This window comes from Natrinema longum (genome assembly GCF_017352095.1).
GTDB classification, from domain to species: Archaea; Halobacteriota; Halobacteria; order Halobacteriales; family Natrialbaceae; genus Natrinema; species Natrinema longum.
In genome coordinates this window covers 3,034,806-3,258,235 of sequence record NZ_CP071463.1, presented here as the reverse complement: position 1 = coordinate 3,258,235, position 223,430 = coordinate 3,034,806, and the positions used below count along the sequence as shown (strand labels likewise).

Sequence of the window (223,430 nt, the reverse complement as noted above, 5' to 3'; positions counted from 1 at the left end):
TCCTCTGGTCGATCCAGAGCGCCCGGCCCGGCGTCCAGCGGCTCGCCGACAAGCTCGCGACGGTGTTCGTCCCGCTGGTCGTCGCTCTCGCTGTCGGGACGGCTGCCGTGTTGTTCGCGACCGGCTCGAGCGTCTCGAGGGCGGTGCTCGTCGGGCTGACGGTCGTGATCGTCTCCTGTCCCTGCGCGCTCGGGCTCGCGACGCCGCTTGCGATCGCCGCGGGCATTCAGGCTGCCGCCGAGCGGGGAATCGTCGTCGCCGCGGAGACGATTTTCGAGGACGCGCCGGCGATCGAGACCGTGGTTCTCGACAAGACGGGGACGCTCACGACCGGGCGAATGGCGGTCGAAGCCGTCCACGCTGCCGACGGGGACGTCGACGAACTGCTCCGACGCGCTGGTGCGGTCGAAGCCCTCTCCGAGCATCCGGTCGCGGACGCCGTGGCCGACGCCGCATCCGACGCCGAAACCGAGGACGGCCCTCCCATCGACGCGGGCGCAGTCGACGGGTTCGAGCGAGCGGCCCGCGGCGTCAGCGGGCTCGTCGACGGGCAGCGCGTCACCGTCGGCCACCCCGACTTCCTCCGCGAGCAGGGTCTCACCGTTCCCGAGTCCCTCGAGCCCCGGATCGACGAGGCCCGCGACGCCGGCCACGTCCCGGTCGTCGCCGGCTGGGACGGCCGAGCCCGCGGCGTCATCGTCGTCGGCGATTCCCCACGCGAGGAACTCGAGGATGCACTCGAGACGCTCTCTGCGGGCCGTGAGGTCGTCGTCCTCACCGGGGACGAGGGGGCGGCTGCCGATTCGTTCCGCGAACTGGCCGGCGTCGACGAGGTCTTCGCCGGCGTCCCACCGGAAGCGAAAGCCGAGACCGTCGACCGGCTGCGTGTCCGCGGACCCGTCGCGATGGTCGGGGACGGGAGCAACGACGCGCCCGCACTGGCCGCTGCCGACGTCGGCATCGCGATGGGGAGCGGGACGAAGCTCGCGACCGATGCGGCCGACGCGGTGATCGTCGGCGACGACCTCGAGGCGGTCGCCGAGACGTTCGACATCGCGACGGCCACCCACCGGCGAATTCGCCAGAACCTCGGCTGGGCGTTTACGTACAACGCGGTCGCGATCCCTCTCGCGATCGCGGGCCTGCTGAACCCGCTGTTCGCCGCCGTCGCGATGGCGACGAGCAGCGCGCTCGTCGTCGTGAACTCGGCGCGATCGATCTGACGGACGGACGAATAGTCGCGTCTCCGAGTCCGTCCGTGCAGTCGGCAGTGGGGACGCGCAGTCGTCGACTCGTGATCGGACCGCGAACTGTCTACGCGGCGTCGCCCTCGGCCGTCACGATCCGCTCGACGACCCGACGGTCGCCGTCCTCGTAGATGTAGGTCGTCCCGTCGTCCTCGTCGCGCGTCTGCCGGTGGCTCCCATCGCAGAACGGAAACGACTCCGAGAGCCCGCACTGACAGACCGCGATGTCGCCGTTCTCGTCGTCGAGGTCCGATGGATCGAGTTTGCGTGGTCCCGTCTCCTCGAGTTCGACCAGTCGAGTCATCGTAATCGGCTCCGTGCCCCGACTCCTAAACGGTTCGCTCGAGGGACGGGTCGATTCCGAACCGGCGGCGAATGACGTGGCTAGCTGACATTCACCATAGCGTTCGGCAACGGCAAGGTTCTTGGTACCGCTATTGAATATCGAATCACGAACAACCATGTCGCTTGACGCCGCGGGACTGCCGATCGCGATCGCGCTTACGGTCGTCAAGACGCTTGTTCTCATCGTCGGCGGCGTCATCACGTTCTTCGCGTACAAAGCCTACCGGCGAACCCAGCAGCCGGCGCTTGGCTATCTCGCCCTTGGGTTCGGTCTGGTTACGTTGGGACTGGTACTGGCTGGCATGCTGTACGAACTGTTCTCCATGCCGCTGGCGACGGGTATTCTCCTCGAGAGTCTGCTGGTGCTCGCGGGCTTTCTCGTGATCGCGCGTTCGCTGTACATCACCTGATCGACGGTCCCGTCGCTTCCGGCGTTTTGCGCTCCGATTCCCCGTCTCGGTCGAGAGATCCCGGGAACACCAAATCGTTTTGGGGACAGTTGTATGAGGGATGTCGCCGTCTTCGTACGTACGGCAGGGCGAAGCGACACTGAACCATGGAGCTTACCCCTGCCGTCGTACCCCCCTTCCTCTCGTCCCCCCAGTCGTCTTTCCTCGGGACCACCCAGACGTAAGTAGACCGCACCACGAGTGTCGTCCATGCAACTCGACGCCACGGAACCCAACGGTCGCGTCTCGAGTCGATTTCACCGATCGATGGCCACGGGTGATCGGCCATGAGCGGACCCGACGAGCCGGAGTCGGCCGTCGGTGCGGACGCGTTCACTCGAGCGGGAGCCGGCCTCGAGGTGGCGGTCGTCGGTGCGGGTGCCATCGGCGCGACCGCAGCCTACGACCTCTCGCGCGGGGGTGCGGACGTAACTCTGTACGATCGTGACGACGTCGCGAGCGATGCGAGCGGGCGGGCGGCCGGCATCTGCTACGACGCCTTCGCGGACGGGCTCGACGCCGAGATCGCCAGCGACGCGATCGAGCGATTCCGCGCGCTCTCCGGGGACGACACGTTCCCCTTCGTCGAGTGTCCCTACGTCTGGCTCGCTCGTGACGGTGACGCCGACGGGGCCGACGCCATTCGCCAGCAGGTACGTCGCATGCAAGACCACGAGATCGTCGCCTTCGAAATGGACGGCGAGACGCTCGCGGACCGCTTTTCGTCCCTGCGAACGGACGACGTCGACGTCGCGGGGATCGCCGGCGCGGCGGGTTACACCGATCCGGCTCAGTACACGGCCTGTCTCGCGGCCGCGGCCACCGGTGCCGGCGCGACACTCGAGACCGACACGCCGGTCGAGGTACGGACGGACCCCGCGCGGGTGATCCATCCGGATGGGACGACACGGGAGGTCGATGCAGTGCTGGTGGCTGCCGGCGCTCGAACCGGGGACCTGCTCGACGATGCGGGTATCCCCCTCGCCGTGAAACCCTACCGGGTGCAGGCGCTCGTCGCTGCCGGCGATCTCGCGGAACCGATGTGTTACGACGCGACCGGCGACTTCTACCTGCGGCCCCACGCCGGCGGGATTCTCGCCGGCGACGGCGTCGAACACCGCGAGGCCGATCCCGATACCTACGACCGGGCGGCGGATCCGACCTTCGCCGACGATCTCCTCGAACGGGTCACACACCGAGTGCCGGCGCTCGAGCGGACGGACGACGATGGCCTCGAGCGGGCGTGGGCCGGCCTCTGTACGGCGACGCCGGACCGCGATCCGCTGGTCGGACGGGTCGCCGATGGGCTGTACGTCGCGACCGGGTTCCAGGGGCACGGCTTCATGCGTGCGCCGGCGATCGGCGAGCGGATCGCGGAAGAAATACTCGGTGGGTCGGGGATCGACGCCTTCGATCCGTTGCGGTTCGACGGCGACGAGGCCTTCGAGATCGTCGAGGGGATGGCCCTCGACCGGGAGTGATCAGTCGTCGATCGCGACCGGTTCCGTATCCGTGTCGGGTTTCGGTTCGGCGTCGGATTCGTCGGCCTCCTCGAGCCCGTCCGCCGTGTCGGCTCCGCCGTCGTCGATCGACGAGCCTTTCGGAATTTCGACGCTCAGCGTGCCGGTTTCGCTGAGCCGCGCCGTTCCGGCGTTCGGGTCGACGACCGCATCGGCCGGTAGCTCGGCTTCGCCGGACAGTCCCATCCCGCGACCGGGGAAGCGCATCTCGTATCCCTCGTGGAACTGTCGGAACCGGTCGATTCGAACCTTGACGTTGCCCTCAAGGTACCGGACCTGAACGTCGTCCGGCTCGGCACCGGGTGCGTCGAAGACGACGTGATACGAGGTCTCGTCCTCGAGAACGTCGACTGGGAGTGATCTGTGGTTCTGGAGGCGACTGTTCGTGCGGCCGATCTGTCGATAGAGTGCGTTCCCGACCGATCGACCGAACTTCTTGAGGCTCACGGGGGGTCACCCCAGGCGGTACGTGCGACGGTGGCGACGGTCGTGGGGACCGGGAGAAGGGCCTGGCAGTACATAGCAAACATGACCGTACTAACGGCTACGATAGTCCGCATTATATCCTTTTCTATGCTTTCAAAAGAAACGTCTGACGACGTCGTCCGTTTTCGGGTCGAACGCGCCGGTATCGTGGTTCGAGGCGACACCGATCAGAGTTCGACCCGCTCGAGACAGTCGGTCCCTCCACAGACCGGACACGACAGCTCCGAGATGCCGAACTCGTCGGGAACGTCGTACGTGTAGTGGTTCTCGAAGATGTCGAGAAAGCAATCCTCGGCAGTACACACGATTTCCTCTGTCGGAGGCATATCGGCTCTTACGGAGCCGAACTAATCAACATTGGCTTCACCCACCACGACTGCAGGCATCGCTCCGAGGGTCACTCGAGCGAGCGCCCGTGATCGAGTACAACTGGGAGTTTGGGAACGGACGGCGGAGCCGGCGTCGACACGAGCGACGGCGTGTAGTCACCGTTTTATCGCTCGAGGCGCTACCGGGAGCCATGACTGACCCCGAGACGCTGTCGGTGACGATCGTCGACGGCTACGTCGACGAGCCCGCACACTTCGGGGTGCCGCCGTACATCTCGACGTATCCCCGGTACGCGGCGGGAGCGCTCGTCGACGCGGGTGTCCCGCACGAGCGGATCACCTACCACACGATCGATCGGCTTCGCGACGAACCCGACTACTGGCGCGACGTCGACGAGGCGGACCTCCTGATCTACCTCGGTGGGATGACCGTTCCCGGCAAGTACGTCGGCGGCACGCCGGCCGAACCAGACGAAGTCCGAAAGCTCGCCTGGACCGCGAACGGCACCAGCCTGATGGGCGGGCCCGTCAAGTTCGGCGTCGGCGACGAGAACGCCGGCGCGACCGAGACCGAACGCCAGGACCTGGACTTCGATTTCGTCGCCAAGGGTGACGTCGAGGCCGCCGTCTACGACCTCGTCGAGAGCGGGCTCGAAGGCTTCAACAACCGCATGCGCGACATCGACGAGGTGTCGCGGTGGGCCCGGGAGGGTGCGTTCATCGTCGACCAACACCCCAACCATCCCGAGTACCTCATCGCGGAACTCGAGACCTCGCGGGGCTGTGCGTATCGCTGTTCGTTCTGTACGGAACCGCTCTACGGCAACCCCTCCTTCCGGCCGCCGCCGACGGTCGTCGGCGAGGTCGACGCGCTATCGGACCACGGCGTCAAACACTTCCGGATCGGCCGTCAGGCGGACATCCTCGCCTACGGAGGGGACGGAGAAGCGCCCAACCCGGACGCCCTGCGCCAGCTCTACAGCGGGATCCGGGAGGTCGCGCCCGACCTCGAGACGCTCCACCTGGACAACATGAACCCCATCACGATCGTCGAGTGGCCCGAGCAGAGCCGCGAGGGGATCCGGATCATCGCCGAACACAACACGCCCGGCGACACGGCCGCCTTCGGCCTCGAGTCGGCCGACCCGGTCGTCCAGGAGGAGAACAACCTCAACGTCACCGCCGAGGAGTGTTTCGAAGCGGTTCGGATCGTCAACGAGGAGGCCGGCTGGCGGCCCGGTGAAGACCCCGAAGATGCCCCCACCTTCGGTGACGACGCGCCGCGACGGCTCCCGAAGCTCCTCCCCGGGATCAACCTCCTGCACGGCCTCAAGGGCGAACGAGAGGAGACCTACGAGCGCAATCGCGCGTTCCTCCAGCGCGTCTACGACGAGGGCTACATGCTCCGGCGGATCAACATCCGACAGGTGATGGCCTTCGACGGGACCGACATGAGCGACACGGGGGCCGAGATCGCGAACGAGCACAAACAGCTGTTCAAACGCTACAAGAAGCAAGTCCGCGAGGAAATCGACAACCCCATGCTCGAGCGCGTCGCCCCGCCGGGGACCGTCCTCCCGGACGTTCACCTCGAGTACCACCAGGACGGCAAGACCTTCGGTCGCCAACTGGGGACCTACCCGCTGCTGGTCGGGATTCCGGGCGAGCGCCGACTCGGGGAGACGGTCGACGTCGCCATCGTCGATCACGGCTACCGCTCGGTGACCGGCGTTCCCTACCCGCTCGATCTCAACGCGGCCTCGATGAACGAACTGACCGCGATCCCCGGTATCGGCGACAGCACCGCCGGCGACATCGTCGTCAACCGGCCCTACGAGTCGGTCACCGATGCCGACCTGGGGACGGAGTTCGACCTCTCTCGATTCGTGACGACGCGCCCGCTCGAGACCGCCGACTAACGGAGGGCCCTCTCGCTTCGGTCCGGTTTGCCGGGGTGCTCGATCCGGACGCGCCCGATCCGTCGGCGGATCGGTGGTTCCGTGTCGGTAGTTCTATTATGGATGGGAATATGCACTGAAATAGAGGGTCTACCTGTGGAGATATCTGAAAAACTGCTGTGTCTGTTCAGTACGGACGTTTCCGAGGAAGAGGATCGATACGTCATCGAAGTACCGCGTCAGGAAATCGAAACCGGCGACGTCGACCCCGGGGACGTGTACCGCGTCGCGCTCATTTCCCGCGAGGACGAGGACGAGACCGACGGCGGGTCGGCGACCGCCACGGCCGGAAGTGTGCCGTCCGAACCACAGCCACCGGTCGACGTCGGCGAAACGCGCTACGTCGAGATCGAAGACATCGGCAAACAGGGCGACGGTATCGCCCGGGTCGAACGCGGCTACGTCATCATCGTTCCCGGTGCCGACGTCGGCGACCGCGTCAAGATCGAAGTGACCGAGGTCAAGTCGAACTTCGCCGTCGGCGAAATCATCGAAGAGACGTTCTAGGACGGCGTTCGGACGGACGGTCGGTAGCGACCGGGGTTGCTGTCCCGCCGTCAGCCGACGGGCAGCGGATGGCCCGACCGCGGTTCGACGACCGCCGCCGGACCCGGCGACGAGGTCCGGCAGCGAAGTCCCTATACCATCTCCATCCTAAGCGCCGGCCATGCAAGCGCTGGTCATCGCGGCACACGGATCGCATCTGAATCCAGACGCGTCGGACCCGACCTACGCCCACGCGGACACCATTCGCGAGACGGGTGCGTTCGACGAGGTTCGCGAGGCGTTCTGGAAGGAGGAACCACACTTCCGCGAGGTGATCCGGACCCTCGAGTCCGACGAGGTGTTCGTCGTTCCGCTCTTCATCAGCGAGGGCTACTTCACCGAGGAGGTCATTCCCCGCGAACTACGCCTCGAGGAGTGGGATCCGGACAGATGGGAGTCCGACGGGACCAGCGCCTCGCAGGCCACGCTCGAGGCCGAGGACGTCGGCAAGACGATCCACTACTGTGGACCGGTCGGGACCCACGACGCGATGACGGACGTGATCGTCCAGCGCGCCGAGACCGCGACCGAAGATCCGGACGTCGGCGAGGGATTCGGCCTGTCCGTCGTCGGCCACGGGACCGATCGAAACGAGAACTCCGCGAAGGCGATCAAATATCACAGCGACCGAATCGCCGACCGCGACCGCTTCGACGAGGTGAAGGCGCTGTTCATGGACGAGGAGCCCGAAGTCGACGACGTGACGGACTACTTCGAGAGCGAGGATATCGTCGTCGTGCCGCTCTTTATCGCCGACGGCTACCACACCCAGGAGGACATCCCCGAGGACATGGGCCTGACCGAGGACTACCGACTCGGGTGGGACGTACCGGCCGCGGTCGACGGCCACCGGATCTGGTACACCGGCGCGGTCGGCACCGAGGACCTGATGGCCGACGTCGTCCTCGAGCGGGCGGCGGACGCCGGTGCCGATATCGGCGACGCTCGCGAGGCGGTCCGCGAACTGGCCGCCTCGGTCGCCGACACGGGTCCCGAACCGAGCGCGGGAACGGGTACGGGGGACTGACACGTGACCGTGGCGACGGACGACCTCGAGACGCTGCTCGAACACGCAGCCGCGGGCGTCGCGTTCGACGGCCTGCACGTCGACGAATCCGACGACGGATACCGCCTCGAGACGCCGGACAACGAGTGGACCGGCCTCGACGAGACCGAGTTGCACCACGCACTCGAATCCTGCGAGGAGTACGTGACGAACTGGCGGTACTGGCAGGATCGAGTCGGCGGGGAGGGCACTGCCCGCCGCGCGTTCCTCCGGTGGTGTGAACGAGCACCGCTCGCGGACGCCGAGACTGACCACGCGACGACCGGTCCCTGGAGCGAGCGCAGTGAAGGCGACGCGGACGCCGGTGGAGAGCCCCTCGCAGTGCCCGAGCGCTACGACGCCCTCCGGGACGGCATCGACCGCGAGTGGGGCCAGCTATCGATCACGGCTCGCTTCGTCGACATCGACGACCCCGACGGGGAGCGCGTCTACGACCTGTGGCACGTCGACGACGCCGGCAGCGACATCGCGGCCCTCGAGGTCTACGACGACCCCCGCGATGCGCGGGAGCTCGCGACCTACGACGACGACGGTCGCTACCGGCCGCTGAAGACCGCGCCGACGCTGCCCGCCGGCTGGGCCTTCACCGGGCTCTCGGGCGCGGCCCTCGTCGAGACGGTCGAGTTCTTCTATCCCGCGACGGTCGCCAACTGGCACCGCGAACTGCAGGGGAACCTCGACGTCGATCACTGGCTCGAGACCGCCGAGCGACAGACGGGGATCTACGACGTGATCGACGAACTCCCTCGGGAGGCCGTCGAGTGGATGGCAGAGGCCTGCTGCGTCGATTCCCAGTGTCTCCGCCGCCGGGAGTGGCAGTACGAGGCGGGCGACGAACTCGACGCCGACGGCGGTGACGGCCCCTTCCCCTGTCGCGAGCCGTGCTCGCTCGTGGTCGCCGCCGCTCGCAAGTGGACGACCCTCGAGTCCGAGACGGAACACACCTACGAACTCGAACTCACGACCAGCGAACTGAATCAACTCGAGGAACTGATCGACGCCGTCGCGGAGGACCGAACCGAGGACATACGCGAGGCTGACGTCTACGACGGTGCGAACCGATACCGGGCACGATACCTCCGCGCCAAGCGATTCGACGACGAGGGCGAACTCGAGGCCACGCGAGTCGACGACTGACCGCCTGGCCGCGGTCGCCGTGTTACCGAACCAGCAAGAACAGTGCGACGACGGTACCGACGAGGACGATCGCCATGCCGGCCGTTGCGACGGGCCCGCCGATCGTGGCCGTCGTCAGCGCCGCGATACCGATCGCGACCACTCCGAGTGCCAGTACCCCGAGCGTCGCCGGCTCGAAACCGATTGCGCCGGGCACCCGATCCAGCCCTCGCTCGAGCGTCGTCGGGTCCGGCTCCGATCGAGCGGGTTTCGCGAGCGACTCGTCGACGTCGACGTTCGGTGGGCCGGGAAGGACGGTGACGTCGATCGAGACGGATTCGGAGCCGTAGCCGGTTACCACTTCGAGGTGACCGTCGACGGGCCTGTCGATACCGCCAGTATCGACGGCGATCGGGACGGGCGTGACAGTACCCGGTTCGATGTAGTAGTTCGATCCATCGAGCGATGCGATTCGACCGAGGTCTCCCTCGAGGCGACAGTGAACGTGGGCGGGCGTCTCGTGGCCGTCCAGAAGGAGCGTGAACGACTCGCTGGTCTCGAGGGCGGTCGCGGCCGGCGCGAGCGTGTTGGCCGCCTCGCGATTGACGTGGACGGTGACCTCGGTCACGGACATGATCGGAGCGGCCTCAGGCCGGCGTCTCCTCGCGCATATCCGGCGGCAACAGGTTCGGGATCCCGTCTTCGATCGGGTAGGCCTCTCCGCACTCCGTACAGACGAGGTCGCCGCCGACGACGTCGTCGTCGTCGTACTCGGCGTCCTCGAGTTCCAGATCGTGTTTGTCGAGCGGACAGCAGAGGATATCCAGTAACGACTCGTTCATACTAGATATGCTTGCCGCCTGGAGCAAAAGGTTTCGGGAACGTTGCTCGTCCCCGGTGCGATCGAACCACTCGATCCCATCGTGGCGACTCGAGCGAGCGGCGTCTCTGTCGCGTTCGTCCGTCAGTCTCCACGCCAGATGACGGTCACGACGTCGTCGTCGCGCTCGACCGTCTCGTATCGGTAACCGCGGTCGTCCAATTTCGGGAACAGGAACTGGGGAACCCGGTCGTTTTGCTGGACCAGAACGGTCTCGTCGGGCAGCTCGACGAGTCGCTCGAGCGTCTGCTGGAGCGGATTCGGCGGGCCGAGCGACCGCACGTCGAGGTGCTCCTGGGGTCGATCACTCGGTGCGGCGGTCCGGTCGACGACGCTAGTGAGCGACTGCATGCATAACTGTTCGGTCGGTCGCTTACTATCTTTTCCCCGTACATGTTCCTCCGGGCAGGGGATCGGAGGGGACTACCGGAGCTTCCTCGACGGGACCGGCGACGTTCCCGGAGCTACGCCTCCTGTTTCGGGAACCTGGCGACGAACTCGTCGGGGGCGACCCGTTCGACCTCGTAGCCATCGGCGTCGAACGCCTCGACCTCCGCCTCGAACTCGTAGAACAGCGGCTTGGGTTCGTGATCGTTGACGATCGTCAACGTCTCGCCCGGCTCGAGGGCGTCGAACTCGTCGTGGATCTTCGGATGGCGGTTCACCGGCGGGATCTCTCTGACATCGAGTCGTGTCATGTAGTTCTTCCTGGGTCCGAGTCGGCCATCGGCCTTTGTGCGAACATATTCGCGCTTCGCCTCGGCCGGCTACGCGGATTCGATGAGAACGTGCCAGACGCCGCCGTCGCGTTCCACGCTCTCGTGGGCGAACCCACGCTCGTCGAGTTCCTCGTAGAGCGGTCTGGGTTCGAACGGCGCGATCAACCGCAGTCGTTGGTCGGACTCGAGGTCCCCGAGTGCGGCGATGATGTCGTCGAACGGCGGGCCATCGATCTCCCTGACGTCCAGCGTTCGATCGGTCGGTTTGGTTGCCATTGGTTCCACGTTCGGCCCGCGATCCGTTGGTCGTTCGTCCGAACGTGTTCGAGTACCACAGTCTTCCCGGCGGGTGGGAACCTACCGAACATATTCGTAACCACCAGTATATAGATTCGAACGGAACACGTTCGTATGGCCCAAGCAACCCTTACTCTCACAATGCCCGAGGAGATCTGGATTCAACAGATATCGACGGAGTATCCAGCGGCGACCTTTCGGGTCCTTGCAGCCGTCCCGGGGACGGAGTCCGGATTCGCACTCGTCCGGGTTTCCGGTCCGGCGGTCCCCGAAGTGATCGAGGCGATGAACGACCACCCACAGCTCACCGAAATCACGCTCGCCCAGTGGAGCGACAACGAGGCGACGGTTCACTTCGAGACGACGGTGCCCCTCCTGATGTTTTCCTCTCGAGAGTCGGGGATGCCGATCGAGCTCCCGGTCGAGATTCAGGACGGCGAGGCGTCGATCGAGGTCACTGGCTCCCGGGAACGGCTGGCCGAACTCGCCGAACAGCTCGAACACTTCGGCCTCCAGTATCGGATCGAACACGTACGCGAGCGGCTCCACGAGAGCCAACTCCTCTCGGAGCGCCAGCTCGAGGTCGTCGCGGCCGCCGTCGACGAGGGGTACTACGACACCCCGCGGCGCTGTTCGCTGACCGACCTCGCGGGCCACCTCGACATCGCCAAGTCGACCTGTAGCGAAACGCTCCACCGGGCGGAAGAGGCGATCATCAAGCGGTTCGTCGAGGACCTCCCCAACATCGACCGCGAGGAATCGCTCGAAGAGCAACTCGCGACGAGTTGATCGATCCACTGGGCACACCGGATCAGGGGCCGCCGTGTTCGCTCGTGTTTTGGCGTTGCTCTCTCACCGATCCTGCTGCCCTCCCAGTTTCCTCCTCGAGCGTCGGCGCTGGAGCGATTTAGACACGCTGGTCGCTTCGAACGGGGTGGACGGAGGCGGATAGAAGATCCGCCACCTACTTAAATACTCACGAACATATTCGCGTTGGTTCTCACGTATTGGAAATCGACTCGATAGTACATCAAAGTACGGTTGTGAGACGGGGAATGAGGATCCACAAATGAACGATTTCAAGTGCATGCCGTCGAGTACCTCCGGCATGACACCAGCGTCATATTCAGAGGTGTTCTGATCTAATGAGCACGGACGATGAATCATTCCATCCGCTCGGAAAAGAGTGGGAGGACGACCTCGAGGCGATGCTCGACGATACCGAGTACGACAACGAACTCGGTATGGAGATGGCCCAGGACGCGATGCGGGTCACGAAGGGCGAACTCTCCGAAGCCGAATTCCACGAACGCTATCACGAGGACGTGATGGAGGAGTTCGGCGAGGACCAGCGCCCGACCAAAGAGGCCTACGAAGCGGCCCAAGAGGAGGCAAGCGGCACCGTCTCCAACATGCTCGACGCCTTCGACGGCGACGGCGACGAGACCCGTCGCGAAACGATGAAGAAGATGGGCGTCGGCGCGGCGGCCGTCGGGCTCGGTGCCTGGGGGACCGCCGACGACGGGGAAGAACCCCTCGCGGCGGCCGAAGGAGGGCACGGACCCCGACAGGAGACTACCGAGGAATCGGACACCCAGTGGGGGATGACGATCGACCTCGAGCGCTGTGACGGCTGTCTGACCTGTATGACAGCCTGTACACAGGAGAACGACATCGACAAAGGGGTCAACTGGATGTACGTCATGGCCTGGGAGGACGAGAACAACGGGGGGCCCGGAGAAGACGGCGGGACCGACGTCTACACCGACTTCAACATGGGGAGCGACTTCAATATGCTCGTGCGTCCGTGCCAGCACTGCACGGATGCCCCCTGTGAGAAGGTCTGTCCGACGACGGCCCGTCACACCCGCGACAAGGACGGACTCGTCCTGACCGACTACGACGTCTGTATCGGCTGCCGGTACTGTCAGGTCGCCTGTCCCTACGGCGTCAACTACTTCCAGTGGGACGAACCGAGCGTCGACTACGAGGACATCGACGGGAACGAGGATCCGGAGGATCCCGACGAGATCACCCACGCCGAGTACGAACACGGCGAGCGGTGGGTCGACAGTCGCGCACCCCGCGGTGTGATGAGCAAGTGTACGATGTGTCCGTCCATGCAGGACGGCAAACAGGGAGAGGAGAAGGTCGGAACGACTGCCTGCGAATCCGCTTGCCCGCCGGGCGCGATCCAGTTTGGCAACGTCAAAGACGAGGCCAGCGATCCGTCCCAGCACCGCGAGCACCCGACCAAGAGTCGCGCGATCATTCACCTGGTGAACAGCGTCGAAAGTACCAAATCCGCTCCGTCGGCGGATCAGGTCAACGAGGCCCTCAGCGACGGCGACGACCTCGAGACCGCAATCGAGAATATCGACGGCCTCACCTCGGACATCCTCGCGGTCATGAAGTCGATCGAAATTGTCAGCGAGGGGATGGAGCCCGGTGACAGTGAGAACAACTCTATTCTCGAAGGCGAACAGCAGATTCTCGCGGCCGTCGAGGCCTTCGAGCAGTACGTCGACCTCGAGACCGAGGAGGCGTACGCCGAACTGGGACTCGGCGATGGCAGCGAACAGCAGGCCCAGTTCCGACTCGAACAGTACGCTGGCGACCCGAGTTCGTTCCAGTTGCTCGAGGACATCGGGACGAACCCGAACGTCACCTACCTCGGCCAGCAACCCGGACCGGAGGCCTATCAGGTCGAAGGACCGACCAAGTACGAGGATCAGGACCTCCTCGACAAGCGCCAGGAGGCTCTCGACGAAGAAACGATCGGTCGTGTTGACGGGGTGTCGCTATGAGCACGAAGGAGCCATCAGAAGCGGACATTCTCCGGCCCATCAACACGCTCACGAAGAAGTACTTCATCTTGTACGGTGTCGCGGCACTGGGCCTCGTTGCCTTCCTCATCGCCTGGGCGGTCCAGCTCCAGAAGGGGCTGGTCGTCACCGGTCTCGGCGACTGGGGGAGCGGTGGCGGCTCGACGTGGGGCCTGTACATCGGCGCGTTCATCTGGTGGGTCGGGGTGGCACACGGCGGGATCATCCTCTCGGCCGCCGTCCGCCTGCTGGGCATGGACCGATACATGCCGGTCGCGCGCCTCGCGGAGATGACGACGATCGGTGGCCTCTCGGCCGCCGGCTTCTACATCCTGGTCCACATGGGCCGTCCGGACCGGATGGTGACGAGCGTCATCGGACACTACCACATCACGGTCAATAACTCGCCGCTCGTGTGGGACGTGACCGTCATCACGGCCTACTTCGTGCTGTCGGCGACGTACCTCGGCCTGACGCTACGCTATGACATCACCCGTCTGCGAGACGATCTGCCGGATATGTTCGAGCCGGTCTACAAGCTGATGACCATCGGCTACACGAAGAAGGAAGACCAGGTCATCGATCGGATGGTCTGGTGGCTCGCCGCTGCAGTCATCATCATGGCCCCGCTCTTGCTCCACGGCGGCGTGATCCCGTGGCTGTTCGCGCTCCTGCCGGCGATGCCCGGCTGGACCGGCGCGATTCAGGGGCCGATGTTCCTCAGTATCGCCCTGATGTCGGCGATCAGCGGCATCACGATCATCTCCTACGCGTTCCGCCGAGCCTACGACTGGGACCACATCATCACCGACGACATCTTCCGCGGGATGCTCCTCTGGCTCGGGTTCTTCACCCTGTTGTTCCTGTGGTTCCAGCTCCAGACGATCATCAACGGCGTCTTCCTCGGTCCGACCAACAAGGCGGTCGCAATCGAGGCGAAGATCGCCCACCCGGCTTACCGAGTTGCGATGGCGATGATGTTCGGTACACTCGTCTACATCTTCCTGCAGGGGATCCGTCCAGCCCTGTTCAGTAAGAAGCGAGCGCTTCTCGCCAGTGCGATCATCCTCACCGGGACCCTGACCGAGAAGATCCTCTTCGTCGTCGAAGGCTTCCTGCACCCGACCTTCGACATCTACGCCAACACGCCCGGGACCTACTTCCCGAGCGCGATCGAGTGGCTCTCGCTCGTTGGGACGACTGCGCTGGTTGCACTTTTATTCCTCAACCTCTCGAAGCTCGTCCCAGTGGTCGAACTCCACGCGATCCAACACCTGCGCGGCGACCACGAGCACAGTGAGGAAGCAACCGAACCGGAGGTGGAAGCATGAGTTCAGCATTGACAGTGGCGTCGACGCTCCTGTACCACGGCTACGACGGAACGAGCGGCTTCACCGGCTTCGCCAACGAGGGGACCTGGATCATCTTCGCGGTCATCCTGGTTCCGGTTTACATCATGATCGCGGCGTGGTTCCTCGGTGAGCCCCGCGACACGAAGTCCGGACTGCTCGGTGTGAGCTACCTCGTCGGCCTGACGACGTCGATGTGGGTCGGGATGTTCGTCCTGACCATGCTGATCGGCTTCGTCTTCTACGGTGGCGTGCCCGAACCGTTCAGCAGCGTCGGTCCGCCGTAACCGTCACGAACCGCATCCGAACACCGCGTTCATTTTTTCGCGCTCGACCGCGTCGCCAGCGTGTCGACTCCGGTGACTCTCGAGTTTCGAACCATCACACGTATCCCGTTCGACACCCTCTAATCGGCTAGCACACAGTCACTATGAGCATCACAGAACACGAACTCGAAATCAAACTCGAGGAGGTCGAGGACCCGGACATCGGCGAGGACATCGTCTCGTTGGGGCTGGTCAACGACGTCACGATCGACGACGAGACCGCCCGGATCTCGCTCGCGTTCAACGCGCCGTATGCCCCCTCCGAACTGGAACTTGGCAATCGGATCCGCGAGGTCATCGAGGACGCCGGCCTCGAGCCCGACCTGCGAGCACACGTCGGCGAGGAACATGGGTTCGACGACGAGGTTCTGCCGCGAGTTCGCAACGTCATCGCGGTCTCCTCCGGTAAAGGCGGCGTCGGCAAGACGACGGTCGCGGCCAACCTCGCGGCCGGACTCGAGAAACGCGGTGCGATGGTGGGGCTGCTCGACGCCGACATTCACGGCCCGAACATCCCGCAGATCCTCCCCGTCGAGAGCGAACCCGGCGTCACACCCAACGAGGAAATCGTCCCGCCGCGCTCGGACGGCGTCCGCGTCATCAGTATGGGAATCATGATGGAGGAGGACGACGACCCCGCGATCTTGCGTGGGCCGATGGTCAACAAGTTCATGATGAAGTTCCTCGAGGGCGTCGAGTGGGGCAAGCTGGACTACCTCATCGTGGATCTGCCGCCGGGCACCGGCGACGCGACGTTGAACCTGCTGCAGTCGATGCCGGTAGCGGGCTCGGTCGTCGTCACGACGCCCCAGGAGATGGCACTGGACGACACCCGAAAGGGGATCCAGATGTTCAACAAACACGACACCCCGGTGCTGGGCGTCGTCGAGAACATGAGTTCCTTTATCTGTCCGTCCTGTGGCGACCAGCACGGGCTGTTCGGGACCAGCGGTGCGGATACCATCGTCGACCAGTACGACGTGCCGTTGCTGGGCCGGATCCCGATCCATCCCGACTTCGGTGCCGACGGTAGCGAGGGGGCACTCGTCAAGGACGACGACAGCGAGGTTCAGAGCCACCTCGAGGACGTCGTCGGCGAGGTCGCAGACCGGATCGGCGAGCAAAACCGCCGCCGGGTCTCGGAGAACGTCACGCACGAACCCACGAACAAGCTGCCGACCGAGACCGAAGACTGAGACGGGTTGTCGTAACGATTCCCCGGAGGGACCGCAGGGCGATCCCGGTCCTACCGGGAATGGGTTACAGTAGACCGTCTGAGCGCCCGGTCGCTACAGGGAATGGGTTACAGTAGACCGTCTGAGCGCCCGGTCGCTACAGGGACGTCCGCGCCGGTCTCCTTCCGCTTCGCGCTTCCAGTGCTGTTATAGTGCGCTCGACCGAATCGACCCACATGCTCGATACCGACGCCGATGCCATCGCCGACCTCGAGCCCGCCGACGGCGAGGTCGAAACCGCGGAACTGGTCGTCAGCGACGACGTACTCGTCAAGGCGTTCGCCCTCGGTCCCGGTGGCGAACTCGAGGCCCACGATCATCCCGGGAGTACGAACGTCTTCCACGTACTCGAGGGAACGGTGACCGTAATACAGGACGACGAACGCGCGCGGATCGACGCGCCCGGCGTCGTCCATCACGAGCGCGGCGTCGCCCACGGCGCGCGAAACGAGACCGACGAGACGGTGGTTTTCACCGCGAGCCTCTGTCCGCTGCCGTCCTGACGACGGGGCGGGCGGATCGCCGCCAGTCAGTGCCGGGGAACCCACGACCCGTCTGGGGTCGCCGGTCACTCGGAACGGGGGGCCGGCTCACTCGCGTCGCGTCGGGCCGTCCGAGCACAGCGCGGCGACGTACTTGCTGACGTGATCGTCGATCCGGCGCTTGTAGCCGGCCTGCCGGGCCAGCCGATCGAGTTCGCGCGCGACGAGACTGCCGTACTGGACCGCTTTCTTGTCCCTGCTGGCGACGTCCGCCGGCAGATACTCGGCCGCAACCCGTCGGAACCCGCGCTTTCGTTCGTCCTCGTCGGCCAGTAGCTCGTCCGGGAGTCGGAGCGCCGCCTCGACCACGGCGTCGTGGAGGAACGGTGCGACCGGCTCGAGACCAGTCGCTTCGATCGTCAGCACGTCCCGTGGAAGCTGATCGGGCAGGCTCCGAATCTGTTCCCGGACGGCTCCCCGAACCGTCTCGGCGTCGACCCGATGATCGAGCCGGACGACCTTCTCGTAGCCGCCGAACAGTTCGTCGGCCCCCTGGCCGACCGCGAGCGCGTCGAACCCGTCCGCGGCGACGCGTTCGCCGACCAGAGACAGCGGAAGGGCGATCTGGACGTCCATCGCGTTCGTCCGCCCGGTCGCTCGGGCGACCCGGGGAACCGCACGCTCGAGGTCGGCCGGCTCGAGGTCGACGACGGTGAGATCGCGTCCCATCGCGTCGGCGGCCGTCCGCGCGGCCTCGACGTCGTGGCTGTCGGGGAAGCCGACGACGTACAGCGGCGCGTCGAGGAGTTCGGCGACCAGCGCCGAGTCGACGCCCCCCGAGAACGCGACGGCGATATCGCGATCTGCCGAGTCGACGGCGTCGGCCGCCGTTTCGATCGCCGTCTCGAGTCCCTCGAGTGCGGCCTCGTGGGCGACGGGCTCGGGATCGGGCAGCGACCACTGGGATTCCGGCTCGGGGAGTGGACCGTCGACGGCCGTGGCCCCACCGGCCGGAACGAGCGTCGGTTCCTCGAGTGCGCTCGGCTCGAACGCCCAGTTTCGGGTCGCGTCCGTATCGGCTCCGTCGTCGACGAACAGCGGCACCCGTCCGAGGACGTCGCGAACGAGCAGGTCGTCGACCACCCCTGCGAAGCCGGCGGTTCCGGGGAGGGAGTCGCCACGCTCGAGCGCGTCGCGGACGGTCGTCGGGTCGGTACCGCGAAGGTGTGGTTCTGTCATCGGACGAGTTTCAAAACGTGACTCAGTCGTCGCGTGACGCCGCCGGCGAACTGCTGGATGCTGATCCGCCACGGCGTTCGCTTCCCTTCGACGGTCGTTCGCCCGTCAGCGATCGCTGCGAGGATCGCGGCGGCCGAGCGATCCTCGGCGTCGACGCGGGTGACCGCCTGTCCGACCATCTCGCTGATGTGGGCGTCGCTGCCGGCAGTCATGGGCAGGTCCCGCGACCGCGCGTAGCGTTCGGCTTGCCGGTTCGCCCGGCCGGTGAACAGCCGGGAGTTGTAGACTTCGATCGCGTCCCCCATGGCGAGTTGTTCGCGGGAGATCCGGGCCATCACCCCGTGGCGTGACTCCTGAAACGGGTGGGGGATCACCGCGAGCCCGTCCTGCTCGTGGATCGCCTCGAGCGTCGATTCGAACGACAGGCCTGGCGGGATGGCCTCCTCGACCCCCAGTCCCAGGACGTGGCCCGCCTTGCTCGAGATCTCCATCCCGGGAATGCCGACCAGGCCGTACTCGGGGGCGCGCTCGACGGCCTCGAGGCTAGCGTCGATTTCGTCGTGGTCCGTCACTGCGATCGCGTCGAGTCCGACGGCTTCCGCTTGCTCCAGGATGAGTTCGATCGGATCGCGGCCGTCGTAGGACAACGACGAGTGCGTGTGAAGTTCGACCGACAGCACGAGCGCACGTTTCGGCGGCCCGATCAAAAACGACTCGGTCCTCCCGTTCGGTGACCGCTCGTCGAGAACCCGATCGAATTCGACGGAGTGTCACGTTACTCCTCGTCGTTCCAGGGGTCCGTCGTGTGCGTGTCGATATCGTACGTCGACGATGCCCGCTCGTGTCGGATCCGTTCGTCGACCAGGTCCGGTATCGCCGCCGAGTGGTCGGCATCGGTTTGCCAGGCGGCGACGAGGACGATACCGGCACCGATCGTGCCCAGAAGCGCGTTTCCCGTCAGGACTCCAAAAGCAACCACCGTGGCTGCGACGACTCCCAGAACGATCCGTCGGACCCACAGCTGCTTTCGTACTTCGTCTTCGTGGACGGCCACGATTCGTTTCCCCTCTCCCGCTGGAACCGACCGATAGCTGGCCCCCGCTGTCGTCTCGTATCGAAGGACGTCGACCAGTTCCGGGTATTCGACGCTCTCGTCGGCCATTCGTCTCCCAGGTCGTCACCGTGTGATAGTAAACGTTGCCGACGGCATCGTTGCTTCGCCGTCTACCGACGGGGACGTCGTCGACGACTCGGTGCTGTCCCGTCGGTCGGCAGGGTCAACGCCCGAACGGCGACGAGTTCGTCCCGGCGGGTCGCGTCGATCAATGCACGACCGTGTATATAGAAACCCCTTTACTGCCCGACTTCCACCACCGACATGAATGAGTCTTGCCGATTCGGACCGCGAACTCGTCGTTTCCGAGCTGGGGCGGGAACCGACTCGAGCGGAGGCGGCGCTGTTCGAGAACCTCTGGAGCGAACACTGCGCGTACCGCTCCTCGCGACCGCTGCTGTCGGCGTTCGACAGCGAGGGCGAGCAGGTCGTCGTCGGGCCGGGCGACGACGCAGCGGTCGTCTCGCTGGATGATGAGACGTATATTACAATGGGAATCGAGAGCCACAACCATCCCTCCTACGTGGATCCGTTCGACGGCGCGGCGACGGGCGTCGGCGGCATCGTCCGGGACACCCTCTCGATGGGGGCCTACCCGATCGCGCTCGCGGATTCGCTGTACTTCGGGGAGTTCGACGACGAACACTCGAAGTACCTCTTCGAGGGCGTCGTCGAGGGGATCAGCCACTACGGGAACTGCATCGGCGTTCCGACGGTCGCCGGCAGCGTCGACTTCCATCCCGACTACGAGGGGAATCCGTTGGTCAACGTCGCCTGCGTCGGCCTGACCACCGAGGAACGTCTCGTCACCGCCGAGGCCCAGGAGCCCGGCAACAAACTCGTGCTCGTCGGGAACGGGACCGGCCGGGACGGACTCGGCGGCGCGAGCTTCGCCAGCGAAGACCTCGCGGAGGACGCCGAGACGGAGGACCGACCCGCGGTACAGGTCGGCGACCCATACGCCGAAAAGTTACTCATCGAGGCCAACGAGGCGCTCGTCGACGAAGACCTGATCGAGTCCGCCCGCGACCTCGGTGCCGCCGGCCTCGGCGGTGCCTCCAGCGAGATGGTCGCCAAGGCCGATCTCGGCGCACACATCGAACTCGAGCGGGTTCACCAGCGCGAGCCGAACATGAACGCGCTGGAGATCCTCCTCGCGGAATCCCAGGAGCGGATGTGTTACGAGGTCGAACCGGACAACGTCGACCGCGTGCGCGAGCTCGTCGAGCGGTTCGATCTGGGCTGTTCAGTTATCGGCGAGGTCACCGACGGCAACTACGTCTGCACCTTCGAGGGCGAGACGGTCGTCGACGTGGACGCGTACTTCCTCGGCGAGGGCGCGCCGATGAACGACCTCTCGACCGCGGACCCGGCGGAACCCGAAACCGATCTGCCCGACGTCGACCTCGAGGATGCGTTCGAAGCGATCGTCTCGAGCCCGAACACCGCCTCGAAGCGGTGGGTCTACCGGCAGTACGACCACGAGGTCGGCGTGCGCACGAGCGTCGGGCCGGGCGACGACGCCGCGATCATCGCGGTCCGAGAGGCCGAACAGGGGCTCGCGCTCTCCTCCGGTGGCGCTCCGAACTGGACCGACGTCGCACCGTACGAGGGTGCCCGCGCGGTGGCCCTCGAGAACGCGACGAACATCGCGGCCAAGGGGGCGACGCCGCTGGCCGCGGTCGACTGTCTCAACGGCGGCAATCCCGAGAAGCCCGACGTCTACGGCGGCTTCACTGGGATCGTCGACGGGCTCGCCGAGATGTGCGAAACCCTCTCCACGCCGGTCGTCGGCGGGAACGTCTCGCTGTACAACGACTCCGTCGCGGGACCGATACCGCCGACGCCGACGCTGGCGATGGTCGGCTCCAAGGACGGGTACGACGCGCCGCCGCTGGCGGTCGAGCCCGACGGCGACTTGCTTCTCGTCGGCGACCTCGGCCTCGAGGCCGGATCTCCCCGCCTCGGCGGCTCCGAGTATCTCGCCCAGTTCGACGGCAGCGACGCCTTCCCCGACCTCCCGGCCGATCCGGCGGCCGTCGTCGAGACCCTCGCTGCGGTCGCGAACGACGACGCGACCCTCGCAGTCCACGACGTCAGCCACGGCGGCCTCGCCGTCGCGCTCGCGGAGATGGTCACCGAGGACGCCGGGCTCGAGGTGGCGATTCCGAGCGACCAGCCGGCAGGGGCGTTGTTCCACGAACAGCCGGGGCGCGCACTCGTCCAGACCGAGTCGCCGGAGGCGGTCCGCGAGGCGTTCGACGGCGTCGCACCGGTCGTCGAACTCGGCTCGGCGACCGACGACGGTCGACTCGCGGTCGACGCCGGTCGGACGCTGACGGCCGACGCAGCCGAGATCCGCGACCGTCGCGGAACGATCGAACGGGAACTCGAGTGACGGTGCGCAAATCCGAGTAAGGGTTCGGGAACCCGGCTACCGATTCAGTCGCTCGAATTTTTCATCGACTGTCCGGTATATTGATATACGGCCGGGACGATTCGTCCAACGAGCCGACACGCCAAGAGGAACGCCGATGACTACTGATACCCCGTCCGTCCTGATCGTCGAAGACGAGCCCGACCTCGCGAACCTCTATGCCGCCTGGCTCGAGGCCGAGTGCGACGTCGAAACGTCCTACGACGGCACCGAAGCCCTCGATGCGATCGACGAATCGATCGACGTCGTCCTGCTGGACCGGCGGATGCCGGGCCTCTCGGGCGATACCGTCCTCGATACGATTCGGGAACGGGGCCTCGACTGCCGGGTTGCGATGGTGACGGCGGTCGAGCCCGATTTCGACATCATCGAGATGGGGTTCGACGACTACCTCGTCAAGCCGGTTTCGAAGGACGAACTGATCGCCATCATCGATCAACTGCTGCTCCGGACGAGTTACGACGCACAGCTGCAAGAGTTCTTCGCACTGGCCTCGAAGAAGGCGCTGCTAGACGATCAGAAAACGGAGGCCGAACGCCGCTCGAGCCAGGAGTACGCCGAACTCAAAGACCGGCTGGCCGTCCTTCGAGTGCAGGTCAACGATACGATGCAGGAACTGCTCGAGCAAGACGGCTACCGACAGCTCTGTCGGGATATTACGAGCGAATCGGTACTGCAGGAATAATCGCTCGAGTCCCGGCAGCGACCGTCGGCCCGCCGGACGACGTGGCCCGCTGGGCTAGTCGGTCGCGCTTCCGTGACTCACTCGCGGAGCCGTTCGAGGGTCGTTACGTCTCGAATTTCGATCCGCGTGCCGCCGTTGTCCCCGTTGGTGACGGAACACTCCCAGTCGTGGGCTTTGGCGATGGCCCGGACGAGTGCGAGGCCGAGGCCGTCGATCGCGGTTTCGTCGTCGGCGGTCGGATCGAGCACGCGGTCGTGTGCGGTCGGCGGAATCTCGGTAGCGTCGTCGAGGAGGAAAAACCCTCGACTGCCGCCGTCGTCGAACCCGACGAGGCCGATCCGGATCGTGACGTCGCCCTCGGCCCGCGCGGTGGCACTGTCGAACGCCGTCTCGATGAGATGGCCGAACCGGTCGGGATCGGCCCGGAGCGTGGCCGAGCCGTCGACGACGACCGCATCCGTCTCGAGTTGCGAGTCGCTGATGGCGTCTTCGATCGCCGCCTCGAGATCGAGTCTGGTGCGGGTCCCGACGGCCGAGGCGTTGCGGGCGAACTCCCGGATGTCGTCGACGAGTCGTTCGGCTCGATCGAGCGTCGTTTCGACGGTGTCCTCCGCGAGCGGAAACTCCCATTCGTCGGTCGTCTCCGCTTCCAAGGCGTCGGCGACGGTCTCGAGTTGGTCTTTCAGATCGCTCGAGAGGACGTCGGCGATGGCCTCGAGGCGGTCGGTCTGGCGCTCGAGTTCGGCCGTCCGGTCCCGCAGGACCTGCTCCCGATCGGCTCGATCGAGGGCGGCGCGCGTGTTCTCGACGAGCGTCGAGATGAGATCGATATCGGTCTCGTCGAACCGGTAGGGATCCAGCGAGCCGGTCATGAGAATACCGTGTGTCCCGATCGGTGCGATGATCTCCGATTCGAGGGGCGTGTCCGGGTTGTAGAGGTTGTCGATGGTCCCGAGATCGTCGAACAGCTGGACTTCGCCGGCTTCGAAGACGTCCCAGACGAGGCCTTCGCCGGGGTTGAACCGCGGGAGACCGCCGAATTCGTCGTGTGCACCGGCGGTCCCGGCGACGGGTTCGAGGTAGCCCCGTTCTTCCTCGAGCAGCCAGACGCCGCTGATGGGGAGATCGAGCAGATCGCTCCCGGCGTGGACGGCGATCGCACAGATCTCCTCGGGATCGTCGGACTCGAGGAGCCACCGGGTGATCTCGTGGAGCGACGTGACGACGCGGTCGTACTCGTACCGGTCGGTGATGTCCCGGATGACGGCGGCGACGGTGGCGGTGTTGTCCTCGATCGGGACGAATCTGAACTCGGCCATCCGCGCATCACCCTCCGGACCGACGTAGGCGACCTCGAGCTGGCTGCGGTCGGCGTTTCCGACGTCGACGTCGGTGATCGCCCGGCCGATATCGACGGCGGATTCGCCGTCGATTCCCGCCAGTTCGGTGAGCGTCTCGACGTGTTCGCCGACGAGTTCCGTGCGATCGGCACCGAGGATCGTCTCCGTCGCGCCGTTGACGGTGACGATCTCGCGGTTGCGATCGAGCGTCACGACGGCGTCGTGGACCGCCTCGACGACGGCAGCGTGTTGGGCTAACGTCGTCTCCTGGGCCTTTCGCTCGGTGACGTCGCGCATGAACACCGACAGCCCGGATTCGGAGGGGTAGGCCCGCGCTTCGAACCAGGTCTCGAGGTGCGTGTGGTAGATCTCGAAGGAGACCGACACCTGTTCGTCCATCGCGCGGTGGAACCCGTCGGGGAACTGCGTCTCGACGGTCTGGGGGAACTCGTCCCACATGACCCGCCCGATCAGGTCCTCGCGGGACCGTTCGAGCAACGTCTCGGCCCGTTCGTTGAGATAGGTAAATCGAAACCCCGTATCGAGTGCGAAGAAGGCGTCGGTGACCCGGTCGACGATCGGTACCGATCGCATCGTCACGTCTGTTCACCCCCGCCCAGTGACGGATTCGTCTCCCCTTCCCGCTCGAGGCTATCGCCTCTCACAGCCGTTGCGATCATCGACGGACAGTCAGCACATAGTAAGAGAATCCCCTATTTCAGTGTCGTGGCCGAGCGTCCGAGTGGTACTAGATGGCATATGACCCCGTCCGTGGCCGGTCCCCGTCCCCTGCCAGTCGGACAGATCGTCCGACGCAGCGTCTCGAGCGATCAAAATCGATCGCCGAGATAGACCTCGGTTTGGGGAAAGAGCGTCGAAAGAACGTCTCCGGGCTCCGGAGCGGCCGTCTCGATCCGACCGGTTCGCTCGAGGGTTTCTGCGGACTGGAACCCGACGACGAGCTGTGAGAGCGCACCGATTTCGAGGCGGACATCGGCGTCGGCCGCCGCGTTCGACCGACCGTCCAGCCGGGTACAGTCCGCCTGGCCGGCCGCGATCGCCAGCTCGAATACACCTTCGTTCCACTCGGCCAGTGGATCCTCGACGGCGATCGTCGTACTGACGTCGAGATCCGGGTACGAGAGGGCGGAGAGCGTCGCCGCGACGTCGACGATCCGGACCATCGGGCCGTTCTCGACGACGGTCTCGATCTCGTCGGGGTCTCGAGCGAGATCGCGGAGCGGAACGCCCGAAGGCACGCGAAGCCGCACACGCTCGACCTGCGACCCGTGGTCGTGACAGAACGACAGCAACGCCAGGGTGGCCTCGTGATCGGCGGCCACGAGTTCGGAGACGGCCATCGTCCGGTCGCCCATCTCGCCGTCGATCGTGTAGACGAGATATCCCCGCACCCGACCGTCGCGTTCGTACGCGTAGACGAACGGATCCCGATCGTGGCCGCCGAATACGCGATAGCGCCACCAGTCTTCCTCACGCTCGAGGGACAGCGAGTATCGGTCGGCGTGGGCTTCGTAGGCCGGTGTGAGCGACCGGAACTCGTCGGCCTCGAGTCGGCGGATCGAACCCGCGTCCCGGTCGACGGCGTCGGTCGCGAACGAGAGCACCGACGGCTCGCACTCGTGGGTGACGATTCGGTTGCACGTGTCCCAGCCATACTGGCGGTAGAACCGATAACTGAACGGCCACAGCACGGAAAACCGGATCTCACGGTCGCGATACTCCGCGAGCGAGCGGGCGAGCAACTGCCGAACGTACCCCCGACGGCGGTACTCGGGTGGCGTCGCGACGGACGCGAGCCCGGCGGTCCGGTGGCACTCCTCGCGCACTCGGGACTCGAGCCAGTAGTGTCGACAGACACAGCGTGGCTCCGCGTCGTCGGCCCCATCGGTTTCGTACACGCCGCGACGGGACCCGAGCGTCGCTCGGGGCCGCTCGTGTTCGTCGGGATCGTACGCCGGGACCCCCTCTTCGGGCCTGAACGCGTAGCTGCGGTACTCGTGAAAGACGTCCCGTTCGTCCGGGATGGGACGATAGTCGACCATGCAAACGAAAGCGGCGGCGACCGGCAAAACTGTTCCCGATCAAAAGCGATCCGCGACCCGTCTGGACGATCGTCAGTCAGTCCCTCCACACCGACCAGGGGATGGCGTGGCCCCAGTGACGGCAGCCGTCTCAGACGTGCTCGTCGACGAACGCCTCGATACGGTCGAGCGCTTGCCGGAGGTCACCGAGCCCGGTCGCGTAGGAAACCCGCAGGTGGCCTTCACCGACGTCGCCGAAGACGTCGCCGGGAACGACTGCCACCCCCTGTTCGCGAAGGACCGCCTCGGCGAACTCCTCGGCCGTGAAGCCATCGGGGACTTCGGGGAAGCAGTAGAACGCCCCCTTGGCTTCGAAGACGTCCATCCCGATCTCGCGAAAGCGCGAGAGGACGAACTGTCGGCGACGGTCGTACTGGTCGACCATCTCCTGGACGTCGTTCGCACACGAATCCAGGGCCTCGAGGGCGGCGTACTGGGCCGTCGTCGGGGCCGAGAGCATCGTGTACTGGTGGATCTTGTTCATCGCACCGATCGCATCGGCGGGGCCAAGCGCGTAGCCGAGTCGAAGGCCGGTCATCGCGTGGGCCTTCGAGAAGCCGTTGAAGACGATAGTCCGCTCGCGCATCCCCTCGAAGCTCGCGATCGAGGTATGCTCGCCGTCGTAGGTCAACTCGGCGTAGATCTCGTCGGAGAAGACCATCAGGTCGTGCTCGCGGGCGAAGTCGGCGATCGGCTCGAGGTCCTCGGCGGGCATGATCGCGCCCGTCGGGTTGTTGGGGTAACAGAGGACGAGCACGTCCGCGTCGGCCGCGCCGGCCTGCTCGAGTCCTTCGACGGTGAGGCGAAACTCGTCGTCTTTCGTGGTCGGGACCGGCAGCACCTCGCCGCCGGCGAAGATCACGCCGGGTTCGTAGGAGATGTACGACGGCTGGGCGATCGCGACCGTGTCGCCGGGATCGACGAACGCCCGGAAGGCGAGATCGACCGCCTCGCTCGCACCCGCCGTGACGATGATCTCCTCGTCGGGGTCGTAGCCCAGCTCGAACCGGTCGGCGACGTAGTCGGCGATCGACTCGCGGAGTTCGCGCTTACCACGGTTTGCCGTGTAGGACGTCTTGCCCTGCTCGAGGGAGGTAATCGCGGCGTCGCGGGCGGCCCACGGCGTCGCGAAGTCGGGCTCGCCCACACCCAGCGAGATGACCTCGTCGCGTTCCTCGGCGATCTCGAAGAAGCGCCGAATGCCCGACGGCGGGACCGCCTGCACGCGGTCTGACAGTTCGAACGTCATGGTCAGGGTGAGAACGAGAGGCGATCGTCGCCCTCGCCGTCGCCGAGTTCGATGCCGTTCTCCTTGTAGGAGGTCATCACGTAGTGGGTGACCGTCTGCGTGATCTCGGGGACCGGCGCGACCTTCTCGCTGATGAACTGGGAGACCTCGCGGATGGAGTCGCCCTCGACTTCCATATCGAAGTCGTAGTCGCCGCTGATCAGTCGCAGGGCTTTGACCTGCGGGAACCGTGCGAGGCGCTCCGCGATGTCGTCGTAGCCCGTCTCGCGGTCGAGCGTGACGTTCAACTCCACCTCGGCCCGGACGCGTTCGTCCTCCAGTTTGTCCCAGTCGACGACCGCCTGGTAGCCCCGGACGACGCCCGCTGCCTCGAGCTCCTCGATGGTTGCCTCGACCTCGCTCTCCTCGAGGTCGGTCATTCGCGCGATATCCGCCGTGGAGTAGCGCGCGTTCTCACGGAGCAACTCGAGCACCTCGCGTTCGCTCATACCGCTTGGAAGCGCGAGCGCGAGTAAAGGTTTAACGTTGTTCGGCCGGCGGCCTGCGGGGGACGGTCGTCGAGTGCGGGACCCACGACGAGGTGCTCGCGATGGACGGTCCGTACGCGACGCTGTAGGGTGTCAAGCCGGTGAAACCGGTGCAATGCCCAGCCTCCTCAAGACGCCCCGCGGTTCTGTCGGCGGAAATTTTAGGCTTGCCTAATAACCAGAGTATTTATTGGTTTTTAGGCTAGCCTAAAAACCATGGAGGTAGATGAGACAACACACGATGTACCGACACGCAGAGACACGCTAAAATACGGCGCAACGCTCGCGACCGGCGTTGCCCTCGCCGGCTGTTCAGAGTTGGCCGACCAGAGCAAGCAAGGCGAGACGAGTGGGAACGACTCGTACTCGGTGTCGATGGAACCGATGGGAAGCGTCACCTTCGAGACGGTACCCGAGCGCTGGGTCGCGTACGACGGCGGATACGCCGATATGGCCGTCGCACTGGGGCAAGCTGATGGATTAGCGGGGCTCGGCGGAGCGAACCGGTACTACACCTACGTGTACGACGAACTCCCCGGAGTCACAGTCGATCGAGCTGTCCTCGAGTCCTATCCGGAGGTCCGGACCAAAGAGGAGTTCTACGAACTCGACAGCGACGTGCACCTGTACGACCCACAGATGCTCATCAACTGGTTCGGGTGGGACGATGCGGATATCGACGAAATCACGTCGATGGTCGCGCCGTTCGTCGGCAACCTGATCTTCCGTCGATCGGACGAATGGCACGATTACCGCTACTACACGTTATACGAGGCCTTCGAGAAAGTAGCGGCAGTGTTCCAACAGCGTGATCGCTACGAGGCGTTTCTCGAACTCCACACCACGTTCATCGCGTCGGTGCAGGAGCGGCTCCCACCGGCCGACGACCGTCCGTCCGTCTTCCTCACGTTCGAGGGTGCCGAAGAGCCGGAGGCGTTCTCGCCGTACCGGCTCGACGACGAGGGGACGAGCAAGAAACAGTGGCGGGACCTCGGTATCCACGACGCACTGGCGGGGACGGGAACCGAGAATCTCAGCACCACGAACCGGGGAAAACTCGATTACGAGAACCTGCTTGAAATCGACCCTGATGTGATCCTCATCCGCGGCCACGAGCGGAAGTCCGCGACGGAATTCCGTGACACGGTTCTCGACTATATGCAGCGCCATCCCGTCGGGAGTGAACTCACTGCCGTACAGAACGGGCGCGTGTATCGCGGCGGTTACCTCAACCAGGGCCCGATTCACAACCTCTTCCTGACCGAACGGGCAGCGAAGCAACTGTTCCCAGAAGAGTTCGGCGATGTGACCGGCGACGAACACCTCTTCGATCGACAGGAAGTCGCGGACATCATCAACGGAGCGATCTGACCGAACGCACCCACGAACGACGGCAGTCCCGCAAGCGAGATCGGTTCTCGGAACGCGATACGAGGGCGCTCCGTCGCAGGCCCACACTCGAGCGGCCGCTCACCTGACTCGCGTCACGATACCGGCAGTCCCGTCGGCTGCGGCGACGGAACCCGGCGAGACGGCGCTGTTCGGGCTGTATCAGCGATAATTCTTGAACAGCAGCGCACGCACGTCGTCTTTCGTCTGTACCTGTTCGCTCGAGCCGTCGGGGAGTTCGACCGTGTACCGGTAGTCCGCCGAGTCCGATTCCCCCCACTTGTCGTCGTGGGTCTCGAGCAGGCTCATCATCTCGTCGAGCATATCGTCGTCGTCGGCCGAGCCGTCACCGTCGTCAGCCACATCGCCCTCGTCGACCGAATCGTCACCGTCGTCGGCACCGTCCGCACCCGCGTCGGTATCGGCGTCCGTCTCGGCCGCCGCTTCGTCGCCGCCACTCGAGTCGGCCGCGCCCGACCCGTCGGGCTCTCCGTCGAGATCGGCGGCTTCACCGTCCCGAGCGTCGTCCGGTGCCGGCGTCTCGTCTTCGACGTAGGAGACCGCCTCGAGTTCGTGGGGATCGTCGTCGCCCTCGATTGCGGCCCCGACGGACGCGGTGACGTCGTCCGTTGCCGAGGAATCGAACTCGTCGGCGTCGATTTCGATCTCCTCGTCGAGGTTGTCGATCAGGAACTGGACGGCGTCGCGCTCGCGGACGAAGCCGTACTTGCCGACGACCGATTCGGAGATTTCCTCGCGGAGGTGCTGGATGAACGCGTACTGTTCGTCGGTGATCTCGAGTGTCTTCATACCCTACTCGATGCGGCCGGGGGTACTAATATGTGAGTCGTCACGATCCGAGAACAGGCGTCCATCTCGTCTCGAAACCACTAGAATTAACCGACTGCCGTAGTTAGATTCAGACTCCGATGGACGATGCACTCGAAGTCGTAGACATCATCGCTGAGTCGGAACTCGAAGGGCTGTTCGTGTGGATCCTTCGACTCGTCGGGCTGGTTGCGGTCCTGTCCGGGCTGGGACTCTGGTTGTTGACCGACATGGGGTTGCTCGTCCTGCCGCTGGTTCTGATGGTCGGCGGGCTCGTGTTGCTCGTCGTCCCCAGTATACTCCTGTCGGTCGCAGAACTGTTCGGCTAGGCTCGACCCCGCCGAACTGCGCGCCGGTTCGCAGTCGGGGACAGGACGATCCGGGAATCGAACCCGTGCGATCACGATCGCCGAGACGCTTCGAGGACGACTCCCAGCCCGAGCGACACGAGTGCTGTGAACGTGACGATTAAGAACGAACAGGCACAACGACTCGCATGGTCCTGAAAGAATCCGAATCTCAACTCGAGGCCGGCGATCCCGCTCCCGCGTTCGAACTCGAGGGCGTCGACGGCGAGACGTACACGCTCGAGTCCTTCGCCGACGACGAGGCGCTGTTGGTCGTGTTCACGTGCAATCACTGTCCGTACGCGCAGGCGAAGTTCGAGTTGCTGAACGAACTGGCCGCCGAGTACGAGGACGTCTCGGTTGTCGGGATCAATCCCAACGACGCCGAGGAGTACCCCGACGACTCGTTCGGGAAGATGCGGGAGGTCGTCGCGGACGGGACGATCGACTACGACGCCTATCTCCGGGACGAGAGTCAGGACGTCGCCCGCGCCTACGGCGCAGTGTGCACCCCCGATCCGTTCCTCTTCGAAAACAGCGCGGCGCTACGCGCCGCGGATAGTCGAGCGGCAGAGCCGCGAGATAGCGGCGAGTTCCGTCTGGTCTACCACGGCCGACTCGACGACGCGCCCAACCCCGACGACGAACCGAGCCGATACCAGATCCGCGAAGCGATCGACGCCGTGCTGGCGGGCGAGGCCGTCGACCTCGAGTGGCAGCCCTCGCGTGGCTGTTCGATCAAGTGGACGGACGATTGATCGACCGACGATTGTCGGCCCCAGATTTTAGTCACGAGCAAGCGTGGCCATCGGCGCATGAGTCAGCAACCGCGAGGCAACGCGCTCCGCGAGACGCTCGAGGCCGGCGAGGTCGCACTCGGCGTCCTCGAGAACACGTACAGCCCGACGGTGGTCGAACTCTACGCGGCGCTGGGTTCGGATTTCGTCTGGATCGACCTCGAACACGGCGGCCCGAGCCCGCGGGACGCCGGCAAACTGGAGGCACTGCTCCGCGCAGTGGACGGAACCGAGACGGAGCTGCTGGTACGGCTTCCCGATACCGATCCCTCCCTGGTTCGGAAAGCCCTCGACGCCGGCGTTCGAAACGTCTTCCTCCCGCGGGTCGGCAGCGCCGAGGAACTCGAGGCGGCGGTACGAGCCAGTCGGTTCGAGTACGACGCCGAGCCCGGCTGGCGGGGAATGGCGAACCCTCGCGCGGGCCGTTGGGGGTTGACCGACGACTACGTGTCCACCGAAGACGAGTCCGTCGTCGTCGGCGTCACCGTCGAAACCCGGTCGGCGCTCGACGACCTCGACGACATCCTCGCGGTGCCCGAACTCGGCTTCGTCTTCATCGGCCCGCTGGATCTCTCGGTGTCGCTGGGACAGCCGGGCGAGTTCGACCATCCCGACGTCGAGGAAGCCGTCGAGACGATTCGATCGGCCGCTGTCGAGGCGGACGTTCCGGTCGGCGGGCTCGGCTTCGGCATGGACGACGTCAACGAAAAGGCCGAAAACGGCTACCAACTCCTGAACGTCGGAACGACGACCGGGGCGTTGCGCTCCTCGGTGAGTGGCTGGCTGGACGACTACGACGGCGCGTGATCGGCCCCTCGAGTCGCCGCCGAAGCGGTCGCGTTACCGCTGGACGGCCCGCCGGTACTGAGCCGGCCACTGGTCTCTGACTGCCTCGGGATCGCGCTCGAGGTCGCCGGCGGCGCGGAGTCCAAAGTAGGGATCGCGCAGGAACTCACGGCCGACGAACACGAGATCGGCGCGGCCGTTTCGGACCAGGGCGTCGGCCTGTTCGGGCTCGGTGACGCCCCCGACGGTCCCGACCGCCACGTCGGCTCCTTCCCGAACTCGCTCGGCCAAGGGCACCTGGAAGTTCGGCCCGCCGGGGACGGCCTGCTCGGGGTGGAGCCCGCCCGAGCTGACGTCGACCAGGTCGACGCCCAGTGCCGCGAGGTCGTCGGCCAGCCGGACCGTCTGGTCGATATCCCACGATTCGCGGTCGTCGAGCCAATCCGTGCCCGAGAGGCGGACGAAAAGCGGCTTGTCGTCGGGCCAGACTTCGCGAACGGCGCTGGCGATCTCGCGGACCAGCCGCGTCCGGTTCTCGAAGCTCCCGCCGTAGTCGTCCTCGCGGTGGTTCGTGACCGGCGAGAGGAACTCGTGGAGCAAGTAGCCGTGGGCCGCGTGGATCTCCGCGATTTCGAATCCGGCCTCGAGCGAGCGCTCGGCCGCCCCGCGGTAGGCGTCGATGACGCCCTCGATGTCGTCCTGATCGGCCTTCTTCATCGCCGGGCGCTCGCCGTCGAACGGCGGATAGGCCTCGGGCGACGGCGTGAGGACTTCCCACCCCGATGCCCCGCTGGGACCGGTCCCGTCGGGTTGAATCGGGACGTGGCCCTCCCAGGGCCGTTCCTTGCTCGCCTTGTGGCCCGCGTGGGCGAGTTGAATTCCCGGTACCCCGCCCTGATCGCGGACGAACTCGGTGATCGGCTCGAGCGCGGTTGCGTGCTCGTCGCTCCAGATCCCGAGGTCGTGGGGCGTGATCCGGCCGACCGGGTCGACGGCGGTCGCTTCGGTCATCACCACTCCGGCACCGCCGACGGCCCGACTCCCGAGGTGGACGCGGTGCCACTCGGTCGCGGTCCCGTCCGGTTCACAGGAGTACTGGCACATCGGTGAAACGACGATTCGGTTTGGGAGTTCTACGTCCCGCAACGATACCGAAGAAAGCAGATCAGTCATCGAGCGGACGTAACGACGGCGCGGGCAAAACACCCTTGGAGGGAGCGGGGCTTGCCGCCTCGTACGGACCTGCCCTCTCGTCGCGCCGCCAAAGCGTACCACGACCACTTATCTCCCGTCCGGCCCCAGCGCCGATATGACCGCGGACCGAGCCGTTCTCGAACGTTTCGACAGCGATCGTCCCGTCATCGGGATGGTTCACCTCCCGCCCCTCCCCGGCGCACCGGCGTTCGAGGGCGACCGCCAGGCGCTCCGCGCCCGCGCACTCGAGGACGCACGCCGGCTCGAGGCGGGCGGAGTCGACGGGATCGTCCTCGAGAACTTCGGCGATTCACCGTTCTACCCGGACAACGTCCCCGACCACGTCGTCGCGGAGCTGACCGCGATCGCGACGGCCCTGACCGACGCCGTCGATCTCCCGGTCGGGATCAACGTACTTCGCAACGACGCCACGGCGGCGGTGTCGATCGCTGCAGCCACCGGCACCGAATTCGTTCGCGTCAACGTCCACGTTGGGACCGCCGCCACCGATCAGGGGCTCATCGAGGGTCGGGCTCACGAGACGCTCCGGCTTCGCGACCGACTCGAGGCCGACGTCTCGATTCTCGCCGACGTCCACGTCAAACACGCGACGCCGGTCGGCGACGACGATATCGAACGCGCAGCGATCGAAACCGTCGAGCGCGGCAAGACCGACGGCGTCATCGTCTCCGGTCCCGGAACGGGTGCCGACACCGCTCTCGAGGACGTCGAACGGGTCGTCGACGCGCTCGACGAACGGGGCAGCGAGGAGACGCCGGTGTTCGTCGGCAGCGGGGTGACCGCCGAGACGGTCGGCGACTGCCTCGAGGCTGGTGCGGACGGCGTCATCGTCGGCACCGCGCTGAAGCGGGGGTGTGAGACGACCGCTCCCGTTTCGGACGAGCGCGTCGCGGACCTCGTCGGGGCTGCTCGAGAGTGGCGGTCGGACGAGTAGCGGCTCCACCCGACTCAGAGGCCCAGCATGAGCGGCCCGATCAGGACCCCCATCAGGTGGACGCGGCGGCACCGCAAGCGAACCGGAACCAGTCCGATCGCGGCCGCGATGGCGAAGATCCCGATACCCAGCGGGCCGGTAAACAGGAACGAAAGCACGCACAACAACGCGAGAACTGCAGCCGAAAGCTTCCAGTAGGTCAGTCGGCCGATCAACTCGAGGTAGGCATCTCCGGCGACGATCACCAGCACGAAGCCGATCAGGCCGGCGATGACGACCCCCGCGAGCAGTATCGGGAGTTCGAGCGGTGCGGCTGTCCCGTCGAAGGCGACCAGCACGCCGGTTCGGGGCTGGCCGATGGCGACCAGCGCGAAGAGCGCGAATATGGTATTCGCCGTATCGACGCCGCTGGTCGCGACGATGTAACCGCGATCGCTTGCCCCGTTTGGCACGGCGGCCAACACCGCGACGGCGGCGATAGCCGCCGAGATGCCGGGGATGTACCCGACGACGGCACCGGCGAGCGCGCCCGCAACGGCGGTCGTCCCGACGAACCGGCGAGACATCGTTATTTCCTCGCCGTCCTGTCGCGGAATGCCACTGCCCCGAATCGCATCGATCAACACCGGCGCACCGAACAGTCCGGCGAAGAGTGGCGCGAGCGTCCCACCCGCCTCGAGGGGAGCGTCCGCGGAGAGATCTAGCGTCAGTGCGCCGAGACCAGCGGCCAGACAAAACGACAGGAGGCCACCGAACCGGCCCCGCCACGTGTGCTCCGACGCGATCAGCGCGACGACGACCATCGCCAGGACGAGCGAGAGGTGTGCCCGAACCGTCGGGTAGACGGCCATCACAGCCCAGGTCACGGGGACGGCAAGTGGGACCGCCGCGAGCACGGCGAGGATACTCCCGATTGCGGAGAGTCGGATCGCCTCGTACCCCCGCCCCTCGAGAACCATCCGATGTCCGGGGAGGGCAGTAACGGCCATCTCCGCGTCGGGGACGCCAAGCGCCATCGCGGGGACGGCGTTCAGAAACGTGTGGACGACACCGGCTGCCAGCATCGCACAGCCGACGAACAGCGGTGGGCCGGGAACCGACGGCGCGATCCCCGCCAGAAGGAACGCGAAGTTGTTGGCGTGCAGCCCCGGCACGAGTCCGCTACAGCACCCCAGCAGCGAACCGGCGATCACCCACGCGAGGAGCTGTCCCGTCAGGGCCGGCTGGAATCCGATCTCGACTGGGGCGGCCATCGCCGACTCTGGCCGCCCCCTCGTTTATATGGTCTCGGATCGCCGATCCCGGCCGGCGAGCGCGGGAATCCGTGCCCGGCTCTCGTGGGGGCGACCTGCCGTCGACTCCGGGACGACGGCGTCGCCACTCGCCCTCGAGCGTCGATAAAAAGTCGGGATTGCAACTCGTCGGAACCGGATCGACGGGACCGTTATCCGAAGAGTTCGCCGAGACCCTCGCCGTCGGCCTCGTCGTCCTCGTCGTCGTCCTCGTCCGTCGTGTCCGGCACGTCGCTGGTCTCTTCGGCTTCGTCGGCCTCGTCGGCCTCGTCGGCAGCTGCCTCGCCACCTGCGGCACCGCCTGCGGCGGCTCCGCCAGCGGGGACGGCAGCGGCCTCGGAGACTGCCTCGTCGATGTCGACGTCCTCGAGTGCGGCGACGAGCGCCTTGACTCGGGACTCTTCGACGTCGACGCCGGCAGCGTCGAGGACGTTCGTCAGGTTGTCTTCGTTGATCTCTTCGCCCGATTCGTTCAGGATGAGTGCAGCGTATACGTATTCCATTGTTGGATCCTCCAATTAACCGAACATCTCGCCGAGACCGGCCGCGCCGTCGCCGTCGTCTTCGTCGTCATCGTCGTCGGTATCGGCGTCTTCGGTCTCGGTCTGGTCGTCAGTCTGGTCGTCTGCCGATTCGTCTTCGTCGTCGGCCGCCGCCGGTTCGGCGGGGGCCTCGACGTCCTGAAGCTCGTCAGGAAGCGCCTCCTCGTCGTCGATCTGGCCGGCGAGCGCACGCAGCTGTGCGTCGGCCTTGCTGACGAGGTCGGGCATCAGGTCTTCGTCCTCGATCGCGGCCTGCAGGCCGAGGCTCTTCGCCTCGCCCGTGGCCTTGGCGATGAGCGTCGGGGCCGTCGACGCGGTTGGGAAGCTCGCGTTGAGAGCGAGGTTCCGAGCGCGGGCGGCAGCCGTCGACACGTCGCTTTCGTAGGCCTCGACGTCGATGTCGAGGTCCTCGGGGTCGAAGAGCACGCCGTCGGCGATGACGGCTCGGAGGTCGAGACCGACCTCCTTTGGCTCGATGCCGAGTTCGTTGAGGACGTTCGCCAGATCGGCGGAGACTTCCTCGCCGGCCTCGAGGACCGTCGAATCTTCCATGACCTGGATCGAACCCTCTTCGATGCGTGCGTTCGCACCGATTCCCTGGAGCTCACCGACGAACGGCCCCGGATCGACACCGGTGTCCCCTTCGGGGATGACGATGTCGTTCGGAGCGACTTCGCCCTCGTTGATCGGCGCGGGCGTCTTCGACGCCTCGAGTTCCTTGTACAGCGAGAACGGGTTCTCGTCGGTCGCGATGACGCCGACCTGCCCGCCGATGTGCTCGACGAGGTCGCCGAGTCCGGCGTCCTCGAGCGCACGCGTCTGCAAGGTGTTGCGGCTGACGCGTAACACGGCGGTGCCGTGGAGGTCACGACGCATATCCTGGAGCTGCTTCGAGGGAATGCCGGCGATGCCGACGACGCCGACGCTCTCGTACTCGTCGATGATCTGTGCGAGGTCGTCGACTTCCTCTTTCTTCCACTGGGGAAGGTTCTCGGTTTTGCGTTCGGCCTGTGCGCTCATCTTAGGCCACCTCCACGGACGGCCCCATCGTCGTCTTCACGTAGACGGTATCGATGTTCTGGGGGCCTTTCTCGAGGTCGGCGTGGAGTCGACGCAGGATAACGTCGATGTTGTCGCCGATCTCCTCGGCGTCCATGTCCTCGGCACCGACGAGCGTATGAAAGGTTCGTCGGTCGCCGGAGCGAAGCTGGACGGTGTTCTTGAGCCGGTTGACGGTTTCGACGACGTCGTCGTCGGGCGCGAGCGGGTCCGGCATCTTCCCTCGGGGACCGAGAATGGTACCCAGGTGCCGGGCGATGTCTTGCATCATCGCCTCTTCGGCGATGAAGAAGTCCGTCTCGTCGGCCATGTCCTTGGCGTCGTCGTCGTCCAGGTCGGCCACGTCGTCCACCGAAAGGACCTCGTCCGCCGCCTCTTCGGCGCGGACTGCGGTCTCTCCTTCGGCGATGACGACGATACGGGTCTCCTGGCCGGTTCCGGACGGCAGGACGATCGACTCGTCAACGCGGTTCGACGGTTCGTTCAGGTCTAAGTCGCGCAGATTAATCGCGAGGTCTACCGTCTCGGTAAAGTTCCGGTCCGGCGAATCCTCGAGTGCGCGGGCTACTGCTGTTTCAATATCCGAATCTGCCATTGTTCACCTCCGTAGTGCGCAGGACTGCTCCTACGGGTCAGTGAAACAGGCGATGCCTGTCTCCCTTGAACCAAGTGCCATGCCGAACTTAAACCCGTCGAACTGCCAGCACGCTCGTCTCCCGGCGTCCGCTCCGCCTGGCTGACCACGACGCTGTCGGGAACCGATCGTGCCGTGAGTACGCCGTCGATAGGGTCCTCCGACGATCGTCCAGGCGGGCCCGTCGCCGGATGCCGTTGGCAATCGGTCAAAACTATTGAATTGTCTATCTTTCGTGTTAGTCACGGATAGATACTAGTATACTAACCAAAAACTCTATTATCCGTGGTGATGTATCGTGTATCTATGTGGCCATTAGACTTATATACTATGATTGGGTCGTCGGTCGTCGATCCGATCGGAACGCTGGCAGCACCCGGCGGCGAACTCGAGGCCTATCGGTCCCTCGAGCCGTTCGTGCGGATGGGTGTCCAGTTTGCGGGGTCCCTCCTCGTCGCGATGATCGTGCTCGGATTGCTTCAGAACTACGGCACACGGGCAGTGACGAAATCACGCCACAGTCCGATCATCTCGCTTTGTATCGGGCTGCCGGGCCTACTCGTGATCGGCGGCCTGGCCAGTACAGGGTATCTCATCGTCGACACGGGGATCGGGACGTTCTTCGGCATCCCGCTGGTGATCGTCGGCGCGGCGGTGCTTCCGACTGCAACGGCGATCGGTCTCGTCGCGATCGGGCGCACGCTCGTCTCGAAAGTCGCCGACGATCGGCCCTGGACCGGCGTCCTCGTGGGGGCACTGCTCACCGGGATCGCCGGTTGGTCGCTTCCGGCGACGCTGGCTCTCGCTGGACTCGCGGCTGCGCTCGGCGTCGGTGCGAGCATCCGCGTCCTCTTCGGTGCGTCCGGGGCGGCTCGCCCGGACGATCGGACCGTCCCGCCCGCAAACAAGATCTGAGCTGCGTGCTCGGTCGTCTGTGGCACTGGGACGGTTCCGACTCGAGTTCAGGGACGGATGCCGTCGATCACGGATCGAGACACGTGGAAAACAGCGAAACGCTCCGTGCGCTCGTGGTCGAGACCGGCGATCTACGCGTCCGCCTCGCCAGCGAGCACGTCGTCGTACTCGCCGTCGTCGACGCGTTGCTTGAACTCGCGGGCGTCGTTGCCTTCGATGGTAACGCCCATCGAGGCGCAGGTACCCACGACTTCCTTCGCGGCGTTGATCGTGTCGTAGGCGAGCAGATCCGGATGTTTCTGCTCCGCGATCGTCTTGACCTGATCGACGGAGAGGTCCGCGACGAAATCCTTCTGGGGCTCGCCGCTGCCGGTTTCGAAACCGGCCTCGTCTTTGACCAGTGCCGCCGTCGGCGGGACACCGACGTCGATCTCGAAGGAGCCGTCCTCCTCGTAGTCGACGGTGACGGGGACTTCGGTGCCGTCGAACGCTTCGGTTTGATCGTTGATCTCCTGTACGACAGCCTGCACGTCGACGGGGGTCGGTCCGAGCTCGGGACCGAGCGGTGGGCCAGGGTTGGCCTGGCCACCCGGAACGAGCACTTCGATGGTTCCAGCCATACCCGTCACAACCCGTGCGCGAGTTTTAAGGGTTGCTAATTCGGGCAGTCATTGTCTGTGAGGGGTTGACGCACGCTTCCGTCTCCCACGCCGCTACTCGACGACGTCCGCTCTCCACGCGGCGAACGGTTCGAGGACGTCGCTCTCGTCGAATCGCTCGAGACAGGGGACGTCATAGGGATGGGACTCCCGGACGCGTTCGACGAGGTCGTCGTAGGCGTCGTCGGTCGTCTTCGCGAGCAACACCGCCTCCTCGTCGTGGTGAACGTCGCCGTCCCAGCGGTAGGTCGAGGTCGTCGAGAGTCGATTGACGCAGGCGGCGAGTCGCTCCTCGACCAGCGTCGCCGCGAGTTCGTCGGCCGCATCCGGCGGGGCCGTGATGTATACCGTCGGCATGATCGTGGCTACGCTCGAGGCGGGGAAAAGAGCACTGTCGCGGTCCCGGATCGGCCCCTACAGGAAGACCCGTTAGCTATCGCTCGCGCCGACCGGTGTGAACGTGCCGGTGATGTCCCACTCGTGGATGCAGTGTGGATTGCCGACCTGTTTTTCGCCGTCCTCGCGGGCGATCTGCCAGGCCTCGAGCTCTTCGTCCCACTGTTCGCCGCGACCGCACGCTTCGCAGATTCTCGCGGTCGGTTTTCGTACCTGTGCGCTCATTATCGAACCGTGCGAACTCGACACATATAACGGTATCCGTGTGCGGCAACTACTGCCTCTCAATCGGGTACCGTGGGTCGATCCGGACTCGGATCGCCCGCGACCGACGGCGACCACCGAACGCCGAGCGATTAATAGACGGCGTCCGTGAGTTCCTCTCGGAGGTCGTCGAATCGCTCGAGGTAGTCACGACGATCGGCGCGCAGTTCCGCGAGCGCGGCGTCGTAGTCGTCGACGTGGTCGGGCACGTAGTAGTCGTCGATGTCGAGTCCCGGGATCGATCGGGGGATCGTCAGTCCCGTTCGCTCGTCGTCGGTCCACTCGACGGTCCCTCGAGCGACCTCGGTGAGAACCGTGACGGACTCGGCGACGCCGATGTCTTTCGATTCCTCGCCGAGATACCCGGTATTGATGACGTAACAGTCGACCTCGAGGGCGTCGACGAGGTCGTGAAACGCGTTCCCTTCCTCGCCCTCGGAGCCGATGATGAACGGGTTCGTCCCGACGACACGAATCGACTCGCCGGCTCGCGACGGGTCGCCCGCGCTGGTCTCGATCGACTCGCCGAGCATGAACGCGACGGCGGCTTGGGCTGGGTCGAGTTTGGCGATCGGCGGCATCAGTGGGTTTCGAGTGATGAAAAACACCTGATCCAGTCGGTCGAGATCGATCTCCGCCGCCGCGCTCTCGAGGTCGTCGCGTCGGATGATCGCCCGCGAGTTCGAGGTATAGCGGTCCTCGTCGAAGTGGACGGTGCCGTCGTCGTCGACGGCGACGTTCTCGAGGATCGCGGACTCGTCGGTCGCGGCCTCGTAGAGTTCGGGTTGCTCGTCGTCGAGACCGATCGTCTTGATGAACAGCCCCCCGCCCTCGCTGCCGGCGACGGAGCCGTCCGGGAGAAGACCGCAAACGTCGTCCTGTACCATGGTGGCGTCTTCGGGCTCCTCGAGCCAGCAGCCGTGGGACGTCAGCGTGGATTTGCCGGTCGCGGAGAGGCCCATGAACACCTGGCCGACGGTCCGGAGTTCGCCGTCGTCGTCGCGGACCCGAACCCGTTTGCTACCCGCGTGAAGTCCGAGCCCGCCCTGTTGCTTGATGCGATACATGAACAGCCGCAGGAACGACTTCTTGGCCTCGCCGATGTAGTCGCTGCCCAGCACGGCGGTGAACCCGTCGTCGGGGAGGACGCGGATCGCGGTCTCGTCGTGGTCCGGCAGCTGGACGGTGTAGAGATCGGGGTCCTGTCCGTCTGCCGGCTCGAAGAGCGTCGCCCACGCGTAGGCGATTCGGGCGTGTTCGACGGGAACGAAGAGCCGACAGCAGAAACTCGCCTCCGGATGTCGCCCCATCTGCCGGTCGACGCAGAGCAACTCCGTGTCGTCCGTGCTGTCGACTGCGACGTCGATCAACTCGTGATCGTGGTCGTCGAACTCGTCGTCGACGGCGTTTTTCGTCCGGTCGGCGCTCCGCGAGCGAACCTCGCTGACGTAGGAAGCAGACCCGAACTCGGTCGTCGTCTCCTCGGGCGCGGCGAGTTCGCGCAATTCTGCGAGTGACGGATCGTACCGGACGTTCGACGCTGTGGTCGGATCGGGAAGTCGTCGGGCCAGTGGACGGGACTCCGCCCCGGTTTCGGACATATACGTACGCTACTACTACCACCTCGTATAAATATGAAGGATTGGTCGCGTCGTGTGTCAGACCCTATCCAACGACGCGGCGGCGTATGGTAGTTCGTACCGCTGGGATGGCGGTGCGTAGGAGCTTCTTACGCTGCGAAGCGGATGTGTACGTCGCACGATGGCCGCGTCTTCTCGAGTGAGAGGGAGTACTGCTCACGAGAACACGCGAAGCGGCGTTGGGAACTAGTTCGCACTGATTCGACCGCATTCGTTCGACAGTTGGCTGCGGCGAGCAGCGGGAACGACCGACGGCTAGGGCCGATCAGCCGTATGACTGTCAGTGCCGGCGCACCCGCGACCCCCTGTGGGTGCGCCGGGACCCGGTAACAGGGGACCGTCTCAGTCGTGGATCAACTCGACGTTTCGCATTTCGCCCCCACACTGTGGGCAGGTGCTTACGAGCGCGTCGCCGACCGTCTCCCGTCGGCCACACTGGAGACACTCGTACTCACGTTGTTCCTCGAGTGTCATGTTGTGATGTATGCTTCGAACCATGTTAACTCTTTACATAGTGGTTCCCCCGTCTCGAGCCAACCAGTGACCGAAATGCCGTGTGCGCCGTCGCTGGCGGACCGTCCGCCAACCCGGGAATCGCCGCCGTCGAAATTAATGACATTATATGCCATTCCAATCATAATGAATCCTAACGGACGAGACTTATATGATAGTTCCTGATAGATTGCGGTACGAATGGCAACAAATACGACGACCGACTGGACCGACCCGGTCACATGTCCGTTCTGTGGAGACGAACTCGCGTCGCCTGGTGCTGGATTCGTCGATCACATCGACGACAACGCCGCCTGTGAGGACGGCTTCGACCAGTGGCGAGAGAACATCGCCGGTGATCTCGCCGGCGAGTGGTCGGGGTAGGACTGCTGGAGTGTTTTGGCGCTCGAGAGCCAGCGATTCCCGGGAGTGAGTGAGACGGTACCGACCACGAAGTATTCCACGATCAGTCACACGTCCGTGTCTCCGTTCCAGTAGTCCAGTTTTGCTGCAATAGGACCCTCGGTCAGTACCCCGTCTGCCGAACCACGGGAACGGCAGTGTGACGGGCCGGTAGTCGCTCGAGGCGATCCGGGGTCGATCGCAGCCCTCGGTGTGTCTCCGCGCTCTCTTCGAGTACAGACGTTTGCAATCGTCTCAACGCGGAATCGGGCCCTCGTTGTAAACATATGTCCAATAATAAATCGCATATAGTGTCGCTTGATTGTATACATTCGTGTGTTACTGCTTCAACACAACACTTTTTCGTGTTACTCTGTGTCATCGACCATGGTCTACACGGACCCGTACACGCCGGAGCGATCGTACTACGAATGCCGGGACTGTGGCTACCGAGAAGCGACCGATTCCCTGGGGGCCTGCCCGGAATGTGGCGGCCGAACCCAAAACCTCGCGGTTCCACGCGACTGACTCACACGATACGACGGCACGGCTGTCCCGATCGCCCTCGTCTCGAGGTGCCGGAACTCGCGATCAGTCGAAGTCCGGCAGGTCTTCGGGCGGTTCGTACTCGGCTTCCCAGTCGACGTACTCCGCTTTGAGGGTGACCGAGACGATCTGCCCGAACTCAGTGAGTTCGGCGTTGATCGAGGACACCGTCCCCCAGGTATCGAGTTCGGGGTGGTACTCCCGGGCCTGCCAATCCTCGGGGATTCCGGGCGCGTGGTACCCCACGCGGTCGGCGAAATCGTCCCAGAAGAAATCGAACCCCGCGAAGAGATCCAGATCACGAGCGATACCGTACTCGCGCTCCTCGAGGTCCGTCCCTTCGCGCCACTCGTCGAACGCCTCCGTCCAGGCACCCTCCTCGAGGAACCCCTGGAGCTCCTCGCGCCGGTAGTCGATATCCTCGGTACCGTCGGCGCTGATGGTCGCGTCCTCGTACTCGTTTGGATCGACGAACTCCAGTTCCGGGGGCTCGGGGGGCTCGACCTCGAGTGTCATAGCCGGTCGTAGGTCTGGTTCCGGCATAAGAATTCCCACCGCTGGATCGAACAGGGGGGGGGTCGATCACCGACGGAGTGGGCACAGGATCGGTTGAGGACGAGTGGACGCGGAATCGGATGGAGACGAGTCGACGTCCACGCCCCCGCTACTCCCAGGAGTAGCCGAACTCCTCCCCGTCGCGGTGGATGTAGTCGGTTTCCAGCACTTCGCTTACCGTCAGGCCGAGCGTGTCGAGTTCCTCCTCGATGTCTTCGATATCGGCTTCGTCGAGTTCGTCGTGACCGGCTACCGACGCTTCCGTCACCGCCGGCGCACGGTAGCCGACGTCCTCTGCGGACTGATTCCAGTAAAAGTCGAACTCGTCGATCAACCCGAACTCGTCGATCAACCCGAACTCGAGGACGGCCCGGAACTCCGTTTCGGTCAGATAGGTATCCCTGGCCCATTCGTCGAACGCGTCTTCCCAAGCGCCCGCCTCCAGAAAGTCGGCCAGGTCTTCGCGGCGAGCAGTGTCACCCGTCCGCTCGTCGGGTTCGACGACGGCGTCGTAGTCGCCCGGATCCTGTGGGCCGCTGAGGGTCGGCGGCTCGGGTATCTCGACGTCGAGTGCCATATACCCGCTTCGGCTGGCAGCCGTATGGGGTTTTCCCGTCGGTCAGCAAGTCAGCGATCGAACTGGACCGATTCGGCAGGTCTCGAGACCGACGAGCCGTCTCTGGAACGGGAGCGGTGATCGCCACAGTCCGCCGGCGTTCCCCTCGAGTCCAGTTCACGCTCGTCGTCGGCGACCGGCATCCAAACACTCAATCGCCGGCCGTCCCTAGCGACGAACGATGACGGACTACGAGGCGGTGATTCTCGATGTCGACGGGACGATCGTCCGCGGCGAGGAGTTGCTGCCCGGTGCGACCGACGGCTTGCGCGCACTCGAGACGGCGGGCTGTTCCCGGCTGCTCTTTTCGAACAACCCGACGCGGGGGGCCGACCACTACGGGACGAAGCTCGCACCCCACGGAATCGACATCGACCCGGACGCCGTCCTCACGTCCGCAACCGTTTCGGCGGCGTACCTCGCGACGACCCATCCCGGCGAGGCGGTTTACCTCGTCGGCGAGGAGCGACTCGAGACGATCCTCGACGACGCTGCCGTCGAGGTGACGGCGGAGCCGGACGCGGCCGAGGTCGTCCTCGGGTCGTTCGACAGCGATTTCTCGTTTGGCACGCTCTGGGAGTCCCTGCGGGCACTCGAGGACGACGTGGCCTTCTATGGAACCGACCCGGACGTGACGATCCCGGTCGACGGCGGAGAGATTCCGGGATCGGGTGCGATCCTCGCGGCAATGGAGGCCGTCGCCGGCCGCGAGGCGGACGCGATCCTCGGAAAACCGTCCGCGATCGCAGCGACAGCGGCGATGGATCGGCTCGATGCCGACCCCTCGAACACGCTGGTCGTCGGTGATCGTCTCAATACCGACATCGCACTCGGGAGCAACGCTGGCATGGATACGGCACTCGTTCTCACCGGAGTCACCGATCGGACGGATCTCGCAGCGGCCGAGGTCGAACCCGACTACGTCCTCGACTCCCTCGCCGCGGTCGAGACGGTTCTTTGAGCGAGGTCTCACCACCGATTCCGCCACGTCGACTCGACGAGTCGGAGGCGACGCACAACGCTCGAGAGGTATATTTATCCGTACCAGTCACCAAGGACGAGATATGAGAGAACGTATAACTGCCGTGTTGTTGCGTGCCCGGTATGCAGCGATCGGCGCTGCCGTCGGTGCGGCCGTCGGTGGACTGTTCAGCCGTAACGCCGCGAGCACCGGCGGTGCGATCGGTGGCCTCGTCGGCGCGACCGTCGCCGATACGCGCGGGACCGTCGATACCCTCCTCGAGGACATCAGAGAGCGCGACCCCCGATCGGACGAACTCGACGCCGAGTAAGCGTCAGCGCCATCCCGCGCCCGCGGTCACCGCACGAACGGTCGTGGTCCGTCCCCGATCGGGTGGGCCGGACTGGTCCGATCGGACCGTCGATTCGATTTTTCGATCCGGACGCGCTCGGGGAGCGACGTTCCTGGTCGCGATCACTCGCCCTCCTCAGACGGACCGTCTCAGAGTTCGTCCTCGAGTGCGGTCTGTCGGAGGCGCTCACCGTCCTCGGTGCTGACCGTTAGTTCCGGAACCGTCGTCGGCGTATTGTCCTCGTCGATCGCGACGTAGACGAAGTGTGATTCGGTGGTCCGTTCGCGCTCGCGGGTCCGGAGGTCCTCGCGCTCGGTGAGCAAGCGGACCTTTACGCTCGAGGTGCCGGCATCGTAGACGTAAGCGGTAATATAGGCCGTATCGCCGACTGGAATGGGGCGTTCGAAGTTCATCTGATCGACCCGTGCGGTGACACACATCTCACCGGAAAACCGCATCGCGCTCATCGCGCCGACTTCGTCCATCCACTTCATGACGTTGCCGCCGTGAGCGACGTCGAGCGTGTTGGCGTGGTTTGGCTGTACCATCTCCCGGTTCTCGACGACCGTTTCCATGAGGTCAGTCATTAGGCGAGGTTTTTCCACGTCGGTACTCAGTCTTGTGATCACGTCCCATCGGACTCGAGTCCCCCGACTGACAGCGTCGGGAGATCGAGGGGGCGAACGTATCGGGATCGGTCCCCTTCGCGGTCCGATACTGGTAAAAGTCGCCGCCCAGTTGGGGCCAGTAATGAGCGATGCAGGCGAGGCCGACGTGCCGGAGCCCCCAGCGCCACCAGACCGGGAGCGAGGCTCCGTCGAGGTCCTCGGGACGGCACACGTCTCGCAAGCGAGTGTCGACGAGGTTCGGGAAACGATCGACCGGGAGGACCCCGACGTCGTCGCCGTCGAACTCGACGAAGGGCGGTATCGCCAGATGCAAGGCGGGACGCCCGACGACATCGAAGCCGGCGACCTCCTTTCGGGCAACACCGTCTTCCAGTTCCTGGCCTACTGGATGCTGTCGTACGTCCAGTCGCGGCTGGGCGACCAGTTCGACATCGAGCCCGGTGCCGACATGCGGGCCGGCATCGAGGCCGCCGAAGCCAACGGGAGCGGCGTCGCCCTGGTCGATCGGGACATTCAGGTCACGATCCAGCGGTTCTGGAGCCGACTCTCCGTAACCGAGAAGTTGAAAATGGTCGGCGGGCTCGCGCTCGGGATCACCGATCCTCGAACGATCGGGCTCACCTTCGGTGCCGTCGGCGGTGCGGTTCTCGGGTTCGTTTTCGCGGCGTTTCTCGCTCCACTGCTCGGACTCGGCGATCTCCTTCTGGTCGGCATCACCGATACCACGACGCTACAGTACGTCGGCGGCGGCGCGATCGGCGCGTTCGTCGGGGCGTTCGTGGGCCTCCTCTTTTTGCCACCGGTCGACGCCGCCGGCGGCTCCCTTTCGGGACTCTCGATGCGAGTGGCCGGGGGACTGGTCCTCGGCGTTGCGGGCTGTCTCGCACTGGTCGCGACCGGGACGTTCGTCGGCCCGTTCTCGGCCTCGACGGTCGAAGGGACCGGTATCTACGCCGTTCGTGGGACGGCCGGGATGCTCGCCGGACTCGGCGTCGGCGTCACGATCGGTGCCGTCCTCGGACTCGTCCTCGACGCGGTCGGCGCGGACGTCGAGGATATCGACGAGGTCGACATCGAGGAGATGACCGACGGCGACGTCGTCGCCGCCATGATGGAGGAGTTCCGCCGGTTCAGTCCCCGTGGCGCGAACGCCCTGATCGACGAACGCGACGCCTACATCGCACACAACCTCCACGACCTCCGCGAACAGGGGTACGACGTCCTCGCCGTCGTCGGTGCCGGCCACAAAGCCGGCATCGAACGTCACCTCCGGAACCCCGAGGACATTCCCTCGCTCGAGTCGCTGTCGGGAACCGCCTCGAGTCGCCGGTTCTCGCCGCTGAAGATCGTTGGCTACCTCGTCATGCTCGGCTTCTTCGCCTTCTTCTTCCTCCTGCTTATGGCGGGCGTCGAGAACGTGTTCCTGCTGAAGGTGTTCGCGGCGTGGTTCCTGTTCAACGGAATATTCGCGTTCACGCTGGCGCGGCTGGCCGGCGCGCGCTGGACCAGTGCGGGCGTCGGCGGCGCGGTCGCCTGGCTGACGAGCATCAACCCGTTGCTCGCACCCGGCTGGTTCGCCGGCTACGTCGAACTCAAGCACCGCCCGGTCAACGTCCGGGACATCCAGACGCTCAACGAAATCGTCGACGATACGGAGCGGCCGATCGGCGAGGCGATCGAGGCGATGTTCAACGTGCCGCTGTTCCGGCTGATCATGATCGTCGCGCTGACGAACATCGGCAGCATCATCGCGACGGGGCTCTTTCCGTTCGTGGTGCTCCCGTGGCTGGCACCCGAAATCGGCGGCGTCGACGCCCTGATGGGACTGTTGATCGAAGGTGCGCGAGACAGTCTCGAGCTACTACGAGGGTTCCTATAATGGGCTATCCCACGAAGCGCCGTCCCGATCGCGAACTGACCTTCAGCAACACGGAGCTACGGGACCTCGCGGTGGCGTGGACCGTACTGAGTGTCGCGTTCGCGTTGCTACTCGCGCCGGTGCATCTGGGCGAGGCGAGTCTCGGCTACTTCGTGACGCGAGTCGGCCTGAGTTTCGTGACCGTCGGCGTCGGCTTCCTCCTCCACGAACTCGCACACAAAGTCGTCGCGGTCGAGTTCGGCCAGGTTGCGGAGTTCAGGGCGGACTACCAGATGCTCTTCCTGGCGATTATGGGCGGGCTCGTCGGCTTTCTCTTCGCCGCGCCCGGCGCGGTCTACCACCGGGGACGGACCACCCAACGGGAGAACGGACTGATCGCACTGGCGGGCCCAGTGACGAACCTCCTGCTCGCCGTGCTCTTTGCGCCGTTGCTGATGTTCGCTGCAACGCCCGGCTTCCTTCCCGGAATGCTCGCAACGATCGGCCAGATGGGGATCTGGATCAACCTCTTCCTGGCCGCGTTCAACATGATCCCCTTCGGCCCGCTCGACGGCAAGTCCGTCCTCGAGTGGCACAAGGGGGTCTTCGCGATCGTCTTCGTCCCGAGCGTTCTGCTCGCGGCGTTCGTCGTTTTCGGGCTGTTCTGAGAACGTCGCGCTGGTCGCCGTTTTTCAGCCCCGAGCGACAGTGGGTCCGAAGCCGACGGGACGACGCGGCCCCGCCGTGGCCGGGCTAGCGATCGTCTCCACCAGAGGTATTTTGTGTGATTCGGTCGACGGATCCATATGGCGATCGACGTCGAGGAGTTCGTGGCCGACGATCTCTGGCTCCTGATCGGACTCGTGACGTTCGTCCTCATCAGCCTCACTGGTCTGGTCGGCGCTGAAGAACTCACCAGCGCGATTGCGATCGTGGGATGGTTCCTACTGGTCCCGATATTCCTGTTCTGGGGGGAGGAAATCGCTGCACTGCTGGTTGCGGGACGGAACGAGACGACGCCGGCCGAACACGCCACCGGAGACGACGCGGTTGCCGAACTCAAACGCCGCTACGCCGAGGGGGAGATCGACGACGCGGAGTTCGAACACCGACTCGAGCGACTCGTCGGTGTCGAGGACTCGTTCGCGGACGTGTTTTCCGACGACCCGAAGAGTGACGACGAACCGAACGCGGGGGGAGTCGACGGCGAATCCGAGCGGGAACCGGCATTCGAACGGTAGCGTGTCGGTTCGGCCGGATCCGTAACCGCGTCGGTACGAGTCGTTCGCACCGCCGTTCTGGGTTTCGAAGCCGTCACCTCGAGATCGCATCGGATCGTCGACAGTCGGCATTCGCGGCCCACAGGGAACTCTCTGGAGGACCGGTGACCTTTTGCTCGCGCCACGCAGTCGTTCGCACATGACCGGACCAGCGGACGACGAGAGCCAGACGGACCGACTCACCTACGCCGACACTGGCGTCGACATCGATGCCAGCGAGGACGCGACGGCGGCGCTCCTCGAGGCCTTCGGCAGCGATCTGCGAACCGAATACGCAGGTCTGCTCGACATCGGCGACAGGTATCTCGCGCTGGCGACCGACGGCGTCGGGACCAAACTGCTCGTCGCCGAAGCGATCGAGGACTTCTCGACGATCGGGATCGACTGTATCGCGATGAACGTCAACGACCTCGTCGCGGCCGGCGTCGAACCGGTCGCGTTCGTCGACTACCTCGCGATCGACGAGCCCGACGAGGCGCTGACCAATCAGATCGGCGAGGGCCTCGCGGTGGGGCTCGAGGAGGCCGATCTGACGATGCTGGGCGGCGAGACGGCGGTCATGCCCGAGGTCGTGAAGGGGTTCGATCTGGCGGGGACCTGTGTGGGTCTCGCCGGGAAAGACGACATCCTCGAGGGGGAGGCCCAGGTTGGCGACGTCCTCGTGGGCTTCCCCTCGAACGGGATTCACTCGAACGGGCTGACGCTCGCCCGCGAAGCGGTGACCCGCGAGCACGACTACACGGAGCCGTTCCCACTGGACCCGGAACGGACGATCGGCGAGGAACTGCTGGAGCCGACCCGGATCTACACGGCCCTGCTCGAGCCGATGCGCGACCACGAGGTCCGTGCGGCGGCCCACATTACGGGCGGCGGCTGGACGAACCTGCTGCGGATGGGCGAACACGAGTACGTCATCGACGACCCGCTGCCGGCCCAACCGATCTTCGAGTTCGTTCAGGAGGAGGGGAACGTGACCGACGCGGAGATGCACCGCACGTTCAACATGGGCACCGGCTTCGTCGTCGCGGTTCCAGAGGACCAGGCTGACGAACTGGTCGCCGAGACTGATGGGCAGAGTATCGGGCACGTCGAGGAAGGGGATTCGGTCGAGATTCGCGGGCTTTCGCTGTCCTGAAATCCGGAGCGGACCGTTCGAAAAACGGGGCGGAGTCTCCCGGCGGACGGACGCGGCTCGGACGACACGAAATCGGGGGGCCGACGGGGTGAACTGGACGGTCAGACGGCCTGAACGGGAATGTCAGTGTGTCTCATCACCCGGTCGGCGACGCTCCCGAGTGCCGTTCGTCGGTCGTCAGTCGCCCCTCGTCGTCCCATCACGATCAGGTCGGTGTCCCGCTGTTCCGCGAGGGACGTGATCTCCTCCCAGGGGAGTCCCCGGTGACACGCGCAGTCGACGTCGAGGCCCCGATCGCTGGCCCGGTCCGCGATCTCCTCGAGCATTTCGATGGCTTCGTCCTCTATTTTCGCGTGTTCGACCGCGGTACTGCCCAGCGCCGGCGTCCGTCCGTGTCTGCGTTCGTCGACGACGTAGAGAAGCACGACCTCCGCGTCGTAGTTGGCGGCGAGACTCAACCCCTGCTCGACCCCGCGATCCGCCTGTTCGCTTCCGTCGGTCGGGATGAGGATCGTGTCGTACATCAGTTATCACCCGTGTGATGGTTCGACGGCGGTGGTGGTAAAACTAGCAACCGTTCTCAGTGCGTAGAAACCATCCCCCGACGGTCGTCGCTCACTGCGTGGCAACCCGCCCGAGCGGTACTCCACGGACGCTCGGCCTCCTCGACCGGTCGATCGTGTCCGTCACCGATCCACGTCGCTACCCTCGGCCGTCACCGCACGAATCGTCTCGTACTCTTCGTCGCTGTAGGCGATGAACCGCACGTCCTCGAGCGTGTCGGGCTCGTAGCGGTCGAGTTCCTCGACGATGAGTTCGGCACCCTCGGCAGTCTCGAAGCCGGCCACACCACAGCCCAGCGCCGGAACGACGAGCGAGCGACAGCCGAGGTCGTCGGCTTTCTCCAGGGCGTTTCGCGTGGCCTCGCGAATACTTTCCGCCGTCGCCTGGCCGTTCCCGTAGTGGGGCATGGCGGCGGCGTGAATCACGTACTCGGCGTTCAGGTCGTAGGCGTCGGTGACGGCGACCTCGCCGAGGTCGACGGGTCCCGTCTCCGTGGCTTCCTCGTTGATCGCCTCGCCTGCACCCCGACGGAGCGCCCCGGCGACGCCCGACCCCATCTCGAGGCTCGTCCCGGCGGCGTTGACGAGCGCGTCGGCGGACTGTGCAGCGATGTCTCCCTGAACGACGTCGTACTCCATACGGACGGATACCCGATCGAACCCAATGAAACTGATCGTGGTCATCGAACGGTCCCGCGCGGGCGACGCTCAGTCGGTTCGAATCCAGCCGTTCCGAACCGGTTGGGGCGTGAGGTCGGCGGTTGCGACCCCGAAAAACTTCTCCCGGCCGACGGGCGTCCGGAGCCGGAGGACACAGGTCGTGTCGGTCACCTCGAACGCAGTTACTGCTCGAGTGGACTGCCGATGGGCGAACCGAAAGCGGCGGTCCGCGTCCGCTTCGACTGTAACGTGGTTACCGAGCGCCCAACTCAGTGACTCCACGCGTTCGATATCGATGTCGAAGAGGTCCGCGATCAGGGTTCGGCCGCGCCGACCGGTTGTCCCCTGTGATCGACTCTCGTGTGAACTCATGTGATGACTGTTTCACTGAATCCCGAAAAATGATGCTATATTCGTCTAGTCTTCTCTCCCAGGATCGTGTCGACCCCGGGATCGCCGTCGGGGACGCGAGAGGACGCCGGTCGAACCGAGATGATCCCGGCGAACGTGTCAGTCTCGAAATCTTAGGCTGACCAAAACCTTTTTAGATTTAGGCTCACCTAACTCAACCTGATGGACGTACCCGCCCGCAGGCAGGATCCCGACACCGACGCCGAACGCGAGGAGCCGGCGGCGGTCGTGACGAGTCACGAAACCCGCCCCGGCAAGATCGTCTTTACCGAACGAGACAACACCGACGGCTGGATCGCAACGGATCTCGCCGTCGACCTCGAGCCCTGACGTATCGCGAGGGCACCGGATCGGTTACGTGGCCAGTATCGACCCTGAACTACCTCTCTTGACTCCTCGATAAAAAGCGGTCTTCGCCGTCGGTGCCGTTTTTCTGTCGTCGACGCGATTTCGGGGGCTGTTCTCCTCGGACTCGATGCCCACGGTATCGAGGCGGGTAGCGTCTGGTGGCGGTCCAGGCCTGCACTGCAGAGTCGGCGGGGATCAGACCGCCGGATTCGACCCTGCAGTCGACGGGTGGAACGGGACTAGTGGGTCGCTTCCTCGAGCACCAGCGTCTCGTCCTCGAGGTAGTGCTCGAAGTGGTGCCCGTCCTCCTCGAGCGTCACGAGGATCTCCCGCAGGATCTGGGCGGTGGCGTGGTCGCCGAGGTTCTCGGCGAGTTCGATGCTGTCGCGCATCGATTCGATGATGTCGCCGTAGATTTCGAGGTCGTTTTCGAACATCGTCCGGACGTCGTAGACGTCTTCGCCCTCGAACTCGACGGTGGCACGATCTTCCTGGTTCGATGGCCCCGAGACGGGGACGCCACCGAGCGCCTGGGCGCGTTCGGCGATCACGTCCGCTCCGTCCTCGACGTGCGTGTAGGCTTCCTCGAGGAACTCGTGGAGCGGCAGGAACTCGGCACCCTCGACCACCCAGTGGTGTTTCTTCAACTGGTGGTAGAGCACGTACGAGTTGGCCAGCTCCGTGTTCAGCGCGTCGACGATCTGTTCGGCCTTCTCTTGCTCGAGGCGAAGCTCGTTCCCCTCGACGGTATCAGCCGATTGACGGACGGTTTTCTGAGTGCTCATCGTACGACGGACGTACGCTCGCTTAGCACTTAAAGATTTCCCAGTAATAAATATATCTTCCAGAATGGGAAAGACTTCTTTCGTATTCAAGCGGTTTATTTGTGTATCGGGTGTCTATTCGTGTTACCAAACGACACCGTCACTCTGTTCTTCGTTTTTTCGAGGCTGAGTAAACATTTTCAGTGCGCGGTTCCAAGAAGGGAATATGGCAACCAGAGTCGCACAGCGTCGAGAGCGGATTTACGTCGACGGCGAATGGCTCGAGACCGAGACCGTACTATCAGTGTCCGATCTCGCAGAGGGCGGGACCTTCGCACAGGTCGCCGCTGCAGGGCCAGAGGAGGCTCGAACTGCGCTTGGCGCGGCCCACGAAATAAAACCGGACCTCCGGGAGACGACGGTCGTCGAACGCGCGACGTGGTGTGAGACGATCGCCGAGGGACTGCGCGAGCGCGAGGAGGAACTCGCCGAGGTCATCGTTCGCGAGGCCGGCAAACCGATCTCGTCGGCCCGCGGAGAAGTCGAGCAGGCCGCCGAGCGTTTCGACCGCGCAGCCGAGGAAGCGCGCAACATCGTCAGCAAGGGCGAGTACCGCGAGGGGTCGACCGAGGGTCACGAGGGGTGGCAGGCGATCGTCAAGCACGAACCGATCGGTGCCGTCCTCTGTATCACGCCGTACAACTACCCGCTCGCGACGACGGCACTGCAGGTCGCGCCCGCGCTTGCGGCCGGCAACAGCGTACTGCTCAAGCCCGCCAGCAAGACGCCCATCTCGGCTGCGATCCTCGCCGACGTCATCGCCGACGTCGACGGGATTCCCGACGGCGCGTTCAACTTCGTCCCCGGCGAAGCCAGCGAGATCGGCGACGTCCTCGCGGGCGACGACCGCGTCAACGCGATCGCGATGACCGGCTCCTCGGGCGCGGGTAAACACGTCGCCCGCGAGAGCGGGATGGTCAACCTGCACATGGAACTCGGCGGCAACGCCCCGGCGATCGTCTTCGACGACGCCGACCTCACCGACGTCGCGGGCAACTGCGCCAAGGGATCGTTCAAGTACGCCGGCCAGCGCTGTTCGGCGATTTCGCGCGTCCTCGCCCACGAGTCGGTCCACGACGACCTCGTCGACCTGATCGACGGACAGATGGACGCCTGGCAGGCCGGCGATCTCTTCGAGGAAGACACCGCCTTCGGCCCGCTCATCAGCGAGGATCAGGCCGACTGGGTCGAAACGCTCGTCGAGGACGCCGTCGAGAAGGGCGCGGAGATCGTCCGCGGCGGGGAGCGACGTGCCCCCGAGGGCGTCCCCGACGAACTCGCCGACCAGTTCTTCGAACCGACGCTACTCGCGAACGTCCCCCAGGACGCCCGCATCGTCGACGAAGAGCAGTTCGGCCCCATCGCTGCCATCACCACGTTCGAAGACGAGGCCGAGGCCCTCGAAATCGCGAACGGCTCCGACCTCGCGCTCGACGCGGCCGTCTTCACGAACGACTACAAGCGTGCGATGCGGATGGCCGAGCGCATCGATGCCGGCGCGGTCCGGATCAACGGCGCGCCGAGTCACGGCCTGGGCGACGTTCCCTTCGGCGGCAACAAAGACTCCGGTATCGGTCGCGAGGGACTCGACGCCTCGATCCACGAGATGATGCGCAAGAAGAGTATCGTCCTCTAAGTCGACGGTCACCGTCGGCCCCGGAGCGAATTCACTCGAGTCCCCGCCCGCACTCAGAACGAATACGAGTGCGCGGCGACGACTGCCTTCGTCTCGCCCCTGACGCCGACGACGGTGATCTCTCCCGACGCCCCCGCTTCGTACTCGAACGTCGTCGTTTCCCCGACCTCGGTCATTTCGTCGCTGTTCCCGCTCTCGTCGCGTATCTCGAGCCGATCCGTCCTGCTCCTCGAGACGTAGGTCACGGTAACCGTCCGGTTTGACGCGTCGGATTCGATCGTCACGCCCGCCTGCGGTGGGGCCGGCTGGGTCCCGCGTTCGGCGAACCGATTCCGATACTCGTAGTCTTCGGTCGGAACGGTTCTCGTCGCCACGCCGACGGTACCGTCGAGTTCTATCGCCTCGTCGTCGAACGCCGCCGGGATCTGCGTCTCGAATTCGGACGCAGTATCGGCGTCGTCGTACACGGCACCTATCGAGTGCGTTGTCGTTTCGGAGCCAAGCGACCACGCGTTCGCGATCCCAACCCAGCTCGCGTCGGTCTCGTCACGCCGGTCGTGTTCTCCCCGGACGAACGTGGCTTGGGCGACCTGTTCGGCCGTCGTGGCGAACGTCACGTCCGCGTCGACCCGGCGGTCGGTTCCCTCGACGCCCGCCGCGAGGATCGCGTCGATGTCCGCACCGTCGGCGTCGCTCACGACGACCGTCTCCTCGGAGACGGCAACCGAGGTGCCATCGCGCTCGAAGACCGCGAACTCGCCCGCTGCCGACTCGAGGTCAGCGTCGACCGGATCGGAATCGAACGAGCCGGAGACGACCACGTTTCCGACGGCGTCCGCGGACCCGAACCGAAGGACGGAGTCGATCGCCGACTCGCCGTCCGCCAACCGTTCGACGATCTCGGCGTGCTCTCCCCGGGGGAGCGACGGGATAGACTCGACCACGTCCGACTGGAGGTGTTCCTCGTACGCACGGACTGTCGTGAGGTCCCGATACCGAAACCCGAGTTCGGCACTCCCCGACGCGGGAACCCATCGCTCGAGTGGCGGACGATCGCTCGCACTGGTATCGTCCGGTTCGTCCGCCCCGTCGGGTTCGGTGGTATCGTTGGGCTCGTCCGTATCCGTCTCGGCGGACTGGTCGAGACACCCCGCGCCGAGCGCGGTAAAACCCGTCCCGGCCCCTGCGATCGCGAGTAGTCTGCGGCGTGAAATGTGTTCCATACGAATATTACTGAGTCGTAACCGAGGCCATTTATGAATTCTCGTCTCGGCGACTCGCGCCGAACGCGAGTGTCAGACCACGTCGACGACAGAACTACCGCCGTCGACGAGAGAGTCTCGCGTATGTCCCAGGACGTGCTCGTCGCGGGTGAAACGCTGATCGACTGCATTCCCGAGCGACCCGGCCCCCTCGCGGACGTCGCGGGGTTCGAACGCCGGCCCGGCGGCGCGCCGGCGAACGTCGCAGTCGCGCTCGCGCGACTCACAGTGCCGCCGCTGTTCTGGACCCGTGTCGGCGCGGACCCGTTCGGCCGGTACCTCGAGGGGGTGCTCGCCGAGTACGGCCTTCCCGACCGATTCGTCGAACGCGACGGTGCTGCAAAGACCACGCTCGCGTTCGTCACCCACGACGAGGGTGGCGAACGCGAGTTTACCTTCTACCGGGACGGAACGGCCGACACCCGCCTCGAGCCCGGCCGAATCCCCGATAGGACGCTGTCGGACTGCGAGTGGGTCCACGCCGGCGGCGTCACCCTCTCGAGTGGCTCGTCCCGCGAGGCGACGATGGACCTGCTCGAGCGCGCGGCAGCGGCGGGCTGTTCGGTCTCGTTCGATCCGAACCTGCGACCCGAACTCTGGCCCGACGCGGAAACGTTCGCGAGCGTCGTCCGCGATGGGCTTGCCCACGTCGACGTCTGCTTTGCGACGGCCGCGGAACTCGAGGCCCTCGGGTTCAGCGGCGGGACGCCGACGGAACTCGCGAGCGCGGCGGTCGACCGGGGAACGGTCGATACCGTCTTCCTGACGCGGGGTGAGGAGGGTGCCGTCGCCGTCGCTGGCGACGACGCGCCCTGGCCCGGAGAGCGCGTCGAACACGCTGGCTACGAGGTCGAGACCGTGGATACGACGGGTGCCGGTGACGCCTTCGTCGCCGGAGCGATCGCCGCGCTCCGGGAGGGGCAGTCCCTCGCGGAGACGGTCGCGTTCGCGAACGCGGTCGCGGCGACGGCGACGACCGACTCCGGGGCGATGTCGGCGCTGCCGACTCGCGACGCGGTGGCTCCGTTGCTCGAGGGGTGAGGGGTCGAACCGACCCCGACCGAATCGAGCGAGCGAATCGCCGAGGGACCGCTACGGAGGTGCAAGCCGGGGCGCTATCCGGTCCCCTCGCGAACGAACCCGTATGGGGTTTCCGGTTCGTGGAACGATTCCCTTCGCGAAGTCCGTCGCCACGGGGATCCAGGAGAAGAACGTGACGTTCATGGCCGCCAGTATCGCCTACCAGGCGTTCATTTCGTTGATTCCGCTCCTCGTGTTGGTCTTCTTTCTCGTCTCGTTCGTCGGCGACGAGGGACTCGCCACGCAGGTCTCGTCGGCGACCGAAGGGTTCCTCCCCGAGAGCGGACGGGTCGTGCTCGAGGACGGGATCGAGGGGACGACCGGGAGCGCGGGAACGTCGATCATCGGCCTGCTCGTCCTCCTGTGGGGGTCGTTGAAGATCTTTCGTGGACTCGACACCGCGTTCTCGGAGATCTACGCGTCGACCGAGGACAACTCGCTGGTCGACCAGTTGCGCGACGGGATCGTCGTCTTCGGGGCCATCGGGGTCGCGCTCGTGGCAGCGGGAGCGACCAGCATCGTCTTCGCGTTCTTCCCCGACAGTCTCTTCATCGGCCTGGTGAACCCGCTGTTGCTCGTGGTCGGCCTGACACTCGCCTTCCTCCCGATGTACTACTTCTTCCCCGACGTCGACGTCTCCGTCCGCGAGGTCGTTCCCGGGGTCGTCGTCGCCGCCGTCGGCTGGGCGCTCCTCCAGTCGCTGTTTCAGGTCTACGTCGCCGTCTCGAGCAGTTCCGAGTCGGCGGGACCGATCGGCGCGATCCTCCTCCTGTTGACCTGGCTGTACTTCGGCGGGCTCGTGTTGCTCGTCGGTGCCGTCGTCAACGCCACCCACTCGGGGCACATCGACGTCGCCCGCGAGGAGACGGCGTCGGGATCGATCGCGGGAATCCCCGAGGGCTCGGATCGGAGTCCCGTCGTCGAGACCGGCCAGCGCGAACGCGAGCGTCTCGAGCGTCGACTCACGGCACTCCGGCGGGAGCGCGACCAGTTACAACACGATCGTCGAGCCCAGCGAACCCGCCGGTACCGGCTCGAGGACCGCGTCGACGAACTCGAGGCGCGGATCGACGGGCTCGAGGCGGAGAACGAACGGCTCCGCAACGAACTCGCGGCTCGGCAGGGGTCGTCGTGGCGACGGCGGCTACGCGGCGTGTTGAGGCGGGTGCGGACGCTGAACGTCGGTGTCGTCGAGAATCGCAACGAGTAGGACAGGGCAACTCGGTGACGGCGTGTCACGATCCGAGTCGAGACTTCTTAGTGCGCCCCCGTCCCACCGACGACCGTGTCCCATCCAGTCCGGGCCGCTCGGCGTCGAATACGGACCAACCACGCGTCGGTCATCGAGGGGATCGACGCCTGTGCCGACGCGATCGCCGAGCCCTGGGATACCGCCCGAACGACCGACCGCGACGCGGTCGTCGACGGCCTGCAACGATCCCTCACGGAGACCGGGCTACGCGAGGTGCTCCCGGGCGTGCTCGCCGACGTGGTCGACGCGACGGGATACGACCTCCAGGCCCGTCCCGTTGCGGGACCGCCCTACGTCGTCGTGACCAGCCGCGGCCCCGTTCTCCGGGCGACGATCGATCCCGGCCGCCTCGTGATTCGGTTCGACGTGTTCGAGGTCGTTCGCGACGACGATCCCGAACTGCCACCGACCTACCGTCGCCTCGAGGGGACCCGACTCGAGATCGCACTCGAATAGCGTTCTGTTCGAACCAGCGCGCGTCCGAGATTTCCGCCGGAGCGCGCCCCCCGGCCCAGCGACCGATAATAATTCGGCGCGCTATACCGTCAGTTCTTGTTAACAGCGAAGATATCGTGGACGATATTTTAATAAAATACGCTATCCAGATAATAACTCTTATACACGGGAGGGACTAGTCACAGATATGAACCTGACACGGCGCACGCTGGTGAAAACGGGGGCCGGCGCGCTCGCGACCGGCGCTGTTGCGGGCTGCCTCGACGACATCGGCAGCGCAACCGCGACGATGGATTCGGGCTACGCCGCCTTCTTTACCCTCTGGGACTGGGCCGAGCAGATCAGCGGCGACGCCATGGAGTTCGAAAACCCGGTCGGCACGGGCGAGGCCGGCCACGGCTGGTCGCCGAGTGGCGATCTCACCCGGGACATCGCCGACTCCGGTGCCTTCGTCTATCTAGATACCGCCGAATTCTCGTGGGCACAGGACATCGCAGCGACCCTCGAGAGCGATTACGACACCGTCGCCGTGATCGACGGCTTCGAGGGACTCGACGATCAGTTACTCGGCTGGGATCACGAGGTGGAGACCGGCGGTCACGAACACGACGACGACGGCCACGAGACCGATGGACACGACGACCATGACGGTGACGGACACGACGATGAACACGAAAGCGCGCACGACGGGCACGATCACGACCCGTCGTCGGTCGATCCACACGCCTGGCTCGATCCCGTGCTCGCGGGGGAGATGGTTACGGCCATCGCCGACGGGCTCGCCGACGCCGACCCGGACAACGCCGAGACCTACGAAGAAAACGCCGCCGAGTACGCCGCCGACCTCGAGTCCCTCGACCAGCAGTTCGAGGAGTTGATCGACGCGGCGAATCGGCGCGTCGCCGTCTTCGCCGGCCACGACTCGTTTACGTACCTCCAGGAGCGATACGGGTTCGAAATCCACACGCCAGTTGGCGTCTCCGCGCAGGCGCAGGTTACCACCGACGCGATGGCAGCGACGATCGACCTCGTCGACGAGGAGGGGATCGAGACCATCCTCTACAACCCGTTCAAAGCGACCGACGGGTCGTATCAGATGGTAGAGAACATCCTCGAGGGGAGCAATGCCACTGACGCGATGCCGATTACGCACTTGTCCGGGACCCTCGCGAAGTGGCACGAGGAGGGATTGGGCTACCGGGAGCAAATGGAAGAAATAAACCTGCCCGCGTTCAGAGAGGTACTAGACGCACAGTGACCGTCGTCGATCTCGAAAACGTGACGTTCGCCTACGGCGAGCAGCCGGCGGTCAAGGAGGTCTCGCTGACTGTCGAGGAGGGCGACTTTTTGGGACTGATCGGCCCCAACGGCTCGGGCAAGACGACCCTCTTGCATCTCATGCTCGGATTGCGCAGTCCGGATCGCGGCTCGATCGAGCTATTCGGTGCCCCCGTCTCCGAGTTCGACGACGGCGAACGGATCGGCTACGTCTCCCAGCAGGCGACCAGCGCCGGCGGTTCGATGCCGGTCACCGTCCGCGAGGCCGTCACCATGGGTCGGTTCGCCCACGCGGGTCACGGGCGACTGACCGACGAGGACCGCGTGACCGTCGACGAGGCCCTCGAGACGGTCGGTATCACCGAACTGGCCGACCGGCAGGTCAACCAGCTCTCGGGCGGCCAACGCCAGCGGGCCTACATCGCCCGGGCGCTGGCCTCCGAGGCCGACCTCCTGGCGCTCGACGAGCCGACCGTCGGGGTCGACGCCGAGTCCCGCGACGCGTTCTATCAACTGCTCGAGTCGCTCAACGCGTCGGGAATCACGATCATCCTGATCGAACACGATATCGGCGTCGTCACGGATCGCGCGAGCCGGATCGCCTGCATCAATACGGAGCTGTACCACCACGGTGACACGGAATCGTTCGTCGAAAGCGACGCGTTGACCGAGGCCTACGGCGCGACGGGCCAGGTCGTCCATCACCACCACTGAAACCGATGCGTCACGGCACCTCCCTCCGTCGACGGCTCGAGCACGTCGGGATCGGTCTGACCGCGGCCCTCGCGGTCGCGATGGTCGGCTTGCTCGCCGTCGACGCACTGCGGTCGGTCCCCGTCGCAGGCGGAGTGTACGATCAGGCGCGACTCGCGGGCCAGTTGCTGGACCACGCGCTCGGAACGAACGTCTTTGCTCATCCGTTCATGTGGCGGTCGATCGCGACGGGAATCCTGATCGGCATCGTCGCACCGCTGGTCGGTACCTATCTCGTCCACCGAGAGATGGCACTGATCGGCGAGACGTTGGCCCATACCGCCTTCGCCGGGGTCGCAATCGGTCTCCTCGTAAACGCGATGACCGGCTGGGATGGCCCGCTGATGGTCGTCGCGTTGGTCGTGGGAGTCCTCGGTGCCCTCGGCGTTCAGTGGCTGATCGAACGGACCGACACCTACGGCGACGTGCCGATCGCGATCATGCTAACCGGCAGTTTCGCCGTCGGGACGCTCATCATCAGTTTAGACCGAACGAGCGGGATCAACGTGAGAGACTACCTCTTCGGCAATATCTCCGTCGTCACCCCCTCCGGGGCGCGACTGATGGCCGTCCTCAGCGTCCTCGTCGTCCTCGTCGTCGTCGCGACCTACAAGCAACTGCTGTTCATCACGTTCGACGAGCAGGCTGCCCGGGTCGCCCGCCTCAACGTCACCTGGTACAACACCCTACTGATCGTGATGACGGCCGTCGTCGTCGTCGGCGCGCTCCAGATCCTGGGCGTGATCCTCGTCGCCGCGATGCTCGTCGTTCCCGTCGCGGCCGCCACCCAGATCGCCCACAGCTTCCGAGAGACGCTGTTCCTCTCGATTCTCTTCGGACAGGTCGCGGTTATCGGCGGCTTCGTCGTCTCGATCTCTCAGAGCCTTCCCACCGGCGGCTCGATCGTCGTCGTCGCCATCGCCTGTTACCTGCTCGCGATCCTCGCCTCGAGTCGCTCCACGGCCGCTATTTCGACCCGCTGACCGCTCGAGGCGGGAGTCAGACGCCCGATTCGACCGCGACACGCACCCGGACGGGGTCGTCTCTCGGTCCCTTCCTCAGCCGAAAGCGTCGTCTCTCGATTCCATCTTCGACTACGATCACTGCCGCTTACGTGTCCGGGAGTCAACACCCCCGGTATGAGTCGACGATCGACTGGCATCCTCGTGTGCGGTCTCCTCGCGTTCGTCGTCGGATACGCCCTCTGGCCGCCCGGACACGTCTACTGGGAGGGGGTCGCACGCGTCATCGGCGAACCGCTTACCCTCGCGCTCGTCGGACTGCTAGCCGTGAGCGTCGGTCTCGTGGCTGGTACCCTTCTCGAGTTCTCGATCGCGGAGTTCGTCGCGGGCGGGGTGATCGCCTACGCGGCCGGAATGGCGCTCATCGAGTCCGTCCTCACGACGGACAGTCCGGTCCACTTCCTCCTGTACGGCGCGCTATTGGTCTGTTTCACTCTCGGTGTGGCGATCGGTGCGTTCCGGCGACGAGGATCCGGTGACCGTACTCCCCGGTCGGAACGTCCGTCCACCGAGTGAGGGCCGTCTCCAGCAGCTAAATGGGTGTGTCACCGTCCACGATGTCGGACGGCGGGAACACGCCCTACGCTTAACTCGCTTCCCGAGTAACGATCGACCGATGGGACGGTTATCCGCACTCTTCGACCCCGAGACCGTCGCCGTGGTCGGCGCGACCGACCGCGAGGGCGCAGTCGGCCGGGCGATCCTCGAGAACCTGCGAGACGGGTTCGCCGGCGAGGTCGTCCCGATCAACCCCTCGCGCGAGGAGGTACTCGGGCTCGAGTGTTACGAGAACGCGAAGAGCGCACCGCCGATCGATCTGGCGGTGGTCGTCGTACCGCCCGATATCGTCATCGAGTCGATTCGAGATCTCGCGGGCGCGGGCACCGAGAACGTGGTCGTGATTACGGCTGGGTTTGCCGAGACCGGGAGCGAGGGGGCCGAACGCGAACGGCAGCTCCGCGAACTCGCCGACGAGCACGACCTCAACGTCGTCGGGCCGAACAGCCTCGGCATCATGGCCACGCCCAACGGCATGAACGCCACCTTCGGCCCCGAGGACGCACTCGAGGGATCGATCTCCTTCATGAGCCAGTCGGGGGCGTTCATCACCGCCGTGCTCGACTGGGCCAACGAACAGGGGATCGGCTTTCAGGACGTCGTTTCGCTGGGCAACAAGACGGTGCTCGACGAGACGGATTTCGTCCGCGAGTGGGGTGGGGATCCCGATACCGACGTCATCATCGGCTATCTCGAGGACATCGACGACGGGCAGGGGTTCATCGAGGCCGCTCGCGAGGTCACTGCCGATACCCCGATCGTCCTCGTCAAATCCGGCCGAACGGACGCCGGCGCGCAGGCGGCCTCCTCTCACACCGGCGCGATCGCCGGCAGCGAACGGGCCTACGAGGCCGGCCTCGACCAGGCCGGCGTACTCCGCGCCCGCTCGGTCCAGGAACTGTTCGATTACGCGCGGGCGCTTGCGGGCTTGCCCCAACCCGAGTCCGACGGGGTCGCCGTCGTCACGAACGCGGGCGGTCCCGGCGTGCTCACGACCGACGCCGTCGGCGACTCGAGGCTCGAGATGGCCTCGTTCGCCGACGAGACGATCGAGACGCTCGCCGAGGCGATGCCCGAGGAAGCCAACGTCTACAACCCGATCGACGCGATCGGCGACGCCGACGTCGAGCGATTCGGCGAGGCCCTCGAAATCGCACTCGCGGACCCGAACGTGGGCAGCGCAGTGGTCGTCGCCGCGCCGACGGCAGTCCTCTCCTACGACGACCTCGCCGAGACGGTCATCGAGAAGCTCGAGGAACACGAGACCCCGGTCGTCACGTGCCTGATGGGCGGCAAACGAGCCCGCGAGGCCGAGGCGACGCTGCGCGAGTCGGGGATTCCGAACTACTTCGATCCCTCGCGGGCGGTCTCGGGACTCGACGCGCTCGCTCGCTTCCGGGACATCCGCGAGCTGCGGACCGACGAGCCGGAGCGCTTCGACGTCGACCGCGAGCGTGCTCGCGACATCCTGGCGCGTGCCACGCGACGCGACGACAACCGGCTCGGCGTCGAGTCGATGGACCTCCTCGAGGCCTACGGGATTCCGACCCCCCAGGGAGAGATCGTCGACGACCCCGACCGCGCTCGCGAGGTCGCCACAGGAATCGAGGGCGACGTCGTCATGAAGATCGTCAGCCCCGATATCTCCCACAAGTCCGACATCGGCGGCGTCACGGTCGGCGTCGCCGACGAAGACGTCTACGACGCCTACGAGGACGTCGTCGCGAGAGCGCGAAACTACCAGCCCGACGCGACGATACTCGGCGTACAGGTCCAGGAGATGCTCGACCTCGAGACCGCGACCGAGACCATCGTCGGGATGAACCGCGATCCGCAGTTCGGCCCGCTGTTGCTGTTCGGACTCGGCGGCATCTTCGTCGAGATCCTCGAGGACACGGCCGTCCGCGTGGCCCCGATCGGGGAGGGCGAGGCCCGAGAGATGGTCGACGAAATCAAGGCCGCGCCGCTGTTGCGGGGCGCTCGCGGCCGCGAACCGGCGGACGTCGGGCGCGTCGTCGAGACGATCCAGCGACTCTCGCAGCTGGTGACGGACTTCCCGTCGATCCTCGAACTCGACGTCAACCCGCTCGTGGCGGGCCCCGACGGCGTACAGGCGATCGATCTGCGACTCACCGTCGATCCGAACGAACTCGACACGGAGGAACCATGACCGACACCGATTCAGCACCCGACTCCACGACCACCGACACCGACGAAGAGCCAAGCACCCACACCACCGACGGCGGAACCGAGACGCTGCTCGTCAGCTCGCTCGAGGAGAGCACCGGCAAGACGGCGATCACGCTGGCGCTCGCCCGGCTCGCGGCCGCCGACGGGGACAGCGTCGGCTACATGAAACCGAAGGGCACCCGGCTCCAGAGCAACGTCGGGAAGACCCTCGACGAGGATCCGCTGCTCGCCCGCGACCTGCTCGAGTTGGACGCGGAGATACACGACCTCGAGCCGGTGGTCTACTCGCCGACGTTCATCGAACAGGCGATCCGCGGCCGCGAGGACCCCGCAGCGCTCCGCGAGCGCGTCCGGGAAGCGTTCGCGACGCTCGCGGGGGCTCACGATCGGATGTTCGTCGAGGGCGGCGGCCGGTACGACATCGGCGGGATCGTCGAACTCACGGACGCCGATATCGCCGAGTTGCTCGATGCGCGCGTCCTGCTGGTCGCACCATACGAGATCCCGGCGGATATCGACGACCTGCTCGCCGCAGCCGAGACGTTCGGGGATCGCCTCGCCGGCGTCGTCTTCAACGACGTCTCCGACGCGGCATACGACGGCCTCGAGACGGACGTGATCCCGTTCCTCGAGGGGCGGGACGTTCCGGTTCACGGAGTCCTCCCGAGCGAACGCGACCTCGCGGGCGTGACCGTCGCCGACCTCGCGGCCGAACTCGGTGCGTCGATGCTCGTCGAGGAGGGCCAGGACGCCTACGTCGAGCGCTTTACGGTCGGTGCGATGGGGCCCGACAGCGCCCTCCGACACTTCCGGCGGACGAAAGACGCCGCCGTCATCACCGGCGGCGATCGTGCCGAGATCCATACCGCCGCCCTCGAGGCCCCCGGCATCCGCTGTCTCATCCTCACCGGCGGCCACCGACCATCGGGAGCGATCCTCGGGCAGGCCAGCGAGAAAGGGGTCCCAATCCTCTCGGTTCAGACGGACACGCTCACCACCGTCGAGCGCGCGGAGGATATCGTCCACAGCGGGCGGACTCGAGACGTCGAGACCGTCGATCGGTTGGAACAGCTGTTGTCCGATCACGCGGCCGTCGACTCGATTCTGGGGTAGGCGGCGATCGAACTCGTCGGCGTCGCTCGAGGACGTGTCCGCCGACGGTCGACTGAGCAGGCCGCTCTCGACGACTGTCACGTCTGACTAAGATTAAAGAGTCCGCCACGCATGAAGCCAGTTATGGACGACATTCCCCAGGAGATCACGTCTCTCGTCGGCCGCGAGGTGTACTCGAACAACGGCGTCTTCGTCGGCGAAGTCGAAGACCTCCGATTGAACATCGATGGCGAAGCAGTCACCGGGTTGGCGCTGGCGAACCTGAACGGCGAACTGTTCGCGGACGAAGCCCGCAGCGGCCAGGGGATCATCGTTCCCTACCGCTGGGTCCGTGCCGTCGGTGACGTGATCCTCATCAACGATGTCGTCGAACGCGTTCGCGAACCGGACGAGGAACAGGACGAGCTACTGGCCTGAGTTAGCCGCCGTTGGACCCTTCATTGCTGGTTCCCTCGACGCCCATCGCGTCGAACAGCGTCCGTTTGACCGCCTCTTCGGTCAAGTCGAGCAACGTGTCCCGCGTGTCCTCCGAGATTTCGATCCCGGTGAAAATCCCCAGCGGGATCTCCGCGCTGGCCTGCGTGGAGTGGCCGGCCGTCTCGCCGATCTCGCCGTAGGCGTCCGCGAGCACTTTCCCGATGTTGATACGGATGTCCTTCGAGCGGCCCGCGAGGAAGATCGTCTCGTCGGCGATCCCGAAGACCGCGGTCGTGGTGACCCCCTCGAGGTTCAGCAGGTGACTGGCCGCCTGCGTGAGGGCTTCGCGGTCGCGGACGAAGCCGGCGTTGGAGACGAGGTGACTGCCTTGGACGTCGCGGTTCGTAATCGCCTCCGCGAGCACGTCCAGGGTCTCGGGGGACATCGACGGCGACTCCACTTGCTCTAAGGTATCGTGATTGGCGAAGGGATAGAGGTAGGCGGCGGCGGTCAGGTCGGCGGGAGTCGTATCGCGTTTGAAATCCAGGGTCTCCGCACGGATGCCATAGAGGAGGGCCGTGGCGACCTCCTCGGAGACGTTCATATCGAACTCCTGAATGTACTTCGTCATGATCGTCGACGTCGAGGACATGTTGGGCCGGATGTCGACGAACTCGGGCTCGGACTCGGATTCGGACTCGTTGTGGTCGATGACGATATCGACCGGCAGTTCCATCTCGCCCGCGGTGCCGTGATCGACGAGGGCGACGGTATCGTAGACCGAGTGATCCTCGATCTCGTCCCACTGGACGAGGTCGATGCCGAGCAGGTTGACGAACGCGCGGTTCTCCTGGTGGCCGACGTCGCCCAGATAGATGATGTCGGATTCGACCCCGAGGTGGTCCGCGATCGCCTGTAAGGCCGCCGCGCTGGCGATCGAGTCCGGATCAGGGCTGTCCTGGGTGATGATCGCGAGCCGCGTCGACGTCTCCTCGACCAGGTCGGCGAGTTTACCCGCGTTGTACTCGAGTTCGCCCGACTCGAGCGCTCGCAAGGCGGATTCGGCGATGACAGAAGACGGATTGATGACGATGTCGGCCCCGAGTTCGGAGAGTTCGTCGCCGGAGACGGGATCGCTCGCGCGGGCGACGATGAACTGATCGTCGTCGCCGTTGCGGATGTGTTCGACGGCGCGTTTGTTCGATTCGACGTCCGACGCGAGGATGAGGACGACGTCCCGGTCGGCAACCAGTTCGGTGATTTCGGGTTCCCGAATGTCCGCTCGTCGGGCGTCCAGATCCTGATCGCGGAGCGATTCGACCCGGCTGTCGTCCTGATCGACGATGAAGACGTCCTTGCCCTGTTCGACGAGTTCCTCCGCGACGGCGTACCCCACGCTCCCACAGCCCAAGATAGCGTAGTCAGAGATCGACGAAATCGTAACCCCCGTACTCATATGCCCGAGTGGTCGGACCGACCGTACTTAACGCTCCCGGAGAGTGGTACAGACTGATGGGTCGAATCGAGCGCCTCGAGGGGAGCGATTCGCGCGTGGATCGCTGTCACGGAGCCCGCCAAGGGAAACGTATTTGAACGACCGAGGGAAAGTCGGTAGCACAGGGCCGGTAGCTCAGTCCGGCAGAGCGTCTGACTCTTAATCAGACGGTCGCGTGTTCAAATCGCGCCCGGCCCGCTTTCTGACGACGAACAATTCCGTGAGTCACCAGTAACGGAACTGAAGCGATTTGAACTAGACCAGAAAGGCGCAGCGAAGCGAGCAGTTCTGGGCGGAGGCGAGCGGATTCGTGAGCCGTCAGTGGAGTTGCCAGCGAACAGCGTAGCCGATGAGCCACCCGGCCCCACAGAGCACTCCGGAGCCCAGCAGGAGGCCGATACCGAGGACGACGGGGGACGAATCGTAGCGCCCCAATCCACCGACGACAGTTATTGCCGAACCGGTGATAAGCCCGACTACTGGGATAATTCCAAGCGAGACGCTTCGAACGACACTCGCGCCAGCGTACCCCATAGCCGTGGACAAGCCGATACCAGCGGCTATGCTGCCCCAGATATGGACTCCCGCCCAAAAATCGTATGCCGCCACGTCAAGAGACCCACTACCGTATCCTACTTTGAGGAGGATATAGAGGACGGCACTTCCGATACCGAGACCAACACCGACGAGTACCGGAATCGTACTCGGCTTCTCCCCCATGGTGAGGAGTTCGGCGGGAAGACTGTCGGACCCCATAGTCGTTCAACAGGAACAATACCGTATATACTTGCTCCCGCTTTCGGCTGCAACCACTGCTCACTGCGCAGATCCGTGTCACGGGTGGTTCGTCGGCGCAACGATGACACGAGCGAACCCGTCGTATCGAACCAACTCTCGGACGTCAGCATATCGTCATGAGTTCTCATCCTGGATCGGGATCCGATGAGAACAGGCGTATACGCCACACGTTCGTGACATCCACTTCGCCGTAGACAGCGAGGCTTTCCGTACCCAGATGCGATATTCACTGGTCTACGACACGCTCAACTCTCTCGTGTGCAACGTCTCGTTCCCACGATCGACTATAAGCAACTGAAAGTCATTGCACACCTGATCGCACGACAGCGTTGTGATCAGTGTGTAACTCGTTTCAGTTGCTACTATCGAAACGGGGGTTTCGAGGTCGTACGTCGACCCAAGGGTATTCACCACTGTGCCACGTCGTAACACGTATGGGAGACGACCCGGACTCTCGACCGATATTGGTCGCAGTTGGGAACCCCGACCACGTCGAGCAGTTGGTCCGGACAGCTGGCGACCTCGCCCGGGTGACCGACGGCCGCATACAGATCGTTTCCGTTGTTTCCAAGCCCCACAACTCACCGTTTTCCCTGTACACTGATGAGACGATCCTCGAGGAGTATGCGGGAACCAGCCGGAAAATACTCGACAAAGCAACGAGAGTCGCCCCTGACGATGTCACGGTAACGAGTGAGCCGATCGTCGGGCGATCGATCGCCGACGGTGTGCTCACAGCGGTCGGACAGACCAATGCGCGCGCACTCGTAGTGGGGTGGCAAGAGCGGAAACGCCGAACGGACGCTGTCCTCGGTACGACAGTCGATCGACTTATCCAGCGAGCACCGTGTGACCTCTACGTCGAACGAATCGGTCAAGAGGCAAACACTGTCGATTCCATCCTCTTGCCCGTGGCTGGCGGCCCGCACGTCCGTCCGGCAGCGTCCGTCGCGAAAGCGATTGCCGCTCGCAACGACGCCACCGTACACGTCTTTGCAGTCGACGCTTCCCAGACGGATCCCGAGACAGCACGCGAGTACATCGCACGTGCAGAACTGAGTCTCGAAGAAGCGCCTGGTCCCCACATACAGGTGGAATCGGCGATCGACGACGGTGACGAGATAGCCGAGGCGATTGTAGAGGTCGCGATCGACCACGACGTGATCGTTTTCGGAGCAACACGCCAAGGGGTCTTACACCGTCGTCTCGTCGGTTCGGTTCCGCGGACGGTCGTCCATCGGAGTGACCGAACAGTCATTCTCGCTCGCGCTGGTGATGTCGTTGATAGCCCGCTCAAAAGACGCTTGCCGTGGGTCTGACCTTTCGTGACCGACACCCGTTCGTGACTACTGCCCCCTCAGAACGAACAGTTGCCCGAGAGGAGGGTGAAAAAGCACCGCTGATCGGCGAAGAAGAGTCCACGGAAGTGCTTCAGGAGGGGTCTCTTCAACCCGCGGGCCGTATACCGTCTGTCTCGATGTGGCGTATCGGGCCGACGTTGGCCACCATTTTGACGTCGGTGTTCTTCGCGGCGATCCCCGACGGTACGTGAACGAAACGGGCGCACTGGTTGTCTCGATCTGACGCAGAGCTCGCCCGTCTCTTCCGTTCGTTTCGCGAGTTGTTGATCGTCTCCGAGCGCACACGGCCTTATGTGCGCGGACGATGAAACGGTACCTATGCTCTCTCGGATTCTCGTTCCGATGGACGACTCTGAGCCGGCCGAACGTGCGCTCGCCTACGCGCTCGATAATCATCCCGACGCCGACATCACCGTTCTACACATCGTCGGCGTCCCTTCCATGATGATGGGAAGTGCGGTGGGTCTGAGCCTAGAGGACGATTTTGAGGAGGCAACTGCCGAACGTGCTGAACCTGTCTTCGAACGCGCACGCGCAGTCGCAGCCGAACGGGACCGGGATATCAACACGGAGGTGGGGGTCGGCCATCCCGCCCGGACGATCATCGATCGTGCTGACGACTACGACACGGTCGTACTCGGGAGTCACGGCGAGGACTGGCATCGCACGGCACGCCAGTTCCTCGTCGGAAACGTTGCCGAAACGGTGGTCAAGCGGGCATCGGTGCCGGTAACGGTGGTCCGATGACGGGGCGCTCGCACTCTATACTATCTAGGCAGTTCGATTACGAGTAGGAGGTTCGAAACGACGAAAATCGATAGCTTCCGCGAGTCACAACCGATCGGTAGCACGGAGAATCCACGGAGCGATCGGAGTCAGGGATCGACCAGTTCGGCGTCCCTGGCAGCCGCCTCGGCGCGCTCGAGCAGGTCGTCCGGTTCGGCCGCCAGCAGCGGCTCGAGGCGGGCGTTGGTCTCGACCTGGTCGGGGGTGACGCGGTTGCAGCCGGCGTCGATGGTCGAGTCGGTGAAGGTGCCGATCTCGCGGGCCTGTGCGACGATGTACTGTTTGTCCCGGCTCAACAGCGGCCGGTGGATCGGCAGCGTGGCTGCGCGGCTCGTGACGCCGAGGTTCCGGATCGTCTGGCTGGACTTCTGGCCGGCGGCTTCGCCGGTGACGATGCCGTCCGCGTTGACGCGTTCGGCGAGCGTCTCGGCGGCGCGATAGAAGAACCGCCGCAGGGAGAGCATTCGTCCCTGTTCCATTTCCCGGACCAGCAGGTCGACCGTCTCGCCGCCAGGCACCCGGTAGACCTGCATGTCGAAGTTGGGTGCGTACGCCGAGAGGAGCCGAACCGTCTCCATCGCGCGTGCCTCGTGATCGATCCCGCCGTAGTCGCCGAGGTCGACGTACGCCGGGACGATCGGGCTACCGCGTTTCATCATCTCGTAGGCCGCGACCGGCGAGTCGATGCCGCCGCTGACCAGCGCGACCACCGCCTCCTGGGAGCCAAGCGGGAGCCCGCCCGGTCCGTCGACCGTCTCGAGGTAGACGAACGCCACGTCCTCGCGGACTTCGACGCCGAAGGTGAGGTCGGGCTCGTCGAGGTCGACTTCGGGTTCGAACTCGTCCTCGACAGCCTCCCAGATTACGGTCCCGGCCTCGCGGGCGAGATCCTCGCTATCGTAGGGGAGGGTCTTGTCGGCCCGGCGGGCGTCGACCGCGAACGTCCCGCCGTCGTAGTGCTCGCGGGCGGTCGCCGCCAGCGCCTCGAGGATCCGTGCTTTCTCGGTGCTGACGGTCAGAACCGGGCTCGCGGAGACGACCCCGAAGGTGTTCGTCGCGGCCGCGGTCGCGGCCGCGACGGCTGCCTCGTTCGTGTGTATCAGCGGTCGGTTCCACCGGCGCTCGATCGTGCCGGGAATCGAGCGGTCGGCCAGCATGGCCTCGAGGTTCTCCGCGAGAAGCCCCTCCATATACCGCTTGACGGTGTTGCTCTTGGTGTTGAGGTCCCCGTGGCGGACGAGGACGGTGTCGGCTCCCGGAGGGTGCATGGGCTGTGATAGATGGCCGCGGCTATAAGGGGGTTACGAGGTCCATCGAGCTCGCGGAGCCACGGCGAACGGTCAAACGAACGATTCCTCGACCGTCGGGCTCAGACTGCCCGTGTAGGAGTAGATACCGACGACGAGCACGGTACCGGCGACCAGGGGAACGATCGCGCTGAGCGCGTACAACAGGTCGAAGCCGACCGCGCTGGCCACGGGCAGCGAGACGAGGGGGCCGAGGCCGCCGCCGACGTCGCCGAATATGTTGTTGGTTCCCATCGCTCTCCCCATCCGCTCTTCGGGAGTGAGATCCGCGAGCAGGGCCGTCAGCGGACCGCCGACGCCACCTTGCCCCGCACCGATGAGGACACACGCGACGACGACGGCACCGAAGGAGGGTGCGAGCGTGAGCACGACGAACCCGGCACAGCTGGTCGCGAGGAAGGCCAGCAAGACCGGCATGCGAGCGCCGACCGAATCGCTGATCTTCCCGCCCGAAATCGTAAAGACCGCTCCCGAGAGGGCGGACACCGCCATCAGCAGTCCGGACGTCCCCTGTTCGCCGTAGTCGATACCGTACCCCGCGAACGCGACGGAGAGCGTCAGTGACTCGGCCTCGAGGTACAACACGAGCGTCGAAAAGAGGACGCCGATGTACGCGAAGTAGAGCCCGAAGTTGACGAGGCCGACGGTCAGTGCGGGGAGGGTCGTCTCGAAGTCCAGCGGGTTGATCGACGAGTCGGTCGACTCGACGTGGGTTTCGGGGACGATGAAGTAGGCGATGACGCTCGCCAGACCGGCGAAGGAGGCCGCGATGGCGAACGCCGTGGCGTTGTTGTACACCTCGCTGACGATGCCGCCGAGCACCATGCCCGCGGGGAACCCGAACGTGATCCCGGCTCGGACGATGCCCATGCTCGTCCCACGCGAGCTGGCCTCGCTGACGTCGGCGGTGATCGTGTACGCCGTCGCGAACACGAGCGCGCTGCCGATGCCCCACGTGATTCGCGCGAGAACGAACCAGAGTTCGGGCATCGAAGACCGGATGGCGACCACGTAGCCGACGGTCGCGAGTCCCTCGATCGCCAGGCCGACGACGAACGGTTTCCGGGTCCCGATCCGGTCGACGAGCACGCCCGCCGGCCCGTTGGCCACCAGTCGCGTCCAGCGATTCGCCGAGAGGATGACGCCGACCATGAACGCCGAAATCCCCAGTACTTCGCCGAGGTTCGGGAGAATCGGGAAGACGACGCCGCCGCCGAAGCCGACGAAGAAGGTACTCGCGACGACGGCGTAGACGACGGATCTGGCAGTCGATTCGGAACTCGAGTCGGGCACGTGCAGTCACTCGCTGGTTCGATTCCCACTGGCGTCCATCGCGACGCTAGTCGAAGAAAACGCGGCGTGTTCGTTCAGAACGTCGAGAGTTCGCCCTCGATCACGCTGCGGGTGATCCCGGTCACGTCCGCGAGTTCCCGGTCGACGATCGCCTCGACGTCGGCCTCGACGTCCGAGACCGCGACCCCGTCGTCGGTGACGACGTGGACGTCGGCGACGTGGGGCTGATCGATCGGGCGACCGATCTGGGAGAGGAGGCGCACGCGAAGGTCGCGGATGCCGTCGACCTCGTCGACGACGCTCTCCGCGATCTCCGTCGAGAGCAGGTTGTAGATCTTTCCGATGTGATTGACCGGGTTCTTCCCGCTGGTCGCCTCCATCGACATCGACCGGTTGGGTGTGATGAGGCCGTTCGCGCGGTTACCGCGCCCCACGGAGCCGTCGTCGCCCTGTTCGGCGGAGGTTCCGGTCACCGTGAGATAGATCGAACCCTCGTCGTAGTCGTCGGCCGTGTTGACGTGGACCTCGACCGCGCGGTCAGTGTACTCGCGTGCGACGCCGTCGACGAACTCCCGGACGGACTCGACGGCCTCGACGTACTCGTCGAGATCCGCGACGTGCTCGTCGACCATCGCCGCCGCGACGGTGACGTCGATCTCGTCGCCCTCGCGCTTGCCCATGATTTTCACGTCCGGTCCGAGTTCGGGGTTTTCGTCGGCGTACTCCCCGTTCAGCCGCCGTTCGGCCTCGAGGACGATCTGCTCGGTCTCGGTCAGTGGCGCGTGACCGACGCCGAAGCTCGTGTCGTTTGCCATCGGGACGCTGACTTCGTCTTCGCCGAAGACCTCCTGGAGGTCGCCGCTGCCCTCGCCGAGTTTGACGTCGACGACGATGTCCTCGCCGACGGTCAGTTGGGGTATCTCGGACTCGAGGTACTCCCGTGCCGCTCGCAGCGCGATCGTCTCGGCGGGGATGGTCTGGCCGTCGTAGTGTTTCGTCGCGCGGCCGACGATCAGCAGATAGATCGGATCGACGACTTCACCGCCGCCGAACGCGGGCGCGGCCTCGCCCGCGACGAGTTGGGTCTCGTCGGTATTGAAGTGTAACACTTCGCCGACGCGGTCCAGATACTCGCGTGCGAGCGCCCCGGCGACGCTCTCGGCGATCCCGTCACAGATGGAGTCTGGATGTCCGATACCCTTTCGTTCGACGATCTCGACCTCCTGGTCCTCGACCGCTTGCCGGTCGATGGACTCGATCCGGATGTTCCGCTCGCTCATTGTCGGGACTTGACGGAGCGAGTTCGTATAACTTGCGGAAACAGATACGGGACAGAAAATGCCTGCAGGTTATGTCGCGATCGGCGGACAGCCTCCAGTAGCCACCGAAACGATTGACACACTACTCGCAACGCCGTCGCGCGAGTAGTCTGCACTGACTGTCAGTGGCTACTATCGTCGGCGGCGAGCAGCAAGCCGAGATAGGAGGTCCGGAGCTGGTCGTCTGGATCGAGTCCCAGTCGCTCGAGAACCTCGTAGGCCCCCTCGCGGGCCGCCTCGAGATCCGTCTCGGCTTCGACGTCGGTCTCGACCTCGACGTACTCGCCGACGTCGTCGACCGAATCGAGGGTGACGGTGTATTCCTCGAGCGCGAACCGCTCGCGGTCCTTGCGGACCGTCGCGGCGGGCTCGAAGCCGAGGTTCGTCAGGATCTCGTCCGTCTTTTCTCCGTTCCCGACGGTGGTCTCGACTTCCTCGCGGGTCTTGGACTCCTCGTCGACCAGTGGTCCCTTGTAGGTGACGCGGGTCTCCGCCTCGCCGTCCTCGGGTCGCTCAGACCGGATCCGAAGTGCCTCGTCGGTTTCGGCGAACTCCCGGTGGGGTGCGTCGTAGTAGGTGTCGACCTGCACGACGGCACCCCGTGGCGTCGCCTCGAGGGCCACGAGGCGGTCTCGGACGGTCTCGAGATCGGCGGGGACCTTCACTTCGACCTCGTACATGCTCGGGGGGAGGTAGAGCTATAATAAGTATCGGTCGCTCTCGCTCGAAAACGTCGTACTTAAATGTCGACGGCGGGACGTACAACGTATGACTGAGGATCAAGAGGCCGAGCTCGAGGAGCAGGCCGATGACGTCGACGAAGAAGTAGCCGAGGAAACCGCCGACGAAGCCGAGGGGCTGCAGGAAGGCGACTTCGTCGAACTCGAGTACACCGCGTACACCACCGAGGACGAACAGCTGGTCGACACGACCGACCCCGAGGTCGCCGAGGAAGAGGGTGTCGACGACCAGGGCCAGGAGTTCAAGCCGCGAACGATCGTTCTGGGCGAGGGCCACATCTTCGAGGCCGTCGAACAGGCGGTCATCGGCTCCGAACCTGGCGACTCCGGCACCGTGACCGTTCCCGCCGAGGACGCCTTCGGCGAGTACGACCCGGACGACGTCCAGACCGTCAGCGCCGAGAAGATCGACGAGGACGACCGCTATCCCGGTGCCAACGTGCAGATCGACGGCCAGCAGGGCTACATCAGCACGATCATCGGCGGCCGCGCCCGCGTCGACTTCAACCACCCGCTGGCTGGTGAGGACGTCGAGTACGAGTACACGGTCGCCGACGAGGTCGACGACCGCGAACAGCAGGCCGCCGGCCTCTTCGAGATGTACCTCGGGATGGAGCCCGACCTCTGGATCGAGACGGACGAGGTCGAGGAAGAGGTTCCCGTCGAACCCGACGAAGACGCCGACGAGGACGCGGAACCCGAGTTCGAGACCGAAACGGTCGAGAAGGAGACGCTCTATCTGGAAGCCACGCCCCAGATGACGATGAACCAGCAGTGGATGATGGGCAAACAGCAGATCGGTCAGGACATCATCGAGAAGGTCGGCGTCGACCGCGTCATCGTCCAGGAAGTCATCGACGGCATGGGTGGCATGGGCATGGGCGGTATGATGGGCGGCATGGGCGGTATGGGCGGCGGCGACATCGAGGAGGCCCTCGAGGACGCCGACGTCGATGCCGACGAGATCGTCGAAGAGCTCGAAGGCGCGGAAGAGTAACCCCAGCGATCGCGGGCCGTTCTGTCGCGTCCTGACGACGACCACGGACGTGTGCGTCTTCCCTTTTCCCCCGCGGAACGTAGCGGCCGCACCGGGCCAGTACTTCAAACCGGTCTCTCCGCGGATCGAACGTTCCCGGCTCTCGCGATACGTCCGCTACGGCGGCGTCCCGGTCGTCGACACCGCCATCGCTGCGCTGTTCGCCATGACCGCGCGGGGGTCCGCCCTCCGGAGAAGCGATCCGTGTGGTCCTCGTTCCGACGGCCGTCGCAATGGGCGTCTTCCCCCTCGCGTTGCTGTTCGCGTCCATCCTGCGAACGGCGACGGTAACCGAGCTGACCGCCGCGATTACGCCGTTTACGACGCCCGAGCAAGGGCCGTGACCGTACCGGGGGAGCGGCGACGCTCCTCACGCGATGTCGCGGCTCGTGTCGATCGCCACTTCCTCGATGAGTTCGAGCTTGATCGCGTCGGTCGGCTGGCTGCCGCCGCGGAACTTGGGGATCGTCAGGTGGTTCTCGAGTTCGGTGCCGGCGACCTCGGTCCGGAGATCGAAGACGGCGTCGGCAGCGTGGTAGGTCCGTGCCCGGTTTAGGGGTTCGTCGTCGCCTTTCAGGCAGTGTAACACGGCGATGCTTCCCGTCTCGAGCATCCTGTCTTTGAGGTCGTTGAGAAAGCGGACGTACTCGTCGGTGTCACACCGCTCTAAAACGTCCATCGTGTCGATGATGAGGTTGGCACCGTCGGGTAAGGCACCGATGAGCTGGGTCGCCTCCTCGAGCGGCATGTCGCTCGTGACGTGTCTGACCGTCGGGCTTCCGACGCTCGACGGCGAGGAGTCGATGGCGTGGCGGACGGCGTCGTCGGAGCGTTCGGTCGAGAGATAGAGCGTCCCGCGTGCGGCCGTGAGTTCGTACAGGAGGAGTTCCGACTGGCTGGCTGGCTCGGCGGTGTAGGCGACGATACACCCCGGTGGGAGCCCGCCGTCGAGCTTCCGGTCCAACACGTCGATTCCCGTATCTAGCCGGCCGACCATACGATTACGACTTATTATTGTAGCGGCTGTATAACTCTTTGCTTTCAATACACTCTAGCTGGATGCAATGATTTTCCGCCGATCGGTGATTCGAAGTCGAGAAGTTCGCCGTGCCGAATGGAGAGATTCAAGGGGCACGCCACAGCCTACACGAACGAATGCGCCACGATCACCTCATCACGAGCAAACAACTCTCTCGGGGAGACATCGAGACCGTCCTCGACTACGCAGCCGAGATCGACGCCGACCCGTCGACCGTCGCCGACCGCCACGCGGGAACGTTGCTCGGCCTGCTCTTTTTCGAGCCGAGCACGCGGACGAAGATGAGCTTCGAGACCGCGATGAAACGGCTCGGCGGCGACATCGTCGACATGGGATCCATCGAGTCCTCGAGCGTGAAGAAAGGGGAAACGCTCGCCGACACGGTCCGGGTCATCGAAGGCTACACCGACGCGCTCGTCTTGCGCCATCCCAAGCAGGGAGCGGCGACGATGGCCAGCGAGTTCGTCGACGTCCCGCTGGTAAACGCCGGGGACGGCGCTGGCCACCACCCGACACAGACGATGCTCGACCTCTACACGATCCGGGAGAACGCCGGTCTGGACGACCTGACGATCGGCATCATGGGCGACCTGAAGTACGGTCGGACCGTCCACTCGCTGGCCTACGCGCTGACGAACTTCGACACCCGCCAGCACTTCATCAGCCCGGAAAGCCTCCAGTTGCCCCGCGAGGTCGTCTACGACCTCCACCAGCGACAGGACGGCACGGGGATTCAGGAACACGACTCCCTCGAGGAGGTCCTGCCCTCGCTCGACGTGCTCTACGTCACGCGGATCCAGCGCGAGCGCTTCCCCGACGAGAACGAGTACCAGAAGGTCGCCGGCGAGTACCAGATCGACGCCGACACGCTCGAGGCCGCAAGCGACGAGTTAACCGTGATGCATCCGCTCCCACGAGTCGACGAGATCGCGCCCGAGATCGACGAGACCGACTACGCCGCGTATTTCCAACAGGCACACAACGGCGTTCCGGTCCGAATGGCGCTGCTGGATCTGCTCTTGAGCGACGACAAGCGTATCGGCGGTGATAACGATGAGTAACGATCACGATCACCACGACGGCAACGACGACCACGAACTGCGGGTGAGCAAGATCCGCGATGGCACCGTCATCGATCACGTCCACGGCGGGCAGGCGCTGAACGTCCTCGCGATCCTCGGGATCGACGGCAGCGAGGGCGAAGAGGTGTCCGTCGGGATGAACGTCCCCTCCGATCGGCTCGCACGCAAGGACATCGTCAAGGTCGAAGGGCGCGAGCTGAGCCAGGACGAGGTCGACGTCCTCTCGCTGATCGCGCCCGACGCGACGATCAACATCGTTCGGGACTACGACGTCGTCGAGAAACACCGCGTCGAACGACCCGACGTCGTCGAGGGCGTGCTCTCCTGTCCGAACGCCGGCTGTATCACGACCGGCGACGAACCGGTCACGTCCCGCTTTACCGTGCTCGAGGATGGCGTTCGCTGTTCGTACTGTGAGACGATCGTTCGAGAGGAGATCGCGTCGCTGATCGATACGTGGGGCCACGGCGAGCGCGCTTTTTTCCGAGACTGACGACTATCCAGAATCTCTAAGTGTGTTCCGACCGAACGCTCCAACGGACATGTCACGTACCGTCAAAATCGTACTCGCCCTGTTCGTCGTCGCCGTCCTCTACAAACTCACCGTTGGCGGCTCGTCGGACGTCGAAGTCGACTACGAACCGACCGAAGAATAACGCACGATTCCGAACGGCTTACGGTGCCGGCGTCGTACACTGAGTTATGTACGGCGTCGTCACTCGGAACGCCGAAGAAGTACGGTGGCCGGAGTTCGACCGCGGGTTCTACGAAGTCAAAGACGTGACCGGCCGGTCCGCCGAACCGATCGCCGACGGGGTCAACATGATCTCCTGTTTCGGCGACAACGCCGCGGCCGACGCCGATCCGTCGCTGGTCCCCGTCGACGACATGGGCCGACCGGCCGATCGGGAGCGGTCGTACTTCGACTGGGCGTACATCTGTCCGACTCGAGTTGACTACCGGGAGGGACTGCTCGAGGTCATCGACGACTGCGTCGAAGAAAACGAGGACGTACGCCTCGACGACATCGGGTTTCCGCGCGCGGAATACTGTCGCTGTGGCGTCTGTGAGCAGGAGTTCGAAGCGAGCGGATACGACGACCGCATGGAATGGCGTGCGAGCGTCATCACCGACTTCGTCGCGGAGGCGGTCGAGCACATCCCCGGAACGGTCTACATGACCCTCTATCCCGATCCGTATCCCGGCCACCTCTACGAGCGCGCCGGCATCGACCTCGCGGCCATCGAGGAGTACGTCGACGAGTTCGTCGTCCCCCTCTACGACACCGCCTACGGGACGACCTACTGGCTCGAGACGATCGCAAAGGGATTCGAGAGCGCCCTCGAGACGCCGTTTAATATCGAATTGTACGCGGTAAACGTCGATGTCGACGACCTGATCCACGCGACCGAAGTCGCCGAGGAGTACGCCAACGGGGTCTTCTTCGGCTACGAGGCGAGCAACGGGCGCGCGGCGCTGCGCCGGATGCGGGCCGACGAACGGGAGGGTGTGACACACGGCGAACCGGCGTCCGACTCGGACGGCTGACCGCGGCCTCGGCCGTCGTCCGGTTCTCGGTTCGATGCCGGCTCCCCAAGCAGTAATTACGCTGTCGGACGCCGCGACAGCATCGATTACTCCGGGATGGGACGCCGGTATCGTCTCGCCAATTGACTGATGAGCGACAGCTCGTTACGGCGAATTGGTGACGTACTACCGACTGGAACCGACGACTCCCTTTATTTGCGTCTCGGTTGGGCTCAGTCGTAACCGAGGATCGACAGCGGCGACGGATCCTCAGGTGAGTGGTATGAGAGACCAGCAACGGCAGCAGTCCCGGAACACGGACAGGGACACGGAGCGGATGGCACAGTCGACGATGAACCAGGGTCAGCAGACGATAGAACAGCTGATCGACCTCCAGCGCAATATGGCCCGCATGACGCTGAGTGCACTCGAGTGGCAGGAAACTGCCCAGCGACAGGGCCTCGAAATGACGAAAACGATCCTCGAGAGCGCGCCGGGTTCGCAGTTCACCGAATCGATGGTCCAGAGCTATCTCCAGGGGATGGAGGCCGTCGTGCCGGAGATGGAGCGGGCGATGGAAAAGGGCATGCAGGCGGCCACACAGCCCCAGATGGAGGAGATGGGCTCGCAGCCGATCGGACAGGGTCGGGCCAGCGAAGCGGAACCACGCCGACACGAGACGGGCGGTCGGATGGCCGACCAGCAGATGCGGAGTCAGCAGGCCGGCGGACAGCAACTTGCCGGGGAACAGACCAGCACTGAGCGACCGAGCGACGTGCCACGGCCACAGCCGGGCGAGGGGCGTGCCTCGAGCGAGCGATCGCAGCCACAACGTTCCGCTGGGATCGGCGAGTGGGTCTCACCACGGGAGTACGGCGGCGAATCGGCGAGCGCCGCCGGCTTCCAGCAACGACCGATGACGGGAGTGCAGACACGCTCGGGACAGTCGGACACCACCCCTCAGGAGCGTCGGAGCCAGCAGGACAGGCTGGGTGGGTCCCAACGGAGTCGATCCGGCGGCCCGCCACAGGAGTCGGATCGAACACACACGACCGGCCAGTTCGAACAGCACGGGCAATACGTCCAGGAAGGGCGGCCGCAGCGTCACTCGCAGGAACCACAGCCACGGTCCGGGCAACGGGGACCCCAGAGCCAGCAGGGTGGCCAGCCTCGGGGCAGTGAACAGGGCGGACGCGCCAGCGAGTACGGACAACCGATGCAGGGACGGGAATCGTCTCAGCCACCGCAACGGGGGGCGTCATCGCAGCCACGGACGACCGGTCAGGGACGGGTTACGGACCAGTACTCACAGCGCATCGAGACGGAACACCGCGAGCAGGGAGGACGACCGACTGCACGGAGTCACCAGGAGGAGCGTGCACGGTCGGAAGCCCGAGATTCTCGAGAGGCTGGCGAGGAGCTACCCGAGGGCCGAAGTGGCGGTGAGATGGATCGGGCCGACGAGACGGGCGAAAGCGAGGACACGCACGGACTGTCCGAACTGGACCACAGCGACGAAAACGAGGAGCAAGAGGAGGACTGATCAGCCGGTCCGATCGACGATCCGCGTCGTTCCGCCGCTCGAGGCGGGACTCGATGCCGACTCGGGCCGTCGAACCGTCGCTCCTCGAACTCGATGCGGCGTCGCCGAAAGAGGTTCGAAACGGTGTTACCGGCTTCGGTCGTCGTCGCCGAGGAGGTCGTCGTCATCGTCGTCGCGGATCAGCCCCTCGTCGTCCGAGCCGCTAATATCGTCGTCGTCCCGGTCGATACCGCGATCCTGTCCCGTCCCGGAACCGGCCGTGCCGGTCCCGGTGTCCATCTCGCCGGTCCCGCCGGACGCGCCGACACCGGAGAGGTCACCCTCGAGGTGGATTTCGTCGTCGGTGACGCGACTGACCGCCTCTTCCTGAAGCGGGTAGGTATCGGCCCCGCTATCGCTCCAGCCGAGCGTTGCCTTGATCGAGTCCGTGATTCCGGGGTCCGGTTCGACGTGAGCCGTCCCGTGTTCGACGGCTGCGACCATTCCGACCTCGTCACCGCCGGCGTTGACGACGCGTTTGCCGACGTCGTCGTCGGTAAATTGTGGGGTCATTACAGTGTCATCGACGGTCGAGCCGCGCAAGGTCGTGGTGCTTGCGCGCGCTTGCGACCGGGCGGTCGGACTCGAGTCTCGGTGCCGAAACGGAGTCGGAGGAGGCGATTACTCGAACTCCGGCTCCCGGTCCTCGAGGAACGCAGTGACACCTTCCTCGTGGGCGTCCGACGTCCGGGCCTGTGCCTGCAGCAGGTTCTCGTAGTCGAGCGCGTCGTCCCAGGCGCGACCCATGTTCTCGTGCATGGCCTGTTTCATCATGCCGATTGTGGCCGTCGGGCCGCTGGCAAGTCCCGCGACGGTTTCGGCGACGCGATCGTCGAGTTCGTCGGCGGGGACCGACTCGTTGATCAACTCGAGGTCGGCCGCACGCTCGGCGTCGAAGAACTCGCCGGTGAACGCGAGTTGCTTTGCGGCCCGCAGTCCGACGATGTGCGGGAGGATGACGGTACCGCCGGTATCGGGAATCAGGCCCACTCTGACGAACGCACAGGAAAACGTCGCGTCGGCGGCGGCGTAGGCGATGTCCGCGAGCGCGACGATCGAGAGTCCGGCACCGATGGCGTCGCCGTTTACCTTCGCGACGATCGGAACCGGACACTCGAGCATCGCTTCGACGACGCGGCCGAAGGTTTCGGTGACCCGCTCGTAGGCTGCCTTCGAGGAGTCGGGCGTTTCCGCCATCGACTCGAGGTCGCCCCCGGCGCTGAACGCGTCGCCGTTGCCGGTGATGACGATCGCGTCGTACGCCTCGGGCGTGGCGGCTTCGATCTCGTCGGCTAGCTCGTCGGCCGTCTCCATCGTGAGCGCGTTGAGCGCAGCGGGTCGGTCGAACGCCAGTCGCAACACGCCGTCGTCGCTGTTGATCTCCATGCCGCAGGTGTTGGTCGGCCGGATATTAACTGTTGGAGACTTCCCCTCTGGAACAACGGTGTCGAGTTCGTTCAGTCGACCGATCGGCGATCAACGGACCGACCGGCGAAACCCATCGCTTCGACCGTCGGACGAACGCCGTTCCCTCGAGGGCACTCAGTTCGACGGGATCGGCGGTGCGGCGGTCTCTTCTTCGGTCACGTTGAGTTCGGACGTGACGAGTGCGCGGTAGGCCCGGCGCAGTCGCTCGGAGAGGGCCTGGTGGGAGATACCCAGTTCCTCGGACAGTTCCTGCATCGAGACCTCGCGGGGGATCTCGAAGTAGCCGTGATCGATCGCTGCGACCAGCGTTTCGTACTGGCGGGCCGTCAGCCCACACTGGGAGTGGCTCTCCTCGGCGAGATCGAAAAGCCGGACGATCGTCGGCGTGACGTCGTTGTCGTCGAGGCGGTCGTACAGCGAACTCACGCTCTCGCGGTCGACCACGCGGACGGTGAGCAGCCACGTGCCGTTCGACGCGGCGGCGCTCAGTACCGTCCCGCCTTCCTCGAGGGTGAGCTCGAACGGATCGACGGTGTCGGGTTCGAACTCGATATCGTACAGCCACCGGTCCTCGTCGCTGCTGATCCGGGAATACGTGCCGATCGCGGCGGCCTCGTCGAGGGCCGCTTCGATCTCCGAGCGCGAGGGCCCCGACAGCCAGAGCCCGTGGCCGCTCGAGGCGATTACCCGTTCCATTTCGCACGTCAGGGAGGGGACAGCCGCGAACAGCTCGCCCGTTCCGGTTCCGTCAGCCGGGATCTCGATGTCTGCGATGGATGTCATGAGTCTCACCCATGGATATGACGACGAACTCCATAACCCCACTTCCAAAGCACTTAGAACCGCTCAGAGCGAATTACACGCGTTTTGATGGGTTCGAGGGAGGAGACGACAAGCGCCACACGACGACGTATCATGCGGTCCGTCTCAGTGTTGCTTGGGCGTTCCGACCAGCAACTGGACGGCGACGACGACGATCACGGCGATCGCGAGCAAGGCGAGCGCGATGGGGACGATGGCGTCGATCCCACGAGCGATAAACGAGACGCGGATCTGAACGGGCATGGTCCGCGGTGAATACGCGACCATCATCGTCGCGCCGAACTCGCCGATCGCCCGGACGAACGTCAGTACGATCCCGGCGGCGATGGCGTTGCGCGCGAGCGGCAGCGACACCAGTCGTATCGTTCGCAGTGGCCCGTACCCCATCGTCCGCGCGGCTTCCTCGAGGCGGGGATCGACGCCGTCGAAGCCCGCGCGGGCGGTAACGACGAGAAACGGCGCGGCGACGAACGTCTGGGCGAGGACGACGCCGGCGTGGCTTCCCGTCAACGGCATCCCGAGCGCCACGGCGGCCGCGCCGATCGGCGTGTATCGACCGACGATGGTCAGCAACATCACGCCGCCGACGATCGGCGGGACGACGAGCGGGAGCAAGACGAGCGCTTCGACCAGCCGCTTGCCGCGAAACGAGCCCCGCGAGAGGACGTACGCCAGCGGGACGCCGAAGACGGTCGCGATGGTCGTCGAAACCGGGGCCGTCACCAGCGAGGTTCTGATCGCGTCCCGAATCGTCGGATCCGTGAGCCCGGCGACGAGATCGACCGCCCGCATTCGAAGCAGAAAGACGGCGACGGGGACGACGAAGTACGCGAGCAATACTGCGCCGAGTAGCGCCGGGACGGCCAGCCCCGTCGGGAGCCACTCGAAGCTAGCAGTAAAACGGGGACGATGGTCATCAGGGCCCTCAGGACTGGAGCTGCTCACGGCTTGATCGCCTCCGGCGGATCGCCGTGAAATCGCGGCAACGAGTCGTCGACGCGCAGTCCGGACTCGGTGAGCAGGTCGTCGTTCTCGAGGAGGAACGCGACGAACTCCCGTCCTGCCACGGGATCGTCCGCGTCGGTACGGACCGTCGCGTTGTAGACGACGGGCGATCCCTCGACAGTGTGGCCATCAGCGGTCGTGTAACTCGCCTGCGCGTACCGGTCGGCGGCGGCGGGCGCACCGAAGTTGTACGCGTCGGAGAGCCGGCGGACGGCGACCTCACGCTCGGCCGCCATATTGCTGTAGGCGACCGCACAGGCGCGATTCCCGCTCTCGACATCGGCGAGCAGTTGCGTCTCGTCGGGAACGTAAGCGACTGTGTCGGCCATCGCGTCGCGAAACCCGTCGAGCCCGTGTTCCCGTTCGGCGAGTTCGAAGAGGAGGAGCGCCCGATAGCCAAGCGGGTCGAGATCCGGATCACTGATCGCGATCGCCCCCTCGTCGGCGTCGCCGAAACACTCGTACCACGGGCGATCGGTCTCGAGACACGCCCCCAGCTCGGTCTCCGGTTCGTAGGCGATCACGACCTCGTTGGCCGCGAACGAGGCGTCCCAGTCGGCGTGGTCGGGGTAGAGTCGATCCCGCAGGAGTTCGATGTCGGCTCCGATCACGACGTCCGGATACTTCGTTCCGTCCTCGACCAGCCGCAACACCGCGTTGGTCCCGTGATATTCGCCCTCGTAGTGGACGTCGGACTCGGCTTCGAACGCCGGGCCGATCCGCTCTTCGAGGGCGATAGCAAGGCTGCCCGCAGCGAGCACCCGAACCCCGTCGGTGCTGCCGAGACAACCCGCAGTCCCGACGAGTCCCGCGGTGAGGCCGCCCGCACCAGCGAGTAACTCCCGACGGCTCCTCGAGGGACTCCGACCGCGACCGTCGTGGGTATCCATACCATCCCTTTCTATTCCTGGTATAAATATAACTGGTATTGGTTCCAGTATTGTGGGGAGTAAACCAGAAGTAGTTTCAATAGTCGACTTACGACAGCCGACGGTCGCTCGACCATAGCCCGTCGTGGCCGTCGAAGCGACTTCCTCGGTCGATTCGTCGCTGCAGCCGACGACGGTCCCGGAGACGCGGTCGCCGGCTCACGACTCCTCGAGGTCGGCGTCGAGATCGAAGAGTCGGTGTGTGGCCTCGATGATCGCATCGTCGCCGTCGCGTGCAGCCGTCCGAAGGCGTTCGGTCGGCGTCCCGAGGAGCGACCCGGTCAGCGCGCTGGCGAAGTCGTCCAAGACGGCCTCGGGGTCGTCCCCGTTCTCGAGGCGGGTCCGCGCCTGCTCGAGTTCGCGCTCACGAATCGTCGCCGCAGTGCGGTGGAGGCCCCGGAGCGTGTCCTCGGCGCGGTTCTCGCGTTCCCGATCGACGAACGACGCGACCGCGTCGGTCACCGCAGCTTCGACTGCCGGGATCGCGTCCCGCCGACCCGAGACGGCCGCCTCGATCCCGGCCTGGATTTCGTCGAGATCCATGACCGGAACGGCGGAGTGTCGAACCGCCTCGGCGACGTCCGGCGGGTTCGCCAGGTCGACGACGACCGTCTCGCGTTCGAGTTCCCGCATCGTTTCGGCGGTCACCACTGGGTCCGCCGCGCCCGTCGCCGTCACGACGGCGTCCGCGTCGGCTATCGCCGCTCCCAGCGACTCGAGCGGCCAGTATTTCCCGTCCGCCGTGACTATCTCCGGCGCGCTCGAGCGGTTGACGACGTCGACGCGACTCTCCCATCGATGCGTGGCTGCCTTCGCGACCGAGGTCGCCATCTCACCCGCGCCGACGACGACGAGGCGGTCCGGCACTCGGCCGCGAGCCTCGAGTCGCTCACAGGTCGCACTCCCGTAGCTGACCGTCCCCTCGTTGATGTCGGTCTCGTCGCGGCAGCGCCGTCCCACCGAGACGGCTGCGTCCGCCGTCCGCGTCACCACGCCGCCGGCGAGCCCCGCCTCGAGTGCCGTTTCGAACGTTCGACGGAGCTGTCCGAGGACGTGAGCCTCGCCGACGACGGTGCTCTCGAGTCCGCAGGCGACGCGGAACAGGTGGTCGACGACGTCGAGCCCCGTCTCCGTCCGCGCGCCGTCGGGATCGCCGAGCGCCTCGCGTGCGACGCGAAGCCCCTCGTCCCGATCCGCCGGCGTCCGAGTGCTGCAGTACGCCTCCACCCGGTTGCACGTCGAGAGGACGACCGCCTCAGTGACGCGGTCGTGTCCTGCGATCCGACGGGCAACCTCGAGCGGTTCGGCCGGCCGGATCGCTCCCAACTCGTCCGTCGAGTGCGTGGCGCAACTGACCCGGCAACACGCGAGCCGGCGGACGCTCTTTGGCATCGTCGCGACCGTCGCCGAGTCGAGGTCGGTTCTCGCGTCGGTGGGTGCCAAGTCGGGTGCGTGCATCTGTCTACTCAAGTACTACGGGCGCGTCGACCCGAGGCGTGTGTTCGGGCGGGAGTTCCGCCGTCCTGTACTCGGCGTCGGTGAGATAACACCGCGGATCCTCGGCCCAGAGGTCGTCGTAGACCGCGGCGGCGCGGGCACGGGAGTTGCCGCCACAGACCTCCTTCCACGGACAGCGGCCGCATTTCCCGTTCAGGTGGTCGGTCGGCTCGGCCAGCTCGGACCAGAGATCGCTTTCGGCGAGGATCTCGTCGAGGCACTGTTCGCGGACGTTCCCGAGCGTGTACTGCGAGAGGAACATGCTCGGGTGGACGTCGCCGCGGTGGTCGACGTTGACGACCTTCGGGCCGGCGTCGCCGTTCTTGACCACTCGACCGGGGCCGTCGTCGAACAGGAGTTCCCGAGCCCGTTCGGCGTGGGCCGGCATGTCCTCTCGAATCCGGTGGTAGAGGTAGACCGCGTCGGCGTAGTTGCCGGCAGTCAGGATCTGCATGTCGGGGTGGGTCTCGGCGAGCGTTTTGGTTCGCTCGTAGAGGTAGTCCACGATTTCACGCGTGCGCTCGAACGATAGGTCGGCGTCGGTGATGTCGCCGCCGCGTCCGGAGTAGATGAGGTGAAAGAGGTTGACGCGGTCGATCCCCTCCTCGACGGCGAGATCGATCACCGCGGGGACGTCGTCGACGGTTCCCTGGGTCATCGTACACCGGATCCCCGTCCCCATCCCGGCGTCACGGGCGTTGCGGAGTCCGTTGCGGGCTCGCTCGAAGGCCCCGTCGACGCCGCGGAACTCGTCGTTCGTCGCCCCGACGCCGTCCAGGGAGACGCCGACGTACTGCATCCCCGCGTCGGCCACGTCTCGGGCGCGTTCCTCGGTGAGGAAGGTCCCGTTGCTCGAGGCGATCGGACGCAATCCCCGTTCCGAGGCGTACCGGGTGAGTTCGGCGATGTCGTCGCGGAAGAACGGTTCCCCGCCGCTAAAGACGAGTACCGGCACGTTCACCGCGGCCAGCGAGTCGATGAAGGCCTTGGCCTCGGCGGTCGACAGCTCCTCGCTGTCGCGCTCGTCGCAGGCCCCGAAGTAGCAGTGCTTGCACCGCAGGTTGCACGCGGGGGTCGTATTCCAGACGACCAGCGGGACGAGGGCGTCGCTCGCGCGGCGCTTCTCGTAACGGATCTGTTCCGGTCGGTTGTCGAGTCCTCTGATGAGTCGTGTGAGATCGATCATTGGTCCACCTCCGGGCGGAAGATGCCGCTCGGTTTCTCCCCGAACCCGTCGATTCGGCGGCCGACTGCGACGTCCGCCGGACGATCGTCGGCAAGCGGTCGCGTGTCGAGCACCGCGAGGTCGGTCCGCTCCATGTTCCCGACGTAACACTCCTCGCCGTCGGGGCCGAAGACGACGTGGAGCGGTTCCCCGCCGATCTCGACGCGACCGGCGACGGACAGGTCGGTCAGGTTCAGGATCGTCACGAACTGCTCGTCGTAGGAGTCGACGATGGCGTAGCGGCCGTCCGGCCTCACGCCGGCGAAACCGGTCGTCGTTTCGACGTCGAGCAGCGTTTCGGTCGACGACGCCTCGCCCGCCGCGGCCGCCTCGAGATCGACGACGGCGACGCGGTCGTCCTCGCGGGCCGGGAACAGCCCGTACCGATACTCGGGCCCGTCCGCGACGGCGAAACCGTGCGGATTCGTCCCCGTCTCGGCGGTACAGCGGACCCGCTCGGCGGCCGCGTCGACGAAGGAGGCCGACGAGCCGCCGGCGTGGTTGACGACCAGGAGCCCGTCGTCGTCGAGTACGTACAGGTCGTGTGGCTCCGCGCCGACGGGGATCCGCGCCTCGACCTCGAGCCGGGGGTCCGCGCCGAGCACGGCGACTTCGTCCTCGATCTTCTGGCCCACGTAGAGGCGGTCGTCCGGGCCGATCCGCATGCCGGAACTCCGCGAGAGCGGCCGCGTGCCCGCAGGCTCGAGTCGGCCGTCCTCGTCGATATCGAACGCGATAACGCCCGGATCGGACGCCGTCGGCAGGTCGACCGCAGTCCCGACGAACAGCGAGTCGCCGCCGGGGCCCAGCGCGCTCCCGACGGGCATCGTTCCGAGCCGGTCGACGCGCTGGACGGTCTCCAGGCGCTCGAGGTCGAGGACTTCGAGATGGGCGCTGGCGATGTACAGCAGGTACGCGACCGGTGCGTCCGGATGGAACAGCGCCGTGTGCGGGTACCGTCCCTCGCCGACCGCTGCGAGGACCTCACCCTCGGAGAGGGCGACCGCGCTGAAGTGGCTGCTCGCGGCGTTCTTGACGATCGTCGGCGTGCGGGACGATCCTTCGGTCGCGACGGCTGCGCTATCGGTATCGAAAGTCATGGATATCTCCCTCTGTCGGTACGGAAACAGCCCGCAGGCCCGGCCCCGTCGGGCAAATCTATCTTCGTCACGATCGGATCGTGGGGGGAATCACCCGTCGAGCGGATCGCGTCGACATCGATGACGGTCACCGCGTCGCCGTCGACGCTCGGAACGTAACAGACCCGCCCGTCCGCGCTGAACTGCGGATGACGGGGCGTCGGGCCAGTTTCGACCCGCGCGACGATCTCGAGGGTCGCCGGCTCGAGGAACGTGACGCGGTCGTCGTCGTACGCGTCGACGGCGACCAGCGCCCCGTCGGGGGTCGCGTCGGTAAAGGCGGTGGCCGTTCCCAGCGGGACGTGTTCGACGGCCGTCGAATCGGTGTCGTCGCGTCGAACCGCGTTCACGTCGACTACCGTGACGCCGTCTCCGTCGGTGTTCCCGGCGAACCACCGATCGCTGGCCGGAACGGCCGTCCCCCCTCGCGGGTTCGGAACCGGAACCGAGCCGAGCACCGATGCCTCGAGTGCGTCCACGAACGTGACGCTTCCAGCGTCGACGTCGTTCACGCCCAGCAGTCCGTACGCCGGGTCGTACGCCAGGTCCTGGGGACCACCGGCGACCGCGAACCGGTCGCGCTCCGCGAACGGCGGCGTCCCCGAGATGCGGACGACCTCGTCGGCGTCTTTCAGCGCGACCCAGACGTCGTTCCGGACGTCGACCGTCAGCCCGGCGGCCTTCCCCGTCGGGAGTTCCGCGACCAGTTCGACCTGTTCGCCGTCCGTACGGAAGACGGCGAGTCCGGGCCGATCGTCCCCGGGAAGCCCTCCGTAGGTGCTGACGAACAGGTACCGTCCGGTCCGGGTCAGGACCGCTCCCACCGGCGCAGTGCCGACCGTCTCGACGCGGTCCGCGACGGAGAGCGTCCGGAGATCGACGACCTCGAGCGCGTTCGACGCCATGTAGGGGACGTACGCCCAGCGTCCGCCCGGGTGGGCTGCGAGCGCGTGAGGCTGGCGTCCCTCGCCGACTCGGCCGATCGGCTCGTGGCTATCCGCATCGATCACGGTAAACCCCGCTCCGCGGAGGTGCTTGACGAGCGCGAGCGGCCCCCGTGCGTGCCGGGTCGTTGCCGTCGTTTCGGTGTGGGTGTCGGACATGTGCCTGTGGGAACGGTCGGGTACGATCAGTGCCCCTCAGCGCGGACGCCGAGGAACTTCCCGGTCGGTGCCAGCAGATCCTCGATCTGGGTCAGCAGTTCGCCCGTGTTCGGATCGAACACGAGGATCGATTCGTTCTCGCCCATCCAGACGCTGATGTACACTTTCTCGCCGTCGCGGCTGAACTCGGGGTGGATCGCGGCGGCGGCACCCCACTGGCTGCAGTCGATCTCCTGGTCGACCTCGAGGGTCTCGGGATCGATCGTGTAGACGTAGGCGTCGTCCTCGCTGTCGGTGAGGATGACGTCGGCCCAGACGTAGTCGCTGTTCTCGTGTTTCCGGATGAACAGTCCCGAGCCCCTGACGTCGATCATCTGCTCGGCCTCCCAGGTCTCCGTGTTCCAGACGCCGACGCTCGGCGCGCCCGCGTGGGTGGTAAAGGCGAGGTCCTCGTCGGGGTAGAGCGCGCCGGGACCGGGGTGTGGCACCCCGTCCATCGGAATCGCGGCGACGTGGCTCCGTTCTTGCGTGTCGATGATGTCCATCTGGTTGTCCGTCTGCGAGGCGATCATGAAGTAGCGACCGTCGTCCGTGAAGAACCCGTCGTGGAGGGTTCGACCGCATTCGATGGTCGCCACGACCGGGAACTCCTCCTGCGTGTAGTCGATGAGCCACACTTCGCCGCCCTCCTTGAGTCCCGCGAGGAACAGCCCTTCGTGGGGAACGTCGTACAGCGAGCAGACCCGGCTCCCGAGGCTCTCGCCGTCGGGGTTGACGGTGTGGGTCGGGATCCGCTTGATCGGCTCCATCGTGTCTGCGTCGCAGATGACGAGGTGGTTCGGGTTGTAGAACCCGCCGATCACGTAGTTGCCGTCTCTGGAGACGGCGATGTCCCGGGCGTCCGTCCCGGCGTCGGCGACCGCGACCCGTTCGAAGTCGAACAGATCGATCTTGTACATCTCCCCCTGGCGCGATTGCGTATACACGTACGCACCCTCGCGTGTCTGCTCGGGCAGTTCGGGATGGAAGTCGTGAACGTGGATCGCCTTCCCCACGTTCTCGACCCGCTCCATGAGCTCGTCGTTGACCGTATCGATCATCGCGACCGAGGCGTTGTTGCGCTCGGTGACGACCATGATGTCCCGCAGATCGAGGTCGTGTTGGGGCTCCTGGGCCAGTTCGCTCTCTTCTTTGAGGACCTCGTGACGCTCTTTCAGCGTCTCCATGTCGGTGAAGTCGACCTTGTCGACGGACTCGCCCTCGGGAACGACGTACAGTTGGCCGTTCATCTGGGCGTGTCCGTCCCCACAGTAAATGTTACACTCGAAGTCGAAGGTCCCCTCTTCGTCGGTGACGAACGTGACCGAATCGATCACCTCGTCGTCCGTGTTCTCGGGCAGATTGACCGGCCCGACGTCGTATGGCTCCTCGAGATAGAACGTGTGGAATTTGAAGTCCGAGTTCTGCTCGAAGGTCGACTCCGTGAACTCGATGGTGAGTTCCGTGTTCGGAGCCACTCGGATCTCCTGGGGTTGGAACTCGTATTGATGTGCCGACAACTGAACGGTCTCGCTTTGCTGTGCGTCCGATGTCCCTTCGTTCGACGAGTCCCCATCCTCGTCGTCGTCCGTCGGCCCCGGCGAATCGTCGTCTTCGTTACTGGCACAGCCCGCGAGTGCTGCCGACGCCGCCACGATGCCGCTCGTCTTCAGGAACGTCCGACGACCCGGACTCGGGAGCCCCATCTCGAAGTGGAGCTCGTCGTCGAACTCCAGGTTCTTCGCGATCTCTCTCGAAGCGCTCAAGTGGCGCTTGATCCGTTCCTCGTGGTCCGCCATCGACTGGGCCGCTGACTCGGATTGTGACATTTCGGGCACCTCTACGGATGAGGCTCTGGACCATACACGTATAACCGGGCAGCAACGTTTCGAGTTCGTGAGAGGTCACGGGAAGATGTTCGTCGGGGGTTTTTTCCGTCGGTCCGACACGATATCCGTGGCTGCGAAATACCGCACCCTAACGAGCGCTACACCGATTTTTGCCGCCGAACCCGATCGGCAACAGTTCCCACCGCGTAGGATTCGGCGGTACAAACATTTATAAATGAATCGATACATATACACATGACGCCAGACAGTACGGAGTCGAAACCGCGAGGCGACCGGATGACGACTGACTTCTTCGACGACGTCCTGACCGAGTATCTCGAGGACGACCGCATCGAGGGCGGCGTCGTGAGACTCGACCTGGACGACGGGCAAACCCGTCGGTTCGTCATCGGCGACGACACCGAGTCGATGGATTCGTTCGAATACGTCCGTCGCGAACTCGAGGAAGTACAGCACCTGATCGCCGAAAACGAGGATCGCTTCGACCAGCCGGTCGAGTTCTCCGTCCCGGTCCGGGACGAGGAACAGGTCCTCGAGGAGGTCGAAGACGAAGGCGCGGTCACGACCTGGGTCAAGCCGGAGGGGTTCGGACTCCTGCTCGAACACCTCCACGCGATGGCCGGCGACGAGACGCTTGTGGAAACGACCGACGAAATGGACGCAACGACCGACTGAGATGCACCGAGCGGTACGACTCGGAGAGTCCCGTTCGGACCGCAATCGTCGTCTCTCGGGACCGACTCCGCGGTCGTCACGAGACCCGATACGAGCGAGTCGAGAGCCGAGGGAAGTGAGCGGTCGATAGAAACGCCACCGCGAACCGAATCGCTACGCGAACGGTGAGCGAGGAGTCCGGCGTCACGCCGGCCCTCGAGCCCGCTTCTCAGAACAGTTCGACGCGGATCCCGTCGTCTGCGAGGTCGTCGGCGAACGCCTCGGCGTCGGTCTCGATGGGCTCGAACGTATCGTAGTGCTCGGGGAGGACCAGATCGGGCTCGACGCTCCGCGCGAAGTCGGCCGCCTCGTGACGGTCCATCGTAAAGTGGCCGCCGATGGGTGGGACGAACACGTCCGCCGAGATCGACGCGTGGTGGGGGAGGAAGTCGGTATCCGACGGGACGAACACGGTCGTCCCCTCGAGAGTCACCACCAGTCCGATCACCTCGCCCTCGGCGTGGAACGGCGCTCCGTCCTCGTCGAGGTGGTCGCCGTCAGGGTCGTTGTATGCAGGCACCGTCCGGACGTCGAGCCCCGCAACGGTCGCCTCGCCCTCGTGGGGCAGGTCGATCACGTCGAACGCGAGGTCACCGGTGTCGACCGCCTCGTAGACGGCGACGGTCGCGTCCGGCCCCGCGACGGCCTCGATCGCGTCCGGATCGTAGTGGTCCATATCGTCGTGCGTGACGAACACGACGTCGCCGTCGCTCGGGTCGTCCGCGAGTACCTCACCCCACGGGTCGACGTAGATGACGAGGCCGTCGTCGGTCTCGAGACGAATGCTTGCGTGGCCGAGTCGTTCGAACGTGATTCCCTCGTAGTCGACGGACATGGCTACTCGAGTGGACGCTCCGGATCGGCTTTTGTGTACCGCACCCGCGATCGGTTGTCGTCCCGTCACTCCTCGCGGGGCGTCCCATCGATCCGTTTCGCACCCTCGGAGTCGTGGACGACCACCTCGCCGGGGTCGGGGTCGGCGGGTTCGTACTCGTCTCGAACCGCGATGGCTTCCTCGAGTTCCCGAACGGCGCGTTCCTTCAGCGCTCGCGCCAGTTCCCGGGCGTCCGCACGGGAGATGTCCCGACCGAGTCCCTCGCACTCGTGGGCGCGGACGATCCCCGCCTCGTCGCCGGCTTCGCCGGCTTCCCGTTGCGCTTCCAGCGCAACGCTGTCGACAGCCTCACCCATCGGCTGGCTGGTACCGGCGAGCGCGATGCTAAAGGGGTAGGTCCGACAGATCAGTGGGCGGTCCTCGTGGGCGGTACAGGCTCCCGTCCCCGACTCGTCCTCCTCGTAAAAGGTACAGTCGCCACAGCCGTCGGTCTGGAGCGCCCACTCGAAGGTCTCGCCCTCGAGCCCGTCGTCACCCTCCGAGAGCCCGTACGGCATGGGTCGAGCGACGTCGCGCCAGTCGTAGTCGCCGTCATAGCTCTCGCCCTCCTCGAGAGCGCGGACTTCGTCCGGAAACACCGTCGCGGTGTGGTCCTCCTCACCGTGGCCCCGACAGCAGGCCCCACAGCGGGTACACTCGAAGCCGATCGACTCGATCACGTCCGCGAGGTCGTCGACGGCGAGCTGGCGTGCCTCTTCGAGGTCGGCTTCGAGCGATTGCACACCACAACCTACGCGGCGACGCGGAAAAGTCAGTCGCCCTCGCCCGCGGTCGCCGTCGCGCGGTCACCGTCCCACGCCAGCGCTCCCTCGACGGCGAGTTTCTCGAGATGGGCGACCACCGTCGCCGTCGCGAGGTCACGAACGCCCGACAGATCCTTCTCGTAGGCCGCGTCGACGATCTCCTCGAGCGTCTCTGCACCCGCAGTGACTGCCTCGTTGACTCGTCGTTCGCGCTCGGCCCGGTGGGAGAGGAGTCGCTCGAGGGTCGCTCGCGGAGCGTCGATGTCGGGCCCGTGGCCCGGATAGAGCGCCGGCGGATCGATCGCCCAGAGGCGGCGCAACGTCGTCACGTACGCGCGCATGTCGCCCTCGGGTGCGCCGACGACGACGCTGCCCTCGCGGACGGCACAGTCACCACAGAGGATCGGGCCGTCGAGGCCGGCCTCGAGCGCGACGTGATCGGGCGCGTGGCCGGGCGCGTCGAGGATTCGAACGCGCTCGTCGCCGAGTCGGATCGCCGTCCCCGGCGCGAACGTCCGATCGGGCTCACACCCCGTCGCGTCGTGAAATCGGTCGCTTCGACCGTACCGGGCCCAGACGGTCGCACCGGTCTCCGCGGCGTAGGACTCGACGCCGCCGACGTGATCCGGGTGCGTGTGCGTGAGGAGGACGTGCTCGACGTTGCGCTCGGCAACCAGTCGGTCGAGCGCGTCGGTTCGGGCCGCCGGATCGACGAGGATCGCGGGATTCGCCCCGAGTAGATAGGCGTTCGTTTCGCCACTGGGGGCGCGTGTCGCAACTGGGACGGAGCGGGAAACGACGTCCATACCTCGACGTGACACCGAGGGAAAAAGTGTATGTCGGCAGCCGGTGGATGCCCCGTGATCGAATCGGACGCGTCAGCGACCGGTGTGACCTGCCCGCGTCGCGTACCCGACGGACTCGATTCGCTCTCGACTCAGTGTTTCAGGAAGTACACCTGCTTGCGCGCGTCCCGGAAACTGTATCGAGAGCCGACGAGGCCGACGTCCTCGAGGCGGTTGAGCGCGTAGCGAACGGTCCGGTCGGGGAGGAGCGATTCCTCGGCGAGTTGGCCCTGCGAGAGCGGCGAGTCGGTCTCGAGCACTTTCGCGACGAGCTTCGCACTCGGTGGCAGCTCACGGAGACGGTCGCGGTATTCGTCCTTCGAAAGGGTATCTTCGGCGGCAGCGGCACGATCCTCAGCTGTACTCATGCTCATACCTACTCGAGCGGAATCGCCGATGGTAAAGCTTCCCTATATGTGGATACGAATACTGTAGTTTGTATAAGGGGTATGAATGGTGTATTAACACATATGATCAAAAGGGCGCGTTCGCCGGGTCCCGGCGCGTGGATTGCGGAACGGTCGGGCGAATTCGCCAGCGACCCTCGGCGGACTCCAGTATCGTTTTATCCTCTCACAATAGTAGATTCGCCCAGTGTGAAAGGACAGGAGTGGTACCAAGCCGACGATATCGCCGAGGAATACGACGACAAGCGGTTCTCCCGGGGCGGACAGCTGATCGACCGCCGCGAAAAGGAGGCCGTCCTCGAGGCCATCATGCCCGTCGAAGACCGGAAGGTCCTCGAAATCGCCTGTGGTACCGGGCGATTCACGGTCATGTTGGCCCACCAGGGCGCCGACGTGGTCGGATTGGACATCTCGGCGGCGATGTTACAGCAAGGACGACGCAAAACGCAGGATACCGAGCTCGCGGGCAGCCTCGAGTTCCTCCGGGGCGACGCGGGTCGGCTGCCGTTCCCGGACGATCACTTCGATACCGTCGTCGCGATGCGGTTTTTCCATCTCGCGGACGATCCCGAGGGCTTCCTCGAGGAGATGCGCCGTGTTTCCCGCGACCAGATCGTCTTCGATACGTTCAACCGGTTTTCGACGCGGAGCGTCTACAACTGGGCGCTCCCGATGGGATCGCGACTCTACTCGAAAAGCGAAGTCGCGGTGCTCCTCGCGAAGACGGACCTCACGCTCGTCGACGTCGAGGACGACTTCCTCCTTCCGTACGGGCTCTACCGCTCGATCCCCAACGGGTTCGCGTCACCGCTCCGGGCGCTCGACGAGGCGGTCGGGAAGCTCCCGATCGCCGACCACTTCGCGTCGGTCTCCTACTGGAACGCGCGGGTTCGATGACCGGACCGAACCGAACGATGGAGTCGATCTGAAACCCACCTATTTACTATTCGGACCCCCTATTGGCTCGTATGGAGCTCTCGGTAGTCGTGTCGACGCTCAACGACCGGGAGCAGTTGCTGTCGTGTCTCGACGCCCTCGCGGACCGGACGCCGTCGTCGACGGAGATCATCGTCGTCAACGGTCCCTCCTCGGACGGAACCACCGGGACGGTCCGAGAGCGCGACGACGTCGACGTCCTCGTCGAGATTTCCGAGCGAAACCGCAGCGTCTCTCGGAACGCCGGCCTCGAGGTCGCGACCGGAGACGTCATCGCCTTCCTCGACGGCGAGTACGCGATTGATACCGACTGGTATTCGGCCATCGACGACGCGATCACCACCGAGACGGCGATCGTTACCGGGCCCGTCACCGGCGGCCCGGTCGGAACGGCCGACCAGTCCTCACAGCGGATCGCCGGACGGACGGTGACGCTTTTCCACGGCGAAAACGTCGCGTTCGAGCGATCGGTCCTCGAGGCCATCGACGGGTTCGACGAGTACCTCGCGGAGGAAAGCGAACGCGACTGTGCCCATCGCGTGGCAACGATGGGCTGTGAGGTGACGTGGTCGGAGTCGATGGCCGCCCGCTGTGAGGTCGGAACCGACGGCGGTCGGGCCGATCCCGACTGGGGGGCGACCTACCGGTCGCTGTCCTATCGGCTCGCGAAAAACTACGGCCCGCGACCGAGCGTCCTCGCTCGAACTGCCGGAAGCGCACTCCGGGACGGCCTCAGCGGCGTTTATCGGTTGGCGTCCGGCGACGCCACGCCGACGGGCTGGGTGTCGGACGGGACCGACGTGGTCACGAACATCGCCCGTGGGCTGTGGGACGGCGTCCGGGCCCGATACGCCGATCGATCGACCCAGCGAAATCCCAACGGGATTTCGGAGCGACACGACCGGGCAGTCCAGATCTACGATCGTCGGTGAACGGCGACGGAATCGGCGTCGGCCCCTCACTCCTCCCGAGATGTCGGGTCCCGATCATCGAGGCGGGTCTGGGCCTCTCGTGACAGTCGCAGGCATCGTCGGTCGTTTCGACGCGCTCCGCGGTTTCGAGTCGTTCGTCGGACCACCCACGCGGACCGTCAGGCCGCCTCCCAGGGCTTGGTCTCGAGGTCGACGAACGCGAACAACCCCTCGAACTCGTCGGGCAACCGCGCTTCCGCGTGAGCCAGTTCCCCGCCGGGAACCCGTTCGCTGACGGGATCGACGACGGCCTCGATCCGGTGGACCGCCTCGGCCTGCCGGCCGGTCTCGATCCTGTGTTGTCCTTCGCCGATGAAATCAGCGTCGCTCGTGCTCACGGGAGTCGCCAGTGATCGACGGTGCGGGGGACCACCCCAAAAGCGCTAGCCGTGGATTCGCAAGGACTGTTCGTCGGTGTCAGCGCCGACCCTGCCGATACGAACGCGACGATCGCACCGACGCGGACGTTACAGTCGGTCCGGCGCGAGCGCCTCGATCGTCGTCTCCGTGACCTCGCTCGAGGCCGGTTCCGGAACGACGACGATCGGGTGGTCGATCCCCGTCTCGGCAACGAGCGTCCGGAGCTGGTCGCGGGCTTCCTCGGGCGTGCCGGCGACGCCGAGATCGGCGATCATGTCGTCGGTCACCGCGCTCGCGGCGGCCCGTTTGTCGCCCTCGCGCCACGCCTCGGCGATCCGATCCGCCGCCGTCGGAAACGCCGTCGCGACGGCCCGGCGGTACCCCTCACCGCTCCCGACGTAGTAGGCGACGTGCCGTCGCAGGGTCTCGCGAGCGTCGGCCGGCACCTCGCTGACCGCCGACGGAACGTAGGGTGCGATCGTGATCTCGTCGGGCTCCCGATCGCGTTCCCGCGCAGCCGTCGCGACCTCCTCGAACGCGTCCTCGAGGCGCGAGAAGGGGATGTTGTGCGGGATCCAGCCGTCGCACAGTCGGCCGACGACGCGCCGGTTGGCCGGCCCGAGTCCGGCGTGGTAGATCGGGACATCGGTTTCGACCGACGGAAAGTTCGCCGCCTCGAGCACCTCGCCCTCGTACTCGACGGCCTCGCCGGTACCGGCGGTGAACTCGCGAATCAGCTCGATCGTCTCGTGAGCACGCCGTACCGGTCGATCGAACGCCATTCCGTGGAGGCCCTCGACTGCGGTCGCCGTACTCGTCCCGAGCCCGAGCGTGAACCGTCCCTCGGAGGCACGGGCAAGCGAGGTGGCCGTCATCGCGAGGACGGCCGGCGACCGGGAGTAAACGTTCAAAATCGCGGTGCCGATGCCGATCTCGTCGGTCCGGCAGGCCATCTCGGTTGCCTGCACCACGCCGCTTTCGCCCCAGAGCTCGCCGACCCAGACGGCGTCGTATCCCTGCGATTCGGCTCGAACGGCGATATCCCCGAGATTCACGTCGCCGAACGACGTGACCATGAGTCCAACGTCCATGCTCCCGCCGTTGCTCCCCAGCGACAAAAATCGACTCCCCAGAAGGGGGCGACGGTCACGTCGGTCGGTCGTCGAAGACCACATCGCCGTCGACGAGCGTCATCGTGACCTCGATCTCGTCGATCCGATCCGAGTGGGCCCACGGAGACTCCTCGAGCACGACCAGATCCCCACGCGTGCCGGGCTCGAGGGCCCCGAGCCGATCGCCGTCGAAACCGGCCTCGGCCCCGCCCTGTGTGTAGGCACGGAGTGCGTCCGTAACGGACAGTCGCTGTGCGTCCGTCGGCGCGTTCACCGCATGCTGGACCCCCAATAGCGGGTCGAGAGGCATACAGTCCGACCCGAACGCGAGGGTGACGCCCGCCTCGAGGACTCGGCGGAACCGGTTCGTCCGATCGCGTCGGCCCTCGCCCAGCCGCCTGTCGTAGAGCCCACCCGCCGCCGCCCAGCGGAGGAAGTTCGGCTGCATCGACGCGACGATCCCGGCCTCGGCCATGCGCTCGAGGTGGTCGTCGGTCGCCAGCTCCGCGTGTTCGATCCGGTGGCGCGAGCAGTCGGGATCGGCGGTCGACTCGAGGGCCGACAGCGTCTCCTCGATCGCGTCGTCGCCGATGGCGTGGACGCAAAGCTGGAATCCCTCGGCGTCGGCGCGCTCGACGAGGTCGTCGAGGTCGGCGGGGTCGACGACCCACTGCCCACGCTCGTCGGTCGCGTCGTCGGAAGTTGCCAGTTCGGCGGCGTCGTCGCGACCGGCGTCCGCATACGGCTCCCGCAACTTCGCCGTCCGACTCCCGAAACTCCCATCGGAGAAGGACTTGATCGCGCCGGTCCGGACGCGCCCGTCGCCGTCGTTCGTCCCCACTCCGACCTCGACGAGTGCCTCGAGGTGGTCGCTCCAGTAGTCGATCCGGACGCGCAACGGGAGATCGCCGTCGGCGGCCATGTCGCGGTAGACGCGCGGGGCGACGGAGCCACGAACCTTGTCGTGGACGCCGGTAACACCGCGTTCGACCGCGTCCGCCGTCGCCGCTGCGAGAAGCGTTCGCATCTCCTCGCAGTCGGCCGTGAGCCGCTCTCTGACCACCGTGGCCGCATCCTCGACGGCGACGCCGGTCGGCTCGCCGTCCTCGTGTCGAAGGTCGGCGTCGGGAAGGTCGTCCGCGAGGCGCTCGAGAGCGACCGTGTTCAGCGACGCGGTATGCAGGTCCACTCGCATCGCGACGACCGGCCGCTCCTCGCTGACGCGGTCGAGTTCCGTCCGCGTGAGCGGCGTCGAATCCGCCGCCGACCACTCGCTCTCGTCGTAGCCGAACCCGAGGACCCATTCGCGATCGGGGTCGTCGTCCGCGTCTGCCCGAAGCAGATCGACACACTCCCCGGCGGAGGCGGCGGTCGAGAGGTCCGCGTGGACCAGGTGCTGTCCCAGTTGCTCCATGTGCGTGTGCGCGTCGATGAACCCCGGCAGAACGACGCGACCGCCGCAGTCGATCACGTCGGTTTCGACTCCCGCGAGGAACTCGAGTTCGTCCGTGGCTCCGAGCCGGACGATTTCGCCATCGCGGATCGCGACTGCCTCGTGGACGCTGTCGGGTTCGGTGAGCGTATGGACCTCCGCGTCGATCAGCAAGCGATCGGCGGCCTCCGTCATGGGAGTGAGCCCGCGGTCGAGTAGCAAAAGAATTGGGACCGAGAACGGATCGGTTGGACGCGCCTCGGCGAGTGGCAGCTCGAGTGTAAGGAACGCCAAACGCCGAAATACGGACGTAACGCCGGCCTACAAACGCGATCCGGGCACAAGGTTGACGTAGCCGTTCGTGGACTGTCCTCCTATGATCGATCGCGAAAGCCGCATCGTGTTCGGCTCGTTGCTCCTGTTCGTCCTCGCGCACGCCGGCTCGAGCGTCGTCGATCGCCAGTTCGGGATCGCGCTGACCGAGCGGCCGTTGCTGTCGTTTCTCCTGTTTGCCGGCGTCGCCGTCGCACTCCCCCAGCTGTATCTCGCGGTCACGGACGGCGGGCTGTCCCCACGAAGCAGGCTCCGGTTCGTCGCGGTCGCCACGGCCACGTTTGCGGTCGCGTTCGCCGCCGACGCCGACGGCCTTTACAATCTCCTGATCGCGACGATCGGCACCGCCTCGCTCCTCGGACTGCTCTGTTATGAAGTCCTCGCGGACTACCGCGCCGCCAGCGACGGCCCCGTGATCGGTCTCTCGTAGTCGGGTCGCAGTATCGGTGCGTGACCGACGCGATCCCGGTTTCGGGCACGATGTCTCGGAACGGCTCCGAACTCGGCGCGGGCGATCGGGACGCGACGGCAGCGGAACCACGGAGCGGGTCCAGTCGGTGACGCTCTCGAACCCGGTCGACCGCGCTCGAGCCACGACGATCAGCAACTGTTAGGGCCCACCACCCTCTTGGCCCATCCATGACAGACCCCGAGGAACTCGCCGAACGGGTGCGCGAGGGCGACCTCCGCATTCACGAACTCGAGGATCACGCCGACTACGACACCGCGGCCCGGGCTCGCCGACTGTTCATCGAACGGGAAACGGGAACGGAGCTCGAAGCGATCGGGGAGTACGCCTTCCCCGCCGAGCAGGCGGATCCGAACATCGAGAACATGATCGGCGCGGCACAGGTACCGATGGGCGTCGTCGGTCCCGTCCCCGTCAACGGCGAGGGGACCTCACCGACCTCGCAGAACTCCCCGAGTTCCGCGAACGACGGCGGCGCGGCCGACGGCGAACACTACCTGCCGCTCGCGACGACCGAAGGCGCGCTCCTGGCGTCGGTCAACCGCGGGCTCTCGGTAATCGGCGCGGCCGGCGGAGCCGACGCCCGCGTCACGAAAAACGGGATGACTCGAGCGCCGGTCTTTCGGGTTGGGGGCGTCGTCGAGGCCGCCGAGACCGTCGAGTGGGTCGAAGCGAACTTCGAGGCCCTGCGCGAGGCCGCCGAATCGACGACGAGCCACGGCGAACTGCTCGACATCGAGCCCTATGTCGTCGGCGACTCGGTCTACCTCCGGTTTGCCTACGACACCAAGGACGCGATGGGGATGAACATGGCGACGATCGCGACCGGCGAGGCCTGCGAACTCGTCGAGGCTGAAACCCCTGCCTCGCTCGTGGCGCTCTCGGGCAACCTCTGTTCGGACAAGAAACCCGCGGCCGTCAACGCCGTCGAGGGACGGGGCCGCTCTGTCACCGCCGACGCCGTGATCCCCGGCGACCTCCTCGAGGAGCGACTCCACACGACCGCCGACGCCATCGCCGAGGCCAACACCCGAAAGAACCTGATCGGCAGCGCCAAGGCGGGCAGTCTGGGGTTCAACGCCCACGCAGCCAACGTGGTCGGCGCGGCCTTCCTCGCGACCGGACAGGACGAGGCCCAGGTCGTCGAAGCGGCCAACACGATCACGACGATGGACGCTCGCGAGCGCGAGGACGGCTCCACCGACCTCTACGCCAGCGTCTCGCTTGCCTCCCTCGAGGTCGGCACCGTCGGTGGCGGGACGACGCTGTCGACGCAGTCCGAAGCGCTCGAGATCCTCGGTCTCCGCGGCGGGGGCGATCCGCCGGGGTCCAACGCCGACGCACTCGCCGAGATCATCGCCGTCGGCGCGCTCGCCGGCGAACTCTCCCTGCTCGGTGCGCTGTCCTCGCGACACCTCGCGAGCGCCCACGAGGATCTGGGGCGGTAGGAGTCGGGTTCAGAGGCAGGCTATCCCATTACGGACGCGCTCCGGGGAACGCCGGCCGTCAATAGATTAACTCCACCAGTAGTAATCATATATCCAATATTTGTTCGGATAGAACTGGTTGCTTCGAGAGCACTTTATTCGGCAGGTACAAGGGGGCCCAACAGTCAATCTGCCAGAACTCATAAGCGTAATGAGAACATACTATTTCCATGGCTCAGCGCTGGCTCCGGACGAACGCCGCCCGCCTCGTTGGCGCGTTCGGAACGGCGCTGTTTTTGCTCGCGGTGGGGCACCACGCGACCGAGTTTTCCACCCACGACGGGATGGGGCCGATCCTCGCAGTGGTTCTCGATGGGGCCCCGGCACTGGGCCTCGTCTTCGTCGGGTACCGGCTTTCCGATAGCGATCTCTCGACCGATGGCCGGTGGACCGTGTGGCTCTGGTGTCTCGCCGGAGCCGTCCTGATCGGGGCCGTCATGGGTGCCACGGTCCTCGTACGGACGCTCGAGGGGCGGACCATCGCCGAACCCGTCTTCCCGCTGCTGGTCGCAGTCGAAGCAGGGGCCATCGCGGGCAGCGTCGCCGGCTACTACAACGCTCGAGCGCGGGCGGATGCCCGGCAGGCGGAAAGGGTGACCGACGCGTTCGTGTTCGTCAATACCCTCATCCGTCACGATCTGCGCAACGACCTGAACGTAATCCAGGGCTACGCCGACTCGATGGCGACGGCTCCCGAACCGGATGCCGACGACCCAACAGTCATCCTCGAGAAGACCGCCGAGGCGCTCACCCGTATCGAAACGACGGAAGCGATCGCGGACGTTCTGATCGGCGATCCGGACTTCGAGCCGATCGATCTCGCGGCGATCACCGCCGAGATGGCCACTCGAGTCGACGAGACGTTCGAGGTGGACGTAACGACCGACCTCCCCGAGCGGGCCTGCGTCACCGCCAACCCCGGACTGCGATCGGTCGTCGACAACGTCCTCGAAAACGCCGCCGAACACAACGATGCCGACGAGCCACGGATCCACGTCGAGGTGACGGTCGCATCGGAGACGGTCCGACTGTCCGTCCGGGATAACGGACCGGGGATTCCCGACGCACGGAAGGGAGCGATCTTCGAGACAAGCGCGGACGGATCCACGGGTGGGCTCTCGCTGGTCGGCACCCTGATCGACGGCTACGGCGGGACGGCACGGATCGAGGACAACGACCCTCGGGGCACGGTTTTCGTCGTGGAACTTCCCCGAGCGACCGATCCGAACAGCAACGACGATCCAGTCGATGCAGTCGAAACAGCCCGGTCGAGAGCAGCCGGGTGACCGCAACGCCGTCGGTACTGTCCGCGACTCAGAGCAGTCGGTACCGTCCGCGACTCTCGCTGACGACGCCGCGTCGCGTGAGCTTCTCGAGTATCGTTCTGACGGAGTCGGCCCCGACCCCACGTTCGGCGGCGTAGTCGACGACGTCGGCTTCGGTCGGTTCCTCGAGGCGCTCGAGTGCGCGCTCGACGATCTCTTTCTTACTGCCACTCCGGGTGGGCCCGCGCGGATCCCGGTCACCGGCCGCGTCGATCTCGTCGACGTCCAGTCCGGCTTCCTCGAGGTACTCGTCGTCGTCGACGACGCCGTCGGCCACGTCGTCCTCGAGGGCACGGAAGGAATCGAGTTCGGCGAAGGCCTCGCCCTCGCCCTGCCGGTTCGCGAGCATCGATGCGCGCACGTCGCGAGCGTGGGCGACGTCGTCGGTCTCGACGAATTTCTTGCGCTTCTCGTAGGCCCGGCGTGAGCCACAGCGGGGACACTGGGTCGTCTCCGATCGGCCCTCGATGATCCAGAGGTTCGAACACTCGCTACAGCCGACGACGGCGTACATGTCTCGGAGTGGTCCCTCGGGATAGTTCAACGTTCGGCACGCGGAGTGAAACTGGTCGGTTCCGTCGACGACCGTCCCGCGAGTATCGCCGCCGAGAAACCGGGACGGTCAGTGCGCGGAGACGTCGGAGACGATGTTCAGACAGTAGACGCCCGCGAGGATGAGGCCGACGCCGATGACGGCCGCTCCATCGAGCCGTTCGTCGAACGCCACCACCCCGACCGACACGATGCCGACGATACCGAGTGCGGCCCACGTCGCGTAGACGATGCCGACCGGCAACTCCTCGAGGGTAAGCGAGAGGAGGTAGAACGCGAGGCCGTAGCCGACGAGAACGCCGAGACTGGGGAGTGGCCGCGAGAAGCCCTCGGAGAGTTTGAGCGCCGTCGTTCCCAACAGCTCGGAGAGGATCGCTCCGGTGAGGATGGCGTACGGATTCATACGACGCCATAGTCATAGAAAGTTGATGTTTGTTTCGAAACGTGATGCGGACCGAACCCACGAGACGATCGACCGAGTGTGGCTGCAGCCGCCGATATCCGCGGAATTATGTCGGTCGCCCCCGTCGGAACTGCGTATGGAACGCGTTTCGCTCGACGACTGCGAGCCGTCGGAAGCGGCTGACGGCGTCCACCTGGCACTGATGGCCGGCACCGACTCGATGAACGTCCAACACTTCGAGATCGAGCCCGGTGCCGTCGTCGACGAGCACAGCCACCCACACGAGCAAACCGGCTTCATCGTCGCGGGCGAACTCGTCTTTCTCGTCGACGGAACGGAACTCGTCTGCGAACCGGGCGATTCCTACGCGATTCCGGGCGACCAGCCCCACGCCGCCGAAAACCGGGGCGACGAGACCGTCCGCGGGATCGACATCTTCAGCCCGCCACGCGAAAACCCGAGCTGGCAGTCCGATTGATCGGGCGAGCAGCCTCGAGCCGTCACACTATCGTAGTCACTGAAACGAGTTACACACTGATCGCAACGCCGTCGTGCGATCAGGTGTGCAATGACTTTCGGTGACTACGATAGGAGCGCGGTTACCAGCTGGAAGAAGACGAACAGCCCGACGCCGGTAATCGCGACCGCGAGCCCGAGGGGAAGGGCGATACGGAGGGTCTTCCGGACCGCAGCTGCCGTTGTCGACGCCGCTTTCGTGGGAAGGTAAATCGCCTGTGCCATACCGGCGACACCAGATGCACGGACTTGAACTTCAGTCAGACGGACGACAGACGCCCTCTCGACTGGGGTATCGGTGAGCCAGGGACCAACGGCGGTCCGCAGGTCCCCTCGTCGATCACTGCAGTCGTTTTCGCATCTCGACGTGTGGAATGCCTGCCTCCTCGAACTCGTCGCCAACCTGTTCGTACCCGTGCTCTCGATAGAACCCGACGACGCGGGTTTGAGCGTGCAACACGAGGAGTCCGAGACCCCGCGATTCGGCGCACGTTTCGGCGGCGTCCATCAGCGCCTGGCCGACCCCCTCACCCCGGCGTGAACGACGGACGGCGACGCGTTCGACCTTGCCGACGTCGCCTGCGCCGTCCGTGTCGATCGCCTCGGGTTCCTCCAGATCCGCGACGTCCGTGAGGCGTCGAAGCCGCGCGGCTCCGATCGCTTCGTCGCCGTCGACGGCGACCAGATGCGTCGCCTCGCTGTCGTGGTCGTCGTATTCGAGCGCCTCGTCGACGCCCTGTTCCTCGACGAACACCTCGCGACGAACCGCGAACGCAGCCCCCCGATCGGCCTCGTTCTCCGCGACTCGTACCTCGAGCATCGCCCCATCGTAGGGCGACCACGTCCGAGAACGTTCCGATATCGGGCGTCGGCGCGGCTCCGATCGCTACAGTCCGGTCGGCACGTCGAGGAAGGTCGTCTCGAGGCCCCATTCGCCGACCAGTTCCTGGAGCGACCGCACGCCGAACGTCTCCGTCGCGTAGTGCCCGGCGAGGAAGACGTGGATCCCGGCCTCCTGGGCCTCGTGGTAGGCTTTCCCCTTCCCCTCTCCCGTGACGAGCGCGTCGGCGTCGGCCGCGACGGCGTCGTCGAGCCAGTCGGTGCCGCTGCCGGTGACGATCGCCACGTCCTCGATCCGGTCGGGGCCGAAATCGAGGTGCTGGACGGGCTGGCCGCCCGTGTCGAGGCCGGCCTCGAGTCGCTCGCGTACCTCGTCGGGCGCGGAGGGGTCGGCTGCCCGCCCGCGCTGGCCGACGTACTCGGGACCGAGTTCGCCGAAGGGGGATCGATCCTCGAGGCCGAGCAGGTCGGCGACGCCGGCGGCGTTGCCCAGTTCCTGATGGCCGTCCAGCGGGAGGTGTGAGACGTACAACGCCAGGTCGTTTTCGATCAGGGGGGCGATCCGGTCGTAGGTTCGTCCCGTCACGCGATCGAAGCCGCCCCACGAGAGCCCGTGGTGGACGACGAGCAGGTCCGCGTCGGCCTCGATCGCCCTCTCGAACGTCTCGCGGACGCCGTCGACGGCGACGGCGACGCGTTCGATCTCGCCCTCATCCGGCCCGACCTGCAGGCCGTTCGCGCTGGCGTCGAGGTCGGCGTAGTCGGCGGTTCCAAGCTCCTCGTCGAGTCGGTCGACGATCCTCGAGAGTTCCATACCTCTCGTTGACCGGGGATCTCCTTGTATCGGCTGGTTTCAGCCGGTCGTACGACGGCCTCGAGTGTGGCTCGCTTCTCACGCGTAGAAATCACGACCGTGCTACATGAGATAGAACAGCGGGAACAGGATCACCCAGACGATGTCGACGAAGTGCCAGTAGAGCCCGAAGTACTCGACTGGCCGGTGGTCCCGGAGGTAGGCGTCGACGGACACGACGCGGTAGATCATGAACCCGGCGATGAGCAAGCCGAGGATGACGTGGAGCGCGTGCAGCCCCGTCGTCACGAAGTACATCGAGTACTGGAGTTCGGTGAACCAGTAGATGTCGTGGGCGAACTCCTGTCCCCACTCGTAGCCTTTGATTCCGAGGAACGTGAGCCCGAGCACCAGCGTGGCCCCCAGCGACGCCAGCAGGCCGCGCTTGTGCTCGCGTTGGGCCATCACCAGTGCGAGGATGACCGTGAAACTCGAGGTCAATAGGACGTAGGTGTTGACGAGACCGATCACCTCGGAGGGCGGGACGGGCTCGATCTCGCCCCAGCCGGTGTGGAGCCGCATGAACACGTACGCCCCGATGACAGCACCGAAGACGACGACGTCGGATGCGAGGAAGAACCAGACGCCGGTTTTCGTGGTTCCGACGCCCTCGAAGGGCCACCGCTCGGCGATCGCCATCTCGGGGGCGTCGAACCGCTCGCGACCGTACTCGAAGAGCGTGACCAGGAGGATTCCGACACCGACGACCGAGAGCACGGGATAGACTAGAGTGGTCGAACCGACGCCGGAAACCTCCGCCCCGCGTGCGGTGGCGAACTCGGCGACCCACGGGGTCAGCCCCGACAGCCCGAGGAACGTGACGAACATGCCGATCCCGATTCCGAACGGCCAGATACTCGCGTGATCCTCGTGGCCCGCCTCGAGGGGCTCGGGGTGGTCGACTCGCTCGTGGCCGGTCGCCCCGCCGTCGGTCGCGGTCGCATCGTCGACGAACTCGAGGCGGCCGGTGGCGTAGCTGGGCCGATCGGGCCAGTTCTCGAGCGGTGGCGGCGAGGTGGTCGCCCACTCGGCGGTTCGGGCAAACGCCCACGGGTTGTCGGGTGCGTCGGGGCCCGAAACCAGGCTCTTCGCGAGCGTGACGAAGACGAGCAGGACGGACAGACCGAGGACGAACGCCCCGACGGTCGCCAGCTGGTGGTAGAGCTGTGCCCCCTCGCCGTAGTGGAAGACACGCCGGGGCGTCTCCCAGGCGATGAACATCGGGAAGTACAGCAGGTTGAACCCGAAGAAGTAGACGGCGAAGCTGAGTTTACCGAGCCGCTCGGAGTACATCTTTCCGGTGATCTTGGGCCACCAGTAGTAGAGCCCGCCGATCAGCGCGGTGACGCCCGCGACCATCACGTAGTGGAAGTGAGCGACGACCCAGTAGGTGCCACGGAACTCGTAGTCGAGGACGACGGCACCCAGGAAGACGCCCGTAATGCCGCCGATGATGAACAACACGAGCGCACCCAGCGTGAAGAGAAACGGCGTCGTAAACCGGACGCGACCCTTGACCATGGTATAGATTATCGCGAAGACCATCAGGTCGAAGGGTAACGAGATCCCGATCGTCGTCGCCATAAAGAGCGTCTTGATCGGGAGGTTGATCGTGGTCAGGAACATGTGGTGCATCCAGACCAGGAAAGACTGCACCGCCACTAGGACCATCGCGATGATGACCCACTTCCGACCGACGAGTCGGCGTCCGGTAAACGTCTGTACCGTCTCGAGCATGATCCCCAGCGCGGGGAAGAAGACGATGTACACCTCCGGATGGCCGAAGAACCAGAAGAGATGCCCCCACAGCAGGCTCGAACCCTGCCCCGTCGACGAGAAATACTGCGTCAGCAGGATACGGTCGGTGAGCATGAGGATCAATGCGGCCAGCAACGCCGCGAAGGCAAACAGCATCATCCAGACGGTCAGCAGCGTCCCCCAGGTGAACAGCGGCATGTTCCAGAGGCCGAGTCCCTCGGCGCGACAGGTGTGTATCGTCGTCAGGAAATTCACCGTACTGAGGGTAGTCGACATGACGAACAGCGTCAGGGCGAGGATCGTCGTGTTCCCGCCCATGGTCAGCGAATAGCCGGGATTGTAGATCGGCACGTTCAGCGGGGCGTACATGTACCAGCCGTTGGCCCACGACGTTCCCTGAAAGAACGAGAGCAAGACGAGAATCCCCGAAAACAGGTAGAACCAGTAGCTCAATGCATTTAGCCGCGGAAATGCGAGATCATTCGCCCCGATCTGCAAGGGGACGACGTAGTTCGCGAACGCGAAGCCAAGCGGCGAAATGAACCAGAACACCATCAGGAGTCCGTGGACCGAAACCGCCTGATTGTACTCGGTGTTCGTGAGCAGTCCGGTACCACCGGCCTCCCAGAGGTGGAGGCGAAACACCAGTGCCAGCACGCCGCCCGCCACGAGCAAGAACAGCGCGGTCACCAGGTAGAGGATCCCGACGTCTTTGTGGTTGGTCGTCACCAGCCACCGCTTGATCGTCGTCCGTGGGGGCAACTCACTCATCGGTGGCCACCTCCCTCCCTGGTCGGCGTCTCGAGTCGGCGTCGTCTCCGAACGATGCCGGGTCGGAGCGGCCGACGTCCCACCGGTCGAGACGACTCGTCGAAGACACGACTGAAACCATACTCAACACATCCTCATCACGATTTGCCGTATCAAGATGTCCGGTGCGTTTGCAAGCAGTACTCGACGGTTCGGTCCGTCTCGAATCCAGGAGATAGCCAGTAACAGTCCTCAGACCCGTCTCCCGGGACGATACGACGTCGACATCCCCTCCGCCGGCGTTACCGATCGCTCGAGCGCCCAGCCAATCCCGGATAGTCGGCGACGACCCCGTCGACGCCGGCGGCTGCGAGGTCGTCGAACTGGATCCAGTTCGTCGCCGTCCAGACGTTGACCGCCCGCCCCTCGTCGTGGGCCGCGGCGAGAACGTCGACCTCGGGCGCTCCGTCCGACAGCCCTGCGTACGCCGTCGCGGTCAGTTCCGTCCCGGCAATCGCGTTTCGCGGCGGGTGGATCGCCTCGCAGTCGTAGCGACGCGCGATCTCGAGGCCGGCCTCGAGGTCGTCCCAGAGCAACGGTGCGGCTGCGTACGCGGTCGTGGTCTCCCGGAACGCCGCGATTGCCCCCTCACAAAACGACGAAAAGAGGACGTCGCCGTCGAAGGCCCCACAGTCGGCGACGACGCGCTCGACGAACGGCTGCCACATCGCCCGTCGCTGGGCGCGCTCGTCCGGGGAAAGCGACTCGCCGATTCGCAGGTCCGTCGTCCCGGGGGTCTTCAGTTCCACGTTGATGCCGACCGTCTCCGGAACTGCCGCGAGTAGCTCCGACAGCGTCGGGATCGTGGCATCGGTTCCCAGCACCCGCGTCTCCCGTAGTTCCTCGAGGGGCGTCTCCCAGACGAGTCCGGTGGCGTCGGTGAGCGCTCGCCCGTCACGGCTCCCCGCGAGGTGCTCGTCGTGGACGACCACCGGCGTCCCGCAGGCCGCCGGCTGGACGTCGATCTCGAGCATCGCGGTCTCCTCGTGAGCTGCCGCCCGCTGGGCGGCAGCGACGGTGTTCTCGGGTGCGACGCCGGCGTAGCCGCGGTGTGCGATGACGGCGGGACGGACCATAGCGGGTCGACGACCGGCCGACTAATGGAAGCTCCGGAGACGGACGAGTCGGCGACGTGGCGTCTCCCGGCCAGTCGTTGATGCGTCTGCTCCGTGACCGTCCGGTATGACCGAGCCCACCCTTGGGGACGTCGAACGCGCCCTCGATCGTGCCGCCGACCTCGAGACCGCTGAGGCAGTCTCGGTGTTGCGAACGGCCCGACAGGACGTCCGGGATCTGGCGAACAACCCTGACGTGGACGAGGAGCGGCGACAGGAACTGGAAACTCGACTCGAGCAGCGGATCCGCGAGGTCAAGCAGCGCGACGCCTACGACAGCGGGCTGGGGTCGGCGATGAACCCGGCCGAGGACGACGCCCCCTAATAGCGGTCCGAACGGCGGCTAACGGCGTCGCCCACGGTCGCGAACGCTGGACACCATCGCATGATGGGGCTCCGGCGGGCGGAGAGACACGTCGTTCGACGTGTCCGTCTCCGTGACCGGCGGTCCACTGTCGATTCCGTCGGAGGAGCCGGCGATATCGGCCGATCTCCGGCCCCTTTATTCGGGTGCCGTCCCGAGGGGGACGTATGCGAATTGCACTACTTGGCGGCACTGGCGACATCGGCGAAGGACTCGCACTTCGGTTCGCACGCGACACGAGCCACGAGATCCTCATCGGCTCGAGGGATCCCGAGAAGGCCCGCGACGCGGTCGCGGAGTACGAGGACGAACTCGAGACGCGCGGTGCCCAGGCGGAGATCAAGGGCTTCGGAAACGAGATGGCGGCCGACCGCGCCGACGTGGTCGTCCTCAGCGTCCCGCCGTACTACGCCGGCGACACCGTCGAGGCGGTCGCCGACAGCCTCGATGCCGACTCGATTCTGGTCACCCCTGCGGTCGGCATGCAGGGCGACGAGGACGGACTCCACTACCACCCGCCCGACGCCGGGAGCGTCACCCAGCTCGTCGCCGGGCGGGCTCCCGACGACGTACCGGTCGTCGGTGCCTTCCACAACCTCGCGGCCGACGCCTTATCGAATCTGGACAACGACCTGGACCTCGACACGCTCGTCGTCGCCGACGACGACGATGCCAAAGAAACCGTCCTGTCGGTCGCAAACGAGATCGAGGGGCTGCGCGCACTCGAAGCCGGGCCACTCGCCAACGCCGCCGAAGTCGAGAGTGTCACGCCGCTGGTCATCAACATCGCGAAGTACAACGAGGGGATGCACGACGTCGGCGTGAAGTGGATCTAGTGGCGGTCCACGCCCCCACTGGGGGGTCGAATCCGGCGGTGCGTGCCCCACCGACCCCGCAGTCGACGGGTAGAACGGGACTAGGACCGACTCACGTCGACGCCTCGCGATGACTCCCGCTCGAGCGTCGTCACGGCGATTCCCACGATCACGACGACCCCGCCGATCACCGTGATCGCGTCGGGGACCTCCGAGAGCAAGACGAGCGCGAGGAGGGTCGCACCGACGGGCTCGCCCAGCCAGGCGACGCTGACGACGACCGACTCGAGGTGCTCGAGGGCCCAGTTACTCACCGTATGGCCGACGATGCCGGGGCCGACGGCCAGGCCGAGAAAGAGCAGCCACTCGCGGAGGGAGTAGCCGACGTAGGAATGGCCCTGGACGCCGACGAGGAGGAACAGCGTGACGACGCAGACGCCGTAGACGACGGTCACGTAGGGCAACACGGGAACGCGCTGGCGGATCGAACGACCGGCCAGGACGTAGCCGGCGACGGTTATCGCGCCGAGTACCGCGAGCGCGTTCCCACGGAGCGTCACGTCGGCGAGGCCGCTCCGCCCGACGCTCCCCAGCGACATCGCGGTGGCTCCGACGATCGTGACAGCGATCCCCGCGACCGTCCCGCGGCCGATCCGCTCGCCGAGGAACAGTCCCGCCCCGAGCGCCACGAAAATCGGCTGACTCTGGACGAGCGTGACGCTCGCGGCGACGGTCGTCCGCTCGAGGCTCGCGAACCAGGCCGCGAAGTGGACGGCCAGTGCGACGCCGGCGAGGACGGCCCCCGCGAGGTCGCGACGCGAGAGGGCAGCGAAGGCCCCGCGGTGACGGGTGACGGCGAGCGGGGCGACGAGTACCGTCGTAAAGAGCACGCGATAGAGAGCCGCGACCGAACTGGGGGCGTCGCTCCAGCGGACCAGAATCGCGCTCGTGCTCGTCGCGACCACCGCGACGGCGAGCGCGAGCGTCGGCGTGGCCTCGAAATCGACGGTCACATCGGTGTCGACGGGGCCGGGAAACTAAACGGATTCCGAAACGAAGCAGGCACCCTACTCGTCGGGCAGCCGCGTCCCGCGGTAGATCGACGCGAGTTCGAGGTCGACGTCGTCCAGACCGACGATGATGTCCTCCTCGGGCGAGAGGTCCTCGGCCTCCCACCCCTCGAGGAAGGCGACGGCATCCTCGCGGGCGGCGTAGGGACGGGGATCGATCCCCATCGGGTCCTCCGCCGCTTCCTTGTCGGTGATGAGAACGAAGTGGGCCTCGGTCGCGTCGATAAGGTCAGCGGTCTCGTAGTCGGTCGTCCAGGCACCGGCGATCGGCGAGTCCGGCGTCGACGATACTTTGTAGGCGAACAGACACCCCGGCGAGTCGAAGACGGCCGCCAGCCCGTTTTCGTGGACGAGCTGGCCCTTGCCGTAGTACTTGGTCGCTGGCATCCCACAGACCGCACAGCGGTGCCCCTCGGGAAACTCGAATGGACCGTCCTCGACGTTCTCGATCGTGGGCTCGTACACTTGCGGTGGCGGCTCGTCGTCGGTGTCGCCGTTCCCGTCGTTCCCAGGTCGGACACCGCCCAGACAGCCCGCGATACCCGTGGCCACGCCGACCCCGAGCGCACCCAGTAGCCCCCGCCGCTCGAGTTCGTCGTCACTCATACCCGCCTCTAGGGCACCACCGATCAAAACCGACCTGGTTCAGCTATCGAATGCGACGGTCCGTGCATCGGCTCCCGGCTCCGGATCGGCTACTCGAGGCGCGATTTCGCGAGGCGATGACGACGCCGGAACATGGCCTCGAAACCGACCTTCGACAGCGGTGCGACCGCGTCGCCGAGTCCGCCAAGCGGCAGTTCGTACTCGACACGGTCGTGGATCACCGTCCGGTCGCCGTCGGCGTGGAACGTGTGGGTGTGTACCCAGTGGTCGAACGGGCCGTGAACCATCTCGTCGCGGAAGTACGCCGAGCCATCGTCGCGCTCGCGGGCCGTGATCACCGACGTCCAGTGCTGGCGCGGTCCCACGCCGAACGGGCGGATCGACAGCGCGATTTCCGACCCGGGCTCGAGCACGTCCGGGTCCGACTCGCCCTCGGAGCCGATCACGCGCTCGACCCGCAGCCCCATCCAGTCGGGCGTTACCGCCTCGAGCCCCGAAATTCGGGAGTTGAACGCCCAGACGTCTTCGAACGGCGAGTCGACGGTCGTTTCGCGTTCGTAGGTCGGCATGACGTGGTCTCCTAGGGCGGCCAACGTGAAAACATGGGTCCCAAACGGCGAACGCCACGGACCCGAACCCCGGTGGCGACGGAGAGTCCCGAGTACCTACTTCAGCCGCTCTTGCAGGAAAGACGGGTGAGCCGCAGTGACACCGTCGATCTCGAGCAACTCGTCGGAGATGATCTCGCCAAGCGAGTCGCCGTCTTCGGCGCGCACTTCGGCCATCAGCATGTGGTCACCGCTGGAACTGTACAGTGCTTCGACCTCCGCGAGATCCTTGATCGCCTGTGTCGCCTCGACGTAGCGTTCGCTCGCGACGTCGAGTCCGACCAGCGCGATCGTCTGGCTCGAGAGCTTTTTCGGGTCCACGTCGGCCGAGTAGCCGACGATGACGCCCTCCTCCTCGAGTTGATTGATGTATTTTCGGACCGTCGGTTTCGAGACGTTCGCCCGCTCGGCGATCTCGGCGTAGGACGCCTGTGCGTCCTCCTCGAGGACTTCGAGGATACGATCTTCCGTCGCCTGGGTACTCATGAGAGTATGTTTTGCTCCGGCGGAAAAATATCTTTTGTATCCGAAAACGACGGATATCCGAACGGAAGCGCGCTGAGACGGCCGTCTCGAGGGTCGGATACCGACAGTCGTAACCGCCGGACTTATCGCTCGCTGGGGCCTGTTCGGACACTGAATGGTCGATCCGAATCTCGTTAGCGGTGCCGTCTGGATGATCTGTGGATTCGCGATCGTGGGTCTGGGCTGGCTCATCGCGGTCCGTGGCCGAGTGGAACTACACGCGAACTACGACGAGTCGGTCGACCCGACGTACGCCGCTCGGTGGGCCGGCGGGACGGGCCTGCTCATGGGGGTGCTCGTCGTGGCGTATGGCGTCCGCGAGATGCGCTACGGCTTCGAACCGCGCCTGCTCGCCGGGCTGATCGTTGCCCTGCTCGTCCTGAGCTACGTTTCGAAACTGTTCGCCGGCGGATTCGGTAGCCGTGAGTAGTTGACGCACGATCTCGGCGGCGGCGGTATCGAACGGACCGATATATTAAATTTACACGATAGGTGAGTGAGAATACATGTTTGTCGGCGATCGAGACGGCCGCTCCGTCCTCTCGGTTCTAGCGCTCGCGGTCGTCCTCCTGACGGCAGGCTGTGTCTCCGTGCCGAGTGCTGGTCCCGATCCAGCCACCCTCGAGGACGAGGTCGCCGCGGCCGCCCCGCCCGACGAGGTCACTGCGACGGTCGTCAGTACCCGGACGGTCGACGGTGAAACGATCCGAACTACCGAGGCGGTCTGGCTCCGTGCGGATGGACGGAGTCGGATCGAGACGGAATCGAGCGGGGTCGGTACGGTCATCGTCGACGACGAGACCCAGCGCTGGCACTACGATGTCACTCACGACTGGGTGACTCGGCTCGAGACCGACCCGACCGCGCTGTCGATCCTCGAAGGGCTGTACGTCCAGCAGCAACGATACCTCGAGGCGTACGAGATGACGGCGGTCGAGGAGGAAGCGGTCGATGGCCGGGACACTTACCACGTCACGTTCGACCCGCCGGCGAACGAGACGATCGAACGATCGATCAGCGTATCGATCGAGGATACGGAGTACGTCATCCCGCTGGCGACCAGCGACGTCGAACACGCCGAACGCGGGGCCGATCGCGTGGAGGTCTGGTACGATCAGGAGACGCTGTTCCCGGTCAAACAGACGATCGAGGGCGACGGTGTCGTACTGGAACGAACCTACCGAAACCTCTCGATCGACGGTGGAATCGACGACGAGCGGTTCGACTTCGATCCCGCGGCCGTGGGCGGCACCGAGACCGACGTCGAGTCGATCGCACTGCCATCGATCGACGACTACGAAACCCTCACAGCGGCCGACGAAGCCGTTCCGTTCACGGTTGCCGAACCGCCGGCGGGCGCGCTGCCAGCAGGCGTCGAACTCGATTCGATCACGGGATACGAGTTCCCGGACGAGAATCGAACGCAGGTGTCGCTCCAGTACCGGACTGCGGACGACGAGACGGTGTCGGTCACCACGAGCGACGGCCCGCGTCGGTTCGCGGTCGGCGGCGAGGCGGTCCCGGTCGGAACTGCCAGGGGAACGATCGCCGAAACCGAGGAGGGGACGGAACTGCAGTGGTCGTGTGGGGGCTCGTACTACTCGGTTTTCGTCGAGGACAGCTTCGACGACGGAACGGCAGTCACGGTCGGTGAATCCCTCGATCTCGACTGTTGACTGGTATCAACTATCGTCTCACCGTAGAACGAAACGAAAAACGGCTGACGACAGTCGGGCCGAGACGGCGACCGACTGCCGGCTATGGGACTCGCGAATCGGTTCGCGAGATCAAGTGTGACGCTCGAGTAAGTCGTAGCTGCGCTCCCACTCGGCGTCGTCGTCGAAGTACCGTTCGGCGAGGGGCTGGTCGGGCAACTCGCCGACGGCGGACTTCTCTGCCTGGTAGGATGGTCGGTCCTCGTCGACGTAGTAGCGGCCGGTCAGGACGGTCCCTTCGTTGAGGACGTCCTCGGTCTCGTGCATCATTTCCGCGGCCTCGCGCCGGTCGGTGACGTCGTGGTCGTAGTCGTCGGATTCCTGAATGTCGATGTAGGGGACGTACTGCCGGGCGTCCTTGTTCCAGGTCGGACACTGGGTCAGGAAGTCGACGTGGGCGAAGCCGTCGTGTTCGATGGCTTCCGCGATGATCTCCTTGGCCTGGTTCGGGTTGACGGCGGCGGTGCGGGCGACGTAGCTCGCACCGGCGGTCAGCGACAGGGACAGTGGCCGCAGCGGCGTCTTCGCGCTGCCGGATGGCTGGGTCTTGGACTTGTGACCCTTCGGGCTCGTGGGCGAGGTCTGGCCCTTCGTCAGGCCGAAGATCTCGTTGTTGAACACGATGTAGGTCATGTCGTGGTTCTCCCGGGCCGTGTGGATGAAGTGGTTCCCACCGATCCCGTAGCCGTCGCCGTCACCGCCCGCGGCGATGACCTCGAGGTCGGTGTTCGCCAGTTTGGCGGCACGGGCCACGGGCAGCGAGCGCCCGTGGATCGTGTGGAAGCCGTAGGTATCCAGATAGCTGTTCAGTTTGCCCGAACAGCCGATCCCGGTGACGGTCAGTACTTCTTCGGGCGTCTTGCCGACCTCCGGCAGGGCCTGTTTCAGGGACTTCAGGACGCCGAAGTCGCCACAGCCCGGACACCAGGTCGGCTGGGGTTCGACGCCGGGCGTGAACTCGTCCCGGTCGATCTCCCGTTCCTCTCCGATCGCGTTGAATGCACTCATAGTCAGTCACCTGCTGCGGGTTCGATTCGTACCTGTGCGGTCGGTTCGCGGTCCTCGTCGGCGAGGTTGACCTCGTAGCCCTCGACGATCTCGGCGGGTTCGAACGGGTTGCCGTTGTACTTCAGCAGGCTGGTCATCTTCTCGCCGAAGCGACCCAGTTCCTTCTGGATCAGCCCGCGGAACTGCGCGGTGGCGTTCATCTCGACGACCATCGCCTCGTCGACGCTCTGGAGGAACTCGGTCACCTCGGTCTCGGGGAACGGCATCATGTCGGAGACGCCGATGCCTTTCACCGAGTGGCCGTTCTCGTTGAGTCGCTCGACGGCCTCGCGGACGGCACCTTGCGAGGAGCCCCACGTGATGATTCCATACTCGGCCGTCTCGTCGCCGAAGTAGGTCTGGTTCGACTCGTGTTCCTCGTCGAGGTCCTCGCGGATGGAGTCGAGCTTCTCGATGCGACGGGTCATCTGTGCGACGCGGTTGTCGGGATCCTCGCTGATGTGGCCGACGGGCGAGTGTTCGTTCCCGGTCGCGAGGTAGCGACCGCCCTTCTGGCCGGGTAACGACCGCGGGGCGACGTTGTTTTCGGCGTCCGCGTAGTTGAACCGCTTGAACTTGCCGCTCGCGTCGTGGGCCGCTTCCGCGAGCTCGTCCTCGGTCAGCGTCGCTCCCAGATCGGGTTCGGGCTCGCGGTCGAAGAACTCGACGTCGACGTTCTTGTTCTCGCCGGAGAGTTTCTGGTCGTAGATGATGATCGACGGGATCTGGTAATCCCACGCGATCTCGAAGGCGAGTCGTGTCTGTTCGTAGGCTTCCTCGATGTTGCCCGGAGCGAAGACGACCCGCGAGGAGTCACCCTGACTCGTGTAGAGGACGAACTCGAGGTCGCCCTGTTCGGGTTTCGTCGGCATTCCGGTCGAGGGGCCGGCTCGCATCGACTCGACGAGAACCAGCGGCGTCTCGGTCATTTCGGCGAGGCCGAGCGGTTCGCTCATGAGCGCGAAGCCACCGCCCGAAGAGCCGGACATGGCCTTGGCACCCGCGTGGCTCGCACCGAGGGCGAGCGCGGCAGCGGCGATTTCGTCTTCGACCTGCTCGGAGACGCCGCCCATGTCGGGGAAGTTCTGGGCGAGGATGGTGAACACGTCCGTCCACGGCGTCATCGGATAGCCGGCGATGAACCGACAGCCGGCGTCGATGGCACCGTAGGCGATCGCGTTCGAACCCGACAGCAGCGCCTGTTCGGTCTCGTGAGAGCCCGTGGGGGCGCGCAGTTCGTGCTCGAACTCGTACTCCTCGTTGATCGTCTCGTAGGCCTCGTGGAGGATCTCGAGGTTCGCCTCGAGAACGTCTCCACCCATGGCGTCGGACATCAGGTCCTCGATGTGCTCGAGGTCCATCTCGAGCAGCGCCGCCGTCACGCCGACGCCGGCGGTGTTGCGCATGACCTCGCGACCGTGTTCCCGTGCGAGGGACCGAAGGTCCATCGGGAAGACGTGCCAGTCGTTCTCCTCGGCACGCTCGTGGAGGTCGATCGCCTCGACGTCTTCCTCGCTGATGAGCCCCTCGTCGTAGACGATGATGCCGCCCTCGCGGAGATCGTCGAGATTCTCCGAGAGGGGTTTGACCTCTTCGTTGCCGTAGTAGGCGTCTTCCTGGGGATTGCGGGCGAAGGAGTCGCCCAGCGAGAGCAGGAAGTTGTAGCCGTCACCACGTGACTGTACCTCGTGGTCTGCGGCCCGGATTTCGACGTAGGTGTGGCCACCGCGGATCCGCGACGGATAGTGGCGGTGTGTAAACACGTCGAGTCCCGAGCGCATCAGCGCCTTGGCAAAGTTCTGGCTCGTCGAGTCGATCCCGTCGCCGGAACCGCCCGCGATTCGCCAGATGAGTTCGTCGCTCATAGGTGGATCAGTGGCCGGTGGGCCAACCGTACCCGGAATTTCGGACCACCGGGCCTAAAGCCTTTGCTATAGATTACCAAGGATCTTTCGTGAAGAATGGACATCCATTGAAGAATATGTATGGAAGATCATTACTATTGGAGCGAAACGTGTTTATAATTGTCCGCATTCGTCCGGCCCGCTCACGTCCCAGCGGTTCGACCGGCGATACCTTTTATACTCTTTTCATGCTACTCCATCGCATGGGTTACATCGTTCGGATGCCGAAACTCGGGCTCGAGATGGAACGCGGGACGCTCCTCGAGTGGGCGATCGACGAGGGCGACTCGATCTCCGAAGGAGAGCGGATCGCCGAAGTCGAGTCCGAAAAGAGTATCGCGGAGGTCGAGGCTCGCGAAGACGGGGTGTTGCGACGGACCTACCTCGAGGCCGACGAGACGGTCCCGCCGGGGACGCCCATCGGGATCGTCGCGGCGGCCGAGGTCGACATCGACGATCTCGAGGCCGAAGCGACGGCTGACCTCGAGGGCAACGTCGAAGTTGCCGACGAGGCCGAACCCGAACCGGAACCGGACGAGCGCGCGACCGACGCGGCCGCAAGCGGACGCGAAGCCAGTGCCGGAAGCGAGGCGACGGGCGACGTTAGAGCCTCTCCCCGCGCACGGGACCGGGCGGCGGAACTGGACGTCGAGTTGGCGGCCGTCGAGGGAACCGGCTATCAGGGATCGATCACCGAGGACGACGTCGAACGAGCGGCCAGCGAGGGTGCGGGCGCTGGTGAGCCGGACGCGTCGCCGCGAGCGCGCAGCCGTGCCGACGAACTCGGCGTCGACCTCGCGAGCGTCGATGGAACTGGCTATCAGGGATCGATCACCGAGGACGACGTCGAGGCGGCCGCGGCCGAGACCGGTGGGACGAGCCGGACGGTCGCGGACGAACGGCCGTTCAGCGGGATGCGCCAAACGATCGCCGCCCGCTTGAGCGAGAGCTATCGCGAGGCCGTCCACGTGACCGTCCACCGCGAGGCCGACGCCGAGGCGCTGCTAGCTGCCGCCGCCGCCGCGGACGAAGCCCTCGAGACCGACGTGTCGGTCCAGGACGTCCTCCTCCGGGTCGTCTCGGCGACGCTCGCGGACCACCCCGCGTTCAACGCGACGTTCGAAGACGACGTCCACCATCTCTGGGAGGAACACAACATCGGGATCGCCGTCGACATCGAACAGGGACTGATCGCGCCGGTGCTCCCGGACGTCGAGAGCAAGTCGCTGACGGAACTCGCCGACGAGCGACGAGCCCTCGTCGACCGCGCGACGAGCGGCGACTACACGATGGACGATCTGCAGGGCGGGACGTTCACCGTGACCAATCTCGGCGTCCTCGGCGTCGAGGCGTTCGATCCGATCATCAACCCGCCACAGGTCGCCATCCTCGGCGTCGACGCCATCGCCGAGCAGCCGACCCGCGGCGACGACGGCCTCGAGTGGCGACGGCACCTTCCCTTCGATCTGACGTTCGACCACCGGGTCGTCGACGGCGCGGACGCCGCCCGCGTCCTCGAGACGCTCGTCGACCACGTCGAGAATCCGTGGCCGCTCCTTCCCGAGGACGTCGCCACGGCGGCGGATCGAACGGGCGAACGCGGGACCACTGGTGAAGCCGAGACGGAGATGCCCGGCCGGTCGGTCACCGCCACGAACGCCGACGGGATGCGGGGTCGTATCGAGGCCGGCTCCTTCGAGTGGGCCTACGACGAACCCGAATCCAGCGGGGGTACCGAGACCGGCCCGACTCCGGTCGACGTCGCCCTCGGCGGTCTCGCCTCGTGTCTCTCGCTGAGTACCAGATTCCAGGCGAGCAAACGCGACATGTCGGTCGACGAGATCCGAGTCGACGTGGACGCGACGCCCGAAGAGGGGACAGTCGAGGAGATCGCGGCGACGATCCGGCTCGCAACCGACGCGGACGACGAGACGATCGACCGGCTCGTCGACCTCGGCGAACGGGGCTGTCACGTCTCGCAAATGCTTCGAGAGGATCTGGAACTCGACCTCTCCTGGGAGCGGCTCTGAAATCGCGGGGACGGCCCGTGTGGCGGGCCGTTACTCCGGGTACGTCCGGTCCGGTCCCGGCATCGCGTCGACGTTCGCCGCGGTCTCGAAGATCGCGCCGTTGAGTTCGTCGGCGGTATCGAAGTACCAGAACTCGGTGCCGCCGTAGTTGCCGCTCTGGATGACCGGCAGTCCGGCGTCTTCGAACTCCTCGACGACGGCGTGGGGATCGTCGAAGGCGAAACAGGCGACGTGGTGGAGCCCTTCGCCGTGGTCCTCGAGGTGGGCCGTATAGATGCTCGGCCCCTCGAGGGGTTCGATCAGCTCGATCATCGTCTCGCCGAGTTGGGTGAGCGCGAGCACCATCGAATACTCGTGGGACTCGCCGCGGTAGGTCCGGTCGGTGAGCGTCGGCGGCTCGAACCGGTACACCTCCCACGGGCCGACCCCGAGGATCGATCCGAACCGATCCATCCCGTCGTCGATATCCTCGACGACGAACGCGACCTGAGACAACTCCGGAATCTCGACGTCTACTTGTGGAATGGTATCGTTCACCATTGTAACGACCGCCGCTACCACGACGTCGAAGTAGTACTTTGTGTCGGCTGGATGTGGCCGACGTTCCCTAGCGCTCGTCGATCCCGGCAGCCTCGAAGCCGCCGACCCGTGCGCCCGCCTCGAGGGTCGCGTCGACATCGACGAGTCGCGGGCCCTCCGGGATCGGCGTCAACTCGACCGTCGCGTCCGTGAGTTCGAGTTCGCGCTCGCCGTCGGCACCGACGACCCCGTCGGGGACGTCGAACGAGACGGACTCGCCCGGCTCGAGCCGGTCGCACGACGTGACACCGATCGTCGCCGTGACCCCCGGCGCGACGATCGCGCGGACGGATCGGGGCGCGTCTGCCGGCTCGGCGAGGCGAACGGCGACGCCACCGGGCTCGGCGGGCGCAAGCGGCTCGAGGCTGCCTGCGACGGCCGGCAGCCCGATGTCGCCAGGATGCGCCTGCGAAACGACCCCGCCGCGGAGATCGGTCGGGTCGAGCAGCGCACGGGTCCCGATGAACGACCGCGAGGAGACCTCGACGGCCGCGAGCCCCGTCAGCCGTCGCTCGCCGGTCGGCGTCTCGGCGCGCGCCTCGACCATCCCGTGTCGCGTGGTCACCGTTTCGGCCGGGACCGTCCCGGTCGCGATGAGCGCTGCCGCCGCACCCGCGACGGTGCCGTCGACGGCCGACGGGACGACGTTGTTCGTCCCCGTCGAGACCGCGACCAGCGGGACGTCGCCGAGTTCGAGCGCGGCGTCGCAGGTCGTCCCGTCGCCGCCGAGGACGACAGCGACATCAGCCGCGTCCCGAAATCGGGCCGCCGCTCGACGGGTGTCTTTCGCACTCTCCTCGATCGGTATCTCGAGCCTCGTTGCCTCGATGTCAGCGGGAGCCTCCGTGACCGCGTGGTCGGCGATTCCCGTCCGGTCGGGCATGATCGAGACCTCGAGGGGCTCGCCCGCGACGGTCAGCCCGTCACAGACGCACTCGGCGACCCGGCGCTTCGCGTAGTTGTCGACGACGCTCGCGCCGCCGGTGAGCCGGCGGATGTCGCGGCCTGCAGCGGGATTGACGAGCAGTCCGATAGTCGCCACGTGGTGACCCCGCTATGCGATCCGCTCGATCGCGGCTCTGACGTCGTCGTCGTCGGGCAGGACCTCCTGCTCGAGTGGCGGACTAAACGGAATGTGCGTGTCCGGCGTGCCGACCCGCTGGATCGGCGCGTCGAGGCTGAAGAACGCCTCCTCCTGGACGCGTGCGACGATCTCCGCGTGGGTGCCATACGAGAGCGGGCTCTCGTCGGCGACGACCAGCCGACCCGTCTTCTCGACGCTCTCGACGATCGTCTCGGTATCGAGCGGGTACAGCGAGCGCGGGTCGATGACCTCGACGCTGACGTCCCCCTCGAGCGAGTCGGCTACGCCGAGGGACTCGCCGACGAGTCGCTGGGTAGCGACGACGGTGACATCATCGCCCTCACGCTCGACGGCCGCCTCGCCGATCGGGACCGTGAAGTCCTCGTCGGTCGGGACTTCGCCCGACTGCTCGTAGATCATCTTGTTCTCGAAGACGAACACGGGGTCGTCAGACCGGATGGCCGCCTTCGTCAGCCCCTTGGCGCTCGCGGCGGTTCCCGGCGCAACGGCCTTCAGCCCCGGGAAGTGTGCGATCCAGGTGTGGACCGTCCCCGAGTGCTGGCTGGCAGCGCCCATCCCGCCGCCCTCGGTGGTCCGGACGGTGACCGGCAGTTCGGCCTTCCCGCCGAACATGTAGTGCATCTTCGCCATCTGATTCATGATCTGTTCCATCGCGACGCCCGCGAAGTCCGAGAACATGAGTTCGACGACCGGCCGCGTGCCGGTCGCCGCCGCGCCGGTCGCCGCGCCCATGAAGCCGGCCTCGCTGATCGGCGTGTCCCGGACCCGTTCCTCGCCGAACTCCTCGAAGAGGCCGCTGGTCACCTCGAGGACGCCGCCGAAGAGACCGACGTCTTCGCCCATCAGGTAGACGTCCTCGTCGCGCTGGAGTTCTTCGCGGAGCGCCTGGCGGATCGCCTCCCGTACGGTCATCGTCTCGGTCTCGAGTTCGAGTTCTGCCTGTGCCGTCATCGGTGGTCACCTCCGTTCGCTCCGCCGTCGGTACGCGCGACGTTCGCAAAGCGGTCGAGCTCCGGCGGCCGGTCGGCGAACACGTCCTCGTAGGCCGCGGTCGGGTCCGGCGAGTCCGTCTCCTGTGCGTACTCGACGGCGTTTTCGATCGTCGCCTCGGCGTCGGATCGGAGTTCGTCGAACTCCTCGTCGGTTAGCTCGCCACGCTCGATCAGTCGATCTTTGAACGATTCGATCGGATCGCGGTCCTTCCAGCGTTCGATCTCGTCCTCGTCGCGGTAGGGTTCCTCGTCGCCCTCGTAGTGACCGCGGTAGCGGTACGTCTGGGCCTCGACCATCGTCGGCCCGTCGCCGGCACGGGCCCGTTCTCGGGCCTCAGCGACTGCCTCCGCGACGGCAGTGATGTCCATGCCGTCGACGGTCACGCCGGGGATGTCGTAGGCCTGTGCCGTGTCGCTCAGGTTCTCGAGGTTGTGTTGTTTCTCGACCGGGGTTCCCTCCCCGTAGTGGTTGTTCTCGACGACGAAGATCGCCGGCAGGTCCCAGGTCGAAGCGAGGTTGATCGCTTCGTGGACCTGCCCCTGGGCGACGGCCCCGTCACCGAGGAAGCCGACCGCGACCTGATCGCGGTCCTGATAGTCGATCGACAGGGCCGCACCGGTCGCCAGCGGCGGCCCGGCACCGACGATGCCGTTCGCGCCGAGCATCCCGGCGTCGACGTCGGCGATGTGCATCGAACCACCCTTGCCGTTGCAGTAGCCCTCGGCCTTGCCGTAGAGCTCTGCCATCATGTATTTCGGGTCCAGCCCCTTCGCGATACAGTGGCCGTGACCGCGATGCGTGCTCGCGATGTAGTCGTCGGAGTCGAGCGACGCACAGGCACCGACGCCGACCGCCTCCTCCCCGATATAGAGGTGGACGAACCCCGGTATTTCGCCGTCAGCGAACCGATCACCTGCCTCCTCGTCGAACGCCCGGATGGTTACCATCCGGCGCAACGCCTCTCGCCGGCCGTCCGCACTGTCGAGGTCAAAATCTGCCATGAGCCATCTTGAGATACGATACCGTTCCACATATATCTAGCATTTATAACTTGGTTGTACCACTCGATGAACGATCTAGGAAACGTGGAGTTCATCGGTCAGAACGTGTCGTGATCGACGGCAACCGGTCGGCTCGTCACGCCATCCTCGCTACGGTGCCTGCCGACCGCTGTCCGACGTGATCGGGTCGCGGTTCGCTCTCACAGTTGCCGTTCGCGCCGCGCATTCCCGCGAGGACCGCTCGAGTCCGTCGGGAAAAACCGGCTCGAGCCCCAGTACGGCGACGAAGTCGGCGAGAAAGTCGGCCCGGTCGGGAAGTTCGCTCGGATGATGGAAGTCAGTGCCGACAGTCACGGCGACGTCGTGGTCACGGAGCACGGTCAGGAACGGCTCGGCCGGATGGACGACCGTGGCGTCGATCAGCGCCCGCCCGGCGTTGATCTCGGGGACCGTCCGGGAGTTGAACGTCCTCTCGCGTGGCCCGAAAAAACGAGGAGTGGTTCACTCCGAAGCCACGCCTGTGGAAACTGCGACCACTGTGGATTCCGTTATCGTATCTGCAAGTCGCGTCGTCGAAACAGGAAGCCTGCCCTCGAGGAGCCTGCGAAGCAGGCGAGTAGAGCGGGGTAGTTCACTCGTTTTGCTCGCGGAACGCGTCCGAACCGTGGGATTCGCGGGCGGTGAGACGGTGTTTTTCGTTCCCGTTAGACGAGGTGAATAGTTCGCTGAATGGAGGAAGTAACACCGGTGTAATCAGCTAACCCTGGTATCCGCGAGCGCTTAAGTCGGTCTCAGCCCCAGACGAATGTACGGATACAGCACAAATGTCACAGCAAAAATCAGATTACGTAGCCGATACCGAGATCGACGCAGCGCTCGACGACCTCCCGACCGATGCGGCCATCGAGGAGACCGTGGCAAACCTCGAGGCCAACGGCTTCGAGGTCGTCGTCGCCGACTCGGCCGAGGACGCCCTGACGACGCTGCAGTCGCATATCCCCGCCGACGCGTCGGTGATGAACGGCCATTCCACGACGCTCGAAGAGATCGGCTTCGTCGACTACCTGTCCGAGGGCGACCACGAGTGGGAGAGCCTGGCGGACGAGATCTGGAGTATCGACGACGATGCGAAACGCCAGGCCGCTCGTCGAGAGTCACAGACTGCCGACTACTTCCTCGGCGGTATCAACGCGATCGCCCAGACCGGTGCACTCGTCGCGGCCGACCGCTCGGGCAGTCGGATCGGCGCGTACCCCTTCGCCGCGAGCAACGTCGTGATCGTCAGCGGCGTGAACAAGATCGTGCCGACGCTCGACGATGCACTCGACCGCCTCGAGTCGGTGGCCTACCCCCTCGAGAACGAACGAGCAAAGGAGGCCTATGGCGTCGAGTCCGCGATCGCCAAGCAGCTCATCTTCCGGCAGGAACTCGAGGACGGTCGGACGACCGTCGTCCTGATCCGCGATCAGCTGGGATACTAACGCGGTCGCGCTCGGGAGACGGATCGCTGCAGTGTAGAGACATCATCCGAGACGATTCAGTGGTTCCAACACGTCCCTACCGTATCCATCCAAGAATCGAACGGACGGGATAGCGTACTGACTGGCGAGTTACTCGTTTCGCGGACTGCTCGGGTGGTAGTCCGTATCGTACTCGCCGGGCTGGTCGTCGACGCGGTCGGGGTTGATCCGGCCCGACAGGAGCATGAAGTCGACCAGGGTCAGGGCGAGCATCGCCTCGACGACAGGAACGCCTCGTGGCGGCAGGACGGGATCGTGACGGCCGATGACCTGTTCCTCTTTGAGCTCGCCGGTCTCCCAGTCGGCGGTCTGCTGGGACTTGGGGATCGAGGTCGGCGCGTGAAGCGTCACTTCCCCATAGATCGGCTCGCCGGAGCTGATCCCGCCCTGGATGCCGCCGTGGTCGTTCTCGACGGGCGTCGGATTTCCGTCGTCGTCGAACTCCCAGTCGTCGTTTCGCTCCTTGCCGGTCCACTCGGCGGCCTCGGTCCCGAGGCCGAACTCGAAGGCCGTCGTCGCCGGCACCGACATCATCGCCTGGCCAAGCCGGGCCGACAGCGAGTCGAACCGAGGTGCGCCGAGGCCGACGGGGACGCCCCGGGCTTCGAAGTAGATGCTGCCGCCGATCGAGTCGCCCTCCTCCTGGTACTCCGCGATCCGCTCTTGCATTCGCTCGGCGCTCTCGGGGTGGGCACAGCGCACGTCGTTCTCCTCGGAGTGTTCGACGATTTCCTCGAAACTCACGTCCGGCGCTTCGATGTCGCCGATCCGGTTGACGTGGGCCTTGAGTTCGATTCCCTCGCGGGCGAGGAGCTTCTTCGCGATCGCACCGGCCGCGACCCAGTTGACGGTCTCGCGAGCCGACGAGCGGCCGCCACCGCCCCAATTGCGCGTGCCGAACTTCGCGGAGTAGGTGAAGTCGCCGTGGCTCGGCCGGGGTGCAGTGATGAACGGCTCGTACTTGCCCGAGCGGGCGTCCTTGTTCTGGATGATCAGCCCGATCGGCGTCCCCGTCGTGTAGCCGTCCTGAATCCCCGACTTGATCGAGACGGCGTCGGGTTCGCCGCGGCTGGTGGTGATCATCGACTGGCCCGGCTTGCGCCGATCCAGGTCCTCCTGAATGTCCTCCGCGGAGAGCTCGAGGCCGGCCGGACAGCCCGAGACGGTACAGCCCATCGCCTCCCCGTGGCTCTCGCCGAACGTGGTCACCTGAAAGAGGCGACCGAAGCGGTTGCCGTTCATTACCACGTGGTCGGGGACGCGGACACTTAGCGGTGCAGGATTCACGACCGGGGGTCAGCAGTCCCTCGAGAGCACTGGGCCCGTCGCCAGCAGCGAAACGTTCCGCGGCAGTTCGGTCGTTCCCGAAACCGACCGTCGCGTGTCGTGGGTTTATTTGTCAGTCGTGACTGTATCCCACGACAATGGTTCGAGCGAAGGGACGACGCGATGCCGTCTCACCGAGGAGAGGGATCGAATCGTGGTTTCGGTAGTCGAACTGTTCGTTCGGGTCGCCGGCGAAGATCCAGTGATCCAGGGACTCGTGGGTGGGATCGTTATCGCGACCCTGAACCTCTTTGGCGCGTCGCTGGTACTCGTGTGGCGGGACCCCTCCGAGCGTGCACTCGACGGCGCGCTCGGGTTCGCGGCCGGCGTGATGCTCGCCGCAGCGTTCACGAGTCTCATCATCCCGGGTATCGAGCAGTACTCCGGGGGGAATCCGATACCCACGCTCGTCGGCGTCGCACTGGGCGCGGCCTTTCTCGACCGGGCCGACGGGATCGTCCCACACGCACACTATCTGTTGACCGGGAGCAAGCGACCGGACGAAGCCAACCCCAGCACGTCTCTGCCACTCGATAACGAGCGGCTGACGCCCGTCGTCCTGTTCATTCTGGCGATTACGCTCCACAATATGCCCGAGGGATTGGCCGTGGGCGTCGGCTTTGGCTCCGGCAACATCGAGAACGCGATCCCGCTCATGATCGCGATCGGCATCCAAAACGTTCCCGAAGGGCTCGCCGTCTCGGTGGCCGCGATCAACGCCGGTCTGGATCGTCGCTTCTACGCGGCCTTTGCGGGGGTGCGCTCGGGAATCGTCGAAATCCCGCTCGCGGTCGTAGGCGCGCTGGCAGTCAGCGTCGCCGAGCCCATCCTTCCCTACGCGATGGGGTTCGCCGCGGGCGCGATGCTCTTCGTGATCTCCGACGAGATCATCCCCGAAACCCACACCCGCGGATACGAGCGAATCGCCACACTCGGGTTGATGGCCGGTACCATCGTGATGCTCTACCTCGATGTGAGTCTTGGGTAGTCGACGACGGAGGGAGGACCGGGTCACAGCGACTCGAGGTCGATCGCCCCGACCGCCCGTAGTCGGGGAACAGACACCCTTCTTCGGACAGTCGGCATCTGAGCCGCGACTCGAACTCGGGGCGCATCGTCGACGCATGGATCCGATCGAGATAACGTCACGGGCCTCGAGGGCGTCAGACGGTCTCCTGTCCGTCAGTGCCGGTGGGACCGCGCTGTCCTGCGGTCCCACCGGGACATCGGGACGGCAAACCGTATCAGGAGGCGGTCGTTCCGGCGACTGTCGCCCAGAAGGCGACGACGGTCACGCCGAACGTGAGCACCAGGGCGGCGGTGTACCCGCCCGTGTAAGCGATGCTCGCGGCACCGAGCGGTGGCATGGCCAGTGCGCTGCTCCCGATCGCGACGTTGAACACGCCGATGATCGCGGTGTCCCTCTCGGGGCCGTATATCCCCATGAGCACGGGGATGTACAACGTCGCACACCCGCCCAATCCGAGTCCGATCAGGAAGATCCCCGCTGCGAGCGCCGGGAGCTGTGGCACGAACAACAGGGCGATTCCGACGGCCGAACACGCGATCGAGCCGAGGAAGGCCCGCTCGGAGCTGACGAAATCCGTGAGATAGCCGCTCCCGATCCGCGAGATAATACTCACGCCGCCGATCAGCCCGAACGCCGCCGCGGCGTTTGGCTCCGTCAACCCACGGGACGCAAACAGGTCGACCGCGTACGCGGCGAGGAGCTGATACCAGGCGAACGCCAGCCCGATCCCGACGAACAACAGTTGGAACGTCCGCGTTCCGAGCAATCCGCCGACCCACTCGAGGAGGTCGCCGACGGTCGCGGCTGCCTGATCGGCCCACTGCGGCCGTCGACACGTGACGCCGGCGAGGGCAAACGCGATCGCGGTCGCAGTCATGACGAGCAGAAAGCCCCGATCGACGCCGAACTGCGTGAGGACGTACTGCCAGACGGGGGGCAGAACGGCCAGACCGAGCCCGTTCCCCACGAAGATGAGTCCAGTCGCGGCACCGCGGCGGGCCTCGAACCAGCGGGGAACGATCGACGCGAGCAGGACGAACACCGATCCCAGGGCGAGGCCGAGGACTGCAAAGACGACCGTCAGTCCCAACTGTGAGTCGACGACGTACAGCGACGGTGCGATCAGTCCGGTCGCTGCCGCACACGCTAGGAGGACGGCTCGAGCCGGCAGGCGCGCGGCGAACACGCCGACGGCTCCCGAGCCCATAAAGAAGGTAAACAACATCACGGAGAAGACACTCGAGAGCGCGACCGGCGAAACCCCGATGGCGTCACTGAACGGCTGCCGAAACACCCCATACGAGAACGGCGTTCCGAACGTAAACACCATCGCGACCGCACCGACGAACGCCACGACCCAGCTGCGACGGCTATCGGGGACCTCTCCGAGAGCGGCAGGCACGGGAACGCGTAGCTCGTAAGCCGGTGAAAACGTTCTGATTCGGCGTGGATTCGACTGGACCGAGACGGACCACTGGGAGTCAGCGACGGTGTAACCGCCAGACGGTTCGCGGTATCCCGGTACATCGGTACAGGAGACCGTATGAGTCCCCGATTACTCGTCCGTTCCGCTGTCCGGTCGGCCGAACCGGCCCTCGTTTCAGTCGGTAGTTGTCCGTGAGGAACACTTTTACCGTGGCTCTCGGTATCACGAATCATGGATCTGGATGCCATCGATCGCTCCGCACGAAACGGAAACGTCGCGAAGCTGTTCGACCAGACCGCGGCCCGCCACGGGGACGCACAGGCGATGGAACACCACGGGCGGCGCTGGACGCACGAGGAGGTGCGCGACTGGACCGCCGAACTCGCCGGTGGCTTCCACGAGATCGGCCTCGAGCCCGGCGATCGACTCCTGCTCTTCCTGCCGAACTGTCCGCAGTATCTGGTCGCGTCGATCGGGGCGTTCAAAGCCGGCGTGGTGATCTCGCCGGTCAACCCACAGTACAAGCGCCGCGAGGTGGCCTACCAGCTCGAGGACACGGAGGCGAAAGCGATCGTCACCCATCCGGCCCTGCGGGAGGTGGTCGACGAGGCGACCGAGGACGCCGGGATGGATCCCGAGGTGATCACGATCCAGAGCGAGGAGTGGCCCCGAGACCCAGCGGACCACGCCTTCGAGGAGTTACGGGGCGAGCCGACGCTGGTCGAGCGGGCCGACGACGACGTGGCGCTGTTGCCCTACACGTCGGGAACGACCGGCGATCCGAAGGGCGTCCAGCTCACCCACAGCAATACGCGAGCCCAGCTCATGTGGCCCTTGACGGCGTCCAACGTCGACGTCGACCCCGAAGACGTCCGCAGTCTCACCTGGCTCCCGCTGTACCACATCACCGGCTTCACCCACACCGCGCTCCAGCCGCTGGTCGGCGGCGGCCGGCTCTACTTCCGCAGCGCGCTCGAGTGGGACGCCCAGGAGTGCATGCAACTCATCGAGGACGAGTGGATCACCCACTTCGTCGGCGTGACGACGATGTACGCCGACATGGTCGAGGCCGACGACTTCGGCGAGTACGATCTCAGCAGCCTCGAGTCGGCCTCCGAGGGCGGTGCGAAGCTCTCGGCTGCGGTCCAGGAGCGATTCGAGGAGACCGCCGGCGTGGACATCTCGGAGGGGTACGGCCTCACCGAGACCCACGGTGCCACCCATACGCAAATGGGGTCGAGCTTCGGGCTGCAACACGGGACGATCGGCCAGCCGCTCCGAATGACCGACTGCAAGATCGTCGACGATTCGGGCGAGGAAGTCGCCCCCGGCGAGGAGGGGGAACTCCTCGTCCGCGGCCCACAGGTGATGAAAGGCTACCACGACATGCCCGATGCCACGGACGCCGCGTTCACCGAGACCGGCTACTTTCGGACCGGCGACGTCGCCCGTCGCGATCGGGACAACTACTACGAGATCGTCGACCGGAAGAAACACGTTATCGTCTCCGGCGGGTACAACGTCTACCCCAGCGAACTCGAGGGGCTCCTCCTCGAGCACGAGGCCGTCGCGGACGCCGCCGTCGTCGGGGTTCCCGACGAGCGGCGCAACGAGGTGCCGAAGGCGTTCGTCGTTCCCGCGCCGGGCGTCGAACCCGGCAGCGACGTGACGAGCGAGGCGCTCACGGAGTTCTGTCTCGAGGAGGTCGCCAGCTACAAACACCCCCGCGAGATCGAGTTCATCGAGGACCTCCCGCGGACGACCAGCGGGAAGGTCCAGAAGTACAAACTCGAGGACGAGGCCTAACGCCGGCGGCTCTGATGTCTCTCCGGCGACCGCCACGGCATGGGAGTGCCGACCGTCAACGGAGCCGCCCAGAATCGGTGATCGATCGGACACGAGACGGCCACCAGCCCCCGTTCCGGGGTCGCTGGTGCCGTTATTCGTCCGTCTTGGCCGCCACGTGATCGAAGACTGCCGTGTGATCCTCGTGTGGACTAAACAGGACGAACTCCGCGTCGTCGTCTACCCAGAGCGTGTGTCCTGGCGGCCAGTAGAGGAGATCGCCAGCTTCGTCTACCTCCCGAGAGCCGTCGGAATACTGGACCGTGATCTCGCCCGCGATCACGTATCCCCAGTGGGGGCACTGACACGCGTCTTCGTGCAGTCCTTCCAACAGCGGCGTGAGATCGGTCCCCCCGCTGAGTTGGAAGTGCTCCGCCGCCAAGCCGTCGTGTTCGGGTGCCACACCGAACCCCGCTTGATGCTGTACCACTGCGTCCGACGTCTCTATGACGACTGGTAGGTCTTCTTTGGATTGGTGCATAATATGCAACTCGAGTCCGCCACGTACCGTTATGCGAGCACAGTGTATGTAGGCAGCTAGTGACGTTCGAGCAACGATTGACCCGATGTCAGCGGCTGCAAGTGAGGGCCGCGTAGCAGACCCGGTCGTTGTGGGACCGACGCCGCGTACGATTGCTTCCAGCAAAACAGGTGCTCCCACACTCACTCCCGTCCTCGGCTGGGCCGCTTTTACCTCGAGAGTGTCCGGCCGGCTGGGAAGCACAGGTCGGCTCGAGCGATCTCACTCCGCCTCGTAGTAGTGGACGCCGTCTTCGGCTGTGTGGAACACCCTACCCTGCGTTTCGAGCGTCCCCAGCGCCCCGAGCGTGTCGAGTACCGGTGCGTGATAGCGGACGTTCCCGACGCGCTCTTCGGCGATCGACAGCGGCGTCGCGGGCTCGATCGTCTCGAGGGCCGCCCGCGTCTCCTCGAGCAGCGTGTCCAGCCGTTCCCGCGTGGTCGCGACGACTCGCTGGGGGTTCTCGAAGACGGGGCCGTGGCCGGGGAAGACGTGCGTCGCGGTCGTCCCTTCCAGTCGGTCCATGGCCTCGTAGTAGGCATCGACGGCGTCGTAGGCACCGTCGTTGAACCCGACGTGGAACGCCCCGGCGCGAAACGGTTCGATGAGCGCGTCGCCCGCGAAGAGGACGTCCGTTCCCTCGACTGTCGTCTCGAAACAGAGGTGGTCGATCTCGTGGCCCGGCGTCTCGAAGACCTCGAACTCGCGGCCGCCGACGGCCAACGGCTCGGTCGGATCGATCGGCTGGGCGCTCTCGCCGTCGACCAGTCGGCGGTCCCGACGACGTGACTCGAGTTCCTCCTCGATCACCGTCTCGAGGGCGTCGCCGCTGTAGCCGGCAAACATCGCCGTCTCTCGAAGCCCCGACTCGACGGCGGCCAGATCGTCCTCGAGTCGTTCGATCCCTGCTTTCGGTGCGTGAACCGTCGCGCCGGCCGCCCGTAGCGCGGGGAGTTGGCCGATGTGGTCGCTGTGGATGTGGGTCACGACGACGTGCTCGACGTCGGCCGGTTCGTAGCCGACCGCGGCGAGTCCCTCGCGCAGTTCCGTCTCGCCGGCGTGGTCAGACCCGCCCGTCTCGTCGGGCGCGCCCGCGTCGATCAGGATCGGTTCGGGCCCCTCGAGGAGATAGGCGGCGACGTGTTTGGGCGGCCAGGGAACGTCGAACTCGAGGCGATGGATCCGCGGGCAGGCAGTATCGGAACGTGCGACACCGCAAGAAGCGTCGGGAGTCATTGTCTCGAAAAGGCCGATCCAGCATCATAAGCGTCGCGCTCGAAGGTGCCATGGGTCCGACATCGTTGCGGTGATTTTGCGTTTCTGGATCACACGCCACCGCGGGCGGGGTCAGTTGACAAGCTTTAATGGTTCCATGGCGTTACATGGAGGTAATGGCTTTTGAGGACCTGCTCGAGGACCCGGTGATCCAGAAATATTTGCACGAGCTGGTCGGTCCCAAGGGGATGCCCGTCGCGGCGGCACCCCCGGACGGCGAAGTGACCGACGAGGAGCTCGCGGAGGAGCTCGACCTCGAGTTGAACGACGTGCGGCGCGCGCTGTTCATTCTCTACGAGAACGATCTCGCCACCTATCGACGGCTGCGCGACGAGGATTCGGGCTGGCTGACCTACCTCTGGACCTTCGAGTACGACAACATTCCGGAGAACCTCGAAGAGGAGATGTACCGGCTTCACGAGGCACTCGAGGAGCGCCGCGAGTACGAGCGCAACCACGAGTTCTACCTCTGTGAGATCTGCTCGATCCGATTCGAGTTCGGCGAGGCGATGGACTTCGGCTTCGAATGTCCCGAATGCGGCTCGCCGCTCGAATCGATGGACAACAACCGACTGGTCACTGCGATGGACGACCGCCTCGACTCCCTCGAGGACGAACTCAACATCGACGCGGACGCCTAATGGTCGTACTCGCAACGAAACTCTACGTCGAGGGCGAGGCCCGCGAGCGGTCGCTGGACTCGCTTCGGTCCCTCGTCACCAACGAGATCGGCGAACTCGACGTCGAATTCGAGATCGGCATTCGCCACGACGACTTCCCCTCCGTGACGATCGAGGGCGAGGACGCCACCGTCGCGCGTAACGTCCTCCGCGAGGAGTTCGGCGAAATCGTCCCCGATCTCGAGGCCGGCGAAACGTACGTCGGCACGCTCGAGTCCTGGGACGAGGACGGGTTCGTCCTCGATGCGGGACAGGGCGAGGGAGTACGGATTCCGACCGCGGAGCTCGGGCTCGGTCCGGGGTCGGCGACGCAGATCCGCGAACGCTACGGGCTGGTCCAGCACCTCCCGCTGGCGTTCGTATACGGCGGCGACAGTGACGACCCCGACGCCACGTCCCGTCTCGCCGATGCCGAACAGGACCGCCTCTACGAGTGGACCCGCGGTGACGGCCGACTCAACGTCAACAGCGCGACGCGCGCGGAAGTTCGAGCCACGCTCAACCGCGCGGGCCACGCACAGGACTACGTGACCGTCGAGCGACTCGGCTTGCTCGAGCAAAGCGTCATCTGTACCGAAAACACCGATCCGCCGGGACTGCTCGCGAGCGTCGGCGAGTATCTCCCGGCCGAACTCCGGTGTGTCGTTCCATAGCATGAATCGACGGCTCGTTCTCGCGGCGGTCGCGATCGCACTGCTGGCGACGTTAGCCGGCTGTTCGGCACTCTCGGGTGGGATCTCCGACGAACAGCTCGATCAGGAGGCGGAGTACGACGACCTGCGCGACAGCGAGGCCGACGTTGCCATCGATCTCGAGGACGGCAGCGTGATCGAGGACGGCGAGTTCCGGGCGGTCTACGATCTCAACGAGACCGAGGAACTGTCCCTCTACCGCTCCTCGCTCTATCGCGACGAGCCGCTGGACATCAACAGCGTCCGCTACTGGTATCCCAACGGCACCGAACTGACGGGATCGGAACTCACCGTCGAGCAAGGCCAGTCCGAAACGACGGTACAGGTCCCCGACGGGAACGGTACCCTCGCGTTCTCCGGCGATGCCGGCCGGAAGACGTTCCAGTTGCCGGCGTTCGTCGAGGGCTCCTACGTAGTGACGGTGCCCGAAGGGCATCGGACGTCGAACTTCCTGTTCGGAGACGTGTCGCCAAACGGGTACGAACGGGAGGTAATCGACGATCGGGAACGCCTCTCCTGGGCTGACCTCGAGAACACGATTTCGCTCCGATACTATCTCACGCGAGACATCCCGCTGTTCCTCGGCCTCGTCGGAACGGTCGCCGTACTCGGTGGAATCGGAATCGGCTACTACTACCGGCAGGTCAAGCAATTGCGGAAGCAACGCGAGAAGTTCGGGCTCGACGTCGATACCGACGACGATTCGGATGGCGGCCCGCCAGGGTTTCCGTAGCCGATCCGATTCGGGTCCGGGAGGACGCCGACTCGTACGGTTTGCTGCCCGATGTCCCGGTGGGACCACGCTATCCTGCGGTCCCACCGGCACTGACGGACAGGAGACCGTCTCAGTCGTTGATCGTCCGCCCGTCGAGCCAGACGAGGGCTCTCGTACCGACTTCGAGTCGTCCCTTGACGTGGTTGGTCGTCGTCTCCGGCGACTCGAGCGACGTGACGCGGACGGTTGTCGTCGTCTCGACGGCGTCGACGAGCCAGCCGTAGTGGCGACCGTCCGAATCAGTCTCGGCGAAGACGAGCAGTTTGGGCTCGTCGATCCGATCCGAGATCCGGGTCGACGATCCGAACACTCGCGGTAGATCGACGACTCTGATACGTTCTCCGGCGGCAGTAACCGTCCCCGCATCCCACGGATCGTCGGTATCGGCGAGGGCGGAATCGGCCGCGACGTCGAGGACGGAGACGACCGAGTCGGCCCTGACACAGTAGCCCGTTTCCTCGAGATCGAACGTGAGCACGGTAACTCGCTCGGTCGCGTCGGCCCCGTCGTCGTCCGATTCCGATCCCATTCCGGATGGTGGATCTCCAGTCAGAAAAATAAGTTTGCCGATGCGTCCACCGGTATCCGATCACGCCGTCGGTGGGTCGAACGGAGCCGTCACCGACTCCCGGTTTCCGGTCTCGGAGAGGTCGACACGCTACCGCAGGGTCACGAACACGGAGGCCGATCGGCGTCGAATTCCTGTTCGGAGACGAGATTATACGCGTGGAGTCAACGTTTTATTGGTGGAACCTGATACACGAACAGGACCATGGCCCCGGACCTCTCGGAAAAACTTCTCGGAATGGACGTCGACGACGACCGACCCGGCGATTCGGGCGACGAAGACGGTGAGGAGGAACAACTCGTCCAGTTCGTCTTCGTCACTGTGGGCGAACATCGGCTGGCGCTCCCGGTCGATGCCGTCAGGACGATCACCGAACCGCCGGCAGAACTCACGCGGGTACCGCGTTCGTCCCCCGCTATCGAAGGGCTCATGGACCTTCGTGGGGAGGTTACCGCGGTCATCGATCCGCGCGTGCACTTCCCCACAACCGACTCCGGTCCGGGGCGTGAGCGACTGCTCGTACTCGACCGGCCGAGCGACGAACAGTCGGTTGCGATCCGGGTGGACGACGTCATCGGCGTCGAGACCGTTCCCGAAAGTAACATTTTCGACGACGAGACGGTCGACACCAGCGAACTCTCCGGCGACGTCCTCGAACACCCCCTGATCGTCGCACTCGTGACGACGGAACGGGAGTCACGCGTCGGTGCCGGAACCGGAGTGAGCGACGGCCCGCTCGACGACGATGGCGGTCCGACGGCCGGTCCCGAGGCCAGTCCAGTTGTCGGAGCCGGCTCCGCGACGCTGTCGTCCTCTCGAGGGACGAGCGGTGGACTCGGCGAGTCGATCGGTGAAACGTTCGAGATCGAACCCACCGAGGAGACGACTGCCGAGCCGGACGAGGACGAAGCCGAGTCGACGCGGGAGATCGTCCTCGAGGCAACAGCGTTGGTAGATGTCGACCGGCTGCTGTTGGCGTCCGGTCAATCCGAAGAAACGGCGTAATCGGCCGAGTTACGAGAGCGGATCTGTGGGGGCTCTCTGGGGCGGATTCGACGTTTATCACGACTGATAATCGAGAGAAAGCATTTATGGTAGTTGTATGGCTACCAGAATTTGGTGTACTACTGAATGTCGACAGGGGTGCTCATCGTGGACGACTCTCATTTTATGCGGAACTTGCTGCGCCAGATCTTAGAGCAGGACTACCGCATTCTGGGAGAGGCGTCCAACGGCGCTGAAGCCGTCAAACTGTACAAAGAACACGATCCCGACATCGTCATGATGGACATCGTGATGCCCAAATGCAACGGCATCAAGGCGACCGCAGCGATCAAGAAGATCGATCCGGACGCCCGCGTCATCATGTGTACGAGCGTCGGACAGCGTGAGAAAATGAAACTCGCCGTGAAGGCTGGCGCCGACGGCTACGTCACGAAACCGTTCGAAGAGCCCAGCGTCAGAAAAGCCCTTTCAGACGTCGTCGCTGCATGACGCGAGTACTCGTTGTCGACGACTCGAAGTTTATGCGGACAGTCATCGGCAACGCGCTCGAGGCGGCTGACTACGACGTCGAAACGGCTGCAAACGGGTCCGACGCCGTCGACGCCGTCGCTGCGTTCGATCCCGACGTCGTGACGATGGACGTGGAAATGCCGGAGTTGGACGGGATCGACGCCGTCGAGCGGATCATGGCGACGAATCCGACCGTGATTCTCATGCTCAGCGTACACACGGAACAGGGAGCGGAGGCGACGCTCGATGCCTTAGAGCGTGGGGCAGTCGACTTCCTTCACAAGCCCGACGGCTCCGACTCGCGAAACATCGCACACCTCTCCGACGAGGTCGTCGAGAAGGTCGACGAACTCGCCGAAGCCAACGTGTCGTCGGTGGCGCTCGCTCGAGCTTCCGCGACAGCATACGCGACTCGATCCGAACGCGCCGGCGGTACAGAGCGGGGACCCACGACAGGGAACGCCGTCGCCGGCGGTTCGGACACGCAAATAAACCTCGGGACCGGGCCGGGAGTGCCGCCCGGAATCGGAACCGGGTCCACCGCCACCGAGGACCCGACGCCGGTCACCGTCGACGGCGAGCCTGCGGACGCACCGACGATCGTCCTCGGCGCGTCGACTGGCGGTCCGAAGATCGTCGAACGGCTCTTCGAGCGACTCCCGGCCGAACTCGGAGCGAAACTGCTGGTCGTCCAGCATATGCCACCGGGGTTTACCGAGCGGTTCGCCGACCGGCTCGACTCACACAGCGCGTACGACGTGCGTGAGGCCACGGACCGGGATCGGCTCCGACCCGGCGAGGCCGCCGTCGCGCCGGGGAACGTCCACCTCGAGGTGGCAGCCGAAATCGGCGACTCGCTCCGGCTGCGACTCACGGACGGCGATCGGGTCCACGGCGTCCGACCGGCGATCGACGTGACGATGGAAAGTGCCGCCAAACGGGTCTCGAACGGGCTCTGTGGCGTCGTCCTGACCGGTATGGGCCGCGACGGTGCGGCCGGGATCGAGGCGATCAAAGGCGTGGGAGGACACACGATCGCCCAGGACGAGGCGACGAGCCCGGTCTTTGGCATCCCCTGTCAGGCAATCGAAACGGGTTGTGTCGACACGATCGCGCCCGCCGAGGGCATCATCGACGCAATCGTCGACGCGTTTACCACGGACGGTGAGAACGATGAGTGATTATCTGACAGACTTCGTTCAGGAGAGCGAAGAACGGATTACCGAACTGAACAACGCCTTGCTCACGCTGGAGGAAGACCCCGACGACGAGGAGGCGATGGACCAGATCTTCCGGATCGCACACACCCTCAAGGGGAACGCTGGGGCGATGGGGCTGGAGCCGGCCAGCGATCTCGCCCACGCGATCGAGGACCTGCTCGATGCCGTCCGCGGTGACGACCTCGAGGTGACGCCGGCGCTGATGGACGACATCTTCGATGGCGTCGACGAACTCGAGACGATGGTCGCGGAAGTCGGCGCAGCCGGCGAGATCGAGACCGATCCGTCGGCGACGATCGGCTCGCTTCGGGAACACCTGTCGGAGTCGGCCGAACCGGCGACGGGAATCACGACGCCGACGACAGACGAGATCGACGACATCTGTTCGCGATTCGAGCCGCCTGCTGACGACAGCCACAACGCCTATCTGGCCCGTCTCGCGATCGCAAAAGAGGACGGAGTCAACAACGGGGAGTTGGTCGTCGAGGCCCTGATCGACGCGTTCGATCTGATCGGTACCGACCCGCCCCGCGAGACGATCGAGGCCGGGGAGTACGGCGACAGCTTCGATGCCGTCTTCGCCACTGCGGTCGGCGAAACGGCGATCGCCTCCGGTCTCGAGCCGGTCGAGGAGGTCGGCGACTTCGAGATCGTCGCCGTCACCGATCGATTCGACGCCGTCGACGAGCGGACCGGGACCGCCGAAACGGACGCGGCTGCCGAACCCGGTGACGGGATCACAGCCGACGAGGCACAGGATCTCGAGGTCGACGACCTGCTCGACGAGTTCACCGAGTTCGACGACTTAGACGAGATGGTCGAGGACGTCGAGGACGAAGAGCTCGACGCGTTCGAAGACATGGGCGAGGCCGGCTCGTTCGACGACCTGCTCGACGACGAGGACGTCGCCGAACTCGAGGGCGGGGCGGGCGACCCACCGACCGAGCCAGACGTAGGCGACGAGGGGGGATCCGGGCCGGCAGGCGATTCCCAACCGGCAGCTGACGACGAGACGGCGGGGGCCGCCCAATCGGCCGAGGAGGACGTCGAGGATGCCGGTGCCGTCTTCGACGAACTCAAAGACGAGGTCGAGATGGTCGGGTTCGACGAACTCCAGGACGAACTCGAGGAGCTCGAGTTCGACGAGTTCGACGAGGAAGAGGAAGTCGACATGGACGAACTGCTCGGCGAGGACGCCGACGACGATTCCTTCCTCGACGCAGGGGAGCCATCCGAGGAGGCAGTCGACGACGTGCTGTTCGATTCGGAGTCGACCGACGACGACGCGACCGTCGATCCCGACGCCGACGAAGCGTCGGAGTCGGCCGAAGACGACCTCGAGACCGCCACCGACGAGGGAGTGGCGACCGCCGAAGACGCCGGGGACGCCTCGAGCGCCGATCTCGAGGGGACCACTGCCGACGATATCGGCTTCGACGACGATGCGGCGACAGCCCAGGACCCGGCCGATGCCCCATCGGGTGGCGAACCCGAAACGGTCGCCGCCGAAGCCGGTGTGGAGCCCGAAACGGCTCCGCTCGATTCGGACCCCGAAACAGCCGGTGAGAGCGAAGCAAGTGGAGCCGACGGTGAGACGGCCGCGGGTGACGCTGGGACGGGAGAAGAAGCCATCTCGGACGACGAGACGGGTGAATCAGCCGTCACTGACGATGCAACCGTGGCCGACGCCGGTAGTACGGACGGCGTCGATCCGCTCGATGACGACGCGGAATCGGATGCGTTCGGTTCGGGAGACGAGAGCAGCGACGACGCCGTGACAACCCCTGTCGACGCCGATTCAGTTGATACCGAGCCAGTCGATGACGCGACCGAGTCCGTCGACCCTGACGACGACGGAGCGAGCGACTCGTTCGGTGCGGACGCCGACGAGGCGTTCGAACCGACAGCAGGGTTCGACGATACCGGCGACGCCGATTCGTCGTCCGAGACGGACGCGTTCGACGACACCGACGGCTTCGACGTGGGTGCCGACGATCCGTTCGACGACTTCGACGACGGTCCGGTCGGGGCCGACCTGGACGACGACGGTTTCGACGACACTGACGACGGCTTCGACGACGAGATGTTCGGGGGGGCAGACGAGTTCGATACCGCCGATGCCGGCTTCGACTCGCCGACTTCGGCCCCCGAGACGGACGACGATTCGGGTCAGGCGTCGACGGAATCGTTCGGCAGCGATACGGCCGACTCGGGAGACGAAGACGAGTCCGATGTCGTACGGATCGTCGACGAGCCGGAGATAGAGATTCCGAACCTCTCCATCCCGGAAACGAGCGATCAGCCCGACGCCGACGCCGAAACCGACGAGAGTCAGTCGATCCGTGTCGACATCGAACAGGTCGACTCGCTGTTGACCCTCGTCGAGGGACTGGTGACCAGTCGTGTCAGGCTCCGGCACGCGGCCGACTCCGACGACGGTGGGACGGCACTCGAGAAGGAACTCGACGCGCTGTCGGACCTGACGACGGATCTTCAGGAGACGGTGATGGACATCCGACTGGTGCCGCTCCAGACGGTAACGAACCGCTTACCGCGGGTCGTCCGTGATATCGCCCGCGAACAGAACAAGGAGGTCGACTTCGAGATACACGGCGAGGACGTCGAGATCGACCGCAGTATCCTCGACCGAATCGGCGATCCGCTGATCCACCTCGTCCGCAACGCCGTCGATCACGGGATCGAATCGCCCGCAGAGCGCGAGGAGGCCGGCAAGCCCCGCGAGGGAACCGTCGAGGTCCACGCCGACCGCGCGCGCGACCGCGTGACGATCACCGTCAAGGACGACGGCGGCGGACTCGACCCCGATCGACTGCGCGACGAAGCCGTCGAGGCCGGGATTCTCGACGCGGACGCAGCGGACGCGATGCCCGACGAGGACGCGTACGATCTGATCTTCCACTCCGGGCTCTCGACGGCCGATGAGGTGACGGACGTCAGCGGCCGGGGGGTCGGGATGGACGTCGTCAAACGGACGATCGAGGACCTCGACGGAACGGTTTCGATCGATAGCGACGAGGGCGACGGAACGACCGTCACGATGACGCTCCCGGTGACGGTCGCGATCGACGAGATCCTGTTCGTCGAGAGCGGCGGTGAGGAGTTCGGCGTTCCAACCAAGGCCGTCCAGGACATCGAGTCCGCCGGGTCGATCGAGACGGCCGAGGGAGAATCCGTGCTTCCCGGTGAGGGGGGCGACTACCCCGTCATCTCGCTTGCCGACGTCCTCGAGACGCCGGCCCCGGGCGCGAACGGGGATGGGATGGTCGTTCGTATCCGCGACGAAGTCCGGGAAGTGGCCCTGCACTGTGATCACGTGCACGGCCAGCAGGAGGTCGTCGTCAAGCCTTTCGAGGGCATTATGAGCGGCATTCCCGGGATCAGCGGTGCGACGGTTCGGGGGAGGGGGGAAGTGGTCAACATCCTGGATGTGACGACACTATGAACGAACGCGAACACCAAACCCTACGGAGTAATCCATGACGATGATGGTCGACATTCGAAAGTTGAGTTTCATAAACGAGATGGCGAAGGTCGGGACGAACGGCGTCGCCGATAACATGAGCAAACTGACCGGTGAGGACGCCCAGATGGAGGTGACGAAAACTAACTTCATCGACGTCGACGACATCGAGTCCCAACTCGACGGCGGCAAGCGAGTTGGCGTCCGCGTCCGGCTGCTCGACCCACCCCACGGGCACATCCTGATCCTCTTCCCCGAGGCGAGCGCAAAGAAGATCACGGCGATCATGCTTCGCGAGGTCGTCGACGACATGGGCGACGTCTCCGGCAAGATGGCCCGCAGCGCCGTCGAGGAGATGGGCAACATGATGGCCAGTGGCTTTATCGACGGCTGGGCCGACGTGCTCGGCCGCGCGATCGATATCGCCGCGCCACAGCTCGTCTACGCGCCGACGGGCGACATCGTCACCCGGACGGCGAGTCTCGGCGGCGACGATCTCGCCCTGTTCTTCGATTCCGACCTGGCGGTTCCCAGCTATCAGATCGAAGCCGAGATCTACGCTTTCCCCGACTTAGAAGAGTTCGTCGAAATGGTCAACGGCATCGAAGTCCAACCCGCATGAAACTCGACGTCAATGCACTCGGCACGTTCTACCGGATGGCTCGAGAAGGAGCGGGACTGGCTGCGGGCCGACTCACCCATATGCTGGGCGTCGAAACGCAGGTCGGCGTGACGAAACTCAACTTCATGCGAGGGCAGGAGATCCGGCGTGATTTCGAGGACTCGACCGAGAAGGTCGGCGTTCGGGTCAAGCTGACCGGCGGGATCGAGGGCTACTCGGTCGTCGTCTTCGAGCGCGAAAACGCGATTCGGATCGTCGAAACCCTGCTCGCCGAGGCCGGGCCCGACGCTGATGTCGACACCGACGTCGGCGACGTAGACGGGTTCGACGAGATGACCGAAAGCGCCGCGACGGAGGTCGGCCACATCATGAACAGCGGCTTTATCGACGGCTGGGCCGACGTCTTGGAGACCGTCATCGACGTCTCCACGCCGGAGTTCGTCGAAGGCAAATCCTCCGAACCGTTCTTCGGCGATATCGACGAGGCACCGGCCGACGACGACCTCGCATTGCTCTTCCAGAGCCAGATCGAGACCGTCGGCACCGAGGTCGGGTTTAGCCACTACCTCTTCCCGAAACGCGAGTCGATGTCGAAACTCCTCGAGCGGCTGCGGACGAGCGACGGCATCGAGTACGACAAACTCGATGGCTTCGATCGGATGGCAGAGCGCGGTGCCGAAGAGGTCGCCAAGACCGCGACTACCCTGACCGGGATCGATACGAGCGTCGAGATCCGTCGGCTCAACTTCGTCTCGCTCGAGGCGATCCCCGAGCAGGTCGCCGAAGAGAAACTCGTCGGAGTCGCCTTCGAGTTCGACGGCATGCCCAGCGGGTATCTGCTGTTCCTGTTCGACGAGGAGTCGGCCCACGAGATCGTCGACGCGATGGTTCCCATGGAGGTCGATGAAGACGGGTTCGGCGAGATGGGAACGAGCGCGATCAAAGAACTGGGCAACATCATGGCCAGCGGATTCCTCGATGGCTGGGCGAACGTGCTCGATACGACGATCGACCACTCCACGCCGGAGTTCATCCACGATATCGGCGCTGCGGCCGTCGATCCGGTTATCATTCAACTCGGCGAGAATCAGGACTTCGCGTTCGTCTTCGATACGGTCGTCATGGCCGACGGCCGCGAGTTCGACTGTGAAGTGTACGCGATCCCCGACGAGTCGGACCTCGAGCGGGCGCTGAACAGCCTCGACGTCGACCGGATCGAAGACGCCAAGACGACGGCGGAGTTTCAGGAAGTCGATAACGCATGAAAACCTACGGCACCGAACCGGGGGCACCGACGCCGGTCCAGGTCGGAATCTCCGAACTGGTCGTCAGCGACGGCGACGACACGCTCAAGTCCTACGGGCTCGGCTCGTGTCTCGCCATCGCACTCTACGATCCGAACGCCGAAATCGGCGGGTTGGCACACGTGATGCTTCCCGACGGCGACGCCGCCGATAACAGCGACCGGAAACCCGGCAAGTACGCCGACACGGCGATCAGGGCGTTGCTACGCCGAATGGTCGAACAGGGAGCTAACTACACTGCCGTCGAGGCGAAGATCGCCGGCGGCAGCGACATGTTCGAATTCGAGAGCTTCGGTGATGGTGTCGGGAAGCGAAACATCGCCGCCGCAAAGACGGAACTCGAGAAACTCGGGGTGCCACTCGAGGCCGAGGACGTCGGCGGTGAGTACGGCCGGACCGTGGAGTTCACGCCCGGAACGGGGACGCTCGTCGTGAAGACCTCCGACGGCACCAACGGAGTGACGGAGTTGTGATCGGCAACGGGGCCGGCGACGCCGACAACGATTCCGATGGGGATCGGAGGCGTGCCGAGACGACTGCTGACGACGCGGCGTTCACGGCCCTCCTTACGTTCGTCGAGGACGAGCTGTCGTTCGCGACGAGCCACTACAACGATAGCTACCTCGACCGGCGGGTCTCCTCGCGGATGCGTCGGACGCAACGCGAAACCTATGGGGCGTACTTGGAGAAGCTACGGTCCGATCCGACCGAACAGGAGGCGCTGCTCGAGGCGTTGAGCATCAACGTCACGGGCTTCTTTCGAAACCCGGACGTCTGGGAGGGGATTCGCGCTGTCCTCCGAAAGCTATCCGCGAGTACGACCACCGTCCGCGTCTGGAGCGCCGCGTGTGCCGACGGACGGGAACCGTATTCGCTGGCCATGCTCGCCCACGACGACCCCGAGATCGACGAATCGAACGTCTACGTTCTCGGAACCGACATCAGTACACCAGCACTCGAGACCGCCCGAGCGGGCGTCTACGAGGAATCCCGAACGATCGATCTCGACGACCAACTCTCCTTTCTCGACGACTACCGCCAGTACGTCGACGTCGACGATCGAACCTACCGGATCAGCGATCACGTCCAGCGAAACGTTCGCTTCCAGCGCCACGACCTGATCAACGACGAGCCCAAATCCGGGTTCGATCTCGTCATCTGTCGGAACCTGTTTATTTACATCGACAACGCGTACAAAGAGCCGATGCTCGAGACGATCGCCAGGTCCCTCCGGACGGACGGCTACCTCGTCATCGGAAAGGCCGAGACGATACCGCCGACCCTCCAGTCGGCCTTCGCCGTCCGCGAGGCCCGACTCCGAATCTATCAGCGAGAACTGACGGAGCCAAACGATGGGGGCCCCGATCGACGTGTGAACTCGAGCCCCGAATCGTAACGCAGCTACCGGCGAGGACGCCGATTGTCACCTCCCGAAACAACGCCTGGAGCTGAGCTCGTCCCGTCGCCGACGGACGCCAGTTCAGTGGGTGGAACACAACCAGGTATTACATGCCGGTCCGCCGAATACCCCCCAGGGATGCCTTCGCTCGACCTCCGCTCGTTCGTCGCCCGCGCTGGGACGCTGGTCGACTCCTCGCCGCCAGCGTCACGACGGGAGACCCGTACCTGGCTCGTCGAACCCTTCCTCGAAACGCTCGGCTGGGATCTCCGAGCCGAGTCGTGTGTTACCGATCGGACCATCGACGATACCCCCCTCGAGTACGTCTTGCTGGTGGATTCGGTTCCAGCGCTGTTCGTCGCCGTCGAGACAGCCGACGAGCCCCTCAAGGAGACGCGAGCAAACGCCCTCCAGCAGGCGATGGCCTGGACGGGCGTCGACCGCGCGATCTACACGAACGGCCGCCAGTACCTCCTGCTCGCGGGAACGACGGACATCGAGTACCACACACTCAGGCTTTCGGAACTCACTGACGGGGAATCGACAGTCGGTCTCTACTCGCGAGACGCGTTGGGTCGTCGCCTCGCACAGCACTCGCGGAATCACGTCGCCCGCCAGCTCGCGATCGATCGGTCACGGCTCGTCGATTCGATCGTCGAACAGCTCACGGCGGCAACCGTTCACGGCGACGTCTACGCCGACGAGTTCGAATCCGCGACCGATCGGTTTCTCGACCAGCTCGTCGTGGCGTTCACCGACGCTGACCCCGAGCAACCGAACGCCGTCGCGGACGTTTCGATTCGATTCGACGAATCGACGATCTCCAGCGAGACGCCGACCGATGGAGATACTACCGAAACCGAATCCGCGACCGACCCGAGCCCGCACGCCACGACGGACGCGAACGAGGACGCTGGGACCGGACGGGTCGCGGATACGACAGCCCCGACCGAATCGAACGACCGGGAGGCTTCCACTCGAGACGACGACGCCGAGCAACGGGGCCCCGACGACGACACGGACGCCGAGAACGGGACCGAAGACGGTGAGGAAAGGGAGTACGTCGTCCGGCTGTTCAACGACCGCGGCTCGATCGGTGCGATCGGCCACTCGACGTCGAAGGGGGCACTCGTGGGAGCAACCGAGTACCTCTTCGAGCGTGGTCTCTCCGGGATCACCGTTCCCTGGAGCCCGGACGAGGCCGACGGCACGGTGCTGAACAGCGACCCGATCCACGCCGACGGCTCACCGATGGCCGCGTCGACACAGCTCTCGAACGGCCTCTATCTCGAGACTGCAGGGACCGTCGAGGAACGAGCCGCCCGCGTCCAGGCGCTGGCCGCTCGAGCGGGGTTGCGAGCGATGCTTACCGGGGATTGGGATACGTGATATCGACGGTGACGACGGTGACGGCGGCTTGATCGACGTTTTCACAGGTCCCACCGGACCAGCCACCGGTCGAGCGAATGCCGTCCCACGCGGTAGTGTAGTCGCTGCTTGGCGTTGTCACCGTTACTTTGTTGCTGCCGGTAACGTCGTAGACGGTTCGCTCGTGGTTCGTTACGTTCATCTCCAGTTCGAGCGTCCCGCTGGTTTGGATGGATCGATCGGCAGAATCGATCGCCACGAGCGAGATGATCGCCGTTCCGTTATCGGAACCGCCCGATCCCGGCGTACACCTGAGCTGGGGGTTTTTGAGCGCGACGCTCCCGTCGCCGTCGGATCGGACGACGCCACCGCCTTCGTATGCGATCGTATCCGACCCGGATTGGTACGTCAGGACGCCCAGCGGGACGTCTCTATCGATAGTCCCGCTCTCGCTCGATTCGAAGTCGATAGAAACGACTGTCCCGCCATCACCGGTCGTAACCGTTCCGCCTCGTACTGCTAGTTCACTGTTCCGTGTCTCGATACTGTCGGAATGCAAGGCGGTGTTGAAATTGTCCGCGAGTGCGATCATCGCCCGTTCGCTATTTCGAAGCTGTTCTCCCTCCTGAAAGTCGGCCATCGTCTGAAAGCCGACCGTCGACAGCAGCGCCACCGAGCCCATGATCGTCGCGAACACCAGAATGAACGCGAGTACCTCCGAGACGCCACGGTCCCGGGAGTCCGTGAACGTGGCCGGTCGATCGCGGTTCGACCTCATCGGGGCCCCTCCGTAATCGAAATTTCGGTACTGTCGTACCGTATCTCGATCGGTCCACCGGCCGCATCGCTGCCGTCGGCGATCGGCCGATCCGTCTTGATCGGAACGTAAACGACGACGTCAGCGCTGTTTGCCGTCAGTATCAGACAGTCCGTCGACCCGTCGAGCAGGGATGCAGAACAGCTCGTTCGTAATTCGACGGTATATCCCGAGGCGGCTGCCTTCCGTGGATGGTCTGCGACCATCGCCACGGTATCGTCGCTCGCTCCCGCGATCTGATCGACGTTTCCGATCTCGTTGGCGAGCCGTTCGCCGATCGTCTCGAGAGAGGACTCGGTGCTTCGGTCGGTCTCGGTATCGAGCATTGTACTGGCACTCGTCAATAGCATGGCTATGAGAATCGTCGTGATAGCGATCGTGAGCACGTGTGTGATCGTAATCGAGACTGCACGATCTCGACCGGCACGTCGAGCGATCACGTTCCATCACCGGGACATCCTTTGTCGATCGTCCGAGTTCGGTTGTAGCGGAGCGCATGTGACTCGTACTCGGTTCTCACGGTTACGTTTTGTAAGTCCTCCCCACTCGCGTTCGCATCGATGTCGCTGAGCTGTACTACAGCCGGCGTCGACTGCACGGTCGAATTCCGATAGGCAGTATTGAGCCTCGATACGTTCGTCTCCGCGTGGTCCTCTAACGTGTCGTTCTCTGCACTCGACTCGTCTTCGACTCACACGAGCAGACAGCCAACGCTCTGGTTGAGTTCGTGTTCCGTTACGGCAGCGGAACTCGCGCTCTGACTCGTTTCACCGGAGGAAAGCGTTTCCGTGAACAGAACGCCGTTGTACACGACGACGATGCCCAGAATGACGAAGGCGAGGGCGATCGCACCGATGAGGATCAGTTGCGCACGATCCTCGCTCATCATCGCCATACGATCACCCGTACCTCGACGACGTTGTAGACCGGTGTTTCGTCCTGATACTCCCGTGGGACAATTCGCGTGTCCGAATCGGTGGCATGGAGTTCCTTGGAAACCGATGACGATGTCACGGTCTGGTTATCGTACAGCGTGACGGTGTAGCTCGCTATCGAGGCGCTGGGTGGTGGGCTGGCCTGACGGACGAGGTAGCGCTTGGGGCCGTTCTCCGGATGAAGTTCGACGTTGTATCTCGGGTCCTCGAAGCGGTGGTTCAGGATCTGCCCCAGTTTGGATTCGTTTTCGAACTCCGATACGGTGTAGGTGTTCGTCCCGTTGATCGGTTGACTCGCGTTTTCGAACTCCCCGTCAGCGTTCCAATTTCGAACGACTTCGGAAAGGTTTCCCTCTTGATTGGCGACGACCAACGAGTCCTGTACCTCCTGTTGGATTTGTTCCTGTACCGATTGGTCGCCCTCTCCGCCCGTCGACGACATGATCACGGACGACTGGAGGGCAAAGAGGACGGCCATCAACACGATCATCGCGCCGATGAGCCCCTCGAGTGTGTACGCCTGTCCGCGGTCGGTGTCGGACGTGTTGGTTCCGAACATACTATCACCAGACCCTCACGACGAGTCGACATCCTGGGTCACAGTCACTGCTATCCGCCGGAGTCCAATTGTCGATCGTTACGATGCGTGCGGAACTCGCTGCGGATTGGTTGCGATATACATCCCCGCCCGACAGTTCGGACTCGTCGACGGGAGTTCCGTCGAACTCTTCGATACTTACGTTTATTCGATCGTAGACGATGTCGTCGCTGCTGCTTGCCCGCAGGCCGAGCTGGGTGGACAAATTCCTCTCGTTGTATTTACTGTTGAACCCGCTTCCATCGATCTCGTTGGCCGTCTCCGTCGAGAGGTTGGATACGATCCGATCGGCGATTCGATCGGCCTGTGCTCTGTCTGCGCCGCCCGACGATTCGTACGGTGTCCCGATCGTCGGGAGAAACAAAAAGACGAACGCGACCGCCAACAGGAACAGACCGATCCCGACGGCGAAGTCCTGCGTGGTCTGGCCTCGATCGCTCATCGAGAGGGAAACCGTTCGGGGCCGGCGAGCCCGCGTTCGATCCTGCCGCCGATCTGGAGTTCGCTTCCGACTCATGTTAGGCCACCAGCGTCCAACCGATGAGGGCGATCGCCGAGAGGCCGATCGCGTATTTCAACCCGCTCAATATGCTTGCATCGCGGATATAGCCGGCGATGAATCCGGAAATGATCCCCTGCAGCGTCACCGCATGGAAGAACAACACCGACAGCATATCGACGTTGACGTTCTCGCTGAAGTTTGCCTGCCCCATCCCGTCAGCGCCGCCACCGCCACCACCACTGGTCTCGAGGCCGGCCATCGTATCGATGAACTGTGTCTTGAGGATCGCGATCACTGCAAGCACCGTCATGAACGTCATGATAATGATCACGATCTGCATCCGGGTTCGTGACTTCCGTTCCCGTTCGATGTCGTCGTGGTTCTCGCTTGCAGTTGCGGCCGTCCGCAACACCTCGGAGATCTGGTTCGATGCCTCCTGTGCCTCGGTTATCAGACGGGTCGTCCTGGCGAGCCGTGGGATGTGGTACTTGTTGTTGAACTCGATGAGCGCCTCTTTGAGGCTCGTCCCGTAGTTGACCTTCGTGTGCATCTCCTCGAACTCGCGGGCTAGTTTCCCGCTGGTCGTATCGGAGACCGCTTTGAGCGACTCGAGTAGCGTCAGCCCGGTTTCGTTCGAACTCGAGAGCTTCCGGAGGTTCTCGGAGAGTTTGTTGACAATGGCGTTTCTGTACCGCACGTTCCACTCCCGGAAGATAGCGAGCGGGAGTGCGATGATATAGAACGGCAAGTAGAGATAGATGAACGTTCCCCAGATCGGTTTCTCCAGCAGTTCCTCCCAGGACATCGGTGCCATCCCGTTGACCATGGCCGTGACGACGACGACCAGTGCCGTCGGAACGGTCAACGCGAGCGTTACCAGCGGATTGTCCCGAAAGAACAAGTGGGGTTTCCGGAGGACTTCCATCGTCTCGTAGGTTCCCTCCCGGTTCTTGATCCGATCGAAGACGCTGTACGTCCCGGTGAACTGCTCGATGAGCCCGAGACTGAGCAACCCGCCTTCCTGGCCGGTTTCGGTCCGCTGATCGGTCGCTCCCATCGAGAGGTAACCGTCGCCGGGTTCGTCGTGTTTGACCGTGGAAACGAGGACGATAAAGCCGACGCCGATCATCGGAATCAGGCCGTAGACGACCATGTACAGCATCCGATTCGACACGTCCGCGCTCGGAATCATCTGCATGATGACCATGATGATGATCAACAACAGCGGGAACAGAGACAGCGTCATGTACATCTCGCCGAACAACTCGAGCGTCTCGAGAGTGAGCTCCTGTTCCTGCTTTGCAGTCCGCATGTGCTTTTCTTTCTTGTCCTCGAGAAAGCTCTCTATGTCACCGCCGCTGTTGACGATCGAGAGCATGTCCGTCAGGAACTGCGAGAGATCGTCGCTGGGGGTCTCGAGGGCCTGCTTTCTGATAGCAGTCCGGTAGTCGATGTCGAAGTACTCGGTCTCCTTGACGATACTCTGGAACTCCATTGCGACTTCGCCGTAGGTGTCGTCGGCCTGGGCCATCGCATCGATGATCTCGAGTTGGTTGAGGCCACCGACCGATAGCGCGTACATAAACGAGACGGCGTCGGTCAGCAGCATGTTGATTTCGCGTTTCCGGGCGGACGCACGCGAATAGGGGATCGCGACCATCGATCCGAACCCGATCAGAAAGCCGATCGAGCCCAATACGAGCCCCGTGAAGAAGACGATCGCCGGAACGCGAAGCAGTTCGATGAGATCGAGGAGCAGTCCGTGACCGACCGGAATACCGATGAGCGTCTCGTTTTCGAGGAGACCGAAGGCGAAGACGCCATAGCCCAGGAGGAGGCCGATCAGCCAGAGACTCGCTCCGCTGATAAAGCCGATCCCGAGTGCTCGAGAGAGGTACAACTCGACCGTGTCCGTCATCCGGGCCTGTGCCAGTTTCGTTTCGACCTCGGAGACGAACTCGCTGTCCTCACCGAACAGCCGTTCGTACAGCGGATAGAACCGATCACCGAGCGCGTCGGAACTGGCGGACATGCCCGAGCCGCCACTGTCTTGCGTTTGGAGGCTCATGAGTCGCTCTCCTCGTCGCTTCCGTCAGCGTCGAACATGCTTCCGGTGTCGTCAGCCACGGATTCGTCGGCAGCGTCGTCTTTGAAGATCGACGCGTCGTCGCTCGAGTCAGCGCCGTCGAACATCGAACCGTCATCGTCGGCCGCGTCCGCAGTATCGTCCTCGCTGAAGATGGAATCGGATTCGTCGCCGAAGATCGATTCGCCGTCGTCGTCGACCTCGTCAGTCGTCGGCTCCGCTGCCGAATCCGTGTCGTCCGGCGGCCCCTCGGTACCGTCGTCGATTTCGATCGTCGGCGGTTCCCGTTTCTCGCTCGTGGGTTCCCCGGCAGTGTCGGCTTCGCCCGTCTCCTCGTCGTCGCTCGTCGGCTCTCCATCGTCCTCGAGTTGCTCGCTGAAGTCACCGGTCGACGCGTTGTCACCCGATTCCGGATCGAAGATCGAATCGACGTCGTCGTCCGAGAACATCGAATCGATTTCGTCGACGTCCGATCCACGTGTCGCCGTCGACCCCTCGCGTGTCGGTGCCGTCACCTGGCCCTGATCGCCGATCTCGTCGATGGTTTCGCCCATATCGCCGAACAGTCCACCGAGATCTCCGTCCTCGGCGTCGTCGGACGGGAGTACCGTCGAGTCGCCCGCTGTCGATCCTGCAGTGTCACCAGTCCCGGTTTCTCGGTTCGAGTCGGCAGGCAACGTGGCGTCTCGGTCCGCCGTCGACGCCGGCGGAGCGGTGCCCGATTCGGCTCCGGAATCGGAGTCAGTAGTTGGTTCCCCAGTGGATTCGCTACCGGCTGTGGCAGGGACGGTATCTGTGGGCTCGCTATCGTCGCTCTCGATGTCGAATCCGCTGTCGTCGCTCAGCCATGCCGGCTCGTTACCGCCCGCCCCGCCGTCGCCAGCTTCGACCGCGAACTCGGCCGAGCCGTCGCCCAGCTCCCACGTTTCTTCGTCGACGGACTCGTCGAGAGCGCTGTCGAATTCGAAGTCATCCGTATCACCACGGTCGACTTCGATCGGATCGTCCGATTCGATGTTGCCGAGCGCGCTCGCGAGGCCGCTTGGAACCTCGCCGCGAAACTCCTCGAACACCGATTCCTCGGCCCGTTCGAGGAGATCAGTCGAGAGGTTGTACGTCTCGTCCGTCGCCTCGGGACGGGGAACGAGCTCTTCTTTCTCCTGATCGACGTCGATCAGGACACTTTCCATCTCGCGGAGGTCTTCGAGGCTGTCCTCGAGTTGGCCGTTCGCGATGAGGGTAAGGATGGTATCGGGATCGTTGATGAACGCCTGCACCGTTGCAGCGACCTGGGCGTACGTATTGAGCCCGTTCTTGATGAGGTACGCGAGAATGACTTCGCGTTTGAACAGTTCCTCCTCGAGTTTCTCTTTGCTCCACCCGCGGTCGAACTGGATCTCCTGTAAGGTGTTCGAGTCCCCCATCTTGAGGAACTCGTCGGTTTCGGCTTGCCACTGGTAGACGTCCTGGACGTTGATCTCGTCGTGTTCGGCCTCGTAGTGGTTGATTTCGGTCAGTGATTTGTTCCGGCGCACCTTGTTCCCCTGCACTCGCGTCTGGGTCTGGATCGAGACCAGATCCAGTGCCGTGAACATCGTCTTCGAGACGTTGATCGGGTCCGTGGTGAATCGCTTGAGGACCTCGTCGACCGAGTCGGCGTGGAACGTGGTGTAGGTCGTGTGACCAGTCGACATGACCTGGAACAGCGTCCGCCCTTCTTCACCACGGATCTCACCCATGACGATGTAGTCGGGTCGCTGGCGCAACGCGGCCTCGAGCAGGTCGAACTCGTCGACGTCGCCTTGCTCGTCGTCGGAGAAGGAGGGGCGGGTGACGCTGGCGATCCAGTTTCGCTGTGGGAGTTCGACCTCGCGGGTGTCCTCGATGGAGACGATCTTCGCGTTCGAGGGGATAAACAGCGAGACGGCGTTCAGCGAGGTGGTCTTCCCGGATGCAGTACCACCGGCGAAGATCAGGCTCTTGTGGTTCTCGATCGCGAGCCAGAGGAACGCCATCTCGTCCAGACTAAACGTGTTCCAGTTGATGAGGTCGATCGGGGTGAAGGGGACGTCTTTGAACTGGCGGATGGTGTAGTTGGTCCCGTGGTCGGAGACTTCCTTGCCGAGCGTAAGTTGTGCACGCGAGCCGTCGGGCAACGTCGCGTCGACCTGTGGAAGCCGTTTACTGATCCCTTTCCCCGACCGCTGGGCGAGTTTGACGACGAAGTCGTCGAGTTCGTCCTCGCCGTGGTAGATGTTCGAGATGATCTGTTCGTACTCGGAGTGGTAGACGAACACTGGCGAGTTGTAGCCGTCGACCGAGATGTCCTCGACGTTGATGTCGTGTTTGATCCCGTCGATGCGCTCGTAGCCGATGAAGTTACGCTTGAGTCGGTACAGGAGCTTCTCGACCTGGTACTCGCTTAGCGTGTCCGGGTCCTCCTCGAGGATGACCGGCTCCGGTCGGACCTCGATTCCCTGAAGTTGTCCCGGGCCGTCGTTCTCGATCGTTGCATCCTCCTCGTCGTCGAGCAGTCCCTGCAGCGTCTGGAAAATACCCTCGGACGCATCGCCGGAGGTGGCCTCGAAGAGGTCGTACCGTTTGAGTAACCGTCGGGTTTCGTCCTCGATAACGGTTCGGCGGCCGTCCTCGCTCGTCTTCTCCTTGATTCCCTCCTCGGAGTATTTGATCGCCTTCCTGAGTTTGCCCGAGAGGAACTCCTGGAGTTCCGTCTCGATCTCGTTCTGGTAGGGCTCGATCATGTAGTATTTCTTCTCGTTTTCCTTCTCCGAGTGGAAAATGACGACATAGGCGTAGGGTTTGTTGACCCAGTAGCGCTCGACCTCACGGAAGTGTGACTTCTTCTCGAAGGGAACGGCCTTCTCGAGGTCGTACCGGTTGGAAACGGTGGTGTTACCCGCGGCCGTCGAGAAGAACTCGTCCTCGTCGAGTTCCTCCTGGACGTTGACGGTTCGTTCCTCGACGATGTCGTCGACCGCGAGTGCGGCGTCGTTGCCGGCGGCAAGACGGTCCGTCAACGTGTCGGGATCGAAGCCAAGCGCCTCCGATTTGTCGAGCGACGATGCGTCGTCGTCGTAGCCGTACTCCCGTTTGTAGTGTTCCCAGGTCCAGATGTCCTTGACGACCGGGGTCGTCTCCGGATCGACGTACTTCTGGACGATGGGGTAGAGCGTGGCAGCGTTGTCGCCGGCGATGGGCAGCAGTTGCTCCTCGAGGTCGTCCGGGTGATAGCCGAGGTACGATTCCGGATCGAACTCGACTCGGTCCCAGTCGTCCCCGCTGGGGGCTGTCGATCCGACTTCGCCGGTATCGAGCCCGAGTTGGCCGTCCGTTCCCGTGTTGTCGTCGGGATACAGGGAGGAGACCTCGTCGCCGTACCCGTGCTCGTCCATGAACTCTTCCCAGGTGTACTCGCCGACTCTGACCGCTGAACCAGATATCAACTTACTTTCATTAAGGCGCTTGTCTTCCGATTCAGGGTCGGATGCCTCCCCCTCAGAAAAGTCCCCGGCATCCGACTGGTCAGCCTCGTCAATAGCCATTGAGTTCACACTAACCCTCCCCCTTCAAAAAACTCATCCGCCAATTACCAGTTCTGATAATCCCCGTACCAACTATTTTTTACGATATGACACGAGTTGGTGCAAAGTTTAGTTAGGTAATTGGTATGTTCCGCCGAGTCGCAGTTGCGAGTACTCGAAACGCAGTGGTATTCGACGGCGGATCGAGGCGAGGCCGAGCGGAGCGCAGATGGCTTGTCTACGCCACGTTTGGCCGTCGTTGGGGAACCCATGGTACTCCAGGGGCCGAGAATCACTCGAGCCACGAACTGTGCCAAAGCTTGAGGACGGTGCCGCCGAAACGGAGGACCGATGAGCGACCTATTCGATCTCGACGGACGAGTTGCAGTGGTGACGGGCGGCGGACGTGGCATCGGCCGTGCGATCGCCATCGAACTGGCGAACGCAGGCGCTGCCGTCGTCCCGAGTGCCCGATCGACGGACGAAATCGAAGCCGTCGCCGGGGAGATTCGGGAGTCAGGTGGGGACGCAGTCGCCGTCTCCGCGGACGTAACGGATTCGACCGACGTCAGTGACGTCATCGATCGGGCGGCGGCCGAATTCGGCGGCGTCGATGTCGTCGTCAACAACGCGGGTTTCAATCCCGACGACGCGCTCGGCCGGCCCGAAGAGGTCGATACCGAGAGCCTCGATCGCGTGCTCGACGTTAATTTGAATGGCGCGTACGAGGTCACGCACGCGGCGGCGGATTACCTCCTCGAGAGCGACGGCGGCTCGGTGATCAACGTCGCGAGCGTCGGCGGTCTGGTCGGCCTCCCACGCCAACATCCCTACGTCGCCTCCAAACACGGACTGGTCGGACTCACGAAAAGCATGTCGCTGGACTGGGCCCCCGACGTCCGGGTCAACGCCGTTGCGCCCGGCTACGTCTCGACGGAACTGACTGCAGACCTCGAGGAGAACGACCGGCTGCGCCAATCGATCGTCGATCGAACGCCGTTAGACCGGTTCGCCGACCCCTCTGAGATCGCCGGCCCCGTCGTCTTCCTCGCGAGCGAGGCCGCCGGCTACGTAACCGGCTCCGTACTCGCGGCCGACGGCGGCTGGACGGCACGATAATCGTACAGGCTCGTCTCCCGTGTTCCGGAACCTCCGGAATCGATATCTCCCAGCTCGAACCGATCAGGTTCGGTCCCTCCAGTTCACCATCAAAAATCATGGGGATAGTTGCGACCGCGTGGGTGTTCTCCCAACGCTTAGCCTTCGATCGGGGGAATCCCTACTATGCGCTACAATGACAGTGACCAGGCACGCGAGGTCGCCGACCGTGCCAACGCATTGATGGAGGAGGTCGTTCTGCCGATCGAGCGCGAACGGGCCGGTGGGATGGCCGTTTCGAGTGGCACCATCGCGGACCTCCGCGAGGCCGCTCGCGAATACGACGTGTACGCCCCGCAGATCCCCGAGGAGTACGGCGGCATGGGGCTGAGTTTCCGGGACTCGCTGCCGGCCTTCGAGGAAGCCGGCCGCAGCCTCCTCGGACAGATCGCGATGCGGGTCGACGCCCCCGACGAGGGGAACATGCACCTCCTCGAGCTGGCCGGCGACGACCTGCAGAAAGAGACCTACCTCGAGCCACTCGTTCAAGGTGAGATCAAGTCCGGGTTCTCGATGACCGAGCCGATGCAGGGTGCGGGCTCGGATCCGAAGATGATCCAGACGGTCGCCGAGAAAGACGGCGACGAGTGGGTCATCGACGGCCACAAGTGGTGGACGACACAGGGCGTCGAAGCGGACGTTTTGATCGTCCTCGCCCGAACCGACCCCGACGCCCACCCCTACGAGGGGTGTTCGCTGTTTCTCGTCCCGAGCGATGCCGACGGGGTCGACGTCGTTCGCGACGTCCCCCACATGGGCGGGGGAAGCCACGGTGCCTCGCACGCCGAGATCCGCTACGATAACGTCCGCGTTCCCGAGGAACACCTGCTCGGCGAGTTGAACCAGGGCTTCGTCCACGCCCAGGAACGACTCGGTCCGGCGCGACTGACCCACTGCATGCGCTACTCCGGGATGGCCCAGCGCTCGCTCGACATCGCGAAAGCCTACCTGAGCGAGCGCGAGGGGTTCGACTCCCATCTCTCGGACAAGCAGTCCCTTCGCCACCGGATCGCCGACGCCGAGACGAAACTCCACATGGCCCGGACGGGCATCCGCGACGCCGCCGACCGGATCGCCGCCGGCGACGAGGCCCGCGTCCCCGTCTCGATGTGCAAGGTGTTCACTGCGAACGTTACCCAGGATGCCATCGACCTCGCGGTGCAGTGTTGCGGTGCGAACGGCATCGGCAAGGACCTCCCGCTCTCGGAGTTCTACGAGTCGGTGCGCCAGTTCCGCATCGTCGACGGCGCAGACGAGGTCCACCGCCGCGTCATCGCCCGCGCTGCCTTCGAGGACGTCCCCGAGGAGGAACTCGAGGTGCTGACCCGCTTCGGTGAGCCCAACCGCGAACGGGGCGGGAACCACTGACGGAACGATCACTAGCGACGGTCCGCATCGACGATCGGGACGGCGCTCGCCGGATCGCACTGGAAGGATCGGGTATAGTAGCGACTGAAAGTCATTGCGCACCTGATCGCACGACAGCGTTGCGATCAGTGTGTGACTCGTTTCAGTTGCTACTATAGGTCACGACTAGTGGGGGTCACGATCGACTCGAGCCGGAGTCCCCGCTGTGGGTCGCGTGCTGGCTCGAGGTCTCGTTCCCGGGATTCACGAGCGAAGCCCACTGCGGGCGTGTGACAGGCTTCGAACTATCCGACCATCGCTTGCTGACGCGCGTCCCACTGTGTGAGCGGGGGCAGGAGAACGGGCGTGGCGGGATTCGAACCCACGATCAGAAGGTTAGGAACCTCCTGCCCTATCCGCTAGGCCACACGCCCAGCGCGAAAAGAACGTTAGTTGGTTTCCGTTTCGGTGTTCGTCTCGCCCTCGCTGGTGACGGGCTCCGTATCGACGAACTCGTCGTCCTCGTTGAGGTCGGCCTCGGTTTTGTCGCCTTCGAACTCGCCGGTTTCGCGCATTTCTTCGAGTTCCGTTTCTACCTTCTCGCGACCTTTCTGGAACTCACCCATCGCCTCACCGGTCGACCGTGCCAGCTTCGGGATCTTGTTCGCTCCGAAGAGCAAGATCGCGATGATGAGAATGATGGCGAGTTCCGGAGGCCCCATGCCGCCGGGAATGAACAGCGGTGCAATTTCGGCTACCATCTCTATGCGTGGCTTACCCGCTGGCAATTATAACCTTTTTGGACCACTCAGGTAAACAAGACCCCGAGACAGTCCGTTTGAGAACGAAATTCGGGGCGAACCGTTCGACCGGCAGCAGTATCTACGGACACCGACACCGGTACCATCCGGAAGCCGAAACCCACATTACACCGTCGGTCCCACCACAGCGTAGTGACCCGCGTCTGTCTGATCGGCGAGGCCGGGACCAACCTCCAGTACGAGTTGCTTTCCCGCGAAACGGCCCGGGAAGCGCTTTCGACCTACGATTTGGAGCGCCCCTTCGAGAACTCGCTTGCCGTCCGAACCGTCAGCCTCGGTGCTGCCGTCTCGCTGTTGAACGATCTGAACTGGTATCTCACACGGTTCGTCGACGAAGTACTCGTGTCCGAGCCCAGCGTCAGCGATCGAGAGTGGCTCTCGCGGCCGCTGGCGATCCGGCTCCGAAACGGCGATATCGAGCCCGACGATACCGCGGAATTTTGCAAGATCTACGGCCTCGAGCGCATCGACCCGGACTCGGAGCCGACTGCCGACGCCGGGCAGACCTATCGACTCGTCGAACCGCTGTACGTTCGGCGGGTCGACGGCGACCGACCGGAGTACGACCTCCGGGACGTCGAAGAGACGCTCGTCGTCCGTCTGACGGAAACCGAATACTCCTCCTAAGGTCCCTGGGGAGTCGCCGGTCGTCGCGCCGACGAGCGTGGAACAGCATAGCTATTAGGTAGCATACGATCAATGGTACCTATGAGCAACGAGCCAAGCGAGGAGCGGTGGTCGACGTTCACGGAGGGATTCGTCGTTCCGATCGCCGGACTACTTGCGCTGCTGTTCGCCACGATGGCGGGAATGAGCGTGCTACCCGCCCTGTCCGGTTCGCCGTCGGATCTGGCGACGCCGGTCATTTTCGCCGCCGTCGCCCTGCTGAGTTTCCGCGTGCGACAGCGGGCGATCGCGGCCCGTGAGGACGGGTGAGACGGACTCCTGTCCGTCAGTGACGGCGCAACCGCACGGCGGTTCGGGGTTGCGCCGAGACATCGGGACAGCAGACCGTATGGGGCGCGAGCGACCGATACCCATCGCCGCTGCACCGGTTCCAAGAACGACTCCTGCCGTTACTGCTGTTTGGCCTGCTTGAGCGAGAAGAAAAAGCCGAAGTAGGCGACGACGCCTGCGAGCATGAACATGTAGAAGACCCATCTGGGAGCGTCGGTAAAGACGAAATCGAAGAGGAAGCTCACGAGCGCGACCCAGACGACGGCGAACAGCAGGTCGTAGATCATGCCGGATCCGTTGTCCTCGACGTGTTCACGCAGGCGATCGACGACGCTCATCGCGGGTAACCTCCTGTCCGTGTGGATAGTGGCCGTGTCATGTCGAAAGAATCGGGTCGGTCGTAAGTTACTCTTGTGCGTCCGAGTCAGTCCTCGCCCTCGTAGTCGACGACCAGCACGGGGACGTGCGTCGAGCGAAGCACGCGCTCGGTGACGCTCCCGAGCAGTGCTCGCCGGACGCCGGAGCGGCCGTGACTGCCGATCACGATGAGGTCGATGTCGTTGTCCTCGGCGTAGTCGGCGATCATTCGGTGGGGCTCGCCACCGGCGTGGCGCTCGTGGGCAGTCAGGCCGGCCGTCTCGGCCGCGTCCGTGACGTAGCCGGTCGCCTCCTCGGCGTCCTCGCGTAGCTCCGTCATTCCCTCGAACTGGCCCTGTCGGATCCGGTCGACCTGCTCGGTACCCAGCCCGTACGCGATCGCGTCGGTGTCGGCGACGAACAGCGCGTGGACCTCCGCGTCGTTCTGCTGGGCAATCTCGATCGCGTGATCGACCGCTGCTTCCGCGACTTTACTCCCGTCGGTCGGAACGAGTATGCGCTCGTACATGATTAGTCGTCCGCAGGTGCGTTTCCGTCCCGGTTCTTCTCGGCGACGATGTCCGCCGCGGTCTTGTCACTCGGCATCGGATCGGGGCTGTGACACTGCCGGACCATCTGTTTGGTCTCGAGTGGCGGCTCGGTGGTCACGAGCGAGACGGCGATCGTCACTGCGAACACGATCGGCGTGCCGATGAGTGCCGAGCCAATGGCCGGCATCCACGTCGAGATTGCCTCGATGCCGAGACCCGCACCACCGTTGACGAGGCCGAAGTTACCCTCGTTGATCATGGGGATGAACCAGACGACGATGCCGGTCACCATGCCGCTGAGGGCACCCTGCCGGTTCGTGTTCTCCCACCAGAGTCCGAGGAAGAACATCGGGAACAGCACGATGGCTGCAAGCGAGAACGCGAACCCGACCAGGGCCGCGATCGGCTGCTGGGGGTTCAACGCGAAGATGATCGTGAGCAGACCGATCAGGATGATGCTCAGGCGACCGACGAGCACCTGCTGGCGCTGCGTCGCGTCTTCGTTGATGATGTTCGCGTAGATGTCGTGGGAAATCGCGGACGAGGCGGCGATGAACAGGCCGGCCGTCGTCGCGACCGCTGCGGCGATGCCACCCGCCGCGACGAAGCCGACGAACCACTCCGGAAGGCCGGCGAGCTGTGCGGCCAACACGACGAGGACGTCACCGGCGGCGCTCGTCATGCCGGGATCGCCGTAGACGGCACCGATCTGATCGCCGTACAGCGCGGTCCCGATCGCAGCGAAGGCGGGCGCGCTGAGGTACAGCAGCGAGATGAAGAACAGCCCCCAGGTACACGACCAGCGGGCGACGCGTTCGTTCTTGACCGTGTAGAACCTGACCAGCACGTGGGGCAGTCCACACGTCCCGAAGACCAGGCTGAAACAGGTCGCGACCCACAGGTAGTAGCTCCCGCCCGCGAACGGGGCCGAGAACTCGGCCGCGAGACTGTCGATCATCATCCCGTACTGGAGCTGGGGGAGCACCGTGGTGAAGCCGCCCGCCCAGCCGGTCGCGACCAGCCCGAGCAGGAACGCGACGATGAGGATGACGTACTGCAGGACCATGTTCTTGGTCGCGCCGAGCATCCCCGACAGCGAGAGGTAGGCGACGGTGATGACCATGAAGACGACCATCATCGTCTGGTATGCAGTCAGCAAGCCGCCGGTGAGCGCCGACCAGTCACCGAGGATGTACAGCCCGACGAGCCCCATCCCGCGAGCCTGACCGAGCGCGTAGACGAACCCGATCAGGAACGTGGTGAGCGCCGCGAGGGCGCGTGCGGTGTCGGAATTGAATCGGTCGCCGACGAAGTCCGGTGCGGTGTACTTCCCGAACCGCCGCATCTGGGCGGCCATGAAGATCAGCAGGATGAAGTAGCCCGTCGTCCAGCCGATGACGTACGCGAGGCCGTAGACGCCTGCTGTCGCGACCGTTGCAGCCACGCCGAGGTACGTCGCCGCTGACATCCAGTTGGCCCCGATGGCCATTCCGTTCTCGATGTTCCCGATCGACCGACCGGCGACCCACATGTCGTCGGTGTCGGCGACCTGGAACATGAAGCCGGCAACGATGAACAGCAACATCATCCCGATGACGATGATCGCCGGCAGGGCTTTGAACGAGACGTTCAGATTCTCCGGGAGTAGTTCGGAACCCGACTGCAGCGGCATCAATTCCGCCGCGCCGATCGCGAGGTCCGCCACCAGTGGGGCAGCGTCGATCATTCGTCGACACCTCCGTCAGTCGCGGCCGCGTCGTCCGGGACGGTGTCGGTCGTCTCCGGTTCGACGACGCCCTGTTCGATTCCGTACTTCTCGTCGATCTGGTCGCGCTTTCGCGCATACCACACCGAAAGGACGAGCGCTGCTCCCGGCCCGACGATCGCGAGCAGGAAGTAGTGCAACGGGAAGCCGATCAGTGGCATCGACTGCGTCATCGTATCGGGCGCGAGACGCGTCGCCGTAATCGGCGCGAACGTCGTCAACACCCAGATGCCAAAGCCGATCCAGATGATCCGCAGGTGATCCCGCATGAACGGGGTCGCCGGCTTCAAGAGGTTGATCTCGACGTCCATGTAGTCGATTTGCTGTTCGCGCTCGACGTCGCTCATCCCGCCGTCGGTCGCTATGTCGCGGGAACCGTCTTCCGTATCGTGATTGGTGTTATCTGGCATAGTTTCGTGTAGCGTCTGTCGATCAGTGTCGTTTCGTTGTGTCGAAATATCGGTGTTCTACCCGGACCGCCTCAGTCCGAGTCGACCTGTGCTGCGATGTCGTCGACGACCTCGGGATTGCGCAGCGTCGAGGTGTTCCCGAGTTCGTTCCCGCTCGCGATGTCCTCGAGCAGGCGACGCATGATCTTGCCCGACCGCGTCTTGGGCAGTTCGGGCGTGAAGATGATCTCTTCGGGCTTGGCGATCGGCCCGATCGAGTCGAGGACGGCCTCCATGGCCTTCTCCTCGAGTTCGTCGTCTCGATCCTCGTAGCCGTCTTCGGGGATGGCGTAGACGTAGACCGCTTCGCCTTTGACCTCGTGGTCGCCACCGACGACGGCGGCTTCGGCGATCCCTTCGACGCCGACGACGGCCGACTCGATTTCCATGGTTCCCAGCCGGTGGCCGGAGACGTTGATCACGTCGTCGACCCGGCCGAGGACGGTGATGAAGCCGTCGTCGTCGATCTTAGCGCCGTCTTCGGGGAAGTAGACCCACTCGTCGGCGTCCGGATCGGAGTACTCCTGCCAGTACTCCGAGATGAACCGGTCGTCGTTGTTGTACAGCGTGCGGAGCATGCCGGGCCACGGGTTGTTGACCGTGACGTACCCGGCCTGTCCGGCGTCGACCTCCTCACCCTGCGCGTCGACGACGCGGGCGTCGATCCCCGGCAGCGGCGGCCCCGCGGAGCCGGGTTTCATCGTGTTGATTCCCGGGAGCGTGGTGATCATCATCCCCCCGGTCTCGGTCTGCCACCAGGTGTCGACGATCGGGCACTCCTCGTTGCCGATGTGCTTGTAGTACCACTTCCACGCACGCGGATTGATCGGTTCCCCGACGGTGCCGAGCAAGCGCAGCGAGGAGAGGTCGTGGTTCTGCGTGTACTCCTCGCCCCACTTCATGAACGCACGGATGGCCGTCGGCGCGGTGTAGAAGATGTCGACCTCGTTCTTCTCGACGATCTCCCAGAGCCGATCCTTGTCGGGATAGTCCGGCGTTCCCTCGTACATCACCGACGTCGTGCCCAGCGCGAGCGGGCCGTAGACGATGTAGGAGTGGCCGGTAATCCAGCCGATGTCCGCCGAACACCAGTAGGTGTCGTCGGCCTCGATGTCAAGCACCGCGTGGCTCGTCCAGGCGCTGTACGCGAGGTAGCCACCCGTCGTGTGCTTGACCCCCTTTGGCTTCCCGGTCGTCCCCGAGGTGTACATCAGGAACAGCATGTCCTCGGCGTCCCGCGAGACCGGCTCCACCGTCGCCCCCTCGTGGTCGGCCACCAGCTCGTCGTAGTCGTGCTGGTTATCCGCGAGGTCGTGCTCCAAGTCGTCGCCCAGTCGGTCGACGACCACGACGTCGGAGACCTCGTGCTCGACGCCCTCGAGGCCCTCGTTGGCCTTCGAGATGTGATCGAGCGCGTCCCCGCGACGGTAGTAGCCGTCGCAGGTGACCAGGTACTCGCTGTCGGCGGAGTTCATCCGGGTCGCCAGCGCGTCGGCCGAGAAGCCGGCGAAAACGACGCTGTGAGGTGCGCCGATCCGGGCACACGCAAGCATCGCGATCGGCAACTCCGGAATCATCGGCATGTACAGCGTGACGACGTCGTCCTCTTCGACGCCGAGGTCTCGCAGGGTCGCGGCGAAGTCCTCGACCTCGTCTAGGAGTTCCGCGTAGGTGAACGTCCGCGTCTCGCCGAGTTCTCCCTCCCACTCGATCGCGACGCTGTCGCCGGCACCGTCTTCGACGTGCCGGTCGAGGCAGTTGTACGAGGCGTTGAGTTCCCCGCCGGTAAACCACTCGTAGAACGGGGCGTTTCCGTCCTCGAGTACCGAGTCGTACGCCTCGTCCCACGTGAGCAGATCGGCTGCCCGCTCCCAACACTCCGGCCAGTTCTCCTCGAACTCGTCGTAGATCCCCGGATCCGTAACGTTTGCCTGCTCGACGAACGACTCGGGAGGGTCGAACGCCTCCTGTTCTTCGAGTCGTGCCTCGAGATTGGCATCGTCCTGTGACATGGTCCATCCACATCATTGATAACCATGATAGTAAAGCCGGCCTCTAGTTGTGCAAAACCGATCGGATTCTCACAGGGTGATCTAGCAGATCCGTAGTGTATTAATACGCGAGAGAGGGTCATCGTCCGCGATATATTCGGCCATTGCCGGTGAGAGGGGCCGCGATTCGTGATGAAGTCCCAGTATGTGGGACGATTCCGTCCGCTTCAGGGCGTGGCCCTAGAGAGCTAGTATCTATCCCAGACGTTGACTGTCGCTCGGACTGATAATCACTCCGAAATCGATGCGACAGAACCGTGAGAGGCCGCGAGTACCGTCCGATCGCTCGCTCCGCGTCACGGCCCCGATAGCCGCGTCTAGTCGGCCGGATCGTCGAAGAACGTCCGAAGCAACTCGTGTTGTCCCTTCCGCAGATGGTTGTGTAACGTCGGCGAGGAGACTCCCATGGCGTCGGCGACTTCCTCGGCCGTGCTCTCCCGTGGCCAGTCGTAGTAGCCGCCGAAATACGCCGCCCGAAGCGCAGCCTCCTGGCGGTCGGTCAACCGGTCTTCGAGCCCTTCGCGGAACTCGCGGGCCGTCTGGACGGTCCGTTCGGCGTCGCGTTTCCCGAGCAGTTCGGAGTCGGGGAACGACGAGCGGAGTCCGTCGACGATCGTCCGGAGGTCAGCCTCGGCCGCACAATCGCCCCTGATCGTCGCGGTACCGCCCTCGAAGACCGCCTCGTGGACGGTCACGCCGTACTCCGTCAACGTGACGATCGGACAGGAGCCCTCGATGACGAACTCGACGCGCCACCCCTCCTCGTCGGTTTCGACCAGCCGACAGTCCTCGATTTCCGTGGCGGCGTCGGCGAGGTCGAAGACATCGACCGGCGATGCCTCCTCGAGTCGGACGTAGTAGAGCTGCGTCGACTCGCCGATCGGAACCCGCGAATCGAGTTCGAACCGACAATCGAGCCGACGCGAGGCGTCGACGAAAAAGGAGCGGTCGTCGCGACAGGCGACCTCGAGTTCGAGGACCCGGTCGGACAACAGGAGGTTCCGTCGGCGAACGGCACCGATCGCGTAGCCGACCTGCCGGCCGATCGTCGTGAGCCACGTCCGCTCCTCCTCGCCGAAGGCGTTCGAACGGTCGGTCGCGACCGAAAGCGCCCCGTAGACGGTGTCGCCGTACGCGAGCGGGACTCTCCCGACGGTCCCCTCGAACGGCTCGCCGTCCTCGAGGGTCGCGGTAACCTCGCCCGCAACGACCACCTGGTCGGTCGCGTCGGTGTCAGCCGCCGGTTCTGGCCGCCCGAGGGCAGCGATCGGTTCGTCCGCGTGCCACTCGTCGGGAACGACTCCCTCGACTGCATCGAGATCGATTCCGCTGGACGCGCGACTCTCGCGGGAGCGATCCGAGAGCGTCGTTCGGTCGATCCACGCGAATTCGTAGCCCCGTCCGTCCGTGAGTGTGGTACACGTCACCGTCTCGATCTCCTCGTGATCGGTCGACTCGAGCAGCGCAGCCGTCACTGCCCGATGACGCCGGGAGATCGCATACAATCCGTCGAGTTCGTTTCGCCGCTCGCGGACGGACTCGAGTTCCTCGTAGGCGGTCGTCATATCGCGGACGAAGACGGCGAACCCGCGGTGTCGGCCCTGGTCGTCCCGGAGCGGCGAGACGACTTCGGTCGCCCGGAACTGCGAGCCGTCCTTGTGGACGCGCCAGCCATCGGTCTCGCAGCCGGACTCCTCGAGTGCCCGCGAGAGCGTGCGTTCGGGCGCACCGTCCTCGACGGCGTCGTCGGTGTAAAACGCGGAGACGTGGGTGCCGACGATCTCGCCGGCCCGATAGCCGAACATCGCGGCCGCGCTCCGGTTCCAGCGTTCGACGTAGCCGTCGGCATCGATGCGGACGAGCGCGTAGCGTTCGCTCGCGGCCAACAGCAGTCGGACGACGCTATCGTCGCTCACTGCGGGGCCGGAACGCGGCTCGCCGGACCGGGGGCCCGATGGCTCCTCGACGGCGTCGAAGGCGTCGACGATCTCGCCGTCAGTCGGTTCGGGCATGTACGACTCGAGGGCCTCGAAGCTGCGCCAGCCACCCGCAGTCTTGACGACGCGGGGGTTGACGTCGTGTTCGACCAGCGCGGTGTGAGCGAAGTACTGTCGGAGGCGACTCGTGGAAACGTCGGTGAGACCGGGATCGTCGAACAGGTCGGCCGCCCGATCTGCGACGTCGGAGACGAGCATCTGGAGCCGGCGTGGCGTCACGGTGAAGATCCGGTCGTCGGTCGAGAGGTCGTTACTGCGGGCATAGCGTCGGAGTTCGCGTTCGACGCGGGTCGGCAGGTAGGCAGTGCGGCGTCCGCCGTCACCGGTCGGAACCCGTATCAGGTATCGCGGCGGATCGATCCGCACCTGCTCGATATCGTCGATCGTGAGACGGGTCAGCTCGGCCGGCCGAAGCCCGACGTCCCCACAGAGCCGGAGCACCAGGGCCTCGCGATAAGTTTCCGCGGCATCCAACAGGGAGTCGTACGCCCGTCGCGTGAGCACCGCCCCCGAATCCCCCTCGAGACTCATGGCATTCCTTTCGTTGCTTCTAGCGACTCGAACATAATTCTATCGCCCGTAATCGGCGTTCGTGGACGATACTCGCCAATACGGGGACTCTCGAGAGGCGGACCGTTTCGGGATCGTAGAATGCGCGAAATATTACCCGGACGAGCCGTTTCCACCCTCCTCGCCGATCGCGGCCTGAATTTCGCCGACGATTTCCGGATTCCGGAGAGCGCTCGTGTCGCCCAACTCTTCGCCGTTGGCCACGTCCTCGAGCAGGCGACGCATGATCTTGCCCGACCGGGTCTTCGGGAGCTCCGACGTGAATATCACCGTCGCCGGCCGTGCGATCGACCCGATCGCGGATTCGATGTTGTCACGGATCGCCCGCCGAATCGTCGCATCGTCGTCCTGGCCGCTTTCCGTACTCACGTACGCGTAGATTTCCGTGTCGCCGGTTTCGCTCGAGCGGCCGACGACGGCGGCTTCGGCGACGCCGTCGACGTCGGCGATCGCGCTCTCGATTTCCATGGTCCCCAGCCGGTGACCGGAGACGTTGATCACGTCGTCGACCCGGCCGAGGACGGTGATGTAGCCGTCGTCGTCGATCCGAGCGGTATCGCCGCTGAAGTAGCGCCACTCCCCTGCGTCGGGATCGGAGAACCGCTGCCAGTACTCGGTGACGAAGCGCTCGTCGTTGTCGTACAGGGTCCGGGCCATCCCCGGCCACGGGCGGTCGATCGTGAGATAGCCGGTCCGGCCGGGAGCAACCGCCTCGCCCGCCTCGTCGACGATTCGAGCATCGATCCCGGGTAACGGCGGGCCGGCGGAGCCGGGCTTCATCTGGTCGATCCCCGGCAGCGTCGAAATCGTCACTGCGCCGGTCTCGGTCTGCCACCAGGTGTCGACGACCGGACAGTTCCCGCCGATGTGTTCACGGTACCAGTTCCAGGGACGGGGACTGATCGGCTCGCCGACGGTCCCCAACAGACGCAACGAGGAGAGGTCGTGGCGGTCGGGGTAGTCCGATCCCCACTTCATGAACGCACGGATCGCCGTCGGCGCGGTGTAGAAGATATCGACGGCGTTCCGGTCGACGATCTCCCAGAGTCGGTCCCGGTCGGGGTAATCGGGGGTCCCCTCGTACATCACTGTCGTCGTCCCGAGTGCGAGCGGGCCGTAGACGATATACGAGTGGCCCGTGATCCAGCCGATGTCGGCCGCACACCAGTAGGTGTCCTCGGGTTTGATATCGAGGACCGCGTGGCTCGTCCACGCGACGTGGGAGAGGTATCCCCCCGTCGCGTGGACGACGCCCTTCGGCTCGCCGGTCGTCCCCGAGGTGTACATCAGGAACAGCATGTCCTCGGCGTCCCGCGAGACCGGGTCGACGGTTTCGCCCGCGAACTCCTCGCGGAGGTCGTGATAATCCCACTCGTTCTCGCCGAGGACGTGAGGCAGGTCGTCGCCGAGTCGATCGACCACGACCGTCCGGACGTCCTGCTCGAGCCCGATGCGGGCGTTGTCGGCCTTGCTCTTCTGGTTGAACGCGTCACCCCTGCGGTAGTAGCCGTCGCAGGTGACCAGATACTCGCTGTCGGCGGCGTCCATCCGCGTCGCGAGCGCGTCCGCCGAGAGCCCGGCGAAGACGACGCTGTGAGGGGCCCCGATCCGGGCACACGCAAGCATCGCGATCGGCAACTCGGGGATCATCGGCAGGTAGATCGTCACGACGTCGTCTTCCTCGACGCCGCGGTCCCGCAGTGCCGCCGCGAACTCGTTGACCTCGACGTAGAGATCGCGGTAGGTGTAGGTTCGGCGCTCGCCCTGCTTGCCCTCCCAGCGGATCGCGGCGTGGTTTTTCCGGCCCGACTCGAGGTGGCGATCCAGACAGTTGTAGGCGGCGTTGAGTCGTCCGTCCGGGAACCACCGATAGAACGGGGCGTCGTCGTCCTCGAGAACGGTCTCGTAGGGATCGTCCCACGAGAGGAGATCGGCCGCTCGCTCCCAGCAGCCGGGCCAGTTCGCCTCGAACTCGTCGTAGATCCCCGAATCCGAGACGTTCGCCTGTTCGACGAACGAGTCGGACGGGGTGTGGGCGGACCCGATAGGTTCGGATGCATCTCGGTCCCACCCGTTCCGATCGACCATGTCTCGTCCGAACCGTGGTCGGTCAGAGGAATAAACGTTCCTCCGAATCGCCATCCCTGAGGGCAGTGACAGTTCCCTGATTCGGCTCGGACCGCCCGGCTACAGCTCGTTCGTCGAATCGATATCCGAGATTTCCTCGGGATCCGGGTCGGAACCGGGACGGCGCACGACGTAGACGTCGTAGCGCTGGTCGTTCGCGACCGGACTGCCGACGCTCGACTGGGGTGCGATCACCGAACCCGCGTTCTCCGAACCGATGAAGACCACCGATGCGCCGACGTCGGCGGCGACCCGGCGGATCTCGCGGACGGTCTCCGTCGTCGACGTCGCGGTCGGTTCGTCGGAACTGACCCGTTCGGTCCGAAACGTCGCCGACGGGGTAACCTCCCGGGCGCGACTCTCGATCCCCTCGGCGATCGCCTCCGCGTCGAACGGTTCGCCCTGAGCGATCCAGCCCCGGTCGCGTGCGTAGTCGGCATCGTCCGGGATCACCGTCAGGACGACGACTTCCTCGTCGAGCAGGTCGCCGAACATCGACGCCCGCTCGAGTGCGTGCGTTGCCAACTCCGAGCCATCGAACGGAACGAGTAGTGACATACGATCACATCACACGACAGGAAGGGTAAATGTTCTCCCTCCGACACCGGGACTCACTCGCGGTGGGCCCGTCGTCGCGCGGTATCCGAACGAGGGCCAACCGCCGCACTAGCCGACGACCAACACCGGACGGTCCGTGGTCCTGACGACTCTGTCGACGGTACTCCCGAGCAACGCTCCCTTGAACGACGAGCGGCCCCGAGACCCGAGGACGAGCGCATCCACGTCCCGCTCGCCGGCGTAGTCGAGGATCTCCTCGTGTGGAACGCCGGACCGAACCGCCGTCTCGACGGGGACGTCGGCTGCCGTTGCCGTCGCTTCGAGGGCCTCGAGCCACTCCGCCGCGCGCTCCTCGAGGTGGCGGTGGGCCTCTTCGGGGTCGACGATCCCCGTGTCGTAGGCGGTCCGTTCGTCGACGACTGCGATCCCGTACAGCGGCGCGTCGAATCGCGTCGCGAGTTCGATCGCGTGGTCGACTGCCGTCCCAGCGGCCTCGCTCCCGTCGGTCGCGACCAGAATCGAATCGTACATGCTCGTCGATACGGACGCCCTCGAGAAAGACCTGTGGCTCGTCCTCGTCAGGTGGGGTGACCGGACGCGACGCGAACGGCCGGCGGCTGTGTGGCGTTTTAACACCGACCGGCCCGAAGGGACGCCATGACCCGAGCGAGCGACCGCAATCTATCGTTCCGATTCGACTACGACCCCGCGACGATCCGATTCGGTACCGATTGCGTCGACGCCCTCGAGACCGAACTCGCGTCGCAGGGCCTCGAACGAGCCCTGGTCGTCTGTGGCTCGACCGTCGGGACCACCCCCGCGGTGATCGAGCCGGTCACACGAGGCCTCGGCGATCGGCTGGCCGGCGTCTTCGACGAGACGACGCCGAAGAAACGGCTCGCAACGGCCGTCGACGGTCGCGAGCGCCTGAGAGACGACGACGGGGACGTGCTCGTCAGTCTCGGCGGTGGCAGCAGTCTCGACGTCGCGAGGGTGATCAGCGTGCTCGCGGCGAGCGATCGGTCGGCCCGAGACGTGGCCGACGAGGTCGCCGAGACGGGAACGATCACGGTTCCCGACGAGGGACCGCTCCCGATCGTGGCGATTCCGACGACGCTGGCCGGTGCCGACCTCTCGACGGTGGCCGGCGTCACTGCCGGACCGGACTCGGGGCTCGACGCGGAGATGGGCGGCGGCATTTCCGATCCCGGACTGATGCCCACGGCCGCGTTCTACGACCCCGAACTGGTCGCGACCACGCCGGACCCGGTGCTCGCCGGCTCGGCGATGAACGGCTTCGACAAGGGAATCGAGACGCTCTACGCGGCCAACGCGACGCCGGTGACCGACGCGACGGCCAGCGACGGACTCGAGGCGCTCGCGGATGGTCTCCGGGCGTTCGGCGACGGGAACCGCGGCCTCGAGACCCTCGAGCGGATCCTCGAAGGGACCGTCCTCGTTCAGTACGGCATCTCCCGTCCCGGCGAGACCACGCTGTCGATCGTGCACGCCTTCGGTCACGGGCTCACACGCACGGGCGAGGTTCAGCAGGGGGCCGCCCACGGGATCGTCGTCCCCCACGTCCTCGAGTACTGCTTCGAGCAGGACGGCGTCGACGCACGAGCGTGGGAACTCGCCGACGCGCTCGGGGTCGGGGACGCCACGGATCAGGCCGCCGCAGTCGTCGAGGCGGTGACCGAGATCCGGGACGGACTCGGACTCCCATCGCGCTTGCGGGACGTCGACGGCCCCGAACCCGACGAGTTCGCCGCGGTCGCGGACGCGATCCTGAACGACGCGTTCATCGCGAACGCACCGCCGGGACTGGATCCGACCGTCGCGGAGATCGAAGGTATCCTCGAGCGGGCGTGGTAGCCGCCCCGGGACGTGTCACTCCCCCGCTTCAGCGCGCCGGTGGCGCGACTCGAGCGATGACGGCGGCTCGACGCCTCGCGGCGGCGGCTCGAGGCCGTCCTGTAGCGGCGAGAGTAACCAGACGCTGTAAATTCCGAGGATCGTGACCCCTGCCACGAGGAGGAACAGAACCGTCGGTTCCGCGAGGTGGACGATCCGAAGCAGGGAAATTCCGATCCCGCCGCCCAACAGTCCACTGCCGACGACGGTACGGACTCGCTCCGGGACGAGCGAGTGCAACTGTTCCCGCCAGTATACGGCGTACACGAAGCCACAGCCCAGCCCGAGGGACGCCGCGACCGGATGCGCCGTCGGCGCTGGAACGCCCGTTTCTCGCGTCGCGAGGAAGCCGAAAACGGGGAGCCAACAGCAGATGCCGACGAACTCGCCGCGGCGTCCGTCGGGTATCGTCCACCCGTCGTCGTCACGGAACCACTCGAGGCCGGGCCTGCTCATCGTCGTCCGATAGGATATGTCGGGTAAAAATCGTTTCCCGTGGCCGGGACGATCACCGTCGGCCCGTTATTCGTCGCCGGACTCCCCCACGTACGACGGCCGCTGGGCGTACTCGATCGGATCGCGGACGCCGACGTTCCGGAACGCCTGGAGCCGGAACGCACAGGCGTCGCAGGTCCCACACGCGGGCTCGTTCTCGCGGTAGCAACTCCACGTGTGTTCGTAGGGAACCGCGAGTTCGACGCCGCGTTCGGCGATGTCGGTCTTCGACCACTCGACGAAGGGCGCTTCGATCGCGATCTCCGTCTCGGGTTTCGTGCCGACGTCGACGACTCGCTCGAAGGCCTCGAAGAACTCCGGACGGCAGTCGGGATACCCCGAAAAGTCCTCGCTGTGTGCGCCGATAAAGACCGCCTCGCAGTCGTTGGCTTCGGCGTACGCGACGGCCATCGAGAGCAGGTTCGCGTTCCGGAAGGGAACGTACGAGGTGGGAATTTCGTCGCTCTCGAGGTCGGCGTCCGCGACGTTCAGTTCCTCGTCGGTGAGACTCGAGGCACCGATCGCCGAGAGGTGTCCCGTCTCGACCCGCAGGAAGTCGGCCGCATCGAAGTGGTCGGCGAGTCGGCGGGCACACTCGTGTTCGCGCTCTTCGGTCCGCTGGCCGTAGGTGGTGTGGAGACAATAGATCTCGTAGCCCTGCTCGCGGGCCTCGGCAGCGGCGGTGGCGCTGTCCATCCCGCCCGACAGGAGGACGACGGCGCGTTTGGCGGTCGGTTCGTCGGTCGCAGACTCGGTGGGTGTGGTGGTGTCGGTCATCGTAGCTCGAGTGGTGGTTACGTCTCGGGTGCGTCGTTCCAGAGGTCGACGTGCAGCCGCGGCGTGTACCGGAAGCCATGCTCCATCGCCAGTTCGGCGACCCGGCCGCGGGTCTCCGCGAGACGCTCTCGGGTCGCCCCTTCGGGCATCAACAGGACGTCGTCGTCGGGGACCGGGACGTCGGCGGCGGCGCGGAGCTCCACGAGCAGGTCGAGGATCTCCGGCATGTCCTCGGCGTCGGTCACGACGAACTTCAGTTGCACGTCGTACTCCGCGACCAGCCGAGCGAGCGCGTCCACGTCGATCCGGTCGCGCTCGTGGCGCTTTGCCCATTCGCCCTCGCCCTTCGGGTCGCGCTCCGGCGTCGGGGTGCTGCTCGCTAACTTCGGGCTCACGGAGACGAGATCGATCGGCGCGTCCCGGTAGATCGTGCCGTTGGTCTCGACGGTCGTGTGGTAGCCCCGGTCGTCGAGGGCCTCGAGCAAGGCGACGCTCTCCTCGTGGAGCAGGGGTTCCCCGCCGGTGAGAACGACGTGATCGGCGTCGTGAGCGTCGATCTCGGCGAGGATCGCCTCGAGGTCCAGCCACGCGTGAGTCGGTTCCCAAGAGGTGTGATAGGAATCACAGAACCAACACCGGAGGTTACAGCCGCTCGTGCGGACGAACACCGACGGCAGGCCGGCGAGGGTTCCCTCGCCTTGCAGGGAGTAGAACAACTCGTTGATCGGCAGTCCGTCGGCTGCCCCCACACGTTCGTCGTCCGCGGTATCCACGTCGGGCCCGGCCTCGCGGTCGACGGAATCGGAAACCGGCATCTCAGATCTCGCTCCCGCCGCAGAGTTCGTTCGTCTCGCTGACCTGGACGGCGACGTCGGTGACGGTCTCGGGCAGCGCCGCCTCGAGTTTGCGCTCCAAGAGCACGCTCATCACCTCTGCCGTCGGCGGATGCTCGAGCACGACGACCCCGTCGTCGTCGCCGGCCGCCTCGAAGGCGTCGACGAGCGGGTCGCCGGCCTCGAGTAGGAACATGTGGTCCCACTCGGATATCACGTCAGTAATATCGCCTTTGTCCGCGATCCACCCCTCCGCCGTCAGCTCGCCCGTGACAGTGACGGCGACCTCGTAGTTGTGGCCGTGGGGTCGCGAGCACTTGCCGTCGTGGTGCTGGATCCGGTGCCCGGCGCTGATCCGTATCGGCCGGTCGTGGCCAACGGTGAGGACACGCCGTGTTCCGACGACCGCTCCGTCGACGCCAGCCGCGTCGACGTCTCCACCGGCCGCACGACGCCCTATGCGTTCAGTCATACTTCGATATTCCCTCGAGAATACTTAAAGGTGAACGATCGGCCCTGCGATGTCGACCCGTCGTTTCGCCCCGCCGAGTCGGATCGAGCACCCATCTTTCAGTCGACGACTGTTGCTGTGGTGTCGTGATCGGTGAACCGAGTCGGAAAGGCGGTCGCCGACGAGAGACTACAGGGTTCCGAGAGGGAACCGATGCTCTCACCGGTAGAGACCGGAGAAACAGCGGGTCTTTGCGTCGTCAGTCCTCGAGTTGGTCCTGTAACCTGTTTTTCGCCTCCGTCCGGTGTTTCCGCGAGAACGAGGGCTCGTCGTCCGAGAAATCGATCTCGATCTCGTCGAGGGTCCGTCGGTAGATGTTCGTTCGACGTCCCTCCTCGGACAGTTGTCGTCCTTCGCAGGTCAACAACCCGGCATCGACGAGTTCTTCGATCCGGCGATAGCAGGTCGCGATCGGAATTTCGATATCTTCGCTCAGTGCCTGCGCGGATTTCGGCGTTCCGGCTGCACAGAGAATCTCGGCGCTATATTTGCTCCCTAGCGCAGAGAGGACCACGGCCGAATCCACCTCGCTCCGTTCTGTCCGACTCCGAGACATACTCTCCCCGTTACTAATTATCAAGATTGAATCTTGTGGTTATCGTGAGTATCCTACAATTCGATAATCACAACGAACGAGGGTGAAAATTCCACTGGGTATGGCCCTTGAGAAACCGACGCGGCGGCGACAGCAGCCAACGAGGGCGAGACGCATTTGAGGTCTCGGACCGAACGAGTCGGTATGAACGTCGCGGTCGTGACGATCGGAGACGAACTGCTCGCGGGACGAACGACGGACACGAACGCCACGTGGCTCTGTGAACGACTCGCCGAGCGCGGCGTCACCGTCGAGCGCGTGACCACGCTTCCCGATCGCGTCGGCGACATCGCCCGCGTCGTCAACGAATACCGCGCCGAGTACGACGCCGTCATCGTCACGGGCGGCCTCGGACCGACTCACGACGACGTCACCATGGACGGCGTCGCGGCCGCGCTCGGCCGGTCGGTCGAGGAACACGACGATGCGCTCGCCTGGCTCGAGGCGGACGGCTACAGCCGTGGCGATCTCGCGTCCGGAACGGCCGAGCTCCCGGCTGGCGCGCGGGCACTCCACAACGATGCGGGCGTCGCCCCCGGCGCGGCCCTCGAGAGTATCTACGTGCTTCCCGGCGTTCCCGCCGAAATGAAGGCGATGTTCGAGTCGATCGAAGACGAGTTCACGGGGACGCCGACCTACCGGGAAGCCGTCGTGGCCGACGAACCCGAGAGTGCCTTGCTCGATCGGATCGCCGAACTCCGCGATCGGTTCGACGTCTCGGTGGGGAGTTATCCGGGCGAGTCGGTCCGGATCGAACTCGAGGCGGGCGACGAGGCGACGGTCACGGATGCGGCCGCGTGGCTCCGTGACCAGGTCGAATCTCCGTAACCGGACGAGAGACCCTCAGCGATAGAAGGAGACGACCCAAGCGATCGTCACCAGCAGGCCCAGGGCGAGTGCGCCCCAGCCGACGAGTTGCATCGGCAACGCCGGTTCCGTTTCCGTCGCGAGAACAGCGGCCTCGATCAGTGCGGACATGGTCGGCGATCGGTTCGCATCCCCCTTAACCTTTCAGAAACCGAGCCGGTCTCCCGACCGGTTTCGAGTTGCGGTCGGAGCGTGATTCCCGAAGACGGACCCGACGATCCACCTGCGATACGGCTTTCCGATTGGCGTCCCCATCCCCCGCTATGGAGTCCATCGGCGTCGTCGTCAACCCCATCGCGGGGATGGGTGGTCGGGTCGGACTGAAGGGGACCGACGGGAACGTCGAGGAAGCACGCCGCCGGGGTGCCAAGCCGCGAGCGCCGGATCGCGCGCGCGAGGCCCTGCGATCGTTACACCGGCGCGCACCCGATATCACCGTTTTGACGGCCGCCGGCGTGATGGGTGAACGCGCAGCGCGGGACGCCGGCTACGAGCCCGAGGTCGTCTACGATCCGGCGGACGCGACCAGTGAGTCCCCGGCGGGCGAGCCGGAACGCGTCGACGATCCGACGACCGCGGAGACGACGGCGACCGACACCCGAGGGGCCGTTCGAGCGCTCCTCGAGCGCGACGTCGACCTCGTCTTCTTCGTCGGCGGCGACGGGACCGCCGTCGACGTCGCCGAAGTGCTCGAGGCCGATGGGAGCGAGACGCCGATGCTCGGCGTGCCGGCGGGGGTCAAGATCTACTCGTCGGTCTTCGGCGTCACACCGGCCGACGCGGGGCGGATCGCCGCGGAATTCGACCGCGTCGAGAACCGAGAGGTCAACGACATCGACGAGGACGCCTACCGGGAGGGAACGGTCCGGACGGAACTCAAAGCCATCGTCCCGGTTCCCGTCGCGCCGGACGTTCAGTCGGGCAAGCAGGTCTCGAGTGGGAGCGTCGACTCGCTGGCTGCGGGGTTCGCCCGCGAGGTCGAACCCGGACGAACCTACGTCTTCGGCCCCGGCAGCACCGTCGGTGCGATCGAGGAAGAACTGGGCATCGATCCGTCGCCGCTCGGCGTCGACGTCTGGCGCGCTCGGGCCGGCGACGACGGAACAGACGGCGACGACTCACGTTCACGGCGGGGCGAGTTGCTCGCCCGCGACGCCGCCGAAACGGGAATCCTCGAGGTTCTTACGGATCCGGTCACCATCGTCGTTTCGCCGATCGGCGGCCAGGGATTCGTTTTCGGTCGCGGGAACCACCAGATCTCCCCGCAGGTCATTCGACGAGCCGACGAGATCACGGTCGTCGCCAGCGGCGAGAAACTCGACGACATCGACTCGTTGCGCGTCGATACCGACGACGAGGAGGTCAACGAGAGCCTTCGGGGATGGGTACAGGTCCGGATCGGTCGGTTTACGACTCGGCTCGTGAACGTCGTCTAGTGGCGGTCCAGACCCGATCTTGCGAGTAGAACCACTCGAGCGGTGGCCGGTTTCACTCGCGAGTCGACGGCTGGGACGGGACCAGGGCTCCGTCGCGTCGAGGGACGATCCGTCGTACGCTATTATATAAGGTCACGGGTAGAGAGACGCGTTGAAATCAACCATATAACGATTCGACTATAGATAATGACCATATAGTCAAGATTAAGGGCTGGTCGATCCTAGGGTGTCCCATGGAAACGCGAAAAGTGCAACGGCTCGGTCCGTCGACACTTGCGATGACGCTCCCCGCAGAGTGGGCGTCCGAACACGCCGTCGAAAAAGGCGACGAGGTATCGCTTCGGACCAGCGGCAAGGGAACCCTGACGGTCATGCCCGAATCCGCGAGTACGGAAGAGACGGAGGCGATCATCCACACCGACGATCTCGACGCCGGTGCCGTCGAACGTGCGATCGTCGCTCAGTACGTCCTCGGACGGCGTATCATCCGCATCGAACACGAAGACGGTGCCCTCGAGTCCGACCACATCAACGCGGTCTATCAGGCCGAAACGCAACTGATGGGGCTGGGCGTCATCGAAGAGACTCCCGAGAGCATCTCGATTCGGTGCTCGGTCGACCCCGAGGACTTCACGCTCGACAACTTGCTCGAGCGCCTCGAGCGGACCGGCCAGACGATGCGTGGTGAAGGGATCAAGGCACTGGCCCACGGCAATCCCGATCTCGCCCAGCGCGCCCTGAACCGGGAGCGACAGGCGAACAAGATCTTCGTCCTCCTCTTGCGGCTGATCTTTACGGCCTACCAGAACCCCAACCTCGCGCGGGCGGTCGGCCTCAACACCGGCTTCCCGCTGATCGGCTACCGCTCGATCGCGAAGAACCTCGAACTGACCGCCGACAACGGCGAGGACATCGCCGAGATCGTCATCGAGACCGAGGGTCACTCGCTCAACGTCGACAGTTCCGTGATGCGCGAGATCCGAGAGCTGAACGAACTGGTCGACGAGATCACGTCCAGGGCCGTCGAGGCGGCCGTCGAGCGCGATTACAACAAATCGAACGAAGTCCGCAAACTGTTCCACGACATCTCCGACCTCGAGCAGGAGATCCTCTCGGGGCTCCCGGAGATGGACAACGAGGACCTGCTGCGAGTCCGCGAAGTGCTCGTCAGCCTCCAGCAGACGGCCCAGTACGCGATGCGAAACGCCGAGATCGCCGCGAACCTCGCGCTCAACGAGGAGTCCGAACACACGACCATCAAGTAGTCCCTCGCCTCGAGCAGGCGGACGCGTTCGATAGAATGAGTGAAGTTAAGAGACCCCACGCACAACGCCCGAGCATGGCTACGGAATCCGAGACGACGGACAAGGGCGTTGGACTGGCGCTCGCACTGGGGGCCCTCGCGGTGATCGGCGCACTGGGAATGTACGCTGGCGCGCCGGACGTGACGGCTGCGTGGGGATTCGCTGGAGCCGTCCTCTTTAGCTCGCTGGCGGTCGTGAGCATCCACCTCTACGGGAACTGACGCCGGGTGGCGTCGTCGATCGAGCGACAAACCGATTCGGGGGATCGGAATCGGCCGTCAAGAGTTAAGACCAACGACCACCTAAACCCCCTCACGGACGATGACCGACTATTCCGACGAAGAGCAGCGAATCATCTCGTACCTCCGCGAGAGCGCCGCCCGCGGCGAGCAGTACTTCCGGGCGAAAAACATCGCGGACGCGATCGGACTCTCGTCGAAACAGGTCGGCGTTCGGCTCCCCCATCTCGCGGAGAAGGCGGACGAAGTCGATATCGAGAAGTGGGGCCGCGCCCGGTCGACCACCTGGAAAGTCACGATCAGTTGACGAACGACCGCCCGCGGTCCACGGTCTTTTTATTCGACAATCGCTCACGTACTGGCATGACTGTACGGGTCGACCGGTCGTTCGACGTCGCGGCATCACCCGAACGGGTCTGGGAGTTCATCGCCGATCCCGAAAACCGTGCTCGAGCGATCAGCGTCGTCCAGGAGTATTCCGTCGACGATCCCGATGGGCGACGCGTCACCTGGCACGTGAAACTCCCCATTCCACTCGTCCGGAAGACGGTGACGGTAAAGACCGAAGACGTGACGCGCAGACCACCGGAGTACGTCAAGTTCGTCGGCAAATCGAAAGTGCTCGAGGTCACCGGCGAACACGAAATCGTCGACACCGACGCCGGCGTGTCCCTCGAGAACCACTTCGTCGTCGACGGCAAACTGCCGGGCGTCGAGAAGTTCTTCAAGCGCAATCTCGATTCCGAACTCGAGAACCTCCGGCGCGCGCTCGAGCGCGACCTACAGACGACACAGTAACGGTGATCGAGCGGCCACACTGGGACCATGACTGGGACGACGGACACCGACGGCGCTGATGCCGATGGCAGCGGGTCGCTCACGCTCGCGCTCGCACAGATCCACGTGGAAGCGGGTGAAGTCGACGCGAACGTCGATCGGGCGCTCGCTGCCGTGTCGCGAGCCGCCGATCGCGGCGCGGATCTGGTCGCCTTGCCGGAACTGTTCAACGTGGGCTACTTCGCGTTCGACCTCTACGCGCGCAACGCGGAGCCGTTCGCGGGCGAGACGTTCACCCGGCTTCGGGAGGCGGCGGCCGAACACGGGATCGCCGTCCTCGCGGGCAGCATCGTCGAGGATCTGGCGGCGACCGAAACCGTCGAGACGCCGGCCGACGATGGGTTGGCGAACACCGCCGCACTGTTCGACGCCGACGGCGAGTGCCGACTCGTCTACCGAAAACACCACCTCTTTGGCTACGAGTCGGCCGAATCCGAACTGCTCGTCCCCGGCGAACGCCTCGAGACGGCGACGGTCGGCGAGTTCACCGTCGGCGTGACGACCTGTTACGACCTTCGATTCCCCGAACTCTACCGACAGCTGGTCGACGACGGCGTCGAACTGGTGCTCGTCCCGAGCGCGTGGCCCTACCCGCGCATCGAACACTGGATGACCCTCTCGCGAGCCCGCGCGATCGAAAATCAGGCCTACGTGGCGACGATCAACGGCTCCGGGGAGTTCGACGACGCCACGCTGCTGGGTCGCTCGAGCGTCTACGACCCCTGGGGAGTCTCGCTGGCCTCGAGCGGCGACGAACCGGCGCTGGTGACGACCGAGATCGATCCCGAAACGGTCGCCGACGTCCGCGAGGAGTTCCCGGCGTTGCGGGATCGTCGGTACTGACTGCCCGCCACTGGCAGGTGAGCACGTATCACTGGGAGGAGGCGACCGCTGATTTTTTATTTCGCCGCGTCTTTCCTACGGTTGCCGGCCACAGACGCTTTTCACGTCTACTCCGGCATTGCGCGTCGCTCCGGCCCGTCGCGCGCTCGGTTCCCGGGAACCGAGCACCCACGCCCGCACCCGTCTCCTCGTCCTACCTTTCACGGTCGCTCTCGCTATCGCTCGCTGTAGCTGACGCTCTCGCTGTCACTCGTTCGAGAGCCGTTTCGAACCTGGGATTCGCTGACCAGGAGCCGGATCACACGGCCCCGTCTGCGAAGTGGACTCCGTCCGAGCGGACTGTGACAACCGTTCGGCCAGTTGTGTGAATGGAACAGTCGCGGTTATGACGCGATCACAACAGAGACGGGTGTACTGCTCTCGTGGCAACAGGGAATCGCCACACCCTCCCCAACCGATTGGCACTCACGGGCACGAAGTGACCGTTCGTACCGTTCGCGGAACCGGAGGTTCCGCGCTACCGCTCACGTTCGACGGCGTCTTCGCGCGGCTTCGAGGCGCGGTTCACAGCCGTTCACCGCGGCACGGCACACGCTACTGTATACCAGTTTCCCATCCATCTCGAGCAGCCGTGACCGATCGTGATGCGGAGGGGGAACCGTCTCGGAGTCCTCGAGTCAGAACGGGAAACCGCCGTAGCGGAGATAGACCATATCGAGGATCAAGAGGAGCTGGAAGACGCCCTGCACACCGCCGAGCATCGCGTTCTGCTGGCCGATGGTGGCGATGATCGACGGATCGGGGTCGGCCGAGCGCATCTCCTGGTACATCCGAAGCTCCCCGGGTAGCAGGAAGCCAAAGCCCTGGACCGAGAGGATCGTGACGATGCCGAGAGCGACGGCGACCGTGGGCTCGGTCATCGCGAACTCGTCGATCGTGAGCGCGACCCAGGCCAGCGAGCCGACCGTGGCGAGAGCGAAGGGGACCTGCCAGCGTCGGTCGCCCCAGGCGTTCAACCGCCAGCCCAGCAACAGGAGGATCGGGATCAGGTTCACCGCTGTAAACAGCGCCAGCCACGATTCGGCATGGGGGAAGATGCCGATCCGCTGGGCGAGCGTGATGCCGCCCGCGATCGTGACGAACGCCAGCGACGGCAGGAGGAACGCCGTCTTGGGCGTGAGCCGCTGGAACACCGCCGAACTCTGTTCGTCGTCGAGACCGCCGACGACCGGGCCGAGAACGGCACCGATGAAGATATCGATCCCCGTCCAGAGGATCCCAGCCATCACGTGGACGTAGGTGTGCCCCTGTACCGTCGCGACCGTCATCGCGTAACCGAGCGCGGCCAGTGGAAGCACCACGACCGCCACCGCGAAGGCCGGATTCGCCCGCTGTCCCATTCCCCTGATCGTTCCGCGAACAGTCGCCGTCGACATACCGGGAAACTACTACTAATCCGATATAAATCATGTTCCTCGAGCAACTGCTACCGGAAAGTCGTACACGTACCCGGTAACGCGCGCAAATCGGGGATTTAGGATCGTTTCAAGATAAAATAATCACGTCACGCCGTTCCGGAACCCCGATCACGGGATCGGGCGTCGATACCACCCATGGCGACGTTGAAGCCGCTCTCGAGACGCTGTCGTCGGCCGATCCGGGAGTTACCGATCGCGCTCGACGGTTTCGCCGGGCACGGTGGTCGCGCCGGACTCGAGTTTCAGGCCCGGCGTCAGACTCGTGTTGATACCGGTCTTGACCCCGTCGCCGGCGACGACGCCGAACTTCCGGCGGCCCGTGGAGACGCGCTCGCCTTTGACCGTCACCCGGATATCGGCGTCGTCGTGTCTGAGGTTCGCCACGTTCGTCCCCGCACCGACGTTCACGTTCCGGCCGAGGACGCTGTCCCCGACGTAGGAGAGGTGGCTGACCGAGGTCCCACGGGAGACGACGCTGTTTTTGAGTTCGACGGCGTGACCGATCTCGGCGTCGGGGCCGACGAGCGTCGCGCCCCGCACGTAGGCGTTGGGTCCGACCGACGCTCCCTCGCGGATCAGCGCCGGCCCTTCGATCACGACGCCGGGTTCGACCGTCGCGCCCGTCTCGACGATGACCGCCCCCTCGATCGTCGCGTCCTCGCTCACGTCGCCGTCGATTCGCCGGTCGAGGTCGGCGAGTTTCCACTCGTTGGCCTCGAGTAACTCCCAGGGGCGGCCGACGTCCAGCCACCGCTCGAGGGTGATCGGCGTCGTCTCGTACTCGTCGATCACCCGCGCGACGACGTCGGTGATCTCGTGTTCGCCGCGCTCGCTCGCCGGAACGTCGAGCCACTCGCGGGCCGCGGCCGGGAACGCGTAGGCCCCGGCGTTGGCCAGGTTCGTCGGCGGGTCGTCGGGTTTTTCGGTGATCCCCGTTACGCAGCCCTCACCGCTCCCGTCGGTACTGAGTACGCCGTAATTGCTCGGCTTGGCGACTTCGATCGCACAGACGGCCGGGCAGGCATCGAACAACCGGTCGATCGCGGCCCGGTCGTAGAGGTTGTCACCGTTCAGGACGGCGAAGGGGCCCTCGAGGTGGTCTCGAGCGGCGTTGACCGCGTCGGCGGTCCCGGCCTGTTCTTCCTGGAGCGCATAGGAGACGGGAACGCCTCGATACTCGGGGCCGAAATAGTCACGGACCGTCTCGCCCTCGTAGCCGATGACGAGGACGATCTCCTCGGCCCCGGCATCGATGGCCGCGTCGACGGTGTGAGCCACGAGCGGTCGATCGGCGACCGGAAGCATCGGCTTCGGAACCGATTCCGACAGCGGTCGCATCCGTGTCCCCTGACCTGCGGCGAGAACGACTGCCTTCATGTACTCGCCCCTTCCACGAATCGTCGGATAAGCGGTTCGTTTGCCAATGAACACTGAGAGCGAGAGGTACTGCTTATGCTAACGGCCGCTGGAACGATGGAGAGCAGTACTGACGGCGGACAGCGGCCCGCGGAACCGTGCGTGGGCCGGGTCGAGTCTCGCCGACTACTATCGTATCAGTCCTCGGATGTCTTGATGTCGGCCGACAACCCCTGTGCCATCTCGATGTCCTTCGAGTTGTTCGTCGTCCAGGCGGTACGTTCGGTGACGGCTTCGATGGCCTCCCGAGCGCTCGGGTAGCCGTTGCCGGACTTCTTGACGCCGCCGAAGGGCAACTGCACTTCGGCACCGATACACGGCAGGTTCGCGTACGCGAGGCCGAGGTCGGCGTGGTCCCGGAAGTAGTTGATCTGCCGGTAGTCCTCCGAGATGATCGCCCCCGCCAGCCCGTAGGGGGTGTCGTTGTGGATCTCGACCGCGTCCTCGATATCGCCCTCGTATTCGATCAGGGCGACGTGTGGGCCGAAACACTCCTCGTTCAGACAGCGCAGGTCGGACTCGTAGTCGATCTCGTAGACGAACGGGCCGACCCAGTGGCCGTTCGCGTAGCTTCCGCTACGCTCACCTTCGGCGGCGGTAGCCGCCCCGTCTTCGTGGTCGTCGGGGATCTCGCTGTCCTCGAGTTCGAACCGATCGACCAGCACGGTCGCACCCTCCTCCCGGGCGAGATCGTTGTGCTGGCGGATCTTCTCGACGTGGTCGGCCTCGATCGCCGGGCCCATGAACGTGTCTTCCGCGAGCGGATCACCGACTGTGACGTCCTCGGCGATGTCGACGAACCGGGCTTTGAACTCGTCGTAGACCTCCTCGTGGACGATCAGGCGCTCGCTCGAGACGCAGCGCTGGCCCGTCGTCTTGAAGCTCGACATCACCGCGGAGTGGACGGCGAGGTCCAGGTCGGCTTCCTCGGTCACGACGATCCCGTTCTTGCCGCCCATCTCGCAGGCCGCGAGCGTGCCGGGTTCGCCGCCGACCTTGCCCGCGATTTCGTGGCCGACCTCCGCGGAGCCGGTAAAGAGGACGGTGTCGACCCGTTCGTCGTCCGTGATGGCCGCGCCCGCGTCGCCAAAGCCCTGTACCATGTTGAAGACGCCCGCCGGGATTCCGGCGTCCTCGAACATCTCGGCGATGATCTGACCACACCAGGGCGTCTGTTCGGCCGGTTTCCAGACGACCGTGTTCCCCTCGACCAGCGCGATGGCCATGTGCCAGAAGGGGATCGCGACCGGGAAGTTCCAGGGCGTGATACAGCCGACGACGCCGCGGGGTTTGCGGCGCATGGAGGAGTCCTTGCCCGCGACCTCGGAGGGGACCACGTCGCCGTGGGGATGGCGCGCGTTGCCCGCCGCCCACTCGACCATGTGCCAGGCCTCGGTGACGTCGGCTTTCCCCTCGCTGATCTCCTTCCCACACTCCTTCGAGACGATCTCTCCTAACTCCTCGTGGCGGTCACGCAGCTCGTGATAGATTTCCCAGAGGTACTCCGCACGGTCGATATACGACAGTGCGCGCCACTCCTCGAAGGCGTCCGCTGCGGCCTCGAGGGCCGCGTCGACGTCGGCAGCCGTCCCGCGCTGGAACGTCGCCAACGTCTCGCCGGTCGCGGGGTTCTCGCTCTCGAAGGAGTCCCGCTCGGCGGACTCCGTCCGACCGCTCGCGGGACGGCCGCCCGCGCTGGTCCCGTCCGTCCACTCGCCGCCGATGTAGTGGCCGTGTCGCTGTTCGGTGACGTGCTCGCTCATGCTAGAACGGAGGACGGGCGCAGTGAAAATCCTGGTGGTCGTTCACACGGTGCGAGTCGGACTCGAACTCTTATCGCGGGGAACGACGGCCGTTACGCCCGATATCGACCGGGCGCGAGCAACTCGATCGGATGTGGCACGTCCCGCTCGAGCAGCGTCTCGAGCTGGTCGCCACAGGAGGTGCCGGAGGCGACGACCGTGTCTGCACCCTCGAGTTGCCCAGCCAGTCGTTCGCCGACGTCCATACTGAGTTCGTAGTACTCCCGCTTGTAGCCGAAGGAACCGGCCATGCCACAACACTCGGCGTCGGAGGTCACGGGTGCGTAGCCACACCGTTCGAGGACGGCCACGGTTTGGGCCTCGAGATCGAGCGTGCGCTGCTGGCAGTGGGAGTGATAGGCGACCGGCTCCGCGCCGTCGCCGGTCGACAGCGCCGACGGGTCGGCCCCGTTCTCGAGGAGCCCGTAGACGTACTCGCAGATCTCGTAGCTGCCCTCCCGGAGGCGTTCGTACGAGCTCTCGGGCAGCAGGCGTTCGTACTCGCGGTGCATGGCCGCCAGATCCGAGGGTTCGATGACGACCACGTCCCGGCCGGCGTCGAGGTCCTCGGCCAGCGCGGCGTAGACCCGACTCGCCTGCCGGTCCGCCGTCGCGATCATCCCCTGGGAGAGCGCTGCACGCCCGCTCTCGGGGAGGTCCGGCACGCGGACCGGGACGCCCAACGCCTCGAGCGCGCGGACGGCTGCCTTCCCGCGCTCGGTGTCGACGTAGTTCGTGTAGACGTCCGGGTAGCAGACGACCTCACGGTCGACGTCGGCTCCGTCGTCTCGGGAATCGGCTTGGGCTGCCCGCCGGCTCGAGGCGGCGAAGCCACCTCGCTTCTCGAACCAGTCGACGAGCGATTCCCGCCGGAAGGTCGGGAGATCGCGCCGGCGATCGATGCCGAGGGTTCGCTCGAGCGCCGCTCGGACGGGGCCGGCGTCGGCCAGCCAGTTCGAGACCGGTGCGGTCGCGCTGGCAGCCTTCGCGACGGTGCCGATGTTGCCGAAGAAGCGCTTGCCGGGGTCGAGCCCGCCCGACTCGGCGTCGGGCGTGAGGCCGTCGACGAGGAAGTCGTAGGCCTCGGGCTCGTCGCTGCGGTTGACCCGATCCCTGACGACGGTGTTGATCCACGGGATGTCGATCTTCACCGGGCAGGCGTCCACGCAGTTCGTACAGCCGGTACAGAGGTCGTTGAACTCGGCTGCGGAGTCCTGGCCGTGGACGCCGGCCTCCCAGCCGGTAGCGATGCCACCCGAGTAGGTCTCGCCGCCGAAGCCGTGGCCGCCGACGGACTGGAAGTTCGCACAGGAGTTCGAGCAGGCACCACAGCGAATGCAGTACAGCGTCTCCCGGAGCTGGTCGTCCTCGCGCATGTCCATGCGGCCGTTATCGAGCAAGACGAGGTGGAACTCGCGGTCCGGGTCTCCGATTGGACCCGCCGCTCCCCCGCCCCCGCCAGCCGTAATCGGCTCGTCCGGCGAATCGAACTCCAGCGTCGGGGAGTCCGTCGGCGGCGTGAGCATCGTCACGTACTGGGAGATCGGCTGGCCCGTCGCGCTCTTGGCGATGAGATCGACGAACGGCTCGAGGTCCGACAGCGTCGGAATCAGCTTCTCGACGCCCGCGATCGCGACGTGCGTGTCGGGTGTGACCGCACACTTGCGGGCGTTGCCCTCGTTCGTGACCAGCGTGATCGTCCCGCTGTCGGCGACGACGAAGTTCGCGCCGGTGATTCCGACGTCGGCGTCCGTGATGATCTCGCCGAGGTGGTCACGCGCGAAGCGGGTCAGCTCTTCGGCCGTCTCGAAGGGCTCGTCGGGATCGAACCGCTCGTTGAACAGGTCGGCGATCTCCGCTCGAGAGAGGTGCATCGCCGGGCCGACGATGTGGGAGGGAGTGTCGTCGGCGACCTGCAGGACCCACTCGCCGAGGTCGGTTTCCGTGACGTCGATCCCGTCGGCCTCGAGCGCGTCGTTGAGGTCGATCTCCTCGGTCGTCATGGACTTCGATTTGACGACCGACGGCTCGTCCGCAGCGTCCGTCGACCCGTTTTGCTCGACCACGTCGGCCACGTACGCGTTCGCGTCCGCGGCGTCGTCAGCGACGTAGACGGTGCCACCGTTTGCCTCGACCGCCTCGCGGACGGTCTCGATCAGTTCGGGGAGATCGTCGATGGCGTCTTCCTTGATCGCTCGCGCGTCGGTTCGTAACGCCTCGAGGTCGTCGGTCACGTCGTAGACGTCACCGCGGCGCGCGTTCGAGGCACTCGTCTGCGCGTGGATCGCGTCGCCTTCGGTCTCGAGGAGGTGTCGGATCCGATCGGCCTGCTGGGAGCGCGTGCGCTGTGCCATCTATCGATCCTCCAGGACGATCACGCGGACGGTACCCGGGCCGTGGACGCCGTGGACGAGATCCCCCATGTCGGCCGTCGCACTTCGGCCGGTCGCGAAGACGACGCTCTCCCGGCCGGCGTCGAACCCGTCGGCGAGACGGGTGAAGCCGGCACTCAGATCCGGGACGACGTCGCTTTCGGCGACGACCGCGACGTGCCGGTCCGGATAGAGACTGATCGGTTCAGCACCGTCGGCGGTCGATTCGATGGCGACCGTTCCGTACTCCGCGATCGCGAAGCCAACCGGCGTAACGCCCGTCCGGGCTGCCTCGAGTTCGGCAGTCGTCGGCCCGGTCGTCACGTCGTCGGGAAGCGAGACGCCCTCGAAGGGGAGCGGCGCACCGACGGCCGGCTCCTCGACGATCGTTTCGATCCGCTCGGTCGCATCGGCAGCCGAAACGCGCTCGAGTTCGACGTCGAGTCCCTCGAGTGCGCGTTCGAACCGACCGACAGTGTCGACTGTCATCGTCCCACAGGTAGGGGTGAACGGCCAAGATACTGACGGTCGATTCGCTCACCTACCCGTGGAACGGGACGGTCTAGGGGCCCGTCGATCGACACGCCGGCAGTGGAGACGGCGAGCGGTCCGGTCGTTCCCACGCCCCTCACTCGTCGCCGACGTCGTCGCGAGCCAGCCCATCGAGATAGTGCTCGAGTTGCGTCCGAACGCCCGCGATCCACTCGTCGTCGTCGGTCGTACTGCCGAGGAGAAGCGCCCCCTCGATACAGAGGTAGAGCATCCCGGCGACGGCGTCGGGGTCGACCTCGCGAACGGTTCCCTCCTCGATACCCGCTTCGATCAGGGCGGCGAGTCGATTCCGGGCCATTCGATCGAAGGAATCGAAGTGTTCCCGATAGGCGGGATCGTGAACCGCTTGGGTTCGCAACTCGAGGATGACGCGATCGATCGTCTTCGAGGCGTAGTCCTCGAGTCGATCACCGTCGGCCGTCTCCCCCAGAACAGCGAGATCGAGGAGTCGAGCGAGACTCTCGAGGGCGTTTTCCCCGGTCTCGAAGACGAGTTCGTCGGCGTACGTCACGAGCAGCGAGTTGGCGAACTCGAGTAACAGCTCGTCTTTGCTCTCGAAGTGGTGGTAGATGGTCGACTTGCTCACCGACGCTTCGTCGGCGACGCGGCTGATCGAGAGGTCGGCGTAGCCGTCTTCCTCGAGCGTCCGGTAGGTGGCCGCGAAGATCGCTTCCTTCCCGCCGACCGACTCGTCGAACGGTGTCACTCCCTGATCCATCCTGACCGACTGTTCGGTCGACCGGTACAATAAGGCCGCGGCCTCGCCGTCCCGTTTCGACGTGGGAACGAACCCCCATCTTTTTCTACCCGACCGAACGTTCGGTTTATTATGATACCGAACGTTCGGTTGGTGGCGTGGTCACGATGAGCGTCGAGACGATTGCAGCAGCGATCACGGAGAATCGACGGGTCGTTCTCGTCGCGATACTGTTGCTCACGGCCGGGTTCGGTGCCGGAGCTACCACGCTCGAGGAGGACACTGCGATGGACGAGTTCCGGACCGAGTCCGACGAACGCGAGACGCTCGAGTACATCGACGAAAACTTCGCGACGCGCGGTGGTGAGACGACGACGGCCCACGTGGTCGTCGAAGCGGACGAGGACAGCGGGAACGTCCTCGAGCGCGAGTCCCTCGTCTCCGTCCTCGAGTTTCAGCGGGCGCTCCACGAGGACGACCGCGTTTCGCGGACGCTGGTCGACGACGACCCGATCGGCAGCGTTCCGAGCGCGATCGCAACGACGGCGATCCACGAGGACCGTGCAAGGGAACTCGAGTCGCGGGCCGCCGAGTTGAACGCGACCGAAGCGAAACTCGCTGGAGCGCTCGAGCGCCTCGAAGCCGATCCGGACGCTGCCATCGAAGCCGAGTTCGAGACCGTCGACGAACGGACGCCGGTCGAACTCACCGACGACCACGCCGACACGTTCGAGACGGCCGCCCGGCGGCTGCGTCGAGCCGAGACGGAGTCCGAGCGGGAGACGGCGTATCGACGGGGAACGCGTGGCGTCCTCGGCGACGAGTACGATTCCCTCGCGGCGGATCGGGCGGCTCTCGACGACGGGCTCGAGCCGTCGCTCACGGCCCAGATCGATCACGTGGAGTCGATGAGCGACGACGAACTCGCGGCGACGATCGAACGGGTACTCGGCGCGGACGAAGGTCGCGACGAGTTGTTCGCGCTCATGCCGACCGCGTACGACCCCGGCGAGCCCACGGCGTCGGGAACGATCGTCGCCGTCGTCCAGGATACCGAGGGCGAGTACGTCGCCGTGGACAGCGCCCCGGCATCGATCGTCACCGGCCAGCAAGCGATCGACGAAATCGGCGAGTCGGAACTCGAGGGATCGGCGTCCGTGTTCGGCAACGGTATGACCGCGGACGAGATCGAATCGGCGGCTCCGGACAGCCTCGCCGTCGTGGGTCCGCTGGCGTTCGCGTTCGTCCTCGTGGTCCTGTCGATCGCTTACCGGGATCCGATCGACGTCGTCGTCGGACTCGTCGGCATCGTGCTCGTCCTCGTCTGGACGTTCGGCACGATGGGCTGGCTCGGTATCGATTTCGCCCTCGTATTCGTCCCGGTTCCCGTACTCCTGATCGCGTTGTCGATCGACTACGCGATCCACCTCCTCATGCGGTATCGGGAGGAACGAACCGACGGCACGCTCGACGCCGACGCCGGGATGGCCGCCGGCCTCGCCGGCGTCGGTGTCGCACTCGTCACCGTGACGCTGACCACGGCGGTCGGCTTCCTCTCGAACGTCGTGGGCCCGATCGGTCCGCTTCGGGAGTTCGGCATCGTCTGTGCTATCGGGATCGTCGCCGCGCTCGCGGTGTTCGGTCTGTTCGTCCCAGCCGTAACCGTCTCGATCGACAACTTCCTCGAGACACGAGGAATCGACCGTCGCCGAGGCGCTCTCGGGACGGGCGATCGGCTCCGTCCAGTACTCGTGATCGGAAAGCGGATCGCCCATCGGGCACCGTTGGCGCTTCTCGTCGTCGCAGTCGTCCTCAGTGCGGGCGGTGCCTACGGCGGGACGCAGGTCGACACCAGCTTCGACACGGCCGCGTTCCTGCCCGAAGAACCCGAGTGGACCCACGAACTTCCCGATTCGGTGGCCCCCCGTACGTACACTGCGGCTGCGACGATCGAAACCCTCAACGAGGAGTTCGTCCGTCAGGACAGGCGCGCACAGATACTCGTCGCGGGCGAGATCACCGACTCGGAGACGTTACAACGGGTCGATACCGCCGGACGGGAGGCGACGACGAGCGAGACCGTCGCACGACTCCCGAACGATGCCCCCGCCATCCGGAGCCCGGTTACCGCGATGGAATCGGTCGCCGCGACGAACGAATCGTTCAACGAGACGTTCCACGATGCGGATACGGACGGAGACGGGGTTCCCGACTCGAGACTGGCACCCCTCTACGACGAGTTCTTCGCCGCCGATTCCGCGACCGCCGAAACGGTCATCCACCGGACCGACGAGGGCGAGTACGAGGCACTTCGACTGATCGTCACGGCCGCCGGCGACGCCTCCAGCGAGGCGGTGACGACGGAAACGCGAGCCGCCGCGACGGCTGTCGACGGTGACGGGGTGACTGCCGCCGTCACCGGGCAGGGAACCGTACTGAACTATCAGACGGAACGGGCCATCGTCGAAACGATCGTCACGAGCCTGCTCGCTACGCTCGCCGTCGTCGGCTGTCTGCTGGTGGTCGTCTCCCGCCGGACGGCGGGATCGGCCACGCTCGGGCTCGTCACACTGATTCCCGTCCTCCTGACCCTCTGTTGGGTCCTCGGGACGATGTGGCTACTCGAGATCCCCTTCAACTACATCACCGGCACGATCGCGAGTCTCACGATCGGGCTCGGAATCGACTACAGCGTCCACGTGAGCGAACGGTACCACCGGGAACTCGAGCGGGGCGGGACGATCGGTGACGCCCTCGAACGGACGGTAACCGGGACTGGCGGTGCGTTGCTGGGGAGCGCGGCGACCACGGCCGGCGGATTCGGCATCCTCGGGTTCGCCTTTCTCCCCTCGCTGCAGTACTTCGGGCTCATCGCGGCGATCTCGATCGGATACGCGCTCGTCGCGAGCGTGATCGTCCTCCCGACGCTCCTCGTCTACTGGACGCGGTTCGCCGCTCCCGATCGGGACCCGTCGGGACCCGAACGGGCGTCACAGCCCGCCGCAACGTCGACCGCCGAGGACGACTGACGGCACCGAACCGTTGCGACGCCCGACACCGCTCCTGAACGTACCTATCGAACACCATCCCGCGACGACTCGATCGCGTCTCGACGTCCGTCGCCACCGGGAACGGCGTCTCGAGTACGATCGGTGTGAATCGTTTCGTTCGGCAGTATACCGGCGACCGGTGGAACGATCCCTACGGCTACTCGACCGTTGTATTTACGCCGTAGATATCGGATCGTATTGTGTGAGCTACATTGAGTGGGTCGGCAAAGGTGGCGTGTGGTTTCATGACGGAAACAGAACTCGGCACTCACGAGTGGTGGGAGTCGTACAAGGAGACGGTAAACAGCGATCCCGAAATGAACGTCAGGGGACACGGCAAGTTCTCCGAGAACTTCTACGTCGATATGGGCGACGAGCGCGTCCTCCTCGAGATGGACGACGGCGAGATCGAAACCTTCGTGCCCAACCCGACGATGAACCACCAGTGGTCGTTCGGCGTCGAAGGCGACCGCGAGACCTGGGAGGAGTTCGTCCGGGAGACGCCACCCGCGTTCAACCACGAGATCATCGCGTCACACTATCGAACGACGGTTCGCAACGAGGACGGCCACCTCGAGTTGACCGGTGACAACAAGAAGATCTTCCAGCATCTGCGCGCGTTCCAGCGAACGCTCGATCTGATGCGGGTCGCACACAACGACGGGGGAAGCTGAGATGGCCGAGACCTACCAGCAAGGTGACGTCGAACCGATCGACGGGTCGTACGTCCACGTCGACGTCGGGGGCGTCGATCACCGGATCTATTTCGAGGAGAACGGGCCCGAGGATGGTATCCCGTTGCTCTGTCAGCACACGGCCGGCAACAACTGCCAGGAGTGGCGTCACCTCCTGACGAACGAGGACGTCACGGAGGAGTTCCGCGTCATCGCTCACGATTTGCCGTATCACGGCAAGTCGGTCCCCCCGACCACCCAGGAGTGGTGGACCGACGACTACACCATGACCGCCGAGCGGTTCACCGAGACGCTCGTGAACCTCGCCGACGCCCTCGAGCTCGAAGACCCGATTTACATGGGCTCGAGTATGGGCGGCAACATCGCCCTCGAACTGGCCGACTGGTACCCCGAGCGATTCCGGGCGCTAATCGGCCTCGAGTGCGGTGCCCACAGCCCCGGGTTCTACATCGACTGGCTCGACCATCCAGAAGTGAACACGACGGAGGTCAACGCCTACGCCTGTTGGGGATTGATGGCTCCCCAGAGCCCCGAAGGGACCCGCCGAGAGACGATGTATCTCTACGAACAGGGTGCGACGGGCGTGTTCAAGGGCGATCTCTACTACTACTCCGTCGATCACGACTACCGCGACAAGCTCGACCAGGTCAACGCCGACGAGTGTCCCCTCTACATCGCCAACGGCGAGTACGACTATCTGACTACACCCGAAGACGGTCGGCAGACCGCAGCGGGGATCGGCGAGGGCGCGACCGCGATCGAGTTCGCCGAGATCGGGCACTTCCCGATGAGCGAACACCCGGAACTGTTCAACGCGTACATTCAGGAGGTCCTCGCCGACGTCACCGGCGACCGGGACGAGGAGCTTCCGGACGTCCTCGAGCCAGACGACGTCGGCATCGAACTCCACCAGCAGGGGCCAGCACGCGAGAAGCCTGCCGAATAGTCGCTTCCGACCCGTTTTTCGATCGATTCCCGTCTTGGCCGCCCGTCGGTGGCCTCACTTCGGGATCCCTTTTTCGACGCTGTCGAGCGGCGGACCGAGCAGCCGGTCGAACACAAGACTGATACTACCTGTTGGTAGTTATCATGCGACAACGTTCATGCCAGGAACGACATCCAAACCGGATCGGTACGCCGAGCACCAGACGAAGGAGGGAACCGTCCGCATCTTCGATCGGAGAAACGATGCGGCCTGGATCGAATCGGATACGACGCTATCGATCGCCTGGCAGACCTGAGAACACGGAGCCGCGATAACAGTCGTTCCACGTCGGTGGACACGCTCGCGAACCGGTAGTACAACTACCCACACAGTCCGTCGATTCCGGTCCGTCCGGCCGAAAAAACGAGCGTGATGGAGAGGGTTCCCACCCTCGCCCATCGATTCGTGCGTTCGTCGTCCGATACCGTTGGACTCCCATCGTCGCCAGTGAGTGTCCGTACTACACTGTCGGTCGTGGCAGGTCCGGGGCTGACCTCACGGAGCGAGACCCGATTGCGCGGCGCTACCGGCGTCCGCGATCAGTTCCGCAGCGTCGGTCTCTTCACCGTCCTCGATCGTGACGGACGCACCATCGTACTCGACGTCGAGCATTTCGGTCCGCCACAGGTAGCCATCGTCTTCGACGATGACCGACTGGACGCCCGAGGCGTCCGACTCGAACTCGAACGTCGCATCGTCACCGGCACCATCGACGACTTCGAATTCGGCCGTGAAGGCGTCGACCGGTGTGTCGTCCTGTCGCGGTGGCGCCCAGTTCGGGGCAATGATCAAGAGCCCCTCGTTCTCGATATCGATGACCTGCCAGTGTGGGCGATCGATATCCTCGAGTTCGAGGGCGTCGGAGTCGTACCGGACGACGAGCGTGTGCGCGCTGATCTTCGTCGTGTTATCAGTTGCGGACTCGATGTCGGTGTCGACGGTGACGGTCTCGCCGACCGCAGCGCTGTCCTCGTCGATATCCGCGTCGACGATGACATCGACGTCGCTCTCGTCGTCCGTTTCGGTGAGCGTCACGTCGACGGTGACGGTCGTGTCGGCGTCGACGCTCACGGTTTCGCTTGCGTCCTCGTAGCCGTCGGCGGTAATCTCGAGGGTGTACTCGCCGTCCTCGAGCTCGAGTTCGTAGCTGCCGTCGTCGGCAGTCGTCACCGTCTCGTCGTCAGCGCTGATAGTTGCGTCAGCGATCGGTTCGCCGTCCTCGTCGGTGACGGTCCCCGTGACCGTTCCGACACTCGGGGCCGGGTCGCTCCCGCCATCGTCCCCCTCGAGGGAGACGTCGACGGTCGTGGTCCCATCGGCGTCGACGGTGACGGTCTCGCTCGTGCTTTCGTACTCGTCGGCACTGACTTCGAGGGTGTACTCGCCTTCCTCGAGATCGATCGCATAGCTCCCGTTGTCATCGGTCGTCGTCTGCTCGTCGCCGACGGTGACGGTCGCGTTGGCGATCGGCTCGCTATCCGTATCGCTGACGGTTCCCTCGATGGTGCCGACGGTCGGCGTCGGATCGTCGTCCTCGAGTGCCTCGAGTTGGTCGGCCGCGCTATTCAGGTTGGGCTGGATATCGTTTTCGACGATATCGGCGGCGTCTCGCAGCGACTGGGCCGCCGTCTCGGCGAGTCCGCCCTGTGCTTCGAGGTCATCCGCAACATCGCGTGCGTCGGCCGGCGACTGAACCTCCTCAGGGTCGATGTCGGCGATGCCGCCCTGGTTGATCACTGCGACGACTCGATCGAAGATTGCGGCTTCGCGGTCGTCAGCATCCGCTCGGAGCCGATCGGCTTCCTCCGTGGCTTCCGAGACGGTTTCGGCTTCGACCGGATCGACCTGTTCGACGTTCTCGACGTCGGCACCGACGAGTCCAGCCTTCTGCTGGAGTTCGTCGTTGAACGAGCCGATCGCATCGTTCGCGGTCGCGATCTCGTTTTCGTTGACGCTCTCGACGGTCTCGGCGACTTCCGAACCCTCGTCCGACTCGTCCTCGAGGGAGACATCGACGGTCACGGTCGAGTCGGCCTCGACCGTGACGTTCGCCGTGGCGTTCTCGTAGCCCTCTGCCGAGACGGTGAGTGCGTACTCACCGCTCTCGAGTTCGAGCGCGTAGGAGCCGTCGTCGGCGGTCGTCGTCTGCTCGCCGCCGACGGTCACGATTGCGTTAGCGATCGCTTCGCCGTCCGTATCGGTGACGGTTCCGTTGACCGTTCCGACGGACGGGGCCGGTTCGCTCCCGTCATCTTCCTCGAGGGAGACGTCGACGGTCACGGTCGAGTCAGCCTCGACCGTGACGTTCTCGCTGGCGTCCTCGTAGCCCTCTGCCGAGACGGTGAGTGCGTACTCGCCGCTCTCGAGTTCGAGTGCGTAGGAGCCGTCGTCGGCAGTCGTCGTCTGTTCGTCGCCGACGACGACAGTCGCGTTGGCGATCGACTCGCCGTCGGCATCAGTGACGGTTCCCTCGAGGGTGCCGACAGTCGGCGTCGGCTCGTCGTCCTCGAGTGCCTCGAGTTGGTCGGCCGCACCGTTCAGGTTGGGCTGGATGTCGTTTTCGACGAGGTCGGCGGCGTCTCGCAGCGACTGGGCCGCCGTCTCGGCGAGTCCGCCCTGTGCTTCGAGGTCATCCGCAACATCGCGTGCGTCGGCCGGTGATTGGACTTCCTCGGGGTCGACGTCGGCGATGCCGCCCTGGTTGATCACTGCGACGACTCGATCGAAAATCGCAGCCTGTCGGTCGTCAGCGTCGGTCCGGAGGCGATCGGCTTCCGCCTGGGCCTCCGAGACGGTTTCAGCCTCGACCGGGTCGACCTGTTCGACGTTCTCGACGTCGGCTCCGACGAGTCCAGCCTTCTGCTGGAGCTTGTCGTTGAACGAGCCGATCGCGTCGTTGGCGGTCGCGATTTCGTTTTCGTTGACGCTCTCGACGGTCTCGGCGACCTCGGATCCCTCGTCCGACTCGTCCTCGAGGGAGACATCGACGGTCGCAGTCGAATCAGCCTCGACCGTGACGTTCGCCGTGGCGTTCTCGTAGCCGCCGGCAGTGATCTCGAGGGTGTACTCGCCCTCCTCGAGGTCGATCACATAGCTCCCGTTGTCGTCGGTCGTCGTCTGCTCGTCGCCGACGGTGACGGTCGCGTTGGCGATCGGTTCGCCGTCCTCGTCGGTGACGGTTCCCTCGAGGGTGCCGACAGTCGGCGTCGGCTCGTCGTCTTCGAGTGCCTCGAGTTGGTCAGCCGCACCGTTCAGGTCGGGCTGGATGTCGTTTTCGACGAGGTCGGCAGCGTCTCGCAGCGACTGGGCTGCCGTCTCGGCGAGTCCGCCCTGTGCTTCGAGGTCGTCGGCGACATCGCGTGCGTCGGCCGGCGATTGGACTTCCTCGGGGTCGACGTCGGCGATGCCGCCCTGGTTGATCACTGCAACGACTCGATCGAAAATCGCAGCCTGTCGGTCGTCAGCGTCGGCTCGGAGACGATCGGCTTCCGCCTGGGCCTCCGAGACGGTCTGGGCGTCGACCGGATCGACCTGTTCGACGTTCTCGACGTCGGCCCCGACGAGTCCAGCCTTCTGCTGGAGCTGGTCGTTGAACGAGCCGATCGCGTCGTTCGCAGCCGCAATCTCGTTGTTGTTAACGCTTTCGACGACTTCCGCAACCGACCCCGATCCCTCGTCCGAGTCGTCCTCGAGAGAGATATCGACGGTCACAGTCGAGTCGGCCTCGACCGTGACGTTCGCCGTGGCGTTCTCGTAGCCGTCGGCAGTGATCTCGAGGGTGTAGTCGCCTTCCTCGAGTTCGAGCGCGTAGGAGCCGTCGTCGGCGGTCGTCGTCTGCTCGTCGCCGACGGTCACGGTCGCGTTCGCGATCGCTTCGCCATCGGCGTCGGTGACGGTTCCCGCGAGCGTTCCGACGGTCGGCTCGAGTTTCTCGAGCGTCACGTCGACAGTGTTCGTCTCGTCGGCCTCGACTGTCACGACTTCGCTGACGTTCTGGTATCCCTCGGCCGAAATCGTGACCGTGTGGTTACCTGGCTCGAGTTCGAGTTCGTAGGAGCCGTCGTCGGCAGTCGTCGTCTCCAGACCTTCGGCGGTCACGGTCGCGTTGACGATCGGCTCGCCGGCGGCGTCGGTGATGGTTCCGGCGACCGTCCCGACGGAGGGCTCGACGTCTTCCTCGTCGACGGTGATATCGAGGATGGTCGTCTCGCCGGAGACGACGGTCACGGTTTCGCTGGTGTCTCCGTACCCCTCAGAACTGACTTCGAGGGTGTACTCGTCCAGTCCCTGTTCGAGGACGTAACTGCCATCGTCGGCGCTCGTCGTCTGCTTGTCACCGACGGTGATTGGCACGTCGCCGACCGGCTCGCCGGCGGCGTTGGTGACAGTCCCGTCGACTGTCCCGACGGTTGGCCGGATCTCGAATTCGTAGAAGCCGTCGTCGTCGGTCGTCGTCTGCTTGTCGTCGATACTGACAGTCGCGCCGGCGATCGGTTCGCCGTCCTCGTCGGTGACGGTTCCTTCGACTGTGCCGACAGCCGAGTCGGTATCGTCGGATCGCACCAGCGAGACGTCGACGGTCACAGTCGAGTTCTCCTCGACCGTGACGTTCTCCGTGGCATCCTCGTAGCCCTCTGCCGAGACGGTGAGTTCGTACTCACCGCTCTCGAGTTCGAGTGCGTAGGAGCCGTCGTCGGCGGTCGTCGTCTGCTCGTCGCCGACGGCCACAGTGGCGTTGGCGACCGGCTCGCCATCCGTATCGGTGACGGTTCCCTCGAGAGTGCCGACAGTCGGCGTCTGCTCGTCGTCTTCGAGTGCCTCGAGCTGGTCGGCCGCACCGTTCAGGTTGGGTTGGATATCGGTTTCGACGATATCGGCAGCGTCTCGCAACGACTGGGCCGCCGTCTCGGCGAGTCCGCCCTGTGCTTCGAGGTCGTCGGCGACGTCGCGTGCGTCGGCCGGCGACTGAACTTCCTCGGGGTCGACATCGGCGATGTCGCCCTGGTTGATCACTGCGACGACTCGATCGAAAATCGCAGCCTGTCGGTCGTCAGCGTCGGCCCGGAGGCGATCGGCTTCCGCCTGGGCCTCCGAAACGGTCTCGGCGTCGACCGGATCGACTTCCGAAACGTTCTCGACATCGGCCCCGACGAGTCCAGCCTTCTGCTGGAGTTCGTCGTTGAACGAGCCGATCGCGTCGTTCGCGGTCGCGACCTCGTTTTCGTTAACGCTTTCGACTGTCTCGGCAACCTCCGAACCCTTCTCGGAGTCGTCTGCCTCGAGGGTGAGGTCGACGGTCGTAGTCGAGTTAGTTTCGATCGTGACGTTCTCGCTGGCGTCCTCGTAGCCCTCTGCCGAGACGGAGAGTTCGTACTCACCGCTCTCGAGTTCGAGCGCGTAGGAGCCGTCGTCGGCGGTCGTCGTCTGCTCGTCGCCGACGGTGACGGTCGCGTTGGCGATCGGTTCGCCGTCCTCGTCGGTGACGGTTCCCTCGAGGGTGCCGACAGTCGGCGTCGGCTCGTCGTCTTCGAGTGCCTCGAGTTGGTCGGCTGCACCGTTCAGGTTGGGTTGGATATCGGTTTCGACGATATCGGCGGCGTCTCGCAGCGACTGGGCCGCCGTCTCGGCGAGTCCACCCTGTTCTTCGAGGTCGTCGGCGACATCGCGTGCGTCGGCTGGCGACTGGACCTCCTCGGGGTCGACGTCGGCGATGCCGCCCTGGTTGATCACTGCGACGACTCGATCGAAAATCGCAGCCTGTCGGTCGTCAGCGCCGGCTCGGAGGCGATCGGCTTCCGCTTGCGCCTCCGAGACGCTCTCGGCCTCGACCGGATCGACCTGTTCGACGTTCTCGACGTCGGCACCGACGAGTCCAGCCTTCTGCTGGAGTTCGTCGTTGAACGAGCCGATCGCGTCGTTCGCGGTCGCGACCTCGTTTTCGTTGACGCTCTCGACGGTCGTGGCGACCTCGTCCGATCCCTCATCCGAGTCGTCTTCGTCGCCCTCGTCCCCGTCGTCGTCCGTGGCCTCGAGGGCTACGTCGACTGTCGCGGTCGAATCGGCCTCGACCGAGACGTTCTCGCTGGCGTCCTCGTAGCCATCGGCAGTGATCTCGAGGGTGTACTCACCGCTCTCGAGTTCGAGCGCGTAGCTGCCGTCGTCGGCGGTCGTCGTCTGCTCGTCGCCGACGGCCACAGTGGCGTTGGCGACCGGCTCGCCATCCGTATCGGTGACGGTCCCTTCGACCGTCCCGACCGCCGGCTCGGGCTCCTCGAGTGCCTCGAGTTGGTCGGCCGCGCTATTCAGGTTGGGTTGGATATCGGTTTCGACGATATCGGCGGCGTCTCGCAGCGACTGGGCCGCCGTCTCGGCGAGTCCGCCCTGTGCTTCGAGGTCGTCGGCGACATCGCGTGCGTCGGCTGGCGACTGAACCTCCTCGGGGTCGACGTCGGCGATGCCGCCCTGGTTGATCACTGCGACGACTCGATCGAAAATCGCAGCCTGTCGGTCGTCAGCGTCGGTCCGGAGGCGATCGACTTCCGCCTGGGCCTCCGAGACGCTCTCGGCCTCGACCGGGTCGACCTGTTCGACGTTCTCGACGTCGGCACCGACGAGTCCAGCCTTCTGCTGGAGTTCGTCGTTGAACGACGTGATCGCGTCGTTTGCGGTCGCGATCTCGTTGTCGTTGACGCTTTCGACGACCTGTGAGGGGTCGTCGTTCTGTACTTGAATTCGTTCGGTGGCCGGTACTGCACCGCTACTCATCCCTGCGGCCCCGATAGGGGCAGCGACGAGCGATAAAACCACCAGGGCAGCAAGTAGTGTTGCCCGGATATGTCTGTCTGTCATGGCTATCACGCCGTCTGGGGAGTCAACGACATCCTGATTGTATTTTTGCCCGTATATGACTGTAACTTTTAATTAGGAACGAGTAACAGGCAGTAAGTGATCTCCGCGAAGGAAGCGCTGTCGGCTCTGGAGGGATGTCGATCGAAAGCCACCGAAAACCGGGTGCTGAGGCGTCGGCGTACAGTATCGGAGCCACTGGAACGATTCTCACACTGACCGCAACACCGTCATGTGGCCAGGCATACAGGGCTTACAGTGGCTACTATACCAGTCTCGCTGTGTCTCGATCGTGGTGACGGGGTAGCTGAACGGGTCTCGAGACGGGAGACCGTCCAAGAGGGTGCCAGCAAGGGAGGGGTCCAAGCGCCAAAGAGAAAGGGATTAAGAGCCTCTGGACGGAATCGTCTCGTATGGCAATCAAACCGGCCTACGTCAAGAAGACCGGAACGCTCCTCTTAGAGCGGTATCCGGAAGCGTTCACGACCGATTTCGAGCAGAACAAAGAAAGCGTCACGAAACTCACGAACGTCGAGTCCAAGGGCGTCCGCAACCGTATCGCGGGCTACGTGACCCGAAAGAAAGGCGCTGAAGTTCCCGCGTAAGTCGTTCTTGAGGACGCCACACGTTACTTCGGGCGGACACGAGCAACTGTAGCCAGCGCTGCGCTCGTAGCCACGGCGACGCCATCGAACGGGTTCTCGAGGAGGAGTGATCGTACAGAGGAGTCGGCGAGCCGTTATTCGTCGAAGCCGGGTTCCATGTAGAGTGCGGCGACGAACGCGACGAGAGCGATCCCGAACGCGAAGAGGAGGCCGACAAGACCGGTCAAGATGGACAGTTCCATGCCGATACCCGGCAGTGCCGAATCGTTGTATCCCGTCCAGGCGAAGACGATTCCGAGCAGCGCCGCGACGGCACCGAGTGCCGCTGCACCCACGCTAAACCGCGTCTCGAGCAGTCCTCGATCGCTCGTACTCGCGGTCGAACTCGTCATCGGGACCACCTCTGGCCGGCGACCTCGCGTCGATCCTGTCGATAGTGCATCGGTCTCTAGGTGCCACTCCCGTTTCTTAATAGCTTCTATCCGTTCAGCGGACGCTGGCAGCAGCCGTCGCCGGTGGCGAACGACGCTGTCGCTAGACCGGCGGCGAGGAGCCGACGGCGCGGTCTTCGCCGATTGACACCTGCTACCGAAAACCCAAACGGTTTTGCGGACACAACTCGGAGTGGCGGAAAATGGCAGTACGAGTAGGCGTACTCGGTGCGACTGGCGCTGTTGGACAGCGATTGATTCAACTGCTCGATCCCCATCCGGAGTTCGAGATCGCCGCACTCACCGCGAGCGACGCCAGTGCCGGTAAGACGTATCGACAGGCCGCGAAGTGGCGCGTCGACAGCCCGATCCCGACGGACGTTGCGGAGATGACAGTCACGGCGACCGATCCCGACGAGGTTCCCAGCGACATCGACATGCTGTTTTCCTCGCTCCCCTCGAGCGTCGGCGCGGACGTCGAGCCTGCTTTCTGTGACGCGGGCTACGTCGTCTCCTCGAACTTCTCGAACGGTCGGATGGACGACGACATCCCACTCGTGATTCCAGAGGTCAACGCCGATCACCTCGATCTGCTCGAGGTCCAGCGCGACGAACGCGGCTGGGACGGCGCGATGGTCAAGAACCCCAACTGCTCGACGATCACCTTCGTCCCGACGCTCGCCGCCCTGACCGACTTCGGCCTCGAGAAGGTTCACGTCTCGACGCTGCAGGCGGTCTCCGGCGCGGGCTACGACGGCGTCACCTCGATGGAGATCATCGACAACGCCATCCCCTACATCGGCGGCGAGGAGGACAAACTCGAGACCGAATCCCGCAAGCTACTCGGCGAGTTCGACGGTGCCGAGTTGTCGCACAACGGCATGGACGTCGCGGCCTCCTGTAACCGCATCCCGACGATCGACGGCCACCTCGAGAACGTCTGGGTCGAGACCGAGGAGGAACTGACCACGGACGCAGCCGCCGAGGCCATGCGGGAGTACCCCTCGCTCGACCTGCGTTCCTCGCCCGACCCGCTCATCCACGTCTTCGAGGAGCCCGATCGGCCACAGCCACGGATGGACCGCACGCTGGGTGACGGGATGGCAATCGCCGCGGGCGGCCTCCAGGCGTCGCCCTTCGGCCTGCAGTACAACTGTCTGGCCCACAACACGATCCGCGGTGCCGCCGGTGCGAGCGTGCTCAACGGCGAACTCCTGCTCGAGAAGGGCTATCTCTGAGGACGACGTCTGCTCGAGAAGGGCGATCACTGCGGACAGCGGGCGATTCCTTCGGATCGATCGACTCCTCCGTTCGGGTCCGGTTCGAGACGGGCACCACGCCGAGCGGTCACGGTGTCTGTTCACTTGCAAGGGGTAAGTACGTACGACCGCCGATGCTATATGGGAAGTACTCGACGGACGGCAAGCCACACGTTCGGGACGTATGACTCGGCCGCCCGGACAGCCGATCAGCTATTCGGACCGTCGACAGCGCGTGAGAGTACTATGGTCCTCATCGTTGAATTCGAAATCGAGACGCCGATCCTCCGAGAGACCGTCGAGACCGTCTCGAGGATCGACGTCGAAGAGATCTACCAGTCCGAAACGGGTGAAACGAAGCTCATCTGCTGGGTCTACGGGGACGACCTCGAGCAGGTCGACGGGACGCTGGCCGACGACGATACCGTACGGGAATGGACCCTGCTCGAGGAACCGGACGATCGGCGTCTCTACAGCGTCACGCTTTCCGAGCGCGGAGAAGAGCATCTGACCTATCCCACGGCGGCGGCGTACGATATCGGCTACCGCGAGATCACCGTCACGGGGGAGACACGGATCCGTGCCCGCGTCCCGACGCGGGAGGCGCTGTTCGCGTATCGCGATCGCTGTCTCGAGAAGGGGATTCCGTTTCGGATCCAACGAATCTTTCAGGAATCGGACCAGGCCCGAGAGCGATACGGGGTCAGCGATAGACAGCAGGAAGCACTCCTCATCGCCCTCGAGGAGGGGTACTTCGATGTCCCACGAGAGACGACGTTGTCCGCGGTTGCCGGACAGCTCGATATTTCGGATCAGGCACTCTCGGCGCGTCTCCGACGGGGACAGGCCAACCTACTCCGGAATACGCTCGGAAGTTCTCCCCCCGACTTAAACCGTTGACGCTCCAATCGGGGTTGTTTCCCCCGTCACACCGGTATGACGAGTATGGAAACCGACACCGCAGCCGACGGGACGCAACTGCACACCGTTGATCACACCTACCGGGCCGACCCGGACCAGCCGCTCAGCGAAGCGGTCCTCGCGGCGATCGCATCGGAATCCGAACTGGACGCGCTCGAACTCGCGGACGAATTCGGCCCGCTGTACGACGTGGTCGATCCGACCGCACTGGACTCGCTCTTTCAGTCGGGCCCGAAGACGGAACGGTCCGTCGGCACCGTCACGTTCGAGTACGCTACCTATCGGGTAACGGTCGATCAGGACGGCGACGTAGTACTCGAAGACCGAGCATAACGGACGGAACTCGGGACGACTGCTCCGCTACTCTTCCTCGTTTCGCGGCAGCGCGATTACCGGAACCGAGGCGTTTTTCACCAGCCGGCGAGCCACGTCCCCGGTGAGCAGTTCCACGAACCGATTCCCGTCACGGGGCTCGAAGACGACGGCGTCGACGTTCCGTTCGACCGCCGCCTCGAAGATCGTCTCGACGACGTCGGTGCCAAAGAGGATCGCCGTTTCGACGGCTCCGGCCCGCTCTTCGAGGGGGCCGCGGGCACGGTCGAAGATCTCCCGTGCGTATTCCTCGCGCTGTTCGACCGAGGCCTTGTCGGGCGCGCCGCCGGCTTTCTCGATCACGTTGACGACGATCACCCGACTCGAGGGCTCGAGATACGGTGCGAGCGCCGCCGCCGTCCGCTCCCCGTCGTCGGGGTCGGCTGCGGGGACGAGGATCGTCCCGTCGAATGTCAGCGACACAGAACACCCCCCGCTCGAGCGCATTGATCGGCTAGTAAACGGTTCATACTCGTGATTCGCCACAGGGGATCAAAAAGGTGAGGCGGACGGCTCGAGCGAAGCGAGTGGGAACCGACCGCAGCCACGCAGATTACGATCGCGATCCGATCGGTTGATCAGGGCAGGACCTGATTTCTGAGTGACGGGGAGTCCCCGTCGTCGAACCGTCGGCGGTTCTCGGCAACGATATCGGCCAATCGATCGTAGTAGTTGGGCGTGTGGCCCGCGTTGTGGGGCGTGATCTGGACGTTCTCGAAGGTCCACAGCGGGTGCTCTTCGGGAAGGGGTTCGGGGTCGGTGACGTCCAGCGACGCGCCGCGGATCCAGTTCGATCGCAACGCCGCCACGAGCGCGTCGGTGTCGACGACCGGGCCGCGGGCGACGTTGACCAGTACCGCCTCGGGATCTATCGTGACGAGGGCCTCTCGATCGATCAGTCCGCGCGTCGTCTCCGTCAGTGGACACGCGAGTACGAGGTAGTCAGTCCGCGCGAGCGCGTCGTCGAACGCCTCGCCCTCGAAGCCGATCACCTCGTCCGTCGGCCCGCCCTTCTCGGGAGTGTATCGCACACCGATCGTGTCGACGCCGAATGGCTCGAGGCGCTCACAGACCGACTTGCCGATCGCGCCGAGGCCGACGACGGTGACCGTCGACCCCTGTAACTCGGTGGCCTTGTAGTGGCGCCACTCGCGACGGCGCTGCCGGCGCGCGCCGACGTGGAATCGTCGGGTGAATCGGAGGATCGCACCCAGAACGTGCTCGCCGATGTTCGGTCCGTGGACGCCCGAGGCGTTCGTCACCGCGACGCCGCGCTCCTCGAGTCGATCGAGGGGAAGGTGGCCGGTCCCCGCGTAGGCACACGCGAAGACCGCGAGGTTCTCGGCGGCCTCGAGCAGCTCGTCGTCGAAGGTCATGCCGGTGACGAAACGCGCGTCCCGAATCGCGTCGCGCTCCTCGGCCGGGGTTCGTGCGAGCGCGACGGTGTGATCGGGCAGTCGCTCGCGGATCGCGTCGGCGTACTGTTCGATCGGTATCCCGTGGGTCCCCTTGCGTAACACGAGCACGTCCGGCGTGTCAACTGCAGTCATGTCACACCCGTCGGCCGGTGTGATCAAAAGCGTTCGTCTTCGCCGTCAGCGCGTCGACGCTCGATCGTCGTCGCCGTTCGTCTCGAGGGGCGGTCGAAAAACCGTCGCCCGCTCGTCCGTCGAAACGCCGTAGGGCGCGTCCACGACCGAATCCGGTACGGCCGCGTCGGCCGCCGCGTAGTGGGCGCGAAGCGATGCCAGCACGGCATCCCGGACGCAGGCACGCGTCGCCGCGCCGACCTCGGTTCCGCTGCCCGAGAACGCCGCCGGCGGGCCGTCCGGATCGTGTCCGACGACGATCGCATCCGTCGTCGTGCCGGGAAAGCCCGTTTCGGCGAGGAGCGTCGCTGCCTTCGCCTCGGCCGTAACGGCGATCAGGTTCGCCAGTGCACCAGCCGCGAGCGCTCGCGTCGTCCCGACGACGACGTTGACCGTTCCTCGACCCTGCTCGAGTTGACCCTCGCTGGACGCCGGCGTCTCGGACGCCCGTTCGCTCTCCGATTCCACCGTCGTGGGTAACGCGGCCGGATTCGAAATACCGGCGGTCGCATACACCGTCACGGGACCGCGGCGAGCACCGCGAGCGTCGCCGATGTCGACGCCGGTCAGCAGCGCAGGCCCGGGCGAGTTCTCCGGGGTCTCGAACCCCGCGCGCTCGAGCCGTTCGTCGACGTAGGCCTCGAGATCCGTCCGATCCCACCCCTCGGGCACCGAGACGTTGTACGCGCAGTCGGCGACGCGACGCCCCCCGTTCCAGCCGGTCGAGAGCCACTCCGTGTTCGGTCGCGTGATTCGAAGAACGCCGTCCCGCCGAATCGCGGCATAGGCCGGGTCGGACTCAGTCATGTTCGGTTTCGCGATCGACGTCGTCGCGGTTGTGGACGCCCAGTGCCGCGAGCAACCGATCGTTGGCCGTGCGGTCCTTGACCGCGACGCGGACGTGGGAATCGAGCCCGCGGAAGGTCGTCGCGTCGCGAATCGAGACGCCGGCGGCCCGGGCGTCGTCGATCACCGTCGACACGTCGCGGTCGCCGACGTCACAGAGGAGATAGGGCGCGTCCGACGGGTGAACCTCGAATCGCTCCGCGAGTGCCTCGCGCATCCGCTCGCGCTCGTGGGTGACGCGAGCGCGGGTCTCGCGAACGAACGCGTCCTGTCGCAGGCAGTACGCGCCGACCCGCACGGCGGGCGTCCCGACCGACCACGCGCGGCGGGCCGTCGCGAGTGCGTCCCGTCGATCCCCGGTCGCGACGGCGAAACCGGCACGGAGCCCCGGCAGGCCGAACAGTTTGGTGAGCGACCGGGCGACGACGACGTGCTCGAGGTCGAGTTCGGCGGCCGACGAGCGGTCGGTAAAGCCGAGGAACGCCTCGTCGACGAGCAGCGTCGTCCCGGCGTCCCCACATCGGGTCGCAAACGCCTCGAGCGCGTCGGGATCGATCGCGTCGCCGGTCGGATTGTTCGGCGTACAGACCACGGCGAGTGCACACGCCTCGAGCACGGCGGGGCCGATCTCACACAGCTCGTCGTAGCGAACGAACCGGGGGGTCGCACCCTGGAGGCTGACTTCGCGGGCGTACTCGCCGAAGCTCGGGTACGGCACCAGCGCTTCGTCGCCCGGCTCGAGGGTACATTCCATCACGAGTCGGATCGCGGCCAGCCCGCCGGGGGTGGGAATCACCTCGGCCGGATCGCAGTCGACGAACTCGGCTGCAGCCCTGCGGTAGGCCGGATAGTCGTCGTCCGGATAGCGCCGCGACTCCTCGAGTGCGGCCGCGTAGACGTCCCCGACGCCGTCCGGGGCTCGCGGGTTGGTGTTGGCCGAGAAATCCAGCAGGTCCGGGTCCGGTTCGCCGCCATGGGGGACCCGGCTCCCGGTTCGAACGGAGTCAGGGTCCACGGCCGCCCTCCGCTGGCCCGTCGGCAGTCCGTTCGGTGGTCGGGTCGTCCTCGGGCCCGCTCTCGATTCCCAGTCGGGTACAGATCGTCTCGAGTCGATCCCTGACGGCGGCCATCTCGCCGTCGGGGACGAGCGAGAGTGCGCCGCCCATGCCGACGCCTTCCTTGGCCTCGCCGGCACAGTAGCGTTGCATCGCGACGTGGTCGCGCTCGTCGAAGCCGGGATCGGTGACGGTGAGCTCGCAGTCGAACCGCTCGCAGGCCTCGGCGAGCCGATCCCCCTGCTCGTCGGCCACGAACGAGGTGGTCGCGATCGAGAGCCCCGCATCGATACCGGCGTGGCGCAACACGGCAGCGACGGCGACCATCTGGGTCCCACCGGCCAGCGTCACCGCAGTCCCGGCCTCGAGTGCGCCCGCCGCGATCCCGGCCACCGTGGGCTGGACGGGGTCGCCGACCGCTTCGATCGCCTCGAGCGGGGCGTCCTCGCAGTCGCCGGGCTCGAGGTCGCTGGCGGCCAGGGCCTCGTCGACGACCCGTCGTTTGCGTTCGACCGGGTTGGTCGGCAGCGACGAGGAGACGCCGGCGGGCTCGCCGAGTGCGGTGAGGACGCTGAGCGCGGTCGTCGTCCCGCCGGGGACCGTCTCGCCGATCATGAGCCGGTCGTCCGGCAGGCTCGTGCCGTAATCGTAGGCCCGGTCGAAGGCGGCGGTGGCGGCCGGCACGGCGGACGCCTCTCGGATGTCGGTGCCAGGACCGCCGCCGAGTTCGACCGTCGGCGCGGCCGTCGACCGGGTGAGTCCTGCATCGATTACTGCCACGTCGAAGCCGACGACGTCCCGGACTGCCCGGGTTACGGCGGCGGGCGTCGGACAGCCGTTCGGGCTCACCGGCGTCACCGGCGATGCGACCGGCTCCCCGTACTCGAGGATCTCGACGTCCGCCGAGGGCGTGTGTTCCATCAGCTCCGGGGCGGCCCCGGCAGCGCTGATGCCGTCGATCAGGGCCGTCTCGGTCGTTCCGGCGGGGAGGACGAGACGCATCGCTACCGGCCCTCCGTGGGGCGGTTCCGCAGTCGGTCGGTTGCGAGACGGGCGTCTTCGAGGCGGTTCACGTTCACTGCCAGTCGTGAGTCGTAGTACACGTCGGTCATCGTCGTGGATTCGTCGGTCGTGCCGACCACGTTGACCCCGGTCGGCGCGAGGTAGTCGTCGGATTCGAGTCGCGTATCGATACTGACGCCGAGTCGCCGCTTGAGCGCCGCAGGGACACAGACCGTCCGCGACGCGTCGTCGTCGCCGTGGGCGACGAGGATTCGGTCGAGGACCGACTCCTCGAGGAGCGGCAGATCGGCGGCGACGGTCAGGATCGGCGGTGAGAGGTCGGGGTGCTCGAGAACGGCCAGCAGGTCGGTCACGTAGCCGTCGCCGGCCGTCTCGATCGTCGCGACGCCGTCAGTTCGCTCGAGGTGGGACCGCGTTGCCGGCGCGTTCGGCGAGACGGCGGCGTAGCTCGTCTCGATCCGGCTCCTCTCGAGCGCCGCGAGGACGCGATCGATCATCGCGGTCCCGGCGATCGGGTGCAGGGGCTTTTCGTGGGGACTCTCGAGGCGGGTACCCTTCCCGCCACACATCACGACAGCGTCCACGCGATCACCCCCAGGTGGACGCCGGCGACGCGGCCGATCTCGTTCGCTGCGCCGAAGATGTCGCCGTTGATCCCGCCGAGATAGCGATTCGCCCAGTACCAGGGGAGCCCGATCCCGGCGACGGCCCCGCAAAGGGCGAGGACACCGGGGTGGGGCCAGACCAGCGTTGCTGCGGAGAGGACGACGACCGTCGGGACGACCAACGAGCCGGCGGTGGCTGCGTCGGTGAACTGTTTTCCCATTCCGTCGTAGGCCGCGTGCCCGACACAGGCCATCGCGGCCATCCCGAATTTCGTCCCGACTTCGGCCCCGACCGCGACGCCGATCGCCGCGAGGACGGGGAGTTCCGCCAGTCCGAGGCCGCCAAGCGCCAGCGCGGCGACGGTGATCGTCACCGCGAGCAGCGCGCCGACGCCGGTCGTCGTGTCCTTGAGCACGTCGCGGCGGCGCTCGACATCGCCGTGAACCACCAGCGCGTCGCCCAGGTCCGCGATCCCGTCGAGGTGATGGATACCGGTCACCGCGTACACCGAAAGCAGGTAGCCAAGCGCGACGGTCGGGGCCGCGAGTCGCTCGGTCCCGAGCAGCGGGATCGCCGCCAGTGCACCCGCGAACAGTCCGACGAGCGGAAACGCCGCTGGTGTCGCTCGGAAAGCCCCCCAGTCGCCGTCGCGGTACCCGATCGGGAGCCGCGTCAGAAATCCGAGCGCGCCGCGAACCGCACCGATCCAGCGCCCGATCACGGCCATTTCGGTCTCACCCCCGTAGCGTGCTCCGTGTTCAGCGTCGCCAGTACCTGCCAGTAGGCCTCGAGGTCCCGTCCGAACTCGGAGACGACGGTCGCCAGGACGACGGCGAGGACGATCGAGACGACGGCCGCCCGGCCGACGACGGTGACGGCCCGCTGGCCGTCCGCCAGCGTCGGGAGTTCGCCGCCGGGATTGAGCACGTACACGTCCGGCTTCTCGAGGCGAACCGACAGCGCACAGGCCAGCGTCGCCATCGGCCAGCCGGAGTTGGGCGAGGGCGGGACTCGTGCCCACTGCCGGGCACGAACGAGCGCGAGCGGGTCCCCCGCGGCGATCGCGATCGCGGCTGCCGCGATGCGAGCGGGGAGATACATGACGAGATCGTCCAGGTGCGCGCTCGCGGTGCCGATCGGTTTCGAGGGGTAGCCGAGCATCGAGTCGAGCGTGTTGACGGCCTTGATCCAGGCTGCGATCGCCCCGGCGGCCGGCAGCGACACCGGTGCGAGCACCGCAAACGCCAGGAGGGTCGCAACCAGCCCGTCGGCGAGGTTTTCGGCCGCGCTCTCGACGGCTCCACTGCGAAGTTCGCCGGCTGAAAGCGTCGACGCGTCTCGGCCGACGAGCCCCCGAACGTCCTTCCGAGCCCGCTCGAGGGAGCCGTCAGTAGCTGCGACGACGTCCTCGGTGAGCTCGAGCAGCGAGCGGAGGCTCGTCGTCAGAAAGAGGAGGAAAGCAGCGACGATGCCCCCGCCGATCGGATGGAGTTCGGCCGCTGCGAGGACGGCTCCGGCGGCGACGGCAGCGGGAACGAGCGGGCAGAGGGCAGCGATCACGAGGCCCGCCAGCCGCTGCCGGCGGTCGTCGGTGCTCCAGGCTCGATCGAGACCGTCGACGAGCCGGCCGAACCAGGCGACGGGATGGATCGGGGTCGGCGGCTCGCCGACCAGGAGGTCGAGACTGAACGCCAGGCCGATGACTGCCAGTGTCGTCAACACTCCGTCCCCGCCTCCATACGATCCCGAGAGAATCGACGCTCAGTCATGACTGCTCCGTTCGGCCAGCGTCGTCAATTGCGTCGGAACGTCGGCGAGGGATACCTCATCGAGGAGCAGCGCCGTCCCGCCGACGGCCTCGACCCCGCCGTCGGCGCGTGGATCGTCACCGACGTGAACGAGATCGGCCGGGTCGACGCCGAGTTCGTCGGCGGTCAGTTCGAAGATTTCCGGCGCGGGCTTGCGCCAGCCACAGCCGACGCTCGTCACGATCGCATCGAAGTCGTCGCGGTCGAACGCGGATCTGACGAGCGTCCGCCCGACCAGTTCCGGAACGCTACAGTTCGAACAGATCGCGACCGGCCCTCGCTCTCGAGCAGCGGCCACCGCCTCGAGCGCGTCCGGCCTCGTCTCGACGGCCGGATCGAAGGCCGCGACGACGGCCCGTCTGGCTGCGTTGTGATCGTTGTCGATGCCACGGCTCGCGAGCGCGCGCGAGACGTGTGCGGGAAGCGGTACTTCCGCACCGTCGGGAGCGTCGATGTGGGGCTCGGCGTACGCCTCGGCCCAGTCGTCGGGAACCGTCACGTCCCGGTTTGCTAATTCGGTTGCGACGGCCGTCGCAGGATCGTCTGGCCGGTCGGCGGTCACCAGCGTTCCGAAGAGGTCGAACGATACTCCCACAACAGTGTGACTAGGACAAACTCACTTTAATTTCGCGATCCCCTCGCATCGGTGGGCCGTCGATCGGCGTCTCGTGACCGATCCACTCGAGCCCGCCGAGGAAATCGACCGCTCGAGTCGGCGGTCTCAGACGGACGGGGGACCGTCTCAGTCGAGTCGAGCGAACGCCAGGTTACCCGAGATGTTCTTGATGTAGATGTCGACGACGTCACCTTCCTCCGCGCCGGGGACGAAGATCGTGTAGTTGCCCTTCTCCGCGACCCCGTCGCCCTTGCGACCGGTGCCGGTGATTTCGACCGTGTAGGTGTTACCTTCCTCGACGGCGTCTTGCTGTTGTTGCTGCTGGCTGCTGGTCGAGCGCTTGGTGACCGGTCGGAACGCACCGCAGGCGTCACAGCGCAACATCGGCGTCCGGTCCTCGCGGACGAGCCGGGTGTCGGGCAGGCCACACTCCGAACAGAGGACGTATTCGTCGACGTAGGCGTCGATCGCCGCGTCGAGGTCCTGCTGGGAGAAGGTGCCGTTGTACCGGCCGCGACCGTCCTCGAGTTTCCCGCTGGTCCCCAGTTCGCGCTGAATGAACCGGTGGAGATGTTCGGTGTCTCGAGAGAGGACGTCGGCGATTTCGTCGAGGTTCGTCACCCGCGTGAACGCGCCGTCTTTTTGTGGTTGCGGGTCGGGGATCTGTAGCCGCTGTTCGTCGCCCCCGATATCGGGGACGTCCTCCATCGCTCGGTCGAGACTCGATTCGTAATCCATACGCGAGAACAGGTGACGGGAACGTAAATCCGTTCTGCTATCACGATCCACCGGTGGCGCGACGAGACGATACGGGGCGGCGGCCACCGGGTTGACGGTCTGAATCCTCAGTCCATGCCGCCTCCACTCTCGTCGAGTGATCCCTGTGTTTCGTCGTCGAGTTCCTCGAGGTCGCGTTCGGCGTTCGCCTCGTCGGGGCTGCCGGCCTCGCCGGTGACCTCCCCGTAGACGGCCTCACGAACCGCCTCGGGCGAATCGTACTGCTCGCCCGCCAGCCGGTCGAAGACGCTTCCCAGCGACTCCGTCTCGTTGGGCATGTCGATCGGCTCGTTGCCGTACTCCGTGGCGAGTTCCTCGCTCGTGACCGGATACGTCAGCTCCCCGAGGTGGCGCTCGACGGCCTCGAGTATCGATTCGGTGTGGGCTGCTCGTTCGGATTTGCGTCGTTCGGACCGGTCCTGAACCCGATCGCGGCTCGGTTCGTCCTCGCTCATAGCCGGGCCTATTACCAGCCCTCGAAAAAGCGACCGGCCGGCACTCGCGTGGCGCTCCGATTCCGTCATCGTCGCCGTGTAAACAGCGTCCTACCCCGTATAGCGTCACCCTACCGCTCGAGTATGTGGCTCATATATAGGACGGGGAATCGGGTACCTCAGTTCGATGACCAGTCCTCCCCGACGACAGTCGTCGTCACGGAACGGTCGCACGATCATGGACGGAGTAGCCACAGCGGGGTACGGAGCGTGACCATGTTCGGAGCACGAACGCTTCGGGGTGTGTTGCCAGGCGGACAGCGGGCCGTCCTCGTATTCGGGATCGGTCTGGCCGTGATCGCGAGTCTCGTCGTGGCGGGTGCTGCGGGTGCATCCACTGGTACTGTCAGTCCCGATCCGAACGAATCCGTCTCGGAGGAAGCGTACGTCGAGCCAGCACCGGAGCCGGGAGACGCGTACTTCGAGGCAGCGGCGGACGACGGGAGCTGGATCAGCTACGAGAACCCACGTGACGAGTATCGAAGTCCGTATCTCGGGGACGGCTCCGGGAAAGTCTGCGTCACGTTGGTCAACGAAAACGGAGATCCGGTCGTCGGTGAGTCGGTCCCGAACACGTCCGTAACGATTCCGACGAACGACGTCACGAGCTGGCACTCCCACGCCGACCCGCTGACCGTCCAGTTTCCCCTGACCGATCACTACGAGCGCCCGCTCGACGCCGACCAGTTCGGAACCGACCCCGACATCGCCCAGGGCGACGGCTACATGGATTCCCACTGCATCGAGTTACACGGGCTTCCCGAAGACGCGACCGTCGAGTACGGGAAAGCGGACGTCTCGGGAGAGTACGCCGACCGAATCGACGTGGCCGGCTACATCCAGCAGGTCCCCGAAGGCGATGGCTGGGACACGGATATCGACCCGGTCGCTGCTGCAGAACCCTACGCGGACGCCGGCGGCGGCTGGACCTACCGGAACGGGTCCACCCACGGACAGGTCGACGTCATCCTCCAACTCGACGCACCAGCCGACGAGCGGTTCGATCCCAACGGCTCGAGTGCCTCCGATTCGGGGTCGTCCGACCAGTCCACGGACGCGACCGACGGCGACGATTCCGGCGGAAACGGCGACGACACCGGCGGAAACGCCAGCGACGAGGACGATTCGATGCCCGGATTCGGCGCGCTCGCAGCCGTTCTCGCCCTCTCGATCGCCGTCCTCGCTCGCTCTCGAGGGGACCCCTGAACTCGAGACCGATCGAGCGATAGTAGCCACTGAAACGATTTACAGACGGATCGCAACGCTATCGTGCGAGTCAGGCGCGTACTGACTTTCAGTGGCTACTGTACTGTCGGCTACCCGGAGTTGCGTCCGGCCGACTGTGAGTGAGAGCTGGCGCTCCAGGCACGTATCGGTACCACGAAAGACAGGGAACGGCTACGGATGTAGCCGGGAACCATGGAGCTCCTCGCACGTCATGACGGGGTGAACCGAACGGATGGAGCAACCCACCACCAGACTGTCGTACCCCCCGTCTATCCGAAGATTCGACCGGATCACAATAATACTGCTGGCCGAATGCCGGCAGAATTGGCGAAAACGGGTTGGAAAACCCCACGATCGAAGGATATGTGTTAACATACCATGTCAGAACGAGGCGCTCCGAACCAATTAGGTTTTGACGGTCGCCGCGAGATAGCCGACAAATGACGAACGCAAGCGAGCCGGACGAGGAGACGCCACGCGTCCCGGTCGTCTGTCCGGACTGCGAGACGACCTCCCGCGTTGCGCTCCCGGACGTCGCCGACGCCATCGAACGGCACAACGACCAGCTCCACGACGGCGACGATGTCGCCGAAGTCGATCCCGATATCGCCGATCGAATCGCGGACCTCGTCGCGACCGAACTCGGCCTCCTCGAGGAAACTGACTGAACGGTCACCCGAGACGGGAACCGATCCCGTGTGCCGACGAGACACCACCGGCGCTCTCCTCGAGCCGTCGATCGACGGGTTGGAACCGATACCGATCGACGAGCAGCGCCCGCGAACGTGCTACTAGTAGCGATTCACCCTGTCGTCCAAAATTTCGCGACATCGCTGCTCGAGACGTTATATTTCGTCTAATCCAACCGTTAGTTCAGTGAGAAGGCTTATACTGTGATACCCGACTGTGTCCACTACATGCCACACGAGAACGCGACAGCCGACTGGGACTCCGGACGCCCCACAGCCGAGACAGTGGAGCAGGACCTATCGCCGATCAGCGCCGAACGGACCGCGACGATCGCGGCGACGAGCACGGCAGCGGGTGCCGATGACGCGGACGGCGAGTTGCCGAACACGCTAACGATCATCGGCCAGGGAACGCCCTCGAGTTTCGAAGCTACCGTCGACGGCGACATCGAACTGGTCGACGCGGCGCAAGCGGCGGACGTGACTGTCGTTTCGGGAACGACCATCGAAGGGACGATCGGGACCGGGACGGTAGCGTTTCGGTTTGCCGGGGACCTGACTGACGTCACGTTCGTCGATCGCGGGATCACGGGCCTGGCACCGACGACCACGCCGAACGTCCACGTCGATTACGACGGCCCGGAACGGTCCCGGACGTAAACATACTCCCGGGAGGAGGACGTACCGACTGCCAATGGACGAACCGACTCCCGACGCCGACAGGGGCACCGATGCCGACGAAGAGATCGACGACGCTGCGGCGGAGACCGACGCCGACGACGCCGAGGCGGAGACCGACGCGGACTGGATGGAACCTGCCGACAGGCGGCTCCTCGAGTTCATGCAAGCGGAGGACGCCTTCGAACCGACACAGTTCGACGAGGAAGGGATCTGTCCCGCGCGGTACGGCTCGTATCGGTGTCGTGAACTGACGAAGTACGGACTGCTGAAACAGCACATCCCGGGCGTCTACGAGGTGACCGACGCGGGCGAACGCTACCTCGCGGGCGACCTCGATCCGAGCGACCTCGAGCCCGACGAGTAGGCTCTCCCACGCGGTGACTGCAGGGCCACCGGACAATGCGGGGAGGGGCCGCTCGTGTCGGCTCACGCCCGAGAGAAGCGGGCTCCGGCGGTATGCTTACGAACTCCCGACCGCGGTCGGAGCGTGTGTCGCGAGGAAGTCGGTGACGGCATCGCCGCCCTGGAACCCCTCGGCCAGCCGCGCGATCTCCGAGCCGTCCTCGAACAGAATCAGTGTCGGGACCGATCGGATGTCGAACCGGTCGACGAGTTCGATGTCGTCGCCAGGGTTGATCATCCCGATGTCGACCGCTGTCGCGCGGGCGACGTTCCCCAGCACCGGTTCCATCGCCTGACACAGGGAACACCCGCTGGTATAGAACTCCACGAGTGCCACGTCGTGGCTCGCGACGAAGTCGTCGAGTTCACTGCCGCTCTCGAGTCGACGTGGGGCGGTTGTCATGGTCGTACTATGGACCAGTCGCAAATACGCCTGACGGCTGGGACGACTGCGGGTCAGCGCGACCGATCGGCGCTCTCGAGACTCCCGAGATCCGGACGTCCGTCCCCCCATGAACTGTGAGATTCCGCAGCCGAGGTGTAGGGCGGCGACCGGAGCCACGTCGCCGAAGCGCCATGGTATCAGCTTACAGGGGACCGCTTTATGGCTGGGGCCTGTATCCACGCTCGATGACCCAGCCCGCATCCAGCCGAAGCGACGGGAGGCCGAAACGGCGGAAAGCGACGCTGTTCTGCTGGGAGTGCGACCACTCGAGTCCCATCGATGGCGACTGGCGGCTACAGTCACGGGACGGTGACGTCGCGTACGTCTGTCCGGCCTGTGAAACGACGCTCGCAAAACGGCCGCGTCGGTCCGATCCGACACCGGATCGGACACCCGCACCGTTTCTGACGGCCTGGCAGCGGGCCTTCCGTAGCTCGGCGACCCTCTGGCGGGTATCCATCACCGTCGGCTACACGAATCTGAACGCAGCGATCGGTGCCAGATCGGAGGGCGGCTCGTAGCGCCGCGACGACACCGGCTCTATAGTAGCAACTGAAACGGTTTACACACTGACCGCAACGCTGTCGTGCGGTCCGGAGTACAATGACTTTCAGTGGCTACTATAGTACCGATTCCAACGATTCACACACTGATCGTACAACTGTCGTGCGCTCAGGTGTGCAGTGGTATAATGCCTGCACGATTCGGGGCGTGCTCGCCGAGTGATTCCGGCACGAACCCGAAACGAGCGCTGCCGATGCAAGTTCGGAGCGGGTGCGACGAGTGGCGCTGCCATCGGCAGCCCCACCGGCGCACGTGTCGGGAGCAGTAGGGCTCCTCTCGGCTTGGAGTCGACGAAATCATCCCACCGGCTTTATCCTGCGGTAGTGTCTGGAACTCCGATATGCCCGACAACGACGGACGTTCCTCCCGAGGGGCCGGTTCGGACGGCTCGGCGGAACTCTTCGAGCAACTGTTCCGGAGCAGTCGGCTGAACGGCCTCATCGCGTGGCTGGTCGTCGCCGTCCTCGCGACGGTCTTCCTCGAGAGCGCACTCGAGTTCGACCTCCAGTGGCTCGGCTTCGTCACCAGCGTCGGCGTGATCGTACTGATTCCGCCCGCTGCCTACGGCGACTGGCGAGTCATGCTCCCCTGGGAGTTGCTCGTCCTCGCGACGTTGCCGATCCTCGTCAGGGGGCTGTTCGGCGGCAGCGTCGGGACGTTCGCCGCGTATCTCGCGGTTGCGGGTCTGGCCTTGCTCGTCACGGTCGAACTGCACATGTTCACGTCGCTGCGCGTCACCCACTGGTTCGCCGTGGCACTCGTCGTGTTGACGACGCTGGCATCGGTCGCGGCGTGGTCCGTGCTGCGGTGGAACCTGGATCGGGCGTTCGGAACGTCGTATCTCTCGACGAACGAGGCGCTGATGTACGAGTGGCTCTCCGTGACCGTCGCCGGGCTGGCGGCCGGAGTGTTGTTCGACGCGTACTTCAGACGACGGGACCGACGGCTCCGGCGGGCCCTCAGACGGGTGGTCCGTCGATGACGCTCCTCCCACGACCCTCGGTACGAAACCAGCGGCTGCTGACGGGACTGATGCAACTCGTCCTCGTCGGTCTCGTCGTTTACGGTCTCCTCGAGAGCCAGCCCAAAGCGATCGTCAACGGCGGCGTTGCACTCCTGATTACGTTCCTTCCGGCGATGTTCGAGCGCAACTACGGCGTCCCGCTGGATCCGTGGCTCGGCCTCTGGATCACGTCCGCCGTGTTCCTCCACACGCTCGGCTCGGCGGGTCTGTACGGCCAGATCGAATGGTGGGATCACCTCACGCACGCGCTGTCGGCCTCCCTCGTCGCCGGTGCCGGCTATACGGCCGCTCGATCGATCGACCTCCACGTCGAGGAGATCCACATCCCCAGTCGGATCGCGTTCGTCTACATCTTCGTGATCGTGATGGCCTTCGGCGTCATCTGGGAGCTGTTCGAGTTCGCGCTCGATATCATCGCCCTCGAAACCGGACTCACGATGCCACTGGCTCAGCACGGACTCGACGACACGATCCGCGATATCATGTTCAACTCGGTCGGCGCGCTCATCATCGCGGTGTTCGGTCAGGTTCATCTGACTAACGTCGCCGAAACGGTCCGGGAACGGTTGGTATCGGTCGATTCCTGAACCCGGCCGCGGGTCGTCCCGTGACCGTCGACCAGCCGTCGCTCCGTCACCCGCCGTCGGCAGCCGGCTCCTCCGAGAGTGCGATATGGCCCGTGGGAAACTGGCAGAGACGCGGGTCGGTGCCGGCGTGTGGATCGAACGCAGTGTAGGCAAAGGCCTGCCAGAGGACGCGTTCGGGATAGGGACGAGCGGTCAGGTCGACGGCCAGCGACTCCGCGAGGGCCTCGTGATCGAGTTCCCCGTTCACCGTCGGAACGGAAAGGGGGGTGGGCACGGACTCGAGGTCCAACCCGAACGACGGGAACAACCGATAGTCGGCTCCGAGGGCCGGATGGTGTAGTTCTCGGTCGCCGGGGAACCGAACGACGAGTTCGGGCGTCGTGGTCGTTGGTTCACCGGTACCGTCGACTCGAGCGACCGTCCGCTCGGCGAGCGAGATCCGTTGTCGAGTTCCCGCCGGAACGACGAACGTAGTTCCCTCGATGTCCAGTCGAAGGCGTGATTCGGACAGCGCTCGGACGCGAACGTCCGGAACGGCGTACGACTCGAGGAGCGCGCTCGTCGACTCGCCGGCGATGGTCGCGTCGACGGTCACTGCCGTCACCCCGTGTCGTCGCGAAACGAGATCGATCCCGGTCGGATCGGTCGCCGTGACCGCCGAGAGCGAATCCGTCGTCGCACGGAGCCCGTCCCAGGCTGCCGGTTCACTGGCCGCCGCCGGTAGCGTCGGCCGCCAGTAGAAGACCCGATGGGTGCCCTCATGGGTGTACGGCACGGCGTCCGGAAAGAACGACTCGCCGTACTCCGTCGCCTCGAGGTCGCGGTGCTCGAGTGCGAGTTCGACGTACGGAGAGCGCTCGACGATCGGCTCCGGATACGCCGCGTGGGACGACCGGTTCCAGCGCCTTTTCGTCGTCCGATCGACTGCCCCCGTTGGTTCGCTCATCGACCTCCACGGTACCGGTCGGAGACAGACGATCGAAACGCTGTTTCCGGAGATGTTCGGGCGGTCGTCGCCGACGGAATCCGAATATGTCCGCGACCGAACTTAGTCCCGGTGAGCCACAACCCTTGAGCAGGTGACTGCTCGATGGCCGATTCATCGACGGGGGTCCAACCCGCCGTCTCGACTGATCTCTTCGACAAGTACGTACTGCCAAAGATCGCGCTCGTGGTTATCCTGACCGGCTCACTGATCGGAACGTGGGTAACGGGGCGTCTGAGCGGCCAGTCGGCAGTCGTGACGCTCGCCAAGTGGTCGTACTTCGTCTCACTCGGCGTGCTCACGGGTGGGCTCGTCTGGAAACATTGCTTCGTGCGGCCTCGGGATCTCGGGACGGCAGCCAGCGAGTACTGTGCGGAGATGTACGCGCGATTCGACAGGATCGCGACCGGAGCCGTCGTCGTCCTCGTGGCGACCGGGCCCGTCGTCCTCGCAGCGTACGTCTCGGTCCTCGGGATCGAGCCGCTCGTGATCGCTCTTTGCGCATTGCTCGCGGCGTGGATCGGAACCCTCGTCGTGACGACGCGGCGGTCGGTCGCCGTCGACGCGCAGTTCCGGAGTCCGGCCGGACTCCTCGCACTGGGCCTGGCCCTGGCCGTCGTCGTCGGCACGGGACTCGCGGAGGTGAGCCTGCGTGGGTTCGATCCGATCGCAGCGGGCATCCGAACGGGACACCTCCTCGCGTTCGTCGCGTGGATCGGCGGCGCGGTCTGGAACATCTTCGTCGCCGTCCCGACGGGCCAGAAGCGACCGACAGCCGCCGTCGCCCGGGCCGCCGGCGAGCAACTCGAGCGGTTCCGCTGGGCGGTTCGGTTCATCATTCCGTTCCTGTTTCTGACCGGGCTCTTCCAGGCCGTCACCGCCCTGGGTGTCCGCGTCGAGAGCTACGTGGCGACGCCGATCGGCGTGGCCGTCCTCGCCAAGATAGCCAGTATCGGGGTGTTGGCAGTCATTTTCAAACTCTGTCCGATGTGGCGCGCTTGCTCGCCGATCGATGGGGTCTGTGACCTCGAGGAGCGCGAGCCGGATCGGGCGGCCGAACTGCAGGCGAGGGGGAACGCCGATGACTGAGATCGAGATCCCCGAGACGGCACCCGACACCGAACCCGATCTGACGGTCGACAACCGGGGACGAGGCTGTGCGAGCGGCATCGCCCGCGTCCAGCGTGCGCTCGAGGATCTGGAGCCGGGGTCGATACTGCGCATTCGAAGTACGGACCGGCGGGCGAAACAGGAGTACGGTCGCCTGGCGGCACAGACCGATCACGACCTGCTCGCGATCGAAACGAACCGGAGCGGGCTGCTCAGGAAGGAGTATACGACGTATCTCGAGATCGGAGAGCCGTCGGCCGACGACTAGTGGTCGTGAGGCGACCGTCCGTCCGGAGTAATACTGCTGGACAGAACGACGTGAAGCCGATCGCATGTCTACGACCGTCCCCGCAGGTGACGGCCACACATTCGCGACCGGCTTCGTATTGGCTGCTATCCAGTAGTGTCACTCACTCGATTCGGGAGAGTGCCAGCTCTTCGGCGGTGTCCCCCGCGAGCGGTTCCGTCTCCCGCAGGTCGATCCGACACACCCACTTGATGCTCTCCCAGCAGTCGCTCTCCGACTCCGTGGGGACGAGCCGCGCCGGGCCGCCGTGGTCGACCGGGAGCGCCTCGCCGTCGAGTTCCACGGCGAGGACGGCGTCGGCAAGCCGGGCCAGCGGGAACGAACAAGCGTACTCGTCGTCCATCCCGTGGACGAGCGCGTACGCGCTCGCGTCGGTCGGCTCGGCGAGCTCGAGCACGCTCGCGACGCGAACCCCGCGCCAGGCGCAGTCCTCGGCGACCCACCCCTCGACACACGCGAAGTCCTCGGTGTACGTCTCGAGCGGAAGCGACCGGAGGTAGTCGATGGAGAGCGTGACGGACTGCTCGACCGTCCCCGTGACCGACAGTTGCCAGACGTCCTCGTCGACGCCCGATCGGACGTCGAACTCCCTGAGATCGCTCATACGGAGCAGACGGCCCCACGAGTCATAAGGGTAGATCCGAACATCTCCGGTCACGGTCACCGGCAATCGCTCTCTCGACGTCGTCCGTGAACGGAGAGCGCTACCGATACGTCGTCGGTGCGCGAAGAACGGTTCCCGCGAATCGCATCGACTTCGAAGGAGAGTCACGAGCCGTGACGGCTCATACGGTCTCCTGTCCGTCAGTGCCGGTGGGACCGGGCCTGCCCTGCGGTCCCACCGGGAAATCGGGA

At 65.1% G+C, this 223,430-nt stretch carries 230 protein-coding genes, 2 tRNA genes and 1 pseudogene (1 of these 233 only partly in view); 106 read left to right on the top strand and 127 right to left on the bottom strand.

The window, feature by feature from the left end:
• Nucleotides 1-1,223, top strand: the end of a protein-coding gene (locus J0X27_RS16110; RefSeq protein WP_207270154.1) for a heavy metal translocating P-type ATPase. Its footprint begins 1,243 nt before the window's first position; 1,223 of the gene's 2,466 nt are visible here — the last part of the coding sequence; its start codon lies off the left edge, out of view; its stop codon occupies nt 1,221-1,223.
• Between the two features lie 91 nt (nt 1,224-1,314).
• On the opposite strand, the gene J0X27_RS16105 is transcribed toward J0X27_RS16110, so the two are convergent.
• Nucleotides 1,315-1,551 (bottom strand): CDGSH iron-sulfur domain-containing protein, encoded by a 237-nt coding sequence (locus tag J0X27_RS16105; protein ID WP_207270153.1) that lies wholly within the window; start codon nt 1,549-1,551, stop codon nt 1,315-1,317.
• A gap of 157 nt (nt 1,552-1,708) precedes the next feature.
• Between J0X27_RS16105 and J0X27_RS16100 the strand changes: the two genes are divergently transcribed.
• Together J0X27_RS16100 and J0X27_RS16095 are read left to right on the top strand one after the other, a co-directional pair.
• The gene (locus tag J0X27_RS16100) at nt 1,709-2,002 is read left to right on the top strand and encodes a DUF7521 family protein (RefSeq protein WP_207270152.1); all 294 of its coding nucleotides are present in this window, start codon (nt 1,709-1,711) and stop codon (nt 2,000-2,002) included.
• Between the two features lie 326 nt (nt 2,003-2,328).
• The gene (locus tag J0X27_RS16095; RefSeq protein ID WP_207270151.1) at nt 2,329-3,522 is read left to right on the top strand and encodes an NAD(P)/FAD-dependent oxidoreductase; all 1,194 of its coding nucleotides are present in this window, start codon (nt 2,329-2,331) and stop codon (nt 3,520-3,522) included.
• Here J0X27_RS16095 and J0X27_RS16090 read toward each other — a convergent pair whose 3' ends face one another.
• Both J0X27_RS16090 and J0X27_RS16085 read right to left on the bottom strand, forming a co-directional pair.
• Nucleotides 3,523-4,008 carry an Hsp20/alpha crystallin family protein gene (locus J0X27_RS16090; protein ID WP_207270150.1) on the bottom strand — a complete coding sequence of 162 codons (486 nt, stop codon included), beginning with the start codon at nt 4,006-4,008 and terminating at the stop codon, nt 3,523-3,525.
• Nucleotides 4,009-4,214: 206 nt separating this feature from the next.
• Nucleotides 4,215-4,373, bottom strand: coding sequence for a DUF7559 family protein (locus tag J0X27_RS16085; RefSeq protein WP_207270149.1), 159 nt, complete (start codon nt 4,371-4,373; stop codon nt 4,215-4,217).
• Nucleotides 4,374-4,567: 194 nt separating this feature from the next.
• Between J0X27_RS16085 and J0X27_RS16080 the strand changes: the two genes are divergently transcribed.
• The 4 genes from J0X27_RS16080 to J0X27_RS16065 all read left to right on the top strand — a co-directional run bounded on the left by J0X27_RS16080 (nt 4,568) and on the right by J0X27_RS16065 (nt 9,083).
• The gene (locus J0X27_RS16080) at nt 4,568-6,295 is read left to right on the top strand and encodes a radical SAM protein (protein WP_207270148.1); all 1,728 of its coding nucleotides are present in this window, start codon (nt 4,568-4,570) and stop codon (nt 6,293-6,295) included.
• A 135-nt stretch (nt 6,296-6,430) separates the two neighbouring features.
• Entirely contained in the window at nt 6,431-6,841 is a 411-nt protein-coding gene (locus tag J0X27_RS16075; RefSeq protein WP_097379685.1) for a TRAM domain-containing protein, read from the top strand.
• 160 nt (nt 6,842-7,001) lie between these two features.
• Nucleotides 7,002-7,907, top strand: coding sequence for a CbiX/SirB N-terminal domain-containing protein (locus J0X27_RS16070; protein WP_207270147.1), 906 nt, complete (start codon nt 7,002-7,004; stop codon nt 7,905-7,907).
• 3 nt (nt 7,908-7,910) lie between these two features.
• Entirely contained in the window at nt 7,911-9,083 is a 1,173-nt protein-coding gene (locus J0X27_RS16065; protein ID WP_207270146.1) for a DR2241 family protein, read from the top strand.
• 22 nt (nt 9,084-9,105) lie between these two features.
• On the opposite strand, the gene J0X27_RS16060 is transcribed toward J0X27_RS16065, so the two are convergent.
• The 5 genes from J0X27_RS16060 to J0X27_RS16040 all read right to left on the bottom strand — a co-directional run bounded on the left by J0X27_RS16060 (nt 9,106) and on the right by J0X27_RS16040 (nt 10,937).
• The gene (locus J0X27_RS16060) at nt 9,106-9,696 is read right to left on the bottom strand and encodes a DUF7524 family protein (RefSeq protein ID WP_207270145.1); all 591 of its coding nucleotides are present in this window, start codon (nt 9,694-9,696) and stop codon (nt 9,106-9,108) included.
• A 13-nt stretch (nt 9,697-9,709) separates the two neighbouring features.
• Entirely contained in the window at nt 9,710-9,904 is a 195-nt protein-coding gene (locus tag J0X27_RS16055; protein ID WP_207270144.1) for a methytransferase partner Trm112, read from the bottom strand.
• A 122-nt stretch (nt 9,905-10,026) separates the two neighbouring features.
• Complete coding sequence (locus J0X27_RS16050) at nt 10,027-10,293, bottom strand: DUF2249 domain-containing protein (protein WP_207270143.1); 267 nt, start codon at nt 10,291-10,293, stop codon at nt 10,027-10,029.
• A 113-nt stretch (nt 10,294-10,406) separates the two neighbouring features.
• Nucleotides 10,407-10,640 (bottom strand): DUF2249 domain-containing protein, encoded by a 234-nt coding sequence (locus J0X27_RS16045; protein ID WP_207270142.1) that lies wholly within the window; start codon nt 10,638-10,640, stop codon nt 10,407-10,409.
• 69 nt (nt 10,641-10,709) lie between these two features.
• Entirely contained in the window at nt 10,710-10,937 is a 228-nt protein-coding gene (locus tag J0X27_RS16040; RefSeq protein ID WP_207270141.1) for a DUF2249 domain-containing protein, read from the bottom strand.
• Nucleotides 10,938-11,072: 135 nt separating this feature from the next.
• On the opposite strand from J0X27_RS16040, the gene J0X27_RS16035 reads away from it, so the two are divergent.
• The 6 genes from J0X27_RS16035 to J0X27_RS16010 all read left to right on the top strand — a co-directional run bounded on the left by J0X27_RS16035 (nt 11,073) and on the right by J0X27_RS16010 (nt 17,196).
• On the top strand, nt 11,073-11,747 hold the full coding sequence (locus J0X27_RS16035) for a helix-turn-helix domain-containing protein (RefSeq protein ID WP_207270140.1): 675 nt from the start codon (nt 11,073-11,075) through the stop codon (nt 11,745-11,747).
• Nucleotides 11,748-12,103: 356 nt separating this feature from the next.
• Nucleotides 12,104-13,765 carry a 4Fe-4S ferredoxin N-terminal domain-containing protein gene (locus J0X27_RS16030; protein WP_207270139.1) on the top strand — a complete coding sequence of 554 codons (1,662 nt, stop codon included), beginning with the start codon at nt 12,104-12,106 and terminating at the stop codon, nt 13,763-13,765.
• Nucleotides 13,762-15,114: an NrfD/PsrC family molybdoenzyme membrane anchor subunit gene (nrfD, locus tag J0X27_RS16025; RefSeq protein ID WP_207270138.1), complete on the top strand. Its 1,353-nt coding sequence runs from the start codon at nt 13,762-13,764 to the stop codon at nt 15,112-15,114. The genes J0X27_RS16030 and nrfD overlap by 4 nt, the downstream gene beginning before the upstream one ends.
• The gene (locus tag J0X27_RS16020; protein ID WP_097379695.1) at nt 15,111-15,419 is read left to right on the top strand and encodes a hypothetical protein; all 309 of its coding nucleotides are present in this window, start codon (nt 15,111-15,113) and stop codon (nt 15,417-15,419) included. The genes nrfD and J0X27_RS16020 overlap by 4 nt, the downstream gene beginning before the upstream one ends.
• Nucleotides 15,420-15,562: 143 nt before the next feature.
• A complete protein-coding gene (locus tag J0X27_RS16015; protein WP_097379696.1) occupies nt 15,563-16,654 on the top strand; it encodes an Mrp/NBP35 family ATP-binding protein in 1,092 nt (363 codons plus the stop codon).
• Between the two features lie 215 nt (nt 16,655-16,869).
• On the top strand, nt 16,870-17,196 hold the full coding sequence (locus J0X27_RS16010; RefSeq protein WP_207270137.1) for a cupin domain-containing protein: 327 nt from the start codon (nt 16,870-16,872) through the stop codon (nt 17,194-17,196).
• 87 nt (nt 17,197-17,283) lie between these two features.
• Here the strand turns inward: J0X27_RS16010 and J0X27_RS16005 are convergent, their stop codons facing one another.
• The 3 genes from J0X27_RS16005 to J0X27_RS15995 form a co-directional block, all read right to left on the bottom strand.
• A complete protein-coding gene (locus J0X27_RS16005) occupies nt 17,284-18,414 on the bottom strand; it encodes an asparagine synthase C-terminal domain-containing protein (RefSeq protein WP_207270136.1) in 1,131 nt (376 codons plus the stop codon).
• Nucleotides 18,411-19,094 carry a PHP domain-containing protein gene (locus tag J0X27_RS16000; protein WP_207270135.1) on the bottom strand — a complete coding sequence of 228 codons (684 nt, stop codon included), beginning with the start codon at nt 19,092-19,094 and terminating at the stop codon, nt 18,411-18,413. The genes J0X27_RS16005 and J0X27_RS16000 overlap by 4 nt, the downstream gene beginning before the upstream one ends.
• A gap of 95 nt (nt 19,095-19,189) precedes the next feature.
• Complete coding sequence (locus tag J0X27_RS15995; protein WP_207270134.1) at nt 19,190-19,576, bottom strand: hypothetical protein; 387 nt, start codon at nt 19,574-19,576, stop codon at nt 19,190-19,192.
• Nucleotides 19,577-19,796: 220 nt separating this feature from the next.
• Between J0X27_RS15995 and purL the strand changes: the two genes are divergently transcribed.
• Together purL and J0X27_RS15985 are read left to right on the top strand one after the other, a co-directional pair.
• Entirely contained in the window at nt 19,797-21,926 is a 2,130-nt protein-coding gene (purL, locus tag J0X27_RS15990; protein WP_207270133.1) for a phosphoribosylformylglycinamidine synthase subunit PurL, read from the top strand.
• A 136-nt stretch (nt 21,927-22,062) separates the two neighbouring features.
• Complete coding sequence (locus tag J0X27_RS15985) at nt 22,063-22,650, top strand: response regulator (protein WP_207270132.1); 588 nt, start codon at nt 22,063-22,065, stop codon at nt 22,648-22,650.
• Between the two features lie 77 nt (nt 22,651-22,727).
• Here the strand turns inward: J0X27_RS15985 and J0X27_RS15980 are convergent, their stop codons facing one another.
• From J0X27_RS15980 to J0X27_RS15965, 4 genes are all read right to left on the bottom strand, one after another.
• The gene (locus tag J0X27_RS15980) at nt 22,728-24,584 is read right to left on the bottom strand and encodes a PAS domain-containing sensor histidine kinase (protein ID WP_207270131.1); all 1,857 of its coding nucleotides are present in this window, start codon (nt 24,582-24,584) and stop codon (nt 22,728-22,730) included.
• Between the two features lie 236 nt (nt 24,585-24,820).
• Nucleotides 24,821-26,053, bottom strand: coding sequence for a GNAT family N-acetyltransferase (locus tag J0X27_RS15975; RefSeq protein WP_207270130.1), 1,233 nt, complete (start codon nt 26,051-26,053; stop codon nt 24,821-24,823).
• Nucleotides 26,054-26,183: 130 nt separating this feature from the next.
• A complete protein-coding gene (locus J0X27_RS15970; RefSeq protein WP_207270129.1) occupies nt 26,184-27,341 on the bottom strand; it encodes a pyridoxal phosphate-dependent aminotransferase in 1,158 nt (385 codons plus the stop codon).
• Nucleotides 27,342-27,343: 2 nt separating this feature from the next.
• Nucleotides 27,344-27,829 (bottom strand): Lrp/AsnC family transcriptional regulator, encoded by a 486-nt coding sequence (locus tag J0X27_RS15965; protein ID WP_097379705.1) that lies wholly within the window; start codon nt 27,827-27,829, stop codon nt 27,344-27,346.
• Between the two features lie 255 nt (nt 27,830-28,084).
• Here J0X27_RS15965 and J0X27_RS15960 point away from each other — a divergent pair, with 255 nt between their 5' ends.
• Complete coding sequence (locus tag J0X27_RS15960) at nt 28,085-29,239, top strand: ABC transporter substrate-binding protein (RefSeq protein ID WP_207270128.1); 1,155 nt, start codon at nt 28,085-28,087, stop codon at nt 29,237-29,239.
• A 180-nt stretch (nt 29,240-29,419) separates the two neighbouring features.
• Here the strand turns inward: J0X27_RS15960 and J0X27_RS15955 are convergent, their stop codons facing one another.
• Complete coding sequence (locus J0X27_RS15955; protein ID WP_207270127.1) at nt 29,420-30,067, bottom strand: hypothetical protein; 648 nt, start codon at nt 30,065-30,067, stop codon at nt 29,420-29,422.
• Nucleotides 30,068-30,186: 119 nt separating this feature from the next.
• Here J0X27_RS15955 and J0X27_RS15950 point away from each other — a divergent pair, with 119 nt between their 5' ends.
• From J0X27_RS15950 to J0X27_RS15940, 3 genes are all read left to right on the top strand, one after another.
• Entirely contained in the window at nt 30,187-30,414 is a 228-nt protein-coding gene (locus tag J0X27_RS15950; protein ID WP_207270126.1) for a hypothetical protein, read from the top strand.
• A gap of 167 nt (nt 30,415-30,581) precedes the next feature.
• Nucleotides 30,582-31,190, top strand: a complete 609-nt coding sequence (locus J0X27_RS15945; protein WP_207270125.1) for a thioredoxin family protein — start codon at nt 30,582-30,584, stop codon at nt 31,188-31,190.
• Nucleotides 31,191-31,247: 57 nt separating this feature from the next.
• Nucleotides 31,248-32,036, top strand: a complete 789-nt coding sequence (locus J0X27_RS15940; protein WP_207270124.1) for an HpcH/HpaI aldolase family protein — start codon at nt 31,248-31,250, stop codon at nt 32,034-32,036.
• A gap of 33 nt (nt 32,037-32,069) precedes the next feature.
• On the opposite strand, the gene J0X27_RS15935 is transcribed toward J0X27_RS15940, so the two are convergent.
• Nucleotides 32,070-33,188: an NADH:flavin oxidoreductase/NADH oxidase gene (locus J0X27_RS15935; RefSeq protein WP_207270123.1), complete on the bottom strand. Its 1,119-nt coding sequence runs from the start codon at nt 33,186-33,188 to the stop codon at nt 32,070-32,072.
• Between the two features lie 136 nt (nt 33,189-33,324).
• Between J0X27_RS15935 and J0X27_RS15930 the strand changes: the two genes are divergently transcribed.
• On the top strand, nt 33,325-34,164 hold the full coding sequence (locus tag J0X27_RS15930) for a BtpA/SgcQ family protein (protein WP_207270122.1): 840 nt from the start codon (nt 33,325-33,327) through the stop codon (nt 34,162-34,164).
• A 14-nt stretch (nt 34,165-34,178) separates the two neighbouring features.
• Here J0X27_RS15930 and J0X27_RS15925 read toward each other — a convergent pair whose 3' ends face one another.
• The 4 genes from J0X27_RS15925 to J0X27_RS15910 all read right to left on the bottom strand — a co-directional run bounded on the left by J0X27_RS15925 (nt 34,179) and on the right by J0X27_RS15910 (nt 37,652).
• Nucleotides 34,179-35,417, bottom strand: coding sequence for a tripartite tricarboxylate transporter permease (locus tag J0X27_RS15925; RefSeq protein ID WP_207270121.1), 1,239 nt, complete (start codon nt 35,415-35,417; stop codon nt 34,179-34,181).
• 191 nt (nt 35,418-35,608) lie between these two features.
• Entirely contained in the window at nt 35,609-35,959 is a 351-nt protein-coding gene (gene rpl12p / locus J0X27_RS15920) for a 50S ribosomal protein P1 (RefSeq protein ID WP_097379715.1), read from the bottom strand.
• 15 nt (nt 35,960-35,974) lie between these two features.
• Entirely contained in the window at nt 35,975-37,018 is a 1,044-nt protein-coding gene (locus J0X27_RS15915; RefSeq protein WP_097379716.1) for a 50S ribosomal protein L10, read from the bottom strand.
• Nucleotide 37,019: 1 nt separating this feature from the next.
• Entirely contained in the window at nt 37,020-37,652 is a 633-nt protein-coding gene (locus tag J0X27_RS15910; RefSeq protein ID WP_097379717.1) for a 50S ribosomal protein L1, read from the bottom strand.
• Nucleotides 37,653-37,997: 345 nt separating this feature from the next.
• Between J0X27_RS15910 and J0X27_RS15905 the strand changes: the two genes are divergently transcribed.
• Complete coding sequence (locus J0X27_RS15905) at nt 37,998-38,606, top strand: DUF8173 domain-containing protein (RefSeq protein ID WP_207270120.1); 609 nt, start codon at nt 37,998-38,000, stop codon at nt 38,604-38,606.
• Nucleotides 38,607-38,737: 131 nt separating this feature from the next.
• Here J0X27_RS15905 and J0X27_RS15900 read toward each other — a convergent pair whose 3' ends face one another.
• The 5 genes from J0X27_RS15900 to J0X27_RS15880 all read right to left on the bottom strand — a co-directional run bounded on the left by J0X27_RS15900 (nt 38,738) and on the right by J0X27_RS15880 (nt 42,039).
• The gene (locus J0X27_RS15900; RefSeq protein WP_207270119.1) at nt 38,738-39,226 is read right to left on the bottom strand and encodes a 50S ribosomal protein L11; all 489 of its coding nucleotides are present in this window, start codon (nt 39,224-39,226) and stop codon (nt 38,738-38,740) included.
• A gap of 93 nt (nt 39,227-39,319) precedes the next feature.
• A complete protein-coding gene (gene cutA / locus J0X27_RS15895; protein ID WP_207270118.1) occupies nt 39,320-39,622 on the bottom strand; it encodes a divalent-cation tolerance protein CutA in 303 nt (100 codons plus the stop codon).
• Between the two features lie 72 nt (nt 39,623-39,694).
• The gene (locus J0X27_RS15890) at nt 39,695-39,886 is read right to left on the bottom strand and encodes an HEWD family protein (RefSeq protein WP_097379720.1); all 192 of its coding nucleotides are present in this window, start codon (nt 39,884-39,886) and stop codon (nt 39,695-39,697) included.
• 131 nt (nt 39,887-40,017) lie between these two features.
• Nucleotides 40,018-41,526, bottom strand: coding sequence for a phosphoenolpyruvate carboxykinase (ATP) (locus J0X27_RS15885; RefSeq protein WP_207270117.1), 1,509 nt, complete (start codon nt 41,524-41,526; stop codon nt 40,018-40,020).
• A 381-nt stretch (nt 41,527-41,907) separates the two neighbouring features.
• Complete coding sequence (locus tag J0X27_RS15880) at nt 41,908-42,039, bottom strand: rubrerythrin-like domain-containing protein (RefSeq protein WP_207270116.1); 132 nt, start codon at nt 42,037-42,039, stop codon at nt 41,908-41,910.
• Between the two features lie 219 nt (nt 42,040-42,258).
• Here J0X27_RS15880 and J0X27_RS15875 point away from each other — a divergent pair, with 219 nt between their 5' ends.
• Together J0X27_RS15875 and J0X27_RS15870 are read left to right on the top strand one after the other, a co-directional pair.
• Nucleotides 42,259-42,441 carry a DUF7501 family protein gene (locus J0X27_RS15875; protein ID WP_207270115.1) on the top strand — a complete coding sequence of 61 codons (183 nt, stop codon included), beginning with the start codon at nt 42,259-42,261 and terminating at the stop codon, nt 42,439-42,441.
• A gap of 405 nt (nt 42,442-42,846) precedes the next feature.
• Nucleotides 42,847-42,987 (top strand): rubrerythrin-like domain-containing protein, encoded by a 141-nt coding sequence (locus tag J0X27_RS15870; RefSeq protein ID WP_207270114.1) that lies wholly within the window; start codon nt 42,847-42,849, stop codon nt 42,985-42,987.
• Nucleotides 42,988-43,050: 63 nt separating this feature from the next.
• Here J0X27_RS15870 and J0X27_RS15865 read toward each other — a convergent pair whose 3' ends face one another.
• Both J0X27_RS15865 and J0X27_RS15860 read right to left on the bottom strand, forming a co-directional pair.
• Nucleotides 43,051-43,521: a DUF7992 family protein gene (locus J0X27_RS15865; protein WP_207270113.1), complete on the bottom strand. Its 471-nt coding sequence runs from the start codon at nt 43,519-43,521 to the stop codon at nt 43,051-43,053.
• 148 nt (nt 43,522-43,669) lie between these two features.
• Complete coding sequence (locus tag J0X27_RS15860; RefSeq protein WP_207270112.1) at nt 43,670-44,137, bottom strand: DUF7992 family protein; 468 nt, start codon at nt 44,135-44,137, stop codon at nt 43,670-43,672.
• Nucleotides 44,138-44,357: 220 nt separating this feature from the next.
• On the opposite strand from J0X27_RS15860, the gene J0X27_RS15855 reads away from it, so the two are divergent.
• The gene (locus J0X27_RS15855; RefSeq protein WP_207270111.1) at nt 44,358-45,137 is read left to right on the top strand and encodes an HAD-IIA family hydrolase; all 780 of its coding nucleotides are present in this window, start codon (nt 44,358-44,360) and stop codon (nt 45,135-45,137) included.
• 103 nt (nt 45,138-45,240) lie between these two features.
• Nucleotides 45,241-45,468: a hypothetical protein gene (locus tag J0X27_RS15850; protein ID WP_207270110.1), complete on the top strand. Its 228-nt coding sequence runs from the start codon at nt 45,241-45,243 to the stop codon at nt 45,466-45,468.
• Nucleotides 45,469-45,638: 170 nt separating this feature from the next.
• On the opposite strand, the gene J0X27_RS15845 is transcribed toward J0X27_RS15850, so the two are convergent.
• Complete coding sequence (locus tag J0X27_RS15845) at nt 45,639-46,076, bottom strand: acyl-CoA thioesterase (protein WP_207270109.1); 438 nt, start codon at nt 46,074-46,076, stop codon at nt 45,639-45,641.
• Nucleotides 46,077-46,239: 163 nt separating this feature from the next.
• Here J0X27_RS15845 and J0X27_RS15840 point away from each other — a divergent pair, with 163 nt between their 5' ends.
• The 4 genes from J0X27_RS15840 (at nt 46,240) to purM (ending at nt 50,391) form a co-directional block, all read left to right on the top strand.
• On the top strand, nt 46,240-47,997 hold the full coding sequence (locus tag J0X27_RS15840) for a TraB/GumN family protein (RefSeq protein WP_207270108.1): 1,758 nt from the start codon (nt 46,240-46,242) through the stop codon (nt 47,995-47,997).
• A complete protein-coding gene (locus tag J0X27_RS15835) occupies nt 47,997-48,644 on the top strand; it encodes a zinc metalloprotease (RefSeq protein WP_207270107.1) in 648 nt (215 codons plus the stop codon). Before J0X27_RS15840 ends, J0X27_RS15835 begins: the two co-directional genes overlap by 1 nt.
• 138 nt (nt 48,645-48,782) lie before the next feature.
• On the top strand, nt 48,783-49,217 hold the full coding sequence (locus J0X27_RS15830) for an SHOCT domain-containing protein (protein WP_207270106.1): 435 nt from the start codon (nt 48,783-48,785) through the stop codon (nt 49,215-49,217).
• 178 nt (nt 49,218-49,395) lie between these two features.
• The gene (gene purM / locus J0X27_RS15825) at nt 49,396-50,391 is read left to right on the top strand and encodes a phosphoribosylformylglycinamidine cyclo-ligase (RefSeq protein WP_207270105.1); all 996 of its coding nucleotides are present in this window, start codon (nt 49,396-49,398) and stop codon (nt 50,389-50,391) included.
• A 101-nt stretch (nt 50,392-50,492) separates the two neighbouring features.
• Here the strand turns inward: purM and J0X27_RS15820 are convergent, their stop codons facing one another.
• From J0X27_RS15820 to J0X27_RS15810, 3 genes are all read right to left on the bottom strand, one after another.
• Entirely contained in the window at nt 50,493-50,915 is a 423-nt protein-coding gene (locus tag J0X27_RS15820; protein ID WP_207270104.1) for a universal stress protein, read from the bottom strand.
• A 162-nt stretch (nt 50,916-51,077) separates the two neighbouring features.
• Complete coding sequence (locus J0X27_RS15815) at nt 51,078-51,593, bottom strand: macro domain-containing protein (RefSeq protein WP_207270103.1); 516 nt, start codon at nt 51,591-51,593, stop codon at nt 51,078-51,080.
• Between the two features lie 69 nt (nt 51,594-51,662).
• The gene (locus J0X27_RS15810) at nt 51,663-51,986 is read right to left on the bottom strand and encodes a hypothetical protein (RefSeq protein WP_207270102.1); all 324 of its coding nucleotides are present in this window, start codon (nt 51,984-51,986) and stop codon (nt 51,663-51,665) included.
• A gap of 201 nt (nt 51,987-52,187) precedes the next feature.
• Between J0X27_RS15810 and J0X27_RS15805 the strand changes: the two genes are divergently transcribed.
• Nucleotides 52,188-52,355, top strand: a complete 168-nt coding sequence (locus J0X27_RS15805; protein ID WP_207270101.1) for a hypothetical protein — start codon at nt 52,188-52,190, stop codon at nt 52,353-52,355.
• Nucleotides 52,356-52,612: 257 nt separating this feature from the next.
• Here the strand turns inward: J0X27_RS15805 and dpsA are convergent, their stop codons facing one another.
• Entirely contained in the window at nt 52,613-53,158 is a 546-nt protein-coding gene (gene dpsA / locus J0X27_RS15800; protein WP_207270100.1) for a DNA starvation/stationary phase protection protein DpsA, read from the bottom strand.
• A 205-nt stretch (nt 53,159-53,363) separates the two neighbouring features.
• Here dpsA and J0X27_RS15795 point away from each other — a divergent pair, with 205 nt between their 5' ends.
• Nucleotides 53,364-54,833 (top strand): aldehyde dehydrogenase family protein, encoded by a 1,470-nt coding sequence (locus tag J0X27_RS15795; protein WP_207270099.1) that lies wholly within the window; start codon nt 53,364-53,366, stop codon nt 54,831-54,833.
• 53 nt (nt 54,834-54,886) lie between these two features.
• Here the strand turns inward: J0X27_RS15795 and J0X27_RS15790 are convergent, their stop codons facing one another.
• Nucleotides 54,887-56,056, bottom strand: a complete 1,170-nt coding sequence (locus J0X27_RS15790; RefSeq protein ID WP_207270098.1) for a hypothetical protein — start codon at nt 56,054-56,056, stop codon at nt 54,887-54,889.
• Between the two features lie 123 nt (nt 56,057-56,179).
• Here J0X27_RS15790 and J0X27_RS15785 point away from each other — a divergent pair, with 123 nt between their 5' ends.
• The 10 genes from J0X27_RS15785 (at nt 56,180) to J0X27_RS15740 (ending at nt 66,214) form a co-directional block, all read left to right on the top strand.
• The gene (locus J0X27_RS15785; protein ID WP_207270097.1) at nt 56,180-57,136 is read left to right on the top strand and encodes a carbohydrate kinase family protein; all 957 of its coding nucleotides are present in this window, start codon (nt 56,180-56,182) and stop codon (nt 57,134-57,136) included.
• Nucleotides 57,137-57,239: 103 nt separating this feature from the next.
• Nucleotides 57,240-58,385: a YhjD/YihY/BrkB family envelope integrity protein gene (locus J0X27_RS15780; RefSeq protein WP_207270096.1), complete on the top strand. Its 1,146-nt coding sequence runs from the start codon at nt 57,240-57,242 to the stop codon at nt 58,383-58,385.
• 75 nt (nt 58,386-58,460) lie between these two features.
• Nucleotides 58,461-58,883 carry a DUF7988 family protein gene (locus J0X27_RS15775; RefSeq protein WP_207270095.1) on the top strand — a complete coding sequence of 141 codons (423 nt, stop codon included), beginning with the start codon at nt 58,461-58,463 and terminating at the stop codon, nt 58,881-58,883.
• Between the two features lie 187 nt (nt 58,884-59,070).
• Complete coding sequence (locus J0X27_RS15770) at nt 59,071-60,141, top strand: metal ABC transporter substrate-binding protein (RefSeq protein WP_207270094.1); 1,071 nt, start codon at nt 59,071-59,073, stop codon at nt 60,139-60,141.
• A complete protein-coding gene (locus tag J0X27_RS15765; RefSeq protein ID WP_207270093.1) occupies nt 60,138-60,875 on the top strand; it encodes a metal ABC transporter ATP-binding protein in 738 nt (245 codons plus the stop codon). Before J0X27_RS15770 ends, J0X27_RS15765 begins: the two co-directional genes overlap by 4 nt.
• A gap of 5 nt (nt 60,876-60,880) precedes the next feature.
• Nucleotides 60,881-61,897 carry a metal ABC transporter permease gene (locus J0X27_RS15760; protein ID WP_207270092.1) on the top strand — a complete coding sequence of 339 codons (1,017 nt, stop codon included), beginning with the start codon at nt 60,881-60,883 and terminating at the stop codon, nt 61,895-61,897.
• A 156-nt stretch (nt 61,898-62,053) separates the two neighbouring features.
• Nucleotides 62,054-62,452 carry a hypothetical protein gene (locus J0X27_RS15755; protein WP_207270091.1) on the top strand — a complete coding sequence of 133 codons (399 nt, stop codon included), beginning with the start codon at nt 62,054-62,056 and terminating at the stop codon, nt 62,450-62,452.
• A 100-nt stretch (nt 62,453-62,552) separates the two neighbouring features.
• The gene (locus tag J0X27_RS15750) at nt 62,553-64,664 is read left to right on the top strand and encodes an acetate--CoA ligase family protein (protein ID WP_207270090.1); all 2,112 of its coding nucleotides are present in this window, start codon (nt 62,553-62,555) and stop codon (nt 64,662-64,664) included.
• Entirely contained in the window at nt 64,661-65,797 is a 1,137-nt protein-coding gene (locus tag J0X27_RS15745) for a phosphotransacetylase family protein (protein ID WP_207270089.1), read from the top strand. The genes J0X27_RS15750 and J0X27_RS15745 overlap by 4 nt, the downstream gene beginning before the upstream one ends.
• 123 nt (nt 65,798-65,920) lie before the next feature.
• Nucleotides 65,921-66,214, top strand: coding sequence for a PRC-barrel domain-containing protein (locus tag J0X27_RS15740; protein ID WP_097379746.1), 294 nt, complete (start codon nt 65,921-65,923; stop codon nt 66,212-66,214).
• Nucleotide 66,215: 1 nt separating this feature from the next.
• On the opposite strand, the gene J0X27_RS15735 is transcribed toward J0X27_RS15740, so the two are convergent.
• Entirely contained in the window at nt 66,216-67,670 is a 1,455-nt protein-coding gene (locus J0X27_RS15735; protein WP_207270088.1) for a DHH family phosphoesterase, read from the bottom strand.
• Between the two features lie 163 nt (nt 67,671-67,833).
• Between J0X27_RS15735 and J0X27_RS15730 the strand changes: the two genes are divergently transcribed.
• A tRNA-Lys gene (locus tag J0X27_RS15730) sits at nt 67,834-67,907 on the top strand.
• A 120-nt stretch (nt 67,908-68,027) separates the two neighbouring features.
• Here the strand turns inward: J0X27_RS15730 and J0X27_RS15725 are convergent.
• On the bottom strand, nt 68,028-68,465 hold the full coding sequence (locus tag J0X27_RS15725) for a hypothetical protein (RefSeq protein ID WP_207270087.1): 438 nt from the start codon (nt 68,463-68,465) through the stop codon (nt 68,028-68,030).
• A gap of 476 nt (nt 68,466-68,941) precedes the next feature.
• Between J0X27_RS15725 and J0X27_RS15720 the strand changes: the two genes are divergently transcribed.
• Together J0X27_RS15720 and J0X27_RS15715 are read left to right on the top strand one after the other, a co-directional pair.
• Nucleotides 68,942-69,826, top strand: coding sequence for a universal stress protein (locus J0X27_RS15720; RefSeq protein ID WP_207270086.1), 885 nt, complete (start codon nt 68,942-68,944; stop codon nt 69,824-69,826).
• 360 nt (nt 69,827-70,186) lie between these two features.
• Nucleotides 70,187-70,615 (top strand): universal stress protein, encoded by a 429-nt coding sequence (locus J0X27_RS15715; protein ID WP_207270085.1) that lies wholly within the window; start codon nt 70,187-70,189, stop codon nt 70,613-70,615.
• Nucleotides 70,616-70,743: 128 nt separating this feature from the next.
• Here the strand turns inward: J0X27_RS15715 and J0X27_RS15710 are convergent, their stop codons facing one another.
• The 4 genes from J0X27_RS15710 to cyaB all read right to left on the bottom strand — a co-directional run bounded on the left by J0X27_RS15710 (nt 70,744) and on the right by cyaB (nt 75,253).
• Nucleotides 70,744-71,922 (bottom strand): tRNA sulfurtransferase, encoded by a 1,179-nt coding sequence (locus tag J0X27_RS15710; RefSeq protein ID WP_207270084.1) that lies wholly within the window; start codon nt 71,920-71,922, stop codon nt 70,744-70,746.
• 72 nt (nt 71,923-71,994) lie between these two features.
• Nucleotides 71,995-73,254, bottom strand: coding sequence for an MFS transporter (locus tag J0X27_RS15705; protein ID WP_207270083.1), 1,260 nt, complete (start codon nt 73,252-73,254; stop codon nt 71,995-71,997).
• Between the two features lie 74 nt (nt 73,255-73,328).
• Nucleotides 73,329-74,534, bottom strand: a complete 1,206-nt coding sequence (locus tag J0X27_RS15700) for a methionine adenosyltransferase (RefSeq protein WP_207270082.1) — start codon at nt 74,532-74,534, stop codon at nt 73,329-73,331.
• Nucleotides 74,535-74,695: 161 nt separating this feature from the next.
• Complete coding sequence (cyaB, locus tag J0X27_RS15695) at nt 74,696-75,253, bottom strand: class IV adenylate cyclase (protein ID WP_207270081.1); 558 nt, start codon at nt 75,251-75,253, stop codon at nt 74,696-74,698.
• Nucleotides 75,254-75,341: 88 nt separating this feature from the next.
• Between cyaB and J0X27_RS15690 the strand changes: the two genes are divergently transcribed.
• On the top strand, nt 75,342-76,310 hold the full coding sequence (locus J0X27_RS15690; protein ID WP_207270080.1) for an FKBP-type peptidyl-prolyl cis-trans isomerase: 969 nt from the start codon (nt 75,342-75,344) through the stop codon (nt 76,308-76,310).
• 245 nt (nt 76,311-76,555) lie between these two features.
• Nucleotides 76,556-76,693, top strand: a complete 138-nt coding sequence (locus tag J0X27_RS15685) for a DUF7972 family membrane protein (protein ID WP_207270079.1) — start codon at nt 76,556-76,558, stop codon at nt 76,691-76,693.
• Between the two features lie 26 nt (nt 76,694-76,719).
• Here the strand turns inward: J0X27_RS15685 and J0X27_RS15680 are convergent, their stop codons facing one another.
• Complete coding sequence (locus J0X27_RS15680; protein WP_207270078.1) at nt 76,720-77,346, bottom strand: RAD55 family ATPase; 627 nt, start codon at nt 77,344-77,346, stop codon at nt 76,720-76,722.
• Nucleotides 77,347-77,504: 158 nt separating this feature from the next.
• Here J0X27_RS15680 and pyrB point away from each other — a divergent pair, with 158 nt between their 5' ends.
• From pyrB to J0X27_RS15660, 4 genes are all read left to right on the top strand, one after another.
• Nucleotides 77,505-78,449, top strand: coding sequence for an aspartate carbamoyltransferase (pyrB, locus tag J0X27_RS15675; protein WP_207270077.1), 945 nt, complete (start codon nt 77,505-77,507; stop codon nt 78,447-78,449).
• Nucleotides 78,442-78,963 carry an aspartate carbamoyltransferase regulatory subunit gene (gene pyrI, locus J0X27_RS15670; RefSeq protein WP_097381605.1) on the top strand — a complete coding sequence of 174 codons (522 nt, stop codon included), beginning with the start codon at nt 78,442-78,444 and terminating at the stop codon, nt 78,961-78,963. Before pyrB ends, pyrI begins: the two co-directional genes overlap by 8 nt.
• A gap of 209 nt (nt 78,964-79,172) precedes the next feature.
• Entirely contained in the window at nt 79,173-80,018 is an 846-nt protein-coding gene (locus J0X27_RS15665) for a hypothetical protein (RefSeq protein ID WP_207270076.1), read from the top strand.
• Nucleotides 80,019-80,280: 262 nt separating this feature from the next.
• Nucleotides 80,281-81,540: a hypothetical protein gene (locus tag J0X27_RS15660; protein WP_207270075.1), complete on the top strand. Its 1,260-nt coding sequence runs from the start codon at nt 80,281-80,283 to the stop codon at nt 81,538-81,540.
• Nucleotides 81,541-81,666: 126 nt separating this feature from the next.
• On the opposite strand, the gene J0X27_RS15655 is transcribed toward J0X27_RS15660, so the two are convergent.
• From J0X27_RS15655 to J0X27_RS15610, 10 genes are all read right to left on the bottom strand, one after another.
• Nucleotides 81,667-82,092, bottom strand: a complete 426-nt coding sequence (locus J0X27_RS15655; RefSeq protein ID WP_207270074.1) for a hypothetical protein — start codon at nt 82,090-82,092, stop codon at nt 81,667-81,669.
• 108 nt (nt 82,093-82,200) lie between these two features.
• A complete protein-coding gene (locus J0X27_RS15650) occupies nt 82,201-82,965 on the bottom strand; it encodes an enoyl-CoA hydratase/isomerase family protein (RefSeq protein ID WP_207270073.1) in 765 nt (254 codons plus the stop codon).
• Between the two features lie 156 nt (nt 82,966-83,121).
• Complete coding sequence (locus tag J0X27_RS15645) at nt 83,122-83,790, bottom strand: helix-turn-helix domain-containing protein (RefSeq protein WP_207270072.1); 669 nt, start codon at nt 83,788-83,790, stop codon at nt 83,122-83,124.
• A gap of 144 nt (nt 83,791-83,934) precedes the next feature.
• Nucleotides 83,935-84,774, bottom strand: a complete 840-nt coding sequence (locus tag J0X27_RS15640) for an ABC transporter permease (protein ID WP_224214548.1) — start codon at nt 84,772-84,774, stop codon at nt 83,935-83,937.
• Entirely contained in the window at nt 84,771-85,724 is a 954-nt protein-coding gene (locus J0X27_RS15635; RefSeq protein WP_207270071.1) for an extracellular solute-binding protein, read from the bottom strand. Before J0X27_RS15635 ends, J0X27_RS15640 begins: the two co-directional genes overlap by 4 nt.
• A 198-nt stretch (nt 85,725-85,922) precedes the next feature.
• The gene (hemA, locus tag J0X27_RS15630; protein ID WP_207270070.1) at nt 85,923-87,221 is read right to left on the bottom strand and encodes a glutamyl-tRNA reductase; all 1,299 of its coding nucleotides are present in this window, start codon (nt 87,219-87,221) and stop codon (nt 85,923-85,925) included.
• A gap of 4 nt (nt 87,222-87,225) precedes the next feature.
• Nucleotides 87,226-88,446 carry a radical SAM/SPASM domain-containing protein gene (locus tag J0X27_RS15625; protein WP_207270069.1) on the bottom strand — a complete coding sequence of 407 codons (1,221 nt, stop codon included), beginning with the start codon at nt 88,444-88,446 and terminating at the stop codon, nt 87,226-87,228.
• Nucleotides 88,443-89,585 (bottom strand): YncE family protein, encoded by a 1,143-nt coding sequence (locus J0X27_RS15620; RefSeq protein ID WP_207270068.1) that lies wholly within the window; start codon nt 89,583-89,585, stop codon nt 88,443-88,445. Before J0X27_RS15620 ends, J0X27_RS15625 begins: the two co-directional genes overlap by 4 nt.
• Nucleotides 89,582-90,727 (bottom strand): cytochrome D1 domain-containing protein, encoded by a 1,146-nt coding sequence (locus J0X27_RS15615; RefSeq protein WP_207270067.1) that lies wholly within the window; start codon nt 90,725-90,727, stop codon nt 89,582-89,584. Before J0X27_RS15615 ends, J0X27_RS15620 begins: the two co-directional genes overlap by 4 nt.
• A gap of 26 nt (nt 90,728-90,753) precedes the next feature.
• Nucleotides 90,754-92,595 carry a cytochrome D1 domain-containing protein gene (locus J0X27_RS15610; RefSeq protein ID WP_207270066.1) on the bottom strand — a complete coding sequence of 614 codons (1,842 nt, stop codon included), beginning with the start codon at nt 92,593-92,595 and terminating at the stop codon, nt 90,754-90,756.
• 255 nt (nt 92,596-92,850) lie between these two features.
• On the opposite strand from J0X27_RS15610, the gene J0X27_RS15605 reads away from it, so the two are divergent.
• Nucleotides 92,851-93,291, top strand: coding sequence for a hypothetical protein (locus J0X27_RS15605; RefSeq protein WP_207270065.1), 441 nt, complete (start codon nt 92,851-92,853; stop codon nt 93,289-93,291).
• Nucleotides 93,292-93,499: 208 nt separating this feature from the next.
• Here the strand turns inward: J0X27_RS15605 and J0X27_RS15600 are convergent, their stop codons facing one another.
• From J0X27_RS15600 to J0X27_RS15585, 4 genes are all read right to left on the bottom strand, one after another.
• Nucleotides 93,500-94,165, bottom strand: coding sequence for an MBL fold metallo-hydrolase (locus J0X27_RS15600; protein WP_207270064.1), 666 nt, complete (start codon nt 94,163-94,165; stop codon nt 93,500-93,502).
• 65 nt (nt 94,166-94,230) lie between these two features.
• A complete protein-coding gene (locus J0X27_RS15595; protein ID WP_207270063.1) occupies nt 94,231-94,947 on the bottom strand; it encodes a YkgJ family cysteine cluster protein in 717 nt (238 codons plus the stop codon).
• 29 nt (nt 94,948-94,976) lie between these two features.
• A complete protein-coding gene (locus J0X27_RS15590; protein WP_207270062.1) occupies nt 94,977-95,774 on the bottom strand; it encodes an MBL fold metallo-hydrolase in 798 nt (265 codons plus the stop codon).
• Nucleotides 95,775-95,905: 131 nt separating this feature from the next.
• Complete coding sequence (locus J0X27_RS15585) at nt 95,906-96,187, bottom strand: MarR family transcriptional regulator (protein WP_097379780.1); 282 nt, start codon at nt 96,185-96,187, stop codon at nt 95,906-95,908.
• Nucleotides 96,188-96,409: 222 nt separating this feature from the next.
• Between J0X27_RS15585 and J0X27_RS15580 the strand changes: the two genes are divergently transcribed.
• Together J0X27_RS15580 and J0X27_RS15575 are read left to right on the top strand one after the other, a co-directional pair.
• Nucleotides 96,410-97,117, top strand: a complete 708-nt coding sequence (locus J0X27_RS15580) for a class I SAM-dependent methyltransferase (RefSeq protein ID WP_207270061.1) — start codon at nt 96,410-96,412, stop codon at nt 97,115-97,117.
• 71 nt (nt 97,118-97,188) lie between these two features.
• A complete protein-coding gene (locus tag J0X27_RS15575) occupies nt 97,189-98,088 on the top strand; it encodes a glycosyltransferase family 2 protein (protein WP_207270060.1) in 900 nt (299 codons plus the stop codon).
• A gap of 158 nt (nt 98,089-98,246) precedes the next feature.
• Here J0X27_RS15575 and J0X27_RS15570 read toward each other — a convergent pair whose 3' ends face one another.
• The 3 genes from J0X27_RS15570 to J0X27_RS15560 form a co-directional block, all read right to left on the bottom strand.
• Nucleotides 98,247-98,465 (bottom strand): DUF2267 domain-containing protein, encoded by a 219-nt coding sequence (locus J0X27_RS15570; protein WP_207270059.1) that lies wholly within the window; start codon nt 98,463-98,465, stop codon nt 98,247-98,249.
• A gap of 129 nt (nt 98,466-98,594) precedes the next feature.
• Entirely contained in the window at nt 98,595-99,578 is a 984-nt protein-coding gene (locus J0X27_RS15565; protein WP_207270058.1) for an LLM class flavin-dependent oxidoreductase, read from the bottom strand.
• 55 nt (nt 99,579-99,633) lie between these two features.
• Nucleotides 99,634-101,226 carry an amidohydrolase gene (locus J0X27_RS15560; RefSeq protein ID WP_207270057.1) on the bottom strand — a complete coding sequence of 531 codons (1,593 nt, stop codon included), beginning with the start codon at nt 101,224-101,226 and terminating at the stop codon, nt 99,634-99,636.
• A gap of 181 nt (nt 101,227-101,407) precedes the next feature.
• Here J0X27_RS15560 and J0X27_RS15555 point away from each other — a divergent pair, with 181 nt between their 5' ends.
• The 3 genes from J0X27_RS15555 (at nt 101,408) to J0X27_RS15545 (ending at nt 104,606) form a co-directional block, all read left to right on the top strand.
• Complete coding sequence (locus J0X27_RS15555) at nt 101,408-101,794, top strand: hypothetical protein (protein ID WP_207270056.1); 387 nt, start codon at nt 101,408-101,410, stop codon at nt 101,792-101,794.
• A 209-nt stretch (nt 101,795-102,003) separates the two neighbouring features.
• Nucleotides 102,004-103,281, top strand: coding sequence for a hydroxymethylglutaryl-CoA reductase (NADPH) (gene hmgA / locus J0X27_RS15550; RefSeq protein WP_207270055.1), 1,278 nt, complete (start codon nt 102,004-102,006; stop codon nt 103,279-103,281).
• A gap of 209 nt (nt 103,282-103,490) precedes the next feature.
• Complete coding sequence (locus tag J0X27_RS15545) at nt 103,491-104,606, top strand: ATP-binding protein (RefSeq protein ID WP_207270054.1); 1,116 nt, start codon at nt 103,491-103,493, stop codon at nt 104,604-104,606.
• 28 nt (nt 104,607-104,634) lie between these two features.
• Here J0X27_RS15545 and J0X27_RS15540 read toward each other — a convergent pair whose 3' ends face one another.
• Together J0X27_RS15540 and J0X27_RS15535 are read right to left on the bottom strand one after the other, a co-directional pair.
• Nucleotides 104,635-105,159 carry a DUF5817 domain-containing protein gene (locus tag J0X27_RS15540; protein ID WP_207270053.1) on the bottom strand — a complete coding sequence of 175 codons (525 nt, stop codon included), beginning with the start codon at nt 105,157-105,159 and terminating at the stop codon, nt 104,635-104,637.
• 108 nt (nt 105,160-105,267) lie between these two features.
• Nucleotides 105,268-105,600 carry an SMR family transporter gene (locus J0X27_RS15535; protein WP_207270052.1) on the bottom strand — a complete coding sequence of 111 codons (333 nt, stop codon included), beginning with the start codon at nt 105,598-105,600 and terminating at the stop codon, nt 105,268-105,270.
• Between the two features lie 136 nt (nt 105,601-105,736).
• Between J0X27_RS15535 and J0X27_RS15530 the strand changes: the two genes are divergently transcribed.
• A complete protein-coding gene (locus tag J0X27_RS15530) occupies nt 105,737-106,078 on the top strand; it encodes a cupin domain-containing protein (RefSeq protein WP_097379793.1) in 342 nt (113 codons plus the stop codon).
• 104 nt (nt 106,079-106,182) lie between these two features.
• Here J0X27_RS15530 and J0X27_RS15525 read toward each other — a convergent pair whose 3' ends face one another.
• From J0X27_RS15525 to J0X27_RS15505, 5 genes are all read right to left on the bottom strand, one after another.
• Nucleotides 106,183-106,341 (bottom strand): hypothetical protein, encoded by a 159-nt coding sequence (locus tag J0X27_RS15525; protein ID WP_207270051.1) that lies wholly within the window; start codon nt 106,339-106,341, stop codon nt 106,183-106,185.
• Nucleotides 106,342-106,456: 115 nt separating this feature from the next.
• Entirely contained in the window at nt 106,457-106,936 is a 480-nt protein-coding gene (locus J0X27_RS15520) for a GNAT family N-acetyltransferase (RefSeq protein ID WP_207270050.1), read from the bottom strand.
• Nucleotides 106,937-107,002: 66 nt separating this feature from the next.
• Nucleotides 107,003-107,770 (bottom strand): Nif3-like dinuclear metal center hexameric protein, encoded by a 768-nt coding sequence (locus J0X27_RS15515; RefSeq protein ID WP_207270049.1) that lies wholly within the window; start codon nt 107,768-107,770, stop codon nt 107,003-107,005.
• Nucleotides 107,771-107,872: 102 nt separating this feature from the next.
• A complete protein-coding gene (locus J0X27_RS15510; RefSeq protein ID WP_207270048.1) occupies nt 107,873-110,338 on the bottom strand; it encodes a cbb3-type cytochrome c oxidase subunit I in 2,466 nt (821 codons plus the stop codon).
• Nucleotides 110,339-110,619: 281 nt separating this feature from the next.
• Nucleotides 110,620-111,453 carry a glycerophosphodiester phosphodiesterase gene (locus J0X27_RS15505; RefSeq protein ID WP_207270047.1) on the bottom strand — a complete coding sequence of 278 codons (834 nt, stop codon included), beginning with the start codon at nt 111,451-111,453 and terminating at the stop codon, nt 110,620-110,622.
• A gap of 106 nt (nt 111,454-111,559) precedes the next feature.
• Here J0X27_RS15505 and J0X27_RS15500 point away from each other — a divergent pair, with 106 nt between their 5' ends.
• Together J0X27_RS15500 and npdG are read left to right on the top strand one after the other, a co-directional pair.
• Nucleotides 111,560-111,817 carry a hypothetical protein gene (locus tag J0X27_RS15500; RefSeq protein ID WP_207270046.1) on the top strand — a complete coding sequence of 86 codons (258 nt, stop codon included), beginning with the start codon at nt 111,560-111,562 and terminating at the stop codon, nt 111,815-111,817.
• Nucleotides 111,818-112,023: 206 nt separating this feature from the next.
• Nucleotides 112,024-112,692 (top strand): NADPH-dependent F420 reductase, encoded by a 669-nt coding sequence (gene npdG / locus J0X27_RS15495; RefSeq protein ID WP_207270045.1) that lies wholly within the window; start codon nt 112,024-112,026, stop codon nt 112,690-112,692.
• An 80-nt stretch (nt 112,693-112,772) separates the two neighbouring features.
• Here npdG and J0X27_RS15490 read toward each other — a convergent pair whose 3' ends face one another.
• The 4 genes from J0X27_RS15490 to lrpA1 form a co-directional block, all read right to left on the bottom strand.
• Nucleotides 112,773-113,684, bottom strand: coding sequence for a DMT family transporter (locus tag J0X27_RS15490; protein WP_207270044.1), 912 nt, complete (start codon nt 113,682-113,684; stop codon nt 112,773-112,775).
• 54 nt (nt 113,685-113,738) lie between these two features.
• The gene (locus J0X27_RS15485) at nt 113,739-114,347 is read right to left on the bottom strand and encodes a nitrous oxide reductase accessory protein NosL (RefSeq protein WP_207270043.1); all 609 of its coding nucleotides are present in this window, start codon (nt 114,345-114,347) and stop codon (nt 113,739-113,741) included.
• Nucleotides 114,348-114,436: 89 nt separating this feature from the next.
• Nucleotides 114,437-114,916, bottom strand: a complete 480-nt coding sequence (locus J0X27_RS15480; RefSeq protein WP_207270042.1) for an SRPBCC family protein — start codon at nt 114,914-114,916, stop codon at nt 114,437-114,439.
• Nucleotides 114,917-115,012: 96 nt separating this feature from the next.
• Complete coding sequence (lrpA1, locus tag J0X27_RS15475; protein ID WP_097379803.1) at nt 115,013-115,441, bottom strand: HTH-type transcriptional regulator LrpA1; 429 nt, start codon at nt 115,439-115,441, stop codon at nt 115,013-115,015.
• 154 nt (nt 115,442-115,595) lie between these two features.
• Between lrpA1 and J0X27_RS15470 the strand changes: the two genes are divergently transcribed.
• Both J0X27_RS15470 and J0X27_RS15465 read left to right on the top strand, forming a co-directional pair.
• A complete protein-coding gene (locus J0X27_RS15470; protein WP_207270041.1) occupies nt 115,596-115,910 on the top strand; it encodes a hypothetical protein in 315 nt (104 codons plus the stop codon).
• Between the two features lie 76 nt (nt 115,911-115,986).
• Nucleotides 115,987-117,156: a LolA family protein gene (locus J0X27_RS15465; protein ID WP_207270040.1), complete on the top strand. Its 1,170-nt coding sequence runs from the start codon at nt 115,987-115,989 to the stop codon at nt 117,154-117,156.
• A gap of 111 nt (nt 117,157-117,267) precedes the next feature.
• On the opposite strand, the gene J0X27_RS15460 is transcribed toward J0X27_RS15465, so the two are convergent.
• Together J0X27_RS15460 and J0X27_RS15455 are read right to left on the bottom strand one after the other, a co-directional pair.
• Nucleotides 117,268-118,203 (bottom strand): thiamine pyrophosphate-dependent enzyme, encoded by a 936-nt coding sequence (locus J0X27_RS15460; protein ID WP_097379805.1) that lies wholly within the window; start codon nt 118,201-118,203, stop codon nt 117,268-117,270.
• A 2-nt stretch (nt 118,204-118,205) separates the two neighbouring features.
• Nucleotides 118,206-120,107, bottom strand: coding sequence for a 2-oxoacid:acceptor oxidoreductase subunit alpha (locus J0X27_RS15455; RefSeq protein WP_207270039.1), 1,902 nt, complete (start codon nt 120,105-120,107; stop codon nt 118,206-118,208).
• Between the two features lie 242 nt (nt 120,108-120,349).
• On the opposite strand from J0X27_RS15455, the gene J0X27_RS15450 reads away from it, so the two are divergent.
• Nucleotides 120,350-122,176: a 2-oxo acid dehydrogenase subunit E2 gene (locus tag J0X27_RS15450; RefSeq protein WP_207270038.1), complete on the top strand. Its 1,827-nt coding sequence runs from the start codon at nt 120,350-120,352 to the stop codon at nt 122,174-122,176.
• 30 nt (nt 122,177-122,206) lie between these two features.
• On the opposite strand, the gene J0X27_RS15445 is transcribed toward J0X27_RS15450, so the two are convergent.
• The 5 genes and pseudogenes from J0X27_RS15445 to J0X27_RS15425 form a co-directional block, all read right to left on the bottom strand.
• Entirely contained in the window at nt 122,207-122,716 is a 510-nt protein-coding gene (locus tag J0X27_RS15445) for a VOC family protein (RefSeq protein ID WP_207270037.1), read from the bottom strand.
• A 67-nt stretch (nt 122,717-122,783) separates the two neighbouring features.
• The gene (locus tag J0X27_RS15440) at nt 122,784-123,797 is read right to left on the bottom strand and encodes an NAD(+)/NADH kinase (RefSeq protein ID WP_207270036.1); all 1,014 of its coding nucleotides are present in this window, start codon (nt 123,795-123,797) and stop codon (nt 122,784-122,786) included.
• A gap of 12 nt (nt 123,798-123,809) precedes the next feature.
• The gene (locus J0X27_RS15435) at nt 123,810-124,811 is read right to left on the bottom strand and encodes an alpha-ketoacid dehydrogenase subunit beta (RefSeq protein WP_207270035.1); all 1,002 of its coding nucleotides are present in this window, start codon (nt 124,809-124,811) and stop codon (nt 123,810-123,812) included.
• Nucleotides 124,808-125,854 carry a thiamine pyrophosphate-dependent dehydrogenase E1 component subunit alpha gene (locus J0X27_RS15430; RefSeq protein ID WP_207270034.1) on the bottom strand — a complete coding sequence of 349 codons (1,047 nt, stop codon included), beginning with the start codon at nt 125,852-125,854 and terminating at the stop codon, nt 124,808-124,810. The genes J0X27_RS15435 and J0X27_RS15430 overlap by 4 nt, the downstream gene beginning before the upstream one ends.
• Before the next feature lie 240 nt (nt 125,855-126,094).
• A pseudogene (locus J0X27_RS15425) lies at nt 126,095-126,316 on the bottom strand (histidinol-phosphatase); the annotation flags it as partial.
• Between the two features lie 362 nt (nt 126,317-126,678).
• On the opposite strand from J0X27_RS15425, the gene J0X27_RS15420 reads away from it, so the two are divergent.
• On the top strand, nt 126,679-127,335 hold the full coding sequence (locus J0X27_RS15420; RefSeq protein ID WP_207270033.1) for a lactate utilization protein: 657 nt from the start codon (nt 126,679-126,681) through the stop codon (nt 127,333-127,335).
• Nucleotides 127,336-127,464: 129 nt separating this feature from the next.
• On the opposite strand, the gene aroC is transcribed toward J0X27_RS15420, so the two are convergent.
• Entirely contained in the window at nt 127,465-128,616 is a 1,152-nt protein-coding gene (gene aroC / locus J0X27_RS15415) for a chorismate synthase (protein ID WP_207270032.1), read from the bottom strand.
• A 238-nt stretch (nt 128,617-128,854) separates the two neighbouring features.
• Here aroC and J0X27_RS15410 point away from each other — a divergent pair, with 238 nt between their 5' ends.
• Nucleotides 128,855-129,688 carry a ZIP family metal transporter gene (locus J0X27_RS15410; RefSeq protein ID WP_207270031.1) on the top strand — a complete coding sequence of 278 codons (834 nt, stop codon included), beginning with the start codon at nt 128,855-128,857 and terminating at the stop codon, nt 129,686-129,688.
• A 256-nt stretch (nt 129,689-129,944) separates the two neighbouring features.
• On the opposite strand, the gene J0X27_RS15405 is transcribed toward J0X27_RS15410, so the two are convergent.
• Nucleotides 129,945-131,132: an MFS transporter gene (locus J0X27_RS15405; RefSeq protein ID WP_224214549.1), complete on the bottom strand. Its 1,188-nt coding sequence runs from the start codon at nt 131,130-131,132 to the stop codon at nt 129,945-129,947.
• 255 nt (nt 131,133-131,387) lie between these two features.
• Between J0X27_RS15405 and J0X27_RS15400 the strand changes: the two genes are divergently transcribed.
• Nucleotides 131,388-132,962, top strand: coding sequence for a class I adenylate-forming enzyme family protein (locus J0X27_RS15400; RefSeq protein WP_207270030.1), 1,575 nt, complete (start codon nt 131,388-131,390; stop codon nt 132,960-132,962).
• Between the two features lie 133 nt (nt 132,963-133,095).
• Here the strand turns inward: J0X27_RS15400 and J0X27_RS15395 are convergent, their stop codons facing one another.
• The gene (locus J0X27_RS15395; protein WP_242634230.1) at nt 133,096-133,404 is read right to left on the bottom strand and encodes a cupin domain-containing protein; all 309 of its coding nucleotides are present in this window, start codon (nt 133,402-133,404) and stop codon (nt 133,096-133,098) included.
• Nucleotides 133,405-133,743: 339 nt separating this feature from the next.
• Nucleotides 133,744-134,757, bottom strand: coding sequence for an MBL fold metallo-hydrolase (locus J0X27_RS15390; protein WP_207270028.1), 1,014 nt, complete (start codon nt 134,755-134,757; stop codon nt 133,744-133,746).
• A gap of 155 nt (nt 134,758-134,912) precedes the next feature.
• On the opposite strand from J0X27_RS15390, the gene tfe reads away from it, so the two are divergent.
• Genes tfe through J0X27_RS15375 form a run of 3 tightly spaced genes read left to right on the top strand, consistent with a single transcriptional unit; the run spans nt 134,913 to nt 136,901 of the window.
• A complete protein-coding gene (gene tfe, locus J0X27_RS15385) occupies nt 134,913-135,437 on the top strand; it encodes a transcription factor E (RefSeq protein WP_097379821.1) in 525 nt (174 codons plus the stop codon).
• Entirely contained in the window at nt 135,437-136,129 is a 693-nt protein-coding gene (locus J0X27_RS15380) for a DUF2110 family protein (protein WP_207270027.1), read from the top strand. Before tfe ends, J0X27_RS15380 begins: the two co-directional genes overlap by 1 nt.
• Before the next feature lies 1 nt (nt 136,130).
• Complete coding sequence (locus J0X27_RS15375) at nt 136,131-136,901, top strand: DUF5803 family protein (protein ID WP_207270026.1); 771 nt, start codon at nt 136,131-136,133, stop codon at nt 136,899-136,901.
• A 112-nt stretch (nt 136,902-137,013) separates the two neighbouring features.
• On the opposite strand, the gene J0X27_RS15370 is transcribed toward J0X27_RS15375, so the two are convergent.
• The gene (locus J0X27_RS15370; RefSeq protein WP_207270025.1) at nt 137,014-137,472 is read right to left on the bottom strand and encodes a chemotaxis protein CheW; all 459 of its coding nucleotides are present in this window, start codon (nt 137,470-137,472) and stop codon (nt 137,014-137,016) included.
• A 243-nt stretch (nt 137,473-137,715) separates the two neighbouring features.
• On the opposite strand from J0X27_RS15370, the gene J0X27_RS15365 reads away from it, so the two are divergent.
• The 9 genes from J0X27_RS15365 to J0X27_RS15325 all read left to right on the top strand — a co-directional run bounded on the left by J0X27_RS15365 (nt 137,716) and on the right by J0X27_RS15325 (nt 148,441).
• Nucleotides 137,716-138,516 carry a chemotaxis protein CheW gene (locus tag J0X27_RS15365; RefSeq protein WP_207270024.1) on the top strand — a complete coding sequence of 267 codons (801 nt, stop codon included), beginning with the start codon at nt 137,716-137,718 and terminating at the stop codon, nt 138,514-138,516.
• 126 nt (nt 138,517-138,642) lie between these two features.
• On the top strand, nt 138,643-139,005 hold the full coding sequence (gene cheY / locus J0X27_RS15360) for a chemotaxis protein CheY (protein WP_006181855.1): 363 nt from the start codon (nt 138,643-138,645) through the stop codon (nt 139,003-139,005).
• On the top strand, nt 139,002-140,207 hold the full coding sequence (gene cheB / locus J0X27_RS15355) for a chemotaxis-specific protein-glutamate methyltransferase CheB (RefSeq protein ID WP_207270023.1): 1,206 nt from the start codon (nt 139,002-139,004) through the stop codon (nt 140,205-140,207). The genes cheY and cheB overlap by 4 nt, the downstream gene beginning before the upstream one ends.
• Complete coding sequence (locus J0X27_RS15350) at nt 140,200-143,709, top strand: chemotaxis protein CheA (protein ID WP_207270022.1); 3,510 nt, start codon at nt 140,200-140,202, stop codon at nt 143,707-143,709. Before cheB ends, J0X27_RS15350 begins: the two co-directional genes overlap by 8 nt.
• A gap of 34 nt (nt 143,710-143,743) precedes the next feature.
• Complete coding sequence (locus J0X27_RS15345) at nt 143,744-144,349, top strand: chemotaxis protein CheC (RefSeq protein ID WP_097379828.1); 606 nt, start codon at nt 143,744-143,746, stop codon at nt 144,347-144,349.
• Nucleotides 144,346-145,614: a chemotaxis protein CheC gene (locus J0X27_RS15340; protein WP_207270021.1), complete on the top strand. Its 1,269-nt coding sequence runs from the start codon at nt 144,346-144,348 to the stop codon at nt 145,612-145,614. Before J0X27_RS15345 ends, J0X27_RS15340 begins: the two co-directional genes overlap by 4 nt.
• Nucleotides 145,611-146,126: a chemotaxis protein CheD gene (locus tag J0X27_RS15335; protein ID WP_207270020.1), complete on the top strand. Its 516-nt coding sequence runs from the start codon at nt 145,611-145,613 to the stop codon at nt 146,124-146,126. Before J0X27_RS15340 ends, J0X27_RS15335 begins: the two co-directional genes overlap by 4 nt.
• A complete protein-coding gene (locus J0X27_RS15330) occupies nt 146,123-147,049 on the top strand; it encodes a CheR family methyltransferase (RefSeq protein WP_207270019.1) in 927 nt (308 codons plus the stop codon). Before J0X27_RS15335 ends, J0X27_RS15330 begins: the two co-directional genes overlap by 4 nt.
• A 141-nt stretch (nt 147,050-147,190) precedes the next feature.
• Nucleotides 147,191-148,441, top strand: a complete 1,251-nt coding sequence (locus tag J0X27_RS15325; RefSeq protein ID WP_207270018.1) for a hypothetical protein — start codon at nt 147,191-147,193, stop codon at nt 148,439-148,441.
• On the opposite strand, the gene J0X27_RS15320 is transcribed toward J0X27_RS15325, so the two are convergent.
• The 7 genes from J0X27_RS15320 to J0X27_RS15290 all read right to left on the bottom strand — a co-directional run bounded on the left by J0X27_RS15320 (nt 148,419) and on the right by J0X27_RS15290 (nt 156,921).
• On the bottom strand, nt 148,419-149,198 hold the full coding sequence (locus tag J0X27_RS15320) for a DUF7289 family protein (protein WP_207270017.1): 780 nt from the start codon (nt 149,196-149,198) through the stop codon (nt 148,419-148,421). The genes J0X27_RS15325 and J0X27_RS15320 overlap by 23 nt on opposite strands.
• Nucleotides 149,195-149,677 (bottom strand): DUF7266 family protein, encoded by a 483-nt coding sequence (locus tag J0X27_RS15315; RefSeq protein ID WP_207270016.1) that lies wholly within the window; start codon nt 149,675-149,677, stop codon nt 149,195-149,197. Before J0X27_RS15315 ends, J0X27_RS15320 begins: the two co-directional genes overlap by 4 nt.
• A 251-nt stretch (nt 149,678-149,928) precedes the next feature.
• Nucleotides 149,929-150,123, bottom strand: a complete 195-nt coding sequence (locus tag J0X27_RS17995; RefSeq protein WP_224214552.1) for a hypothetical protein — start codon at nt 150,121-150,123, stop codon at nt 149,929-149,931.
• Nucleotides 150,123-150,731, bottom strand: coding sequence for a DUF7288 family protein (locus J0X27_RS15305; RefSeq protein WP_207270015.1), 609 nt, complete (start codon nt 150,729-150,731; stop codon nt 150,123-150,125). Before J0X27_RS15305 ends, J0X27_RS17995 begins: the two co-directional genes overlap by 1 nt.
• A 4-nt stretch (nt 150,732-150,735) precedes the next feature.
• Nucleotides 150,736-151,287 (bottom strand): DUF7287 family protein, encoded by a 552-nt coding sequence (locus J0X27_RS15300; protein ID WP_207270014.1) that lies wholly within the window; start codon nt 151,285-151,287, stop codon nt 150,736-150,738.
• 1 nt (nt 151,288) lies between these two features.
• Nucleotides 151,289-153,340 carry a type II secretion system F family protein gene (locus J0X27_RS15295; protein ID WP_207270013.1) on the bottom strand — a complete coding sequence of 684 codons (2,052 nt, stop codon included), beginning with the start codon at nt 153,338-153,340 and terminating at the stop codon, nt 151,289-151,291.
• A complete protein-coding gene (locus tag J0X27_RS15290; protein ID WP_207270012.1) occupies nt 153,337-156,921 on the bottom strand; it encodes a type II/IV secretion system ATPase subunit in 3,585 nt (1,194 codons plus the stop codon). The genes J0X27_RS15295 and J0X27_RS15290 overlap by 4 nt, the downstream gene beginning before the upstream one ends.
• Nucleotides 156,922-157,251: 330 nt before the next feature.
• Between J0X27_RS15290 and J0X27_RS15285 the strand changes: the two genes are divergently transcribed.
• On the top strand, nt 157,252-158,019 hold the full coding sequence (locus J0X27_RS15285) for an SDR family NAD(P)-dependent oxidoreductase (protein ID WP_207270011.1): 768 nt from the start codon (nt 157,252-157,254) through the stop codon (nt 158,017-158,019).
• Between the two features lie 165 nt (nt 158,020-158,184).
• A complete protein-coding gene (locus J0X27_RS15280) occupies nt 158,185-159,426 on the top strand; it encodes an acyl-CoA dehydrogenase family protein (RefSeq protein WP_207270010.1) in 1,242 nt (413 codons plus the stop codon).
• A 340-nt stretch (nt 159,427-159,766) separates the two neighbouring features.
• Here the strand turns inward: J0X27_RS15280 and J0X27_RS15275 are convergent.
• Nucleotides 159,767-159,839, bottom strand: a tRNA-Arg gene (locus J0X27_RS15275).
• Between the two features lie 15 nt (nt 159,840-159,854).
• Nucleotides 159,855-160,166, bottom strand: a complete 312-nt coding sequence (tatA, locus tag J0X27_RS15270) for a twin-arginine translocase TatA/TatE family subunit (RefSeq protein WP_207270009.1) — start codon at nt 160,164-160,166, stop codon at nt 159,855-159,857.
• A 192-nt stretch (nt 160,167-160,358) separates the two neighbouring features.
• Here tatA and J0X27_RS15265 point away from each other — a divergent pair, with 192 nt between their 5' ends.
• Nucleotides 160,359-160,853 carry a DUF5804 family protein gene (locus tag J0X27_RS15265; protein WP_207270008.1) on the top strand — a complete coding sequence of 165 codons (495 nt, stop codon included), beginning with the start codon at nt 160,359-160,361 and terminating at the stop codon, nt 160,851-160,853.
• Nucleotides 160,854-160,934: 81 nt separating this feature from the next.
• Entirely contained in the window at nt 160,935-161,162 is a 228-nt protein-coding gene (locus J0X27_RS15260; RefSeq protein ID WP_097379844.1) for a hypothetical protein, read from the top strand.
• A 140-nt stretch (nt 161,163-161,302) separates the two neighbouring features.
• Here J0X27_RS15260 and J0X27_RS15255 read toward each other — a convergent pair whose 3' ends face one another.
• The 9 genes from J0X27_RS15255 to J0X27_RS15215 all read right to left on the bottom strand — a co-directional run bounded on the left by J0X27_RS15255 (nt 161,303) and on the right by J0X27_RS15215 (nt 172,139).
• The gene (locus J0X27_RS15255; protein WP_207270007.1) at nt 161,303-161,521 is read right to left on the bottom strand and encodes a DUF8119 family protein; all 219 of its coding nucleotides are present in this window, start codon (nt 161,519-161,521) and stop codon (nt 161,303-161,305) included.
• Nucleotides 161,522-161,607: 86 nt separating this feature from the next.
• On the bottom strand, nt 161,608-162,069 hold the full coding sequence (locus tag J0X27_RS15250) for a universal stress protein (protein ID WP_207270006.1): 462 nt from the start codon (nt 162,067-162,069) through the stop codon (nt 161,608-161,610).
• 2 nt (nt 162,070-162,071) lie between these two features.
• On the bottom strand, nt 162,072-163,817 hold the full coding sequence (locus J0X27_RS15245) for a sodium:solute symporter family transporter (RefSeq protein ID WP_207270005.1): 1,746 nt from the start codon (nt 163,815-163,817) through the stop codon (nt 162,072-162,074).
• Complete coding sequence (locus tag J0X27_RS15240) at nt 163,814-164,266, bottom strand: DUF4212 domain-containing protein (protein ID WP_207270004.1); 453 nt, start codon at nt 164,264-164,266, stop codon at nt 163,814-163,816. Before J0X27_RS15240 ends, J0X27_RS15245 begins: the two co-directional genes overlap by 4 nt.
• 71 nt (nt 164,267-164,337) lie before the next feature.
• A complete protein-coding gene (gene acs, locus J0X27_RS15235) occupies nt 164,338-166,317 on the bottom strand; it encodes an acetate--CoA ligase (RefSeq protein ID WP_207270003.1) in 1,980 nt (659 codons plus the stop codon).
• A 356-nt stretch (nt 166,318-166,673) separates the two neighbouring features.
• Entirely contained in the window at nt 166,674-168,884 is a 2,211-nt protein-coding gene (locus J0X27_RS15230) for a bacterio-opsin activator domain-containing protein (RefSeq protein WP_207270002.1), read from the bottom strand.
• A gap of 132 nt (nt 168,885-169,016) precedes the next feature.
• Complete coding sequence (gene acs / locus J0X27_RS15225) at nt 169,017-171,011, bottom strand: acetate--CoA ligase (protein WP_207270001.1); 1,995 nt, start codon at nt 171,009-171,011, stop codon at nt 169,017-169,019.
• Between the two features lie 99 nt (nt 171,012-171,110).
• Complete coding sequence (locus J0X27_RS15220) at nt 171,111-171,608, bottom strand: universal stress protein (protein ID WP_207270000.1); 498 nt, start codon at nt 171,606-171,608, stop codon at nt 171,111-171,113.
• A 108-nt stretch (nt 171,609-171,716) separates the two neighbouring features.
• The gene (locus J0X27_RS15215) at nt 171,717-172,139 is read right to left on the bottom strand and encodes a universal stress protein (RefSeq protein ID WP_207269999.1); all 423 of its coding nucleotides are present in this window, start codon (nt 172,137-172,139) and stop codon (nt 171,717-171,719) included.
• A 126-nt stretch (nt 172,140-172,265) separates the two neighbouring features.
• Between J0X27_RS15215 and J0X27_RS15210 the strand changes: the two genes are divergently transcribed.
• Nucleotides 172,266-173,483: an iron-containing alcohol dehydrogenase family protein gene (locus tag J0X27_RS15210; protein WP_207269998.1), complete on the top strand. Its 1,218-nt coding sequence runs from the start codon at nt 172,266-172,268 to the stop codon at nt 173,481-173,483.
• A 15-nt stretch (nt 173,484-173,498) separates the two neighbouring features.
• On the opposite strand, the gene J0X27_RS15205 is transcribed toward J0X27_RS15210, so the two are convergent.
• The 5 genes from J0X27_RS15205 to J0X27_RS15185 form a co-directional block, all read right to left on the bottom strand.
• Nucleotides 173,499-173,978 (bottom strand): hypothetical protein, encoded by a 480-nt coding sequence (locus tag J0X27_RS15205; protein WP_207269997.1) that lies wholly within the window; start codon nt 173,976-173,978, stop codon nt 173,499-173,501.
• A 66-nt stretch (nt 173,979-174,044) separates the two neighbouring features.
• Nucleotides 174,045-174,794 carry a 7-cyano-7-deazaguanine synthase QueC gene (gene queC / locus J0X27_RS15200; RefSeq protein ID WP_207269996.1) on the bottom strand — a complete coding sequence of 250 codons (750 nt, stop codon included), beginning with the start codon at nt 174,792-174,794 and terminating at the stop codon, nt 174,045-174,047.
• A gap of 17 nt (nt 174,795-174,811) precedes the next feature.
• Nucleotides 174,812-175,609, bottom strand: coding sequence for a 7-carboxy-7-deazaguanine synthase QueE (locus J0X27_RS15195; RefSeq protein WP_207269995.1), 798 nt, complete (start codon nt 175,607-175,609; stop codon nt 174,812-174,814).
• Between the two features lies 1 nt (nt 175,610).
• The gene (locus J0X27_RS15190; protein WP_207269994.1) at nt 175,611-176,099 is read right to left on the bottom strand and encodes a 6-pyruvoyl trahydropterin synthase family protein; all 489 of its coding nucleotides are present in this window, start codon (nt 176,097-176,099) and stop codon (nt 175,611-175,613) included.
• 238 nt (nt 176,100-176,337) lie between these two features.
• Nucleotides 176,338-176,694: a winged helix-turn-helix domain-containing protein gene (locus J0X27_RS15185; RefSeq protein WP_207269993.1), complete on the bottom strand. Its 357-nt coding sequence runs from the start codon at nt 176,692-176,694 to the stop codon at nt 176,338-176,340.
• A 183-nt stretch (nt 176,695-176,877) separates the two neighbouring features.
• Between J0X27_RS15185 and J0X27_RS15180 the strand changes: the two genes are divergently transcribed.
• A complete protein-coding gene (locus tag J0X27_RS15180; protein ID WP_207269992.1) occupies nt 176,878-177,561 on the top strand; it encodes a competence/damage-inducible protein A in 684 nt (227 codons plus the stop codon).
• 15 nt (nt 177,562-177,576) lie between these two features.
• Here the strand turns inward: J0X27_RS15180 and J0X27_RS18140 are convergent, their stop codons facing one another.
• Nucleotides 177,577-177,711, bottom strand: coding sequence for a hypothetical protein (locus J0X27_RS18140; protein WP_277410034.1), 135 nt, complete (start codon nt 177,709-177,711; stop codon nt 177,577-177,579).
• Between the two features lie 152 nt (nt 177,712-177,863).
• On the opposite strand from J0X27_RS18140, the gene J0X27_RS15175 reads away from it, so the two are divergent.
• The 6 genes from J0X27_RS15175 (at nt 177,864) to J0X27_RS15150 (ending at nt 182,259) form a co-directional block, all read left to right on the top strand.
• Complete coding sequence (locus J0X27_RS15175) at nt 177,864-179,036, top strand: ATP-NAD kinase family protein (RefSeq protein ID WP_207269991.1); 1,173 nt, start codon at nt 177,864-177,866, stop codon at nt 179,034-179,036.
• A 233-nt stretch (nt 179,037-179,269) separates the two neighbouring features.
• Complete coding sequence (locus tag J0X27_RS15170) at nt 179,270-180,301, top strand: phosphate signaling complex PhoU family protein (RefSeq protein WP_207269990.1); 1,032 nt, start codon at nt 179,270-179,272, stop codon at nt 180,299-180,301.
• A gap of 74 nt (nt 180,302-180,375) precedes the next feature.
• Nucleotides 180,376-180,561 (top strand): DUF7525 family protein, encoded by a 186-nt coding sequence (locus tag J0X27_RS15165; protein WP_207269989.1) that lies wholly within the window; start codon nt 180,376-180,378, stop codon nt 180,559-180,561.
• A gap of 100 nt (nt 180,562-180,661) precedes the next feature.
• Nucleotides 180,662-180,886 (top strand): DUF7123 family protein, encoded by a 225-nt coding sequence (locus J0X27_RS15160; RefSeq protein ID WP_097379865.1) that lies wholly within the window; start codon nt 180,662-180,664, stop codon nt 180,884-180,886.
• A gap of 56 nt (nt 180,887-180,942) precedes the next feature.
• On the top strand, nt 180,943-181,377 hold the full coding sequence (locus J0X27_RS15155) for an SRPBCC family protein (protein ID WP_207269988.1): 435 nt from the start codon (nt 180,943-180,945) through the stop codon (nt 181,375-181,377).
• Nucleotides 181,378-181,404: 27 nt separating this feature from the next.
• On the top strand, nt 181,405-182,259 hold the full coding sequence (locus J0X27_RS15150) for a carbon-nitrogen family hydrolase (protein ID WP_207269987.1): 855 nt from the start codon (nt 181,405-181,407) through the stop codon (nt 182,257-182,259).
• 677 nt (nt 182,260-182,936) lie between these two features.
• On the opposite strand, the gene J0X27_RS15145 is transcribed toward J0X27_RS15150, so the two are convergent.
• From J0X27_RS15145 to J0X27_RS15120, 6 genes are all read right to left on the bottom strand, one after another.
• Nucleotides 182,937-183,659: a hypothetical protein gene (locus tag J0X27_RS15145; protein ID WP_207272098.1), complete on the bottom strand. Its 723-nt coding sequence runs from the start codon at nt 183,657-183,659 to the stop codon at nt 182,937-182,939.
• Between the two features lie 264 nt (nt 183,660-183,923).
• Complete coding sequence (glmU, locus tag J0X27_RS15140) at nt 183,924-185,114, bottom strand: bifunctional sugar-1-phosphate nucleotidylyltransferase/acetyltransferase (protein WP_207269986.1); 1,191 nt, start codon at nt 185,112-185,114, stop codon at nt 183,924-183,926.
• 176 nt (nt 185,115-185,290) lie between these two features.
• Entirely contained in the window at nt 185,291-186,916 is a 1,626-nt protein-coding gene (locus J0X27_RS15135; RefSeq protein WP_207269985.1) for an aldehyde dehydrogenase family protein, read from the bottom strand.
• Between the two features lie 92 nt (nt 186,917-187,008).
• The gene (locus tag J0X27_RS15130) at nt 187,009-189,309 is read right to left on the bottom strand and encodes an LUD domain-containing protein (protein ID WP_207269984.1); all 2,301 of its coding nucleotides are present in this window, start codon (nt 189,307-189,309) and stop codon (nt 187,009-187,011) included.
• On the bottom strand, nt 189,310-189,816 hold the full coding sequence (locus tag J0X27_RS15125) for an LUD domain-containing protein (RefSeq protein ID WP_207269983.1): 507 nt from the start codon (nt 189,814-189,816) through the stop codon (nt 189,310-189,312).
• A gap of 139 nt (nt 189,817-189,955) precedes the next feature.
• Nucleotides 189,956-190,597, bottom strand: a complete 642-nt coding sequence (locus J0X27_RS15120; RefSeq protein WP_207269982.1) for a TetR/AcrR family transcriptional regulator — start codon at nt 190,595-190,597, stop codon at nt 189,956-189,958.
• A gap of 146 nt (nt 190,598-190,743) precedes the next feature.
• Here J0X27_RS15120 and J0X27_RS15115 point away from each other — a divergent pair, with 146 nt between their 5' ends.
• The 4 genes from J0X27_RS15115 to J0X27_RS15100 all read left to right on the top strand — a co-directional run bounded on the left by J0X27_RS15115 (nt 190,744) and on the right by J0X27_RS15100 (nt 195,562).
• Nucleotides 190,744-193,605, top strand: a complete 2,862-nt coding sequence (locus tag J0X27_RS15115) for an efflux RND transporter permease subunit (protein ID WP_207269981.1) — start codon at nt 190,744-190,746, stop codon at nt 193,603-193,605.
• A 266-nt stretch (nt 193,606-193,871) separates the two neighbouring features.
• Nucleotides 193,872-194,300, top strand: a complete 429-nt coding sequence (locus J0X27_RS15110; RefSeq protein WP_207269980.1) for a hypothetical protein — start codon at nt 193,872-193,874, stop codon at nt 194,298-194,300.
• A gap of 1 nt (nt 194,301) precedes the next feature.
• Nucleotides 194,302-195,267, top strand: coding sequence for an alpha/beta fold hydrolase (locus J0X27_RS15105; protein WP_207269979.1), 966 nt, complete (start codon nt 194,302-194,304; stop codon nt 195,265-195,267).
• Nucleotides 195,268-195,424: 157 nt separating this feature from the next.
• Nucleotides 195,425-195,562 carry a DUF7331 family protein gene (locus J0X27_RS15100; protein ID WP_207269978.1) on the top strand — a complete coding sequence of 46 codons (138 nt, stop codon included), beginning with the start codon at nt 195,425-195,427 and terminating at the stop codon, nt 195,560-195,562.
• A gap of 239 nt (nt 195,563-195,801) precedes the next feature.
• Here the strand turns inward: J0X27_RS15100 and J0X27_RS15095 are convergent, their stop codons facing one another.
• Entirely contained in the window at nt 195,802-202,071 is a 6,270-nt protein-coding gene (locus J0X27_RS15095) for a carboxypeptidase regulatory-like domain-containing protein (protein WP_207269977.1), read from the bottom strand.
• 494 nt (nt 202,072-202,565) lie between these two features.
• Here J0X27_RS15095 and J0X27_RS15090 point away from each other — a divergent pair, with 494 nt between their 5' ends.
• Nucleotides 202,566-202,757, top strand: coding sequence for a 30S ribosomal protein S17e (locus J0X27_RS15090; RefSeq protein ID WP_006432730.1), 192 nt, complete (start codon nt 202,566-202,568; stop codon nt 202,755-202,757).
• Between the two features lie 134 nt (nt 202,758-202,891).
• Here the strand turns inward: J0X27_RS15090 and J0X27_RS15085 are convergent, their stop codons facing one another.
• The gene (locus tag J0X27_RS15085; protein WP_207269976.1) at nt 202,892-203,158 is read right to left on the bottom strand and encodes a hypothetical protein; all 267 of its coding nucleotides are present in this window, start codon (nt 203,156-203,158) and stop codon (nt 202,892-202,894) included.
• Between the two features lie 233 nt (nt 203,159-203,391).
• Between J0X27_RS15085 and asd the strand changes: the two genes are divergently transcribed.
• The 3 genes from asd to J0X27_RS15070 all read left to right on the top strand — a co-directional run bounded on the left by asd (nt 203,392) and on the right by J0X27_RS15070 (nt 205,701).
• A complete protein-coding gene (gene asd / locus J0X27_RS15080; RefSeq protein WP_207269975.1) occupies nt 203,392-204,426 on the top strand; it encodes an aspartate-semialdehyde dehydrogenase in 1,035 nt (344 codons plus the stop codon).
• A gap of 267 nt (nt 204,427-204,693) precedes the next feature.
• Nucleotides 204,694-205,347 (top strand): helix-turn-helix domain-containing protein, encoded by a 654-nt coding sequence (locus J0X27_RS15075; protein ID WP_207269974.1) that lies wholly within the window; start codon nt 204,694-204,696, stop codon nt 205,345-205,347.
• A 45-nt stretch (nt 205,348-205,392) separates the two neighbouring features.
• On the top strand, nt 205,393-205,701 hold the full coding sequence (locus J0X27_RS15070; RefSeq protein WP_207269973.1) for a HalOD1 output domain-containing protein: 309 nt from the start codon (nt 205,393-205,395) through the stop codon (nt 205,699-205,701).
• Between the two features lie 27 nt (nt 205,702-205,728).
• On the opposite strand, the gene J0X27_RS15065 is transcribed toward J0X27_RS15070, so the two are convergent.
• From J0X27_RS15065 to J0X27_RS15015, 11 genes are all read right to left on the bottom strand, one after another.
• The gene (locus tag J0X27_RS15065) at nt 205,729-206,163 is read right to left on the bottom strand and encodes a universal stress protein (RefSeq protein ID WP_207269972.1); all 435 of its coding nucleotides are present in this window, start codon (nt 206,161-206,163) and stop codon (nt 205,729-205,731) included.
• Between the two features lie 155 nt (nt 206,164-206,318).
• On the bottom strand, nt 206,319-207,290 hold the full coding sequence (locus J0X27_RS15060) for a D-2-hydroxyacid dehydrogenase (protein ID WP_207269971.1): 972 nt from the start codon (nt 207,288-207,290) through the stop codon (nt 206,319-206,321).
• A 45-nt stretch (nt 207,291-207,335) separates the two neighbouring features.
• Nucleotides 207,336-208,136, bottom strand: coding sequence for an adenosylcobinamide amidohydrolase (locus tag J0X27_RS15055; protein WP_207269970.1), 801 nt, complete (start codon nt 208,134-208,136; stop codon nt 207,336-207,338).
• Nucleotides 208,129-209,190, bottom strand: a complete 1,062-nt coding sequence (locus J0X27_RS15050) for a threonine-phosphate decarboxylase (RefSeq protein ID WP_207269969.1) — start codon at nt 209,188-209,190, stop codon at nt 208,129-208,131. Before J0X27_RS15050 ends, J0X27_RS15055 begins: the two co-directional genes overlap by 8 nt.
• Nucleotides 209,180-210,232 (bottom strand): nicotinate mononucleotide-dependent phosphoribosyltransferase CobT, encoded by a 1,053-nt coding sequence (gene cobT, locus J0X27_RS15045; protein ID WP_207269968.1) that lies wholly within the window; start codon nt 210,230-210,232, stop codon nt 209,180-209,182. Before cobT ends, J0X27_RS15050 begins: the two co-directional genes overlap by 11 nt.
• Nucleotides 210,233-210,234: 2 nt before the next feature.
• Nucleotides 210,235-210,822, bottom strand: a complete 588-nt coding sequence (locus tag J0X27_RS15040; protein WP_207272097.1) for an NTP transferase domain-containing protein — start codon at nt 210,820-210,822, stop codon at nt 210,235-210,237.
• The gene (cobS, locus tag J0X27_RS15035; protein WP_207269967.1) at nt 210,822-211,586 is read right to left on the bottom strand and encodes an adenosylcobinamide-GDP ribazoletransferase; all 765 of its coding nucleotides are present in this window, start codon (nt 211,584-211,586) and stop codon (nt 210,822-210,824) included. The genes J0X27_RS15040 and cobS overlap by 1 nt, the downstream gene beginning before the upstream one ends.
• Entirely contained in the window at nt 211,577-212,581 is a 1,005-nt protein-coding gene (cbiB, locus tag J0X27_RS15030) for an adenosylcobinamide-phosphate synthase CbiB (protein ID WP_207269966.1), read from the bottom strand. Before cbiB ends, cobS begins: the two co-directional genes overlap by 10 nt.
• Before the next feature lie 39 nt (nt 212,582-212,620).
• A complete protein-coding gene (locus tag J0X27_RS15025) occupies nt 212,621-213,262 on the bottom strand; it encodes an HAD family hydrolase (RefSeq protein ID WP_207269965.1) in 642 nt (213 codons plus the stop codon).
• A gap of 147 nt (nt 213,263-213,409) precedes the next feature.
• The gene (locus tag J0X27_RS15020; RefSeq protein ID WP_207269964.1) at nt 213,410-214,021 is read right to left on the bottom strand and encodes a translation initiation factor IF-2 subunit beta; all 612 of its coding nucleotides are present in this window, start codon (nt 214,019-214,021) and stop codon (nt 213,410-213,412) included.
• A gap of 107 nt (nt 214,022-214,128) precedes the next feature.
• Nucleotides 214,129-214,515: a DUF5789 family protein gene (locus tag J0X27_RS15015; RefSeq protein WP_207269963.1), complete on the bottom strand. Its 387-nt coding sequence runs from the start codon at nt 214,513-214,515 to the stop codon at nt 214,129-214,131.
• A 255-nt stretch (nt 214,516-214,770) separates the two neighbouring features.
• On the opposite strand from J0X27_RS15015, the gene J0X27_RS15010 reads away from it, so the two are divergent.
• The 4 genes from J0X27_RS15010 to J0X27_RS14995 all read left to right on the top strand — a co-directional run bounded on the left by J0X27_RS15010 (nt 214,771) and on the right by J0X27_RS14995 (nt 217,515).
• Entirely contained in the window at nt 214,771-215,760 is a 990-nt protein-coding gene (locus tag J0X27_RS15010; RefSeq protein WP_207269962.1) for a PGF-CTERM sorting domain-containing protein, read from the top strand.
• A gap of 461 nt (nt 215,761-216,221) precedes the next feature.
• Nucleotides 216,222-216,449, top strand: a complete 228-nt coding sequence (locus tag J0X27_RS15005; RefSeq protein ID WP_207269961.1) for a DUF8149 family protein — start codon at nt 216,222-216,224, stop codon at nt 216,447-216,449.
• A 249-nt stretch (nt 216,450-216,698) separates the two neighbouring features.
• Nucleotides 216,699-217,130: a hypothetical protein gene (locus J0X27_RS15000; protein WP_207269960.1), complete on the top strand. Its 432-nt coding sequence runs from the start codon at nt 216,699-216,701 to the stop codon at nt 217,128-217,130.
• A gap of 34 nt (nt 217,131-217,164) precedes the next feature.
• The gene (locus tag J0X27_RS14995) at nt 217,165-217,515 is read left to right on the top strand and encodes a hypothetical protein (protein WP_207269959.1); all 351 of its coding nucleotides are present in this window, start codon (nt 217,165-217,167) and stop codon (nt 217,513-217,515) included.
• A gap of 96 nt (nt 217,516-217,611) precedes the next feature.
• On the opposite strand, the gene J0X27_RS14990 is transcribed toward J0X27_RS14995, so the two are convergent.
• Complete coding sequence (locus J0X27_RS14990) at nt 217,612-217,956, bottom strand: thioredoxin family protein (RefSeq protein WP_207269958.1); 345 nt, start codon at nt 217,954-217,956, stop codon at nt 217,612-217,614.
• Nucleotides 217,957-218,183: 227 nt separating this feature from the next.
• Here J0X27_RS14990 and J0X27_RS14985 point away from each other — a divergent pair, with 227 nt between their 5' ends.
• The 3 genes from J0X27_RS14985 to J0X27_RS14975 all read left to right on the top strand — a co-directional run bounded on the left by J0X27_RS14985 (nt 218,184) and on the right by J0X27_RS14975 (nt 220,173).
• Nucleotides 218,184-218,519: a DUF8106 domain-containing protein gene (locus J0X27_RS14985; protein ID WP_207269957.1), complete on the top strand. Its 336-nt coding sequence runs from the start codon at nt 218,184-218,186 to the stop codon at nt 218,517-218,519.
• Nucleotides 218,520-218,902: 383 nt separating this feature from the next.
• Nucleotides 218,903-219,544, top strand: a complete 642-nt coding sequence (locus tag J0X27_RS14980; RefSeq protein ID WP_207269956.1) for a hypothetical protein — start codon at nt 218,903-218,905, stop codon at nt 219,542-219,544.
• The gene (locus tag J0X27_RS14975) at nt 219,541-220,173 is read left to right on the top strand and encodes a DUF2238 domain-containing protein (RefSeq protein ID WP_207269955.1); all 633 of its coding nucleotides are present in this window, start codon (nt 219,541-219,543) and stop codon (nt 220,171-220,173) included. The genes J0X27_RS14980 and J0X27_RS14975 overlap by 4 nt, the downstream gene beginning before the upstream one ends.
• Before the next feature lie 46 nt (nt 220,174-220,219).
• Here the strand turns inward: J0X27_RS14975 and J0X27_RS14970 are convergent, their stop codons facing one another.
• Complete coding sequence (locus tag J0X27_RS14970) at nt 220,220-221,119, bottom strand: hypothetical protein (RefSeq protein WP_207269954.1); 900 nt, start codon at nt 221,117-221,119, stop codon at nt 220,220-220,222.
• A 144-nt stretch (nt 221,120-221,263) separates the two neighbouring features.
• On the opposite strand from J0X27_RS14970, the gene J0X27_RS14965 reads away from it, so the two are divergent.
• Nucleotides 221,264-222,247, top strand: coding sequence for a hypothetical protein (locus J0X27_RS14965; RefSeq protein WP_207269953.1), 984 nt, complete (start codon nt 221,264-221,266; stop codon nt 222,245-222,247).
• Nucleotides 222,240-222,536, top strand: a complete 297-nt coding sequence (locus J0X27_RS14960) for a sulfurtransferase TusA family protein (protein WP_207269952.1) — start codon at nt 222,240-222,242, stop codon at nt 222,534-222,536. The genes J0X27_RS14965 and J0X27_RS14960 overlap by 8 nt, the downstream gene beginning before the upstream one ends.
• 142 nt (nt 222,537-222,678) lie before the next feature.
• Here the strand turns inward: J0X27_RS14960 and J0X27_RS14955 are convergent, their stop codons facing one another.
• Nucleotides 222,679-223,179, bottom strand: a complete 501-nt coding sequence (locus tag J0X27_RS14955; protein ID WP_207269951.1) for a molybdopterin-dependent oxidoreductase — start codon at nt 223,177-223,179, stop codon at nt 222,679-222,681.
• Between the last annotated feature and the right edge of the window lie 251 nt (nt 223,180-223,430).

Coding starts and splice junctions, on each gene's coding strand:
- J0X27_RS16105 (WP_207270153.1), bottom strand. CDS start 1,551: ATGACTCGACTGGTCGAACTCGAGGAGACGGGACCACGCAAACTCGAT.
- J0X27_RS16100 (WP_207270152.1), top strand. CDS start 1,709: ATGTCGCTTGACGCCGCGGGACTGCCGATCGCGATCGCGCTTACGGTC.
- J0X27_RS16095 (WP_207270151.1), top strand. CDS start 2,329: ATGAGCGGACCCGACGAGCCGGAGTCGGCCGTCGGTGCGGACGCGTTC.
- J0X27_RS16085 (WP_207270149.1), bottom strand. CDS start 4,373: ATGCCTCCGACAGAGGAAATCGTGTGTACTGCCGAGGATTGCTTTCTC.
- J0X27_RS16080 (WP_207270148.1), top strand. CDS start 4,568: ATGACTGACCCCGAGACGCTGTCGGTGACGATCGTCGACGGCTACGTC.
- J0X27_RS16070 (WP_207270147.1), top strand. CDS start 7,002: ATGCAAGCGCTGGTCATCGCGGCACACGGATCGCATCTGAATCCAGAC.
- J0X27_RS16060 (WP_207270145.1), bottom strand. CDS start 9,696: ATGTCCGTGACCGAGGTCACCGTCCACGTCAATCGCGAGGCGGCCAAC.
- J0X27_RS16055 (WP_207270144.1), bottom strand. CDS start 9,904: ATGAACGAGTCGTTACTGGATATCCTCTGCTGTCCGCTCGACAAACAC.
- J0X27_RS16050 (WP_207270143.1), bottom strand. CDS start 10,293: ATGCAGTCGCTCACTAGCGTCGTCGACCGGACCGCCGCACCGAGTGAT.
- J0X27_RS16045 (WP_207270142.1), bottom strand. CDS start 10,640: ATGACACGACTCGATGTCAGAGAGATCCCGCCGGTGAACCGCCATCCG.
- J0X27_RS16040 (WP_207270141.1), bottom strand. CDS start 10,937: ATGGCAACCAAACCGACCGATCGAACGCTGGACGTCAGGGAGATCGAT.
- J0X27_RS16035 (WP_207270140.1), top strand. CDS start 11,073: ATGGCCCAAGCAACCCTTACTCTCACAATGCCCGAGGAGATCTGGATT.
- J0X27_RS16030 (WP_207270139.1), top strand. CDS start 12,104: ATGAGCACGGACGATGAATCATTCCATCCGCTCGGAAAAGAGTGGGAG.
- nrfD (WP_207270138.1), top strand. CDS start 13,762: ATGAGCACGAAGGAGCCATCAGAAGCGGACATTCTCCGGCCCATCAAC.
- J0X27_RS16020 (WP_097379695.1), top strand. CDS start 15,111: ATGAGTTCAGCATTGACAGTGGCGTCGACGCTCCTGTACCACGGCTAC.
- J0X27_RS16015 (WP_097379696.1), top strand. CDS start 15,563: ATGAGCATCACAGAACACGAACTCGAAATCAAACTCGAGGAGGTCGAG.
- J0X27_RS16010 (WP_207270137.1), top strand. CDS start 16,870: ATGCTCGATACCGACGCCGATGCCATCGCCGACCTCGAGCCCGCCGAC.
- J0X27_RS16005 (WP_207270136.1), bottom strand. CDS start 18,414: ATGACAGAACCACACCTTCGCGGTACCGACCCGACGACCGTCCGCGAC.
- J0X27_RS15995 (WP_207270134.1), bottom strand. CDS start 19,576: ATGGCCGACGAGAGCGTCGAATACCCGGAACTGGTCGACGTCCTTCGA.
- purL (WP_207270133.1), top strand. CDS start 19,797: ATGAGTCTTGCCGATTCGGACCGCGAACTCGTCGTTTCCGAGCTGGGG.
- J0X27_RS15985 (WP_207270132.1), top strand. CDS start 22,063: ATGACTACTGATACCCCGTCCGTCCTGATCGTCGAAGACGAGCCCGAC.
- J0X27_RS15980 (WP_207270131.1), bottom strand. CDS start 24,584: ATGCGATCGGTACCGATCGTCGACCGGGTCACCGACGCCTTCTTCGCA.
- J0X27_RS15975 (WP_207270130.1), bottom strand. CDS start 26,053: ATGGTCGACTATCGTCCCATCCCGGACGAACGGGACGTCTTTCACGAG.
- J0X27_RS15970 (WP_207270129.1), bottom strand. CDS start 27,341: ATGACGTTCGAACTGTCAGACCGCGTGCAGGCGGTCCCGCCGTCGGGC.
- J0X27_RS15965 (WP_097379705.1), bottom strand. CDS start 27,829: ATGAGCGAACGCGAGGTGCTCGAGTTGCTCCGTGAGAACGCGCGCTAC.
- J0X27_RS15960 (WP_207270128.1), top strand. CDS start 28,085: ATGGAGGTAGATGAGACAACACACGATGTACCGACACGCAGAGACACG.
- J0X27_RS15955 (WP_207270127.1), bottom strand. CDS start 30,067: ATGAAGACACTCGAGATCACCGACGAACAGTACGCGTTCATCCAGCAC.
- J0X27_RS15950 (WP_207270126.1), top strand. CDS start 30,187: ATGGACGATGCACTCGAAGTCGTAGACATCATCGCTGAGTCGGAACTC.
- J0X27_RS15945 (WP_207270125.1), top strand. CDS start 30,582: ATGGTCCTGAAAGAATCCGAATCTCAACTCGAGGCCGGCGATCCCGCT.
- J0X27_RS15940 (WP_207270124.1), top strand. CDS start 31,248: ATGAGTCAGCAACCGCGAGGCAACGCGCTCCGCGAGACGCTCGAGGCC.
- J0X27_RS15935 (WP_207270123.1), bottom strand. CDS start 33,188: ATGACTGATCTGCTTTCTTCGGTATCGTTGCGGGACGTAGAACTCCCA.
- J0X27_RS15930 (WP_207270122.1), top strand. CDS start 33,325: ATGACCGCGGACCGAGCCGTTCTCGAACGTTTCGACAGCGATCGTCCC.
- J0X27_RS15925 (WP_207270121.1), bottom strand. CDS start 35,417: ATGGCCGCCCCAGTCGAGATCGGATTCCAGCCGGCCCTGACGGGACAG.
- rpl12p (WP_097379715.1), bottom strand. CDS start 35,959: ATGGAATACGTATACGCTGCACTCATCCTGAACGAATCGGGCGAAGAG.
- J0X27_RS15915 (WP_097379716.1), bottom strand. CDS start 37,018: ATGAGCGCACAGGCCGAACGCAAAACCGAGAACCTTCCCCAGTGGAAG.
- J0X27_RS15910 (WP_097379717.1), bottom strand. CDS start 37,652: ATGGCAGATTCGGATATTGAAACAGCAGTAGCCCGCGCACTCGAGGAT.
- J0X27_RS15905 (WP_207270120.1), top strand. CDS start 37,998: ATGTGGCCATTAGACTTATATACTATGATTGGGTCGTCGGTCGTCGAT.
- J0X27_RS15900 (WP_207270119.1), bottom strand. CDS start 39,226: ATGGCTGGAACCATCGAAGTGCTCGTTCCGGGTGGCCAGGCCAACCCT.
- cutA (WP_207270118.1), bottom strand. CDS start 39,622: ATGCCGACGGTATACATCACGGCCCCGCCGGATGCGGCCGACGAACTC.
- J0X27_RS15890 (WP_097379720.1), bottom strand. CDS start 39,886: ATGAGCGCACAGGTACGAAAACCGACCGCGAGAATCTGCGAAGCGTGC.
- J0X27_RS15885 (WP_207270117.1), bottom strand. CDS start 41,526: ATGTCCGAAACCGGGGCGGAGTCCCGTCCACTGGCCCGACGACTTCCC.
- J0X27_RS15880 (WP_207270116.1), bottom strand. CDS start 42,039: ATGACACTCGAGGAACAACGTGAGTACGAGTGTCTCCAGTGTGGCCGA.
- J0X27_RS15875 (WP_207270115.1), top strand. CDS start 42,259: ATGGCAACAAATACGACGACCGACTGGACCGACCCGGTCACATGTCCG.
- J0X27_RS15870 (WP_207270114.1), top strand. CDS start 42,847: ATGGTCTACACGGACCCGTACACGCCGGAGCGATCGTACTACGAATGC.
- J0X27_RS15865 (WP_207270113.1), bottom strand. CDS start 43,521: ATGACACTCGAGGTCGAGCCCCCCGAGCCCCCGGAACTGGAGTTCGTC.
- J0X27_RS15860 (WP_207270112.1), bottom strand. CDS start 44,137: ATGGCACTCGACGTCGAGATACCCGAGCCGCCGACCCTCAGCGGCCCA.
- J0X27_RS15855 (WP_207270111.1), top strand. CDS start 44,358: ATGACGGACTACGAGGCGGTGATTCTCGATGTCGACGGGACGATCGTC.
- J0X27_RS15850 (WP_207270110.1), top strand. CDS start 45,241: ATGAGAGAACGTATAACTGCCGTGTTGTTGCGTGCCCGGTATGCAGCG.
- J0X27_RS15845 (WP_207270109.1), bottom strand. CDS start 46,076: ATGACTGACCTCATGGAAACGGTCGTCGAGAACCGGGAGATGGTACAG.
- J0X27_RS15840 (WP_207270108.1), top strand. CDS start 46,240: ATGAGCGATGCAGGCGAGGCCGACGTGCCGGAGCCCCCAGCGCCACCA.
- J0X27_RS15835 (WP_207270107.1), top strand. CDS start 47,997: ATGGGCTATCCCACGAAGCGCCGTCCCGATCGCGAACTGACCTTCAGC.
- J0X27_RS15830 (WP_207270106.1), top strand. CDS start 48,783: ATGGCGATCGACGTCGAGGAGTTCGTGGCCGACGATCTCTGGCTCCTG.
- purM (WP_207270105.1), top strand. CDS start 49,396: ATGACCGGACCAGCGGACGACGAGAGCCAGACGGACCGACTCACCTAC.
- J0X27_RS15820 (WP_207270104.1), bottom strand. CDS start 50,915: ATGTACGACACGATCCTCATCCCGACCGACGGAAGCGAACAGGCGGAT.
- J0X27_RS15815 (WP_207270103.1), bottom strand. CDS start 51,593: ATGGAGTACGACGTCGTTCAGGGAGACATCGCTGCACAGTCCGCCGAC.
- J0X27_RS15810 (WP_207270102.1), bottom strand. CDS start 51,986: ATGAGTTCACACGAGAGTCGATCACAGGGGACAACCGGTCGGCGCGGC.
- J0X27_RS15805 (WP_207270101.1), top strand. CDS start 52,188: ATGGACGTACCCGCCCGCAGGCAGGATCCCGACACCGACGCCGAACGC.
- dpsA (WP_207270100.1), bottom strand. CDS start 53,158: ATGAGCACTCAGAAAACCGTCCGTCAATCGGCTGATACCGTCGAGGGG.
- J0X27_RS15795 (WP_207270099.1), top strand. CDS start 53,364: ATGGCAACCAGAGTCGCACAGCGTCGAGAGCGGATTTACGTCGACGGC.
- J0X27_RS15790 (WP_207270098.1), bottom strand. CDS start 56,056: ATGGAACACATTTCACGCCGCAGACTACTCGCGATCGCAGGGGCCGGG.
- J0X27_RS15785 (WP_207270097.1), top strand. CDS start 56,180: ATGTCCCAGGACGTGCTCGTCGCGGGTGAAACGCTGATCGACTGCATT.
- J0X27_RS15780 (WP_207270096.1), top strand. CDS start 57,240: ATGGGGTTTCCGGTTCGTGGAACGATTCCCTTCGCGAAGTCCGTCGCC.
- J0X27_RS15770 (WP_207270094.1), top strand. CDS start 59,071: ATGAACCTGACACGGCGCACGCTGGTGAAAACGGGGGCCGGCGCGCTC.
- J0X27_RS15760 (WP_207270092.1), top strand. CDS start 60,881: ATGCGTCACGGCACCTCCCTCCGTCGACGGCTCGAGCACGTCGGGATC.
- J0X27_RS15755 (WP_207270091.1), top strand. CDS start 62,054: ATGAGTCGACGATCGACTGGCATCCTCGTGTGCGGTCTCCTCGCGTTC.
- J0X27_RS15750 (WP_207270090.1), top strand. CDS start 62,553: ATGGGACGGTTATCCGCACTCTTCGACCCCGAGACCGTCGCCGTGGTC.
- J0X27_RS15745 (WP_207270089.1), top strand. CDS start 64,661: ATGACCGACACCGATTCAGCACCCGACTCCACGACCACCGACACCGAC.
- J0X27_RS15740 (WP_097379746.1), top strand. CDS start 65,921: ATGGACGACATTCCCCAGGAGATCACGTCTCTCGTCGGCCGCGAGGTG.
- J0X27_RS15735 (WP_207270088.1), bottom strand. CDS start 67,670: ATGAGTACGGGGGTTACGATTTCGTCGATCTCTGACTACGCTATCTTG.
- J0X27_RS15725 (WP_207270087.1), bottom strand. CDS start 68,465: ATGGGGTCCGACAGTCTTCCCGCCGAACTCCTCACCATGGGGGAGAAG.
- J0X27_RS15720 (WP_207270086.1), top strand. CDS start 68,942: ATGGGAGACGACCCGGACTCTCGACCGATATTGGTCGCAGTTGGGAAC.
- J0X27_RS15715 (WP_207270085.1), top strand. CDS start 70,187: ATGCTCTCTCGGATTCTCGTTCCGATGGACGACTCTGAGCCGGCCGAA.
- J0X27_RS15710 (WP_207270084.1), bottom strand. CDS start 71,922: ATGCACCCTCCGGGAGCCGACACCGTCCTCGTCCGCCACGGGGACCTC.
- J0X27_RS15700 (WP_207270082.1), bottom strand. CDS start 74,534: ATGAGCGAGCGGAACATCCGGATCGAGTCCATCGACCGGCAAGCGGTC.
- cyaB (WP_207270081.1), bottom strand. CDS start 75,253: ATGTACGAGGTCGAAGTGAAGGTCCCCGCCGATCTCGAGACCGTCCGA.
- J0X27_RS15690 (WP_207270080.1), top strand. CDS start 75,342: ATGACTGAGGATCAAGAGGCCGAGCTCGAGGAGCAGGCCGATGACGTC.
- J0X27_RS15680 (WP_207270078.1), bottom strand. CDS start 77,346: ATGGTCGGCCGGCTAGATACGGGAATCGACGTGTTGGACCGGAAGCTC.
- pyrB (WP_207270077.1), top strand. CDS start 77,505: ATGCGCCACGATCACCTCATCACGAGCAAACAACTCTCTCGGGGAGAC.
- pyrI (WP_097381605.1), top strand. CDS start 78,442: ATGAGTAACGATCACGATCACCACGACGGCAACGACGACCACGAACTG.
- J0X27_RS15665 (WP_207270076.1), top strand. CDS start 79,173: ATGTACGGCGTCGTCACTCGGAACGCCGAAGAAGTACGGTGGCCGGAG.
- J0X27_RS15660 (WP_207270075.1), top strand. CDS start 80,281: ATGAGAGACCAGCAACGGCAGCAGTCCCGGAACACGGACAGGGACACG.
- J0X27_RS15655 (WP_207270074.1), bottom strand. CDS start 82,092: ATGACCCCACAATTTACCGACGACGACGTCGGCAAACGCGTCGTCAAC.
- J0X27_RS15650 (WP_207270073.1), bottom strand. CDS start 82,965: ATGGAGATCAACAGCGACGACGGCGTGTTGCGACTGGCGTTCGACCGA.
- J0X27_RS15645 (WP_207270072.1), bottom strand. CDS start 83,790: ATGACATCCATCGCAGACATCGAGATCCCGGCTGACGGAACCGGAACG.
- J0X27_RS15635 (WP_207270071.1), bottom strand. CDS start 85,724: ATGGATACCCACGACGGTCGCGGTCGGAGTCCCTCGAGGAGCCGTCGG.
- hemA (WP_207270070.1), bottom strand. CDS start 87,221: ATGCACGCACCCGACTTGGCACCCACCGACGCGAGAACCGACCTCGAC.
- J0X27_RS15625 (WP_207270069.1), bottom strand. CDS start 88,446: ATGATCGATCTCACACGACTCATCAGAGGACTCGACAACCGACCGGAA.
- J0X27_RS15620 (WP_207270068.1), bottom strand. CDS start 89,585: ATGACTTTCGATACCGATAGCGCAGCCGTCGCGACCGAAGGATCGTCC.
- J0X27_RS15615 (WP_207270067.1), bottom strand. CDS start 90,727: ATGTCCGACACCCACACCGAAACGACGGCAACGACCCGGCACGCACGG.
- J0X27_RS15610 (WP_207270066.1), bottom strand. CDS start 92,595: ATGTCACAATCCGAGTCAGCGGCCCAGTCGATGGCGGACCACGAGGAA.
- J0X27_RS15605 (WP_207270065.1), top strand. CDS start 92,851: ATGACGCCAGACAGTACGGAGTCGAAACCGCGAGGCGACCGGATGACG.
- J0X27_RS15600 (WP_207270064.1), bottom strand. CDS start 94,165: ATGTCCGTCGACTACGAGGGAATCACGTTCGAACGACTCGGCCACGCA.
- J0X27_RS15590 (WP_207270062.1), bottom strand. CDS start 95,774: ATGGACGTCGTTTCCCGCTCCGTCCCAGTTGCGACACGCGCCCCCAGT.
- J0X27_RS15585 (WP_097379780.1), bottom strand. CDS start 96,187: ATGAGCATGAGTACAGCTGAGGATCGTGCCGCTGCCGCCGAAGATACC.
- J0X27_RS15575 (WP_207270060.1), top strand. CDS start 97,189: ATGGAGCTCTCGGTAGTCGTGTCGACGCTCAACGACCGGGAGCAGTTG.
- J0X27_RS15565 (WP_207270058.1), bottom strand. CDS start 99,578: ATGGACGTTGGACTCATGGTCACGTCGTTCGGCGACGTGAATCTCGGG.
- J0X27_RS15560 (WP_207270057.1), bottom strand. CDS start 101,226: ATGACGGAGGCCGCCGATCGCTTGCTGATCGACGCGGAGGTCCATACG.
- J0X27_RS15555 (WP_207270056.1), top strand. CDS start 101,408: ATGATCGATCGCGAAAGCCGCATCGTGTTCGGCTCGTTGCTCCTGTTC.
- hmgA (WP_207270055.1), top strand. CDS start 102,004: ATGACAGACCCCGAGGAACTCGCCGAACGGGTGCGCGAGGGCGACCTC.
- J0X27_RS15545 (WP_207270054.1), top strand. CDS start 103,491: ATGGCTCAGCGCTGGCTCCGGACGAACGCCGCCCGCCTCGTTGGCGCG.
- J0X27_RS15540 (WP_207270053.1), bottom strand. CDS start 105,159: ATGTACGCCGTCGTCGGCTGTAGCGAGTGTTCGAACCTCTGGATCATC.
- J0X27_RS15535 (WP_207270052.1), bottom strand. CDS start 105,600: ATGAATCCGTACGCCATCCTCACCGGAGCGATCCTCTCCGAGCTGTTG.
- J0X27_RS15530 (WP_097379793.1), top strand. CDS start 105,737: ATGGAACGCGTTTCGCTCGACGACTGCGAGCCGTCGGAAGCGGCTGAC.
- J0X27_RS15525 (WP_207270051.1), bottom strand. CDS start 106,341: ATGGCACAGGCGATTTACCTTCCCACGAAAGCGGCGTCGACAACGGCA.
- J0X27_RS15520 (WP_207270050.1), bottom strand. CDS start 106,936: ATGCTCGAGGTACGAGTCGCGGAGAACGAGGCCGATCGGGGGGCTGCG.
- J0X27_RS15515 (WP_207270049.1), bottom strand. CDS start 107,770: ATGGAACTCTCGAGGATCGTCGACCGACTCGACGAGGAGCTTGGAACC.
- J0X27_RS15510 (WP_207270048.1), bottom strand. CDS start 110,338: ATGAGTGAGTTGCCCCCACGGACGACGATCAAGCGGTGGCTGGTGACG.
- J0X27_RS15505 (WP_207270047.1), bottom strand. CDS start 111,453: ATGGTCCGTCCCGCCGTCATCGCACACCGCGGCTACGCCGGCGTCGCA.
- J0X27_RS15500 (WP_207270046.1), top strand. CDS start 111,560: ATGACCGAGCCCACCCTTGGGGACGTCGAACGCGCCCTCGATCGTGCC.
- npdG (WP_207270045.1), top strand. CDS start 112,024: ATGCGAATTGCACTACTTGGCGGCACTGGCGACATCGGCGAAGGACTC.
- J0X27_RS15485 (WP_207270043.1), bottom strand. CDS start 114,347: ATGAGTGACGACGAACTCGAGCGGCGGGGGCTACTGGGTGCGCTCGGG.
- J0X27_RS15480 (WP_207270042.1), bottom strand. CDS start 114,916: ATGCCGACCTACGAACGCGAAACGACCGTCGACTCGCCGTTCGAAGAC.
- lrpA1 (WP_097379803.1), bottom strand. CDS start 115,441: ATGAGTACCCAGGCGACGGAAGATCGTATCCTCGAAGTCCTCGAGGAG.
- J0X27_RS15470 (WP_207270041.1), top strand. CDS start 115,596: ATGGTCGATCCGAATCTCGTTAGCGGTGCCGTCTGGATGATCTGTGGA.
- J0X27_RS15465 (WP_207270040.1), top strand. CDS start 115,987: ATGTTTGTCGGCGATCGAGACGGCCGCTCCGTCCTCTCGGTTCTAGCG.
- J0X27_RS15460 (WP_097379805.1), bottom strand. CDS start 118,203: ATGAGTGCATTCAACGCGATCGGAGAGGAACGGGAGATCGACCGGGAC.
- J0X27_RS15455 (WP_207270039.1), bottom strand. CDS start 120,107: ATGAGCGACGAACTCATCTGGCGAATCGCGGGCGGTTCCGGCGACGGG.
- J0X27_RS15450 (WP_207270038.1), top strand. CDS start 120,350: ATGGGTTACATCGTTCGGATGCCGAAACTCGGGCTCGAGATGGAACGC.
- J0X27_RS15445 (WP_207270037.1), bottom strand. CDS start 122,716: ATGGTGAACGATACCATTCCACAAGTAGACGTCGAGATTCCGGAGTTG.
- J0X27_RS15435 (WP_207270035.1), bottom strand. CDS start 124,811: ATGACGGCACAGGCAGAACTCGAACTCGAGACCGAGACGATGACCGTA.
- J0X27_RS15430 (WP_207270034.1), bottom strand. CDS start 125,854: ATGGCAGATTTTGACCTCGACAGTGCGGACGGCCGGCGAGAGGCGTTG.
- J0X27_RS15420 (WP_207270033.1), top strand. CDS start 126,679: ATGTCACAGCAAAAATCAGATTACGTAGCCGATACCGAGATCGACGCA.
- aroC (WP_207270032.1), bottom strand. CDS start 128,616: ATGAACGGCAACCGCTTCGGTCGCCTCTTTCAGGTGACCACGTTCGGC.
- J0X27_RS15400 (WP_207270030.1), top strand. CDS start 131,388: ATGGATCTGGATGCCATCGATCGCTCCGCACGAAACGGAAACGTCGCG.
- J0X27_RS15390 (WP_207270028.1), bottom strand. CDS start 134,757: ATGACTCCCGACGCTTCTTGCGGTGTCGCACGTTCCGATACTGCCTGC.
- tfe (WP_097379821.1), top strand. CDS start 134,913: ATGGCTTTTGAGGACCTGCTCGAGGACCCGGTGATCCAGAAATATTTG.
- J0X27_RS15380 (WP_207270027.1), top strand. CDS start 135,437: ATGGTCGTACTCGCAACGAAACTCTACGTCGAGGGCGAGGCCCGCGAG.
- J0X27_RS15375 (WP_207270026.1), top strand. CDS start 136,131: ATGAATCGACGGCTCGTTCTCGCGGCGGTCGCGATCGCACTGCTGGCG.
- J0X27_RS15370 (WP_207270025.1), bottom strand. CDS start 137,472: ATGGGATCGGAATCGGACGACGACGGGGCCGACGCGACCGAGCGAGTT.
- J0X27_RS15365 (WP_207270024.1), top strand. CDS start 137,716: ATGGCCCCGGACCTCTCGGAAAAACTTCTCGGAATGGACGTCGACGAC.
- cheY (WP_006181855.1), top strand. CDS start 138,643: ATGTCGACAGGGGTGCTCATCGTGGACGACTCTCATTTTATGCGGAAC.
- cheB (WP_207270023.1), top strand. CDS start 139,002: ATGACGCGAGTACTCGTTGTCGACGACTCGAAGTTTATGCGGACAGTC.
- J0X27_RS15350 (WP_207270022.1), top strand. CDS start 140,200: ATGAGTGATTATCTGACAGACTTCGTTCAGGAGAGCGAAGAACGGATT.
- J0X27_RS15345 (WP_097379828.1), top strand. CDS start 143,744: ATGACGATGATGGTCGACATTCGAAAGTTGAGTTTCATAAACGAGATG.
- J0X27_RS15340 (WP_207270021.1), top strand. CDS start 144,346: ATGAAACTCGACGTCAATGCACTCGGCACGTTCTACCGGATGGCTCGA.
- J0X27_RS15335 (WP_207270020.1), top strand. CDS start 145,611: ATGAAAACCTACGGCACCGAACCGGGGGCACCGACGCCGGTCCAGGTC.
- J0X27_RS15325 (WP_207270018.1), top strand. CDS start 147,191: ATGCCTTCGCTCGACCTCCGCTCGTTCGTCGCCCGCGCTGGGACGCTG.
- J0X27_RS15320 (WP_207270017.1), bottom strand. CDS start 149,198: ATGAGGTCGAACCGCGATCGACCGGCCACGTTCACGGACTCCCGGGAC.
- J0X27_RS17995 (WP_224214552.1), bottom strand. CDS start 150,123: ATGAGCGAGGATCGTGCGCAACTGATCCTCATCGGTGCGATCGCCCTC.
- J0X27_RS15305 (WP_207270015.1), bottom strand. CDS start 150,731: ATGTTCGGAACCAACACGTCCGACACCGACCGCGGACAGGCGTACACA.
- J0X27_RS15300 (WP_207270014.1), bottom strand. CDS start 151,287: ATGAGTCGGAAGCGAACTCCAGATCGGCGGCAGGATCGAACGCGGGCT.
- J0X27_RS15295 (WP_207270013.1), bottom strand. CDS start 153,340: ATGAGCCTCCAAACGCAAGACAGTGGCGGCTCGGGCATGTCCGCCAGT.
- J0X27_RS15290 (WP_207270012.1), bottom strand. CDS start 156,921: ATGGCTATTGACGAGGCTGACCAGTCGGATGCCGGGGACTTTTCTGAG.
- J0X27_RS15285 (WP_207270011.1), top strand. CDS start 157,252: ATGAGCGACCTATTCGATCTCGACGGACGAGTTGCAGTGGTGACGGGC.
- J0X27_RS15280 (WP_207270010.1), top strand. CDS start 158,185: ATGCGCTACAATGACAGTGACCAGGCACGCGAGGTCGCCGACCGTGCC.
- tatA (WP_207270009.1), bottom strand. CDS start 160,166: ATGGTAGCCGAAATTGCACCGCTGTTCATTCCCGGCGGCATGGGGCCT.
- J0X27_RS15260 (WP_097379844.1), top strand. CDS start 160,935: ATGAGCAACGAGCCAAGCGAGGAGCGGTGGTCGACGTTCACGGAGGGA.
- J0X27_RS15255 (WP_207270007.1), bottom strand. CDS start 161,521: ATGAGCGTCGTCGATCGCCTGCGTGAACACGTCGAGGACAACGGATCC.
- J0X27_RS15250 (WP_207270006.1), bottom strand. CDS start 162,069: ATGTACGAGCGCATACTCGTTCCGACCGACGGGAGTAAAGTCGCGGAA.
- J0X27_RS15245 (WP_207270005.1), bottom strand. CDS start 163,817: ATGATCGACGCTGCCCCACTGGTGGCGGACCTCGCGATCGGCGCGGCG.
- J0X27_RS15240 (WP_207270004.1), bottom strand. CDS start 164,266: ATGCCAGATAACACCAATCACGATACGGAAGACGGTTCCCGCGACATA.
- acs (WP_207270003.1), bottom strand. CDS start 166,317: ATGTCACAGGACGATGCCAATCTCGAGGCACGACTCGAAGAACAGGAG.
- J0X27_RS15230 (WP_207270002.1), bottom strand. CDS start 168,884: ATGAGTCTCGAGGGGGATTCGGGGGCGGTGCTCACGCGACGGGCGTAC.
- acs (WP_207270001.1), bottom strand. CDS start 171,011: ATGGTCGATCGGAACGGGTGGGACCGAGATGCATCCGAACCTATCGGG.
- J0X27_RS15220 (WP_207270000.1), bottom strand. CDS start 171,608: ATGTCACTACTCGTTCCGTTCGATGGCTCGGAGTTGGCAACGCACGCA.
- J0X27_RS15215 (WP_207269999.1), bottom strand. CDS start 172,139: ATGTACGATTCGATTCTGGTCGCGACCGACGGGAGCGAGGCCGCTGGG.
- J0X27_RS15210 (WP_207269998.1), top strand. CDS start 172,266: ATGACCCGAGCGAGCGACCGCAATCTATCGTTCCGATTCGACTACGAC.
- J0X27_RS15205 (WP_207269997.1), bottom strand. CDS start 173,978: ATGAGCAGGCCCGGCCTCGAGTGGTTCCGTGACGACGACGGGTGGACG.
- queC (WP_207269996.1), bottom strand. CDS start 174,794: ATGACCGACACCACCACACCCACCGAGTCTGCGACCGACGAACCGACC.
- J0X27_RS15195 (WP_207269995.1), bottom strand. CDS start 175,609: ATGCCGGTTTCCGATTCCGTCGACCGCGAGGCCGGGCCCGACGTGGAT.
- J0X27_RS15190 (WP_207269994.1), bottom strand. CDS start 176,099: ATGACTGAACGCATAGGGCGTCGTGCGGCCGGTGGAGACGTCGACGCG.
- J0X27_RS15185 (WP_207269993.1), bottom strand. CDS start 176,694: ATGTCTCGGAGTCGGACAGAACGGAGCGAGGTGGATTCGGCCGTGGTC.
- J0X27_RS15180 (WP_207269992.1), top strand. CDS start 176,878: ATGAACGTCGCGGTCGTGACGATCGGAGACGAACTGCTCGCGGGACGA.
- J0X27_RS18140 (WP_277410034.1), bottom strand. CDS start 177,711: ATGTCCGCACTGATCGAGGCCGCTGTTCTCGCGACGGAAACGGAACCG.
- J0X27_RS15175 (WP_207269991.1), top strand. CDS start 177,864: ATGGAGTCCATCGGCGTCGTCGTCAACCCCATCGCGGGGATGGGTGGT.
- J0X27_RS15170 (WP_207269990.1), top strand. CDS start 179,270: ATGGAAACGCGAAAAGTGCAACGGCTCGGTCCGTCGACACTTGCGATG.
- J0X27_RS15165 (WP_207269989.1), top strand. CDS start 180,376: ATGGCTACGGAATCCGAGACGACGGACAAGGGCGTTGGACTGGCGCTC.
- J0X27_RS15160 (WP_097379865.1), top strand. CDS start 180,662: ATGACCGACTATTCCGACGAAGAGCAGCGAATCATCTCGTACCTCCGC.
- J0X27_RS15155 (WP_207269988.1), top strand. CDS start 180,943: ATGACTGTACGGGTCGACCGGTCGTTCGACGTCGCGGCATCACCCGAA.
- J0X27_RS15150 (WP_207269987.1), top strand. CDS start 181,405: ATGACTGGGACGACGGACACCGACGGCGCTGATGCCGATGGCAGCGGG.
- J0X27_RS15145 (WP_207272098.1), bottom strand. CDS start 183,659: ATGGGACAGCGGGCGAATCCGGCCTTCGCGGTGGCGGTCGTGGTGCTT.
- glmU (WP_207269986.1), bottom strand. CDS start 185,114: ATGAAGGCAGTCGTTCTCGCCGCAGGTCAGGGGACACGGATGCGACCG.
- J0X27_RS15135 (WP_207269985.1), bottom strand. CDS start 186,916: ATGAGCGAGCACGTCACCGAACAGCGACACGGCCACTACATCGGCGGC.
- J0X27_RS15130 (WP_207269984.1), bottom strand. CDS start 189,309: ATGGCACAGCGCACGCGCTCCCAGCAGGCCGATCGGATCCGACACCTC.
- J0X27_RS15125 (WP_207269983.1), bottom strand. CDS start 189,816: ATGACAGTCGACACTGTCGGTCGGTTCGAACGCGCACTCGAGGGACTC.
- J0X27_RS15120 (WP_207269982.1), bottom strand. CDS start 190,597: ATGGATCAGGGAGTGACACCGTTCGACGAGTCGGTCGGCGGGAAGGAA.
- J0X27_RS15115 (WP_207269981.1), top strand. CDS start 190,744: ATGAGCGTCGAGACGATTGCAGCAGCGATCACGGAGAATCGACGGGTC.
- J0X27_RS15110 (WP_207269980.1), top strand. CDS start 193,872: ATGACGGAAACAGAACTCGGCACTCACGAGTGGTGGGAGTCGTACAAG.
- J0X27_RS15105 (WP_207269979.1), top strand. CDS start 194,302: ATGGCCGAGACCTACCAGCAAGGTGACGTCGAACCGATCGACGGGTCG.
- J0X27_RS15100 (WP_207269978.1), top strand. CDS start 195,425: ATGCCAGGAACGACATCCAAACCGGATCGGTACGCCGAGCACCAGACG.
- J0X27_RS15095 (WP_207269977.1), bottom strand. CDS start 202,071: ATGAGTAGCGGTGCAGTACCGGCCACCGAACGAATTCAAGTACAGAAC.
- J0X27_RS15090 (WP_006432730.1), top strand. CDS start 202,566: ATGGCAATCAAACCGGCCTACGTCAAGAAGACCGGAACGCTCCTCTTA.
- asd (WP_207269975.1), top strand. CDS start 203,392: ATGGCAGTACGAGTAGGCGTACTCGGTGCGACTGGCGCTGTTGGACAG.
- J0X27_RS15075 (WP_207269974.1), top strand. CDS start 204,694: ATGGTCCTCATCGTTGAATTCGAAATCGAGACGCCGATCCTCCGAGAG.
- J0X27_RS15070 (WP_207269973.1), top strand. CDS start 205,393: ATGGAAACCGACACCGCAGCCGACGGGACGCAACTGCACACCGTTGAT.
- J0X27_RS15060 (WP_207269971.1), bottom strand. CDS start 207,290: ATGACTGCAGTTGACACGCCGGACGTGCTCGTGTTACGCAAGGGGACC.
- J0X27_RS15055 (WP_207269970.1), bottom strand. CDS start 208,136: ATGACTGAGTCCGACCCGGCCTATGCCGCGATTCGGCGGGACGGCGTT.
- cobT (WP_207269968.1), bottom strand. CDS start 210,232: ATGCGTCTCGTCCTCCCCGCCGGAACGACCGAGACGGCCCTGATCGAC.
- J0X27_RS15040 (WP_207272097.1), bottom strand. CDS start 210,822: ATGTGTGGCGGGAAGGGTACCCGCCTCGAGAGTCCCCACGAAAAGCCC.
- cobS (WP_207269967.1), bottom strand. CDS start 211,586: ATGGCCGTGATCGGGCGCTGGATCGGTGCGGTTCGCGGCGCGCTCGGA.
- J0X27_RS15020 (WP_207269964.1), bottom strand. CDS start 214,021: ATGGATTACGAATCGAGTCTCGACCGAGCGATGGAGGACGTCCCCGAT.
- J0X27_RS15015 (WP_207269963.1), bottom strand. CDS start 214,515: ATGAGCGAGGACGAACCGAGCCGCGATCGGGTTCAGGACCGGTCCGAA.
- J0X27_RS15010 (WP_207269962.1), top strand. CDS start 214,771: ATGTTCGGAGCACGAACGCTTCGGGGTGTGTTGCCAGGCGGACAGCGG.
- J0X27_RS15005 (WP_207269961.1), top strand. CDS start 216,222: ATGACGAACGCAAGCGAGCCGGACGAGGAGACGCCACGCGTCCCGGTC.
- J0X27_RS15000 (WP_207269960.1), top strand. CDS start 216,699: ATGCCACACGAGAACGCGACAGCCGACTGGGACTCCGGACGCCCCACA.
- J0X27_RS14995 (WP_207269959.1), top strand. CDS start 217,165: ATGGACGAACCGACTCCCGACGCCGACAGGGGCACCGATGCCGACGAA.
- J0X27_RS14990 (WP_207269958.1), bottom strand. CDS start 217,956: ATGACAACCGCCCCACGTCGACTCGAGAGCGGCAGTGAACTCGACGAC.
- J0X27_RS14985 (WP_207269957.1), top strand. CDS start 218,184: ATGACCCAGCCCGCATCCAGCCGAAGCGACGGGAGGCCGAAACGGCGG.
- J0X27_RS14980 (WP_207269956.1), top strand. CDS start 218,903: ATGCCCGACAACGACGGACGTTCCTCCCGAGGGGCCGGTTCGGACGGC.
- J0X27_RS14975 (WP_207269955.1), top strand. CDS start 219,541: ATGACGCTCCTCCCACGACCCTCGGTACGAAACCAGCGGCTGCTGACG.
- J0X27_RS14970 (WP_207269954.1), bottom strand. CDS start 221,119: ATGAGCGAACCAACGGGGGCAGTCGATCGGACGACGAAAAGGCGCTGG.
- J0X27_RS14965 (WP_207269953.1), top strand. CDS start 221,264: ATGGCCGATTCATCGACGGGGGTCCAACCCGCCGTCTCGACTGATCTC.
- J0X27_RS14960 (WP_207269952.1), top strand. CDS start 222,240: ATGACTGAGATCGAGATCCCCGAGACGGCACCCGACACCGAACCCGAT.
- J0X27_RS14955 (WP_207269951.1), bottom strand. CDS start 223,179: ATGAGCGATCTCAGGGAGTTCGACGTCCGATCGGGCGTCGACGAGGAC.